Here is a 230,686-nt window from a genome sequence, read left to right on the forward strand (position 1 = left end):
TCAATCAGCGCCATCTCCAGCATTTGCTGGTCATCGGCTGTACGTACGTATGCGGGTATTTGTGTTAATCCTGCCAGTTTTGATGCACGCAAGCGACGTTCGCCTGATATCAACTGGTACTTATGCGCATTTACACGCCTTAAAGTAATGGGCTGGATAAGTCCTTGCAGCTTGATAGAATCGGACAGTTCTGTCAGGGCTTCCTGGTCAAAATCTGTACGTGGCTGAAAGGGGTTTACTTCAATTTCAGAAATTTTGATCTCATTAACCGAGCCCATTGAATTTACTTCAGGGCTGGTACCTATTTCATTTTTATTTGGATTTACGTTTACAGAATCATTTAAAAGGGCACTCAATCCTTTACCCAACGCATTTCTCTTCTCTGCACTCATTTTATATTACTTCTGTTGTCGCTATAGTTTCTTTTGTTAACATTCCGTTCTTACGCACAATCTCGCGTGCCAAATTTAAGTAATTAATAGCGCCTTTACTTGTAGCATCATGCATTATAACCGACATGCCAAAGCTTGGTGCTTCGCTTAAACGGGTATTGCGCTGAATAATTGTATCAAAAACCATATCCTCAAAGTGGGTCTTCACCTCTTCAACTACCTGGTTTGACAGACGCAGCCTTACATCATACATAGTTAATAGTATGCCTTCTATCTCAAGGGTTGTATTTAAGCGGGTCTGGACGATCTTAATGGTGTTTAAAAGCTTTCCTAACCCCTCAAGTGCAAAATATTCACACTGCACCGGGATGATTACCGAATCAGCCGCGGATAGTGCGTTGATGGTGATAAGCCCTAAAGATGGCGAGCAGTCAATAATAATGTAATCATACTCATCGCGCAGGCTATTAAGTACACCTTTCATTTTATACTCACGATCAACCAGGTTGATCATTTCTATTTCGGCACCTACCAGGTCAATATGGGCCGGTAACAGATCAAGGTTAGGGGTGTCCGTTTTTTGAATAGCTTCATGCGGATCGATATCATTAATGATACATTCGTAGATGCTGTTCTTTATTGTACGGGGATCAAAGCCTATGCCTGAAGTTGAGTTGGCCTGCGGGTCGGCATCAACCAATAATGTTTTGTATTCCAGAACTGCTAAACTTGCAGCAAGATTTATAGATGATGTAGTTTTTCCTACGCCGCCTTTCTGGTTGGCTAAAGCAATAATTTTACTCATTCTGTTTGTTCCAATTTTTGTTTACAGGTATAGGTTTCTAATACCAACGGAAAATGGAAGAAGAAATTTTCTATTTTCGCAAAGGTATTTTACCGGGCTAAAGATACAGATTAAAACAATTCAGAAATCCACAGCTTAGCGTAACTTACAAACAAAAGCAATTGTTGAATCATAGATTAATTGAATTATTGAGCAATTTGCAGCTCAGGTTATTAATTCAATAAAATCGCGTATTTGATTTCAACATTTTAATATTTCAACACTAAATAACATAATGATCACCATCATATCATCAACCAATCGCCCCGGAAGTTCAACTCTAAAGCTGGCACAATATTACCAGGATAAGCTACGCGAAAAGGGGGTTGAGGCAGGACTGCTCTCACTCTCAGAATTACCTCCCAATCTGATACAAACAGATCTGTACGGAAATAGAAGCGCTGAATTTGAACCTATACAGGATATCATCACCAAAACACAAAAATTCCTTTTTGTAATACCCGAATATAATGGCAGTTTTCCTGGCGTGCTGAAAGTATTTATCGATGCCTGCTCTTTTCCAGAAAGCTTTTATGAGAAGAAAGCTGCATTGGTAGGCGTGTCATCAGGCAGGTATGGCAACATAAGGGGAATAGATCATTTTACAGGGATATGCAATTATATCCATTTACATGTAATGCCATTAAAGATCCACATCCCATCCGTACATAAAGAATTGGATGAGAACGGACAACTTTTTAAGGAGGATACCCTGAAGTTTACCAATGAGCAGATAGATAAGTTTATTAGGTTTTGATTACACAGTAGTTAGAGAGGTTGTAATTGTTATACAGGTTGCAGAAGGTAAATAATATAACTTCTGCAACTCTTACAACATCTTTAACTTTTTTACAACTTACCCCCATTAATCAGCTTCGCCATACCGAATGCCGCAGCGGCAGCTAATGCTCCTATGATCAAAACTTTTAATGCTCCTGTAAAGGCTGGTTGACCTGTGACCTTGCTTTTAAAGTAACCGAATACAAACAGGCATACCGAAGTAATGGCACAGGAATAATACAGTGCCTGTTGCGAATCCTTTATAAAAAAGTAGGGTGATAGGGGAATAATACCCCCTATGATGTATGACAGACCAATTGTGATCGCACTTTGCGATGCTCTGTTAGCTTCCGGTTTTTCGAGGCCAAGTTCATAACGCATCATAAAATCAACCCACTTGTCCTTATCTTTTGCCATTTCTTCGGCTATTTCATTTTGCAGTTGTTTGGATAAACCGAAGCCGGCAAATACTTCTTTTACTTCGAATTTCTCCTCTTCGGGAACCCTTTCTACCTCGTCATATTCCCGTTTCAGTTCAGATGCGTAGTGGTCAGACTCCGTTTTCCCTGCTAAAAAGCCACCCAGCCCCATTGCTATTGAACCTGCAACAATCTCGGCGATACCTGCCGTTACCACAATATTTGATGATGTGATGGCGCCGCTTAGCCCTGCAGCCAACGCGAAGGGGACAGTCAGTCCGTCGGACATACCGATAACAATATCGCGTATGGTATCCGAGCTTTTTAAATGATGTTCATGGTGCATGCCATAAAAGTACAGGTATAATTTTCAGTTCGATTATCAAAATGTTATTTGTGATTAGTCTGAATTAGGCTTTTGCAGATCAAAAAAAAGCAATATATTCACACCCAATTCAACTTAAACCTTACTACATGAAATCTTTTTACAAAGCGCTATTAGTGCTTTCCTTCCTGCCACTAATCACATTTGCCCAAAGTAACTATAAACCTGGATATGTTGTTACTTTAAAAGGGGATACACTGCGTGGATTTATCGATTATCGGGAATGGAACACAAACCCTACTTCGATCAATTTTAAAACAGCTATTGCTGATACTAAGCCCCGCACACTTACTCCTGAAGACGTTAGTTTTTTTGACATTAATGGAATGGAAACTTATCGTTGCTACGCTGGCCCAATCAGTATGGACGCAACAGATAAAGATCATTTATCGGCCAGCTTAGATACCAACTTTCGACAGGAGACAGTTTTTTTCAGAGTATTACAAAAAGGCAATAACCTGGCATTATATGCTTACATAGATAATCTGAAAGCACGGTTTTATATAGGAGAGGGCCCGGATTATAGTCCTACTGAGTTGATATACAGAGTATATCACGTATACGGAACAATGATTCATCCTGAAAATACTTACATGAAACAATTATTTGCGCTCGCCAACAAATACCAGGTGCTGGACAGTGGCCTTCAGTGGGACATTGAACATGCAGGCTATAACAAGGATGGGATGCTTGATATCGTAAGTAAAATAAATCATATCTCTAAAGCAGATAAGAAAAAATTGGGGGGAAATGCACCTGCATTTAATTTATTTTTAAGTGCAGCTGTAAATATTACAAATTTTTCAACCGTAACAGGTAGCTCCTTTTATAACGCCGGTGGCCGGTCAAATACCTCATATCTCCCAGCTGCGTCTTTTGGCATCAATATTTTTGCAAACCCAAACACCCGCCGTTTACAATTTCGTGTGGAGGTAGGTGTTGCTCAAGGTCAATTTAATTCATTATATAAGCTTCAGGTTTCACCATACATTCCATTCAAGGCATCTTTTAATGAGACGGCATTTAGTATTGCGCCTCAGGTGATATATAATTTTTACAATGGGGATAATTTAAAAGTATATGGAGGTTTAGGTGTCTCGATAAATTATTTCAAGTATTCAAAACCATATTTGGGATCTCAAAGTCAGCCTAATTCGGCAGCTGACATAGAAACCAACGAACCTTATCTTTTCATTGCTAGTGATGATGCATTTATGTTTAAAGCGGGGGTGCAATTCGCCAAAAATTGGGGAATTTTCGCTCAATATTTAACCAGTGTAAATATCACCAAAAATAGCTACTATCAATTAAGCTCAACATGCGAACAGGTTGGGATAAACTACTTTTTTAAATAACCAAATCATTTTAGTAAAGAACCTATAAAATATTCGATGGGGAGTTAATTACTTATTTGGAGGCAAATAATCTGAATTTACGTTGAAATGAAAATTCTATAGGTGTTAAGGCTATCTTTGCTATAACCTGATTGATACCTATGATAAAAATATACTCTTTATTGCTGCTGCTTGTTGCTGCCCCTGCTATTTGTCTTGCTCAAAAAGGAAGCGATACTTTAAAACGGGATACGTCAAAGCGTTTAACCGGGGCAACAGTAACAGGATATCTAATCGAACAACCTGTTTTGAGCGTCCCTGCTTCAGTGAGTATTTTAAGCCCGGTTCAGTTAGGTTTACAACCTGAAAATTCATTAGTATCGGCATTAAATACAGTTCCGGGTGTGCGTGTGGAAGAGCGCTCACCCGGTAGTTATCGCTTATCTATCAGGGGGAGTTTATTGCGCTCGCCTTTTGGTGTGCGCGATGTGAAGATCTACTATGATGAAATACCCCTAACGGATGCCGGAGGTAATACTTATTTAAATGCCATAGACGTAAATAGCGTGCAGGGCATAGAAATATTGAAAGGCCCCGATGGCAGTTTGTTCGGTGCAAATTCAGGTGGGGTGGTGTTGATCAATCCTGTTAACCGATATAATGATAGCAGCTATCTCTCGGCTGGTTTAAACGCAGGCTCTTACGGGCTTTTTCATGAAAATATCGCGTTGCAGAACAGAACCGGTAATAATCAGTTGAATATTAACCAGGCTTATGAATCCTACGGAGGCTATCGCCAGCATAGTTACATGGATCGTAATTATTTGCAGGCAGTTGATAAACTGACACTATCCAAAAAGGATCAACTTAAATTTTTAGGCTTCTACTCTGATCTTGGTTATGAAACTCCCGGCGGTTTAACACTGGCCCAATATCAGGCCAATCCGCAACTGGCAAGACTGCCTACTAAGACCGTTCCGGGTGCTATACAGCAAAAGATCGGTATTTATCAAAAAATGCTGATGGGCGGTTTTGTAAACAATTGGCAAATCAGCGACAGGGTAAAAAATGTGACGTCTATTTTCGGCAGTTATGTCGATTTTAAGAATCCGTTCATCACCAATTACGAGCAGCGCTATGAAAGTACTTATGGCCTGCGGACATATTTTGAGTTAAGTGGCAAACCAGATACGGCTATTAACTGGAAAATAAACCTCGGACTGGAATGGCAGCAAACCAACTCTGACATTAATAATTATGGTAATAATGCGGGCGTAAGAGACACAGCCCAAACACTGGATAAGATAAACACTAATCAGCATTTTATTTTTGCGCGATACCTGGCAGATATCAATAGAAAGTTCCACATAGAAGCAGCCCTGAGTCTGAATTTTTATGATTATGATTTCAGGAACGTATACCCCAATAATGAACCGTCTTATACTAACCGGCATTTTGCGCCACAACTAATGCCTCGTGTAGCAGCATCTTACCAGATAACAAATAATTTTATCTGGCGTGCATCGATTAGCAGAGGCTACTCTACACCAACTACTGCCGAAATACGGCCTACTGATAATATCATTAACACTAATTTACAGGCTGAGGATGGCTGGAATTATGAAACTGGTTTCAGGTTGCGTAATGCAGATGAAAGTATGTTTCTGGATGCTTCGGTTTTTTATTACCGGTTGAATAACGCTATCGTTCTTCGTCTAAATCCTGACGAAACCGAATATTATATCAATGCAGGCGGCACCAGTCAACCGGGTATTGAATTATCTTTTACGGATTGGCTCATTCGCCAAAACGATGTGAATTTTATAAGGGGCTTACAGATCAATGAGGCAGTCACCCTAAATAAGTTCACATTTGTAGATTACCATGATCAAACTGCCGATTACTCTGGCAACAAATTAACAGGTGTGCCCGGACAAGTATTTGTTACCAGTGTGCAGGTAAAGTTCCCCAGCCATTTGTATGTTTTTGTGCAACATAACTATACAGCAAAACTACCGTTGAATGATGCCAACACAGTTTACGCCGATCATTATAATTTAGTAGAGGCAAAAGCAGGATGGGAACATCCGTTTAGCCGAAAAACACGTATTGCAATTTATGCCGGGGTTGATAATTTACTGAATGAAAAATACAGTTTGGGTAATGACCTGAACGCAGTAGGCAATCGCTATTATAATGCGGCGGCTCTGCGAAATTACTACGTCGGACTGAAAGTAATGCTTTAGTTGGATGAGCAATAAAAGCCTCCGTTTAAATGGAGACTTTTATTGCTACTGGCTTTTTTTATTTAGCTATTTCTGTAACGTTACTTCCCCTGCCTTTGTTGTTGAAAGCCCTGAATTTTATTTCAGAATTTGTGATTGTAACTGCATCGTTATAAATAGGACTTTTTGCATCTGGATCTTTGCCATTTGTAGTGTATCTGATAGTAAATCCGGGGAACTGTTCGTTAACCAAAAATTTTCCATCCTGCCATATTGCGCCTGGTTTTGGGATACGATAACCATATCCTCCATTGATATAATCAAGGCGCGGCAACTCTCTTTTTCCTAACACATTCAGGAAATTTGACCATGCCTGCTGATACAGTACCTGGCTTTTGGTGGTGTCTTGTGATGTCGCCCATTCAGGGTCTTGAGCCCATGCACGTTCAGCAAAGCCGAGCAGGCGTGGCAACAACATATATTCTTCTCTTTCAGAAGTTTTCACCGTCTCACCCCATAATGCGGATTGAATCCCTATGATATTGCTTTTGCCATAATCAGTAAGGCGCTGCTTACCGATAAAAATGCTGCGGTTAATGGGCAGTCCGTTCTTATCAACTTTGGAGTTCTTAAAATAATCGAAAGGGATAAAAGAGAAAGGCTTATCAATATCCGAAAAAGCTCCCCAGTAATAACCCGGCTCATCAAATGATTTATAGTGGGCCATATCGAAATACAAATGGGTTACGCAGGATAAGACCACCTTATAACCTGAATTAGCCAACCGGTAGGCCAGGTCTTCGTTGCCATCGCCTAAAGTATTATTCCATACTTCTGTCTGTAAATGCTCCGGCATAAAGTCAGGGTTAGGTACATAAACAGGCTTGCCATCTAATTTTGTTTTGCGCAAAGCCATTTCTTCCCAACCGGCCAATCTCAATCCTTTTGCTTTAAGTATCTGGTTTACTCTGCCGTAAAAATAATACCACAGATCCCCGGTGTTTTGAATTTCGGGGTGAGTGACCTGTAACGCTAAATAAGCAGGTGATTTTTCCCAAACATGCGGAGGCACTTCGTCGCCGCCAAAATGGATCATTTGCAGTGGCGCACCGGCATCTTTGTACATAGCAGTAATATCATCGACCACCGTACTGATAAAATTATAGGTAGAAGGCAATGACACGTCAATAACATTATCGTGCCAGTACTGAACGGAGTTATATTCCGTCGGGTCTTTCAAGTCGTTCAACAAATATTTTTCAGCCTCATCTTTTTTGCCTTCAGCCATTAGCCTTGTATAGCGGTTGTTCATTGCCTTGACCGCAGCACGGGCATGGCCGGGTGTCTCGATCTCTGTGATCACTGTGATATGCCTTGCGCTAGCATATTTCAGTATTTCGATATAATCAGCCCTGGTATAAAAACCGCTACCAGCTAAATTGCCGATTTCGGGGCCTGAACCATGTGATGCTGGTAAAAATTGCTTGCTATCCAATGTATGCCCACGCTGTGAACCTATGGCAGTCAATTCAGGCAATGAAGGAATTTCCAGGCGCCAGCCTTCGTCATCGGTTAAGTGGAAATGGAAAGTATTGATCTTGTATAAAGCTAAAAGATCAAGCACCCGTTCCACCTGTTTTTTGGTCTGGAAGTTCCGGCCTACATCCAGCATGAATGCCCGATAACCAAACCGTGGCTCATCTTTAATTGCAACACATGGGATTTGTATTTCTTTTTGAGGATGGGTGTAGGTTGATGCGGGGATTAGTGACCTTAAGGATTGGATACCGTAGAATGCACCGACCGGCGTTGTCGCACTGATTGTAATGCCGTTTGCAGATACATTAAGCTCATATCCTTCTGCATTTAATCCATCCTTATATTCAAGCTTGATAGAATTTGCTGAAGGCTGCTGAGTTGCTTTTTTGCCAAGCAGAGATTCGATAGTGCTTTTTAGTACATCCGATTCATTTTGAAAATGGCTATCTGCGGTAATCTGCACAGTTGGTTTTAATGTAAATACTCCACCAATCTCTTTATAACTCACCGGAGTAGGGAATACTTTGGTCAGCTGCGCTTCCGGAACATCAGTGATTGTTTTATTCTGATTGTAAATGACCTCAGGAGTGATCAATCCTTTGTAAGCAGGTTTAAAAGGGGTGATAGTTAAGCCTCCTGTGGCGTATCCCTTATCTGGCTGTACATCCCAAACAAGGTAAGGGCTTTCAGGAGCATCAGTGAAATTGATGATAGTATCAGTATCCACAAATTCAATTCGTACCGATGCGCCCGGTTTCAATTCACCAAAACTGGCAAGAGGGGTGAAACTGAACAGGTCGCCGTTAACATGATCTACCCTTGCATTTCCTGTTGGCGTGACAGGCGAAAAATCGCGGGAGGAGTTGAAATATAATTTCCACCCGTTAGCAGGCAACGTGTTTTTACCGGTATTGGTTACTGTAATGGCATTTAGTGATTGACCTTTGTTTTGATAATTGTTCTGCACCACTTCCCAGCGTATCTGCAAATCATGAGCATTAAATGTAGGTGCATCAAATGGTGATGCATTTACCTGGGTGCCGATTAAGATCAGCACGGCAATAAAAAAGTGGCGCATAGTTTAATATTTAGGTTTACTCGACCGTAAATATAAACTTATTTGCAAATTTTAAAAAGTCAGGATTGCTTTATAAAGAAAATTTTATCCACCCATCACCCTCATAGCCAAACATAAACTGTTTTGGATTGATAATCTCAGCTAATATTTCAATAGAATCAACTATTCGCGGACCGGGACGGTTAAAATATTGATTCCCATCAGTAATATAAAGGCGGTCGTTTTTTACAGCTTTTAAATCAGCAAAACCGGGTAATTGCAATAGAATATCCATTTCCTTCATGGTGCGTTCTATCGAAAACCCGCAAGGCATCACAATAATTATTTCCGGGTCTTGTAATTGTATATCCACCCATTGCACAAAGGGCGAATGCTTTCCGGCTTCTGCTAACACGGATGCTCCACCGGCAATGCCCACCAGTTCGGGCATCCAATTGCCAGATACCATTAAGGGCTCCAGCCATTCTATACAGGCAACTGTCGGTTTATTCTCATTGAATTTTAGTTTATGACGAACAATATCTACCCGTTCCTGTAAATCCTCTATTAACTGATTGCCTTTGGCTGTCACATCCAGAGTGGCGGCTACCTCGCGGATGTTATCAAAGATATCTTCAAGACTATTGGGTTGCAGCGATACGATATGTGCCTGTTTGTCTAAATAATTCTCCAAAGCTTCTTCTACTTCTTGCAAGGATACTGCACATACTTCGCATTGTGCCTGGGTAATCACCACATCAGGATTAAGTTCTTTGATCACTTCACGCTTTACTGTATAAACAGACAGGGCATCACTCAATAGCTCTTTTACTTTTTTATCGATAGCTGCACTGCTCAAATTATCCGGGAAATTAGCCTCAGAACAAATTGGCAGCTGCTTCACTGCTGGCGGAAAGTCACATTCATGCGAACGGCCAACCAGATTTTCTTCAAGCCCCAGGGCACAAACAATTTCGGTAGCGGCGGGTAGTAGAGATATTATTCTTTGAGAAGACATTATTTAATGTGCAGATTACAGATGTGCAAATATGCAAATTTTTAATGTGCGGATTTTAGACATTTGGATGAACGATGTTAAATATGCCTTAATATTGACATCTGTAAATCAATCAAAATCATCTGCACATCCGCATATCTGCACATTTTTTATTTGCACATCTGCATATTTGCACATCCGCACATTAAAATCTTAATTTAGCCCCAATGATATTCTTAACCTTTTTCATAGGCCTTATCGCCAATTTTATAGGATATATTCCACCGGGTAATATAAACATGGCCCTGGTGCAGATAGCCATAAACAAGGGCATTAAACAGGCGATGCAATTTATAATCGCTTTCTCATGTGTTGAGTTTTTCTTTACCTATTTTATTATGAACGCTGCCGACTGGCTGTCGCAGCAGGTACAGCTTGATACCGCTATAGACTGGGTAATGATGGTGCTCTTTGGTGTAATGGGGGTAATTACCTGGAAGCACCGTAAAAAGGCGCCTGAAAGCAAAAAACAGTCGGAGCACGACAGTATCAAATACGGCATATTGCTGGGCTTCTTAAATCCGGTACAAATCCCTTTCTGGATGATCACCGGCACTTATCTTATCACGCATGAGTGGATAGAAACAGGCAGACTGGCTTTGATCATTTTTAGTATTGGTTCAGCGGGAGGAGCGTTCCTGTGCCTTTTTATTTATGCTGAATCAGCCAGGTATATTAAAGATAGACTTGATCTGAGCAACAAGGCAATCAATACAGGCATCGCCATATTGTTTTTTGCATTCTCAGCTTACCACATTGTAAAGCAATTGTACCTGCATGTAATTAAGCATTAGTTAGTTGATTAGGTTAAGTGGTTGATTAAGTTGATTAGGTTTCCGATTCAACCCAATCAACTTAATCCAACCTAATCAACCACCCCTAACATTCCATATCTTCTCCGCTTTCCTTCCGATCAGCCAGAACGAAATAGCCAGTATTGCAAAGAATAATGTATGGTTTGTACTATCCCAGAAATATTCGAAATATTTAGTGTAGATAAATATTAATAGAAAGGTGATTCCGAATTCACGGGCTATGGAATCTTTGTATTTTAAGCCATAAAGCATAAAACCACCTGCCATTGCCAGCGAGATAATACCCCAATAAAACAGGGTTATCTGTTTTACTTTCCACCAGCTATCGATAGTTCCGTAATTACCAAAAATGCTCAACAACCATAGGGATAAGAATAAGTATAGCAGGCCTACAACATAGGTAAGCTCCCAAAAACCCTCAAACCATTTACGGTTGCGCAGCAAATGACAGGCAGCAACCAATAGGATGCCGAATACAACAAAGCGCAGCGGATAATTCATTCCTAAAAAGTAATGGCTCCATTGGGTTTGATAGCCAGTTTCGGTACCGAACCAACTGCCGAGAGAGACTAATGCGAACAACCATATCAGCCGCGAATCCAAACGCCAGGCTAACAACCCATAGACGAATACGGATACCAGGAACAGAATTGAGTAATGTCCCGAACCATTATCAAAAGTTTTGCCGAGGTATGCTATACAGCAGGCGGTAAATAGTATGCCGGTAAATACAACAGCCTCGTTGCTGAACACTCTTTCGGGGAACCGTTTTTCGCGCCTGCGTCCCCACAGAAATAGAAATGCAGCCATTGCTGCGGATAAGATACTGATGAGAATGTCGGGCGTATAATAGAGTTGTTTGAGCCAGTTTACAATGGTATCATTAACGATGAGGAAGGTAAAGGAAGTAGCGCCGCAGATCAATGCTATCCAGAATGAATATTTGGCCAGGCGCATCCAATCAAAGCCTTTTACATCATAGGATTCGCGGAGTTTTACGGCTTGTTCATCATTAACTAACCCCTGCTTTTCCCAATCAGTTATGATGCGATCAAGGAAATCGCTCTCCTGCTTGTCAAGATTTAATTTTGTCATTGGTCAATAGTCATTGGTCACTGACTTCGGTTTATTAAAGGTTAACTAACCAAATATAGCATTGTTTAATCTAAAATGACTAGAGATTAGCGATAAGTGATTGGCGAATAGTAACCATTATTTAATGACCAGTGACAAATGACTAATGACCACTGACTAATGACTTTTTAAAAGTGCCATCACCGCCTCTTTATCTTTACCTAGCTGTGTGGTTAAGCCTTCTAAAGAGGTGAATTTGATATCGCCGCGTACATAGTGCAGAAATTCCATGCGGATATCCTGGGTGTAAATATCCCTGTTAAAATCAAAAATATTGACTTCAATAGTCCTCGTCATGCCGTTTATAGTAGGGCGGTGACCGATATACCCCATGCCTTTATGCTCATGCGCGTCTAATATCACCTTTACAGCAAATATGCCATCGGCCGGTATTAGTTTGTATGTCTCTTCAATCAGGATGTTTGCTGTGGGATAGCCTATCGTCCGACCTATCTGGTCTCCGCGGTTTACTTTTCCGGTGATAAAAAACGAGTACCCCAAAAACTCATTGGCCAGTTCAATTTCATCACCCAAAAGGGCGTTCCTGATACGAGTTGAACTCACAGCCACATCATGGATATCCTGCTCGGGTATCTCAACTACTTCGAAGCCATAAACAGGACACAGTTGTTGCAATTCTGCCAGTCCACCCATCCTGTCTTTACCGAAACGATGGTCGTAACCGATCACTATTTTTTTGGTGCCGATCTTATTTACTAAGATATCACGGACATATTCTTCAGCAGTCTGGTTAGAAAAATCTCTTGAAAATGGCGTGATGATCAAATGATCGACGCCAAGCTTCTCAAGTAGTTCAGCCTTCTCATCCATGGTGTTGATCATCTTCAGACCCTGGTCTTCCGGGTGCAGTATCATTCGGGGATGAGGAAAGAAAGTCAGGATCACTGTTTCGCCGCCGGATGCTTGTGCTAATTGCTTTATCCGCTCAATGATCTTGCGGTGTCCCAGGTGTACCCCATCAAAAGTACCGATGGTAACTACGGCATTTTTAACAGGAACAAATTCATCAATATTATTGTAGATCTTCATTATTGTGATTACACTGATTATTCTATGATTACACCGATTTGATATAAAGGTTGCCTCGTCACATTAAAATTCCAAATTATTCAATGGGTACTTTCAACTCCCGGATGGTATTTACTAATTCCATCACTTCCCACGCATCTTCAACTTTGAAGCCCCCACTGCGTGTTCTTCTTAATCTGGATAAGTAAGCACCGTTATTCAGCGCCTTCCCAAAATCATTCACTAATGAGCGGATGTAGGTTCCTTTGCTGCACACTACCCTAAAATCTACTTCCGGCAATTCTATCCGTGTTATCTCAAACTCGCCGATGGTTACGTTGCGCAAACGCAATTCCACTTCTTCGCCGCGACGGGCTTTTTCATAAAGTCGCTCACCATCAATCTTAACTGCGGAGTGGGCAGGAGGATATTGCTGTATATCGCCTGTAAATTGCTTGCAGGCAGCATGGATTTGCTCGGACGTAATATTATCAGTAGAGAATTGCTGTTCTGGTTCACTTTCTAAATCGTAAGTAGGGGTAACCGCGCCCAATACCATAGTGCCGGTATATTCCTTTTCTTCGGCCTGGAAAGTATCTATCTGTTTGGTCATCTTACCTGTGCAGATAATTAGCAGGCCTGTCGCCAACGGATCAAGTGTACCTGCGTGGCCCACTTTTAATTTGAGTGGTTTAAAGGCATTGCGAATTTTGCCCACTACATCAAAGCTAGTCCACTTGTAGGGTTTATTTACAAGCAATAACTGGCCTTCGGCAAATTCCTGTATGTTGGTGTACGATTTTTTCAATTAAACAATTTTGCGCAAAGGTAGGCTTTTACGTTGTTATCATAAGTTTCATTGAGCAAAAGAGATACCTTGCGTTCTTGGGTGTCTTGAAAGCTGTATTCAATGTGTTGTAGAACTCAAATTTCCTTCGATGTTCAAATCTTCAAGTACCTTTTTAAGATATGTCTTCAACTTATGTTTGTAATAAAGCATTCCTAAAAATAGGAAGCCATAAGGCACTATCCATGCAATTGCAATTATTGAATACCTGGTTGAACCATAAGTTGTCAACCATATGAACCCGCTAAACATTATTAAAAAGAATAGTACAAACCCAATCACAATGGCTCTCATTTCTCCATAAGGAATGACTTGGGCGTTAATAACAGTTGTGTTTTTATTGGTGCTGAAATTTATACTTATAGTCCCATATCCTGCATACGGAGTAAACATAGTAGGAGCGCGACTAATAGTAACTAAATCTCCCTCAAGTACAAATTTTTCATAATTAATAGTTTTGAATGTAAACCAACTACTATCTTTTTTAGCATTTTCAATTCTCTCATTTAATAAAGTAATGATGTTATTTTTAGAGTTAGCCGTTTCCAATGAATAATTTCCGTTTAATTTATCTAACCAAGCCATTTAATAAATATAAAAACTTCTAAAGGATTTGTTGAGTTTCAAACAAAAATAGCGATGAGTTTCAAACCCATCGCTACGAATATCTTAAATGTTATTTATCAACGCTATTACATAATATGCAGTGCATTACCGGCAAAGTACAGGATAATTATTACGATACCTGCAGCAATACGGTACCAACCGAATAGTTTGAACCCCCTCTTTTCTAAAAAGGTAATAAAAGTTTTAATAGCAAGCATAGCTACTACAAAAGCTATGGCACCGCCTATGATCAGGAATTTAATATCCTGGTGAAGATCAGGAGTTGAAAAGCTTCCCTTTTTATAAAAATCCCAAAGGTCTTTAACAGTTGCACCGAACATGGTTGGCACAGCCAAAAAGAATGAAAACTCAGCAGCAGCTTTACGACTTAGCTTTTGCGACATACCACCTACGATGGACGCAGCCGAACGCGAGACACCAGGTATCATAGCAAGGCATTGAAAGAAACCTATTTTAAGCGCAGTAATGTGATTGATTTTTTTCTCTTCGTCTATTGTGGGCTTGTTAAACCAGTCGTCAACAAATAATAGAATGATACCGCCTATCAAAAAGGAAACCGCTACAATTAGCGGGTTTTCGAGCCATTTATCAATATGCTTTTTAAGCAGCAATCCTAATACGACTGCCGGAATTACACCGATAACCAGTTTGAGATAAAAATCTATCGATTTAAAAAAGCGTTTGAAATATAAAACAACTACTGCCAGTATAGCGCCTAATTGAATAACGATTTCGAATAGTTTTACAAATTCATCCTTGCTGATGCCCATTAACGAGCTTGCAATAACCATGTGCCCGGTTGATGACACCGGCAAAAATTCGGTCAGTCCTTCAATAATAGCAAGGATGATAACGTGTATGATATTCATTGTGGTGTGGTTGATTGAGTTGAATAAGTTGGAACTTAATCAACTTAGTTAGCTGACGGCTTTTTTAATATCGCGAAGAATCCTAATGCAAATCCGGCCAACACAACTATTGGTGCCAGCACGATCTTGGTAGTACTGTAGATATCAGTAGTACCCGACATCAATATAAATCCGAAAGCAACTATAGCAATACTGATAATGAACCAACGGTAATTGCTCTTGTCAAAAATGAATTGTATTGGAGTAGAATTACCTTCCTTTGCCTGTGACCTTGTAGCAGAAGTTGTTTTGATTGGCGCAGCTGGCCTGGTTTGATTTTGTGCCATGTATGTCTTGTAATTATTGAATTATCGATTGAATGAATTATTGAATTTTAGTTTACCTGTAAAGATTATAAATTTTTAAACGCAGGTATTTGTTTACCGCCAGGAACGTACTGAAACCCGAAATGAAAATTCCTAAACCTAGCACGATTAAAAATACAATACCGAATTCGGTGTAATTTTGAAGTATCACCAGGTCGGGTATTTGTTTTTCGGCTAAATACAACGTTCCCATTAATATAATGATAGCGATCAATGCACCCAGTACTCCATGCCATATCCCATATAGTAAAAAAGGTTTACGGATAAAGTTTTTTGTTGCCCCAACCAATTGCATCGATTTGATCAAAAAGCGTTGCGAGTAGATAGCCAACCTGATGGTATTGTTTATCAGCGCTACAGACAGTATTACAAATATCGCTGCAAAAGCAAGAATGATCAGGCTGATAGACGTTAAGTTCTGATTCATCTGGTCAACCAATGATCGCTGATATTTTACTTCTTTAACAAGCGGGTTTTTTAATAAATCAGCCTTAAACTTGTCAATATCCGTATTGTTGGCATATTCAGCTTTCAGGTACACATCTAAAGATTGCGACAGCGGGTTATAACCTAAAAACTTAACAAAATCTTCACCTAAATCCTTTTGAAGATTGCGTGCGGCAAGTTCCTTGCTTACATATTGGGTTTGCTTAACAATGGGGTTGGCGTCCAGTTGTTTTTGCAGTTGCAGCACATCGGTTTCGTGAGCGCCTTCGTCAACAAAAATATTGAGCACGATATTTTCCTTCACATAGCGCGAAAGATTATTGGCATCAACCAGTAAAAGGCCAAGCAAACCAATCATAAGCAATACCATTGCTATACCGAAAACGGTAGAGATATAAATGGTCTTTGTTTTTTTTGACGATTCGCTTGCTTCAAATTCTTCCATACAGCTTAGATATGAGTTGTTATGTTTGAGATATGAGACTGATTTAATTTGTCACCCTATTCCACACTCAATCCTGCGAAAATAACAAACCTGCCACTAAAGGTAAAACTTTATCTGTTATTATTATTTGCAGAACCAATTGGCTGTGTGATTTTAACAAAAATTAACACCTTCAAAATATCTTCCTTACATCAACAAATCTTTTTTGTGCTTGTTAATATTAAAATTACTTAACATGACAAAACCAGCCAACTCAACCGATAAACCATCACCTGCTGATACCCCAACTCATCGCCCTCACGATAACGGTGGTAAAAGTAAGGTGCGGCATAGCGATAAAGAATATCATGCGGATAAACCTCACGGTGGTAATATTGCTAAAAAACATGAGAAGGAAGAACAACCCGTTAGTCCGATAAAGAACCCTCCTGCAGAGAAAGGAATGGAAAAAGGCAAGGTGCAACCTTAGTAGTCGAAAGTCTTGAGTTGAAAGTTAATTTGTTACTAATAATGAAGCCGCTGCTGACTTAAGACTCTCGACTTTAGACTTAAGACTTAACTATCCCTGCCGAATTAAACTGCAGATCGTAAAGCTTACGGTAATAGCCATGCTCGATTTTTAGCAATTCCTGGTGAGTGCCCACTTCTTTAATTTCGCCATGGTCCAGAACGATGATCTTATCCGCGTTTTGTATAGTCGATAACCGGTGGGCAATCACAATAGCGGTACGTCCCTGCATCAGTTTGTTTATGGCATTCTGGATCAGGATTTCTGTTTCTGTATCTACTGACGATGTCGCTTCGTCCAGTACTAATATTGCCGGGTCATACACCAGTGCTCGAATAAAAGAAATCAATTGTGCCTGCCCCGATGATAGGGTAGAACCTCGTTCCATTACATTATAATCATAACCACCCGGCAGCCGCTCTATAAACTCGTGTGCGCCAACATCTTTTGCTGCCGCGACGATCTGTTCGCGGGTTATGATCGGATTATTCAGACTGATATTGTTGGCGATGGTATCCGTAAATAAAAATACATCCTGTATCACGGTAGCTATCTGCGAACGCAAATAATCGACGTCATATTCGTGTATATCGATACCATCCACCTTTACTGTTCCATGGCCGATCTCATAAAAACGGTTCAGGATATTTATGGTCGACGATTTGCCTGCGCCCGTAGCGCCTACTAACGCCAGTGTTTCGCCGGGCTTTACGTGAAAGCTGATATTCTTCAATACCCAGTTCTCATCATTATAAGCAAACCATACTTTGTCAAAATCTATCTCGCCTCGTAAACCTACAGGTTTTAAAGTTCCGGTGTTTACGGCTACTTCATTGGTGTCTAATACTTTAAATATACGATCAGCGCCTACCATACCCATTTGCAGGGTATTAAACTTATCGGCCAGTTGCCTTATCGGCCTGAATAAAAGATTCAGCAATACTATAAACTCAAGTATCATACCAGCGGTTACCGGGTGATCATAAGTGCCAAGATTTGCCAGTTGCTCATCTGTCAAAATACGTTTGCAACCATACCAAACCAGCAAGGCCATACAAACAGCAAATAAAATTTCAACTACCGGGAAGAAGATAGAATAGTACCAGTTAGAGCGGATATTGGCATCTCGATATTTCTTGTTTACGGATTTAAACTTGCGCATTTCCTGATCCTCACGCGAGAAATACTGGATAATGCTGATGCCGGAAATATGTTCTGCTAAAAATGTATTCAGATGGGCCACCTGTGTACGCACTTCCTGGAACGATGATTTGATAGCCTCTTTAAACACATAGGTAGACATTAACAGAAAGGGCATCGGAATCAGTGTGATCAATGCCAGTTTCCAGTCCATTACAATCATTAAGATGATAATAGCCAGCACTAAGAGCAGGTCGCCAATTATAGATATCAATCCTTCTGAAAAGATATCAGCGATGGTTTCCAGATCGGATACAGTCCGGGTGATCAGCATACCAATAGGCGTACGGTCGAAATATTTGAGCCGCAAACTCATGATATGGTTAAAAATATCAATACGCAGATCGCGGATCACGGACTGACCGAGTGCATTGGTTGAAAAAGTCTGGTAGTATTGCGCAATTGTTTGTACGGCTAACTGTGCTATCATCAGCACAACCATTAGCACCAGACCGTTATAATTGTTGCCCAAAATATATTTATCCAGCGTAATCTGCATCAGTATAGGCTGCACCAATGCACTGCCGGCCAAAAAGATAGTCAGGAATGCAGCTATAATAAATGTCCTCCTGTAAGGTTTTACGTAGTGCATTACCCGTCCTAACAGATTCCAATCGAGCGCCTTACCGGTTACTTGTGACATAATACCCCCCAGCCCCCTAAAGGGGGAGCATTTAAAATTAAATATTTTAATCTTGTTTCCATTCTATTTCTATTATTCCCCCTTCAGGGGGTTAGGGGGTAAGAATATTTTACTTCCGTTAAATACAATCCGCACGCGGGGACTGACGTACCTGCATTGCTTCTGTTCTTGCTTTCAATAATTGCCCTTACGTCTTCGGGTGCAATTTCCTTTTTTCCTACTTGCATCAAAGTGCCTACTATGGCGCGTACCATGTTCCGTAAAAAACGATCGGCCGAAATATGGAACACCAGGCAATGTTCGCTATAAACCCACTCGGCCCTGGTTATTTTACAATTATTGGTAAAGGTTTGTGTGTTCGATTTACTGAAACAGCTAAAATCAGTATATTCCATAATGATCTTTGCCGCAACATTCATCAAAGCAATATCCGGCTTATCCCTTAACTGCCATGATTGATTGATCTTAAAAGGATTTTTCTCAAAATGCACATGATACTCATACGATCTTGAAACAGCATCAAACCTGGCATGTGCATCAGCATGAACAGGAATGATACGTTTTACAGCAATATCATCAGGCAAAATAGCATTGAGGCTATTTACTGTACCTATCAAATTAATTGCTCCCCCTTCAGGGGGCTGGGGGGTAAAGTGAGCATACAACTGCCTCGCATGTACCCCGGTATCTGTTCTGCCGCAACCTATGGTTTCTACCTGTTCGCGCAAAATTGTGGCCAACGCGTTATTCAATACTTCCTGCACGCTGAGTGCGTTGGGTTGTATCTGCCAGCCGTGATAATTGGTACCATCATAAGCCAGTTCAATAAAATAGCGTTGTTTTTCGGCCACGGCGCAAAGTTATGATTTGATCTATTATGTAAGAATTATCAATTACGATTTGAAAGTCATGTTTTTAACGCTAAATCCCCAATTTGGATTAAACAATTTTATCTTTGTTGTCTATTTTATTCAGATCATAATGTTACAACGTATACAAAGTGTCTACTTGCTGCTTGCTAGCCTGGTTATTTTTGCACTATTTTTGTTCCCCCTTGTCCATAATGTTTATGTTGCCAGTGTGCCATCTACGATAAAAGTTACCGGTATTTACCAGGATGTGAATGGGGCTCAGACGCCTACACAGAGTTTTGTAGCGCTTATTGCAGCAACTGCCGTGGTGGCCATATTACCGCTGGTACTGATATTCTTATACAAGAATCGCAAGCAGCAGATTATGTTATGCTATGTTTATATCCTTGTGATTTTCGGATATAGTTTTTGGGTGGCGCAAGCTGTAAAATCGGTTACAGATGAAGCGAAGCTGTCCACCAATAATTTTGGTATAGGTGCGTTACTAAGTTCTTTAAGCATTGTTTTGGTATTGGCGGCTGCCAAAGCCATACAGCGGGATGAGAAGCTGGTAAAATCGGCGGATAGGTTGAGGTAGGCCCCCTAACCCCCTGAAGGGGAAATAAAATTAATAATTTGATATGAAGAATTGGGTAAAAGTATTATTGTTTTGTTTTGCAGCGGTGGTGTTTATTGGTTGCGACAGGATCACCAAAAACCTGGCAAAGGAACATCTTATGTACCATGAGCCTATCTCTTACTTTCACAATACAGTGCGGCTAGAATACGTGGAAAATACGGGTGCTGCCTTAAGCTTAGGCGATCAGTTATCAAAGCCGGTGAGTTTTTGGTTATTAAGTATTGTGCCGCTGACATTCCTTATGATCTTATTTGCTTACACCATTAAAAATTCAAAAATTTTCAGCCCGTTGCGCATGCTTGCCTTATCACTCATTATTGCAGGCGGATTGGGCAATATCATCGACCGCTTGTTATATGATCGCCACGTAACAGATTTTATGAACGTAGGTATCAGCAACCTGCGTACCGGGATATTCAATGTAGCCGATATGTGTGTTACAGCGGGAGTGATCGCTTTTTTGATTTCCTACAAGGAAAAAAAGGATGATGATTTGAAGGCTGAGCAGGTTGATTGAAAATTGTTAAAAAATAAAAGTAGGCTTTTCAGGATACTGACGAGTATCAAAGATTGTAAGTAATTTAATTTCCTCTCTCAGGACAAAGGTTTTTGCCTTGCTCCTCGTATATTGATCAACTGGATTTGTTTTACTTTGGGTCTTATGCGATAGGTTAATATGGTAAGTCGATTTATCGGGCCACGATAAACATTTTTTTGTTTTGAAGTTCTTTGCAGGATTTCCGGATGCGTTTTTAATACCTCAAAAAAACTTTCAGTTTCAGTAATAAAATTTGTGATTTCTCTTTCCGACCAATTTTCTATCAAGTAATTAATTATGCGGTCATAACCCGCAATGGCTCTTTTGGTCCAGACTATTTCGAACGCCATTTTTGATATTTAGCCATCACTTCTTCGTGGGGTATCACCTCTCCTCTGTCTGCTTGTGCTAATCCTTCCTCTATTTCAGTTTTTTCTTCTAAACTGATCTGATCCCACCAATCTGTTTGCTCTCTTTTTTTTAGAGCGATGAAACGCTTAATCACTGAAGGCTCATTAATATCAGCCAGCCATTTGATAAGGTCCAATTTTTCAGCTTGAATATCCATACGTAAAAATCTATACCAAAAATAACCAATTATTGAGTATTTATGAAATTACTTCATAATAGAATATCGCTATCCCATTATCATCTTCATACTTGCATTATTTGAATTTAATTTTCGCCGATATATTTACCTTATTACTATCTGCCTAATGAGATTGTCAGCCCGGTCAACTACATAAAGTAAAGTATTTGCGGGATTAACTGCAAGAGAACAGGGGTTTGTAAAACGTGCAACGGTTCCGATGCCATCTGATGAACCCTCAGTAGTGCTTCCTGCAAGTGTAGTAACTAAACCCGAAGGCGTTATTTTCCTTATCATGTGATTTCCTGAATCGGCAACATAAACGTTCCCGGCCCCGTCGACAGCTACGCCACATGGGTGATTGAAACTTGCGGCAGTACTACTTCCGTCAGCATAGCCCGTTGTTCCGTTACCTGCAAATGTAGACACCAAACCTGATGCCGTAATTTTTCTTATTAAGCTATTGCCAGAATCAGCAACATATACATTTCCGGCAGCATCAACTGCCACACCGTAGGGTGCGTTAAATTCAGCGTTTGCACCGGCTCCATTTTGAAAACCGCCAAAATTATTACCAGCCAAAGTTGTCACTAAGCTTGTTGAAGATATTTTTCTAATTCGAGTCAAGTCTGCAACATACAAATTGCCTTGTGCATCTGTAGCTATTCCATATGGCTCATTAATTACAGCAGCAGTGCCCAAGCCATCCACACTTAAACCTGCTCGTCCCCCTGCAAATACGGATCCCTTACCATCGGAAGTTATTTTCCTTATAAGATTACCAAAGAAATAACTTGCATATATAGTGCCACTGTTATCAATAGCCAACCCCAGAGAATTACTAGCCGGGTTCCCCTGATTGTCAGTCAAGCCCTTTCCATCGTCTGAAAATGTTGTAAGCTCTCCTTTGGGTGTTATCTTTCTAATCGGGCTTATATTATTGTCAGCAACATAAATATTTCCTGTAGCATCAACAGCAATTCCTCCAAGGTAATTGGAGCGTGCGCCATTCCCGGTTGCAAAATCGTTTGCATTGAACAAGGTGGTGGTTTGACCGTAAAGGCTTTTAGGCGATTCGGATTTTTTTGAGCATCCAGTTACAATAAATGTACAGGCTATAAAAGAGAGTAACAAATTTTTAGATATGTTCATTGTGATAAGTTTGGTTTAGCAGGTGCAATTTATAAAAATATTGACGAATTAGTAATACCCGGTCTACAGTATTAAAGCAAAATACAGTTCATCGCTCTTTTGTCATCTTTCTTATTCCTTCGTTCAATATTTGAATTGCAAATGTAAATCCTTACCTTTGCGGCCGATTTGGCGATGTTGCCAGATTCGTTATTTTAATTCATGAACCCATTTATTCAACTGGGAATCCGTCATGATATTGTTAATGCCATCTCTGAGTTAGGATTTGAAAATCCTACACCAATCCAGGAACAGTCGATTCCGGTATTGTTAACAGGCAGCAACGATTTTGTCGGATTAGCCCAAACCGGGACCGGTAAAACAGCTGCTTTTGGACTGCCGTTATTAGAACTACTTGATTTCGAAGAAAATCATCCGCAGGCGCTTATTTTATGCCCAACTCGCGAACTTTGTTTACAGATCACTAACGATCTGAAAAATTATGCCAAAAATATGCGCAACGTAAACGTTGTTGCAGTTTATGGCGGTGCAAGCATCTCTGATCAGTTGCACCAGATCAGGCGCGGTGTGCAAATTGTTGTCGCTACGCCGGGGCGTATGCTTGATATTATTAATCGTAAAGCGATTAATTTTAGCAAGGTTAGCTATGTAGTATTGGACGAAGCTGATGAAATGCTCAATATGGGCTTTCAGGAAGATATTGACAGTATTTTGTCTACCACCCCCGAAGAGAAAAAAACCTGGCTTTTCTCGGCCACTATGCCTACAGAAGTAAGAAGGATCGCGAAAAAATACATGACCGACCCTTTTGAGCTTACTATGGGCACAAAAAACACAGGTAATGAAAACATTGAGCACGAATATTATATTGTTCGTGCACGTGATAAATACGCTGCCTTTAAACGCATCGTAGATTTTAATCCTGAGATTTTTGGTATCGTATTTTGCCGTACCAAAATTGAAACTCAGGAAATCGCTGAAGCTCTAATAAAAGACGGTTACAATGCTGATTCATTGCATGGTGATTTGTCACAACAGCAGCGTGATAAGGTGATGAAACGCTACCGTGAGCGCAGCCTGCAATTGCTGATAGCAACTGACGTAGCTGCCCGCGGTATTGACGTTAATGACGTTACACACGTTATCAACTACTCTTTACCTGACGAGATCGAGAATTACACCCACCGTAGCGGTCGTACAGCCCGTGCAGGTAAAACAGGTGTTTCTATCTCTATCATCAACGCTAAAGAATTAGGCAAGATACGCCAGATAGAAAAAACCATTGGCAAACGCTTTGTTAAAGCTGAAATACCTACCGGTTTTGATGTGGTTGAAAAACAACTATTTGCATTAGTACATAAAGTACATAATGTAGAAGTAAATGAACAACAGATAGAACAATATATCCCGCGCATCATGGACGAATTTAAGGACATGAGCAAGGAAGATATCATCAAACGTTTTGCATCATTAGAGTTTAACAGGTTCTTAGACTATTATAAGAATGCTCCAGACCTGAATGCACAGGTTGATGAAAGCCGCAGCAGGGATAGCGCAGGTACCGGTGACCGTTTTAACCGTACCGGTATGCGTTCAGACTTCACCCGTTTGTTCATCAATTTAGGTTCGGTTGACGGCTTTAGCCGCGGCGATCTGTTGGGTTATATCTGTAATACTGCAAAAATAAGCGGACGTACTGTAGGTAAGATCGACGTTAAAGGTGTGTATTCATTCTTTGAAGTACCTAATGAAGATTCTGCTAAAGTGATGGAAGGTTTCAAAGGAGCTGATTTCCAGGGACGTGATGTTAGGATAGAAATTTCTGGCGATAGCGGTAACGAAAGTCGCGGTGGCGCGTCTAACTACAAAAGGCGTGAAGGTGGCGACAGGAGAGAAGGTGGCTTCCGCAGAGAAGGTGGTAACCGTGAAGGCGGTAACAGGGAAAGAAGCAGTGCCCCAAATGGTGGCGGTGGTTTCCGCGACTTCTCAGGCAAACGCCGCGAGGATCGTTCTTCTTCTTCTTCTTCTAACAACGGCGAACGTCGCAGGAGATTTTAAGTTGGTTAATTAGTGATCGGAGATCAGTGACTAGTGTTGAAAAGTCAAACTAATCACTGATCAACAAATCTCTGATCACTCAAAAAATAAGTTTTAGTTTAGTTTAGTTAGCATGGCCTCTCGCTCCCCAAAAGTGAGGGGCTTTTGCGTTTAACGGGTAAATTCCATCACAGTTGAGTCGGGCGACAGTAGTTTCAAATTGTTATCGTCCAATTTCTGTACAACAAATTTACTATAGGGCTGATTGCCTTCAAATGAGGTAAATATGGTATCTCCTTTTACAAAATAGTCTTCGGCATATTGCAGGTCGCTGTCCATGGCAAACTTCTTGGCGGTGATCTTCAATCTTGTTTCGCCTGATTTTAATTTCCAATTGCCCTGCAGCTTGCTTTTGTGAGCGTTTGAACATGACGTAGCCAACAATAGCACTGCTAAAGACAGGTATAAAGCTGGCTGATGACATTTAAACATTGTACGGTACTTAATCATGCTCAATTGCAAAGCGCCCTGAAAAAGGGCGCTTTATGTTTTTTGTTCTATAAAATTACATCTTTTTATCCATCAACTCGGATTTTTTCAGATAAACCCGATGTCCTTTTTTATCGATGTAATAATATTCTGAGTGGTTATTGATATAAACAGTTTGGCCATTAGGGCCGCATTTGCCTTTATATTCTTTATCAACAACATCAGACGCACCTTTGGATGCTAGTTCTGATACCTTATTGCCGGTTTTTGTGGCAGTGTTATCAATCTTTTTACCGAGCGTGGTATCTTTTTGCATGGTTTTTGCCTGCGTTTGGGCAGCTGCAAATAATGCTGCGGCAAACATCGCAGTTTTAAGAATCGTTTTCATTGGTTAATGAATTAAGTTAATCTTATGCTTAACTTAATTGCCCGGCCAAATGTTTCATTTCTATTGTGGGGTTACGCTTCTCGTAAAGAATGGCATAAACTGCGCTGCAGATAGGCATAAAAACCTTGTATTGCTTATTTATCTGATGCAGGCAATTTACGGCGTAATAGCCTTCGGCTATCATGTTCATTTCTAATTGTGCCGATGTTACCGTATAGCCTTTGCCTATCATATTACCGAATGTACGGTTACGGCTAAATTGCGAATAGGCAGTAACCAGCAGATCGCCCAGGTAGGCTGATTCTTTAATGTCTCTGTCTATGGGATGTACTGCCTCTACAAAACGTTCCAGCTCACGTATAGCGTTTGATATCAAAACTGATTGGAAATTATCACCATAACCCACACCGTGACAAATGCCGCTGGCTATGGCATAAATGTTTTTTAATACGGCAGCATATTCGGTACCGTAAATATCATCTGATACAATGGTGTTAATGTAACGTGTGCTGATCATCCCGGCGAAGCAGGCTGCTAATTCGTTATCACCAGATGCTATGGTGAGGTAAGAGAGTTTCTCCAAAGCCACTTCCTCAGCATGGCATGGTCCGCTGATCACCATAAAATCATCAAAAGATATGTTGTATCGCTGATTTAAAAATTCGCCGATAATGAGGTTTTCATCCGGTACAATACCCTTTATCGCTGATATGACTTTTTTTCCAACAAAATCTTCTGGCGTGATACCCTTAAGCGCTTCCTTTAAAAACGCAGCAGGTACATTTAACAAAATAATATCGGCCTTGCTGATCAGTGATTTAAGATCGGTAGAAATATTTTGAGCAGGTACTTTGATTTCGACAGAGCTCAGATAATTGGGATTGTGCCCGAATTGCTGCACATGCTCAACAGCTTTGGCATTACGCATCCACCAGAAAATTTCTTTTTCAACCGGGTTATCCGTCAGCATTTTAATATTAGCTGTTGCCCAGCTGCCTCCGCCCGCTACTAAGATCTTATATTTTTGTTGATGCATTGATTGATGTGCAAATATGTCCGCCTACTGGCGGATACAAATGTGCGAATTTAATATGCAGATGTGCAAATAATGTGCAGATGTGCGAATATGCAGATGTGCAAATGGTTTTGATGTGCGGATGTGCAAATATGCAGATATGAAAATGATAGCAAATAAAAAAGCCTGCGTAAAACGCAGGCCGTATTGTTGTCTTTTATAACCTATTCAATCTTCACCATCTGCACATCTACTCATCTGCATATTTGCACATCAAAACGATCTGCATATTTGCACATCAAACCATTTTGCACATTATTTCGCATCAGGATTAAACAGTTTCGATTTATCCACTTTATCTACTTCCATCTTATCACTCAATACCTTTGAGATAGCGGTGTATGGAGCCGAAACCACTTCTTCGCCACCTTTTAAGCCTGAAAGTATCTGGATGTATGAATCATCCTGTATACCTGTGGTTACTGCAATCTGTTTTACTTTGCCAGCGCTGTAAACAAACACAAACTCTTTTGAAGGTGCTGTAATTTTAGCCTTATTGGTGCTTCCGTTGCTATCATCCGTTTTATCAGGATTGTTCTTTTCTTCACGGGTGGTTACTGCCTGTATAGGTACCGAAAGGGCCTTTGCATGATTAGTTTGAATATCAACAGTGGCAGTTAATCCCGGACGGAAAGGTGAGGGGTTAGTAGCTGTTTTATTCAATAGCGCGATGTAAGATTTTGGATCGATCCTCACCTTGACAGTAAAGTTGGTCACCTGATCGGCAGTAGTACCTACCACGTTGGCAGCGCTGCCTATTTCGATCACAGTACCTACAAATGTTTTTCCCTGGAAAGCGTCAACCTCGATCTTCGATGAATCGCCAAACGTAATGCGGTTGATATCATTTTCGTTTACATCCACATTTACATCCAACTGGTTAAGATCAGAAATGGTCATGATCTCTGTACCAGCAAACTGTTGAGTACCTAATACACGCTCACCTTTCTGAATAGATAGTTTTGATATTACACCATCAACCGGGGAATAGATGGTTGTTTTATCCAGGTTTGCCTGCGACTCTTTAACGGATGCAGCTGTTTGTGCCAGACCATAATTCGACCCAGCTACATTCTGTTTGGCTGCCTCTAGCTGCGCCTTGGCACCTTCATAATTTGCTTTTGCAGCATCAAATTCTGATGCGGTCAATACTTTATTATCAAAAAGTACCTTATCACGTTTATAGATAGCCGCCTGATTCTCATAAGTGGCTTCTGCTTGTTTTAGTAATTGTTCTGTGTTACCAACTGATGCTTTTTGCGAGTTATAAGCAGCAACTGTACGATCATAATCCGATTTCAAAATATCCGGTCTGATACGGCAAAGCAACTGGCCTTTTCTAACCACATCACCTTCCTTTACCGGTAAATCAACCACCTCGCCAGATACTTCGGGACTTATCTTTACTTCAACATGTGCTTTGATCTTACCGCTTGCTGATACGGTTTCATTAATAACCCTTGTATCTGCTTTTTCAGTTGCGATCTGTGTTTTTGGTGGTTTACCCCACCATCCGGCCATTTTACCTGCAACGTAAATTACAACTAAAGCTCCGAGCGTTATTAAAACATATTTAGTAGTCTTTCCCATTTTTATATAATTTCTAAATTCTAATATCTAATTAAATCCTAAACCCTAATTTCTAAACTCTAAACTCTAATTTCTAAACTCTAAACCCTAAATTCTAAAACCCGAAGTTTAGCAACTAATCACTGATCTCCAATCACTGGTCACTAACCTAAAGCGTTATTTGGTTACCCAGGTAATAATCGATCACCTTGCTTCTGAATATCATGGTGTACCTCGCTTCTATCATATCATTTTGTGATTTGTTATAGTTGGTAACAGCCGTGTTATAATCCAATGTATTTACAAAGCCTGCATCATAACGTTGCTTGGTTACATTCAAAGCTTCCTTGTTTGATTCGTAGGTTTGCAAGGCTGATTGATAGCTTTTTTCTGCAGCATGCAGATCAAGCTCGGCCTGTATAATGGTTTTGCTTAATGTGTTTTTTGCAAGGCGTGTGGTAACCTCTGCATATTCATAGTTTAATTTAGCCTTGCGTACTGAAGTACGTGTAGTAAACTTATTGAAAATAGGTATCTGCAGATTTAGACCAAAAAACTGGTTAAAGTTGGCATTGAAAAACTGGTTATAAAAAGTAAGCGGAACCTGGTTAGAATAGCTGGAGCCTGTGCCTCCGTATAATAACAGTGTTGGGTAATAACCACCCTGTGCCACTTTTATCGCTTGTTTATAACTTTCTTGCTGTATTTCGGCCAGCTTGATATCCGGGTTTATACTAAATGCGGTCTTAATTACTTCATTTGCATTATAATCGGTTTTTATGTCAGTTAATTTGCTGATGTCCGGTTTTTCAATAGCGATGTCCGTTGTTGGATCCATCTCCATGTATTGTTTCAGAATCAGGACAGCCAAATTAACCTGGTTTTGTGCAGTAGTCAAGTTTAGCTCAGCCGTAGAGAGCTGTGATTGAGCCTGTGCAAGATCGGCCCGTGTAGCATTACCCTGGTCATAGTTTTTCTGTGCCCTATCCAGTGTTATTTTTGCAAGATCTATCTGTTGGTTAGCAGCAATTACCAGGTCCTGGTCGGTAAGTATAGCCAGGTAATCTGTAACCACATTTAGCAGCAGGTCGTTCTTAACCTTGGCAGTGGCTGTTTTATCTGCATCCAGCAAAATCTTGTTCTGTAGTATCTGGTTATGCAATTGGCGACCTTGAAAAAGTATGAAGTTTGCCTGTAAACTCCCATTAATATTAAGGGTAGATGAGGCATAAGCTAATTGCCCTGCAATTTGTGTTTTACCAAAGTAATAGCCTCCCTGCGGATTGGCGCTTACGCTTGGCAATTGATTATACTTGCTTTGCTCATAATCTTCGTTGGCCAGCGCTTCGGTAATTTGCGATTGCTTAATAGTGAGGTTGTTTGCAAGGGTAAGGTCGACAGCTTTTTGTAAACTAATTACTTGTTGCGCTTTTGCTGTTGTAAAGCTAAAAGCTAAAAGCCCAAAACTGAAAGCTATAAAGTGTATCTTTTTTAATCTTGATATGAATTGTGTCATAAGGTTATTCCGAATATTTTTGAGATATGTGATATGAGATGTTAGATTTGAGACATTGTTCTTAAGATTGCTTAATTATAGTCTATTTATTCATTTGTCTCAAATCTCATATCTAAAATCTTTCGTCTAATTAAATGTACCTGGTAAAAACACCCTGGCTGCTTAAAAAGCTATATTCCAATTTAATATGGAACCAAAGCCGTAATAACCATTGCATTTATCTCACTTTTGACGACGGCCCTATACCGATTGTTACACCGTTTGTTTTAAATATTTTAAAACAATACAATGCAAAGGCCACATTCTTCTGCATCGGCGATAATGTGAGCAAGCATCCTGATGTTTTTGAACAGGTAAAAAATGCAGGTCACAATATAGGAAATCATACTTATAATCACTTAAAAGGTTGGAAAACTGATGATAAAACCTATTTTGATAACTTCCTGAAAGCAGATGAACAATTACACACCAACCTGTTTCGTCCACCTTATGGGCGCATCAAAAAGTCTCAGATCAAGCTCCTTAAAAAAGCTAAACCTGATCTGAACATTATTATGTGGGACGTATTAAGCGGCGATTTCGATATCAACCTAAAACCCGAAGCCTGCCTGCAAAATGTGTTGAAACATACGGAGAATGGATCGATAGTAGTGTTTCATGATAGTTTGAAAGCATTTGAGAGGTTGGAATATGTTTTGCCGAGGGCGATGGAGGAGTGGAGCAGGAGAGGGTATGAGTTTAGCCCCCTGGCTCCCTAAAGGGGAACGATTTTTAGCGGGGAAATAACTGCAATTTTGAAGATAATCTAATTAGTCGTAAATTTATATTTTACGATAAGACAGATGCAAACAATAACAGTGGATATCCTTAACGAAAATGCGTTGAATTTATTGAAGGACCTGGAAACACTAAAAGTAATAAAGTTACGGGGAGTTAAAGACGAAAGTGATGCCGGCTCGAGAGATGCTATCAAAAGTTATAAAGGTTTGATGTCCAAACAACCTATTGAAGAGATAGAGCGACAGCTAAAAGATTTACGCAACGAATGGGATTAAAATACCTTTGGGATACAAATACGGTTGTCCATTATCTTCAGAAGCAGTTTCCGCCGGCCGGCGAAGAATTTATTGATAATACTTTGAATAAATATCAACCTGCTATATCGGTTATTACTGAAATTGAACTGTTATGTTGGAAAAAAGCTACCGAAAGCGACAGGGTACTTATAAACAATTTTATATCTAACGCTATAGTGCATCAACTGAACCAAAATGTTAAGCTGAAAACAATCGATATAAGAAAAAAATATGGATTGAAGCTCCCTGATGCAATTGTCGCAGCCTCTGCCCTGGCAAACAATCATATTTTAATTACCAACGACGTTGCAGACTTTGATAAAATATACAAACTAAAGGTTATAGATCCTTTTAAATTGGTTAAATGATAATCTTTTTTAGTTAATCAGTCCTTTCTAACAAAATACCAGTCAAATTTATAATAAACTAACGGCTGCTCATCTTCATAAATTAAGGTGTCATTAGTTAGTTTTAAAACAATATACTTAGTTCGTTTTGTAGAATCTTGATTAGGGGGTAATTTTTTTCCATTAATGGTTGATATTTCCATTCCCAACTTTGTTTGGTCCGAATTGAAGAACCAAGTGCCTGTTATTTTAAATTTAGATTGATGTTCATTAACCAACTCTTTGTAAGTTCCGTCTTTTTTAAAAAAAAGTTCATGCTTAGAAGGACCAATTGCTGTTAGTGAACGTGAGGTATTTTGTTTATAACCGAATGATATCCATTTATGGCAAAGTAATGTTTTTCGATCATCATCTGATTTCATCGATAACAGTATGACGGATAAAATAACAATGATGTATTTTTTCATGATCAAGAAGGTTTAGACTCTCAAATATAAAAATTCTGTGATTGTTTTATCACAGATAGGGGAAGTAGTAATAGCCAACGGCAATGAACTTATAATAATAAAAAATTGCCACCCCATTTCCAGAACGGCAATAATAAAGTAAAAATGATTCGATAATAATTATAACCCTACCAGTGAGTCCTTTTCATTAGCTGCTGGATTGTAAGGGTTTACCCTTTTAGCCATGTGCTCGCTGCTCAGGTTGGTAGTGTTTAAGCAGGCTGAATAATCATAGCCAAATGCAGCTTCAGTTATTGTACCTTCAATATCGGCTTTTGCATGATCGTTCAGTTTCATATTTACCGAGTAAGCATCCATATTTAATTGGGCGGAAGCATTATCGTATAAATTAACATTTAATTCAATGGATGATAATTTGCCGAACGATTTTGCCTGTGCATTGTCATAAACAGACAGGTTGCATAGGTTGCTCACAGTTATCCAAACCACCAATTTTTCTGCTTTGTAAGAAGATATTTTAAGTACGCCGTTTTGGTTTTGCACCAAAGCGTTTTCTGAATAATAGCTGTTATAAACTTTTACATTGTCGGTTATCCCGTCCGACAGGTACAGTTCAACATTGCCATGTACCTCTATTTTGCTGATGTGGCTGATGTCGTTCAGAACTGTAATTTCGTTATGACTTTTATCGCCGGCAAATGCTGCCTGGCTGATACCCAGCACTGATGATAGTGCTATTGCGAGGGTTAAAATTGACGTTTTCATCGTGTTGATATTTTAATGTCTGATAGATTTTTATTCGTTTTACAGGAGTATGCCAAAATTGATACCCATAAAATAAATATCTCATTATCAATTAATTAAAATTTAATAAACTACTGGTACTGTACGATAGCGTACAGTCTTTGTGCGCAGGCGGACGATTTGCTGTCGGAGATTAGTAGTAAAATTGAAATCGGAAAGATGTGTTATTTTTTACCAAACAGTGATTTTAACAATGAGGTTTTTGTGCTGGTGTGCGTTGCTGGTAACAGATCAATATCTAAAGTTGGCAGTTTTTTAAGTTGTCTTGATCTTGCTATTAATTCTTTTGTATGAGACAGGAATTTTTCTTTATCACTTAACAAGTTTAATAAATGGGCCGACACCTTCTGTCGTTCAAATTCGTAGTCATACTCGCACTTTTGCCTGGCAAGTTTGTTTAGAAAGTATTTTGCCTTTTTTGTATTCCCGGTCAATCCATAAAGTATCCCCAGGTCAAAATGATGCCAGGAATCATCCGGGTATCTCCTTTTGATATTATCAATAGCAGTAGATATATCTTTGAATTCTTCTTTCAGGCTTTGAGTTTTTTTGATGACATGATCACAATAATTACCTACAATTTCTATAAATTGCTTTTCATCTTTAGCGCCGCTAAACCCTTTTTCACGGTATCCATAGCTAAAAGCTAAATGATTGCTTGGATAAAAGTTAAGATTAACGCCGATATTCAGGTAGCTTCCTTTGTCCCACGCAGAAGGCTGAAATTCGATCATTATAACATACCATCCGCTATCGTATAGAAATGTTCGGGACGCGCCCTTTTGAATAATGCTATGAGATTTTAACCGATCCCTGGCTATATTTTTAAGAAGCTTATTATGATCAAAACTTGTCTCCATAAATTATGCACTAAGTAAACAATATTTTGGATATACTTATTCAAAAAAAATGAAAACGGAGGCCAACCAATCCCAGGTAATCTCTAGCCACTAATCACTGAGCCCTAATTTAGAACATCTCCAAATTATATTTAAACAAATTGCTGACATCAATTAGCTGCAATTTTCATAAATTCGTCGGATTAACTCAGCAATGAGTCTTTGTTAATTATCCGTTTATTTTTTACCTAAAAATCAATACAATGGCTTTTGATTTAGATATGATCAAAAAGGTGTACGATCGCTACAGCACCCGTGTGGCTGCTGCCCGCAAAGCGACCGGTAAACACCTTACTTTAACCGAAAAAATATTATACGCCCACCTTTCTGAAGGCGATGCCCACAAAGCATTTGGCCGCGGGATTGATTATGTTGACTTTGCACCAGACCGCGTAGCTATGCAGGATGCTACAGCGCAGATGGCCCTGTTGCAGTTTATGCAGGCAGGCCGTCCGCAGGTTGCTGTGCCGTCTACCGTGCATTGCGATCACCTGATACAAGCCAAAATTGGTGCAGATCAGGATTTGAGCACTGCAAAGGATATCAATAAAGAAGTTTATGATTTCCTGGCGTCGGTATCTGATAAATACGGTATCGGTTTCTGGAAACCAGGTGCTGGTATTATCCACCAGGTTGTTTTAGAGAACTACGCTTTCCCGGGTGGTATGATGATCGGTACCGACTCACATACGCCTAATGCGGGTGGTTTAGGCATGATCGCGATTGGTGTTGGCGGTGCTGACGCCTGCGACGTAATGGCCGGTCTACCATGGGAGCTTAAATTCCCTAAACTGATCGGTGTAAAACTAACCGGTAAATTATCCGGCTGGACATCAGCTAAAGACGTTATCCTGAAAGTAGCCGGTATCCTTACTGTAAAAGGTGGTACAGGTGCTATTGTAGAATATTTTGGTGAAGGTGCAGAATCTTTATCAGCAACAGGTAAAGGAACTATATGTAACATGGGTGCCGAAATTGGCGCTACCACATCAGTATTTGGTTATGACGAAAAAGCAGCCATCTACCTGAAAGGAACCAAACGTGCTGAGATTGCTGACCTTGCTGACAAGATCAAAGAACATTTAACAGGTGATCCTGAAGTATACGCTAACCCTGCTCAGTATTTTGACCAGGTAATAGAGATCAACCTGACCGAGTTGGAGCCACATGTAAACGGTCCGTTCACACCAGACCTGGCATGGCCGATCTCTAAATTCGCGGCAGCAGTAAAAGAAAACAACTGGCCTGCTAAGCTTGAAGTTGGTTTGATAGGTTCTTGTACCAACTCATCATATGAGGATATTACCCGTTCGGCTTCTATAGCTAAACAGGCTATTGATAAACACCTGAAAACAAAAGCAGAGTTTACTATAACCCCGGGTTCGGAGTTGGTACGCTATACTGTTGAGCGTGATGGTTATTTAGGAACATTCGAAAGCATGGGCGGTGTAGTATTGGCTAATGCCTGCGGCCCGTGTATTGGTCAGTGGGCACGTCATACAGACGATCCTACACGTAAAAACTCTATCATCACATCGTTTAACCGCAACTTTGCAAAACGCCAGGATGGTAACCCTAATACCCACGCATTTGTGGCATCACCAGAAATTGTGACTGCGTTTGCTATTGCAGGTGATCTGACTTTTAACCCATTAACTGATACACTAACCAATGACAGGGGCGAACAGGTAAAACTGGACGAACCACTGGGTATAGAAATGCCGTTAAAAGGTTATGCGGTGGAAGATGCCGGATACCAGGCACCAGCCGAAGACGGCAGCAAAGTAGAAGTGAAGGTTGATCCAAAATCAGCACGCCTGCAATTGCTTGAGCCATTTAAAGCGTGGGAAGGTACTGATCTGTGCGGTTTGAAATTACTGATCAAGGCTAAAGGGAAATGTACTACCGACCACATCTCAATGGCTGGTCCATGGCTAAAATTCCGCGGGCATTTAGATAATATTTCTAACAACATGCTTATCGGTGCTATCAATTATTTTAATGGTACCGCTGATAGTGTTAAAAACGAACTGACGGGCGAATATGGCCCTGTACCTGCTACCCAGCGCGATTATAAAGCGCATGGCATAGGTTCAATCGTTGTTGGCGACGAAAACTATGGGGAAGGTTCATCACGTGAGCATGCCGCTATGGAACCACGTCATTTAGGTGTGCGTGCCATACTGGTAAAATCATTCGCCCGTATCCACGAAACCAATCTGAAAAAACAAGGTATGCTGGGCATCACCTTTGCTGATCCGGCTGATTACGACAAGATACAGGAAGACGATACGATCGATATCAACGGACTAACTACTTTCGCACCTGGCAAACAACTGATGGTAATGCTGCATCACAAAGATGGTTCGCTGGATACATTTCCGGTAAACCATACCTACAATGCACAGCAGATAGAATGGTTCAAAGCTGGTGGAGCACTGAATATCATCCGCAGACAAATGGCATCTTAAGATTTCGGATTTCGGAAGTTCGATTTCGGATTTATAATATTTACAAGCCTTTCCTTTGGGAGAGGCTTTTTTGTTTGTCTGAATCTGAATTTCCGGAATTAATGAATTTGCAGAATTCGGGCAATTCTTAAATTCTGGAAATTCCGGTTCAGACATTGTAATAAAATCATTACCTAAAACCTGCTAAACCTTCTGATAATGAGGTGGTCTTATTCTAAAAATATTTAAGCCATGAAAATTATCACATCCTTCTCATTTGCCTCTGTATGCTGCTCTCGGCATGCGCACTTCAAGTTACCTATTTTGGTAAATGCCGACGCATTAAAATACGATAAATAACATCAATTTACCGGAAACAAAAATCAAGTAGAACGCTGCTTTCAAAGCGATATTGTAACCAAACTGACGTACTGGTAAGGAATTAAACAAATACTTTCTTTTGCCTGTATCCGGTGAAATATGCACCACCTTTCCCCGTTCAAAGCACTCAACAAACCATAAAACACAATGAAAAAAACAATCTTCCTTATCGCAGCATTTTTGCTTGCAGCAGTAGTATCACAAGCACAAACCGAAAAAGGTACCCAGACACTTGGGCTTAACCTGAGCTTTGGGTACAACAAAACCAGCGGGGTCGACATTAATCCTTATGACGGCTCAGTTACTAATCAAAACAACAAGGCCACGGGTTTTAGTATTGGCCCTGATTACAGCTATTTTATTGCTGACAAGCTGGATATCGAGGCGTCCTTATCCTATAACACAAATACCTATAACTATTCATACATCCCCGGTTATCCGCAAAAACAATCCAATTATTCTTATGGTGGCATAATTTATCTAAGGAAATATTTTATGTACAATGATAAATTGGGCTTACGCGCCGGCCCGTATGTGGGCTATACAAGGGGGGATTCCAAAAATACCAATTCGGGGCCTAATTCGATTTACGACGAGGACAGTAAAACTGATAACTACAATGCAGGTGCAAAACTTGACCTGGTATATTACCCATCAAAGAGACTGGGTTTTTCGGCTACACTCGCCAACTTAAGTTACACTCACTCCAAAACTAATAGTGGTACACAAGGAAATTCAAGCACAGATAACGTCAGTATGATGTTTGTAAACAATGGCTTGGGAATATCAATATTTTATGTCCTTTAAACTATAAAATAGCGTTCAGCTTTAGTCTTTAAACCTAGCCTTATTAAAGTCTTCTCATTTTTTGGGGAGGCTTTTTTTGCTGATTTTCTTATCTTAGTGCCAATGTATAAATCCTTATCTGTTTTAACCTTATCCTTGTTATTTAACCTAACCTCCTATTGCCAGATTAAAGAAACCATTGACAAAGATATCAGCCTGATAAACTATGTACCTTATGGGAAATTTGACACTGACGACTGGAAGCAAAAGGAACGCGAAAATCTGAAATTCAGGAGAAATAATCCCGAATATCACGAGATATTAGCTTTGGACACAACGGCAATACCTTACCTGATTAATAAAATAAGCGATACTACCGATACTTTTATCCGTGTACCCTGCGCAGCACGCTATTTAAAGAGGGGCGATGTAGCCTTTGCCCTGCTGAACGATATTATATTGATACCCTGGCATGCAGTGACTGGCAGCCAATGGGACAGCTACAGTTGCGATTCGGTGCCCGATGGCGGTTGGGCATACCTGGATCATAATCGTTTGCAGTTCCAGGCCCAACTGAAAGCATTTTTCGCCAGCCCGAAAGGGAACCTGTGGATACGTGTTTTCAAGTATAAAAAACTAAGCAAAGCCAACCGCGCCGAACTGGCAAAAAGGTTTCAGCAACTCCCTATTACACCGTACTCGGAGGATACGAGTTTGGGGAATATGTAGGAGGGAGTGATAGCAGTACAAAGAAAGGGTTAAAACTCCAATGATTTGATGCTTCGTATAACACATTCAAACAAGATCACAGTTCTGTTTAATTATCACTTAGTACCAATTTTAGTTTTACATTGATTAATTAGCTTGAGAAAAGTACTATCCGAAGGAAGTAACATTGAATTAGGGTTTGTTTCTTTCAACTTTAATATCAGGCAGTCGCAGTATTTACTTTTTAGATTTTTATCTAATTTTTGTAATGTCGGGGAATTAAATAAAGATTCTCTAAGGATTTTTTCTCCTGAAGTAGTCCAGGGAACATCCATCGTAAAGTTATTACTATCATTTGATTCGGCGTATTCGGCACCGGCTTTTGCGAACACTCTTTGCAAACTATCGGCAGAAACAGATTCCGTGCCGTTTGGCAATTCTAACTTTAACTTTTTGACGACGTATAGTGCAAACTGTCTTCTTTGAACAGTGTCTTTAATGACATTGCTGCTTCCTTTATAGATATCATTGTATGCATTTTGTTCATACTCCTTAGTCCATACTGAACCATGGCTTTGTGGTTTGCAGGACGAAATGCCTAAAAAGGTCATTATAATTATCAATGTCACCTTCATTTGTGATAAGATTTCAGACCAAAATTATAATATTTTTAACATTATAGAGTGGACAACTGCGAAATATCATTTCTTCCTAACCTTCTTCAACACCAATAAGTTCAATGCATTCTTACTATATCCGGTAATATTATTCTGGTACAGGTTTACCAGCTTGTCATAATACAATATCACAACAGGCGATTGTTGCATCACAATATTGTCCATTTGCTGGTACAGGGCATAGCGTTTGGCATCGGTGGTTTCGTGGTAGGCTTGCTCAAACAGGGCATCAAAGTGTTTATTGTTAAAGCCGGTATAGTTTGGTCCCCAGGGTATTTTGTTTTTGGAGTAAAATACGGCCATGAAATTCTCGGCATCAGGATAATCTGCCAGCCATGATCCGTAGAAAAAATTGATACCGTTTTTAGATACCAGCTCGCGCAGGCTGGCGCTTTGTACAATCTCTACATGGGTGTTGATGCCTACCTGGTCAAGCTGCCCCTGTACATATTCTATCAGGTCGCGGTAGCCGATGGTGGTGGTCAGTAGTATATCGGGCAGGCCTTTACCATCGGGGAAGCCAGCTTCGGCCAGTAACTGCCTTGCCTTATCGGGATTGTAAGTATATCCCTTTACCTTTTGTGCATCAAAACCGGGCATCCCGGCAGGAATAAAACCTGCATTGCCTGCAGTGGCCAAACTGTTACGCAGGTATTTGATCATCTTTTGCTTATCAATGGCATAATTAATGGCCTGCCTTATTTTAAGCAATTTAAGGGGCGAGTTCTTCACAATCGGCAGATTGCTGTCCACCAGCATACCCAGGTAAATGGTGTTAAGATAAGGAGCCGAGTTAAGGATAAACTTGCCTTTATACTTCTGAGTGATCTTGCCTGATTTGGTGAGGATATCATCGCGGTAGCTGCCGTCAATATCATTCAGGAAATCGATATTGCCTGTCACAAACTCCATAAAAGCGGTTTGCTTGTCACTGATAAAGGTAGCGTGGATGGCGTCCAAATGTGGCAGTGCACTGCCGTCTTTATCCTTTTCCCAATACTTTTCATTTTTCAGGAACACCATTATTTCGCCCTCTTTCCAATATTTGAGCTTGAATGGACCCGTACCGATGGGATGGTTGCGGAAATCCTTACCATAAAAATCAGCTATTTCGTGGGGCACTACATCGGCATACTGGGCGGTAAGTAAAGTGAGCAACGGAGGAAAAGGTTGTCTGAGTTTGATACGGAAGGTAGTATCATCCAATGCAATGAACGACTGTTTCCCTTTTACTTTATCGCTAAATATCCATGAGCCGGAGGAAGCTACTTTTGGGTCGATAAGTCTGCCGAAACTGTAAACAAAATCTGGTGCTACAGCCTTGCGACCTACCCCTCCCTGGAAAAGCGGATCGTCGTGAAAATAAACATCATTACGTAAATGAAAGGTATATTGAAGTCCATCAGCCGATATATCCCAGCTTTTAGCAATGCAAGGCAGTATTTTCAGGCTGTCATCAACCTGTACCAATCCGTTATAAAGCTGGTTGTCCATCCAGGTGGTGTTCTGATTGCGGCAAAAAGCGGGGTCAAGTGAGGTAAGACCTTCGTCGAGGTTGATGTTGAAAACTGTCTTATGCGATGATTGATTGCTGCCATGGCATGAAAATAAGATAAGCGCAATTGCACAACAAAAACAGATCAGTTTATTCATCAGGGCTAAGATATTGTTTTGAGGCGAAAGGATAAAGGTAAAAGGCAAAAGGTAATCTGGTTTCAGTGTAAAGATTAATCTTCACATCCACCTTTCGCCTTTCGCCCTTCGCCTTTCACCTTTAAATAAAAACTTTAAATTTGATGCCAGCGTTTAAATACCCCGGATGATAAAGTATACCTTTCGATTATTTACTGTTTTACTGGTTGTCGTTTTTATCAGCGGGATGTTTGGCTGCAACCGAAAGGAATGGCTTTCGCCTACGCACGTTGTGGATAGCACCGTTGTGGCCGGCAGCGATTCGGCAGGTTTGGTGAATGGTTTTGGTACAGCAGCAAGATTTAATCATCCTTTTGGTTTAACGATAGATACGGCGGGCAATCTCTATATCACCGACCAGGGCAACAGTGTGATCCGCAAAATGGATAAAAATGGTATGGTGACCACATTTGCCGGCATAGGCGGTAAACAGGGTTATGTAAATGGCGCAGATAGTGTTGCCACTTTTTATAAACCTTTTGGCATTGCATCTGATGTGGCGGGCAATATCTATATAGCCGATGCAGGCAATAATGTGATAAGGGGTATTAGCCCTACGGGCACCGTGAGTACTTTTGCCGGGATAGGTATAGCAGGCGCATCCAATACAGCTGATTCGGTATCATTCGATTCACCTTTAGGTGTAGCAGTTGATGGTAGCGGCAATGTATATGTGGCGGATTATGGCAATGATATTATCCGTAAGATAAGCCCTTCGGGTGTAGCAAGTACACTTGCAGGTTTCTCAGGCACTCCGGGTGCTACCGATGGCCGGGATACAGCAGCAAGATTTAACTTACCCGAAAGTATAGCCGTTGATGCATCGGATAATTTATACGTAGCGGATAATGGAAATAACCTGATCAGAAAGATAACCCCGGATGGAACTGTAAGCACTTTGGCAGGTAGCGGTCAGGCTGGTTCTGCCAACGGACAGGGCACTTCGGCAAGCTTTAATTCGCCTTTTGGAATTGCTGTTGACGCATCCGGAAATGTGTATGTAGCAGACTCGGGTAACAACCTGATCAGGAAAATATCGCCTGCTGGTGCGGTAACTACATTTGCAGGCAGCGGAACCAAGGGTGCAGGCAATGCAACCGGGGCGTTAGCAAGTTTTAATACACCGTCGGGTGTAGCAGTTGATGCAGCCGGTAATGTGTATGTGGCAGATGAAAATAATAACCTGATCAGGAAAATAACTGCTGCTGGCGTAGTTAGTACAATAGCTGTAAAATCGACAAAAAAGCCTCTGAAACTACGTAAATAAAATATTCTATTTACACAAAAGTTAAGTGTTAATAACATTCTATTAAAATTGTAGTTCATTATTAGGAAAAATAAATCCTATCAATTACATTTGATGTAAGACCAATTGTTAACGCCAATTTTGCCTGAATTTAATGGTTTCAAAAGAAGAGCTTAAGGGCACGTTTTCGATGCTTCCTACCGAGAAGTTGATGGAAATTATTGACAATAAGTTTGGTTATACAGAGCTTGCAGTATCTGTTGCGTTTGAAGAACTGGCAGGCAGGGAAATAACAGAAGAAGAGATAAAGAATTACAAGTCAAAACAGATCGAGAAATTAAACAACTACATCAAAAAAAATATCTCGCACGACCTGGCATTTACCGAAAAAAATCTATTCTATTTCCTCTTTTTACCGCTCTTCACTTTTCCGTTCAGGCATAACTTTAGAGAAAAAGGATATAAACTAAAAATTATACAGGCTAATTATTATTCTATTATAGGACTTATATTCTTCTTGCTTTCGGCATTCTTTCTTTACAAAGGACTCTCCAATTTATTTGTAGCTGCTTTTTGGCTTGGTGGGTTTATACCCGCCTACCTGATGGACGAGTTTTTTAACAGGCAAAAGCAGATACGCAGACTTCAAAGATTATTCGGCGCATTCCAACCCGGAGAGCCAGGTCATGAACACGATGTCTGATCGTAGTAATCCATCATAAAGCTTCCTGAAATATCATTATCTTAGTTTTAGCAAAACTATTGCAATGAGAAGAGTTTACCTTATCGGGATTTTATTAATTAGTGCCTGCTCGCATTTTGATACAAGAACCAATCAGAAAAAAGCCGAAGACCTGGCTAAACACTATCTGGATTCAGCATTGAACGGACAAGGCGATTATAAGATCATCAGCATTGGGAAGATCGACACCGTTTCAATTTCCAATGAAAAAAATAAAACTCTGGTAAAGGGCTGGTCTGTTCCTGTTACCTACCAGGGTAATAATGTATTTGGTATTTATGAAAGGCATAAAGTACAGCTCAGTATTGATACCGGCTTTACAAAAGTTATATTGGTTAAATAATTTCAGAACCCTGATTTACATTATTTAAGGATTTTAAAGATTAACTTGATTCCTTGTGATTGAAAAACAATCATGTAAAATCATTTAATTCTAAAATCGTGTCAAAACTGGAAATAAATAAACGCCTTGCTGGTTCCCTGGCTTAATATGATCATGATAAGTAATACTGACCATACAATGCTAACCTGCCACCATGCCATTTTGCCCGCTGTTTTCAAAACAGTAGTATTACGCATTATCCAATGAAATATCAGCATTAGCCCGATTACAACCATCACTTTTATAATGTCTACTGTTGCCAATAATGGTGGCCCGGCAGGTGGTGTTTGTCCTGACATGGACCGAAGCAGTGTCCAGGCCTGACCGAAGGTGGCGGAGCGGAAGAATACCCAGGTAATGCATATCAGTAAAAAAGTAAGCAGCGCATACAAAAATCCTGCAGGCTTTTTACCTGTCAGATCAGGCCCCAGGGAGGCCGTAGCGATAACAGGTGCCGGAGTGCCATCAGTTGGTACGTTAGATATTTTGGCACGACTATCTCTTATCGCTTTTTCTACCCAAAGGTATACGCCATGTAATCCTCCCCATGCAACAAATGTCCAGTTGGCGCCATGCCAAAGCCCGCCTATCAGCATGGTGATCATGATATTAATGTAGGTTTTGAATTTGCCTTCGCGGTTGCCGCCTAAAGGGATGTAAAGATAATCGCGCAGCCATGAAGATAAGGTAATGTGCCATCTGCGCCAGAAATCAGAAAAGCCTATGGCCGCATAAGGGTATAAAAAGTTTTGAGGCAGTATAAAGCCCAGGCACATAGCAACTCCTATAGCCGAAGTAGAATATCCCGCAAAATCAAAAAATATCTGGCCCGAAAATGCGAGAACACCTGTCCATGCATCCAATGGTCCCATCGCACCACCTGAACCAAATACCGTATCCGATGCCCCCGATAGTAAGGTATCCGCACAAACCACTTTCATAAACAGTCCAAGTGATAGTAGTAACAGACCATCAATCAATTGCTGTTTTGTTGCTTTGTGGGGCGTTTCAAACTGTGGCACTAGTTGTGGCGGACGCACAATAGGCCCGGCAACCAGGTGAGGGAAGAAAGTAACAAACAATGAAAAATCAAGCAGTGATTTTACAGGTTCACTCTTCTTCTTATACATGTCTATTGTATAGCAAAGTGTAGTGAAAGTATAAAAGGAAATACCGGCAGGTAAAATAATACTAGGTTTTGCAGGGTGATAATCAATCCCTAATGTATTTGTCAGGTGAACAAAGTTTTCCAATATAAATCCGCCATATTTAAAAAAGCACAGCATACCCAGGTTGCCGATGAGGCTTACCACCAGCAGCAATCTGCGTTTGTGTATGTTGGGTTGGGTATACAGTGCCCTGCCCACAAAAAAATCTACCACAGTTGACAGCCAAAGCAGCAAAATGAATGGCGGGTTCCACGCGGCATAAAAGATATAACTTGCTAATAAGAGATTAACCTTTTTTGCCTTCCATGATATCGGAAGATTATGCAATGCAAGCATAATGGCAAAAAATGCAATGAAGATGTATGAGTTAAAAACCATGGCGTAATAAGTTTTAATTAAGGTTAAGCAATCAGTGTATTATCTTGCTGAAAAACTCCAGCCTTTTTCCGTTTCAAGTATATTGACCAGGTTAGTTGTATAAATAACAGCACTTGCCTGTGATAAATGAGAAAGCTCTGGGCAATCAAGTTTGGCAAGGGTCGGATAATCGCCAAAATAAATGCCTTTGCATCCTGTTTCAGCAAGTAATCTGTCCCAATAAGCTTTCCTGGGATACATATGTTGTTCGGCCATCCAAAAGAAACCGGTTGATGGTGTCCTGGTAAATATGACATCGCCGCCCCTTGCCCTTATCTTATTTACATCATTTTTAACCGATAACATAACCGAATCCAGATCTTTCCCACTCATCGGGGGTGTAGGGTCGTTCTTTAAAAGCCCCCATATCGCTTTTACCTGGTTATGCTGATTGGTATCCGCCACAAATTCGGGAGTCATTATATCCTGCCTGTTATACATTACAGGATCAAACCCTGAAGGGAAATCAAGGAAAGGATATATTCCGGGCCGGTCACTAATATGCAGTCGGCCTAACAGCGCGTTTATGGCATAATGACCTTCGCTTAAGAATACCAATCTCGACTCTATTGGTTTATTAAGTACAAAGCTTGCCCGTTGTGCCGGCGTGCGTTTTTTATAATAGGATATAAATTGATCGGGATAACTATTGCCGCGATGGCTAAAAAACAATACTTCAGTTACGTCCACAATCAGCTTCCCTTTAAACTTAGGGTCATCAGCAAGGTCAGTTAAAAAAAGCCGGGGCGATGAAGCTACCATCGCTAATTGGATAGCATGGTTGCCGGTAAGTCTTTCCCATGTTGGGATGTCGAGATCATATTTGATGCGGGATGATCCAGTGAACACAGTCGCTTTGTCCGCTGGTTCGTAAACCATTTCGCGACTATGCCCCCATAATTCCGGGCCATCATCATAGCCTGTAACCGCACCTTTGCTACGCAGATAAAGTTCTAATGAAACGAAGAAAGCGAGAACAACAATTACAGTCAGTATGGCTGCTTTGGAAGACACGTGTTTTTGCATCAGCTAAAAGGTTAAAGTCTGGAAAAATGGTTTGGTAATAATAAAAATTCCGCTAAATGCCTATTATATTATGTAATAGCTTGCACACTTATTTAGAGAAAAATTGCTATAATTGGTACTGTATAAGTGGCTCTAAGTTAAATAATTAATTGTATATTCAAAATATTATTAATCTTAATTATTATTTTTTATTGAATAATATGCTGTGAAATATCAATGATAAAAAGTGCCCGATCTGGACTTTAGGTTTATTCAATAGCCCCAGATTTGTTCTTTTTTAAGTATGTTGACCAGGTTTTGAGTGTATATCACGGCATCCTTTGGACTTAGATGCGAATATTCGGGGCAGGTTAGCTGATCTATCACCGGGTAGTCAGCAAAATGAATTCCCCGGCATCTAGTTACAGTAAGCAATTTATCCCAATACAAGTTTCGCGGATAGTTTTTCTTTTCAAAGATTAGGTAAGTGCCGCTGGATGGCGTACGCAGGAAAATGACATCACCACCTCTTGCCCTGATCTTATCTACGTCAGCTTTTACAGAATTTATAATGGTATCAAGCGCTTTACCTGTTATAGGGGGAGTATGATTGTTTTTTCTGTTAAATGCCCAAATGTTTTTTACCTGTACTTGCTGATTGGTGTCTGCTAAAAACTCATCGGTCATTTTGTTTTGCCTCTCAAATGTAATGGACCTGAAACTTATGGGGAACTCGGCTGCGGTTATTACCCCATCACGGTTTTTAGGATGTAATTTGTTTAACAACGGGTTTAATGAAAAAAAACCTTTGTTCAGAAACACTAATTGTGACTCAAGCAGATGGTTGAGTTCAAAACTTGCGCGTTGGGCAGGTGTGCGTTTCTTATAATATTCAATCGCCTCAATTGGGGAGCTGATCGATCCTTTACTAAAGAATAGCCCCTCTGTTACATCAACCATCAACTTCCCCTTGAAATTGGTATCGCTGGCCAGGTCATGTAAAAAAGGCCTCGGATTAGAGCCCACCATGGACAGCTGTATGGCATGATTACCAGTAAGCCGCTCCCAGGTTGGAATATCCAGATCATATTTGATACGTGATGAGCCAATAAAAACGGTTGTCTTATCGGCCGGTTCATAAACCATAGCCCGGCTATTTGACCATAGTTCGGGGCCATCATCATAATCAAAGGTAACGCCTTTATGCCGAAGGTAAAGCTCCCAGGAAATCAGGAAAGCTAAAACGATTCCTGCAGCCAGGACGGCAGACTTGAGGCGCGAATTTATTTGCATAGGCTAAGAATTATTTATCATTTATTAAATTTCCATCCCTCGTCGTGTTTTAATATGCTAATAAGGTTTTGGGTGTATATTATGGCATCCCTGGGGTTTAGATGTGAATATTCCGGGCAAATAAGCTTACTTATCACCGGATGATCTGCAAAATGGATTCCCTTGCATCCTGTAACGGTAAGCAATCTGTCCCAATACTTATTTCGGGGATAGTATTTCTTTTCTTCCGCTAAATCCGGGCCGTTTGATGGTGTACGCAAAAATATCACTTCACCTCCACGGGCTTTTATCCTGTCTGCATCAACTTTTACAGAATTCATTATAGTATCAAGCGCTTTGCCGGTTATAATTTGAGGGGTATAATTATCTCTCCCAAAACACATCCAGATCCACCTTATCTGGTTCCGTTCGATGGTGTCCGCTAAAAACTTATCAACCATTTTGTTTTGTCTATCAAACGTAACCATACTAAAATTTGCGGGCCACGGAACAGGGGGGGACACTCCCTTGCGATCTTTAAAATGTAAGGAATCTAAAAATACATTCAATGAGAAATGTCCCGTGTTCAGGAAAACAAATTGCGATTCGAGCAAATGATTTATTTCAAAACCAGCCCTTTGCGCAAGCGTTCGTTTTTTGTAATATTTAATGGCGGCGTTGGGTGAGCTGCCGCCATCGTTACTGAAAAATATCCCCTCTGTTACATCAACTAACAATTTTCCCTTAAAATTGGGATCGTTAGCCAGATCGTGCAAACATGGCCGCGGATCTGATCCTACCAGCGCCATTTGTATAGCATGGTTGCCGGTAAGTGTTTGCCATGTCGCGATATCCAGGTCGAATTTAATACGGGATGAGCCAATAAAAACCGTTGCTTTGTCTGCCGGTTCGTAAATCATCGCACGGTTATTCGACCATAATTCGGGGCCATCGTCATAATCAAGGACAGCGCCTTTATGCCGAATGTAAAGCTCCCAGGAAATAACAAAAATTAGTACAATAGCCAAAGCCATAAAAGCGGATTTGGAGGATGATGTTGGTTGCATACGATAATATTTAAAGTCCAGAAATAAACCATTAATAATAAAATTCCGCTAAATGCTTATCGTAGTAATAGCTTGTGCACTTATTTAGGGAAAGTAGCTATAAGAAAATGATATTGTATAAGTGACTCTAAATTAGTTATTTAAACGCATAATGCAAATCTATTTTAAAATAATAAGCAGCTTCTCAAATCGAGGAAATAGGCGAATAGGATTCAGTGATTACAAGCCATAACTAAATAAATTTCGGGGCTGAAATTTGCAATTGTATAAGCACTTATATAAATTGCACAATGAATTTTTATGAGAACCTCGGTTATCTTGTTTTTGGCAGTCGTTTGAGGCGGTTGAGTGAAGGTTTTTTGTCCGAAATAAACAAAACTTACCAGGCGGCGGGCATTGAGTTTGATGCAAGCTGGTTCCCGGTATTTTATCTGTTATTGAATAATGAATCCTTATCCATTAAGGAACTAAGTGATACTATTGGTGTATCACACCCGGCTGCAAGTCAATTGGTTGCAAATCTGAAAAGTAAAAAACTCATAAAAACCACCACTTGTGCTGATGATGGCCGCAGGCAATTGGTACAACTCACTAAAGCCGGGCACACGCTGCTGGATAAAATATTGCCTGTATGGGAAGCATTGAGTGTGACAATGGAAGAGCTGGTAACAGCTGAGCCAGAATGCCAACACTTATTGCCTGCCATAACGGCTTTGGAAAATACATTCAGGACGATAAGCCTGTCAGAGAAAATAACCGAAAAATTAGCAACCTTAAAACCTGCAAAGCATGGACAAGTCCTTTAATTACGGTACCGGCCATTTAACTATCGGTACCTGCCTGGATATTGCATCGGGTAAGGTTAAGGGAATTATTGGGACTGCTGCTCACGCCAATATCCGTTCCTCATGGCTGGAAGTTGCTAAAATAGTAGAGCGCGAGATACCTGTTTACGGTATCAATACTGGTTTTGGGCCGTTGTGCAATACCCATATCCCGGAAAAAGATACTTGTACATTACAATACAATCTATTAAAGAGCCATAGCGTTGGAGTAGGCAAACCTATCCCAACAGAAATAGCCAAACTGATGCTGATTACCAAGGTACATGCATTAGCACAAGGATATTCCGGTATTTCTCCTGCAACTTTAGATCGTATCATCTGGCATATCGATAATGATGTCATACCAATTGTTCCTGAGAAGGGTTCAGTAGGTGCTTCTGGCGATTTGGCGCCTTTAGCACATTTATTTTTGCCGTTGATAGGCTTAGGTGAGGTCGAGGAAAAAGGCAAGGTATTATCTGCTGCCGCGATGTTAAAAGCTCATGGACTGGAGCCGATAATACTTGGTCCGAAGGAAGGATTAGCCCTCATTAATGGTACACAGTTTATACTCTCATTTGCAGTAAAGGCGGTGCAGCGTTTACTGCAGGCGCTACAAACGGCCGACCTGGTAGGCGCTATGTCACTAGAAGGATTGATGGGTTCAGCAAGGCCTTTTGATCCTCGCTTACATAATATCCGCCCTTATAAGGGAAATAAATTTGTAGCTCACCGGTTGTTCGCCCTATTAGAACATTCAGAAATATTAAACTCACATGCCGATTGCGATAGGGTGCAGGACCCATACTCTTTACGTTGCATGCCGCAAGTGCACGGTGCATCGCGCAATGCGTGGCTGCATTTGAAGGAGTTGACTGAGATAGAGTTGAATTCAGTAACAGATAATCCAATTGTTTTTAATGCGGATGATACCATTAGCGGAGGTAATTTTCATGGTCAGCCACTGGCATTGCCTTTGGATTACGCCACGGTAGCTGCCGCTGAGTTAGGCAATATTGCTGACCGCCGTTGTTATTTGATGAGCGAGGGAAGATACGGTTTGCCAAAATTATTGACCCCTGATGCCGGGCTTAACTCCGGGCTCATGATACCACAATATACAACCGCGGCTTTGGTGACCGAGAATAAAACCATGTGTTTCCCGGCAAGTGCTGATAGCGTGCCTACTTCATTGGGACAGGAAGATCATGTATCTATGGGATCTATCAGCGGCCGCAAGCTGCATATGGTATTAGACAACCTGGAATACATTCAGGCGATTGAACTGCTTTACGCTGCGCAGGCAATGGATTTCAGAAGGCCGTTAAAATCAACCCCAATACTGGAGGCGTGTCACAACCACGTACGCGAATATGTTTCTTTTATCAAGGAAGACCGTCTGTTTGCTGATGATATTAAACAATTACACAAGATAGTAACAGATGGCTCACTGTTGGCAACAGCCAATAGCATAGCCACTAAAAACGATATTAAACTGGATAACGATGACGAGTTCGGAATTTATTAATACATACGCCAACCACCCGGTTTACAAAGCGCCGAGAGGGATGCAGCTGCATGCCAAAAGCTGGCAAACTGAAGCACCTTTAAGGATGCTATTAAATAATCTGGACGGACAGGTAGCCGAAAATCCCGATGAACTGGTAGTATATGGCGGGATTGGTCAGGCAGCGCGTAACCAGGAATCATTGCGTCGTATCATAGAGCTACTATTGGAGTTGGATGAGGATCATTCCCTTTTGATCCAGTCGGGTAAACCGGTGGGCATTATCCGCAGTCATCCTGAGGCCCCGAGAGTACTTCTGGCTAATAGCAACCTTGTACCTGCATGGGCAACATGGGAGCATTTTAATGAACTGCGTTCTAAAGGTTTGATGATGTATGGGCAGATGACCGCAGGTAGCTGGATATACATCGGCACACAAGGCATATTGCAGGGTACTTATGAAACCTTTGTGGAATGCGGCAGGCAACATTTTAACAATGATCTGAAAGGTAAATTAATCGTCAGTGCCGGGCTTGGCGGCATGGGTGGCGCTCAGCCATTGGCCGCAACTATGGCCGGTGCAGTGTTTTTAGGCGCTGATGTGGATGAGTCGAGAATACAAAAACGGGTGGATACTCAGTATATCGATAGGATGACCCATTCTTACGAGGAAGCAATTGCATGGGTAAAAGAAGCGATGCAAAAAGGCGAGGAGCTATCGGTGGGATTAGTAAGCGATGCTGGCGACTTATTGGAGCGATTAATCAAGGATAATATAGTGCCTGATGTGCTGACCGATCAAACATCGGCGCATGACCCGTTGAATGGATATGTTCCTAATGGATTATCATTAACACTGGCATCCATATTACGCAAAAGCGACCCTGAAGAATACAAACGTCTCTCATTAAAAAGTATGGCGAGACATGTAGGGTTAATGCTTGACTTGCAGGATATGGGCGCTATAACTTTTGACTACGGAAATAACCTCCGTGAGTTTGCACGCCAGGGCGGCGAACTAAATGCATTTGATTTTCCTGGTTTTACACCGGCTTATATACGTCCGCTGTTTTGCGAGGGAAAAGGGCCGTTCAGGTGGGTAGCGCTATCTGGGGATCCCGAAGATATTTATACAACAGACAGGGCATTAGCCGAGGCATTTCCTGATAATCATCACCTCATAAACTGGCTCAAGAAAGCAAGAGAGAAAATATCCTTCCAGGGATTGCCTGCACGTATTTGCTGGTTAGGCATGGGCGAACGTGAAAAAGCAGGATTAATATTTAACGAACTTGTAGCAAGTGGCAAAGTAAAAGGGCCGATAGTTATCGGTCGAGATCATTTGGATTGCGGTTCGGTAGCATCACCTAACAGGGAAACGGAATCTATGAAGGACGGCTCAGATGCCGTGTCCGACTGGCCATTGCTTAACCTGATGGCGAATACTTCAGGTGGCGCAACATGGGTGTCTTTTCATCATGGTGGCGGGGTAGGTATGGGATACTCTCAGCATGCGGGGATGGTAGTAGTAGCCGATGGTACAGAACGTGCTGCTAAATGCTTAAGAAGAGTTTTATATAATGATCCGGCGATGGGGATTTTTCGTCATACAGATGCCGGGTATGAACAAGCTGCAGAAACTGCAGAAAAGTTTGGATTGAAGATATAGTCGGAAAGTCCGGAAGACGGGAAGTCCGAAAGTATTAAAGATTGTCATTGCGAGGAGGAACGACAAAGCAATCGCATACTATACAGAGCGGATATGCAAAGTTCGCGATTGCTTCGTTGCCCAATACCGCCAACCGCCCTGCACCTCGTATGACATATTAGAAAAAAAGAAAATATAGATGAAAAAACTCATCGGTCCATTTACCCAGATATTGCCGTTGTCAGGTTTGCCATTAAAAGGCGCCCTGAATGATGAGCAATTGCAGATCATTCCGCAAGGCGGGGTATTGACAGAGGATGGACTGATAGTTGAAGTTGATGACTTTGAAAAACTAAGAAAAGATAATCGCGAAGCAGAAGTAGAAGAAGTTGCTGGACAACAGGTTTTACTGCCAGGATTCATAGACTGCCACACACATTTATGTTTCGCAGGGGACAGATCGAAAGATTATGCATTGCGTATTGCCGGTAAAAGTTATTTGGAAATAGCTAAAGCTGGCGGGGGTATTTGGGATTCGGTTACGCAAACCCGACAGGCAAGTAAAGAGCAGCTTGCCGAACTATTGTTGCAAAGAATAGATCGGCATGCAAAAGACGGCGTAACTACTATCGAAATAAAAAGTGGCTATGGGCTTAAACTTGAAGAAGAATTAAAACAGTTGCGTGCTATTAAACTGGCAGCCGCAAATAGCAAGGTCGATTTGATTGCAACCTGCCTTGCTGCACACATTTTGCCAAAGGATTTTTTCGGCGTTGCGTCTGAATATTTGGAGTATGTTTTAAATAACCTGCTTCCGAAAGTAAAAAAAGAAAACCTGGCTAACAGGGTAGATATATTTATTGAAGAAAGTGCTTTTAACACTACTAATGCTACATCTTATTTGCGGGTAGCAAAACAAATGGGCTTTGATGTTACCGTACATGCCGACCAGTTTACGACAGGTGGCAGCGAAGTAGCGGTAAATGTAGGTGCGGTATCTGCCGATCATCTTGAAGCCAGCACAGAAAAAGAAATTAAACGATTAGCTGCATCCGAAACGGTTGCAGTTGCATTGCCGGGCGCTTCCTTAGGTTTGGGTATGGGTTTTGCCCCTGCACGAGAGTTATTGAATGCAGGGGCTAGCCTGGCTATTGCCAGCGACTGGAATCCAGGCTCAGCACCGATGGGTGACCTGTTGATGCAGGCATCGGTACTAAGCGCCTATGAAAAATTAACTACTGCGGAAGTTTTCGCAGGGCTAACTTTTAGGGCAGCAAAAGCATTAAATTTACATGATCGCGGAGCATTTGAAAAGGGTAAACTGGCCGATATGCAGGCCTATCCTTGTGCGGATTACCGGGAGATATTATATCACCAGGGCAAGTTAAAACCCAATCAGGTTTGGAAAGAAGGAATTTGTCTGAACCAGAATTAACAGAATAGAATAAAACTGATCTCTGATCACTAATTAACTAATCACTACAATGCAATTGATCGAATGTGTTCCCAATTTTAGCGAAGGCCGCGACCTGAATATCATTAAGCAGATCACTGATGAAGTAGAATCTGTTGAAGGTGTGCGTCTGTTGAATGTTGATCCGGGTAAGGCGACTAACCGAACGGTGGTAACTTTTGTTGGTGAACCGTCTAAAGTGATCGAAGCGGCTTTTTTAGCAATTAAAAAGGCAGGTGAATTGATAGATATGAGCAGGCATACCGGCGAACATCCGCGTATGGGAGCTACAGATGTTTGTCCGCTGATACCCATTAGTAATATCAGCATGGAAGAAACTGCTGAATATGCTAAGCAATTGGCTGAACGGGTTGGTAAAGAATTGAACATACCAGCATATTTATATGAGTATGCCCAGCCTGATAAAAAGAGGAACAATCTTTCAGTGATACGTGCAGGCGAGTACGAAGGATTTTTTAAGAAAATAAAACTGCCAGAATGGAAGCCTGATTTCGGTCCGGCAGAGTTTGATGCTAAACGTGGTGCGACAGTGATTGGTGCACGTGATTTTTTGATCGCTTATAATGTCAATTTAAATACAACTTCTACGCGTCGGGCAAATTCCATTGCTTTTGATGTAAGGGAAGCAGGACGGGTGATGCGTGAAGGTGATCCGATTAATGGAAAGATCATAACCGACGCGAGTGGTAAACCCAGATCCATCCCCGGCTCATTAAAAGCGGTAAAAGCTATCGGTTGGTATATCGAGGAATATGGTATCGCACAGATATCCATGAACCTGACCAATATCGAGGTAACACCAGTTCATAAAGCTTTTGATGAGGTTTGTACCAAAGCGGCCGAACGCGGTATCAGGGTAACGGGCAGTGAGTTAGTGGGGTTGATCCCTCTAAAGTCGATGCTGGATGCCGGGAAGTATTTTCTTGCCAAGCAACAGCGTTCGACGGGGGTGAGTGAAAAAGAATTGATCCGGATAGCAATCAAATCAATGGGATTGGATGAGTTGACACCGTTTAAACCTGAAGAAAGAATAATCGAATATCTTTTAAAAGATAAGGCTGACAGCAAGTTAGTAAGCATGAGTTTGAGTGACTTTGCTGATGAAACGGCCAGCGAAAGCCCGGCACCGGGTGGCGGTTCTATTTCTGCTTATGTGGGTGTATTGGGTGCTTCATTGGCTACGATGGTGGCTAATCTTTCGTCACATAAAAAGGGTTGGGACAATCGTTGGCAAGAATTTAGCGGATGGGCCGAAAGAGGTCAGCATTATAAAAATGAACTCATTCGTTTGGTAGACCTGGATACCATTGCGTTCAATAAAATTATGACAGCCTTTAGTTTACCTAAATCAACCGACGAAGAAAAAGCAGCAAGGACGCTAGCCATACAGGACGCAACTAAATATGCTATCGAAGTGCCTTTTGCCGTGATGAAAGCAGCCTATCAAAGTATGGAAGTGATCAGGGCGATGGCAGAAACCGGCAATCCCAACTCGGTAACCGATGCTGGTGTAGCAGCCTTATGTGCACGAACCGCTGTTTTAGGCGCATTTATGAATGTTAGAGTTAATGCATCAGGATATCACGATAAAACTTACATACAGGAAATTTTGAACGAAGGCGAGGCTCTTCAGCAAATGGCGATTGACCGTGAAGCGGAGATCATTTCGATTGTAAATAGCAAGATAGGGTGAGGGACGTTATACGTTTTTTTGCCTGTCCGTAGGCGAATAATTGTTAATCCAAATAAGGTTATAGTGATCAGAATAAGCTATTTTTATTTCATATCAACAGTTCATGAAATCCTTTTCTTGTTACAGTTTCACTAAGGCTATCCTTGCGTTTTTCCTTTTGCTTTCGTCATTAGTTCAAGCTCAAAAAATTGGTTCCAACGTAAAACGTATTGTATTTTTAGGTAATAGCATAACCTGGCAGGCTAATTATGTGAATGACGTAATAGCTTATTTAACGGTGCAATACCCAAACCGGCACTTTGATTTTATCAATGTTGGTCTGCCCAGTGAGACGGTATCCGGGCTTTCAGAACCAGGGCATGCCGGAGGCGCGTTTCCCCGGCCTGATTTGCACGAGCGACTGCAGCGCGTGCTGGATCAAACTAAACCCGATCTGGTGTTCGCCAGTTATGGTATTAACGATGGTATTTATATGCCATTTGATACCAACCGTTTTCAAAAATTCAAGGATGGAATAAACTGGCTTCATAATGAGGTAGTTAAAAGTGGTGTGCAGATCATACATATCGCACCTTCAGTTTTTGATGAATTAAGAGCAGGAGACGCAGGATATGCTGCTGTGATTGATGATTATGCCAGTTGGCTGCTTGGTTTACATTTTTCACTAAAATGGGAAGTTATTGATGTTCACTTCCCAATGAAAAAGTACCTGGAAGCCCACCGTAAAGTAGATGCGCAATTTCACCTGGATGGCTTTGCCCTGAGTAGCGATGGGGTACACCCCAATGAGGTCGGGCATTGGATCATGGCGAAGCAAATCTTGCTTTACCTGGGTTGCGACGAGGTAGCTAATGCTCCCGGAGCGGAACAGAGTCTTTCAAAAAACAAGAATGGCTCTAAGATTTTGAAACTGATAACTGAAAGGGAAAATATGCTGCGTGATGCCTGGCTTACGGCAACAGGACATAAGCGCCCCGGAATGCCTGTTGGTTTACCGCTTGATGAAGCCCTTAAAAAATCTGATGAGATGGGACAGGCAATCAATACTCTTGTTGTTGATGGGGCCAAGTATTAGTATTATAGTCTATAAATAAAAAGAAGGTGCCCTTTTGAGACACCTTCATCAATTATCTATAAGGGTTGGGGTTTAAAATAGAAACTTCACAAACGCTTCCATCGCCTGGTATTCAGCAAGCCCAAGTCGGTCATAAGCCTGCGCCGTTTCCCGGTTACGGTCTTCGGCCCTTACCCAGAACTCGCGGGCATCATCCCCCGGGAATACCGCCCTGTCTTTCTGCGACTGGTGCTTGAAGATCGCATTACGTTTGCGGAGCACTTCCTGCGGGGAAAGCGGTACGGCCATCTCGATCTCGTAGGTCTCAAACTCCTTCCAGGCACCCCGGTACATCCACAGCCAGCAGTCTTTTACCCAGTCTTCCGTTTCCCTTAGCTTTCTCAGGGCTGCCAGGATAATGTTAAAGCAAACCAGGTGTGTCCCATGAGGGTCGGCAAAGTCACCCGCTGCAAATACCTGCTGCGGTTTTACTTTTTGCAATAACTCCATGGTGAGCTCAATATCCTTGTCCGTTACCGGGCTCTTCTGCGTTTTTCCGGTCTCGTAAAAAGGTAAGGCCATAAAGTGGATATGATCGTCGTTTAATCCCGCGTACCGTGCCCCCGAGATGGCTTCCGTCTTACGGATAAACCCTTTCACATCGCGGATCTCCTGGGTATCGATCTCGTTGGGTTGCTTTTTATCGAAGAAGGTACGCATGTCTTCATACAGGCCTTTCAAATGATTGTTATCATCTCCTATGCTGTGGTTGAAGTCGATGGCAAATTCCATATATCTTAATACATCATCATCCCATACTGCGGTATTGCCCGAGGTCTGGTAAGCTACATGCACCTCATGCCCCTGGTCAACCAGTCTTATGAATGTTCCGCCCATCGAGATCACATCATCATCCGGGTGGGGAGAGAAGATGATCGAACGCTTGCGTGCCGGCAAGGCCCTTTCAGGACGTTGTGAGTCATCGGCATCCGGCTTACCACCCGGCCAGCCGGTAATGGTATGCTGTATCTGGTTAAAAATGTCAATATTGATGTTATAGACCGGGCCCTGCTCCACGGCCAGTTGCGCCATGCCATGGTTGTTATAATCTTCTTCGGTCAGTTTCAGTACCGGTTTGCCCAGTTGTTCGGCAAGCCAGATCACCGCTTTCTTTTTGAGCATATTATCCCATACGCAGTCTTTTACCAGCCAGGGGGTATTAAAGCGGGTCAGGTCTGAGGCAGCCTCGGTATCCAGTACAAATTCCACATGCTGGGATAATTGCAGGTAAGTCGCCGGTACATCGCCCGAGATCTCGCCTTCTACGGCTTTCTTGATGATGGGTGCCTTCTTGGCGCTCCAGGCCATCAGGATAATTTCCCGGGCCTTGAAGATAGTACCGATCCCCATGGTGATGGCTTTGGTGGGTACATTCTGCTTGCCACCGAAATCACGGGAGGCATCATTACGGGTCAGATCATCTAAAGTAACCAGCCTTGTTCCCGAGTTGGGTGCCGAGCCCGGCTCGTTAAAGCCGATGTGGCCCGTACGGCCGATCCCTAAGATCTGCAGATCTAAGCCTCCTAATGCGCTGATCTTCTTTTCATATTCCAGACAGAAGCCGACTACATCTTCTTTTTTCAGTGTCCCGTCCGGGATATGCACCGAAGCTTTATCGATATCGATGTGATCAAACAAATTCTCGTTCATGAAGGTGACATAGCTTTGGGCTGCCCTGGGCTTCATCGGGTAGTATTCGTCCAAATTAAAGGTGATCACATTCTTGAAGCTCAGGCCTTCCTGCCGGTGCTGGCGCACCAGTTCGGCATAAACGCCCAATGGGGTTACACCGGTGGCCAGGCCAAGTACTACCTTTTCGCCTGCTGCCTGCTTCGAACGGATCAGCTCCGCTATCCGCTTCGCTACCGATAACGAGGCTTCTTTCTGGTTTGCAAATACACTCACCGGCAGCTTCTCATACCGGGTCTCTTCCAATAAATTTAATCGGGCCATGTTTGTAATACTGTATGTAGGTTTATAATTTGTCTCAAAATATTATTGCAAAAAAAATCCCCGCAAATGCAGGGATTTCTCGTTCAAACCAATTTAACTATCGAATCATTCCACCGCGATGATGAAACAACTAAATAATGTTGTATTCTATGTATTAGCATATTCGTTTTAGGGTATCCTAACCCAATCATTGCGATTGTTGATTAAGATAAACAAACATAAATTAAAATATTTATAAGTGCAAGTACTTTTTAAATTTTTTTAATAAGTATCGAGTCGCCTTTTTTAGTAGGGAAAATTTGAGTCACCTTATTTAGTATAATAAGCGTCAGCCATGGTTTTGATTCCTGGCACATGGGAATAAGCTACAGAATGATATAATAATGTATTCGAGTTAATTGTAGATACGGTATCTCTTACATCAAATCCCCCGGGATTAGTGAGGGTGCTTTGTGGGGTTAAAACAAATTTAGATCCCAAAGCTGTGTACTTCATGACGGAAGTGACGGGTGTAATTTTTTGAGGTGGGATTTCTTGCCCGTTGGGTTGATTGGGATAGTAATAATAATCGGTACCAATTATACAAGTGTTATTACTGTTGAATTGCAGGTAATCTGAACCAGTGAAAGGGCGCAAAAAGGTGGTATCATATAGAAAAGCGCCAGTGCTATCTGTCGCGTATATCCTTAATTTTGTTTCCTGCCATTTACCAATTATGGCTACAGACGATTTATTATCTTTTTTGCAGGCAGGCAAACCAAACACAACAATAGCAATAATCAACAATAGATATTGGTGTTTCATATTTTTAAGAGTTATTAACTACTATATTACGAAACAAAGAAGTGTAATGCTACAACCAGGTGAATTATTAATGATTCAGAGCTTATTCTCAATTTTTATCTATTTTCTTTTATATTACGGTCAGAAATTTATTCCCATAAAGTGTTAAAGAAGAATAACTGGATTAAAAATTATAGCGGGATGATCTGGCTGTTAACCGGGATCATAGCCGGCAGCATAGCCGGGATTGTATTCGGTAAACAAGCGGAGATCGTAAAACCTGTTGGCGATATTTTTTTGAATTTGCTTTTTGTTGCTGTAATTCCGCTTGTCTTTTTCGGTATATCTTCTGCAATTGCAAATATCCAGGGCAGTCAAAAATTAGGCCGTATAATGGGTGTAATGGCTGCGACATTTCTGGTAACCGTACTCATTGCCGCTTTGGTAACTATTGCCGCGGTATGGTTATTTCCAATACATCAAAATTTAGCGTTGAGTTCCGATTTGGCAGCTCAAAGCACAAATAAATCAATATCCGGCGACCAGCTAACACAACTTTTTACCACGGGGGAGTTTTTTCAACTACTGTCGCGAAGAAACATGCTGGCCATGATCATTTTTGCAATTTTAGTAGGATTTGGGACATTAAAGACAGGTGAAAAAGGGCATGCTTTTAAACAATTTCTAAATGCCGGGAATGAGGTATTTAAGAATGTATTTATACTGATCATGAAGCCCGCACCTATTGGATTAGGTGCCTATTTTGCTTACCAGGTAGCTTTATTCGGACCTTCTTTATTCGGGACCTATGCACATACAATGGGTATTGGATACGGTGTCAGTATTTTTTACTATGCAGTCTTTTTCAGCCTCTATGCTTTCATAGCCGGAGGGCTAAAGGGTATAAAAGCATATTGGAAAAACAATATTATCCCTTCTGCCACAGCCATAGGTACCTGCAGCAGTATTGCCACAATTCCGGCAAACCTGGAAGCTGCAAAAAAGATGGGCGTTTCGGATGTAATAACAGGGATCACTATACCGCTTGGAGGAACGTTACACAAAGAAGGATCCAGTATATCATCCATTTTAAAGATGGCAGTTGTGTTTGCTATGTTCGGCAGAAGTTTTAATGGTCCAGAGGTAATTTTATTGGCGCTTGGCATGACGGTATTGGTAAGTATTGTTGAAGGAGGAATACCAAACGGCGGTTACGTGGGTGAGATACTTTTTATATCAGCATATGGCCTGCCGCCTGAGGCATTACCACCTGCAATTATTATAGGCACGCTAATTGATCCAATCGCAACTTTACTTAATGCGACAGGTGATACGGTAGCAGCGATGATGATTAACAGGTTTGTACAGGAGAAAAATAAGACGGTTTTTAATACTGAGTGATGAACTTGAATATTAAGCAACTAAGTCATTAGATATTGGCAGTTTTAACCGGGGTTTTATACTCATTTAATTCAAATGCTAATTTTTTAAATTTTAATTTTAATTTTGTGCAGATTAAACTCTTTTTCAATTACTTAGCAGCGCGAGTGGTGCATATTTATGAGACCCATCTTAAGGCAATTTAAACTATTACTTACTCCAATACTTATTCTGCTTGCTGTAACAGCAATATCGCAACAGGTAAAGCATAAGCCTACGGGTGTTAAAATCATGAGCAGTCAGCTAAAGAATTTTTGTCAGCTGGCAGCAGAGGCCAATGTGGAATTTATTTATCCTGCGGGGTTTAAAGAGATACCGGCAATAAATAATGAAAACTTCTCTTTCGACTATGCTATGGTTCTGCCTGGACATGATTTTGAAATATGGTTTAGGGTGAGGTCTCAAAAACTCAATTGGGCCGACTATCAGCGCTACCGTAGCGATAACGCCAGGAGGATTGAAAATCCGGACTCTTTATACAACAAAATAGGGCCGGCTCAGGCTATTTCTTTTACCGGTGATAAAAACTATTTTACAACAATTATTCCGCAGGATGTTTTAGCGCGCTATAACGCAAATGCAGGTAAAACATATCTTTTAAACTTGCTTGACATGCCTGAAACAAAGCATTATAAATATGCTTTATTGATCACATTACAAAAAGACCATATCGGCACAATAGTAGCGGTATGCTTTGCTAACGATAAGGGAGCCGATTTTTTCAAAAACATTAGTAAGGTAAGTAAGTGCCTGAAGTTTAAGCCCTGAGAATTTTCGTTGGAAAGTTGGAATGTTGAAAAGTTAGAATGTTTTTCCCAGCCTGATTAGATAATTTTACGACGTTTTATCTTGCAACGAATGAACAACTTTACAACCTTAAAACTTTACAACCTTTCAACAAGTAATAAGAATGGCAGAACCAACAGCTTATAGTGAAGATAGTATACGGTCACTCGACTGGAAAGAACATATACGCTTAAGACCAGGTATGTATATCGGTAAGTTGGGCGACGGCTCGGCTTATGACGATGGTATTTATGTGCTGTTAAAAGAGATCGTAGATAACTCGATAGATGAGTTTGTGATGGGAGCAGGAAGAACCATTGATGTGAATATGAGTGATCACAAGGTCACCGTCCGCGATTATGGTCGTGGTATTCCTTTGGGTAAGGTGATTGATTGCGTATCTAAGATCAACACTGGTGGTAAATATGATAGCAAGGCTTTCCAAAAATCAGTAGGATTGAACGGTGTGGGTACCAAGGCAGTGAATGCGCTTTCAAACGCATTTACCGTACAGTCATATCGTGATGGAAAAACTAAGGTAGCTGAGTTTGCCAAAGGCGAACTGGTACGTGACGAGGCCGAAAAGGAAACTTCTCAGCGCAATGGCACAGCCATCAACTTTACACCGGATGATACCATTTTCAGGCATTATCATTTTATACCGGAGTTTGTAGAGAATATGATATGGAACTATGTGTTCCTTAATGCCGGGCTCACCATCAATTTTAACGGGCAGAAATATTTATCGGAACGTGGTCTGTATGATCTGCTTTCGCGCAATGTGGATGCTGAAACCATACGCTATCCTATAATTCACCTAAAGGGTGAGGATATAGAAATAGCCATGACCCACGGTCAGCAATATGGTGAGGAATATTACTCTTTTGTAAACGGACAGCATACTACGCAGGGTGGTACCCATCAGGCAGCCTTCCGTGAGGCGGTTGTAAAAACGATACGTGAATTTTATAAAAAAGAGTTTGATGCATCTGATGTACGGGCGTCTATTGTGTCAGCTATCGCGATAAAGGTACAGGAGCCTGTTTTTGAATCGCAAACCAAAACCAAGCTGGGGTCACAAAATGTTGGTCCGGATGGTCCGAGCGTGCGTGGCTTCATCAATGATTTTGTAAAAAAGGAACTTGATAATTATCTGCATAAAAATACGGCTACCGCTGATGCGCTGCTTAAACGCATTATGCAGTCTGAGCGTGAACGTAAGGATATTGCCGGTATTAAAAAACTGGCCAATGAGCGTGCTAAAAAGGCATCCTTACACAACCGTAAACTGCGTGATTGCAAGCTGCACTTTGAAGATAATCACGAACGTAAGCAGGACACCACTCTATTTATCACCGAAGGGGACTCTGCCAGCGGATCGATCACTAAATCCCGTGACGTACAAACCCAGGCGGTCTTTAGTTTGAAGGGTAAACCGTTAAACTGTTATGGACTTACCAAAAAGGTGGTTTATGAAAACGAAGAATTTAACCTGTTGCAGCACGCTCTAAATATCGAGGATGGTCTTGATGGATTGCGTTATAACAATATCGTAATAGCTACCGATGCTGATGTGGACGGTATGCACATCCGCTTGTTAATGATGACCTTCTTTCTGCAGTTTTTCCCCGACCTGGTGAAGGCCGGGCATGTTTCCATATTACAAACACCTTTATTCAGGGTGCGCAATAAAAAAGAGACCATTTATTGTTACAGCGACGAGGAAAGACGTAATGCGATTGCTAAACTCGGCACAAAACCCGAGATCACCCGCTTTAAAGGATTAGGTGAAATATCGCCGGAAGAGTTCGGCTTGTTTATCGGAAAAGATATCCGCCTTGATCCTGTTATTCTGAAAGATGCCAATATCAAAGGCTTGCTGGAATATTATATGGGCAAAAATACCCCAAGCCGCCAGCAGCATATCGTTGGTAATTTAAGGGTAGAGAAGGATGATGAAACAATCAACCCGACTATTGTTGAAGATGAATTGCCATTAGCTGTCTGAACCGTTGATTTATATGATTAAATGATTTCGCTGATGATGGAGACTTACTGGGTTTTTAAAACTTCGTAAGTCTTTCGCTGACTAATAAAAATAGCGATGGGTTTTTAAACCCATCGCTATTTTGTTTTTCTATGACTATTTATTCTATAAAATCTTTATCTTGTATCCCCTTTTTAATTGGGATGCTATAAAATGATCAACCACGAAATAAAAATAAATTTTGAAGAATATACTTCTGTAGAAGAGTTAGGACAGGCGGATAAGGAGCTTTGTCTGGAAGCTGTAAAGGCGCTTGCCAATTCACATTCACCTTATTCTAAATTCAGAGTAGGGGTAGCAATGCGCCTGCAAAGCGGTAAAATATTACATGCCAGCAACCAGGAAAACGTAGCTTATCCTTCGGGACTTTGTGCCGAGCGGGTTGCTCTTTTCAATTGGGGTGCTAATCACCCAAATGATCCAATTGAAACAATGGCCATTACAGCTCATTCAGATGAATTCCTGCTAACCAAACCGATAACTTCCTGTGGTGCTTGTTTGCAGGTATTGGCAGAGTATGAAAAAAAACAAGGCCGTGCAATAAAAATGTTACTCTATTGTCAGCAAGGTGCGGTATGGACGGCAACCGGTATCGAAAGTTTTTTACCATTTTTGTTTTTTGAAGACCGGTTAAACAACTAAACTATGAAACTAAAACTAACGTTACTGATCATCGCTTTGATGTTCGGTGCAAGAATATTTGCGCAAAGCGGATTCCCATTTGATAATGAAATCAGGGATTTTAAACATCAGGACAGCTTGAGCTTTCCCAAATCAAACGGGATCTTATTTATAGGCAGCTCATCCATTCGTAAATGGACCGATCTTGAACAACGTTTTGCCGGAAAGCCGATTATCAGGCGCGGAGTAGGCGGATGTGAGCTTTCGCAATTGGTAAAATATTATACACCTTATATCCTGTTCCCATATCATCCACGCAAAATATTTATTTATGCGGGCGAGAATGATATCGCTGCAGGCGAAACAGCGGATTCGGTTTTTACCAATTTTAAAACCCTGTGGGTGATGATCAGGAAGGAATTGCCAAATGCTGAAATTTACTTTATGTCGATCAAACCGAGCCCCAGCAGGGCAGAGCATTTTAATGAGTTCATTAAAGCTAATACCTTGATCGAGAAATATCTCGCAGGCAAACCCCACAGCTTATTCGTCGATGTGAATACGGTTATCTATAAAACAGAAACAAGCAGGCCCGATTCCACATTATTTGAAAATGACTACCTGCATCTGAACAACAGCGGATATGATCGCTGGCAAAAAGTACTGGAGCCATACGTCAATTAATTTATTTGCGTGCCAAATAGTTAGGTGATTTTTGCCGGGAGTGACAATTCATCAGTTGATCACTGCCATTTTGCGCCTTAAAATCAACGGGTTTACTTTTTGTGGGCGATGATCTATGGATTCATACTCACAAATAATTATTAGTGCCGTTGATAAGCTGCGTACCTCAGTTGTGAAGATCGAGCAATTTGATGTGATAGAAGGTCGCGAAACGATAACCGGTACTGGTACCGGCTTTTTATTCTCATCCGACGGGTATTTATTTACCAATAGCCATGTCATAAAAAAAGCCAAACAATTAAGAGCTATAATATATGATGGCGGCATACATAACGCTACCCTGATAGGCGAAGATCAATATACCGATCTGGCTATTCTGAAAATTGACGCTACAGATTATATACCGGCTGTGATGGGAGATGCTGATGATTTGCAAATTGGCCAATTGGTTATTGCTATTGGTAATCCGCTTGGCTTTCAGCATACAGTGACCGCCGGTGTTATCAGCGCTTTGGGGCGTACGCTTTCAGGCGAGTCAGGTGTCTCAATGGACAGCATGATACAAACCGATGCTGCGCTTAATCCGGGTAATTCAGGCGGACCGCTCATTAATGCTGATGGAGAGGTAGTTGGTGTAAATACGGCTACTATTCGCGGGGCGCAGGGACTTTGTTTTGCCATCAGCATCAATACAGCCAAATCGGTTGCTAATCAATTGATACGCTATGGTAAGGTAAAACGTGCATACATCGGAGCCAGTTTGCAGCAAATAAGCCTGGTACCGAAGTTGCGAACAATTCATCAGCTTAAAAACCAGCAGGCACTATTTATTACACAGGTGGCAAATAACAGTCCGGCAGATAAAGGCGGATTATTAAGCGGTGATATTATTTATGCTTTTAATGATAAGCTGATTGAAACATCAGATCAATTATTCAAAATGCTGACGGGCGATAAAGTAGGGCAGTTTCAATTCATAAGTGTCTTACGCAATAATCAAAAGAAGGAATTGCGTGTTACCCCTGCAGAGCGTTAACAGAACTATTAAAATCAAAGAAGGCCCGGTGACGGGCCTTCTTCATTACAAAACAAAACAATAATCACCTTTTTATTTGAATGAGGTTTCCACCTTCGTAATTTTCCATCCGCTGCCGGCATGTTGTGCAGTGATCACATCAGTACGTGTAAAATCGTTGTATTTCATATCAACCTTCATCACTTCCATCTCGTCATCATTTCTTACAATTGTTTTGGTGCATTGGCAATCCTGTTCAATGTTTTCATTGGCTTTTAATGAACTCATGATCTGTGCTTTGGTGAGTGTATTTACATTCTCGCCGCGCTTCATATCAAAATGGGCGTCATTATCTATTGCATCATCAACTCCGGCTAGTTTTCCGTGTACTACTGCATTTAAATAAGTATCGATCGCTTTATCTTTTGAATTATCGTGGCTGATTAAAGGTGTTGCCTGTGAGGCTCCGCAAATCAATAGTAAGGCCATTCCCATCATCATTGCTTTTAAAGTTTTCATAACATTTTGTATTAAGGTAAATAATTTGATTATGTATATAAGACATACGCACATACCCCATCGTTACACTTAAAAGCCTTAATTTGGATGATTTAACAAACATTTAACATTTATTCCTTAACATTAAGATATTTGTATCTATAGACTGATTTGCCTTCTGCCATGGTTGAGTTTACCACGATAATTTTGCAATTTAATGAACAGGGTGAAAAGACCGGCTGGACGTATATTGAGATTCCGGTTGACATAGCACGGCAGATGAAACCCGGCAACAAGAAATCCTTCAGAGTAAGGGGTATGCTGGATGCTTTTCCGGTGCAAGGTATGGCACTAATGCCGATGGGTGAGGGTAATTTTATAATGGCACTAAAGGCGGAAGTGAGGAAAGGAATACATAAGAACGCCGGGGCCATGCTGCAGGTAAGATTGGAAGAAGACAAAGATTTTAAGGTCGAAATGCCTGCTGATCTGCAAGAGTGCTTCGACTTTGAACCAGAGGCTTTTGAATTTTACAACAGCCTTGCCAAATCACACCGCGAGTATTTTATTAAGTGGATTGACAGCGCCAAAACCAATGAGACGAGGGCAAAACGGATCGTTAATACTGTGAATGCGATGTTAAGGAAATGGAGCTACAGCCAAATGATCAGAGCGATGAGGGGGGAGTAATTGTGCGGGGTTGATCAGCGACTAAATTCCTCAATGAACTCTTGCGGTGTATACACAGGTAGTGTAGGGATGCTGTTTTTCTTCAATTGCTTATCGCGGGAAATAAAGCAATCAATTTTGTGATGAATGGCTGTAAAATATTGAAGCGCGTCTTCAATGTCTGTGAATTTCGAAGACAGTGCTACGATTGCGGTCTCATGTGTAATATCGATGAGAGTTACCTCCATTAGTATCATCAAAAGCAATTCTTTAGTTTTATCACTTCCATAAAACTTAGTAAGATAATGCCCGGTAATATGAAGAATTGAAGAGGTTGTAAAAGCCTGAATTTTACCAGTTATAACTAAATCTAAAACCTGCTTTGCCTCATTATAAGAATCACGTTTCAGTGTAAAGTCAAGCAGCAAGTTTGCATCAAGAAATATCTTAGAAGCCATACTTCTTCACTTGTTCCTGGTAATACAATTCTTTCAGATCGGCTTTAGGATCGATATTAGTCGGGCCAAGTTCTTCAACCATATCTATTATTGTTCTTCGTTTTACTGGTTTGGTAACGACTTTAAGATAGTCCTCAACAATTTCAGATACACTTATGCCTTTTTTCTCTGCATATAGTTTGGTATCATGCAATACGCTTTCCTCGATAGTTAAATTTACTCTTGCCTTCATATATAAGCAAATATACGCACTTTTTTTATTTATACGCATATCTATTGCAAATGTGTGCAAATGTTTAAAATATCTGCACATCTGCATATTTGCACATCTGCACATTATAGTATCTTTACCCATCTATATTTTAGCTAAGAATGAGTGAAGATCTGAGCAATAACGATACCTCTGAAAATAAAGAAGACAAAAAATTACACAATGTAACTTCCCTCGGCGGGCTGTATGAAAACTGGTTCCTGGATTACGCTTCTTATGTAATCCTTGATCGCGCCGTACCGCATTTGCATGATGGGTTAAAACCTGTACAACGGCGTATACTGCACTCCCTTAAGGAGATGGACGACGGACGCTTTAACAAGGCTGCCAACGTGATTGGTAATACCATGAAATATCACCCGCATGGTGATGCTTCTATTGGTGATGCCATGGTGCAGATAGGGCAGAAGAATTTGCTGATAGATTGCCAGGGAAACTGGGGCGATCCGGTTACAGGCGATTCGGCAGCAGCGCCACGTTATATTGAGGCACGCTTATCAAAATTTGCTAATGAAGTGGTTTTCAACCCGGATACTACCGAATGGCAAGCCAGCTATGATGGCCGTAATAAAGAGCCAATAACGCTGCCTGTAAAATTTCCATTGCTGCTTGCCCAGGGTGCTGAAGGCATTGCCGTGGGCCTGGCTACTAAGATATTGCCGCATAACTTTATTGAATTAATTAATGCATCCATAGGCGTATTGCAGGATATCAAACCAAACCTTGTACCCGACTTTTTTACCGGTGGTATGGCTGATTGTTCGGCATATAATGAAGGTCAGCGTGGTGGCAGGGTGCGCGTTCGTGCTAAGATAACGGAGCGGGATAAGAAGACATTGGCTATTACGGAGATTCCATTTGGTACAACAACAGGCAGTCTTATTGATAGTGTTATCTCAGCCAATGATAAGGGGAAGATCAAGATCAAAAAGATTGAGGATAACACAGCAAGGGACGTAGAGATCATCATCCATTTGGCACCCGGTATATCACCTGATGTGACTATTGACGCCTTATATGCCTTCACCGATTGCGAGGTTTCCATATCACCCAATACCTGTGTAATACAGAACGATAAGCCGCGCTTTATGAGTGTGAATGATATGCTCACCGAGAGCACGCATTACACCAAAGAACTGCTGAAACAGGAATTGCAGATCAGGTTGAAGGAATTGATGGAGAAGATATTCTTTAGCTCATTGCTGAAAATATTTATCCAGGAGGGTATGTACAAGCACCCCGACTATGAAGGTGCGGGTAATTTTGAAGGCGTAGTTGAAGTGCTGAATAGATTGTTTACGCCCTTCTTCTCACAGTTTTATCGCGAAATACTGGCGGAGGATTATAAAAGGCTGATTGATAAACCAATGAGCAGCATCACCCGCTTTGATGTGAAAAAAGCGGATGAGCAGATGAAGGCGATTGAAGCGGAGATCAAAGAAGTAAAACATCACCTCAAACACCTGAATGATTATGCCATTGCCTGGTTTCAGAAACTGAAGGACAAATATGGTAAAGATCGTGAACGTAAAACCGAACTGCGCACCTTTGATAAGGTGGAAGCTGCACAGGTAGCCTTAGCCAATGTAAAACTATATGTTAATAAAGTTGACGGGTTTATTGGCAGCGGCTTAAAGAAAGATGAATTTGTATGTGATTGCTCGGATATTGATGAGATTATTGTCTTCCGTGCAGATGGTAAGTGTATCATCACAAAAGTTCAGGATAAGGTATTTGTTGGTAAGGAGATAGAGCACGTAGCAGTATTCAAAAAGAATGATGAACGCACCGTTTATAATATGGTCTACAAAGACGGGCAGAGTGGTGTTAGTTATATCAAACGTTTCAGTGTAGTAGGTGTAACCCGCGATAAGGAATACGACTTGACAAAGGGTACCAAAGGATCAAAGATGCTGTATTTCTCAGCAAATCCTAATGGCGAAGCGGAAGTGGTTAATATACAACTGAAGCCGCACTCCAAACTAAGGAAGGTGCAATTTGATGAAGATTTCGCCACCATCGCCATTAAAGGCCGTAACTCGATGGGCAATATCATCACCAAATATCCGGTAAAGAAGATATCGCTGAAAAGCAAAGGCGTATCCACTCTTTCTGGCAGGAAAATATGGTATGACGCTATTCTGAAGCGCCTTAATGCTGACGGTCGCGGTAAATACCTGGGCGAATTTGATGGTGATGACCGTATACTTACAGTACTAAATAATGGGATTTATGAGTTGACCAGCTTTGACCTGAATAACCATTTTGATGATAAGATGACGCTGATCGAGAAATACGATCCTGAAAAGGTGTATTCTGTGGTTCATTATGATGGCAAGTCGAAAAACTACATGGTGAAACGCTTCATGTTTGAAAATACCGCTATTGGCAAGCAAACGAGCATCATCAGTGAGGAAAGTGGTTCTAAAATGACCCTGATTTCGGGCGCATCACAGATCATGGTAAAAGTAGATCAGCTTAAAGGGAAAACGGAAATCCCTGAAACTATTGAGGTCGAACTCTCCGCTTTAATTGATGTAAAAGGTATGAAAGCGATGGGTAACCGTTTATCGCAGCACACTGTAAAATCAATCGTATTGTTGGCTGAGATCAATCCTGTTGTGGAAGAACCTGAGCCGGAAGTTGAGGAAGAGCAAATTTCTAAAGCATCAGAAATATCTCAGGATGAATCTGTGGAACCACCCGCGAACCCAACTGAACAGCCACATAAAAAGGTAGATTTTGAGATTACCAATCCAGATGATATTGATATAGATGATGATGGGCAATTAGACTTGTTCTAGAATTGAAATCTAAATATAAATTGTCATTCCGATTGCGAAGCGAGGAATCTTCTTCAATAGAAAAGTGGAGAAGATGCTTCGTTCTTCAACATTACGGTAGCTATTACACTCTACCTAGATAGATTTCAGTATCATACTGGAACATCACCGTGCCATTGGTTTGATACTGATGAAATAATGCATTAAGCTGGGCATTGAATCTATGCCCAGCTTCAGTATCCTGAGCCGGAATATAAGAAGAGGAAAACGCGCGACCAGCTAATTGTTCAAAGTTAAACACCTGGAAGTTAGGGAATTTAACCAGTTTGTATTTGCCTTCGCGGTAAAAATTGGCAAAATCAGTCTCGGTCAGGTTTTGATGATTTACGCGCTCATAGTCGCTGGTTTGCTGGGTCAGCAATAGCTCGTAAGCAATGGCAAAATCATCCGCATCAATACAACGATTGTTCCATATCAAAGCAACGTGTCCATAGGGGGCCGATATCCGCTTAAACTCGGCCTTGGTTTCTGCATTATTGAACCAATGAAAAGCCTGTGCGCAAACGATCAGGTTAGCAATTTTATCGTCCAGGGTAGTGTCCTCTGCAGTGCCGTTTACGGAATGAAAGCCGCTTGTTGACTTCAATTGCTTTTCGGCTTCCTTGCGCATGGATTCATTAGGTTCAACAGCATAAACAGTATAGCCACGGTCGAGAAGTAGTTTTGTAAAAATCCCCGTACCTGAACCAATATCAGCAATTGGAGTTTCCGGGGTTAAATGACATTGCTGCTGCAGGTAATCAAGCACTTTATCGGGATAGCTTGGTCTGTATTTCGCATAATTTTCTACCCGGTTACCAAAACGTAAAGTTGAATTATGTGTCATAAAGTCAAATTTTGATTTCCGACAGTATCTGTTATTTAAATGCTGATATAAAATGCCGCTTCAAAAACATGTCCATATTTAAGATGCTGTATGGCTTCCTTTTGCGTTATATCCACGTGTTTGCCCTCAGTATCAGCGCATCCCAACCAGGGCTCAATACATAAAAAATCGGCACCCGGTTTGGCCCATATTCCCATATAGTTAAAATGCGGGAATTCAACCGCCAAAGTGCGATCATGTTTACTGCTTTTGATCATCACTTCGCGTGAGCGCAAGTTCTTGAATACCCAGGCATCCTGCTTAAACATTTCACGGGTAAGTGGCAATTTTTTGTCATTCAATTTAACAGGCTGTTTTTCTCCTGTAAAAAATCCATCAGCAGATAGCATGTGTTTTTCCAGCTTTTCATCTACCTCAAATTCGAGGTAATAATCTTCGTAGCTTTCACCTATGTTAAAGGGTACGTTAAAAGCAGGATGTCCACCTACTGAAAAATAGATGGGTTCGCGCTGCTGATTGATCACTTTGTAAGTGACCCTCAACGCATTATCTATCAAATCATAGTGTATTTGAAAGTCGAATTTGTAAGGATATACTTCAAGTGTGTGGTCGGAGTGCGGTAGCGAGAACCTGGCAGATACATCATTCGATTCGATCAGCAATGATTCCGACTGACGATTAAACCCATGTCGCTCCATTTTATAAGCCTTGCCGTTAACAAGCAGCTCATTATTGATAAGTCCGCCCACTACGGGGAACAGGTTTGGTGCATGCCATGGCCAGATATTAGAATTGCCTTGCCATAACTGTTCTACACCCGAAACTTTGTTGTAGAGCGAGGTCATTTCACCGCCTTTATTGCGGATGGATACTTTTAAGAAATCGTTTTCAATGGTGGTCATAAGTATCGGTTAATTTATCGGCTAAATAAACTACAAAGTACCGCAATTTTTATATAAATCCGATCATTTTATACTAACCAATAACGTTGAAGCTTGTTTGGGAATAGTGATTAGAGATTGGTGAATAGCGATTAGTTTGCTGTGATGTAAATTCTCCATAGCAAAAACATAATACAGGCCTCACCTAAACGGCATAGCCTTCATGAACGCCTTGAAAAACAAATAATAATGTGAATAATCCTCTCCAAAGGAGAGGACTTTTTTAAAAAATATCTAAACTGCTTCAACTCCCTATCCTTTGGAGAGGGCCGGGGTGAGGCTATTTAATCGTCATCATCTTTCTTTTTCTTCTCAAGAATAACAAAGGCACTACGTTTAGGTGCAGGCATTATGGAGTTTTCGCCTTTTACATATTTCCATATTACTTCGTTCAGGTCCAGGTCTGGCACTTTATCCTCTTGTGCGAGGTTGAAAAATTGTGAACGTTTGCTGCTTTCGTTATCTGCTACATTGCGTTGTTCAAGGTCGACCTGTGCGGGTTTGGCGGTATATGGTGTAAGATCAGGCTTATTGGCAAAACAATCAAACATAGGCATGGCAGCAGCATCATACTGGCTCATTGGGGGTAATCCTAGTATCAGCTCAATAGTACGCAATACACCGGAGGTTGAATACATATCATGGATTACAGCATTGCGCTTTACATATGCACCGGCCACAAATACAGGTGAGCGGTGTGCATCAATATGATCGGGGCCGTTTTGGGCATCATCCTCCAATATAAACACTACGGATTCTTTCCAGATCGGGCTTTTTGAAAGATGTTCAAGGAACATTCCAATGGCAAGATCATTATCACCAACTGCCGCAATAGGTGATATGGCACCTTTATGCTGACCACTGGTATGGTCGTTTGATATGCGAATAGTATTTAACTGCGGTACAGCATTAATTGCCAGCAACGAGTCAAAATCATGTGCCCATATTTCTTCACGTCTGACATCTTTGATATTAAGGTCAAAGCTTGGTGATTTTACACAATAATGCCCTTCTAAAACCTTAATGTTAGGTTTATACTCATCTGCAAATTCGCCATAAGTGCGGTAGCTTACCCCCGCACGTTTACAATAATCCCAGATATAACCATCGCGGGGATCACCGGCCTTGCGGGTTCCTTCTGAATCATAATTACCTCCCCGACTGCCATAGCTGGTAGGCCAGGTTTTTTCAATAAAATCCGTAGCGTAAGCTGCAGTACTCCAGTTATGGCCGTCTGCGCTTACCTCTGCATCTACGTAAAAATTATCCAGCAAAACAAATTCGCTGGCTATGCCGTGATGATTTGGCGTAACATGCTGTCCGAAAATACATAACGAAGTATCACCATTGCCCTGAGGCATATCGCCCAAGACCTGGTCGTACGTACGGTTCTCTTTAATGATATAGAAGACATGTTTTATCGGCGATAGCTCTCCCTTTTTACGTGGGATGGGATTGCCCTCCAGGCCATCAGCCAAAGTGGTCTTTTTATCATTGAAAAGGGTATTGGCATATACCTGTTTGGTGTAAACTTTAAGTTGAGCTTCCTGCGGTGCTTTTATAAACGATAATGTCCCTTTAAATAAGCCACCAATATATTGCTCCCTGCTATTTACAGCCCCTTTCTGATAACCACTGTTATCAGCTTTTTTTACAGGCTGAGGACCCTTCGGGTTAGCCATCGAGGTAAAACCCTTGCCATTTGCTACCAGTATGGTGTTCCCCAATGTTTTTACATTGGTTGGATACCATCCAACAGGAATAAAGCCCATACTTTTGCTGCTACCGGGTTTGGATACATCAAATACTGCCAGGCAGTTGTTGTCGGCATTGGCTATATAAAGTGTCTTTTCATCGGGTGACAAAGCCAGCCCGTTGGTAGTTGAGCCGGTAAGCCGGGTAGGATAGAGTGCGGTTGATACCGTTTCGACAGTCTTTTCAGTTGCTGTGTTAATGATTGAAACGGAATTATCATTCGCATTAGCCACAAACAGGTAAGTGCCTTTTTTATTCAGCAGCAATTCGTTAGGGTGACTGCCTGTTTTTATAGTTTTGGTAATACTTTGTGATGCAGTATTATATACTACCACTTTTTCGCCTCCCCAAATGGAAATGTACAGGTTCTTATCATCTGGTGATAAGATACAACTGTAAGCTTCGGCTGGTAGTTTAACTTGCTTTACTATTTTATTGGTTTTCAAATCAACCACATACAAGGCGCTATCTTCTTTGGTGACGGTATATAAGTGGGTATCACTTTTATTTACAGCGATACCGGTTGTACATACCTTATTCTTCGGCCAGGATGCCGGTGCTAATTTGATGGTATCCGCATCGCCGATCTTATTATCTGCTATATGATAAGCCAGTATCCGGTTATCATTACCACCGGATACATACAATATTTTTTCATCATGACTAAAGGCCAGTCCGTACCATGATTTTTTGATTATCCTTTCATCCAGCAGTTTCTCATTCTTTGGGTCGATCAATTGGATGGATTGTGTGCTTTGGCCGTTATTGGTAACTGCCAGTAATTTGCCTGATGCTGAAATCTGCATATTCAAGGGCAGATCGCCCAGTGGCAACGCTGTACCAGCCGGACTTAATTTCCAACCATTAGGTAAAAGTACCTGCCCGGTTTGCTCAATCTTACCTGGATGTTGTGCATATATATGCGAAGCAACTGCTAAAAGAATAATTGTACTGAAAAGTCGTTTTTGTTTCATAGTTAATTAGCGATGACAGATCAAAAATACAGATTGATCTGTTTCAAATTCATCATTAACAAAAACTTAATATTAGTGAGCAGTGATTGGACAATAGTGACCAGTGTCGTGTCAATTAAGAACTGACGTTTAGTCCCGAGTCGAAAGTCACAGGTCTTGAGTCAGGAAAGCATAAAATTGACTTATGACTTACGACTAAAGACTGTTGACTTGACCCTAGTTATTGTTACGTTATCAATAAAAGCTGACCAGTTTTTTCAAAAATTATTTCAATATTTCCGGCCTGATCTTATCAGTAAACTCTTTGGCAAATTTATTCAGCTTGGGCTGTATTACGAAAGCGCAATAAGATTTATTGGGATTATCATTGTAATAATTCTGGTGATAATCTTCGGCTTTGTAAAAAACACTTGCCTTAGTTATTTCTGTAACGATAGGCTTATCAAATACCTTTTCGTCAGTTAGCCTTTTGATCATAGCCTCCGATTGCTGTTTTTGTTCATCGGTATAATAAAATATGGCCGAGCGATATTGTGTACCTATATCATTGCCCTGGCGATTGAGTGTGGTTGGATTATGCGTTCTGAAAAATACCAGCAACAACTCATCAAATGATATTTCGTCGGCATCATATTCCAGGTGGATCACTTCTGCATAGCCAGTATTGCCATTACAAACCTGCTCGTAAGTAGGGTTTTTAATATGGCCACCCATGTAGCCGGATGTAACCGATTTTATGCCTTTAAGTGTTTGAAATATAGCTTCTGTGCACCAGAAACAGCCGTTTCCGAATGTTATTTTCCGTATGTTCATATTTATTTAATAACCAATATAATGCCGATTTGATTTGCCTGTCAGAAAGGCATATAAAAGCAAATATTTTATCGTTGCAATTTAATTTATTAGTGTTGTTGTAAATAATTTATAATTTAGTGTCTGATATACATTTATCGCCAATATAAACTAATATGCCTTTATTTAAAACTCCATTACTTGCAGCAAGGGTGATTTTTTTGCTGTCGATCATCACTTTTACCCAGAAAAGCTTTAGTCAACCCCGGAATTCGGTGGCAAATTTCCACAGATCAATTGCCGATTTTGACAAAGGCTGGCATTTTCATTTGGGGGATGTGAGCGGGGCTGAAAATCCTACCATAAGTGATGCAGCATGGCGTACATTGGATCTTCCGCACGACTGGAGCGTTGAAGGAACGTTCAGCAAAGAAAACCCGGCAACACCTGAAGGTGGCGCATTGCCCGGAGGCATAGGTTGGTATAGAAAATCATTTACCGTTCCGGCATCTTCAAAAGGCAAAGAAGTATATATTGATTTTGACGGTGTTTATCAGAAAAGCACAGTTTGGATAAACGGACATGAGTTGGGTTTCAGACCTAACGGCTACATCTCATTCCGTTATGATCTGACACCTTATTTAAAGTTTGGCGGTCAGAATGTCATCGCTGTTAAGGTTGATAATTCGGTTCAGCCAAACTCGCGCTGGTATTCGGGTTCCGGGATTTACAGGAATGTATGGCTGGTGACGACAAATAAAATCGCTATTGATCATTGGGGAACTTATGTGACTACACCTGAGGTAAGTGAGCAATCAGCATTGATACATTTAGAAACACATATAAAAAATCTCAACGGTAATCCTGCCAAAGTTACGCTGGCGACAACTGTTTATAATGCTGCTGGCAAGCCCGTTATCACTTTAAATACGGCAGAAACAGATGTTAGTACCTCAAATTATGTAGCACAGGAAATAACTGTGACCAAGCCCGAGTTATGGTCGGTTGATCATCCTTATCTATACAAAGTAGTTACTAAAGTGATGTCGGGTAAGGCTGTTATTGATGAATATACCACTCCATTAGGTATCCGCTATTTTAATTTTGATGCTGATAAGGGCTTTTCACTGAACGGCAAGCCGATGAAAATATTAGGTGTGTGTGATCACCATGATCTGGGCTCACTCGGTGCAGTAGTTAATTACCGTGCTTTGGAACGCCAGTTGCAAATGCTGAAGGCTATGGGATGTAATGGTATCCGTACTTCACACAATCCGCCAGCGCCTGAACTGCTTGAGCTTTGTGATAAAATGGGCTTCATCGTGATGGACGAAGCTTTTGATTGCTGGGAGGTGAGAAAGGCAAAGTATGATTATCACCTATTTTTTAAAGAATGGCACAAACGCGATCTGGAAGACCAAATTCTTCGCGACCGCAACCACCCGAGCGTGATGATATGGAGCATCGGCAACGAGATACCGCAGCAGGGCGATACAAGCGCTTTACGTATAGCGCCTGAACTGGCAGGCATTGTACATAGCCTGGATAAAACCCGTCCGATCACAACAGCAAATGACCGTCCGGATACTACCAACAAGATCATTAAATCAGGAGCGATTGACCTGATCGGTTATAACTACCATGAGTTTGATTATGCTAAATTTCATGACAGGTACCCAGGTAAAAAGTTCATAGCTACTGAAACAACCTCAGGATTGGAAACACGCGGGCATTATGATATGCCATCTGATAGCATACGCGTTTGGCCTCCAAGATGGGATAAGCCATTTACAACGGGTAATGCTGATCACACGGTATCTGCCTATGATAATGTTCGCCCTGCATGGGGTTCAACGCATGAAGCAACGTGGAAAGTGATGAAGAAATATGATTTCCTTTCGGGTTTGTTTATCTGGACAGGCTTTGATTATTTAGGAGAGCCAACGCCATATTCATGGCCTTCACGCAGCTCATATTTTGGTATTATCGACCTTGCGGGCTTCCCTAAAGATATTTATTACATGTACCAGAGCGAATGGACCGATAAAACTGTGCTGCATATCTTCCCGCATTGGAACTGGACTCCCGGAAAAACTGTTGATGTATGGGCATTCTACAATCATGCTGATGAAGTGGAATTGTTCCTGAACGGCAAATCGTTAGGTGTTAAAAAGAAAGAAGGTGATGACCTGCATATAATGTGGCGCGTAAAATATGAGCCCGGAACATTAAAGGCAGTATCCCGTAAGGATGGAAAAGTAGTTTTAACCCGCGAGATACATACTGCCGGAAAACCTGCAAAAATTGAACTGGTAGCTGATCGCAAAAATATTAAGGCTGATGGTAAGGATTTGTCATTTATCACCGTTAAAATACTGGATAAGGATGGCAACGTAGTGCCTGATGCTGATAACCTGGTAAACTTTAAAATTAACGGCAATGCTTCTATAGCCAGCGTGGACAATGGTTTAGAAACAGACCATGACCCTTTCAAGGCTGATTATCGCCATGCATTTAATGGATTAGCTTTGGCTATTGTGCAATCGAAAGATAAGCCGGGCAGTATTACTTTTACAGCTACCTCGCAAGGCTTGCAGGGTGCGACGGTAGTGTTGCAGACGAAATAAGATTTTTTCCTTTTTGTCATCCTGAGCGATAGCGAAGGATCTTCTGCACCATGCAAAGCGAATAAGCAGGTCGAAGAAGATGTTTCACTATCGTTCAACATGACAAAGGGTAAGTCTGATATGTTCATTCTTGATATTTTCTCATCAAACTCTTAACTTGTTGGTCTAAACGCCACCTATGATAAAAAACTACTTCAAAACCACGTTCAGGTACTTTTGGAATCATAAGACTTTTTCTCTCATCAATATTATAGGCTTAGCAACAGGTATTTGTGTATGCTTTTTTGCTTTGTTATATGTTCAGTTCGAGCTAAGTCGTGATGGTTATAACCGACAAGCAGATAATATTTACCGGTTAGTAACTGATATAAAAACCTCGAAAGGCATTAATTACGAAAGCACTCCGGCGCCAATGGCCCCGGCTATACAATCTGAATTTCCTGAGATAAAAGCCGTGGCAAGGGTATTTATGGATGACATGATCATCCAGAGCAAGCCGGACAATGCCATAAAAGAAGAAATCGCCTATGCTGATGCGTCAGTGTTTAAAATATTTACGTGGCCTGTGCTGCGTGGAAACAAGGCACATTTATTTGACGCCCCGTTTAACGTGGTGTTATCTGAAAGTGCGGCAAAAAAGTATTTTGGAACGGATGACGCGTTAGGACAAACCCTCCTGATTAATGGTAAAGACAGGGCAACCGTTACCGGGATAATGAAGGACATTCCCTATGATTCCCATTTGCGGGTGGATATGCTGTTTTCTATATCGACCCTGGTAAATGCGAATTGGGACCATAACTGGACATATTTTGGATTTTATACCTATCTCTTATTGCAACCTGGTTATAATGCTGCCGAACTTCAGGCTAAGTTGCCTGCATTCGTTAAAGCTAATTTCGACCAAAGCCAGGTAAAATATCAACTTGCTATCGAACCATTAAAAAAGGTTTATCTGTATGGCAAACCACGCGGCCATCGCACCGGCGCATCCGCAAGCGGAAGTATCACCAATGTGTATATCGTTTCAGTGATAGCGATATTGGTGCTGTTTATTGCCTGTTTTAATTTTATCAACCTGACCACTGCATTTTCATTGCAAAGGGCAAAGGAAATAGGCGTACGCAAAGTATTAGGTGCATCAAAAAGTCAGTTAGTATTCCAGTTTTTTATGGATGCTATTATGCTGTGCCTTATCTCATTTGTGATCGCGTTGGCGTTAGCAGTTTTATTATTGCCGTTGTTCAATCAATTGGTCGGGACTATCATTAGCACCAATATTTTTTCGCAGTTTCAAAATATTGCGTGGTTGTTTTTGATAGCGGTGATTGTAGGGATATTATCGGGTGCTTATCCGGCGCTGTTTTTATCCGGTTTTAAGCCGATCAGCAGCTTAAAAGGAAAGTTTGCATCGTCAGGCAAAGGATTAATATTACGCAAGACATTAGTCGTTGCACAATTTTCTATTTCAATTTTCCTGATTATCGCTACAGTAGTGGTTTATCAGCAGCTTGATTTTATGCAGAACCAGCAGCTTGGATTTCAAAAGGATCATAAACTGGTGATCGATTTTCAGTTTGATAGTCGTGTAATGGGGCATACTGATGCTATAAAACAACAATTGGCTGCTATACCCGGAGTAGGGATGGCCAGCTTTTCGTCGTCTATACCGGGTACGCCCAATAATCAATATAAAACAGTTTTAGAAAACAGCAATAATGAAAAGCAGGAGCAGCGGACAGATGCTTATTTTATCGATAATGATTTTTTAAAGCAATACCAGGTAAATGTAATCGCTGGTAGGGGCTTCTCAAAAAATTCAGCTGCTGATACTTTAAAAACCATGCTGATCAATGAGACTATGGTTAAGAACCTGGGCTTTACAAATCCTGATGAAGCGATAGGGAAGCATTTTTTTCAGATGAATCATGAAGGGGTGATCATCGGAGTAGTAAAAGACTTTCATTTTCATTCATTCCAGGAAAAAGTACAACCACTTACCTTAACGTTAAACCCATGGAATTTTACGCTTCTAACCGTTAATGTATCGTCAGAGAATACCCAGCGAACTATAAATAAGATCGAATCAGCCTGGAAAAATATTGCGCCAGGCCTTCCATTTGTTTATTATTTTGCTGACGAAGCTTATAATCAGCAATATGTAGCACAGAAACGATTTGGTAGCCTCTTTATTTGTTTTGCGATGATAGCCATTGTAATATCCTGTCTCGGGTTACTGGGTTTATCCGCCTTTAACACCACACAGCGTAAAAAGGAGATCGGCATCCGCAAAGTACTGGGGGCGTCTGTGGGAAGTATCACCGCTATGTTATCCAAAGATTTTGTAAGGCTTATTCTGATCGCATTGTTGGTCGCATCACCCATATCTTGGTGGGCAATGCATAGCTGGCTGCAAGGCTTTGCTTATCGCATTAATATACCTTTGTGGGTGTTTCTTTTTTCGGGTGCGGCGGCGATATTTATTGCTTTGTTGACTATTAGTTTTCAATCGATCAAAGCGGCTGTTGCTAATCCGGTGAAGAGTTTGAGGAATGATTAGTTTTGTTGGTTAGACGATTGTTAGTGACCGCCCAAACAATGGCTGAAGGATATAAAAAGTTTGAAGATTTAATATACACTCATCACTAATGGCAATATGGCAATATACATTTAGGGTTATTCCGAAATCCGATTTAAAAGAATTAGGCGTAATTACACATCTATTGGACAAGGATTACAATAACTTCACTTTTTGGAGAAATGGAAATTATGCACCGGACTTCTTTAAACAGTTAACTACTATTTTAGAAAGTAAACCATCATGGAGTAAGGATATTAAGCTATACGGAACCGAAGAATCAAATTGCGTTGAAATCTTCATGGATGATAACTTCATATCCGAAGTTACAGTCAGAATAGATTATCGATCTAATTATACAGATTTATTAAATTGGTTAATAGAGTTTTGTACATTGAATTCTTTGGCTCTCGTAGACGAGGATAACGAAGCTTTACAACTTAACGCTACATCTATAGTATTTGCCATTCAAAACTCATCACAGTACAAAAAACTTATGGAACTAAAGGGTGAAAATTAGTACAACTACTTGTTTACCACCATTTGAAGGTTAATAACTAAATGAATTAAACTAAACCCTTCACCGGGGCGAATAGAAAGGTGTAAATAATGCATTAGCTGACCCACATAGTTCGCGATTGCTTCGTCGCCCTATCACACCATGCGCCGCGCTCCTCGCAATGACAATTTTTATAACCGTTAAAATCCGAAATCAGACTTCCGACATCCGAAATCACTCACTCCCCCTTAAACTTCAACCCGATCTGCTTTCTTGAGGTCTCAAGCATAGCAATCATTTGTCGTGATAATTCGTGGGTGATAATGGGGCTTTCAGTTTGCCCGTTACGAATGAGGTTGCAGAAGTGTTCTGTTTCGTAATTAAGGCCGCCTGCGGTAAATGGTTCATCAATTTCGATGGATCGTCCATCTAAATAATCAATCGTTGCTTTTGAGGGGTTCCACCAGTTTTTGTGGATGGTAATATGGCCGAGCGTACCAACTATCAAAGCGTCACCTTTACCATGCAGATCAAATCCACAATAAAGCTGCGCATAGCCATCTTGATGCTGTGTTTGAAGAATGGCGAACATATCCACTTCCTTGCCACTAAAACGGCCCATGGTTTGTATGTCGGTCATCGGGCCAAGCCAGTCTAAAGCCAGGAAAGCTTCATAAGGGGCTATCTGCATGATTGCACCACCAACCAGATCATAGCTGTAATTCGGATGGTCGGGCGGGCAATCCATTACTGCTGATCCGGCTCGCACATAACCAACCGGGCCGATTGGATCTGTCAGTAAATATTCTTTTAGTTTACGATATAGTGGATAGAAGGGCGGTTTCATCCCTTCCATAAATAGCAGCTTCTTTTCTTTAGCTAATTGCAGAACAGGCCCCAGTTGGGCAAGATTTACAGTAGCCGGCTTTTCACATAATACATGTTTTCCCGCATTTAAAGCGGATATGCTGTATTCAGCATGGCTATCCGGGAGAGTGGCGATATAAACGGCATCAATATCACTGGCAAGTAGCTCATCAATGCTATCACATGCCTTACCGCCATACTGATTAACGAATTGTTCAACACTCTCTGCCCGGCGAGACCAGGCAGCAGTTACCTCAGCACCCTCCACCTGTTTAATGCCCTGCATAAACCTGTGACTGATACGCCCGCAACCGATTATACCGAGTTTTATCATTGTTAGTAGTCCATAGTTGATGGTCAATGGTCCATAGATTTTGCTATCGTCTATGGACTATTGACCATGGTCTAATTACTGATATTGAATATACATAGGATACGGCTTAAATTTAAGCACTTCCTCCGGGGTAAGCATATGGTGGGGTGCTATTTTAAGGTCGTTCTTATAAAAAAGTTTAAAGCCGGTAAACTGCACAGGCTCATTGTGAACATAGAAATGGTACGAATCCAGTTTCAGGCCTGGGTCGCCCCAACCATCCATATCCATCACTATTTGTACTTCTTTATGCAGTTTAATGTTTTTATAGTTGGTCACCATTTTCTTAGTAAAACGATGCACGATCAATATCTTGGGCGGCAGATTGTTTTTTCTTACTAACTCAGCCAGGTAATTTGATGCATAGTTTACGTCTTCAGCATCGTAGCTGCCAATTCTTTTACCCGGATGCGAGCCATCTTTCATAGAAAACTCAGGGTCCATACCGAAATGCACCTGCGGCATTGACAAGTATTTCTCCAGCTCGGGCAACTCGGAGCGGATATTTCCTAATCCAACCTGAACATCTAAAAATACAATTGCATTGGCCTTTTTAGCTAATGATAATACGGAATCTATCTGCTTAAACGGCATACGGGTGCGGTATTTGCCACTTTTACCGGGCGTGCCGCTTGCAACAACAGCAATATAATGCAGTGCCGGTTGTACAGGAGTAGTCGGATCAGCTTTTTCCCAGTTTTTTACTTCGCCTTTCAGCTTAGCAAGCATTTCGTTCGGAGGCAGCTCACCTAAGATGCCCATTCTTTTTGAGGATAGGTTGCCATAAAATGCGACCACTCTTTTGTAAGGCAAAATAGCGCCTGGCAGAGGATAAGGCGTATTCTTTACAGGCCATTTTCCGGTACTGTCGTTATGCGACATTTTTTTCATCAGGCTGTCGTACTGTGCATGATCAATCGGGGCGTAGGTGACAGGTTTATCTGCAACTGCAGCGGTTGTTTCAACCGACGTTTTGGCTGTATCGCTTTTTTTGCCGCTGTCCACTTTTGCAGCAGGAGTAGTTGCGAGTGTTTTTGTAGCACTGTTGCCCTGGCCGCAGCTTGCAAACAGCATAGCCGTCGCCGCAGCAACACAAAAGGTCTGTGCAGTATTTTTTAGATTCATTAACTTAATATATTACTGATTTGTAAATTATTGATATTGAATATACATAGGGTAAGGTTTGTATTTCAGCACTTCTTCAGGTGTAAGCAGATGGTGCGGCGCCTTTTTTATATCGTTTTTATAGAACAATTTATAGCCTGTAAATTGTACTGGTTCGTTATGAATGAAATAACGGTATGTACCGGCTTTCAGACTAGGCTCTCCCCATCCATCCATGTCCATCACTACCTGAACTTCGGGGCGTAACTTGATATCCTGGTAGTTGGTCACCATTTTTTTAGTGAAACGATGTACAATAAGGATCTTTGGAGGCAGGTTATATTTCTTAACCAGTCCTGCAAGATAGCCAGATACATAGTTTATATCGGCAGCATCATAAGTGCCGATCTTTTTGCCGGGAAGCGTAACGCCATCTTTCATAGAGAATTCAGGGTCCATACCAAAATGAACTTGCGGCATGATCAGGTATTTCTCCAGTAAAGGCAATTCTGTATGTATATTACTTAAAGCCACCTGCACATCTAAAAATACAATCGCGTTAGCTTTTTTGGCAAGTTTTAAAACTGAGTCGATCTGTTTAAAGGGCATACGGTTCCTGTATTTGCCGTCACGGCCGCCATCGCCGCTTGCTACCACAGCTATGTAGTGCAATGCGGGCTGAACAGGTGTTGTTGGATCGGCTTTCTCCCAGTTCTTCACTTCTTCTTTTAACTTGGCCAGCATTTCTTTGGGAGGTAACTCACCCAAAATACCCATCTTTTTAGCGTATAGGTTTCCGTAGAAAGCCACTACTCTTTTATAAGGAAAAATAGCGCCAGGCAATGGATAAGGCGCATCTTTTACCGGCCATTTGCCGGAAACATCCTCATGTGCCATCTTTTTCATCAACGAATCATACTCTGCATGATTTATTGGTGCATAGCCAGATGACGGAACTGCAGTTGGAGCTACAGTAGTGTCAGGCTTTTTGGGTATGGTATCTGTTCTTTTTTTTGCAACATGTATTTTGCTGCTTCTGTTAATGCTTTTGCTTTCGCTGCAGTTAACGAAAAGTGCCAGGGTCGCTGTAGCAAAAAGCGATGTAAGCAATATCTTTTTAAAATTCATTAATTACGACTTAAGATGTTTATTGGTATTGAATGTAAATAGGATATGGCTTGAATTTTAACACCTCTGTAGGAGTAAGCATGTGGTGAGGTGCTTTTTTAATATCATTTTTGTAAAACAACTTAAAGCCTGTAAACTGTACCGGTTCGTTGTGGATAAAATAACGCCATGTGCCTCCTTTCAGCTCAGGTTCGCCCCAGCCGTCCATATCCATTACTAACTGAATTTCCGGGTGAAGTTTGATATTCTTATAGTTGGTTACCATTTTTTGTGTAAAACGGTGAACGATAAGAATCTTAGGGGGAAGGTTATATTTCCGTACTAATTTAGCCAGGTAGTCTGATACATAATTGATATCCTCAGCATCATAAGTACCGATCTTTTTGCCGGGACGGGTTACGCCATCCTTCATAGAAAATTCAGGATCCATACCAAAATGCACTTGCGGCATGGCAAGATATTTCTCCAGCAAAGGTAATTCTGTATGTATATTGCTTAACGCTACTTGTACATCTAAAAATACAATGGCATTTGCTCTTTTTGCCAATCTGATAACGGAGTCAATACCTTTGGCAGGCATGCGGTAGCGGTACTTACCATCTTTACCGCCATCGCCTTGTGCTACTACTGCTATATAATGTAATGCAGGTTGAACTGGAGTAGTTGGATCAGCTTTTTCCCAGTTTTTTACTTCGCCTTTAAGCTTGGCCAGCATTTCATTAGGCGGAATTTCGCCCAAAATACCCATCTTTTTTGCGTAAAGGTTACCATAAAATGCTACTACCCTTTTGTATGGTAAAATAGCGCCTGGCAACGGATATGGTGCACCTTTTACCGGCCATTTACCGGTAGTATCACCATGTGCCAGTTTTTTCATCAACGAATCATACTGCGCATGATCGATCGGCGGGTAGGATACGGGCTGGGCAGCAATTGTATCGGATGCTTTTTTTACGGAATCAGCTTTTTTTACCGGAGCTTTATTGTCGGCTTTAGCAGCAGTGCTGTTGTTTTGACTGCAGTTGGTAAGTGTTAATGCAGAAAGAATAAGAAGGGTAGAAGAGGCAATTTTTATTATTTTCATTTGAGTTATTTAATCTTTAAGCTGTCACGAGTTTGGGGGTTTGAACTCATGCAGGGTCATTTTTTATTAATTTTCCTGGTATCCGGGGCCGTGCAAAATTGCACCATTTCGGGTGCCAATATGCTTAAAATTATCAACAGTTACCTTACCGTTCACCAAAACATATTTAAAACCAGTCGAATATGCGTGGGGGTGTTCGAAAGTCGACTCATCTTTAACCGTGTTGGCGTCAAAAATAACAATATCAGCAAACATTCCGGGCTGTAAAATTCCGCGACCTTCAATTTTAAATTTTTGAGCCGGAAGCGAGGTCATTTTACGGATTGCGTCCGGTAAAGTTATCAAATGTTTTTCGCGCACATAATAGCCTAAAACCCTTGCATTGCTTCCATAACCACGCGGGTGTGGAACGCCTGAACCGAACTCACGGATGCCCGAATCGGAAGCTACCATGGTAAGCGGGAATTTCAAAATATTTTCCACATCGGCCTCGTTCATCCCATGGAATACCATTGAGGTGCTGCCGATTTTTGTAATATCAAGTATAGTTTCTATCTCATTAGGAATGGTTGATTCACGACCTTTCAGGATATTGATCTGCATAATGGTTTTCCCGTTAATAGTAGGATCACCATCACAATGTGCTACTACTGCATAGTCAAAATGAGAACGACCGCGACGAGTCATGTCTTTGATCATTTCGTCAACAACCTTTTGATGGGTAGCCGGGTTGTTCAATCTTCTTAACACAGAATCACGTCCGTTGGCAAGCAGCCAGTCGGGTAATAAAACATTCAGTGTAGTGCTGCTGGCTGTATAAGGATATTGGTCCACGGTTACATCCAACCCTTCGGCTCGTGCTTTCTCCACCATCGCGATCATTTCATCTGATCTATTCCAGTTGGGTAGACCGACCTTAAAATGAGATATTTCAACCCGCAAATTTGCCTGCCTGCCTATATCTATCGCTTCATTTATGGCATCAAATATTTTATCAGACTCATTGCGCATGTGCGATGTATAAATGCCGTGATATTTGGCTGCCGATTTAGCCAAAGCCACTACTTCGTCTGTTTTTGAGTAGATGCCTGGTGTATAGATCAATCCGGTTGAAAAGCCCATTGCGCCATCACGCATGGCTTGTTCAACAATGTCTTCCATCTGCTTTAACTGTGCGGGATCGGGTGTTACATTCGCTTCACCTAAAACTGCCTGACGCACATCGTTGTGCCCTATTAGCGAACCCACATTAACGGAGAGTTTAATGCTATCCAGTTGCTTGAAGTATTTTTTAATATCGATATTGGACGAGCCACAATTGCCTGTGATAACCGTAGTTACCCCATCGTAAATAAAATTATCGGCAGTAGGTGTTTTCTTTTCATCGCCCTCGATGTGGGTATGTACATCAATAAAACCCGGAGATACGATCAAGCCGGTTGCATCAATAGTTTTATCGGCTTTGTTTTTAGAAAGATTGCCAATGCTGATGATCTTATTTTTAACAATACCTATATCGCCATAAAACCAGGGATTACCGGTACCGTCAATGATCTTTCCGTTTTTGAGGATAATATCAAAATGCTGCTGGGCAAAAAGCGTAGCGGGCAGGAAACATAATAATAGTAAGACTCTTATCTTCATTACAGATTTACACTTTGCATAAATAGCAAATGTTAACTATCCGGCATAATAATCAATTAAATATTTACAAATTTGCTGGTGCAGTACTTTATTAAAAGCTGCAAAACTCTGTTTGCAATGGATCATACCCTCTTATTATCAGCAATAGCGAAGCATATCAGCCTTGAAAAAGAGGAAGAAGAATACCTCATCCAGTTTTTGCACCCTAAGAAGATCAAAAAGAAGCAGTTGCTGCTGGAAGAAGGCGAGGTTAACTCAAAACTCATTTATGTAACCGGGGGCTGCCTGCGCAGTTATGCTGTTGACAAGAATGGCTTTGAGCACGTGCTGCAATTTGCGCCCCCCGGTTGGTGGATAGGTGACATGCATAGCCAGCTTGAACAGCTGCCCGCACGATTGAATATAGACGCTGTTGAAGACAGCGAAATTATTTTTATACTCAAGCCAGACTTCGATGCACTGCTGCTAAAAGTCCCCAAGTTGGAGCGTTACTTCAGGATATTGGGGCAAAATGCGCTGGCAGCCTATCAGTATCGGCAGATAGACCATTTGAGCCTTCCGGCCATTGAACGATATGGTAATTTTTGTAAAATGTACCCTTCACTTATCCGCACATTACCACAAAAACAAGTAGCATCATATATTGGTGTAACGCCCGAATTTTTGAGCAAAATGCTGAATAATGCGATAGTAAAATAAGCTAATTCTTAACCTACATTAAGTTTTTCTGTTAATCTGGATTATTTGTCATGATTGACGGCCGGGGTATCTTTGTGATACTAAAAAGGGAAGAAGACATGAAAAAATTAATTGAAAAGATAATCCCCCGCCCAGCGAGGCCAGGCATGGTTGGCGATGGGTTTCGCGTATATAATATGATACCCGGTGCAGGTATTTCACAGCAAAGGATAAGTCCGTTCCTGCTGCTTGATTTTAATGCCGAATATGATTTTGGCCCGTCTGAAAGGGTGAGAGGAGTGGATGTGCATCCGCATAAAGGCTTTGAAACAGTTACCATTGCTTACAAAGGCAGCGTGGCCCATCATGATAGCACGGGTAATAGCGGTGTGATAAACCCCGGTGATGTACAATGGATGACAGCCGGCGATGGTATATTACATAAAGAGTATCATGAAAAAGAGTTTTCTAAAAAAGGCGGCCCTTTTGAAATGGTACAGCTTTGGGTTAACCTGCCTAAGAAAGACAAATCAACCCCTGCCCACTACCAGGCCATAACTGCTGGTCAGATGGGCAAAGTGCAATTACCCGATGATGCAGGTATAATAAATGTAATTGCAGGTACCTTTAATGAGGTGAAGGGGCCGGCCGACACTTATTCGCCCGTAAATTTGTTTGATATCAAGCTTAAAAAAGGTGGTAATGCCGGTTTTAAAACTCCCGCTGCACACAATACAGCTATGCTGGTGATCAATGGTAATGTGGAGGTAAATGGTGAAAAAGCTGCTGAACATAGTTTCATCCTGTTTAAAAATGAAGGCGAGGAAATAAACATCAGTGCATCCGAGGATAGTGTGTTATTGCTGCTTAGTGGCGAGCCGATCAACGAGCCTATTGTAAGTTACGGTCCGTTTGTAATGAACACCCAGGCCGAGATACATGAAGCCATTCGGGATTTCCAATCAGGAAAGTTTGGTGTAGTTGATTAAGCCTCATCCCAACCCTTCTCCAAAGTAGAAGGGCTTAAATCATCCATGTGCTCATCAAAGTCCTCTCCTTTGGAGAGGATTCAGGTGAGGCTAAACTTATGTTAAACATTGTTATGAAAAAGAGAATCGCACATATCCTTGAAGGCCGGGAAAAACAAATTACCAAAGAAGATACTGTGAGGCAGTCATTGCCTCACAGCGACTTCAGGTTTGCCAATCCATTTATTGTGCTGCACCATCTGGTGCCAACAGTTATTGCACCGGGACAGGAGTTGAGGATACACCCGCACCCGCACAGGGGCTTTGCGCCGGTTACTTTCCAGTTGCAGGGCGAAGGCTATCACAAGGATAGTGCAGGGCACAATGGGGTAGTAAAAGCCGGTGATGTACAATGGATGTTTGCAGGGAAGGGTATTTTGCATAGCGAAGGACCAACTGCGGGCCTCTTACAAAAAGGGGGAACGCAGGAGCTGCTTCAGCTATGGGTAAATGTGCCTAAAGTGCATAAATGGGATGAGCCCTCCTATCAATCGGCAACAAAAAATGAGCAGCCGCAGGTATTACAGCAGGAGGGTGTTGATCTTCATCTTGCCAGCGGAATATATGACGGCAAAACAGGGCCTATGGAAAGTTTTACTCCTGTTACCTCTATCATTGGCAGCATCAAAAAAAGCAAACAGGTGCAGTTTATGGCTAAGCCTGGTTACTGGACACTATTGTATGTGGCTAAAGGCAGTGTATGCATCAACCAGGAAACAATAAAGCAATATAACCTGGTTGTTTTTGAAAAAGAAAATGAAGAGATCATTTTGACTGCTGAAGAAGATGCCGAAATATTATTCCTGTCGGCCGAACCTATAGATGAACCTGTTGCAGCAAAAGACAATTTTGTGATGAATACCCCCGGAGAGATCGAACAAGCGATTGCTGATTATCAAAACGGGGTTTTTGGTACGCTGGATTTTTAACGGTTTTGTTTACAGGCGCACAGTTGAAAACTTCCCAAACACGCCCAGAGGCAGTTTGATACCAGATGTAGCTTGTAAGTAAAGCTCACCGGTTTCCAGGTTTTGTACTTTTGGATGGGCGCTTTTGATCAGGTTCTCAATTATGACTGATGAAAAGCCAAGCGAATAGGCATTTAGAATAAGGAAATGCTCTTCGGGGTCAAGCAATTGTACCACATCACTCATCATTTCGTTGATGTGATCTTCCAGCTTCCATTTTTCTCCGTTAGGGCCGTGTCCGTATGCGGGAGGATCGAGGATAATGCCATTATATTTTTTACCACGTTTTACCTCGCGCTTCACAAACTTTAAAGCATCCTCTACTACCCAGCGGATATTACTTAGTCCGGATAGATCCTGGTTCTCGCTTGCCCAGGTAACTACCTGTTTGATCGAATCGACATGTGTAGTATCTGCACCGGCAGCCTGTGCTGCTAATGAAGCGCCCCCTGTATAAGCAAATAAGTTAAGCACTTTGGGTTCAGGCGTCTTGAATTTCTTGATGATCTGTGAGGAATAATCCCAGTTAACAGCCTGCTCCGGGAAAATACCAACGTGTTTAAAGGAGGTTAGCGCCAGTCTGAATTTGATAGCAACCTCATCATTTTTATATTCGATATGCCAGCGGTCGGGAATAGTATTGGTCTTTTTCAACCATTCGCCTGATGTGGCAGAGCGACCTTTAAATTTGATATGATGTAATTTTTGCCATTCAGATTGTGGCAACTGCTTACTCCAAACCGCCTGTGGTTCGGGGCGGATAATTGTCAAATTGCCAAAACGTTCCAGCTTCTCAAAATCGCCGCAATCAATCAGCTCGTAATCTTTCCAGTGCGTGGGTGTAAGTAGTTGGATCATCTCTTTTAAGTCCGAAAGTCAGCAAAAGTCGGAAAGTCCGGAAGATTTAACTAATAAATATTGATTTTCTTTCAGACTTACTGACTTTACTGTCTTCCTGACTCAAAAAAATCACAGCTTCGCTCTTGCTGCCCGCATAAATTTGCTGGCGAATACAAATTCGTTTAGTTCTTTATTATCAGTATGCGCAATTTGATCTTTTGAGCCTTCCCACCATTTTTCGCCCTGGTTTAGGAATACAATATGATCGCCTATACCCATTACTGAATTCATATCATGTGTTACAATAACAGTAGTCGTATTAAATTCTTCTGTAATTTCATTGATCAGGTTATCGATCAGGATAGAAGTCTGCGGATCAAGCCCGGAGTTAGGCTCATCAACAAACAGATACTTTGGCTGCATGGAAATAGCGCGTGCAATACCCACCCTTTTTTTCATTCCACCAGAAAGTTCAGAAGGGAATAGCTTATTCTTGCCTTCAAGATTCACTTTTTTAAGGCAATAGTTAGCCCTGTCCAGTTTTTCATCATTTGGCATATCCGTAAACAAGTTAAGCGGGAACATAATATTCTGCTCAACGGTCATTGAATCAAAAAGGGCTGAGTTTTGAAAAAGCATGCCGATTTCCTTGCGGATATGTACCCTTTCGCTAAAGTGCATGCTGGTAAAGCACTTCCCGTCGTAATATACACTGCCTTTAGTAGGTTCGTGCAAGCCAACAATACATTTTAACAAGGTTGTTTTGCCTGATCCGGAACCGCCTATGATCAGGCTATTCAAACCTGGTTTAAATGTCGCAGTTATTCCGTTCAGTACTTTATTATCACCAAAAGTTTTATGAATGTTCTTTATCTCGATCATAATAGAATACTTGAAATCATCAGGTCAGCAAATAAGATCCAGATACAGCTAAATACGACACCCTTTGTTGCCGATTGCCCAACCTCAAGTGCACCACCCGACGTATAAAAGCCAAAATAAGAACAAACGGACGTAATAATAAACCCAAAGGTGAAAGATTTAACAGCACAAACAGTAACAATAATAGGGTTAAAGCTATCATGCAGACCTGTAAGGTAGTCAGTAGGAGAAATTTGTCTCGTAACAATGCAGGCAAGATAGCCGCCGCTTAGTCCTAATACTACTGAAATGATGGTCAGCAAAGGGATCATTGTAATGCCCGAAATTACCTTGGGAGATATCAGGTAGCCCGGTGTATTTACTCCCATTATCTCTAAAGCATCTATCTGTTCTGTTACACGCATGGTGCCAATTTGTGAAGCGATACTTGATCCAATGCGTCCAGCCAATACCAGTGCTGAGATAGTCGGGCTAAACTCCAGTATGGTGGAGTCGCGCGATATACTGCCGGCAATAGTTTGAGGCACAAGCGGGCTGTTTAATTGAAAGGCCACCTGCACAGTTGCCACTGCACCTATAAATACAGAAATGATGCAGATAATGCCCAATGAGCCAATGCCTTGTGAGGTCATTTCGCGCATTACTTCGGCCCAATAGACGCTGAATTTCTCGGGCTTTCTGAAACTAAGTTTGAGTAAAAGTATATATCGTCCTAAAGTATGAAACATTTAAAATTGATAAAACGGTTTAAAAATACATCTTTTAACCTTGAGTTGTATTTAACACTTATTCATAAGCGGGTAAAAATTACAGGTAAGATCTTTTTGGTTGAATAAAAAGAATAATAAAAATGTTTGCCCTTGTAGCAATGCAATATCTGATATCGTACTGAATATTAATTATATATTTATCACATTAACTATTTGCCCTTTACCTTATGAAGTTCAAACTACTCCTTATCGCATTACTATTTTTAAGTATTAATTGCTTTTCACAATCAAAAAATAATATCTCCTTAGTTTATGGTATTGCAAATGATGTTGGTGATAACCATGGTGCAATAGGTGATTACGGATACAATAGTAAAAGCGGAATGATGTATGGCTTTAGTTATACGAGGAATTTAACCAAGTCGTTTTCCCTGGAAACCGGTTTTTTGTATTCAGTTAACAACATCGAATTAACCACTATTGGCCCCCGCGGCGGAACTTATGACCAGAAACTGAATATGTTATCAGTCCCTGTTTACGCCAAGCTAACTTTCTTAAAATATGTTTTTGCACAATGGGGATTTACACTGGATCATGAAACCAACTACTCTGCAAGTTCAATTATCGATGACCAGTCGGGTATTGGTATTGTGATAGGCATCGGTGGTAAATATAATTTTGGTCCGGTATCTGTTTTTGCTAATCCATTCTTTTGCAGGCATGCCCTTGGCGCACAAAATAATCTGGTAGAAACGGGGATTAAGTTCGGTATAGGGTATAATTTCTAACTCGCGGTTATTAGGGCAAACGCAATAAAATATTTTCTGTTTATAATCGCTTCCAGGCAATATGCAATTAGGTGGCTCCCAAGGAGCCCTGTCCTGTTCGCATATTGTTTATCGGGTCTGAACTATTACCAATTTTCGAATGTTAATTAATTAACTATTTTTACGGGTTACCACCCGTTTATGATGGAGAAATTACCATTTGACATAACTAATATCGACGCCGATGAAGTACAGGCGCTTGAGGATACTTATGCAGCACTTAAAGCCAAATTTAAAGTGGCCATTACTGAGGATAATATCGTTGATATAAAGCAATTTGATATTTTTGGTAATTACAATGATATCAGCGTTGGTGGTACGCTTTTAATTAATCATCCTGAAAGCGGCTGTTACCTCGTATTTGTTAAAGTTAAGACGAATATTCCAAACGGACGCGGTCCGGCTATAGATTACTACAAATACCAGGTGTGGGCTTCAGCAATATTAAGAAATGATTTTGGGAAGATGGTTATCCGTCGGGAAACCATAGTGGACAAAATCCTGAACCTGGTGCATCCTACCGAGATGCATTTTAAGGATGATCCCTCTTTCAGCAGGAAAATTAATGCGATAGCTGATGATAAAGTGAAAGCTTCGCGTGCAATGACCAAAGCTTTCAGGAACATATTGATAGAAATTAAGATGAATGAGTTCCTTATTGAAATTGTTAATAGTACCCTGGTAATCGGAAACATCCAGCCTGTTGATCCCCGGCAAACAATTTACCTGGCAGAGGTGGCAAGTAAATTATCACAGGTAAAATAAATTAAAAAAAGCTATTCAGTTTCTGGTAGGTATTATCACAGCTAAAGTGAATGTTCTATAGCTTGATTGATAATACCTACCAGGATATTATTAATCAAACAGTTTTTTACCTCTTGCGATTACAGTTACGATGATTAATACAAGCGGCGTACCGCAAACGATTATTCCGATTAGTGTTGAAGTGTTCATGGTTAATTTTTTTGAATGGTTATGGTTAATAAACTTGTAATGTGTAATACAACAAGTATTCCCTTTTTAAAAAAGCCATATAATGGCCATTTAACCATGTTGTACTTTTTGAAACCGTGGAAATGCGAATAATTTCGGGGAGTATATTCTACAAGGCCTCTAAAAAGTTAGCATTTGTAAGTTTTTAAAAATGGAATCATTTTATTTCTTGTGTAATTGAAGTTACCTAAAGCTTCAATATTTAGCTGTGAAAATGATCCGGTAAAATATTTACCGTTCTTTTTGCCCTGTTTACCGAAAATTTGCCACACTTGCCCAAAACGTAGCTTCAATCTATATCAATCAGAGTTAGATTTGTATAGCATGAAAGCCAACAGTAAACCTGATAATAAAAATATTGTATGAAAAACGCGCTTATCACCGGTGCAACTAAAGGAATGGGCAGATCCATCGCTATGGCCTTTGCTAAAGAAGGGATCAGCGTGGCGGTCTGTTCAAGGAATGCTAAGGACCTGGATGATTTTAAAAAGGAACTACTTCAGATCAATCCACAGATAAAAGTATTTACCCAGGTAGCAGATGGCAGTGTGAAAGAGCAGCTATTACAGTTTGCTGCTGCGGCCGAACTGGAACTGGGCTTCATCAGCATTGTTGTGAACAACCTGGGGATGTTCGACCCCTCAAGCATATTGGATGAAAGTGATAGCGCCTTTGAAAAGCAAATGAATACCAACCTGATGCCTACCTATCATTTATACCGCTATTTTGGTAAAACGATGATGGCCGCACGTGAGGGACATATTTTTACAATCTGCTCAGTAGTAGCTATTAACCCTATAGCTGAAGCAGGCACTTATAGTGTAACAAAATTTGCGCTGTTGGGTCTCAGTAGAGTAATGCGGCTGGAGATGATGCCTTATAATGTGAAGGTTACGGCTGTGATACCGGGTTCAACATTAACCAATTCATGGGAAGGCACTACCATTGACAAGGACAAGTTTGTGTTGCCTGATGATATCGCATCGGCTATTATAAATACTTATAAAATGAGTGCCGGAGCAAACGTAGACGAAATAATAATAAAGCCTGTAGGCGGACAGATATAGAGAGGTGAAAGCTTAAAGGCGAAAGCTTTTAAAGGTTAGAATTTAGAATTTAATATTTTCAGATTTAGAATTTACTTAACAACAAAATAAAATGGACAGGAAATTATATCGCGACGAATACCACAAAAAGATTGCTGGTGTTTGTGCCGGCCTCGCCGAATATTTCAATATAGATGTTGCCATAGTACGTGTAGTATTTGTACTGGCACTTATATTTCATGGTGGTGGCGGCCTGATTTATATCATATTCTGGATCGTGCTGCCTAAAAAGCCTTTCTTTATCGATCCAACAGTTGACTACAGGGTTCCGCCACAAAACCCAGGAGACATTAGTAATCCATACGGTGGAAATCCTTTCGGAGGTAATCCGTTCTCAAATCAGCCTTTTCCAAATCAGCCTTTCCCGGCTCAGCCACGTAACACAACATCATTGGTAGCTATCATTTTTGGAGTAATACTGATCCTGATAGGCGGTTCTATCCTGCTGAACGATTTTGATATACTGCCAGACTGGGATTTTGAACAGCTGTGGCCAATCATCCTGATCGTAGTAGGCGGTGCCCTGATGCTTTCGGGCGAAAGAAAAAAGCCATGGGAAAATGCAGGTTGGGACAAAGGTACTGCAACTGATGCTAAACCGGCCGAAGAGAACACATCCGAAGCTAATCCTCCGGCAGATAACCCACCAACTGTATAATTAAAAGACTTAAACAATTAAGATCATGAGAAACGATAAATTAATACCGGGTATGATCCTGGTGATGATCGGTGCAATATTTCTGCTCAATAATTTTGGATATATAAATTTTCACTGGAGCAATGTTTTTCACCTTTGGCCTATATTTTTAGTAATTGCCGGTGTAAACCTGGTGTTTGCCAATAACAGGTCGCCCTGGGCATCTATCTTAAAAATATCTGTGGTAGTAGCGGGCTTTGCACTACTGATATTCGGAAATTTCACCTACAGGTATAACTGGTGGTGGCCACATTCTTCTCATTATTATCATCGCGATGATAACGACAATAGCAGTAACGACAATAGTGATGATGACGATGATAATGACAATGGTGGAAAGCTTACCAAAGTTGAAGGCAATAGTGTTTTTAATGAACCTTACAAAGCAACTATGCGGGTAGCAAGGCTTAATATCAGCGGGGGGGCTACAAGTTATAGTTTAAATGATACCACCAATCAATTGTTTAACGCCAACACAAAAGAAGTTTTTGGGGGATATACTTTTAATCCTCACCAGGAAGACTCTGTATACGTTGTGGATTTTAAGATGAAAGACCACAAGGAGGGATTTAATTTCGATAGCAACAACGCAAATAAAGTAGATATTAAACTGAACCAGAACCCGGAATGGGAGGTTAATGTTGATGCCGGTGCAACTGAGCTTAATTTTGATCTTTCAAAGTTCAAGGTTAGAAATGTTAAACTGAATGGCGGAGCCGGATCATTTACTTTAAAGCTTGGTCAGCCATTGGCAACTACAAATGTTAATGTTTCAACCGGGGCTGCCGATGTTAATATTAGTATACCTCAAAATGCCGCATGCCGTATTACCAAATCTTCAGCGTTCTCATCAAATGATTTTGATGGATTTATTAAGACAAATGATGGTAATTACGAAACCTCGGGATTCAGCGCAGCTAAAAACAAAATATACATTAATTTGAGCGGTGGATTTTCGGGTTTTGAAGTAAAAAGATACTAAGTCTTTTGTTGTAAAGTTTGAAAGTTGTAATGTTGAAAGGTTATGCCTTACAGCATTACAACTTTGTTTTTTTAAGCTAATTTTGATGCCGATGCAATCTCCCAATAGTTATATTCTTGTTATCAACGGTAAACCCGAAGGCCCTTTCAGTATAGAGCAATTAAAGGGATTAGGTATTAAGTTTGATGACTTTGTAAAAACACCCGAAATGGTGGATTACAAGGAAGCGCATGAAATTGTTGAATTGCGGGAGGCTTTTCATTTTCATAAACAATCAGTAATACCGCAATATTTTGCAGGGTTTGACCAGCGATGGCTGGCTTCAGCGCTCGACTGGTTCTTTGTTTCCGGTGTTTTTATCCTATTGGCGTTTATTACAGTAATAGTTGTTGAAGATAAAGCAGAGAGATTGGCCATTGCCTTAAGCATATTGGCATTAATTCCACTAACCAAAATTATTTATCATATTGTGATGGAATGCTCCGTAAAACAGGCTACCTACGGCAAACAAATCATCAAAATAAAAGTATGTGACCTGGAAGGTAACAGAATCAGTTTAGGCAGATCAATTACAAGAAATTTGTTCAAGATATTTTCTCTGATCACCGTTATAGGCTACCTCATCAGCTTTTTCAATAAGAAACAACAATGCTTGCACGATATGATGGCTGAGACTTTGGTGATGAAGGACAGGCTTTTTTGAGTTTGCAGTTATTAGTTGGCAGTTTGCATTTTTTACTTGATAATTACTGCAAACTGCCAACAGAGAACTGCCAACTTCTTCAGACCGCGTCTGACAGCGAAGTAAACGTAAAGTCCCTTATCCGCATAGGCGGGATCAGTGCACTTTGGAACGATTCGCCGCTTACTGCGCGTTCTGTTTTGCCCAAAGCATCCAGGTTATTCAGCATGATCACCGGGCTTTCGTTGAAACGCATATTTTTTATCGGGAATTTGATCTGGCCATTTTCGATATAAAAAGTACCATCGCGCGTTAACCCGGTGAATAATAATGTTTGCGGGTCAACAGGCCTGATATACCATAGGCGGGTTACCAATATGCCCTTTTCGGTTCCTTTTATCATATCCTCCAAAGACATATCTGTTCCGTCCATAATCACGCCATCCGGGCTGGGTACTGCCTTTACGCCTTGTTTCTGTGCCCAATAGCGGGAATACTGCAAGTTTTTAAGTACGCCTTTTTCTATCCAGCTTGTTTTTTCCTGCGGACGGCCATCGCCAGTCCAACTACTGGTGGGTAATGATGGGTTTGATGGGTCAGAATAAATGTTTACTCTTTCATCCACCAGTTTATCACCCAATTTGGTTTTGCCACCTGGTTTGCTTAAAAAACTGCGACCTTCATCGGCACTACGTGCATCCAAACCGCCATATAACTGCTCCAATAGTACAATACCCGCAGCCGGTTCCAAAATCACTGTGTATTTACCGGGTTCAATAGCTTTTGCGCCTTTAGAGCCGGTAGCCTTTTGTGCTGCTATTTTTGTAAAAGCCAAAGTATCCAGCTTGCTGATCTCATTAAAGTCTTTTGTAGAATAGCCTGAACCTTGGCTATCCTCCGTGCGGAGGGTTATAGAAAAACTGGCATCCGTTGTTGTGTTATAAGCAAATAAACCATGTGAGTTCATCATGGACGAAAATCCTGCACTATTTTGCAAATATCCTGCGGCTGTTAGTTTATTGTCTTTAGCGATTTGTAAGCTCTCGCCAACCCGATCGGTACGAAATTTTGGCGTAATATCTGCAGTTGCCTGGTCGAAAGTTTTTGACCGCGGACTATAAGTCTGTGGGCCTAAAAAAGATACAAATTCAGGATTTTCAGGAGCAAACTTAGCCAGCTCTTCTGATAAACGTACGGCCTTTTCGATAGAGGCATCATCATATTCATTGGTGGTAACAATGCCCAGCTTTTTGCCAAAGGCTGATGATATGGCCATGCTGGTTTGGCTAATGGCGCCGCTGGTAGAAACCGTGTTACGGGCATAGCGTAAATTCCCGCCATCTGATCCGTTGATATTTATTTCACATTCATCGGCTTTTGAATAGCTGAGCGCTTTTTTTAGTAATGCGCGGCAATCGTCTTCGCTTAAAATAGCCATATGTTTTTAGATTTTTCTTTTTGTATTTATTACGTTAACTCCTTTAAACAATGAGGTTGATGAACCGTGAGATACGGCGCTCACCTGCTCGGGCTGGCCCTTGCCATCAAAGAATGATCCGCCTAAACGGTAGTCACTCTTATCACATACGGCTGCACATGAATTCCAGAATTCCTGGGTGTTTGATTGATAAGCCACATCATTTAGCATGCCGGCAATTTTGCCGTCTTTGATCTCATAATAAAGCTGACCACTGAACTGAAAATTGTATCGTTGCTGATCGATAGAGAATGAACTATCGCCAACGATATAAATACCTTTCTCTACGTTTTTGATCATGTCGGCAGGTACCAGTGGGGTTTGCCCCGGTTGCAGAGAGATATTAGGCATACGCTGAAATTGAACATCGCTCCAGCTATCAGCATAACAACACCCCTGCGATTCCTTCAGTCCGATGATATGTGCCTGGTCGCGGATTGCCTGATAATTTACCAGGATACCATCCTTTATAATATCCCATTTTTTAGCTTCAACGCCTTCGTCATCATAACCAACAGCACCAAGTGAGCCGGGTTGTGTTTTATCAGCAACGATATTTACATTTTTGCTGCCGAAGTTAAATTTACCCGACTTCCATTTATCCAATGTCAAAAAGCTTGTGCCCGCAAAATTGGCTTCGTAACCCAAAACGCGGTCAAGCTCAGAAGGGTGGCCTACAGACTCATGTATTGTCAGCCACAAGTGGCTTGGATCCAGTACAAGGTCATATTTTCCGGCTTCTACTGATTTTGCATTCATTTTTTCGACTACCTGGGGGGCAGCTGCTTTGGCATCTTCCAGCATATCATAGCGATCGCGGTAGAGCGTAGTTACACCATGTATTTTATCGCTTTCGCGTGGGGTCAAGTATTCATAGCCCATGCCACGTGGTGCGCTTAATGATTGCCGTGTTTCAAACTTGCCTGATTTTTGGTCGATCTTGGTTACTGCAAATATTGGCCAGATGCGGTGTATATCCTGATCGATATATGAACCATCAGTCGAGGCAAAATATTTTTGCTCATTTACAAGGAAGATGATCGAGTTAACGTAATTGGCACCGCCTTTCATAGCAGCATCGTTTACTGATAACAGCAGATCGGTTTTTTCTTTTATCGGCACTTCAAAGCCGTTCTTTTCGATAGGTGTTTTCCAGCTTACTTCGCCGTAGCCCTTTTGCGGAACCAGTTGTACCGGCTCGGATTGTATGCGGGAATTCTCCTTAGCAATAGCTACTGCTGTTTGCGCTGCTTTGGCAATGCTGTCGTTATCTAGTTTGTCTGTAGCAGCGAAGCCCCAGCACCCATTGGCTATCACCCGGATACCCATGCCGTATGATTCAGTATCAACAAGGTTTTCAACCTTATTTTCGCGGGTAACCACATATTGGTTTAAATAGCGACCGATGCGCACATCTGTATAAGTAGCGCCTTTTGAACGGGCTGCATTTAGGGCCACATCGGCCATTTTCTTTTTCATTGCGTTATCCGCGCCCTGTAATAGGTGGCCATGCTGTATGGGCGAACCTAAAACCGGTATCCGGCTGAGCACAGTGGCACCAAACCCCATGCCCGTAAGATAAAGGAAGTCTTTTCTTTTCAAATCGGTAAGTATTAGTTCCTAAATATAGGGAGTGGCATCAATAATATAAAGTCCTAATGAAAATAAAGCCAGGTAGTTAATAATAAATCCCCCTTTAGGGGGGATGCGATAAATATGAAATCAGAATAACGAAGTTACCTATTAAGTTTTTTCTTTTTCCAGGTGATATATCTCGGTAAATCTATAAGTTCTATCATGTCATCTTTTTCAAGATCATCGGTTAGTTCTTTAATCTCAAGGTAATCAATATCTAAGGCAAATGATTTTTCTCCAAGTACCGTATCCAGCATTTTATAAACAGCATTATCTAACCAATCGTTGGTTTTTAAAATTTCATAATTCGGCACGTAAATTCGAATGCCAATTGAAGATGGATCAGATGCACTTTGAAGGGGTATAAACCATAATTCACTTCGAGTTAGTTCTGCACCCTCAAAATTTATAGAATTATCTTCGTTTGATGGTTGAATGAATGGAATAAATTTCCAATCGGGAATTGCCGGGGCAGCGGCTATTAATTTTTCGACAGATTCAAATTGTTCAACATTCCCTTCTGCAGTAATAATTAACTCCTGATCTGCACCCGGTGAGCCACCTATTTGAAAATATAACTTATCGTTGTAGTCATGAAGCTGTTTCAAAAAATCACTTAGTAGTTGTTCTTTAATATTCTCATCGACTTCATTTGTGAAGAGAAAAGCATGGTTGTTGTCTTCAAACCATTTCCAAAAAATTGTGATTTTATTAGGCATCAGACTAGTTTACTGGCTTAGGAGTTTAACGCATACATAATAATATTAACACCAAACTTGGTATTATCTTCGGCTAAAAAGCGCTTGTTTCTGAAATCATAATCCCATTCGCAGCCGTAATCTTTATTGCTGTATAAAACGGCTATACGGCCATTAATTTCTATGGCTTTAAGGTATTCATGTACCAGGTCATCACCCCAACCATTTAGTTCGAATGAAGTTGTTGGCGGGCCTTTCTCAAATTTGAAAAATGAGTTATAGACATCGTGATGGTTAGGGATCTTTTTTAAGGCTTCTGCACCGAAAATAGCTGTCATTTGAGCCTCGAATGATTTGGCAAAAAGACCATCGATATCATGATTGCAATCGTCGGCAAATACAAATCCGCCGTTTTGGACGTACTTTTTGAAGTTAGCTCTTTCCTGAGCATCAAATTGTACCAGTTTATGACCACTGATGTAGGCAAACGGGTAAGAAAAGATATCATTGCTGCTGAGCGGTATCACCTTTTCGTGCGGGTCAATGAGAATGGTGGTGTACTCGAGCAAAGAATTGAGCAAGTTGGATGGCATGCGCTGATCAGTATCCCAGTCGCCCGAGTGATAGCTGAACCTCATGAAAGTGAATTTTGAAGCGAACGGCATCCTCTATAAAACTTTAAAAGTAGTACAAAAATTTTATGCGAAGCTTAATTTGTTTGTGATGGCTGTAAAGTTTTGGATACTTTGTTTGATTTTTGACAAAACGCATGGTAATTAGGCAAAAGGGTAATATCTTGTGTTGCTCAATAATAGCATATAATAATACAGCATTGGAACCGACTGAAAAAGACATAAAAACATTGCTTGCCAAATTGCCGCAGCTAAAAAGCGAGATACAAAAGGTAATTGTAGGACAGGATCATACGCTGGACGAATTACTGGTAGCTTTCCTGGCGGGAGGGCATTGTTTGCTGGAAGGTGTGCCAGGACTGGCGAAGACACTGATGGTAAAAACCATGTCGCAGGCGTTGCAGCTTACGTTCAGGCGGATACAGTTTACTCCGGATCTGATGCCGACGGACATTATCGGCACTGAAATACTGGAAGAAGATCACAGCACAGGTAAGCGCTTTTTTAAATTCAATAAAGGGCCATTGTTTGCCAACATTATTTTGGCTGATGAGATCAACCGGACACCGCCTAAAACACAGTCGGCATTATTGGAGGCGATGCAGGAATTTGAGGTGACTTACGGCGGTCAAACCTATCCGTTGGACAGGCCATTCTTTATCCTGGCTACCCAAAACCCGATAGAACAAGCCGGAACATACCCATTACCCGAGGCACAGCTCGACCGCTTTTTGTTGCTGGTGAAAATTGGTTACCCAACAAGCGAAGAAGAGTTTGAGGTGTTGAACCGCACAACCGGAACACAAAAAGCAAATATTAACACGGTGATCAGCGCGGAAGAAATTTTGCAGGCACAGGCATTGGTAAGACAGGTAAACATCAGCGAAGACTTAATAAAATATGTGAGCGGGTTGATACGTGCTACAAGGCCAGATACAACTACGGTTGATTATATTAAAGAGTGGGTACGCTGGGGCGCAGGCCCGCGGGCAGGGCAGGCACTGATACTGACCGCCAAGGCAAGGGCTTTGCTCAAAGGAAGGTATTCGGTAATTATGGAGGATCTGCATGCGATGGCGGCACCTGTTTTGAGGCACCGGATATTACTTAACTTTAAAGCTGAGGCTGAGAATATTTCGTCGGATATGGTGACAGCGGAGTTGATAAAGGTGGTAGAACGGCCGAGCCCGCTATAATAAATCATGTCATTGCGAGGAACGAAGCAATCGCGAACTTTGCAGGGCGAATAAGCAAGTCTAATAATTGCACAGTTCGCGATTGCTTCTCCGCCTATTGGCGGATCGCAATGACAATTAAGTAATCCGAAATCAAAAATCATGCAACTTGATCCTAAAGTATTAATGACCGTTAAGAATTTGCCTTTACTGGCGAAAACGGTTGTTGATGGCTTTATGAATGGATTGAATAAAAGTACGGTTAAGGGGCCGGGACTGGAGTTTAGCCAGTATCGTAGTTATCAACCTGGAGACGATCTGCGCTGGCTCGATTGGAAAATGTATGCGCGGTCGGACAGGTATTATATCCGGGAGTCAGAAATAGAGACCAGTATCTCCGTCAGGTTCCTGATCGATGCAAGCGCGTCGATGAATCACAATGACAATGGGGTTAAAAAAATAGACTACGCTAAATTTTTGACAGCCTCGCTGGCTTACCTGGCAAATACGCAGGGCGATTCAGTTGGGTTGTATACTTTGGCTAATGGCGGATTGTATTCAATGGCATCAAAAGCTGATCCGCAGCATTTGCAAAGACTGTTTTACCAGTTGGATAGAATTGAACCTTCAGGTAAATTCACCCAGCCGGTACATTATAAAGAATTATTTGCAGGTACCGGGCGCAAAGAGCTACTGGTTTTTATAACTGATATGTATCAAGCTGATGGTGAGATTACCCGATTATTGGATTCATTAGCAGCTTTAAAACACGAGATCATTGTTTTTCATTTAATGGGGCGAAACGAGTTAGATTTTGATTTTAAAGGATATGGCGCATTGCAGGATATGGAGACCGGTGAAACCATCGCCATTAATACCCAACTGGCAAAAAAGGAATACCAGGAAACATTGGAAAAACATTTGGCTGATATCAGAATGCAGTTGTTGGGGAAACGGATATTTTACAGGATGATCAGCATGGGTCAGCCATTGGATGAGGCACTAAGAGATTTTTTAGTTCAGCGTAGCCTCACCCCAACCCCTCTCCAAAGGAGAGGGGCTTAGATAAGATATTATTAATTATTTATACACATGCAATTAAAGTCCTCTCCTTTGGAGAGGATTATTCACATTATTATTTGTTTTTTTAAGGTGTTCATGAAGGCTATGCCGTTTAGGAGAGGTTAATGATACTGCTCAATTCCATATGGTTATTTGCACTGGCGGCGCTTGGCATCCCGGTGGCGATACACCTGTGGAATATTAAAAGGGGCAAAACATTAAAAGTAGGTAGTATATCGCTCATTACTGCTGCGTCCCAAAACAGCCGGAGCCTTAAATTACATGACCTGCTATTGCTGTTGCTTCGCTGCCTGTTGCTGGCTTTGGTTGCTTTTGTTTTGGCGATGCCGTCGTGGCAAAGGCATATTAGTACATCACAATTAAAGGGTTGGGTGCTGATACCTAAGGAAAGTCTGAAGGAAACTTATCAAAAATTTAAGCCGGAGATCGACTCGCTTAATAAAGCCGGCTATGAGTTTCATTATTTTAACCAAGGATTTGAAAAGGCTGATCTGAATAAGGCCTTGACGGATACGATAAGCTTTAAGCACAATACCAATGCTTCATATTGGACTTTGGTACAACAACTGGATGGGCAAGTCCCATCATCGTTGCCCGTGTATTTATTTACATCAAACAAGGCTTCATATTTTAAAGATGAAAAGCCGGAAGTAGCATTAAATTTGCACTGGCAAACCTATACTCTTGCTGATTCAACGAGCAGTTGGATAGCAAAGGCGTGGCTGACTAATAATAATGATATCCATATAATAGAAGGTAACAGCAAGGCAAACGGAACTTTTTATACGGATTACGCTGTGCAATCAGGTAATCCAAGGAATACGCCTTTTGTTGTTAGTACGGATAATGGTAAGTTGACTGTCAGCCTAAAAAATGCTAATTTAATTGCTGTTGATACCTCAACCTGGCGTTTTGCAATTTATGCTGATAGGAATAGTCCTGATGCCGGGTATATAAGGGCGGCTTTGGAGTCGGTTATTCAGTTTACAAAGCATAAGGCGGTTATCAAACAATATACGGATGCGGGCCAGATACCGGCTCATCAAAGCTGGATATTCTGGTTGTCTAATAAGCCAGCTGCTAAACAATTAGTACAAAATTGTGGTAACCTGTTTACTTATGAAACGGGAAAGGTGAATGATATCAATTCATGGATAAATGATGGAAACGAATCGTTATCGAAGTCGAAAATTGGGTTATATAAATCTATCGAACTAACACATGATGGCGGACAAGCAATATGGCAGGACGGTTTTGGCAACCAGGTTTTGAGCTTGGAAAAACAACAGCAAATCAACCTGTATCATTTTTATAGCCGTTTTGATCCTTCCTGGAGCGATTTGGTTTGGAGCAATGATTTTCCGAAAATGATGTTGAAGTTGATCGTTAATCCAACTACATCGGAAGAAAAATATGATCGCAGGGTTATGGATGCGAAGCAATTAATGCCCGTTATTAATAATGAAGATCATGCCACTACAGGTAAGATAATTGAGCAAACTGATCTTACGCGATATTTCTGGATATTGTTAGTGGCGGTTTTTGTGACTGAGCGCTGGTTTGCACATAGATCAACCGGTAAAAAGATATTAAAAAATGGCTGAGCGGGGGATAGATAAAATAGGCCTGTTGCAACGCCGGTACATCGGTTACCAGGTGCTGGCTGATGTGTTTTTTTCTGCCGGATTAGCCATATTGATCGCTTGTTTTGCGTATTCGGCTTTTTCCTTGTCTTTGTGGTGGTCGGTTTTGTTTTTTGTGGTCTTTTTTGGTTGCATGACCGCCATCAGAAAATGGTGGAAGGTAGATATCAAAACGATCACCTCATTCTTGAACGTAAAATATTCGGAACTGGAAGAAAGCAGCGAACTGGTATTTAAGCAACCGTCAGAACTAAACCCGCTTGAGCGGCTACAGTTATCAAAAATAGAAGCGGTTTTAGAAGATGTCCCCGCCGTACAAAAGCAGTTTCTGCAACGGCTCAAGTTCAGTGTTTTATTTTTGTTGTGCATTCCTTTTTTTGGTTGGGAGGTTACTCAATTACACGGACATTGGAAAGATAGTCTTGAACCAGCGTCAAACGTAAACTCCCCTAAAAGCACTTTACCAGAGGAAATACTGCCGCAGATAAATTCGGTTAATGTGACTATATCGCCACCTACTTATACCCGGAAACATTCAAGAGATCAGGATAGGTTTACGATTGAGGCAGAAGAAGGTAGTTCAGTTAATTGGGAATTAGGTTTAAATGTGGCTGCAAAACAGGTTGATTTAGTATTTAGTGATGGTCAGAAGATTATTTTAAAAAATACGAATACTACTTATCGGGGTCAAAAAATAATTGATAAGCCCGGGTTTTACCAGGTGTCCATCGATGGTAAACTGTCTGACCTTTACCCGGTGCAAATAATTAAAGATAATCCGCCGGTGATCCATATCAAAACGCCTCAGCAATATACTTATATCGATGCCGGAGAAGCGCCAAGGGTGAACATCAGTGCCTCGGTTGATGATGATTATGGCATCAACAATGCTTTTATTTATGCTACCGTAGCCAAAGGAAGTGGTGAAGCTGTGAAATTTAAGGAGCAGAAAATTGATTTTTCGGCTTCATTCAGCGGTCAAAATCAACATTATGATCTGCAAAAACTGGTTAACCTGCCCGTATTAAACATGGAGCCGGGTGACGAGCTCTATTTTTATGTACAGGCACAGGATAATCACAACCAGCAAAGCAGGACGGATGTATATATCGTTTCATTACAGGATACAGCCCAACTTTTAAGCATGGATGGCCTGATAGGCGGTGTTAATGTGAAGCCTGAGTTTTTCAGGAGCGAGCGGCAGATCATATTGGATTCTGAGAAATTACTAAGGGATCGAGACAGTACCAGCAAAGAAAGTTTTAATACCAGGAGCAATGACCTGGGTACCGATCAGAAGTTGCTGCGTTTGCGATATGGGAAATTTTTGGGCGAAGAGTCTGAATCTGATATCAACCCAAAAGAAGAGGAAAATGATGCAGTTGCCGACCCGAAAAATTATGGGAATGCGGCGGTAGTACTGGATAAATATTCCGACAAACATGACAATGCCGAAGATGCCCAGTTTTTTGATCCGGGAGTAAAGGCGCAACTAAAAGCGACGCTAACCGAAATGTGGAAAGCCGAATTGCAATTACGTTTGTACAAACCTGAAGCGGCCCTCCCTTTTGAATATAAAGCATTACGACTGTTGAAAGATCTGCAACAAAAATCGCGGATGTACGTGGCAAAAACTGCCTATAACCCTGCACCCTTGAAAATGGAAAAACGCTTGACCGGCGAGCTGGATAAGATCATTCAGCCAGTAGGGCACCAGGATATAAAATCAGATGACAACCAGTTTGAAGTGCTTAAAAACGCGGTGAGTGTGTTAGAGCAATTAAGGACGAGTTCTATAATGAGTAATTCAGACAGACATACTTTGCAACTGGCTAATCAGCAATTGAGTGAAAAGGCATCTGCACAGCCTGAGATCTATCTGCCTGCGTTGGGTGCACTGCATCGTATACTTTCAACAACCAATGCAAAAAGTAATGATATCGGCTTGGTTGAAAAAGCCATTCAACGAGTATTGCCACCCGGTAAAACGCTTCCTGCTTCGATGCAAAATTCGGCAGATATGGGTCTTTCAAACGGTTATTATAAAAACCTTAATAACAAATGAGCTGGACAGTTTTAGTTTTGATCATTTGTTGTGCGCTTGCTGTTTTTGCAGTTTGGAAGGAATATAGCCGGTCTGTAAAGAAGCATTTGATATGGCGTATTGTGGCTGCATTAATGGCTGTAATTGCGTTTGGTTTTATTGCGATCCCTATTCATTATCTAAAAGATATTAACATTCAGGACGATCATAGTGCAGTTTTACTTACAGATGGATTTGTCGCCGATAGCCTGGGTAGTTTTAAAAACAGCAAATTATTTACTACAGATAAAGCCATCGCCAAAAAATATCCAAAGGCGAAATTGATACGGTTGGATGAATTGAAAATTGATAGTCCGGCAATAACACGGCTTCATGTTCTTGGGTATGGGTTGAATAAAGATGAATTAGATCAGTTAGATAGCTTGTCTGTAGTTTTTCATCCATCAGCATTATCGGAAAGGATCACAGCTATTAACTGGAACCAGAAATTAAATTCAGGAGAAACGCTTAAAGTTCAGGGTAAATATAAAAATGACAGATCGGAACCGATTAAATTAATCCTGAAAGGGTTGAGCACACAACTTAATGCAGTAATTATTCCAGCCAAATCCGAACAGAATTTTGAATTAAGTGCTGTACCCAAAAACGAGGGGAGGGCAGTGTATCACATACAAGTTATCAGCGGGAACGATACACTGGCCAACGAGAATTTGCCAGTTGAGATCGACCCAGTAAAACCACTTAAAATATTGATGCTTTCGGCCGCACCGGATTTTGAAACGCGATTTCTCAAAAACTGGCTGTCTGAAAATGGATTTTCAGTAGCAGTGCGGTCGGCCATCACCAAGGATAAATTCAGCAGTGAGTATGTAAACATGCAGCCAGTAAATATGGATCGTTTGAGTGAATCATTACTGGATAAATTCGATGTGGTTATTGGAGACCTGTCGGTTTTGAAATCAGAAAGTGCTGTTTTAAAACAAGCGGTCACACAAAAAGGATTGGGACTGATCATCCGTGCCGATACGATTTCAAAGACTTCATCATGGTTGCAAAATGATTTCCCGGTAGAAAAGCTGCAAGTAAAAGATGCACCTGCTCCTTTGATGATCAAAGGTGAAAAAAACAAAACAGTTGCTTTAAAGATCGACCCAATTTTTATAAAATACCAGTCAGGCACACAGCATATGGTTACCGATGCACAAAATCACGTATTAGTTAATGCTTCGTTGGCAGGGGCAGGGCGATTGTTGTTTAAAACCGTTAACAACACTTATAACTGGGTACTTGCCGGCGATAAAAATGATTATGCGGCATTTTGGTCGCTGTTGATTAGTAATGCAGCACGTAAGGTGCCGGTAACTGAGGAATGGTCAGCTGCTTCACAATTGCCTTCAGTTAATGAACCGGTGCAGATGCAATTAGCAACTTCATCTTCCCCTTTGCAGATCACTGCCGAAAACGCCATGATCGCTCCTTCTCAAAATCCGGATATCCCATTTGAGTGGGGGAATAATTATTGGCCATCATCTACAGGCTGGCACTCTATCCTGCAAAAAAATGGTAAATCTGCATGGTGGTACGTTTATGGAAAAGATAATTGGAAAGGAGTAAAAGCATCCGAAAAAATATCAGCTACCCGCTTTTATGCCATAGCTAAGGCAGTTAATACTTCTGTAACAAAAGCGATACATAAAAAGGTGCGAATTGAAGTGCCGAAAATCTATTTTTATGTGATGCTATTAATGGCGTGTACATATTTGTGGGTGGAGCGGAAGAGCCTCACCCTGCCCTCTCCAAAGGAGAGGGTTCTTTAACGGTAATGAATAACAAACATCAAAACAAAGTCCTCTCCTTTGGAGAGGATTTAGGTGAGGCTAAAAAAATATGAGAAGACGAGATTTTATTTATTTATCAGGACTTGGAGCAAGCGCACTGATGCTGCCCGACCTGAAAGCATTCGGTAACCCCATAGATCCATCGCAATTACTGGATGGCATCGATGTAAAAGCTAAAAAAGAACTGGCTGATGTGGCATTGAACACTGCCAAGGCTAAAGGTGCAACTTATGCCGATATCCGTATAGGCCGCTACCTTAACCAGTTTGTCATCACCCGTGAAAACAAGGTGCTGAATGTAGTCAACACCGAATCGTTCGGTGTCGGCATCAGGGTATTAGCTAATGGTTGCTGGGGCTTTGCCGCGAGTAATGTGGTAACCAAAGAAGGTGTTGCCAAAACTGCAGAAAGAGCGGTGGCTGTAGCAAAAGCTAATGCCAAAATTGGCGGTACACCTGTAGAACTAGCTCCGCAAAAAGGCTATGGCGAAGTAAGCTGGAAAACACCGATAGAGAAAAGCGCTTTCGAAGTGCCTATCAAAGAAAAGGTTGATCTATTGCTAAACGCTAATGCCATTGCTATGCAAGGAGGTGCTAATTTTGTTAACTCCACCTTGTTTGCGGTAAATGAACAAAAGTATTTTGCCTCCACGGATGGCTCATACATTGATCAGGATATTCACCGTATTTCGCCCGGGTTTAATGTGACCAAGATCGATTCTGCCGCGGGTGGTTTTGAAACTCGCCGTTCATTAAGCTCACCAGTAGGTATGGGATATGAATACCTGACACCACTCGACAGTGAAAAAGTAGCCGGAATTACTACCCGGTATAAAAAGCGGTATGATATATTGGAAGACATTAAATCTGCTACACAGCAGATGAAGGATAAGATCACGGCTAAATCGGTTGATCCCGGAAAATATGATCTAGTGCTCGATCCAAGTCACTTGTGGCTGACGATACATGAGTCGGTTGGTCACCCAACAGAGCTTGACCGTGTTTTGGGTTACGAGGCGAATTTTGCCGGAACGAGCTTTCTGACATTGGATAAATGGAAGTCGGGTAAATTTAATTTCGGCAGTAAAGAGGTAAATATTGTGGCTGATAAAACACAAGTTGGTTCATTGGGCGCAGTTGGTTATGATGATGAAGGTGTAAAATGCAAAAAGTGGGACCTGATAAAAGACGGCGTATTGGTTAATTACCAGGCTATCCGCGATCAGGCGCATATCATCGGACTAAAAGAATCACAAGGATGCTGCTATGCACAAAGCTGGCAGGACGTACAATTCCAGCGTATGCCAAATGTGTCTTTACAGCCAGGAAAAACGCCTTTAAGCGTAGATGATATGATTAAAAATGTAGAGAAAGGAATTTACATTATTGGTGATGGTTCATTCTCAATCGATCAGCAGCGGTACAACTTCCAGTTTGGCGGACAATTATTTTACGAGATCAAAGAAGGAAAAATTGCCGGTATGCTGAATGATGTGGCTTACCAGGCCAATACACAAGAGTTCTGGAACTCGTGCGCACAGGTTTGCGATGAGCGTGACTACAGGTTGGGTGGCGCTTTCAATGACGGAAAGGGACAGCCGAGCCAATCCAGCGCGGTATCACATGGTGCTTCAACCGCATTATTTAAAGGAGTTAATGTAATCAACACAAAAAGAAAGATCGGATAAGATGCCTATATTAAATAAAGAAGAAGCACTGGCTTTATTGAAGAAAGTGCTCAGTTATTCAAAAGCGGATGAGTGTGAAGTGAGCGTAAATGGCAGCGAAGGCGGCAATATCCGGTATGCTTTAAATGCAGTTTCAACCGCAGGGGATATCAGTACACTGGGGCTGGCGGTAACTTCAGTTTTTGGCAAAAAAGCCGGAACAGCTACCATTGATGAATTTGATGATGCTGCGTTGGAACGTGTGGTTCGCCGTTCGGAAGAATTGGCGCAGCTTGCACCCCCAAACCCGGAATATATGCCGATGCTTGGTCCGCAGACTTTTGCTGAAGCTATCACTTACAATACAAATACTGCTGCGATGACGCCGGACAGTCGCGCTGAAATGGTGGCGAAGAGTTTATCAGTTACCAAAGAAGCAAAGCTAACTGCAGCGGGTTTCCTGGAAAACTCGACCGATTTTAATGCGGTGATGAACTCAAAAGGCCTATTTGCTTATAATAAGGGTACAGATGTTACTTTTTCCGTTACCACACGTAACGAGGCTGGAACAGCTTCTGGTTATGCAGCACGTGGTTTTACTGATGTGAGCAAACTGGATACTTACTCGGCAACTAAAATTGCTGCCGGAAAAGCGAATGGTTCAGTAGGCGCAAAAGCCATTGAGCCCGGTAAGTATACAGTTATACTGGAGCCTGTAGCTGCAACTTACATGCTGGAGAATATGTTCCGCTTTGATGCGCGCAGTGCTGAAGAAGGTCGTAGTTTTTTGAGTAAAAAGGGTGGTGGCACTCGTTTGGGAGAGCAGTTGATGGATGAGAAAGTAACTATTTACTCTGATCCATTCAATCCTGAACTACCCTCATCAACATGGGGTGGTGATGGTTTGCCTCGTGAAAAAACTACCTGGATTGACAAAGGTGTGGTTAAAAACCTGTCGTATTCTCGTTATTGGGCTGATAAGAAAGGCGTGAAGCCGGTTCCCGGCCCGTCAAATATTATTATGGAAGGTGGTGATGCTACTATTGAGGATATGATAAAAAGTACCGAAAAGGGTATATTGGTATCACGTCTGTGGTATATCCGCATGGTTGATCCGCAAACGCTGTTGCTTACCGGGTTAACACGCGACGGGCTTTTTTATATCGAAAATGGGCAGATCAAATTCCCGATCAAAAATTTCAGGTTCAATGAAAGTCCGGTGATCATGCTCAACAATGTGGAAGCTTTGGGCAAGCCAGAAAGAAGCATCAGTGTAGAAAGCTACCGGAGCTATTTGATACCACCGATGAAGATCAAGGAGTTTACGTTTAGCTCGCTGTCTGACGCGGTTTAATCAGTTGGCAGTTTTGAGTTGGCAGTTTGCATTTTGATGAGACTTATGAAGTTTTTAAAACTTCGTAAGTCTTTCTTTTTATTATTGTACCCTAACCCATCATCTAATGTCAAGCTTTCCGGTAATTAATTCTACTCTTTCAGCAACACATATCGGACTGTTTTTGCAGGACTGCTATAATCTAAGCTCTTACACTTCTTGCAGCTTATTAAAGACGGGGATTAATGATTCTTACCTGGTTGTTGATGGAGCAGAGAAATATGTATTTCGTATTTATAGCCTGAACTGGCGAACTAAAAAGGAAATTCTGGAAGAGATAAGGTTGTTGAATTTATTAGCCGGAAACCATGTTCCTGTATCATTCGCCTTAGTGGATTCTAATAAAAATTATATTCAGGAGTTTTCTGCTCCTGAAGGTAATAGATATGGTGTTTTGTTTTCATTTGCCAGGGGAGAAAAGCTGCTAAACTTTCCCGCGACTGTGCACTATAAAGTTGGTGAAATTATGGCTAAAATTCATCAGCTTACAAATAACCTGAAATTAGAACGGGTAAATTATTCGCCTGACGTGATTTTGGTAAACTCTTTTGAACAGCTTAAGAAATTTATTTCCGTTGATACCGAAGAGATGGGCTTTATGGGTTCAACTCAAAAACATTTGTTAAGTGAGTTGGAGAAGGTAAACACAGAAGCGATCAGACAAGGTGCTGTACATCTTGATATATGGTTTGATAATTTAAGTATTGACCATGACATGGTTACTATTTTTGATTTTGATTTTTGCGGCAACGGTTGGCTTTGCTATGACATTGCTTATTATATCCTGCAACTACACAGCACAGAAAAAGATGAAAATGAATGTAAATTAAAGACGGAAGCTTTCTTAAATGGCTATGAATCTGTTTGTTTAATTAGTGACGAGGAAAGGCGGCTGTTGCCTGTGCTGGGAGTGAGTCTTTACTTTTTTTATCTCGGTATTCAATGTCAAAGATTTGATAATTGGTCTAATGCTTTTTTAAATGAAGTTTATTTAAAAAGATTCATTAATCTGCTGGTAAAGAAATATTTCGAGAAAAATAATCCTGGATGATAAGACTTCATTATTTTTAAGGTGTAATTCAATACCTTATGGAAGAAGATATATATTCTGACTAATTGCTAAATACGACGAGGCTATAAAAAAATGCTAAATGAAAATGAGTAATGAAAAAGAATTCTGTAATTGAGATACTTAATTCATTGGATGAAGAATTTAGCATCGAAGAATTTATACAAAAACTTTTGTTTGTTGAAAAAATACAAAAAGGATTAAAAGATGTACAGGATGGTAAAGTTATTGACTATGAAATAGTTAAAGCTGATAAGCTTTGATTTGCTACGATAACCTCGTCATTTCTTCGAAATACGCCTGAGTAGTTTCACATATTTCTAAATCTTTACCCTCAACCCATCTTAATGAAATAGCGATTTGTTTGCCATAATCGGTTTCTTGCTTCAGGTCGATCAGCATTTTTGAGGAGTTACGGCCCATTTGCATATCGATATTTTTCACATCGGCCCATTCAATTACAATATTGCGAGTGTAATCGGTGATGCCTTCTTCACTTAATTCGAGCGCTATATCATTCCGCAAAGCAGGGATCAGGCGTTTGATCAGGACAAAAACAAATAGTGAAAAAAATATGAGGTCGGAGATGGCGATGATGATCCAGCTAACGGTATATCCGTGTAAAAAAGAATAACGGAGATTATTAAAAGTAAAAGCAAAGAACACCAATGGCAGCAGTATTCCCAGGAAAGCAGAGTTTTTACTGTAAGGGTATTGGATAGGTTCGGTCATGGTTGATAAGGCTTATTTTTGCTTTACGAGTTTGTAAATTCGTTTTCCTAAAATTAATTCTGATGAGTCGACATTTGGATGAGTATCAAAAAGGCTCAATGTATCCGAATTAAGTTTGAAGGAGTAGTCTCCGTGGAAATTATTATCAGCTGTCTTTTTTTTATCTCGAAAAAATATCATATCTAAATTGTCCATAGCGTCATTGTTCAGATCAATGTTAATATTATATTCTGAGAAGTTCAAAAATCCCGAAACCTTGCCATCATTTGTAAAGCTAATTTTGGAAACGCTCCCTGTGCTATCGGTTAAAATGTAGTTTCCAGAGAAAATTCCTTTATCTATCATATAATTCATTCCATAACCTAAATCGTCGTCAGACTGTCGGTTTAGTGCCTTGATGAATTTAGCTTTAACAATCAGTTTTTTCTGGTTATCATACTGGAATACTGTTATCGTAGTATCACCATTTTCTATTGAGTAACTTAAATCCTCGTTATTAAATAATATGGTGGACGGGTTTTTTCCTGGTTTAAATTGAATTGTAACATTGCCGCTGTCATGGTTAAAATAACCGGCTATAAATTGTAAACTATCTCCTTTAATATGATCTGTGTTTATATACATTATGGTTATGCCGCGACACTCATCTATAGCCGCTAACGGCGATTTGGTTTTAATTACCTTATCGATATAGTCTTTCTTTACCCAAACACCCTGTATAATCGGTCTGAATTTTTTAATTAATTCCTGAGTTTGATCAGCAGTAGGCTTAATGTTAGTAGTAGTATCCTTTGCTGTTTGTTTTGGATTGCTTCTGCAGGATAAGAAAAAAGCTGCTATAAAGAGAATGTAAAAGGTAGGTTTCATTAGTGATTGGTATAGATGTTACCAAAATAGCTATTAATTTCGGAAACGATGCAATCAACATTTCGATATTGAAACTTGGGTGCAAATCAAATTGGCGCTACTAACCCGTTTATTTAGCTTATGCACCCGCGGAATTCGGCTAAAGCCTTACTGTGCTGCCTTTTATCCGTCGGTTAAAACCGACGGCAATGAATGTAAGATGCGTGTAATTCATTGCCGTCCCTTTAAAGGGACGGGTGGGTAAACACAGAGCTAAGGGCTTTAGCCAAAATTAGCCGATAAGCGACAATTTGAATTGCACTCTCAAACTTTTACAACCTTCCAACATCTTTCGTAACTTTGCACAAAATAAAAGGATATCTGCATGAATGCTGATGCTGTTAAGTCGCTGCAAGGCCGTTACTGTAATTCACTAACCGAATATTCACGTTTTGTGACCCGCGAGGTTGTCATCGGCGATGTGCCTATGGGCGGTAATAACCCTATCCGCATACAAAGCATGACCACTACTGATACCATGAATACCATCGGTACGGTAGAGCAATCCATACGGATGATCCATGCAGGTTGTGAATATGTCCGCATAACAGCACCGAGCATTAAAGAGGCGCAAAATCTGGCTGAGATCAAAAAGCAATTGCGCCAGCGGGGCTACACTACACCGCTCGTTGCCGATATCCATTTTACGCCAAATGCTGCCGAAGTTGCTGCGCGCATAGTAGAAAAAGTGCGTGTAAATCCCGGCAACTATGCCGATAAAAAGAAATTTGACCAGATAGATTATACAGATGCCGAATACCAGGGCGAGCTGGAACGTATTTATCAGAAGTTTTCGCCGTTGGTAAAAATATGTAAGGAGTATGGTACTGCTATGCGTATCGGCACCAATCATGGTTCGCTGAGCGACAGGATCATGAGCCGTTATGGGGACACCCCGCAAGGTATGGTGGAGTCGGCCATGGAATTTATGCGCATGTGCGAAATGCTGAATTACTATAACCTGGTGATCTCGATGAAATCGAGCAATCCGCAGGTAATGGTACAGGCTTATCGTTTACTGGTTGAAACCATGGTTGCCGAAGGGATGAATTATCCTTTGCATTTAGGTGTTACTGAAGCAGGTGATGGCGAGGACGGTCGTATCAAATCAGCTGTAGGTATAGGAACTTTGCTGGAGGATGGTTTAGGCGATACCGTACGCGTTTCCCTTACCGAAGAACCCGAGGCAGAAGCGCCTGTAGCTATTGCGTTAGTGAACCGGTATGTAGAAAGAAGTCGGAAGTCGGAAGTCGGAAGTCAGAAGTCGGAAGTCGGAAGTCGGAAGTCAGAAGATGAGGTACAACGTATAACGTCAAACGTACAACACAATCCATACGAATATAAAAAACGCCACACTTACGAAGCCAATGCTTTCATTGGCGGGCACATGGTGCCGAGGGTGGTGGTTGACCTTTCACATGCCAATCTGAAAGATCCGGCGATACTGAGTGATGCGGGATATATTTATTCGCCATTGCTGGATAAATACAATATGGGCGAGCAATCGGTTGATTTTGTTTACCTGGCTGATCAATTGCCCTCATTTAATTTTCCGGGGAATTTAAAGCAACTGTATGATTATCCAACCTGGGAAAGACTGGCAAATAAAACCATGTGCCATCCGGTATTTAGTCTGCCAGAATATATTAATGCCGAGGATCGTTCATCGGCATTAAACCTGGTGAAAATAAAGCCTGCGGATATCGATTCTGAAGAATTTGGTTTATTGCCATTAGATAAATCATTGGTTTTTGTATTGGAGACTGATGCCCTGCACGGTATGGCTGACCAGCGTTCCTTCTTTTTTAAGATGGAAGAGATGGAACTGGATGTACCGGTGATTATTAAAAGAAGTTATAAGTTTGAGTCGGAAAGTCCGGAAGTCGGAAAGTCCGAAAGTGGTTCACTTACAACGTATGACGTAGAACGTACAACCAATCTTCAGCTTTATTCTTCCACCGATCTCGGCGCCCTGCTGGTAGACGGTTTCGGCGATGGTATTTGGGTTGATGCACCAGGAGTTGATACTAAAGTAATAACCTCAACAGCATTTGGCATTTTGCAGGCTACACGATCACGGATCTCAAAAACAGAGTATATCTCCTGCCCAAGCTGCGGTCGTACCTTGTTCGATCTCATGATCACCACGCAGATGATACGCAGCCGGACAAGTCACCTCAAAGGCTTAAAGATTGGTATCATGGGCTGTATCGTAAATGGTCCCGGCGAGATGGCCGATGCGGATTACGGTTATGTAGGTTCGGGAACAGATAAAGTCACACTTTATCGCGGTAAGGAAGCCGTTAAAAAGAACATCAATTCAACCAACGCACTGGACGAATTGATCAATATTATCCGCGAGGATGGTAACTGGATAGAGCAGCCCGTGAATTAATTTAAAGGCCTAAATCCTGAGAACAGATTAGCTATTTCTGCCAGGTTACCAACGGGAATATAATCGCAAACTTCGGCGTACTTCCCCCACATTTCTAATACCGCCGGGTTGGTATGTGCTTTCTCTATTGCTTCTTCTGATAGCCATTCAAACACTTCCACTATAGTGCCGTCGCCTGCTTCCATTATGTATGATTCTTTGTCGCGCACTAAACCTTCTTTAGCCAGTACCGGTAAATGTGTTTTCATTAACTCTTTTAAGGCAACCTCTTTGCCTGGTTTTGGTTTGTAGCCCACAATTACGGTCCGTCCCATAAGTGAAATTTTATACAGCAATTTACAAACTTTAAGGCATTAAGGCTGTTGCTAGTGTAAATAAATAGGTTGCTGTTTTTAGTAAATGCACTTATTTATGCCTGTTCTTGTTCCTCCAACCATAATCTTATAAATAATTAAGCCATGTCGAAAAGTGTAGCCGACCAATTAGTTGAGATGCTGGCTAATGCCGGTATTAAAAGAATATATGCCGTAACCGGCGATAGTTTGAACGAAGTGAATGACGCTGTAAGGCGCGAAGGGAGCATCCAATGGGTGCATGTGCGTCATGAGGAAGCGGGGGCTTTTGCAGCCAGTGCCGAGGCACAGCTAAATGGCTTTGCCTGTTGTGCGGGCAGCAGCGGCCCGGGTCATGTGCATTTGATTAACGGGTTGTATGATGCGCACCGTGCCGGGGCACCGGTTATAGCCATCGCCTCTACCTGTATGACGCCTGAGTTTGGCTCTGAGTTTTTCCAGGAGACCAATACTATTAAACTTTTTGATGATTGCAGTTATTACAATCAAATAGCCACCACACCAGCGCAATTGCCGCGTATGCTACAGGCCGGGATACAATACGCGTTGAACAAAAAAGGTGTTTCAGTAATAGGTTTGCCCGGAGATATCACCAAAATGGATGCTGAAGATATTACCACTTCACTTAAAACTTACAGTCCGGTTGCAGAGGTAAGGCCATCAGAAAATGATCTGAAATACCTGGCTGCATTAATAAATCAACACAATAAAATAACTATTTTTTGTGGGATAGGCGCTGCGGATGCACATGATGAAGTGGTAGAACTTTCACAAAAATTGAATGCACCGGTTGGCTATTCATTCAGGGGTAAAATGGGTATACAATATGGTAATCCGAATGAGGTGGGCATGACTGGTTTGCTGGGTTTGCCTTCAGCTTTTCACAGCATGCACGAATCGGATTTGCTGATATTACTAGGAACAGATTTTCCATATACCCAGTTTATGCCTGTGAAATGTAAGATTGTTCAGGTTGATATAAAACCAGAGCGTATAGGCAGGCGGGCAAAAGTGGATATAGGTTTGCATGGTTCGGTAAAGGATACAGTGGCGGCTTTATTGCTTTTGGTTGATCAGAAAAAAGATGACAGCTTTTTACATGCGCAATTGAAATTTTATGAGGAAGTAAAAAAGCACTTGCATACTTACGTAGATAATACCGGCCGAAAAGAGCAGATCCACCCTGAATTTGTAGCGGGTGCTTTAAATAAATTAGCTGCTCATAATGCCATATTTACAGTCGACACGGGCATGTGTTGTGTTTGGGGGGCACGTTATATTGAGGCAACGGGCAAACGTGAAATGATAGGCTCATTTAATCATGGGTCGATGGCCAATGCCATGCCGCAGGCTATCGGCGCTGCTTTGGCTTGTCCTGGCAGACAAGTGATAGCTTTATGTGGTGATGGCGGGCTGTCCATGTTATTGGGCGACCTGGCCACGATTGCGCAATACGAATTACCTATTAAGATCATTGTATTCAACAATCGCTCATTGGGCATGGTTAAGCTGGAAATGGAAGTCGCAGGATTGCCCGATTGGCAAACCGATATGGTAAATCCGGACTTTGCGATGGTAGCTAAAGCTATGGGCATTAAGGGAATAACTGTAAAAGATCCTGATGATGTTGAACAGGCTTTGCAGGAGGCCTTAATGTTTAAAGGTGCGGCTTTGGTTAATATTATGACTGATCCTAACGCGTTAGCTATGCCGCCAAAAATAGAGTTTGAACAGGTGAAGGGGATGGCGTTATCAATGACTAAATTGGTATTGAATGGGCGTATGGATGAAGTGCTGGATACGCTTAAATCTAATTATAAGCATTTAAAGGAAGTTATTTAGATAGAGTGATTAGTTTTAAGTTTTAAGTAATGAGTTTTTATCAAGTGATGAATTGTGAATAAGGATTTAGTCTATTACTCAAAACTCATGACTATTTAACCCACCACCCCGAATTTAACGGCCCTTTAACTTCAGTAGGTTTGCCGGGTTCGGGTATAAACAGATCTATTTTTTTCTCTTTGGTATATTGAAGCAGGCGTTCTATTGGCTCGTACCATGCATGTGGTGCAAGGTTGAATGTGCCCCAGTGGATTGGCATCATTAACTTGCCTTTTAGTGCCAGGTGCGCGTTTGAGGCATGATCGGGACCCATGTGTATATCGGGCCAGTATTTTCCATAGGCACCAATCTCAAGCATAGTCAGATCGAATGGCCCGAATGCATCTCCGATGTCTTTAAAACCCGGAAACCATCCAGAATCGGCACCGAAAAAGATGTTATGATTTGAGGTTTTTATCACAAACGAGGCCCATAGTGTTTCGTTGCGATTGACAATTCCACGACCCGAGAAATGCCTGGCCGGGGTGGAGGTTAAAACACAGTCCTGGGTAATCATTTTACTATCGCCCCAATCCAGTTCTGAAATGTATTTTCTGGCTATGCCCCATTTTTCCAGGTAATTGCCTACCCCCTTTGAGCAAAAGAAAGGGATAGTTTTATCAGCAAAAAATTTAATGACGTTTTTGTCCAAATGATCGTAATGATCGTGTGAGATCAACACTGCATCCAGAGGTGGCAATTCGTTCAACGGCAAAGGCGCTTCGAAGAAACGTTTTGGTCCCATAAATGAAAGAAAAGAAGCACGCTCGCTCCATACCGGATCGGTCAGAATGCGTACCCCGTCAATTTCAATTAGCAGGCTCGAATGTCCAATCCAGGTAATCCTTAAACCGCTGGCCGGATCTTTTTTATAAACCGAAGTATCTGTTTTAAACAAACCTAATGTTTGTTTTGGGGTATTTTCTGCACTGTTATTGATGTATTCCCTTAGTATGGGGATCATTTTATCAAAGCCGGCTTCATCAGTAGGAATAGGATTCAAATATTTACGTCCGTCTTTATGGGCATGTTCAAAACTCATATACAATTATCGTTATAATGCTGACCAACGTTATACAGCGAGCAAAAGTTTATAATAAGATGACCCTTTTGTCATTCTGAACGTAGTGAAGAATCTTCTGCGTTTACTAAGTATGCGCTATACTTTCCGACGTAAAGTACTGATGAAGAGGATTCCTCGCTCTCGCTCAGAATGACAATCCCCTGTTTTGGCTATCTTCCGAACATCTATCAGGAGTTTTGACTACTTAAAAAACTCAATTGTTATTTGGCAAAATTCCTGTAAAGCAGCAGGTAAAGTATCCTGATCATAAGGGTGTTTGCTGTTAAAAGTGTGGTCAGCTTTTGGAATGATGATGAGTTTGGCATTTGGTTGCGCAGCTTTTAATTCTTCGGCATGACTGACAGGCACTGAGGTATCATCATCACCATGAATAATGAGCCAGGGTTGTTGTACAGCTGCGGCTTTTTCAGTGATGTTTAGGCGTGAAGGGTGGGCATCTAAGTCGTACAGTAAGGTTGACTTTAATGGCATTTGCTGCCCGGTGCGTGAATTGTGCGAATACATAATGCCCTGCATTTTCCATTGTTCTTCTGCTTCTTTGGGCCATAGGTTGCGGAAACTGGAAATAGATGCCATAGTAACCAGTTTGCGAATCCGTTTATCTTCGGCAGTTTTTACGATACTGATACCACCGCCCATGCTATGACCAATCAGATTAACGCTATCTGCAGCCCGCATAGATGATCCGTTACAGGCAAAATCAATCACCGCTTTCAGGTCTTCGAGTTCTATAGAGAATGTATTGTCACTAAAAGCGATCAGGTCGGCAAAATCCAGTGGTTTATCGGGAGTGGTACCATTATGAGAGAAATTGAATTTCAGATAACGAAACCCATTCTCAACGAAAAGGCGGGCTACCATGTTATGCGTTCCCCAGTCTTTGAACCCTTTAAAATCATGGGCAAAAATTACAAGTGGCGCTTTTGGATTTTGATCGTCGTAGGTCAGGTCCATCAGCATGTTTCTGCCTTTGGCGCCGGGGATAGTGTATGTTTCTTTTTTGATCATTTAAGTTAAAATGCAATCTCAGTTACTGTAATGTCCGTTTTTTTAACAACCACTGTACCTGCAAATAAATCGCCCAACCTTTGAAATTTAGGTGTATTACAGATACAAATCAGGGCAGGTATTCCGTAAAAGAATATATCGATCAAGTCAATAATCCGGCGTTTGAAAGCGTCACCTAAAGTAAGTTTTTCAGCATTTGTTTTTACAACAGTTAGTTTGCAAATGTCGTGCCCGGGAGTAGCACCATTAAAGGCTTCTAAAACAACAAAATATATAAACCAGAATATCGGTACCAGGAAAACAGTCCACCCGGTTACTTCAGATCCACCATCGCTTTTTGCATCACCAAATGCAGATACATAGATATAAAACAATATAAAATAGATGCCATAATCTATTAATGTGGCCAGTATACGTAATCTGATATATCGTTTAGGTTCTACTCTGCGTATTTGCATCGTTGTAAATATATTGCCTAAATGTAAGTAATGTCTTTTAAACCTTTCGCCTTTTACCTTTCACCTTTTTAATATGCCACGACGCCCATAAAATCAACAAAGGCTGCAAAATAATCAATCGTACCCACGCAATAAATGGCGTCACCGTGAGATCGCCTAGTTTTAAAGGCGCATTGCCAATCATAGTAATATGTACCGGTAAAAAAGCAATCAGCATTAATATAATACCCCAGGCTGCTAAAGTCCTGGTTTTTGGGAATATGAGTAACAGGCCAAATAATAGCTCGAAGCAGCCCGCAAGTATATTTACAAGTAATGGGCATGGTATGTAATGAGGGATAATGCGGTAATACGACTCCGGGTTACGGAAATGATTGATGCCTGCAACCAAATAAAAGAGGATAAGGATAACGAGACTGATCTTTTTGATAGTTTGCACGGTTCAATATAATAATATAACACTGTTGCCTGATTAATCGTATGAATTAAATATAGTTTTAACCGCTGTAAGGTCAATTATTTATAAACATTCTAAATTGACGTGTTTGACAAAGTCTTGACACTGAAAGCGCTTAATCCTACTACTTTTGTTGGGTCAAAATTTATACTGCTTTGAAGTATTTAAAAGTTATCGCTTTTACGCATAAACAGATCGAGCTGAAAGAATTGGGTAAGTTGGTGATCTGCCAGGAAAATCTGACTGATAAACTTCGACGGGTTAAATCACAATTTGACATTCCGGAAATATTCTATTTGGCTACCTGTAACCGCGTGGAGTTTATAATGGCTTCCAACCAAGTTGTAGACAAAGCTTTTGCTGAACATTTCATCAATGCACTTGAAATAGGTCTGTGCCCGGCGCATATGGACGTATTTATGCAGGGCGCCAGCATTTATGAAGACCAGGAGGCATTGAACCATTTACTGCGTACTTCGTGCTCGCTGGAGAGTATGATTGTGGGCGAAAAGGAGATCTTACCACAGATGCGTAAGGCTTATGAGCAATGCAAGGGTGAGGGCCTTACCGATGATTATCTGCGAATGGTGATGAACACCGTTGTCAAAACTGCCAAAGAAGTTTATACCAATACCAATATCTCCCGCAACCCCATCTCTGTTGTTTCCCTTGCCTACCGTAAGCTTAAAGAACTTAAATTGTGTACCAACGCCCGTGTGCTGATCATCGGGGCAGGCGAAACTAACCGCAATATTTCTAAATATCTGCAAAAACATAAGTTTACAAACTTTGCCGTTTTTAACCGTACCATATCAAAAGCACAGCAGTTGGCTAGTGATCTGGGTGGTGAGGCATTTGAACTGGAAGATTTAAAAACCTATAAAAAGGGTTTTGACGCGATCATCACTTGTACCTCTGCGGTGCAGCCTATCATCACTACAGAGATCTATAAAAGTTTGCTTAACGGGGAAACTGACAGAAAGACCATCGTCGACCTGGCAATCCCGAATGATACTGCTCCTGAAGTTTTAACGGAGTTCCCGGTAAATTTTATCGAGGTGCATTCGCTGAACGAGGTGGCAAAGAAAAACTTACAGGAGCGCTACCAGGAACTGGTGCATGCCGAAAAGATCATCGAACAAAATATAGCCGAATTTATCCCCCTTCTTAAACAGCGCCGAATTGAAGTAGCCATGCGCGAAGTGCCCGAGAAGATCAAAGAGATCCGCAACACTGCCATCAATAGCGTATTTGCCGATGAGGTACAGGGTATGGACGAGCAATCACGCGAGATATTGGAAAAAGTGATCAACTACATGGAGAAAAAGTACATCAGTGTACCGATGATCATGGCAAAGGAGATATTGATCAATAGTTGATTTTCACAAGAATTTTATTGAATTCAGATTTGTCATTGCTGTAAGGGTTTAGTAATTCGATGACAGAATCAGGTATTTTTATTTGTTGTTTAGGGAGACCATATCGATAGGTTTTTTGCCATTGATACCCTGATGAGGTCGCTCCCAGTTGTAGTAAACGAGGTATTTTAGGAGTTCATCTTCTAGTTCTTCCAAACTGTCAAAGTCTGTTTCCTCAATAAGGTCTTCTTTAAGTGTACGCCAGAAACGTTCCACCTTGCCGTTGGTTTGTGGGCGGTAAGGCTTCATGTAACGTCGTTTAATACCTGTTTCTACCAGCATTCTTTCAAATGGATGATTGTGCTTATTCTGGCTAATAGCTGTACCAAACTCAGGGCCGTTGTCGGCAATAAGTTCTTCGAATTGTATGCCGAACTCCTGTTTGAGCCTCTGCATACAGCGCATAGCTGTAAACATGGTTGTTAAAGCGGTAATGTCTCCCATCACTTCTGCCCAGGCCAGGCGGGAATAATCATCTATGACACACAGCAGGTAAAGGTTCCTATGCTGACCTCTGATAACACTTTTACTTAAGTGATGGCAGTCAATATGTCCTAATTGGCCCATACGTTCCTTGATGATCTTTCGCTTTACTTCTTTATCAGTCGCCGTTAACCGGTTTTGATGATGTCGCTTCAGGATATTATACACCCCTGACGGAGACGGTGTAAATTTATCTGATTTTTGTTTAAGCTGACTGGCGATCTCAAACTTATTGCAGCCCCGCTGCCGCAGCATCAATACCTGCTGTTCATCCGCATCAGAGGGTCTGCGGGTCTGATACTTCGGCCCGCGTTTACCCGGAAGCAGATCATCCGGATTCCCGGATTGTTTATAGCGGTTATAATACTTCAGGAAACTGCGCCTGTCTGTATGATTGGCTTCATAAAACTCTTTCGCCAGTTTATACTTAGGGTGATGGCCTAACTTTACCTGTTCATAATCGGCAATCAGTTGGCGGTAAGTCTGTAAATAGTTCCTCTTTAATGTCAGATCATTTGTATTGATTCGCATAACGCTTAACTTTAAATTATATAAAGCTAATTCTGTTACCGAATTATCTGACCTTTACAATTGCGAGCGATAGCGTGGCAATCGCAAACTATGCATCTCCGCCCTGTACGATTCGCGATTGCTTCGTTCCTCGCAATGACATTTTTTATTTAGCTCACCTTTTTTTACCTCGTTTCGTCAGCTAATCTTCAAATACTCAATTAATAATTAAATCATATCTATAAAAAGTTAAATTTGCTGTGCAATTAACGATCACTTGGATAGAAAACTGATAATCGGAACACGCGGTAGCGAATTGGCGCTATGGCAAGCTAATTTTGTAAAAGACAGGCTGGCAGAAAACAATGTTGCTGCTGAACTGAAAATCATTAAAACCCAGGGCGACCGTATCCTAAATTTGAGCTTTGATAAGCTGGAAGGTAAAGGTTTTTTTACCAAAGAGCTTGAAGAAGAATTATTGGCAGGTACTATTGATTTGGCTGTGCACTCGCACAAGGACCTGCCCACTGAAAACCCTCCGGGACTCATCATCGCAGCAGTTTCAGAAAGGGAAGATCCTTCTGAACTGTTGCTGATCTTGAAAGACTGTGTGGATGTTCGTCAGAAAATGTCATTGAAATATGGTGCTACTGTAGGTACTTCGTCTAACAGGAGGAAAGCACAACTACTGGCGTATCGTCCTGATTTTGAAGTACAGGATCTTCGCGGTAATGTGCCTACCCGGATAGGTAAACTTCGCGACGAGAAATATGATGCGATTATGATCGCTAAAGCAGGTGTAACCCGTTTAGGCATTGATCTGAGTGAATTTCATGTAGAGGAACTGACCCCAATTGAACTGATACCCGCGCCTGCACAAGGTGTTTTAGCTATACAAATACGCGAAAGCGACCGGGAATTATTTGATATACTCCAGGTTTTGAATCATCCCGATGTAGCTGAAGGTTTGGCAGTTGAACGTAGTGTTTTAAAATTATTCGGTGGGGGTTGTCATTTGCCTTTGGGCTGCTATTGCCGTAAAGAGGATGGTAAGTACCAGGTATTCACCTCAAAAGCGGAAGAAGGGGATGAGTTTCCTGACAGGTTGTTTTTAGAATCAGATACTACCGAGGGCATTGCAGAAAAAGTGGTTGCCGCGTTCGATAAGAAGAAAAAAATGCCGTTAAGCGTATTTATTTCGAGGGAGCTTTCTCCGCAAAGTTATTTTCGCAGGGCCATCGAAAAACATGGTATCCGCATAGAAGATCGCTCCTTGATAAGAACGGTGCGCATCATCAATAAACTTGATCCTTATATTTTACGGGATATCGACTGGATATTTTTCTCGAGCAAAAATGCGATAGAATACTTTTTTCAGTTAGAGCCGAGATTATCTAAGCATGTAAAATTCGGAGTAATGGGCGCTGGCTCGGAAGAAGCATTACGCCTTAATGGCTATTTTACAAATTACACCGGTTTTGGGATAGATACCGTAGACGTAGCAAAGGATTTTGCACAAATAGCTAACGGGAAAAAAATCTTATTCCCCGGTTCTGAAAACTCTATGCGCAGTATCCAGCAGGGCTTATCGCCAGATACTAAGATCATCGACCTGCCTGTTTACGAAACCGTGCTGGAGGAAAATGTAGAAGGCAGCGGTGCTGATGTATTGGTGTTCACAAGTCCATCAAACGTACAAGCTTATTTTGTAGACAATCTTTTGATCCCAGGCCAGAAAGTTATCGCCATAGGCAAATCAACCGGCAGGAAATTTGACGAGATGGATACAAAATATGTACTACCATACGCACCGGATGAAGTTGGACTTGCCGCAGCGGTCTTTGGCTTAAGCAGTTAATAATTAGTAAATCATATTCAGGTAAATCCTAAAGTATCATGCTTGTGACATTTTTTTGAAAATGCCAATTTTTAGGAGACTGCAATGATGCTTTGAGGGGCCAATACTTATATAAATTGTTTACGTTTCTATAACTTTGTCAACTCTACCGGAAAGGTGATCCTTCACGATAGAAATGTTTAATAAACAATGCTACAAAGACCAAGAAGAAACCGAAAAAGCGAGGCTATACGCCAGATGGTGCAGGAGACGCACATCAGCGCGGCCAATTTAATATTTCCATTATTTATTATTGAAGGTGAGAATCAAAAGAGCGAAATAGCTTCAATGCCAGGTATTTATAGGTATTCGATAGATAATTTGCTGCGCGAGGTGGAAAGCTGTATGAATATAGGTTTGAAGTCGTTTGATCTTTTTCCAAATATCAGCGAAGAACTAAAAGATAAATACGCTACCGAGAGCCATCGCGAAGAAAACTTGTACCTGCGTGCGATTGCACAGGTAAAGAAAAACTTCCCTGAAGCTTGTGTGGTAACAGACGTAGCCATGGACCCTTACAGCAGCGACGGGCATGATGGTATTGTAGAAAATGGCGAGATATTGAACGACGAAACCCTGGAGGTTTTGGGCAAAATGGCTTTGGCGCATGCAAGGGCCGGGGCTGATATCATAGCCCCATCAGATATGATGGACGGGCGCGTAGGACATATTAGGAATGTGTTGGATGAGAATGGTTTTAAGCATGTATCCATTATGTCATACACTGCTAAATATGCCAGTGCTTTTTATGGGCCGTTCAGGGATGCATTGAACTCGGCACCTAAATTTGGTGATAAAAAGACTTACCAGATGAATCCGGCTAATCAACGTGAAGCATTAATAGAGGCTGATCTGGATGAAGCTGAGGGGGCAGATTTCCTGATGGTGAAACCGGCTTTGCCTTATTTGGATGTGATCAAACTATTAAAAGATAATACTGAATTACCGATAGCTGCATATAATGTAAGCGGAGAATATGCAATGGTCAAAGCGGCCATACAAAAAGGCTGGCTTAACGAGCAACGTGCTATCACCGAAGTGCTTACCAGCATCAGGCGTGCAGGGGCAACAGCGATACTAACGTATCATGCTAAAGAGGTGCTGGAGAATAAGTGGTTGTAAGAAGGTTTTACGTAGGACGTTATACGTTATACGTTTGGGTTAAATAGATAATAAAAATAAAAAACGTATTACGTAAGACGTATCACGTAGAACAAATATAAAATGTTAGATTCTATAAAAAAGATATTTTCAGGTGAGGGTGATGAGCCGGTAAATGCAACTGGTAAAACTGATATCCATAGGGGGAAGTCGGCTGAGTTGTATGAGAAGGCCAAAACATTTTTCCCTGGTGGTGTAAATTCACCTGTACGGGCTTTTAAATCTGTATACGGTACACCGCTTTTTATTGAGAAGGGTGATGGCTGCCATGTATGGGATGCCGATGGTAACCAGTTTATTGATTTTTGCTGCTCATGGGGGCCGCTGATCCTGGGTCATAACAATGCTAAAGTGCGTGAAAAAGTAACCGAAGTAATGCAAAAGGGCATGTCATTCGGTGCGCCTACAGCTTTGGAAAATGAATTGGCTGAATTGATATTGAAGCATAACAAATTCATAAAAAAATTGCGTTTTGTAAGTTCGGGTACTGAAGCGGTAATGTCTGCCATAAGGCTTGCCCGTGGTTATACCCAACGCGACAAAATATTAAAGTTTGAAGGCTGTTATCATGGTCATTCTGATTCGTTGCTGGTAAAGGCAGGTTCAGGATTGGTCACTTTTGGTGAGACTTCTTCGGCTGGTGTCCCAAAGTCATTTGCTGATGAAACTATTGTGGTTGCTTTGAACGACAAGGAAGCACTACAAAAAGCTTTTGAAGAATTTAAGGATCAGATAGCCGCTATTATTATTGAGCCTATCCCGGCAAATAATGGATTGCTTTTGCAGGATAAAGAGTTTTTGCAATATCTGCGAGACATCTGTTCACAAAACGGTTCACTATTGATATTTGATGAGGTGATCTCTGGTTTCCGGGTTGGTTTTGAAGGCGCTGCCGGATATTACGGTATTAAGCCTGATATTATTACATATGGCAAGATCATCGGTGGCGGTCTGCCGGTAGGTTGTTATGGAGCATCAGCCGAGATCATGGATAATATATCTCCTGTTGGCTCAGTTTACCAGGCGGGTACTTTATCGGGCAATCCGGTTGCGATGGCTGCTGGGATAGCCCAGTTAAGTGAGTTGTTGCGCATGGGTTTTTACCGCGACCTGAACAATAAAACGGAAGAATTTACTGAGTCGATACAGCGTTTTGCTTCGGCACGTAATTATAAATTTAAAGTGTTTAGTATTGGATCGATATTTTGGTTTGCCTTTACAGATAAAGAAAAGATCAGCAGGGCAGATGAGATTGATCCGGCAAGTATGGAGAAATTCAAAAAAATGCATCGCGAATTGCTTAACAGGGGCGTTTATCTTGGGCCTTCGGGTTATGAAGTTGGATTTATTTCATCGGCTCATAATAAGATTGACCTGGAGAAAGCAAAACGCGCTATATTTGATAGTTTAGATTTAGTATTCAGGGATAAATAGTTCACACTATGCAAGTTGAAATGAAAAGACCATTCGTGATTTTTTATGCGCTCATTATTTACGCAGTTGCCGAACTGATATGGTGGGGATATATGCTGGTGAGTTTGCAGCCACAACGCACGGCTATGATACTGGGCGAGGGGAGCATGTTCATTTTGGTGTTTACCGTTGGTGCTATTAGTCTGCATAAATCCATCAAAAAGGAGCGCAAATTACAGGAGCAGAAAAAGAACTTCCTGCTGTCTGTAACACATGAGTTGAAATCGCCTTTGGCTTCGATCAAACTATTGCTGCAAACTATCCAGAAACGTGACCTGACCAAACAGCAGGTGCAGGATTTCATTGGCAAATCGTTATTGGATATTGAACGACTGGATGATATGGTAGAGAACATGCTGCTGGCATCAAAAATTGATAACCGCTCTTATACATTCCCGAAAGCCAATTTTAATTTGTCGGTATTGGTTGATAATATTGTTAACCGCCTGCAATTGAACAAATGCGATATAAATGAGCAATTGATCAATGCCGAGATCGAGCCTAAAATAGAGATGACAGGCGATAAATTCGCTTTAACATCTGTAGTAACTAACCTGATCGAGAATGCTATAAAATACTCTGGCCCGTGCGAGATTGTTGACGTGAAACTGTACTCGAGAGAGGGTAAGATATTTTTAGCAGTTGCCGACCACGGGATAGGGATAGCGGATATTGAAAAAAGCCGTATTTTCGATAAATTCTACCGTGTGGGCAGCGAAGATACCCGCAATACAAAAGGTACCGGGTTAGGTTTGTATATTGTGAAAGAAGTGCTGGATAAACATGAAGCCAGCATAAAAGTCAAGGATAATAAGCCTTCCGGAAGCATTTTTGAAGTTGTTTTTACATAATAATAACTTATACGTAGGACGTGCTACGTTATACGTATTTATCAATTCTATAATAGTATTTCAAACGTATTACTTACAAGGTAATACGTAAAACACATTTGTAAACAGACTTAATACAATATTAAATCACATGCTTAATAAAAAAAGGATTTTACTGGCCGAGGACGAAGATCATCTGCTGGAAGCAATAAAATTAAACCTCGAGCTGGAAGGTTACAAGGTAACAACTGCCAACAATGGCAAAAAAGCGTTACAAAAATTTAAAGAGGAGCGTTTTAACCTGGTGATACTGGACGTAATGATGCCAGAAGTAGACGGCTTTGTAGTGGCCGAAACCATCCGGTTGGAAAACTCGGAAGTGCCGATCATGTTCCTGACTGCCAAAAATACCAATGAGGATAAGATATCAGGTTTAAAAAAAGGTGCTGATGATTACCTGACCAAGCCTTTTAACCTTGAAGAGTTGATCCTGCGGGTGAATAACCTGGTAAAAAGAGCATTGAAAGGAGAAGAATTAAAAGAGTTTAACAGCTATAAGATTGGTGATAAAACCATTCATTTTAACTCGTTTGAGTTGGTAAATGGCGACAGCTCTATTACCCCACTAACCAAAAAAGAAACCATGCTGCTGAAACTGCTGATCGAACGCAGGAATGACGCAGTATCGCGTGAGCAAATTCTGGAAACGGTGTGGAATTATGATGTGTATCCATCAACCCGCACTATCGATAACTTTATCCTGACCTTCCGTAAATATTTTGAACCTGATCCTAAAAACCCGGTTTATTTTCATTCAATTCGCGGCGTGGGATATAAGTTTACGGATAACCAGCACTAATTAATGTTCAGTAATAAAGCACGGATATTTGTTATAAGTATATTCGCTATTATGCTGGTATTATTTGCTTACCAGCGTGTTTACCAGCTTGCTGCTTTTTGCTTGATGATGATCGTAATGATCATACTGGAGTATTTTAAACAAGGTACGCTGGTGCTGGCGGCCAAATATTATCACCTTAAAGATTATACGCGGACCGAAGAATTACTGAAACAGATCAGAAAACCCGAGTGGCTCAACAAAAAGCGCCGGGGATTTTATGAATACATGATGGGCGGTATCAGTTTGCAAAAGCAGGATTTTGACGCTGCTGAACGCCATTATGAACTGGCCACACAATTTCCGTTACGCACGCTGAACGACCATGTGGCTGCGCTGGTGCATGTGGCTAATATCAGTATCAGGCAGGGGAAATATGACAAGGCTGAGGCCTTTTTACAGCTTGCGTTAAAAGACAAAGACAAGATTACAGCAAAAATGCTGGCGGTGATAGACCGTTTAAAGCAGGAAATAAAAAAACACTGAGAAAAGAGTCAGGAGCCAAGAATCAAGAGCCAAGATTTTGAAATTTCTTGAATCTTGATTCTTGACTCTTGGTTCTATAAAGAAATATGAGAGATTCGTTATTAATAAAGGCAGCATTTTCGGAGAATACAGAGCGGCCACCGGTATGGATGATGAGGCAGGCCGGTCGCTTTATGAAGGAGTATTGGGATATTAAGAACAAATATTCTTTCCTCGAAATGTGCAAGACACCGGAGATCGCAGCAGATGTAACGATGTTGCCCGTGAATTTGCTGGGTATTGATGCTGCTATTCTATTTTCAGATATATTAGTTACTGGTGAGGCTATGGGCGGTGATTTGAGCTTTACGCAAAATGTGGGCCCCAAATTTGCCAATCCAGTACGTAACCAGGCTGGGGTTGATGCTTTGCAAACTGAAGTGGGTGATAAGCTGCAATACGTTGCTGATGCTATTAAAGTGATACAGCAACGCTTAAATGGCAGTATCCCGCTTATCGGTTTTGCCGGTGCGCCATTTACGGTGATGAGCTATTTGGTTGAGGGCGGCTCTTCAAAAGATTTTAAACTGACCAAATTGCTGATCCATAATCAACCTGAATTGGCTCATCAATTATTATCAAAAATTGCCAAAGTAACAGTTGATTACCTGAACATGCAGATAGCGGCCGGTGTAAATGCTGTGCAGATATTTGATAGCTGGGCGCAGGCACTGGCATGGGATGATTACAAAGAATTTTCGCATAAATATATTGCGGAGATCATCAGTAAGTTGAACCGCAAGGATATCCCTGTGATATCTTTTTGTAAAGGTAGTTCGGTTTTTGCACCATTAATGGCAGAGGCTAAACCGGATGTAATTTCAATAGACTGGAATGTTGACCTGCTGGATATTAAAAGGAGATTGCCGCATGGTATAGCCGTCCAGGGTAACCTTGATCCGCATATTTTGTATGCTGATAAGAAGGTGATCAAGGAAAGAATATACCGCCTGTTTGATCGCATGAAAGGCGAGAATGGATTCATATTTAACTTAGGTCATGGCATTATGCCGGATATCCCTTTTGAGAATGTGAAGTATGCGGTAGAGATAATAAAAGAGTACCCCCCAGCCCCCTAAAGGGGGAGTTCGTAAAGTAGTGGGGTTTTATATAAATTATTAAAAAAATTCCCCCTTCAGGGGGTTAGGGGGTATGTATCAATATATATTAGCCATACACATCATTTTTGTAGTCTGCTGGATGGCGGGGTTGTTTTATATTGTGCGTTTGTTTGTCTATCATACCGAAGCACAATCAAGGCCCGAACCGGACCGTAAGATATTATCAGAGCAGTTTGTCATCATGGAGCGCAGGCTTTGGAATGTGATCGCTATTCCTTCGATGATACTGACTGTAGCTGCGGGTATCACAATGATATGCCTTGTTCCCGGATGGTTAAAACAGCCCTGGCTACATATCAAGCTTTGCTTTGTTGTGGGGTTGCTGGTTTATCATTCTATCTGCCAAAGCAAAATAAAACAAATGCGTTATGGTCTGTTCACCTGGTCGTCCACCCATCTGCGTATCTGGAACGAGGTAGCTACTATATTTTTGTTTGCTATTGTTTTCCTGGCAGTGATAAAAGATGGCATTAGCTGGATCTATGGCACTGTCGGGATCATCATTTTCTCTATGATCCTTATGTCGGCAGTGAAGATATATAAGTATTATAGGATGAAGAAGTAGTTATTTAAAAGCCTCTTCATCAAATTCTATTTTCCCAATTAGATTAGTTATTTGTTTTTGATTCTCAATAGCAATAAATAATTGGAGCGCCTTTTCAATCAATATTGTTTCATTTTCAATACCACTAAGCTTTTTCGCTTTTGTCATCAAATCATCGTTTATTTCGATACTGATTTTCATGAATATTGATTCTAATAAGAATAATTAGGTAATTATCCCTTCATGGAGATCGTGAATAGGGAATATCAAATCAAAATCATTCCAGTTTAAATTGCCATCACTTATTTTAAATTGTTTAAAGAGAATTTCATCCCGGTATTTTGAGATAGAGGGATGAAGGGACTTAAATAGAAATGATTTAAAATCAACTAGTTTTTCAGCCCCATCATTAAAGGAAATCCTGATAGCATAATCTCCAATATACTTGGCAGATACAATTTCTATTATATCTTCTGATAAGGAATCATTATACTCTTGAATAATTTTCATTTTAATTTCTTAGTAATTCTTTCAAACTCAACGTCTTTGTGATAGACAAAATAGTCAACCCATTTTTGGACAATCTTATCAGCGTAAACTTCTAAAAATTTTTCAAAATCTTTAAGTTTTGCCCCTTTCAAGGGCTTTCTATCTTTTACTAATTTAATTCTTATTTCTGAAATTTCACCACCCACAATGTAAAATTCTGCCTTGCTCTCAAACGAATCATGGGTGGCATGTACGTGAATGGGCTCGTGCTCATTAGAATAAAAGAAAATTATTATTCCGAGATATTCAAATATTTTTGGCATGATTAAATCTAATAAACTTTTATTTTACTTTCTGTACCCCAATTAATGCACTTGCCCTTATCTCATGCGAATCTATACTATAGAAATAAATTATTCCTGCTTGTAAATAACACCATCCTTCATCACCAGTTTTACTGCTTTAACAGCTTTGATATCTTCAGCAGGATTACCTTGTACTGCTACAAGGTCAGCCAGGTAGCCGGGTTTTATATCACCTACGCCTTTCATTTTGAAAACTGATGCGTTCACCGATGTGGCTGATCTTAAAACATCCAGGACCGGCATACCGTACTCAACCATCAATAGCATTTCGCGGGCATTATCGCCATGAGTGAATACGCCAACGTCGCCACCCATGCAGATAGTCACTCCGGCTTTCATCGCCTCAGTGAAAATGTATTTTTTGCGCCTGATCAATGCATTATCATGATCTATCCCTTTTTTCCATCCATGAAAATAGGTAGAATACGCCTCAGTAGCTGCGAGTGTCGGGCACAGGGCAATGTCTTTATCTTTCATCATTTTAAAAAGCTCAGGGTTTCCCCCATCGCCATGCTCAATGGTGGTTACTCCCGCGTTTATAGCTCTGCGCATTCCTTCGCTCGTGCTGGAATGTACAGCCACTGTTCTTCCACTGCTTTTTGCAACTTCTACGGCTGTTTTTAATTCTTCTTCAGTAAAAGTTGGTTCTGAAGCCCCATTTACACCCCATCCATAATCTGCATAAATTTTAACCACATCGGCGCCATGCCCTATTTGTGAACGTACTACATGTGTTATCCCTTCTACACCGTCTGCTTCTTCGCCGCCCTCAATAATAGTATTCTGATCCACCACATTTTTTGGTCCGTAGCTGCCAGTGGCTACAATGGCACGTGTGGCCACCATCATCCTCGGTCCGGGAATGATGCCTTTGTCGATAGCGGTTTTCAGCCCTACATCATCATAGCCTGCACCTTCGGTGCCCAGATCACGTTCCGAGGTAAAGCCAGCCATCAACGTCTCCCGGGCGTGCACAACTGCTCGTGCCGTACGCTCAGCGCGGCTTTCTTTCAGCACCTGGTCGTCCCATAGTGTTTCATTGTAGGGGTGCAGGAATAAATGAGAATGTCCTTCTATCATTCCCGGCATCAGGGTCATCCCTTTTAGTTCGATAATTTTAACAGATGCAGGGATTTTAATACTATTTGCCTCCCCAACAGATTCAATATGATTCCCGTTTACGAGTACCCACCAGCCGGTATGTATTTGTTGTCCATCAAAAACACGGTCGGGTTTTAAAAGGGTATAGGTGTCGGTTGTTTTGTTTTGGGCTGAGAGATGACCGGTAAATAGTATGCAGCAAATAACATAAATTAATTTTTTCATAAAAATTACTCTCCGGCTTCTTTAAGGGCGATTGACTCTAAAGCAGCGGATATTCTAAAATTGGTTTGCTTGATCTTGTTTAATAAAGGCTTGATGGAAGGAATCACTCCATTTAATTTGGCCCTAATAATTACACCTATGGTACCGGTAATCAAAATGCCTAACCGGTCGGCTAATATCCTGGCTTGTAAATCATCAAGTATAATGGTACTTCCCGGGATTTCTAATGCTAGTGTTATGGCACTCGCCTCACCCTTATCAATCTGTAATTCCAGTATTTGTTGTTTCTGATGATCTTTTGGAGATTTGATAATCACCCAGTCGGGTAATGTTTCTGCGAATTCAAGGGCGATATCCGGAGTAGTGGTTATGGTATTATAAACCTTTTTTAGTAGGTCTAACTCGTTTATATTGGATAAAATTATAAGGCAACTTGTATCTGCAATTACAACATCAGGCATTTTTTACATCTTTAGTGATATCTGTTGCCGCATGGTTAAATATGGATGTGCCGTAGTTTCCTAATAGTTCAGCAAAGGTCCGTTTTGTAAGACCTGCAACTTCGGCGGCTTGTCCAAGAGAAAGTTTCCCCTTTTCATATAAGCTGGCAGCTAATAGCATTGCGGCTTCTTTTGAATCCACATTTGCTGAGTCAGGTATGTTCAAAGTAATTACTTTCATAATCAAAAATAACTAAAAATAATTTATAACCCATGCAACCAATTGCCTTTACTTCTCATCTTACTTTTAAGTGATGTTTTTTGGAGCACCAGTACACAATTGAGAAACTGATAGAAAGGTTGTAATTGTTTTAGATGTTATAGAAGTTAAACTAATTGGCTTTTGATTTTTAAACCTTTACAACTCTTTCAACAACTACAATCTTTCTAACAACTACAATCTTTCCAACTATAGCTTATCTTTGTTTTAATGGTCACTTCTTTTTTAAAGGCAATTTCAGTAAGCAAAGCATACCCGGGCGGCGGTGGTGTAAAGAATATAACACTTGATATAGAGCCCGGACAAATTACCGCGATCATAGGCGCAAGCGGAAGCGGTAAAAGCACTTTGCTCAGCCTGCTTTATGGTCTGCAATCGCCCAACAGTGGCGAGATTCGTTTTAAAGACGAGCGTGTTTGGGGGCCCGGAGAAAAACTGATACCGGGTCATGATGCCATGAAGATGGTTACCCAGGCCGAGGATGATCTGAATCTGTTTGCCAAGGTAGAAGATAACGTATCCGTGTTACTGCCAAATACCAACCTGCAGGCTAAAAAGAATAAAACGGAAAAGGTATTAAAGCAACTTAATATGTTGCATCTTGTCGATAAGCGTGTAGCCGACCTGAGCGGTGGGGAAAAGCAGCGTGTGGCAATAGCCCGCGCGTTGGTTACACAGCCCGAAGTGCTTTTATTGGATGAGCCATTTAATCAGGTGGATACTTCCTTTAGGGATGGATTACAGGATGATATCAGGCAGATAGTAAAGGATACGGGGCTTACCGTAGTAATGGTATCACATGATCCGGGCGAAGTATTATCTATGGCCGATATGTTGTTGGTGCTAAAGGATGGCGAGATAATTGAAGCCGGGAATCCTAAAAAACTATACAATGATCCGCATTACTTGTACACTGCGCGACTGCTTACTAATTGCAATGTGCTCACTACAGAAGAAGCAACGATATGTGATATAAAGGCCAATAAAACTCATGTAATGCTATACCCCGAATGGATAGAGGCTCGTGATGGCTGGGGTGGCAGGCACTGGACAGTAAAACAGGTGCTGTTTAAAGGGTTTTATGAAGAGTTGCTGGTTGAAAATGACGGCGTAACATTACGCATACTCAATGGCCACGGCGGGAAATATATCGAAGGGAGCAAAGTGAAATTGAAGATAGGGCGGCATTTGGAGTATTAAAGGAAGTCGGATTGCGGAGGTCGGAAGTCAGACAAATTTAACTTAATTGACCTATTGAACGATAGTGAAACATCTCCTTCGCCCATGCTTATCTGCCACTTGTCACTCTAAGAAGATGCTTCGTTCCTACCCACGACATCCTTTTACACCAAATACTCAAACAAAGTCTGATCTCTGTTCAGCTCAATAACTTCGAAACGCTGTTCTTCCATACGCTGTAATAAGGCAGGATAATCTTCGGCTGATTTGAGTTCGATACCTACCAGGGCAGGGCCATTTTCTTTTTCGGTCTTTTTGATGAATTCGAAGCGGGTAATATCATCATCAGGGCCTAAAACGTTATTTACAAACAATCTTAAAGCACCGGGACGTTGGGGGAAGCGAACGATGAAATAATGCTTTAAACCTTCATAGAGCAGGGATTTTTCTTTGATCTCCTGCATACGGTCGATATCATTATTGCCACCGCTGATGATACAAACTACCTTTTTACCTTTCAGCTTGTGCTTGTACAGATCCAAAACTGCTACTGAAAGTGCGCCGGCAGGTTCAACTACAATAGCATCCTCATTGTATAGTTTTAGTATGGCGGTGCAAACTTTACCTTCAGGTACAAGCAGCATATCGTCCAGAACCTCGCGGCAAATGGGGTAGGTGAGTTCGCCAACTCTTTTTACGGCAGCTCCATCAACAAAACGGTTGATTACGGGAAGTGTTACGGGTCCGCCTTCATCAAGGGCATGGCGCATGGATGGTGCGCCTTCTGGCTCAACGCCGACTATCAGTATGTTTGGATTATGTTGTTTCAGGTAAGTCCCTGCACCTGCAGCCAAACCGCCACCACCAATGGGCATTATCACAGCTTCGACATCAGGCAGGTCTTCCAGTATCTCAACACCGACGGTTCCCTGACCGGCAATGACCTCGTAATTATCAAAGGGTGGGACGAAGGTCATGCCGTTAGCTTCGGTGTAGGCCAGAGCCTCCTTTAGGCAATCATCAAAAGTATCGCCTGTTAATATGATCTCTATACTCCCGTCGCCATGCATTTCGGTTTGTGATATCTTTTGACGGGGTGTGATCTGCGGCATGAAGATAACACCCTTAGTACCCAGTTTCCGGCACGAAAAAGCAAAGCCCTGCGCATGATTGCCTGCACTAGCGCAAACTACACCACGGCTCATCTGGTCGGCACTTAGCTGACTGATCATGTTGTAAGCGCCACGCAGTTTATAGGAGCGTACTACTTGCAGGTCCTCGCGCTTCAGATATACTTTGCAGCCGTAACGGTCGGACAGGCGCTGATTAAATTCTAGCGGGGTATGTTTTACGATTCCTTTTAAACGCTCGTATGCTGAATCAAAATCGAGTTGATCCTTAGTTTGGGAAGCCATAATTTTTGAGCTTTATGATGAGTCAATTGCAGCAAATCGCCTATTGACTCACCCGGTCTTTGCTACGCTCGACCACCCTCTCTCCGCTGCGCGGAAAGAGGGGTCTATGTGATTTTTTATTTCCTTTCTCTATGTAGTAGAGAGGCTGGGGGAGTCAGTTACTGTTTTACCAGGTGGCTCACTACTAAACCATGCAGATCGCCATCAGTGATATCCAATTTATTATCGGCCAATGTTAAAAAGCGGTGATAAGCACCTGCTAATTCATCTTTGTCCAGTTTATAACCCAGTCTTTCCAAATGGAATTTAAGGGCGTGGCGACCGCTGCGGGCTGTAAGCACAATGGTAGCACTTGGGAAACCGACATCTTCCGGTTTAATAATTTCGTAGTTCTCACGCATCTTCAGGAAACCATCCTGGTGTATACCGGAGCTGTGCGCAAAGGCATTAGCCCCAACAATCGCTTTATTAGGCTGCACCGGCATACGCATCTGCGAGCTTACCATTCGGCTGATCTCGAAGATCCTTTGCGATTGTATATTAGTGTGTAAACCGAGACTCTGGTGGGTTTTAAGGATCATCACCACTTCTTCTATGGAAGTGTTACCGGCACGTTCGCCGATGCCGTTGATGGTGCCTTCTATCTGGCGTGCGCCATTTTGTAATCCGGCGATGGAGTTGGCAGTAGCAAGACCGAGGTCGTTATGACAATGTACGGAGATGATGGCCTTGTCGATATTTTTTACGTTCTCTTTAAGGAAACGAATTTTGCTTCCGTATTGATCAGGCAGGCAGTAACCGTTGGTGTCAGGTATGTTTACCACGGTAGCACCTGCCGCGATGACCGCCTCTATCATTTTTGCCAGGTATTCCACATCGGCTCTGCCGGCATCTTCGGCATAAAACTCGATGTCTTCTACAGCACGCTTTGCATATTTTACGGCTTCAACGGCACGTTCCAGAATTTCTTCGCGTGTGCTGTTGAACTTATGTTTGATATGCATATCAGACGACCCGATACCGGTATGGATACGCGGATGTTTGGCATATTTCAACGCCTCAATAGCCGAATCGATATCCCCTTTGTTGGCACGGGTAAGTGCACAAACAGTAGGATTTTTCACAGCTTTTGATATCTCTACCACGCTCTGAAAATCACCCGGACTTGATATCGGGAAACCTGCTTCTATAATATCTACACCCAATGCTTCCAGTTCACGGGCTATCTCTATCTTTTCGGGTGTGGTCAACTGGCAGCCCGGCACCTGCTCGCCATCGCGAAGCGTGGTATCAAAAACATAAACGCGGTTGGGATCGTGTAACATTTTTTTAGATTTGAGATGTGAGATATTAGATTTGAGACAAGGTCTTGTCTAATATCTACATCGGTTAACAATATTTAATTTATTAATATATCAATTTTGTGTGATCCGGATATAAAATCTCATATCTCAAATCTCACGTCTCATATCTCTATTATATCTCTTTCACAGCGACAAATCGCAATCTTTTATAATCAGCGTACCACTGGCCATTCACTTCGCAGGTGGGTTGCAGCAGGTCGGTAATTTCATTTAGTATTTGTGGCAGTTCAGCAGCCGGCACCTGTTTAAACAACGAAGAGCCAAACATATTGAACCATTTGACCATACCGTCGCGACCGTCCTGCAATAGGGTGGGACGGTCGAAATGAGTGGCAAAAGTCACCCTGAAACCATGTGTTTCCAGTTTGGTAGCATATTCGGCTGTCGACGGGTAATACCAGGGGTTAATGTCCCCGCCTTTATTGTAACCATGCTTTTTGAGCACAGCTGCCGTGGCAGCTAACATCAACCGATTATTGCCTTTGCCGCCAAACTCGCCTACGAAACGGCCGCCAGTTTTAAGCGTATTATAAACGCTTGTGATCACGCCATCGGCATCATGTATCCAATGTAAAGTGGCATTGGTAAATACGGCATCGAAGGGTTCGTTAAAGCTGAAATTGGCACCATTGGCGACGCTGAAATCCAATTCTGGATATTTAGCTTTTGCTTTCCCGATCATTTCCGGCGATGCATCAATACCGACAACATCTGCACCTTGTTCCTGTATCTGATTAGCCAGGTCACCTGTGCCGCAACCCAGATCAAGGATGCGCTCGCCGGGTTTAACATCCAGCAAAGCAAGCACGCCCTCACCATATTGTGATACAAAAGCGTGTTTACCGTCATATAATTCAGCGTTCCATTTCATGTTAGTCATTTGTCAATGGTCAATAGTCATTGGTGGATGGCGTATAACCTTTCAACTTTCCAATATCTTATAATTCATTTGCACATCTGCATATTTGCACATCCGCACATTTACAAGTATTCCAACACCTTTTTGCCCATGGCTGCGGTGCCTAATATTTTAGCTTTATCTGTGTTGCTGTCAGCAATATCACCTGTGCGGTAACCTGCTTTCAGGGTTTTATCAATTGCTGAGGTGATGCGTTTGGCTTCTTCTTTCAGTCCAAATGCAATTTCGTACATCAGCGCAACGGATAGGATGGAGGCCAGCGGATTAGCTTTATCTTGTCCTGCTATATCATGTGCCGAACCGTGGATAGGCTCAAAGAAACCTGTGCCATCACCAATTGATGCTGATGCCAGCATACCCATTGATCCAGCAATCTGCGATGCTTCATCAGTGAGGATGTCACCAAACAGGTTGGCAGTTACCACAACGTCGAACTTTTTAGGGTTCTTTACCAATTGCATGGCGGCATTGTCTATGAACATGTGCTCGGTTTCAACATCAGGATATTCCTTTGCTATTTCCTGGACCACTTCACGCCACAGGCGTGAGGTTTCCAATACGTTTGCTTTATCCACAGAGCATAATCTTTTGGTGCGGGACCTTGCCGCTTCATAAGCTTTACGGGCGATGCGCTCTACCTCATAACGGTTATAGTTCATCAGGTCGGATGCGAAATCTGCCGTACGTTTTTTCTCGCCGAAATAGACGTCACCTGTTAGTTCGCGGAAGAACAGGATATCAGTTCCTTTTAAAATCTCAGGTTTCAGGCTGGATGCGTTTAGTAACTCATCAAACAGCATGATCGGACGCAGATTGGCATACAAGCCCAGTTCTTTACGGATCTTTAATAAGCCCTGCTCCGGTCTTACTTTTGCAGAAGGATCATTGTCATATTTGATATGACCAACTGCGCCAAATAAGATGGCATCACTGGCTTTAGCTTTGGCAAGCGTTTCATCAGGCAAAGAAGTGCCGGTAGCCTCAATAGCTACATGACCCATAATAGCCTCATCGAATGTAAACTCGTGGCCAAATTCATTGCCGATCTTTTCCAGTACAGCTTTACCCCAGGTAGTAACCTCGGGGCCTATGCCATCACCGGATATTACTAATATGTGTTTTTTTATTCCCATTTAGCCCCCTAACCCCCTAAAGGGGGTATTTTTAATTTTTAGTATTGTTATTAGTTTAATTATTTCCTCTACGTCCTCTATAATTATTCCCCCTTCAGGGGGTTAGGGGGTTTCGAACTTTTCTATTAATTGTTTGTTGCTCAAAATATAATCAATATCATCATAGCCGTTGGTTAAACAGGCTTTTTTGTAGGCATTGATTTCGAAGCTTTCCTGTTCGCCGGTGGCGGATATTTTGATGATCTGCTTTTCAAGATCAACTTCTAACTCAGCGTGCGGATCAGCAAAAACAGCGTCAAATATTTTCTTCAGGAAATCATCACTTACTACTACAGGCAGCAAGCCATTGTTTAAGGCATTACCTTTAAAAATATCAGCAAAAAAGCTGCTTACCACTACGTCAAAACCGTAATCGGCAATAGCCCAGGCTGCATGTTCGCGGCTGCTTCCGCAACCAAAGTTTTTACCTGCTACCAATATCTTGCCCGAGTAAGTAGGATGATTCAGAACGAAATCCTGTTTCGGGTTATCGTTCTCATCAAAGCGCCAGTCGCGGAACAGGTTGTTGCCAAAGCCTTCGCGGGTGGTTGCTTTTAAAAAACGTGCCGGGATGATCTGATCCGTATCGATATTTTCTATCGGTAAGGGCACCACGGTGGATTGTACATGTTTAAATATCTTTGTCATTGGTCATTGGTCAATTGTCATTAGTCATTAGTCATTGGTCAATCGTCATTAGTCAATTGTCATTGGGATTAACCTTTTACCTTTATACTTTCACCTTTAATAGTAATGTTCAACAGTTGGAAAAGGATCATAAAAATGATGCAATAAACTTTTCCATTCCTGGTATTCTTTCGATCCTCTGAAGCTTTCAGTATGATCGGTTAGCTTTTCCCACTCGACCAGTAAAATAAACCGGCTTGTATTCTCAATACACCTTTTTAATTGATGCGAGATATAGCCAGTCATTTTAGAGATGATATGTTGGGCTTTTGAAAATGCTTTTAGAAAATCATCTTCCAAACCCTGTTTTACATCTAGTATAGCTACCTCCAACACCATATTAAACTAATTCCGGTTCAGCCAATAATTCACGAACATCAGTAATATGACCCGTCAAAGCTGCGGCTGCGGCAGTTAACGGGCTTGCTAAAAATGTTCTTGAATTTGGTCCTTGCCTGCCTTCAAAATTTCTGTTGGATGTGGATACGCAATATTTACCTGCGGGTATCTTGTCTTCGTTCATGCCCAGGCATGCGCTGCATCCGGGTTCGCGAAGCGGGAAGCCTGCAGCTTCAAATACTTTGTCCAGTCCTTCGCGGATGGCTTGTTGCTGTACCTGTTTTGAACCGGGAACTACCCAAACCGTCACATTATCCGCCTTGTGTTTACCTTCTATAAATTTAGCTACCTGCCTCAGGTCTTCTATTCTTGAATTGGTGCAGCTGCCGATGAAAACATAATCGATAGGCTTGCCCAGCATCAGTTCATCATCATGCAGACCCATGTAGGTCAATGCTTTGGCATATGAGCCTTGTTCCTTCTGCTCAAAAGATGATGTAGATGGTACATGCTGTGTGATACCGATGCCCATACCCGGGTTTGTTCCGTAGGTGATCATCGGTTCAATATCTTCGGCCCTAAAAGTTAAAACTTCGTCAAACTGTGTATCTTTATCAGAATATAAAGTTTTCCAGTAAGCCAAAGCCTTATCCCATTCTGCACCTTTTGGTGCAAATTCGCGGCCTTTTACATAGTTAAAAGTAGTTTCATCAGGAGCTATCAAACCGCAACGTGCACCCATTTCAATACTCATGTTGCAGATGGTCATACGGCCTTCCATACTTAATGAACGAATGGTATCGCCTGCATATTCTACTGCATAGCCTGTTCCGCCTGCGGCAGATATCTGGCTGATGATATAAAGAATAATATCCTTTGCACCAACGCCTTTGTGCAGTTGGCCGTTTACCTCGATCTTCATCCTTTTTGGACGTGATTGCAGCAGGCATTGGGTTGATAAAACCTGTTCTACCTGTGAAGTGCCGATACCAAACGCTATAGCACCAAAGGCGCCATGTGTTGAAGTATGGCTATCGCCACAAACATAAGTACCGCCCGGGCGGGTAATACCTAACTCCGGACCGATCACATGTACAATGCCCTGGAAAGGGTGGCCTAAACCGTAAAGTTCGATGCCAAATTCTTTGCAGTTTTTGGTCAGCGTATCCACCTGGTAGCGGGAAAGTTCTTCCTTTATAGGCAGGTGCTGGTTAATGGTAGGCACGTTATGATCGGCAGTAGCAACAGTTTGCTTCGGCCTGAAAACGGGGATACCCCGCGCGCGCAAACCATCAAAAGCCTGCGGACTGGTTACCTCGTGTATAAAATGGGTATCAATGTATAAAATTTCAGGAAAACCTTCCTTGCTGCTCACAACGTGCGCATCCCAGATCTTGTCAAATAATGTTTGTCCCATTGTTTTATTAGTTTTAAGTGGCAGTAGCAGTAGCAGGTAAAAGTGCTACTGCTAACTGCCACTGCTACTTTTTAAATTACGCTTCTACAACCTGGTTTTCAGGGCGTAGGCTGCGTACAGTTTTGCCTGCCTGCCACATTTCGCTTTCGCGCAGTTCTTTTAATTCTGCATCCAGTTTTACACGGTAATCTGGCTGACTGTTTGAGTCGATAGAACGTTGTGATTCTTTGCCGGTAGCAACGCTGTTGTATAATTCTTCAAATACCGGTTTTGTTGCATCACGGAACCTCTTCCACCAATCCAAAGCACCGCGTTGTGCAGTAGTTGAGCAATTAGCATACATCCAGTCCATACCATTTTCTGCAACCAATGGCATTAATGATTGGGTTAATTCTTCAACGGTTTCGTTAAATGCTTCTGATGGTGAGTGTCCATTTTTGCGCAATACATCGTACTGAGCCGCAAATACACCCTGGATACAACCCATTAGTGTACCACGCTCGCCGGTTAAGTCGCTAAATACTTCTTTTCTGAAATCAGTTTCAAATAAATAACCGCTACCAACGGCAATACCTAAGGCAATAACCCTGTCTTTAGCTTTTCCGGTTGCATCCTGGAAGATAGCGTAGCTTGAGTTTAAGCCACGGCCCTGCAGGAACATGCGGCGTAATGAAGTACCTGAACCTTTAGGCGCTACCAGGAACACGTCCACATCAGCAGGAGGGATGATGCCGGTTTGCTCTTTGAAAGTGATACCGAAACCATGAGAGAAATACAAAGCTTTACCCGGAGTAAGGTGTTTTTTAACAGTTGGCCACAGTTCTATCTGTGCTGCATCGCTCAGCAGGTAGCAAATGATGGTGCCGCGCTTTAAAGCCTCTTCGATCTCAAAAAGTGTCTCACCCGGTACAAAGCCGTCAGCAACTGCTTTATCCCAGGTTTTTGTGCCTTTACGCTGACCAACAATTACGTTGATACCGTTGTCTTTTTGATTGAGTGCCTGACCAGGCCCCTGAACACCGTAACCGATTACAGCTATGGTTTCGTTCTTTAATACATCCTGAGCCTTTGCTAAAGGAAACTCTTCGCGGGTTACTACATTTTCTTCACTGCCGCCGAAATTTAGTTTTGCCATTGTTTTATTGTTTGATTACACCGATGCTTTTATGATTCCACCGATTTTATTTTTAATTGGTTACTTTTTATTTTTTGTCATTTGTCATTAGCCATTGGTCATTGTTACCATTCACCTTTAACCTAAACTGTTACTTTTTTATTAATTCATTTGCACATCTGCATATTCGCACATCTGCACATTACTTTTTTACTACCAATACAATCCCCGATGCCCAGCCCATTTTGGTCACTGTCATATCCTCACGGTTATCGAGAGTTGATAACAGGTTAGCCACTTTTTCGGCGTGACCATCCGGCCAGTTTGGTTGGGGCAGCATATCATCGATGATATAAAAGCCGCCTTTTTCAAGCATGGCTAAAGTCTCCTCCAATACCATGTATTTGCCCGGCCAGGTATCAGCAAAAATAAAGCTGAATTTCTGTTTGCTATTCTTTTTTATCCACTCGTTACCGTCTGTACAGATCAGGGTGAGGCGTTTATCAACTCCTAAATTTTCCTTTGCAATGCTTAATAACGTTTCATCATTATCCAATGATATTAGCGTGGAATCTTTATCCATCCCGTCCAGTATCCATGCAGTAGCCAGTCCGGTACCAGTACCCAGCTCCAGGAATTTACTACCCGGTTTAGATGCTGCCAATGTTTTCAGCAACGTGCAGGTAGATATCTCCGACATCTGTAAAAAGCCACAAGCCTCGGTAGCTTTTTTAATGTTATCGTAAGCCGTTGGATATTCCTGTATTTCTATTGATTCCACTAATTTATTTTTGATTACACAGATTTGGTTTTACGTGATACGTTTTACGTAGTACGTTTTTTTGCCTCTTAAAAACGTATAACGAATTACGTCAAACGTACAACGTTACATGGTGAACACTTTCTCACCCTTGTTCAGGAACTCGTTTTCTATTACTTCTTCTCCCGGTTCCAATCTTTCAAACTCACGTAGCTTGGAGTTGAAGCCTTCGCTATCCTTGATGATCGCTACTCTTGCACTGCGCACAAATTCTATCAACCCATAAGGCTGTAAAATATTGATCAGGTTGTCAGTTTCTTCACGGTGACCGGTGGTTTCAAACACGGTATAGTCCTTACGTAAAGTTACTACCCTTGCACCATTTTCGCGAAGTAAACGCTCAACGCTTACCTTCTCGGCTATCACATCAGTTGACACTTTATACAAAGCCATTTCCTGCCATATCACATCTTCATTGGTATGATAGTATACCTTTAATACCTCAACCTGCTTTTCTATCTGGCGGCAAAGTTTACGTACCACGTCTTCCCATTCGGTGATCACGATATTAAAGCGATGAATGCTTTCCACTTCTGATGGAGAAGTATTCAGGCTGTCGATATTGATCTTACGACGGGTAAATATGATGGCGATGCGGTTAAGCAAGCCGATCTGGTTTTCGGTATAAACCGTTATGTTGAATTCTTGTTTAGCCTCTGAGTTTTCCATTTTAATATTTTTTAAAGCCCTTTCCTTTAAAGTCTTCTCCTTTGGAGAGGATTTAGGTGAGGCTCATGAGGTGTTCTATTTTAACCTGATCTCCGCTACACTGCATCCTTGTGGTACCATTGGGAATACGTTATTTTCCTTGGTTACCATTACTTCTAATAAATAAGGCCCTTTATGGTCCAGCATTTCTTGTAAGGTAGATGGCAAAGTTTCTCTGCTTGAAATTGATTTTCCGCTGATGCCATAGGCAGCAGCCAGTTTCACAAAATCAGGGCTCTTCATATCCACGAATGAATAACGGCGCTCATTAAACAGCTCCTGCCATTGGCGAACCATGCCCAGGAAACGGTTATTCAGGATGATGATCTTGATATCGATGTTGCTTTGCATGATGGTACCCATTTCCTGCAAAGTCATTTGGAAACCTCCATCACCTATAATAGCTACAATAGTTTTTTCCTTAGCACCATACTTGGCGCCCATAGCAGCCGGAAGGGCAAAGCCCATGGTACCCAAGCCACCACTGGTTATATTACTGCGGGTATTGTTCAGTTTGGCATAACGGCAGGCCACCATCTGGTGCTGACCTACGTCAGTCACGATAATTGCTTCCCCTTTGGTGATCTCATTTAATTGTTTGATCACTTCGCCCATGGTCATCTCATCGCTGGTTGGGTTCAGTTCTGCGTTGATCACCTGCTCAACTTCCTGGCGGGTATAATCATTAAATTTATGCAGCCATTCGGTATGTTTCTTTTCCTCAATCAATTGTGTTAATAAAGGCAATGTCTCTTTGCAATCGCCCCAAACGGGAACGGTGCTTTTTACATTCTTATCTATCTCAGCCGGGTCAATATCCAAATGAACAACCTTGGCTTGTTTAGCATATTTGTCTAATCGTCCGGTTACACGGTCGTCAAAACGCATACCGATAGCGATGAGTACATCACACTCGTTGGTCAATACGTTTGGTCCGTAGTTGCCGTGCATACCCAGCATACCTACGTTCAGCGGATGGTCGGTTGGGATGGCGCCTGCACCTAAGATGGTCCATGCTGCAGGGATACCGCTTTTCTCAACGAAAGCTTTGAACTCCTGTTCGGCACTACCTAATATCACGCCTTGTCCCCATAAAATAAATGGCTTTTTAGCCTGGTTGATCAGCGCAGCAGCTTCCTGCACGTATTGCTGACGAACGATCGGCTTTGGCCTGTAGCTGCGGATATGGTTGCAGGGGGTATAGCCCTTGAACTGGAATTTCTGTATTTGCGCGTTTTTTGTAATGTCGATCAAAACAGGACCTGGTCTGCCGCTGCGGGCGATATAGAATGCCTTGGCGATCACCTCCGGCAATTCGTTGGCATCGGTTACCTGGTAATTCCACTTGGTGACAGGGGTGGTGATATTGATCACGTCTGTTTCCTGGAAAGCATCGGTACCTAACAAGTGTGCGAATACCTGTCCGGTGATACAAACTAAAGGCGTGCTGTCTATCTGTGCATCTGCTAAACCGGTAACCAAATTGGTTGCACCCGGACCGCTGGTAGCGAATACCACACCGACTTTACCCGAGGTGCGTGCATAACCCTGACCAGCGTGGATACCACCCTGCTCATGGCGGACCAGGATATGTTCCAGTTTATCGCTGTAATCATATAAAGCATCATAGATGGGCATTATAGCGCCACCCGGATACCCGAATATTGTATCAACACCCTCAACTATCAGTGCCTCTAATAAGGCTACCGAGCCTGATACTTCTACCGCCTTCTTTTCAGTGGGTGTAGCCAGTGTTTCCTGTTGTGCAACTTCCATATCTTTTATGTTTTACGTAGTACGTTTTACGTGATACGTTTTTGTTTTTAATCTATTAATCAGTACGTACAACGTATAACGTCACACGTATAACCTTTAATCAGTACGTACAACGTATAACGTCCCACGTACAACGTTTTAAGCCATTTCATCTGTTACGCAACCTTCGGCAGCTGTGCTTACTGTTTTTGCGTATTTGTAAAGCAGTCCTTTGGTTGCTTTTAGTGCCGGTTGTTTCCATTCTGAGCGGCGGTAAGCGATTTCTGCTTCCGGTACTTTCAGGGTCATTTTGCGGCTGATGGCGTCTATTTCTATTATATCATCATCTTTCACCAGGGCTATCGTGCCGCCATCATACGCCTCTGGTGTGATGTGACCGACGACGAACCCATGCGTTCCGCCCGAAAACCTGCCATCAGTAATTAAAGCTACCGAAGCACCTAATCCAGCGCCAAATATCGCTCCGGTTGGTTTCAGCATCTCGGGCATACCAGGTGCACCTTTTGGACCGATATTACGGATCACCACTACATCACCTGCCTTTACACGACCGCTTTGTATGCCGTCTATCAGATCAAACTCACCGTCGAATACGCGGGCGGGGCCTTCAAAACGCTCGCCTTCTTTACCGCTTATTTTGGCTACTGAGCCGCCTGTTGCCAGGTTACCATATAATATCTGTAAGTGACCGGTTGCCTTGATAGGTTTTTCCTTCGGCATAATGATCTTTTGATTCTCAAATTCAATCTCAGGAACATCAGCCAGGTTTTCGGCTATGGTTTTCCCGGTTACGGTTAAGCAACTGCCATCAATCCAACCCAACTTTAATAAATATTTCATTACTGCCGGAACACCGCCTATGTTGTGCAGATCTTCCATCATGTATTTGCCGCTTGGCTTCATATCAGCCAAAACAGGGGTACGGTTGCTGATGGTTTGGAAATCATCCTGCGTCAATTTCACATCCACGCTTTTTGCCATCGCTATCAGGTGGAGTACCGCGTTGGTGCTTCCGCCTAATACCATGATGGTCACTATAGCATTTTCAAATGCCGCGCGCGTCATGATGTCAGATGGTTTGATGTCCCTCTCCAGTAATACTTTTATTGCTTTGCCTGCTGCTAAGCATTCCGCTTTTTTCTCATCGCTTAAAGCCGGGTTTGATGATGAGTAGGGCAAACTCATGCCCAATGCTTCGATAGCCGAAGCCATGGTGTTGGCAGTATAAATACCACCGCATGCACCCGCACTCGGACAGGCATTTTTGACAACACCCATAAAATCCTCTGGAGTGATGTTGCCTGCTATCCTTTGACCCAAAGCCTCGAAAGCCGAAACAATGTTCAGATCCTCACCTTTATAATGACCCGGTTTAATAGTACCACCATATACCATAATAGAAGGACGGTTCAATCTGCCCATGGCTATCAGTGTGCCCGGCATGTTCTTGTCACAACCCGGAAGAGCTATCAGCGCATCATAATACTGTGCACCGCAAACGGCTTCTATCGAATCAGCAATAACATCACGGCTCACCAGCGAGTAGCGCATCCCATCGGTGCCCATGCTCATGCCGTCGCTTACGCCAATGGTGTTGAATATCAAGCCTACCAAATTCTCATCCCATACACCTTGTTTAACCAATTTGGCAAGGTCATTAAGGTGCATGTTGCAGGTATTGCCATCATAACCCATACTGGCTACGCCCACCTGCGCCTTTTTCATGTCGTCGTCGGTTAAGCCAATGCCGTAAAGCATAGCCTGTGCGGCGGGTTGGGTAGGATCGCTGGTAAGGTGTTTGCTGTACTTGTTTAATTCTGTTTCCTGTTGGGTACCTGTTGCCGTGCTCATCTATTATTATTAAGTTAAATGGTTGATTGGTTAGATCAAGTTGATTAGGTTAAGTGGTTGATTGGGTTGATTAAGTTGTTTTATTTACCGTAATTCAACTCAGTCAACTTAATCCAACTTATTAAACCAAATCAACTAAACCCAAGTTAGGTACATGCACCCCAAACCACAATAGTCTAAAAAATATTTTTTCAATTAGTATTTTATTCTGTTTTTATATCTTAATTATTTAATTAGTTCTGTAAATATAGTTTTATTCAGAATATAATTATTATGTATTTATACCAAAGTTAAAAACGGTATTCGGTACAGTCGTTATGCATGCATAATAAAGGGTCGATTTTCTGCCCGAAATGTCGGTTTTGGGTAAAAAAGTTAATTGAAAAATTGCCTGAACCATGATTTACTTGATTTGTGGATTTCATGATTATTATTAAAGTAAGTCATAGCATTCAGTTAATCATAAAAATCATAGTTCAGACAAAAGGAGTACAAAAAGCTTAACCCTCCATTTTGCTTGCAAAAGGGAGGGTGGTCGAGCGTAGCAACGATCGGGTGGGTAAAATATGCGAGCGACATTACCGCCCAATGCATCACGCACATCTACCCACCCCGAATGCGCTACGCTGTTCGACCCTTCCTTCGCTGCGCGCAAGGAGGGTAGTCATATTTTTGCTTAACCTCCGCCCCCCTCCACAGCTAAACCCAAAATATTTTTTAATTATCAGTTATTTTTCATTAACCTTCCAGGCCTTGCTCTCGTTTAAAATCATTATGAAAGAAACCGGCACAGTGTTAATCGGACTAAGTCACGAGTTAACTATTTTTTTGAGACAACACCCTGAGGAGATCCCTGCAGGTATTGATAAAGATTCTTTAGTGGTAGTATGTTCTTCTTATCTCATCGATAATATCGAAAACTACATCTTTTCGCCTTATAAGGATAAATTTTTGTGGAGGGTGAAATTCAAAAACAGCTCGTTCCCCGAGTATGAGTATATGTACTTTATTACTTATAAGGCTGTTTGCAATGCCCAGAAAGGTATAGTAGAAGTTAAGCTGGTACAAGAGAAAAGGGACATATCGACCCCGCCGCACCGCTACAATTAATTGGTGATACCCCCATATCACAGGTAAAAAACGAGCTAAAACCGGTAACGATACCGGAACGTTCAGGGATGTGAAATAACATACACAATTACCTGGCTATAAATACGTTTGTGTATTAATAGAGGAAGACAGTAAGGGTCGAAAAAAAATCCAATTAAGGTTTTAGTTGTTATATTGAAAAAATATTTACAAATTGTGGCCTGATTAATTTTTAAACTATTTGACCGAGACTGAAACACGTACCGACCCATACGTGTAGTACTTTGGTTAGGGAGTTCTCAACCTTAAAACTTAGTATACCATTAAAATGGGTGACCCACAAAAACAAGCAAAGGCCACAGTTGGGCAAAGTATTAAAATACTGCGTCAGAGACATGGCTGGACACAAGAGGATGTTGCTAACCGCTTAGGTATCTCTATCCCGGCACTGTCCAAGATCGAAACCGGCGTTACCGATGTTAATTTATCCCGCCTGGAGCAAATTGCCGACATTTACGAAATTACCCTGCTGCAACTGCTTAACGTATTTAACGAAGAGCTTGAACCGGTGATCCTGAACAGCGACGTTTTGAAAAAGAAGGTGGCCGAGCAGGAAGCCCAGATATCGGCCCTGCAACGTAAGGTGATAGAACTGTACGACGAGCTGTATAATAAAAAATAGTCACTGATTAACCCTAAACCTTTTATAACCTTGTTATCGCTGATCTCTTTTGTCATCTGGGTTTTTTATGTGAGGCAATGCGCCTACATGGGCTCCAGGCGCGTTATAGGCAAATGGAACGGCCTGTTTTATGGTCTTTGTTTTAGCTACCTGGGCATACTCTTTATCCTGGCATCTCGGAAATTGGAATAGAATAATTTACCCTCACAGTCATGCCGTCCGCCCATTGACGGATCGGCACCCCATATGTTCGGTAGCCTGGCATGCAGTCGACTTTTCCTGCGGGCTCCTGAAACAAGTTCAGGATGACGGATTCATGATTATTTTAATGCGTTTGCCTGCTGCAACGGCAGTTTATGTTGCGCGGTATCATCAAAATGCCTATGTTTGCCCTGAATGAAAAACAGGATTTTTAAGATAGTGACAAGCGCATTGTTCCTGGTTATCTTTTTATCAAAGATGGCCATATCGCTTGCCCCGCTATTTTCACTCCTGAATCCAAAGGCCGCTGTTTCAGTCATGCAACTGGATGATGAAACAAAAACTGAAAAAGAAGAACAAGCCAAAGACGCATTGAAAGAAAAGAAACTATTTGATGATCAGTTGCTTTCTTTCTTTGAATACAGCTCGCATTTCAACGAGGTAAAAGTTCTTCATACATTGGAGAACTCTTTGTACATTCAAACCTATCATCCGGTGGTTCCCACTCCACCTCCCAATGCTTAAATGACAGCGCCGGCTTCCCGGCATTAGTTTCAAATTCATTTAAGTTTTAATAATTACATTTTATTATATGCAAATTAATAAAGATTGGACTGCTATGGGTAGTCTTAATCTCAGGAAATACTTTTTGCCAAAAAATCTTAAGAAAGACATTCCTTCGAGTATAGTTGTATTTTTAGTAGCCCTGCCTTTGTGCCTCGGCATTGCCCTTGCATCAGGAGCCCCATTATTTTCGGGCTTACTAACAGGGATTATTGGAGGGATAGTAGTTGGCAGTTTAAGCGGCTCACAGTTAAGCGTAGCTGGTCCGGCTGCCGGCTTAACCGTTATTGTACTGAACGCCATTACCGGTTTGGGCTCATTTGAAACATTTCTTTTAGCTGTGGCCCTGGCTGGTATTATCCAGATTATACTGGGTATAATCAAGGCCGGAACGGTAGCCAATTATTTCCCTTCGGCAGTAATTGAAGGGATGCTTGCTGCGATAGGCATTATTCTTATTATGAAGCAATTGCCTCATGCTATAGGTTATGATGCAGATTTCGAGGGCGACGAGCGGTTTGTACAGGCCAATCAGTCAAATACCTTTTCCATGCTGGTTTCCTCACTGGGCAGGGTTAGTGCCGGTGCTATAATTATAAGTACCGTGTCATTGGCCATTATGATCTATTGGCCTAAAGTTAAAAAATTAGCCCTTGTACCGGCTCCCTTGCTGGTGGTTTTATCCGGCGTGATCCTGAGCCAATTATTTTCGGGATCTGAAGATTTCGCTTTAAAGGCCAGGCAATTGGTGAATATACCTGTTGTTAACGATGTGCAGGGGCTTTTCGGTTTATTCAAATCGCCCAATTTTGCAGCAATTGGCAGCAAGGAAGTTTGGATAACGGCTGTAACCATTGCCATTGTTGCCAGCCTGGAAACATTGCTGAGCCTGGAGGCTGCTGATAAAATTGATCCGATAAAGCGTATCTCTCCAACTAACCGCGAACTGGTTGCACAGGGTGTAGGTAACGTGGTAAGCGGCCTGCTTGGAGGCTTGCCAATGACTGCCGTTATCGTACGCTCATCGGCCAACGTTAATGCAGGGGCACGTACCAAAATGAGCACCATTATACATGGCTGTTTATTGTTGCTGTCGTTCCTGTTCATCCCGATGGTTATCAACTACATTCCTTTATCGTGCCTTGCGGCTATATTACTGGTAACGGGGTATAAGCTGGCACGCATCAGCCTGTTTAAACATATGTGGCACAACGGGCTTAACCAGTTTATTCCGTTTGTTGTTACCATTGTTGCGGTTATACTTACCGACCTGCTGATAGGAGTGGGTATAGGTATGCTTGTTGGTATATTCTATATCCTGCGCACCAACCTGCGTAACCCTTACTTTTATCATGTTAAAGGAAGTGACGATAACAAGGAGATCAGCATACGCCTTGCCGAAGAGGTGTCTTTCCTGAACAAAGCTGCCATACAGGTAACGCTGACCAGCATGCCTGCCGGATCAAACGTAATAATTGACGGCACAAATTCGAGGTATATCGATCCGGATGTACTTGAGATCATTCAAAATTTTAAGCACAATGCTTATACCAAGGGCATTATTGTGCAATTGGTGGGCATCAGGGATAAATATGATGTGCCCCGTTTAAAAGAATTAATGTATAACCCTAAGTAAAAAAATCATGAAAAACGAGAATAATAAAAACGATATAAAAGAAGCCATCAACTCAGGAAACCTGATGCTTGCACAAAAAGTAAGTTACAACGAGCTTATCAAGCGTAATCGCGAATGGGTGGATCAGCGCTTAAAAGATGATCCTGAATATTTTAAGAACCTGGCCAAAGGGCAGAGCCCCGAGGTGCTTTGGATCGGTTGTTCAGACAGCCGCGTGCCTGCCAACGAGATCACCAATACCAAACCCGGTGAAGTGTTTGTACACCGTAATATTGCCAATGTATGCGTGCATTCGGATATGAACATGCTAAGTGTGCTGGATTATGCAGTAAACGTATTGAAGGTAAAACACGTTATAGTAGCCGGGCATTATGGGTGCGGAGGCGTGGCGGCTGCTTTGAGCAATAAGCAATTCGGATTGATAGATAACTGGCTGCGCCACATTAAAGATGTGTATCGTTTATACAGCCATGAGCTTGACCGCATTACCGATCATACCCGTAAGGTGAACAGGCTGGTGGAACTCAATGTGACGGAACAGGCCTACAACCTGTGCAAAACCACCATCATACAAAATGCCTGGAAAGAGCGCAAGGACCTTGCGGTGCATGGCTGGGTTATTGATATTAATACCGGTTTGGTAAACGATCTGAATATCAGCAGCAGTAACCCCGGCAACCTGGGTTATGTTTACGAGGTTGAAGAGGGTGCTTTAGCGCATTAATTAATAGCATCTGTATCAGAATAATATATCCCGAGTATTTATTATGCCCGGGATTTTTTTGCAATTAAATATCCATCTACGGGGAGGCCAGGACCGATCGGCCTCCCCGGGTATTTATGGGCGAACGCGGACGATCGTCTTCCCCTTGACCCGTTTGGTTGGGTTGAAGGCGGCAACAGCGTCGTCGAGGGTAGTGATGTTGCCGATGTTCGTCCGCAGACGTCCCTCCCGGAACCTCCGGACGATCTCACCCAATTGGGTGCGATCTGATTCAACGACAAAGTCGATAGTCAGACCGTCGGCGGGCCGGGCTTCAGTCGCGCCGGTGATCGTCACAAACGTTCCTCCGGGGCGAATCAGACTGGCAGACCGCGCCGCGATGTCGCCGCCGAGGGCATCGAAAACCAGATCGACCCCACCGACATCTTCTAAGGTGTCGTTATCGAGGTCGACGAACTCCTGTGCGCCGAAGTCGAGGGCCGTCTGACGGGCAGTACCCCGCCCGGTGCCGATGACGTACGCGCCGGCCTCACGTGCGAGTTGGGTTGCCATGGAGCCGACTATGCCGGCCGCACCATGCACGAGAACGCTCTGCCCAGCCCGAAGGCGGCCGTGGTCGAACAGTCCTTGCCACGCCGTCAGACCCGACATCACCAGCGCTGCACCCTCCGTGAAGTCGACATCACCAGGCAACGGCGCAAGGTTGCGTGCCTCGACGGCCACATACTCCGCCAGGGCACCGTCTCGATACCAGTCTGTAAGACCGAACACCCGCTGTCCTACCGACAGCCCCGTTGTGCCGTAGCCGAGTGCGGTGACCACTCCGGCAAGTTCATGGCCGGGGATCGACGGCGTCCGGTCACGGCCGACGCGATCGGTCCAGGTCGCTGGCCAGGACAGCTCATCCCCGGTGATACTTGATGCGTAAACCTGAACGATGACGTCGTTTATAGCTGCCTGCGGCTCGGGCCGCTCAACCAGTTTCATCCCGGCATTTCCTGCAGCCTGGTCCGTTACAATGATCGCTTTCATAATACCCCTCCTTTTTTGCTCATCAGCAAACCCCTACTTAATGAAGCGATGTTGCTGTACATTACTGTTTTCATTTTTTTAGTTTTTAGAGTTAATACTTATCATTGAACTCCCCCCCCGACATAACAGGACGCTGGAAACCTTGTTTTTAGTATATCGAACTTCCAGGCACTCTCAAAGATGGTCGATGCGGACACGGTGATGAGAATGCCCTCGCTTGCGGTAGCGGGGGAAGACAGGTAGCTTGGATTTGGACGAGGGTTCGAATCCCTCCGGCTCCACTGAATTTTCTTATCAAAACGAACTAAATGCCTGTAATCAAAAATTGCGGGCATTTAGTTTATAGTCAAATGACACGATTTAAACGACAATTATTTTTTATCAAAATACAGCGAAAACGGCCTATACCGGGGATAAAACATCAAGGGTGTATAAACGGGCGGTTGTGTTTGGTTTTTGCTTGCCCGCCCTTGACATTTTACCCGGTTACGCGCTTTTGGTTGCTTAACCGTTGAATAAGGGATGGTGTGTGCATAGCTTAACCTACATAATACAAAGCCGGTTTATTTAAAAGCTAAATTCAATTAGGTTATTCGTTGATGTAAAACCATGGGATGTGTAAAAGTCCCTGTTTAACAGTAACATTAACAATTTGCATATCCTTTATTCTATTGTAAAGCTCATAATTAATATGCAGATCTTTAGAAGAAAGATTTGAATAATCTGAAGTTGAGATTACCACATGGTAATATTCTCGTCCATTATTATGAAAAATATACCGGTTGACTATTTTTGAATTATAGATTTTTGGCTCTGATATATCAAGTTTACTATTAATAAGCATTGTTAAAGGACATGAATAAAATACTGCTACTAATATTAACATAAATATCTGGCCTTTAGCGGCATTGGCCGACTTATCATATCCAAATCTCCATAGTACAGACCCAATTATTAACGCAATTATTAGTACGGGAACCCACAAATCACTATATGAGATGAAATCATAATACGTTATTAATACGATAAATATAAGTATTGTAGACGCGTAGATGCCTACAATTATACTCGGATAAGCACTATTTTTACCATAGACCAACTTAATTGATCCCTTACCCCATATCAATAAGATAATTCCAATCAAAGGGTAAAATATTAGCAGCACTTTTAGCCAATCACTTTTTAGAATGAAATCGGTGAAAGCTAATGATAATGCAAAAATAATCCCACCCCCTACATTATAAATTAAAGAAAAGCGCTTAGAGGTATCTAATTTAAATTCCCGCTCTTTTTGATCATGGCCTAAAGCTGCATCGTTATATATTTCATTTAAATTATCCTGGTAAGCAACCGAATCTAAATTTGTGTAATATTTTCCTAAACATTTCAATAAATCATCGAGATTACCAATGCTTGAATAGTCTCTGATTTTAATTTTTTGAGACGTAGTTGATGAATAAATTACAATGCGTTTATCAAATATCTTAAATCCTTTAACATCTTTATTGGATAGTTCGCTTGCTCCCCAAACATTAGTATATTTAATAGTATAGTCAGTTATAATCAGCTTTCGTTTGAAAAAATTGAGTACAGTAAATACAGATATAGCAACAACAATTACAGCCAATACGAGCAGTCCCGGTTGACCTGAATATCCACCATGATTACCTAACAGTGGAAGGATCAATGCAAAGCCAAAAAAAGCAATTAAACCGATACTATAAAATATTTTGTAGCCAGTTGAGGTTGTATATTCCTGTTCCATTGTAAGGTTTAAATCCGCTTCTAAAATAGTAAAATTTCCATTGTTTCAATCCTGAAAATCATCCCTAAACAGTCAGAGATCGCTTCGTTCACGGGATTAGAAATCTGTTAAGTTATCTATTAAATGTGACATATAGTTTTTGCGCAGCGTAAAACAAATACTTATAAACAACTTCGATCCTTTCATCCGAGTATAATGGCACCTAATATATATTTTCGAAATAGACACGACAAAAAAATGCTTAATGTCATATTTAGTTCTTATTCACTATATTTGTGATAATAAGATTTGCAATTAATCTGCATTCAAAAAAATGGTGAGTGTTTCGGTGAGTAAGAAATTTAGCCATTATAAAATATTGAATATCAGCGCGGTAGAAGGATAATACAAATCCCTCCGGCTCTACGAAAATCCATCAGATTGATTTCTGAAGACGTTTTTATTGAGCGAGGACGCTTGCGGTAGCGGGAAATATTAGTTGAAAGTCACAAGTACCCCGAGCTGTTGCCCGCGCTGCATACTCGTGCCAGAATGGGGGACGTCAAAGAAAAATACTTCTCAGCGACTTGCAATTGAAATTATATAAGCCCACAGCACAATAACTGCAGCTCCGGCATCGACTATTCCTGCTATTAATACGTAATGCCCTGCCGTACGCCTGTGCCGGGTGCGTTGCCAGGCTTTTTCTCTGTATGCTTTCACATATACCGAATCCGTAAGCAAAGTGGTATCGCTAACGGCCGATGCGACAGGTTTAAAATAGTCCGACGTCAGTTCCCTGCTGCGCATGTAAGCGCTAAAGCCGTTTTTTCGTTGCCCGAATCTTGGGGCGCCGGCATCCGATCTATAGCGTTCAAAATATGCAAATTCTAAATTGTGGTGGCTTTGCCTGAAAGTTGTTAGACGAGCCTTATCCAGTTTGAATTTACGAGCATCGGCAATAGCAATCTTTTTTATTGAATCATCATGCAGATTTTGTGCCCGCGTTTCTAAAGTTAAAAGACTAAGTAATACAAGAGTGAAGGTTAGGTATTTTCGCATACTGTAATATAGGTTTTTTACTTATACGCACCATTTCATGAAATGTAACAGGCGGTGCGGGAACGTTATCCAATACTAACAACAATATAGGTTTGAATCAGAAGTATGAGGGTTAGCCATAAGTAAAAACTTTTCCCCTCTTTTCTGAAGACCGCATTGATGAGGTTCACCACAATAAATAATGCAGCAAGAAAAATGGTAAAAACGTATGGCAGCCCGCCGTCAAGGTGTCGTTCTTCTTTGAAACCCGACAAACTCATACTAGCTATACAACCAGATGGCAGGCAAAACAATAAATAGAAAGTAATAGCTGCCGGGTGTTTCTTTAAGCCTTGTGATACTTTGCTCATATGGTTATTTCATAACTTTAACAATCACGATAGTTTGCACTATAATAATGGCGCTCAACCATAAGTAAAAGGCATTTTGTTTTCGTGCAATTGCATTGGCAAAACTTATGAAAATAAATATGCCTGCAGTAAGAAGTAAAAAAACAAACATATAACCCATCACCTCACCGCCCAGTTGCATACTGCTCTTGCCAGGGTTTTGAAGTATCCTTTGTTGAAATTCCAAATTGAACTTTAATGTTCTGTAACAAAGCCAGCTATAAAACAGGTAACAAATAATTGATGCCGGATATTTCTTGAGAAACTGGAAGGTTGCTTTCATGTAAGGCTAATTGGTATCATTAATACCACGCTTCTCAAAAAGTAACCTTTAATGTGTCGGAGATTTTGGAAATCAGTTGATACCCTGGTGTGAGTTGAAAGTCACGAGTACCCCCAAGCTGTTGCCCGCGCTGCATACTCGCGCCAGGATGGGGATGAGAATGCCTCGCTTGTGGCCAGTATTCAGGTAACAAACTGTGTAAGTAACCTACAGTACAATAAAGTAATTGTAAACAACATGTCGGCTATCTAAACGCGGGCCACGAGCGAGGACGTATGCGGTAGCGGGGGGCGAGTAATTTTATTGATTTAACAACTAATTTGTTAACTTAGATCTCTAATCCTTATCATCATGAATTACGCTAATTGTAAACTTATTTTTAATTCAATCGGCATCCTATTAAATATAATTGGGGCATATATGGTGTTTATAAATTCACCTCTACATTTTAGTGTTATCGATGGAGGCAACGCAAGTACGAACTGGAAAAAGATAGACACTTTGGTTAAAAGGAAAAACTTGTTGGTAAAAGTGGGTGTCTATATCTTGATTACAGGCTCAATACTCCAGCTTACAAGTAACTTTATAGGAGGATAGGTTGAGTATTAATTGAATAATTCTAATGGAAAAAAATGCGCTGTTAAACGGAGAAAAGAAAGCAGTTATTGAAGAACATAAAATAACTTGTGGCTTAATAATGCCAATTTCAAATTGTGATGATTATTCAACTGCCCACTGGTTGGAAGTTAAAGATATAATAAGTGAGTGTGTTACTCAGGCAGGATTTTATCCAAAACTAGTAAGCGAAGCTACTGAAACCGGAATCATTCATCAACGTATTGTCGAAAATATTTATGCAAATCCAATAGTTGTCTGCGACATAAGTTCTCGCAATCCAAATGTAATGTTTGAACTAGGTATTAGATTGACATTTGATAAACCAGTTGTAATAATTAGAGATGATATGACAGATAGGATATTCGATACAGATATAATTGAGTATTTAGAATATCCTAAAAGTTTACGCTATTCAAGTATACAGGTGTTTAAACAAAAATTAATCGAAAAAATCACAGCTACACACGAGAGATATAAACATTCAGATTCCTCATTTTTTATAAAAAATTTCAAAAATGTCAAAGCTCAGAAATTGCAAGATGAGGAGCTTAATTCTACACAACTAATTTTACGTGCTATCGCCGATTTAAAAAGGGATACACCAGCCTCTATAAATCAACAAGCTGAATTTTCAATATCAGAACCATTGATTAATCACATAAGTAACGATATGCTTGTCAAAACTTTTGAATATTGCTTTAATAGCATGTATGGTAAAAATTTCACTGAAATGAAAAACCACGATGAAAAGCTCTTGAAGGAAAATTTAGGAAACTCTTTTGGGAAAACGATTATTAGAAATAGTTTTTCAGGTGTATCAATTTCAATATTATACAAGAGACTTAATGATTTATATAAGTTAATTCAGGCTTCAGATAATTATGGTGAAGTAATTTTGAAACTTTCCCATAAATAACTGGATGAATGTAATCCCATCGTGAATATGAAATTAAGGTTGGGTGGAGGATATTCTATGGTATTGTTTCTAAATCAAATTCAAAAATATTTAGCCCAATACCATAATTAGAAGTTGAACCTTTGTAATAGCATAATTTACTTCCATGGGCCTCAAGAATTTTTTGAGCAACCCAAAGCCCAATTCCAATTCCCTCTTTACTGAAATTTTTTGCCGAATCATCTCTGAAAAATTTCTCAAAAATCCTTTCCTTATTTTCATCACTTACCAAAGGACCAATGTTTTTTATTTTGACTTTTACCTTGTTTCTATTTAAACGACTCAGTTCTACTTCAATCGTCGAATTTGGTGCCGAGTATTTTAGAGCATTATCTAACAGAATTAACGCGATGAATTCTATTGATTCGTAACATCTAGAATCCCTAATATATTGGCCGTCAATGTTCTTCAGAACAATTATTACTTTATTCTTAATAGACAGATGTCGAAATAGCTTAGTGATTTTATCAAATAATTTATATAAGTTAATTTCTCTTTTCTCACCAAAAGTGATACTTGACGGATTTATAATTGTATCCATCATACCCAGTTGTGATGTGATCAGATCCAATGAATCATACAGATCTTTGAGTGAGATGTCGCAATTTTCTAATTTTTCATAAAAATTGGCGCCAGGCTCTTTGTTAATTAAATCATGTGTACATCTATAAATGATATTCATTGCCGTTTTAAAGTCATGGAATATTGAAAAATTTTGTTCTGTAGCAACATTAATTTTTTCAAGAATGTATTCTTCGATTTTTTTTATTTTTAAATTAAATAATAGAATTACTTGACGATCAAATATATACTCCTTTCTGACTTCTTTTCTTCCAACAGGTACGCTAGTATTATTTTCAAAGATTATTCCATTTATAATGAATTTATCCTGTCCAATTAAAAACAATATATTATTATATCCCTTGTTGCAAATGTATTCTTGTAAATTAGCTGTTTTTTCGTTAAGCAGCTTGCAATCTTTCTGTAGACATTTCTCGGTACAAGTTTTATTTTGTTTTAGTTCTTGAGAGTCGAAAAGTTTTTCTCCATAAATAAAAGGATACTTTGATAGGCTAGTAAATAATTCCAAGTCCATTACTTAAAAAATTTTAATATAGTTTCTGTAATATTTGCTATTTTTTGAACTAACTCTGTTTTAGTGTTGATAAACTCTAAAGTATTTTGAAAATTTATTTTCTTCTTCCCTTTGATGGAATTGTATATTTCTTTATCAAATCTCCTTATTTGTTTTTCCCCGACCTGATTATTACGTAGTATCGCATGCAGTGTGTTTATATATCTATTTGGATTAAATTTAGTAGTAATTAAATCATCAATTATTCTTTTCATTTTTAGAAAGTCACTTGGCTTTGCAATTTTTTCATCGGCTAGTTCCCAAAACTTTGACTTTGTTAAATCAAAACTATGTTGTGAATAAGCGATTATAATTTGCGAAGGATTATAATGTTTGATATCTTCTAAAACACCCAACCCATCATCATTTGAAATATGCATCGCTACCCCCTTTATATCTAATACAATTATATCATAAAAGCCAGATTGAAGTTTTCCATAATCTTCGACTTTGGGCCACTCATCTATTGAATACCCCTCGTTTCTAAATAAGCTGACAGGGAATGTTTTTTCATCGTCAATAACTACAATTCTGGTTCTTTTTTTTAACTCTTCGAAATCCAGTGTAGATTGCAATGTAGTTAAATCGGGGATTTTATCTGACCAAATAAAATTCTTTGATGAGCCCGTTACCGAGTTGTAAAATTTGGTCGCGACAAAATTTAAAAATGGAACTGCCATAGCGCCTAGACAAGTACTTAAAGTAATAATCATGTTAAGGAATTTAGGCCACCAATATAAGTCTAAATGATTTATACAAACAACCCGTGAAAACACCCTATTTTTCAATGTGTTAAGGATTGCAATGTATACCGGCCATTTCCAGTAGGCAGCTAATAGTTGGCAGTTTGCATTTACCTTAATTTGGTTAAAAGCACAAAGCGCCTAATGCCTGCAGGCGTATGAGTAAAAAGCCTGGCCCGCTTCTATCAGCGGGGAACGCCCATGTTCAGTTGGCAGTTAGGGGTTGGCAGTTTGCAATCAGGGAAGCCAATCACCGTTACGTCTTTGCGAGGTACGAAGCAATCTATACATAGGCAGGTCGGCTATGCAGGTTGTGCACCGTTCTATTCGCTCTGTATAGCATAGAGGTTGCTTCGTACCTCGCAATGACGCGTTGAGAGTTGGTATTGGCGGTGAAGGCTATACCGCACACTCCTTCGAGAGCCTCAGGATGACAGGCCATTTTGGATTTGTCGACCGGTAAAACTTTGTGCATCTTTATCATCATAAATTATCACATGAAACAAATCCTAACCTTATCTATGCTGTTTATCGGCATTAGTTGTTTTGCGCAGAAACAATCCCTTGTACTCCACCTTAAGCTGGACAGTACCTATTACATGAGTAGCAATGCCAATTTAACCGTTACCGAAGAGATACCGGGACAGACCATGGTGATAACCACTATTATGAGCTGCAGGGTAGCGCATAAGGTAACGGCAATAAGAGACAGTGTTTATGAATTAGAGGTGGCCTATAAAAACTTTAATATGCGCATGGATCTGCCGGGCGGCAAATCAGTTGATATTAGAACGGACGATGCCAATAGCAACCAGTTGTTAAACAAAATAATGCGTACGATGCTGGACAAGCCTTTTACCGTGACTATTAATAATAGGGGTAAGGTGCTGGATATTAAAAATAGTCAGAATTTGTATTCGGGCATGCTAAGCAGCTTGCCGGATAGTGTTTCTGCAGAGAAAAAGGCGCAGTTTAAGGCTCAAATGGAGCAGTCGCTTGGTGAAAAATCATTTAAGAATACCTTCCAGGATGCATTTGCCGTGTTACCTGATGTGAAAGTGAATCTTAACGATCATTGGTCGGCCACTACTAATTTAGAGTCCACCATATCGGTACAGATAAAAAATACCTATACTTTACAGCGTATTACTAATAATGAGTATATGATACATGGCGAGGCGGTAGTTAACTCGCCCGATAACCCTGAATACAAGCAGATCAATGGCCTCCCTATTCGTTATATTGATTTAAACGGATCGTCGACAACTGATATTGAACTGGATAAAACTACCGGTTGGGTAAACAAAGAAAAAGTGACCAGGATGGTAAAAGGTACGATGGATATTAGAGACAATCCACAGGTGCCGGGAGGCATTAAATTCCCCATGAACGTAAATGCTGATATGGTGGTTGCAGGGGAATAAAAGGGGATGGTGCTGGTAGGGAAACGCTCTTGTTCAGTTGGCAGTTAGGAGTTCGCAGTTTGCAGCAACTTTTCTGATGGGGTGCCGATTCGCCAATGGGTGGACGGCATGATGGGGGTGTGTTTACGGAGAGTAAACATTGGCGGATTAAGGCCATACCGCACGCCCTTCGACGGGCTCAGGGTGACAGGCCGTTTTATTATCATGTCTTTGCGAGGAACGAAGCGATCTCTATGGTATGCAGAACGATTATTATTTCATTGGAAAATGTTTGTGGGAATTATACGATGTCCCGTCCCGCTCAATTGCCGCGGGGGCTGTTAGTTATTCACCAGTTGTTTGTTTTTTATAGGTGTTCATGATTGCTATCGCAATTTGTCTTGACACAAAAGTAACCAAAAAGTCAAGTCAGCCGACGCTTGCTTCTTTGCCGCACGGGGCCTATGCGCTGCAAATCAGGCAGAACCTGGGGCCGGATGATTTTGCCCCGCTAATCGCACCCGCAGTCCACGCTTCAGCAAAATCCTAAATGCCCCTGCAACCGCACAGCCCAACATCGTTCTGCCTGATTTCGGCCGAAGCTGGTCTGCTGACGGGGAAAATGAGAGGTGTATTCTCCGCAACAATATTTTCGCGAGTCTTAGTGGAGAAGGTGGGTGTAGACGCATCTATTTGCAATTATTCAATTATATAATATCTTTACCGCAAAGACCTTATCAACATGAAAGCTAAAAAACTCCTCCCAATTTTATTGATTGTTATTACACTGGCATTTTACGGCTGCAAAAAGAGCAATCCGGCGCCAGCAAAAGTTGGCAATTTGATGACGTTCACCCTACAGGACAAAAAATATACTGTAGCTACTCCTTATTTGGTAACACCTCAGGGGGCTAACATTGTCATATCAGGGGCCAGCCAGGGTGGGCCGGGGCTAAATATATTGATCATAAATTACCAGCAGCACGCCAACTTTGCCTTATACGATCAGGCATTTGCAGACTTCGAAACCATCAACTCGGCAGGGTATCAGTACACTTGCAACAAGGGCCAACTGCTGATTAGTTCTCTTACGCAAACACATATTTCGGGAACATTCACAGGTACGGCTAGAAAAAACGATGATACCACCTTCCAGGAAATACCTGTGAATGGAACGTTTGATGCGGATATACCGCAGTAAGGGGGGCAATTCACCACCGCGTCATTGCGAGGTACGAAGCAATCTCTATGCTGTACAGAGCGAACAGAAAGGTATAGAGCTTGCATTGCCGACCTGCCTATGTAGAGATTGCTTCGTACCTCGCAATTGTAAAGGTCAGATAATTCGGTAACAGAATTAGCTTTATATAATTTAAAGTTAAGCGTTATGCGAATCAATACAAATGATCTGACATTAAAGAGGAACTATTTACAGACTTACCGCCAACTGATTGCCGATTATGAACAGGTAAAGTTAGGCCATCACCCTAAGTATAAACTGGCGAAAGAGTTTTATGAAGCCAATCATACAGACAGGCGCAGTTTCCTGAAGTATTATAACCGCTATAAACAATCCGGGAATCCGGATGATCTGCTTCCGGGTAAACGCGGGCCGAAGTATCAGACCCGCAGACCCTCTGATGCGGATGAACAGCAGGTATTGATGCTGCGGCAGCGGGGCTGCAATAAGTTTGAGATCGCCAGTCAGCTTAAACAAAAATCAGATAAATTTACACCGTCTCCGTCAGGGGTGTATAATATCCTGAAGCGACATCATCAAAACCGGTTAACGGCGACTGATAAAGAAGTAAAGCGAAAGATCATCAAGGAACGTATGGGCCAATTAGGACATATTGACTGCCATCACTTAAGTAAAAGTGTTATCAGAGGTCAGCATAGGAACCTTTACCTGCTGTGTGTCATAGATGATTATTCCCGCCTGGCCTGGGCAGAAGTGATGGGAGACATTACCGCTTTAACAACCATGTTTACAGCTATGCGCTGTATGCAGAGGCTCAAACAGGAGTTCGGCATACAATTCGAAGAACTTATTGCCGACAACGGCCCTGAGTTTGGTACAGCTATTAGCCAGAATAAGCACAATCATCCATTTGAAAGAATGCTGGTAGAAACAGGTATTAAACGACGTTACATGAAGCCTTACCGCCCACAAACCAACGGCAAGGTGGAACGTTTCTGGCGTACACTTAAAGAAGACCTTATTGAGGAAACAGACTTTGACAGTTTGGAAGAACTAGAAGATGAACTCCTAAAATACCTCGTTTACTACAACTGGGAGCGACCTCATCAGGGTATCAATGGCAAAAAACCTATCGATATGGTCTCCCTAAACAACAAATAAAAATACCTGATTCTGTCATCGAATTACTAAACCCTTACAGCAATGACGGGTGGAGAGGATGGCGGGTGAGGGCCATAAGCGTTTTAAATATCGAACATTGAATGTCAAATGCCGAATAATGAAGTGAAAACATCGGTGTTCGACATTCAAAATTCATTATTCGATATTATCATGATTTGGTTTTTCCTTAACCTTTATGGTGGAAAATGCCCCTTACCCCTTGCGTACCAAAGGGATCACTTTTTGGCCGATGAGTTCGATTGCTTTGAGGAGTTGGGGGTGGGTGAGGCGGGCGTTGTCCATCTGGAAGGTGAGCCTGGTGATGCCGCCGAGGGCTTCGCTGTGGCGGAGGATCTTTTCGGCAACTTGTTCAGGGTCGCCAATGATATAGGCCCCACGCGGACCCATCTGCGCATCAAATTGCTGGCGGGTTACGGGTGGCCAGCCGCGTTCGCGCCCGATTTTGGTGAAGATCTCGGCATAACCGGGATAGAATTCGTTAGCGGCGGCCTGCGGGGTGGCGGCAACATAGCCAAGCGAGTGTAAGCCTACTTTTAGCTTTTCGGCCGGGTGGCCTGCTTGTTTGCCGGCTTCGCGGTAAAGGTCGACCAGCGGACGGAACCTGTGGGTTTCGCCGCCAATAACGGCCACCATCAGTGGCAGTCCGAGCTTACCCGCACGAACGAAGGATTCGGGTGTGCCGCCTACGCCTAACCAGATGGGTATGGGTTGCTGCAATGGCCGCGGGTAGATGGCCTGGTTTTTAAGCGCCGGCCGGAATTTGCCCGACCAATTAACCACTTCGTTATCGCGGATGTTGAGCAATAGTCCCAGTTTTTCGGCAAACAATTCTTCGTAATCATTCAGGCTATAGCCAAACAACGGGAATGACTCGATGAATGAGCCACGGCCGACAACCATTTCGGCACGCCCGCGGGATATGAGGTCGAGCGTTGCAAAGTTTTGGAATACCCTTACCGGGTCGGCCGCGCTGAGTACGGTGACGGCGCTGGTGAGCCGTATCCGGGTGGTTTGTGCCGCAGCGGCTGCCAGGATGATGGTCGGTGCCGAATCCAGGAATTCTTTACGGTGGTGCTCGCCGATGCCGAATACGTCGAGGCCCGCCTGGTCGGCATGTACTATTCTTTCAAGTAGCTGAGCCAAAGCGTCGGCACTGCTGGTGGAGCCTTCGGCTGCTGCTGCAAAACTGTCTATTCCTATTTCCATGGTATTTGGTCTGAACTCGAATTTTATTGAATTTTTCACCTATTGTTTGTTTTAAACGGTGTTCAAGAAGGCTACGCCGTTTGTCGAATTTACAGAATTTTGAAACGGTGGGGTATCACGGTTCAGTCAAAAAAGTGGTGACAGTAATTTGTCAGTAAGGGTGTGAAATGGGGAGGGCGGCAGCCGGTTGGTGGTTTGTTGGTAGAATGGCGGGCAGAAAAGTAGTGACAGGGATTTGTCAGTAGTATATAAAATGCAAGTTATTGGTAATGAGGTGTTCATAAATATCCACTAGCGTTCATTGCGTTGTGAACGTGAACACTGGGTGGTAATACCCCATGCACCTTTCGCTTCGCGCCATCCACAGCACGCCACAAAAAAACGCCCGGTGATTGCTCGCCGGGCGTTTCTGTTAAATTAATTAGTAGATTATCTTATTGTTGCGGTTGGCGCGGGGCAATGCCCTCGGCCAGTACCATTACTTTGTTGTTCAGTACTTCAACCACGCCGCCTTGTATCAGGTATACTTCTTCTTTGCCGCTACCGCGTACGGTAACTTTGCCATCTTCTAAAGTGGAGATCAGCGGGGCATGGTGGTTCAATACCTCAAATGAGCCCATAGTGCCCGGCAGGCTCACAGAGTTAACCTCGCCTTCGAATACTTTTTTATCGGGAGTTAGAATTTCCAGGTTCATATTTTAATGTGCAAATATGCGTATGTGCAGATGTGCGAATGTTTTTTTTAGCTGATGAGTAAATATGCTATGTGCTTAGAATCTGCACATTTGCATATCTGCACATCCGCACATTAACTATTCGCCTCTGCAAGTAATTTCTTGCCTTTTTCAATAGCTTCTTCAATGCTGCCTACCAGGTTGAATGCTCCTTCGGGGTATTCATCCACTTCGCCATCCATGATCATGTTGAAACCTTTGATGGTGTCCTTAATGTCAACCAATACACCTTTTAACCCGGTGAACTGCTCAGCAACGTGGAACGGCTGTGATAGGAAACGCTGAACACGGCGTGCGCGTGATACGGTCAGCTTATCTTCTTCAGAAAGTTCGTCCATACCCAGGATCGCGATGATATCCTGCAGTTCTTTGTAGCGTTGCAGAATTTCTTTTACGCGTTGTGCAGTGTTATAGTGCTCGTCACCCAAAATTTGCGGGCTAAGGATACGCGAGGTTGAATCCAGAGGGTCAACCGCAGGATAGATACCCAGCTCAGCAATTTTACGTGAAAGTACAGTAGTAGCATCCAAGTGGGCGAAGGTAGTAGCCGGCGCAGGGTCGGTCAAGTCATCCGCAGGTACATACACCGCCTGTACAGAGGTGATGGAACCGCGTTTGGTTGAGGTAATACGCTCCTGCATGGTACCCATTTCGGTAGCAAGTGTTGGCTGGTAACCTACCGCTGACGGCATACGGCCTAACAACGCTGATACTTCAGATCCCGCCTGTGTAAAGCGGAAAATGTTATCGATAAAGAATAATATATCTTTTCCTTTGCCTTCAGCCTCACCATCGCGGAAATATTCTGCAATGGTTAATCCTGAAAGGGCCACACGTGCACGTGCACCAGGAGGCTCATTCATCTGACCGAATACGAAGGTTGCTTTAGATTCTTTAAGTTCTTCTTTGTTTACTTTGGAAAGGTCCCATTTGCCCTGCTCCATCGCATGAACGAAATCATCACCATATTTAATAATGCCAGATTCGATCATTTCGCGAAGTAAGTCGTTACCTTCACGGGTACGCTCACCTACACCAGCGAATACGGATACACCATTATATGCTTTCGCGATATTGTTGATCAATTCCTGGATCAATACGGTTTTACCTACACCTGCACCACCAAACAAACCGATCTTGCCACCTTTAGCATAAGGCTCTAATAAGTCGATAACCTTGATACCGGTGAACAATACTTCACTTTCGGTTGAAAGGTCCTCAAAGCGAGGGGGAACATTGTGTATAGATTTTCCGTTAGTTTTATCAACCACACCCAAGCCATCAATCGGATCACCCACTACGTTGAACACGCGGCCTTTGATATCGTCACCAACCGGCATTTTGATAGCTGATTCAAGATCAAGAACCTTCATTCCGCGTAACAGACCGTCAGTTGAGTCCATCGCTACTGCACGTACACGATCCTCGCCTAAGTGCTGCTGAACTTCAAGAATGATCTTCTGGCCGTTATCCTTAGTGATCTCTAACGCGTCATAAATTTTAGGAAGATGACCATCATCAGCGAAGCTAACGTCGACTACCGGACCGATGATCTGTGATATTTTTCCAATGTTTGGCATATATAACCTGGTAATTTAAAAGATTTTGTAAATGAAATAGTTCTCTATAAAATGCTTTTCTTTTAGAGCCGCAAAGCTAAGATTTTTCGGTAAATATTTAAATAGCGGTGAGAAATATTTTTGGACGAAGATGTTGATAGTTCATAGATCATAGTTCATAGCTGTTTTGAGAGATTGAAAGCAGGTTACTTGGCCGGATTTTACCATTAACTATGAACCATCAACCATGAACTAAATTAATTATTTGTCAAATTCTTGTCATGGAAATAATAACCCTTATTGCTATGTTTGCATAGCAATTATAAATCATATCCCTACAAAAAATTCTTTTATGAGAAAACTTTTACTGTTGGCACTAGCAATAGTGCCGGTCATGGCCTTTGCCCAGGGTTTCCAGGTAAACCTTGAGGGGCAAAAGCAAATAGGTATGGGCCATACCGGAACGGGTACCGTAATGGACGGTGCAACCGTATTCTTTAATCCGGGTGCATTGGTAATGCTGCCCGAAAATTACATACAGGCAGGGGTAAGCCCGCTGATGTTCAAATCAACTTTTAATCCCTCGGGTACATCCGACATTTATCACACTGCTGATAAAGTAGCGCCTCCGTTTACATTTTATGCTACCTGGGGACCGAAGTCGTCCTGGTGGAAACTGGGTATGGCAGTCTATACGCCCTTTGGCGGACTAACTGATTGGGGCACAACCTGGCCGGGCAAATACACCGCCGAAAGTCTTAATCTCAGAACCTATTATTTTCAACCCACATTAAGTATTAAACTGACCGATTGGGTAAGCATAGGTGGTGGGTTTGTCTACAACTACGGTACTGTGGACCTGACAAGGGCTATACCGGTTGTAAACAGCTCGGGCGAAGTTGGTCAGGCTGAACTTAAAGGCCATGGCAAAGGCTACGGCTGGAATGCAGGCGTCTACTTTAAAACAGAATCGGGCGTAACGGTAGGTATCACTCATCGCTCGCAGGTTACTACCACCATTGATGATAATAATGGTAACGCTATTTTTACGGTGCCTGCGTCACTTCAGAGCAGTTTTCCACAGCCTAATCAATTTAATGCAAGTATCCCATTACCTGCTACCAACTCTATTGGTTTAGGATTTTATCCAAGCAACAAATGGATAATCGCCGTTGATGCTAACCTGGTTGGGTGGAATGTATTCAAGGCATTGTCATTCGATTATAAGCAGAACACGCCATCATTGCAGGATACCCATTCACCACGTAACTACCAGGATGCAGTAAGCCTTCGTGCAGGTGCGCAGTACAAAGCCAATAACAAACTGGCATTAAGGGCTGGTGGTGGCTATGCCAGTGCAGCAGCACCGGATGGCTATGTAACCCCCGAAGTACCGGATGCTAACCGTGTATATGTTACCGGTGGGTTAGGCTATAAACTGGCGCAGCGTCTTGATCTTGATCTTTCGTTTGAATACGAGCACCTTTTGCAGCGTACGCAAACCAATATCGAAACGCAATTGTCAGGCACATTTACTTCCAATGTTTACATCCCCGGTATATCATTAGCTTATCACTGGTAATCCTAAATTATTAAACAATGAAACTATTTAGACATTATATATACGTTGTTGCAGGACTACTTTTATTAGGGGCCTGCAAACCCGAGATACACACGATAAAACCATCCAGTGGCTCGGCTGATTTTTCAAGATACATAGCTGTCGGCAATTCATTAACTGCAGGCTATGCTGATGGCGGCTTATACCGTTCAGGTCAGCTGGTATCCTACCCAAGTATTATGGGTAAGCAAATGCAAGCTGTTGGCGGCGGTACATTTAACCAACCACTTTTCAGTACCGACCAGGCAAATGGTTCAGGCTATTTACAGCTGACAGGTTTTAATGCTGATGGAACGCCTATCACCACACCCGTTACTACTGATTTAGCAATCAGAGGCATACAAACTATACCGGGATTCGGTAACGTTACCTTATACACCAAATACACTGGTGATATAGAGAACTATGGCGTACCCGGTATCAAATTGTTGTACATTACTGCCCCGTCATACGGTAACCTGAATGGTTTTTTCGAACGTCTGTTACCCGGCAATTCACCAACCAATACAACAACCTATCTTGATTTTATAACTGCCAAGAAATTTACTTTCTTCTCTAACTGGCTGGGTAATAATGATGCTTTGTTATACGCCACATCAGGCGGTGCAGGAGATGTGCTGACACCTACCGACCAGTTTGCTTTTTTATATAATCTACTGATCAACTCCTTAACAGCTCAAGGTCAAAAGGGGGTTGTAGGTACTATACCCGATGTAACGTCAGTTCCTTATTTTAATACAATAACGGTAGGGGCCATTTTAGCCGGCGTGCAAAAGTTAAACCCAGCGGCGAAGGCGATTTATATTAATGCACTGGTGTCAGGTACTACTTATGCCCCCAGAGCTGCGACTGCAAAGGATCTGATCATATTGACTTTTCCTACAAGCAGGATCGGTCAGCCTGTAAGCACACCTTATGGTAATTTACCTTATGGTTTAACGCCATACACGCCAATTGATAATCAATATGTGCTGGATGAGACTGAAGCGGCCCTTACAGAAACCTATGTGCAATCTTACAACTCGACTATCAAATCTATCGCGGCAGCAAAAGGCTTGGCTGTGTTTGATGCTTATACCTTCCTGAATAATATCAAACAGAATGGCCTTGTAGTAGATGGCGTAAGTGTTAATTCAAATTATATCAGCGGTGGATTGTTTTCGCTGGATGGGATACATCTTACACCACGCGGATATGCTATAGTAGCTAACGAGTTTATTAAAGCAACTAACGCCAAATATGGTTCTTCAATTCCTTTGGTGAATATATCGGATTATAACGGGGTGAAGTTTCCGTAAGCAAGTCATGAGTCTTAAGTTCTGAGTCTTGAGTCAAAAATACTCAGGACTTAGGACTCAAAACTTAAGACTATCTTCCCCATGTGATCATTACTTTCCATCAACTGATGAGCTTCAGCTGCATTTTCAGCAGAGAATACCGAATGAATGACAGGTTTTATCTTTCCCGATGCCAGTAACGGCCAGATGTGCTTTTCAAGATTCCGGGCTATGGCACTCTTAAATTCTATTTCACGTGAACGCAGCATAGAGCCGGTAATGATCAGCCGTTTACGCATCACTTGTGATAAATCGATCTGTACATCTTTACCTTTCATGGTATTGATCATCACTAATCTTCCTTCTTCTGCCAGCGATTGGATATTGCCGGGTGTATAATCACCTCCGATCATATCCAGTATCACATTTACTCCTTTGCTATCCGTGAGGTGTTGTATTACTTCAGTAAAGTTTCCGGTTTTGTAATTGATGGCTTTAGTAGCGCCTAAATCTTCGCAGAACTTGCACTTAGCATCCGAGCCGGCAGTTACATAAACGGTACTTCCTAATGATGAAGCCATTTGTATAGCAGCCACTCCAATACCGCTTGAGCCACCGTGTATCAGCAGGCTTTCACCGGGCTGTAATTTAGCACGGTCAAATACATTGGTCCATACGGTAAAAAAAGTCTCAGGCAGAGATGCAGCTTCAGCCATTGAAAGGTTGTTAGGTACAGGCAGGCATTGCCCTTCGGGGACGTTGCAGTATTCAGCATAACCGCCACCTATTACTAAAGCGCAAACTTTATCGCCAACTTTCCAGCGGGTAACATTAGCACCAACTTCAGCTATAATACCGGCAATTTCTAATCCCGGTATATTCTGAGGCGCGCCTTTTGGTGGAGGATAATTCCCTTTACGCTGGAATACATCCGGACGGTTTATACCCGCAGCAGCCACTTTTACCAATACCTCGTTTGGTGCGAAATTTGGTTTGGGCTTTTCTTCAAGTTTTAAAACTTCCGGTCCGCCGGGATGAGTGATGATTACTGCTTTCATGGTGTAAATGTATAGTAGTAAACCATAGTTACGCACACTATGTTTATAATATTAATCTTTGTACGAATAAACCAGATCAGCTTAGTCGTACGTTATAGCAATGTATAACGCTTTTCTCTAATTTGATTGCATATTAAGACCATGAAAACATTTATTTCGATCCTTGTACTTGGTACATTAAGCACACTTTTTATCTCGGCAAATACATCCGGTGATATCCCCAAATATGATCATGTAGTAGTTGTTATTGAAGAAAATCATGCTTATAGTGAGATAATGGGTTCTGCCAATGCACCATATATCAATTCGCTTGCAAAGGACGGAGCATTATTTACAAACTCCCATGGGATAGGGCATCCAAGCCAACCCAATTATCTTGCGCTTTTTTCAGGAAGCACACAAGGTATAAAAGGCGATGAGTGTCTTGAGAAAATAACCCCTTTTAAAACGCCAAATTTGGGAGCAGCTTTACTTAAACAGGGATATACTTTTAAAGGATTCGCCCAGACAATGCCGGCGGCTGGGTTCCTGGGATGCACATCCCGTTCAAGCAGTATCACTATTGGTCATCTTTATGCCCGCAAACATACACCATGGGTAAACTGGCTGGGGGTAGGGCCAAATCTTATACCCGATTCGTTAAGTGTGCCCATGACTGCATTCCCAAAAAATTTCAAAAAGCTTCCGACGCTATGTTTTGTTGTTCCTGACATGGATTATGATATGCATAATATCGGCATTCCTGGTGATGCGGCTGCGATCCGCAGAGGAGATCATTGGTTAAGCGATAATATTTCTTCCTATGCCGAGTGGGCCAAAAAGCACAACAGTTTGTTGATTATAACTTTTGACGAGGATGATTATGATCCCCAAAATGGTAACAAGATCCCCACCATTTTTTATGGAGAGAAAGTGGTTACCGGGCAATATAATACACCTATAAATCATTATAATTTATTGCACACATTAGAAGCTATGTATGGTTTGCCTTCTGATGATAAGCAATCCGCTTCACCAATCGACGGTGTGTGGTCAAAATAAACTCTTACTCACTTCTCAAACTCTCCACCGGGTTTGCCAATGCTGCTTTATATAGAAGCTGCGAAATGCGGTTTTGATATAGTTTCTGATCATATCGGTAGATATATTTTATTAAAAACCAAGCTATGCATTAATTTTCAAAACATTTGTTAAATAAAGTTAAACAAGATTGAAAATGAATCCGTTTAAGTTAAGGCATTAACATTCGATTTTTAAACAAAACATTATATTATCTTAACACTAATCGCCTTGATAGCTATCTTAATCGTATTATTGTTTATTTACCGAATAGTCACGGTACTAATTCTACTATGAAAAATTTCCTCCCTCTTTTTAAAGTGCAGATTTTCCTGGCGCTGTTTTTTTTGTTGCCGGCAGAATATGTATTTGCGCAGGCAGAATTTAAGCCCTGGGGTAATTTGGACGGGATCAGGATTAAAGGACAGCTGATGGCATTTAATACCAGCTTGGTAGTTGCAGGACAAAACTGGAAAAAGATCAGTGTCACAGGAAAGGAGTTACAGAAACCAAAATATACAAGACAAGATAAGGGAGCGACCGTAAACACGCAGATAGGTAACCTGGATTTCACAGAAGTGGTAAAAGATGCAGGCAATGGATCTGTTGTATTAAGCTTGAAATTTATTGTACTAAAGGATACAACTGTTAAAGGCGTCTATTTCAATATTTCGCTTCCCGAATCTGTATATCAAAACAGCCAGGTAAAGTTCAATGGTAATGAACAAAAGTTTGATCAATCGAAAGTGAACCAGGATAGTGTTTATTTCCAATCATCTGCAAAAAAGATAAGTTTCGATGCTAAACATCAACAGGTCGAATTTCAGATGGACACCGTAACAACGGTTATTGCCAGGCAGGACAATCATCAGAAATTTATCAGGCTTTATCTGCCCATTTGTTCAGGTAAACTCAATCGTGGTCTGTTGATAGAAAGAACTTACCGTATAAAAGTTTCAGGGGATATTGACCAATCAACAGCTACTTTAAAACTCGATACCAATATACAAGGAAGAGCATTTGCCGGGCTTGGAGGGAATTTCCGTATCCAAAATCCGAAATTAGACCCTTTAGTGATAGACTATTGCCTTAAAAACTTACGGGTGGCATGGGGCAGGGTAGAGATGCCCTGGAGCGCCTGGCAACCGGATAGTTCATTAGATCCTTTGGCCGTTGATACCTCAAAGCAAAACATCCGTGTACGCAAGGCAATGGATATGACCCAAAGGCTTAGCCGGATGAACATACCGGTTATTGTGACCGCATGGTTCCCGCCCGCATGGGCTGCCGAAGGTAAATTGAGCTTCGGGAAATCTCCCCAGGGTATTTGGGGTAACCCGCTCAACAAAGCCAGTATGCCCCTGATCTATAAATCTATAACAAGTTATATTCTGTACCTGAAAAAATATTATGGTGTGGACGTTCAATTTTTTTCATTTAATGAATCAGACCTCGGGATCAATGTCCGGCAAACCCCGGAAGAACATGACGAACTCATTAAGGGCCTGGGCGCTTATTTTAAATCAGCCGGATTAAAAACAAAATTATTGTTGGGAGATAACTCAGATGCGACCACTTATAAGTTTACCTATCCGGCAATTAATGATGTCCCTGCACGCCCGTTTATGGGGGCAGTTTCCTTCCATTCATGGAGAGGGTGGGACACCGGAACCCTTCAGAAATGGGCGACTATTGCTGAAATAACTCGTTTGCCCCTGATAGTTGGAGAAGGTAGCATTGACGCTGCAGCATATAGTTATCCTGAATATTTTGAAGATCCATCTTATGCATTGGAAGAGATCAACTTGTATGTCCGTCTGCTGGCTATTTGTCAGCCATTATCTATATTACAATGGCAATTAACCGCTGATTATTCCCCTCTAAAAGGTGGTGGAATTTTCGACAATAATGGCCCATTACAGCCTACGCAGCGTTTCTGGAATCTAAAACAATTGGCTTCGACTCCCAAAGATCTTCATTATATGCCACTGACTACTAACAAGGCCGACATTTCATGCACAGCCTTAGGGGATAATAAAAAGCACGTTTATACCATCCACCTGGTGAATAACGGTGCTTCGAGAAATGTACATTTAACCGGGCTTCCTCATAGTCTCAAAGAAATTAAAATGTATGTAACAGATGGTACAAGGACAATGAAACAGGTGAAAATCATCAATGTTAACAATCAACAGTGTGATTTTCAGTTAGACGAACGTTGTTTTACCAGTCTTGTAAGCGAATAAACAACATTTAATTACTTTTATAAGCGAATGGACTAAAACCCGTTGCCCCCCGATTGATGATAAAATGTGATATTTTTATACATAGTACTTCTGAACACATATCGCAATTGTGTACAGGTTTTGCGTTGCTTGAATCTCAAAAGAAACTCAAGTTATCATTTTGCCTGAGTCCTTATACCAGGTATGGTAAACAGCCATTTAAAAACACGCATCCTTATGCACTGCAGGGAATGTTTGTAGTTATCAATGACCAGATCACAATTTTCTATGATACAACTGATGGTGAAAATGTCTTGACAGAAGCTTTAGAGGTTGCCGATTTCTATTTTAAGCGGAGCTATAGAAAAGATGCTATCCCCGATATCTATAAAGATAAAGTGTTCCCGCTTGGTCTCAATTATGAAGTGTATACCGGTAAGTTTGATAAATTGGAGTTGGGGCGTTTCTTTTTGAACCCGCATATTCATAAGTCGCCAAAACACTTGATCAAAAGTGTGATGAGGAATCTGCATTTAAATTTTCGACCTACACCAATAACAATGTATGCTGCCCCTGTGCCATCACAAGAGCCTAAAGTTCTTTTTATGGCACGCACCTGGGATCCTGAAAGCTACCCTGCTGGATTCACCGCAGAAAATGCTGAGCATTGGAAACAAATTTGTAACGAAATAAATCAGACTCGGGCATTAGTGATCGGGCTTTTACGTGAAAATTTAGGCGACCAGTTTTATGGTGGGTTTTCGCCTAGCAATCATTCTATTAAACATTTCGGTCCTTACCTATTGCAGGATGCCAGGGCTTCCGCAAAGGCTGATTACATTCGGATATTAAGGGATTATCCTATTTGTATAGCCAGCACCGGGCTTTATAATTCAATAGGATGGAAGCTGGCGGAATATGTTGCTTTTTCCAAAGCCATAGTTTCTGAAAAATTATATTATGAGGTCCCTGGGGATTTTAACAAGGATAAAAATTACCTTGAATTTGATACTGCCGACCAATGTGTTACGCAAACCTATAAGCTTTTAGAAGATAAAATAAAAAGGGTACAAATGATGGAAAATAACCATCAATATTACGTGGATTACATATCTCCTGATAAACTGATATGGCGGACATTGACACAATCGCTCAATTCAAACGGAGCTCCACTTTAAAGACCTTTCCGATTTAGTGTTGATCGTGATTCCGCTGATCTATCCCTGTTAAATAGAATGTTGTAATCCTGCTTAAAATCGGCATATCCATAGCTGGTTAAACAACATTTCGACAAATTTGAAGCTAAGCAAACAATCTTCATATTTAACTGTAGTAGATTACAGTTGAGATTCTTATAAACCTGTAAATCAATTACTTTTCGATGACTGGCTAACCTTAAACATTAAACTTATCAATTTGTTCAAATGCATGGTCCTAAATCAATGCCGTTATTGCCTGAACAAGAATTTAAACGGCCTTCATCACATAATTTGGTAGAATTAATCAGGCTAAATACCTATCACGCGTCCAAAAAAAACATTTATCTGTTAAGCTATTCACGGGAATTTGATTATTTCACCAATACATTGCTTGCAGACGAGTTTAATCTGATCCTTCTTTATTATGATCTTCATAATAGTTACAAAATTGAGAATGGCGCTAGTTTAATGATGTCGCAATTTGCAGAGCTTTTTGAGAATGAGCATGAGGGAATTGTATTGGGGCATAGTTTTGACGGGTACATCGCATCTCAATTAGCCAGCATTTTGCCTACAATTAATTATTGTGTTTTGATTGACACTGCAAATACTTTTGAAGCCGAAAAGTATATTAATAAGCATGTCGTAAGATCGTTATTCCAAAATCTTTACAGGCAAATAGCTATCAGGAGGGATTTCGGATATCCTTTTTCATTGGTTCGGCATGTGGTGAGAAATTTAAGAAAGCCTAAAAAAGAATATGATCATAGTGTAAGAACCGGAGCGGAGTTTTTTTTTAAAAATGTCACTTTTTCTCCCATTATTAACAATTGCATATTTTTTAAGGCAACTCGCTCTTGCATGGGCAATAAAGAGCATGGGTTGAACTGGAAACCCTATGTTGCAGGCGATTTCGATTTGATCGATATCGTTGCAGACCATGTTACAATAAAGGCACAATATGATTTGATTGCCAGTCACATTGTCAGGATCATAAAAGAGAATAATTAGAAATCAGGGTCCTGTCTGGGGTATTTGTTTGGAGACTATCCGAAGCATTTCCAAAATTTGCATAACAATTAGATTTCAATCACCAAGGATCGAATAATCGCTATTTCTTTGCTTTAAAAAAATTGATGTCTATACAACCAAGATGACCTATCTCGATAAACCGATATGGCGAACATCAGAAAAATCAGGCGTCCTTAACACTGCGTAATAAGGATTTTGCTAATTCCTTTGTTTGTGCATAAGATTGGGTAAAGAAATCACCTATATGGAACCTTAATTTATATAAAAGCAGTCCCCTGTTTATATCTTTTCTTGCCTTTTTATGCAGCCCAAGATCCTTAACCGGATGGAAGATATTCTTTTTACTAAAGGCAGTCCAATCGTACCTGTAGTAAACTTGCACTAACTGTTTAGGGTTATGATAGATGAGATTTTTCTTAAAAGCGACTGTCGGGAAAAGTGCCTCCAGGAAAAACAGCGTATTGTTGTTTGCGGCATATTCCTTTATTTCATTCAAAAAATTTCGTGAAATCCTTATTCCGCATACCATGGCATTGTAGTAAGGAGGCTCCCAGGCTATCTGTACCTTTGGCCACCACCACCAATCTTTTGACGAACTGGTACTCACCTTATAAGGAGCTGAAAGCAAATCGCTTTGCGGAAATTTTAGGTCGATGTTTTTTAAAGTTTGTTCATTATAAAAGAAAATATCGTCTTCAAAAAGCCATACATGATCGTGCGCAGTATTTTTTTTGGCAAAATAAAGAAGCGCCTTATCCCACGCGGTAACTTTGCCAAAATATACCGAATTAACATCGGTAAATCCCTGGTTCTCGCACTCTATGGAATCAATTTGAACAAACTGAATAGCAGGGTGTTTGTCCTTAAAGTCCCGGTAATCGGTTGTATTGTCATCTGTTATTACAAAAATATCATATTCTTTAAAACCAGATAGAAAATCAAGCCATATCGCATCGGGCCTGCGACAAATTAAACCTATAGCAATACGTTGAGAGCCGGAATTATTCATATCGACATAAAAATAGCGTTCAATATCTGATTTGAAATATCAAACGCCAGTATTTGAGTGAAAAATTTAAACAGCAATTGTTTATCATAAATCAGGCCAATAGTAGCACGAACCATTTTTTTAAATATTACAGATAGATTATAAAGCGCTTGGGCTATTTGAATTATTTATCATTTCTTTGCCTTATGTCTATACAAAAAGGTCAATCGGCTCCACAATTTACGTTATTCTCTTCCGAACTGAAGGAAGCATCATTAGCCAATTTTAAAGGTAAAAAAGTTGTCTTGCATTTTTTCCCGATGGCATTTACCGGGACATGTACTACCCAATTATGCACAATGCGTGATAATTTTGGTTACTATGATGGCCTTAATGCACAGATATTAGCCATATCAGTAGACTCGCCTTTTACATTGGCGAAGTTTAAAGAAGAAAATAATTACCAGTTCCCTTTATTGTCTGATTTTAATAAAGAGGTCTCAACTGCTTACGGTTCTATCTATCACGATTTCGTTTTCGGTATGAAAGGTGTATCCAAACGTGCTGCTTTTGTTATTGATGAGGATCAAAAAGTGATCTATGCAGAGGTGCTGGAAGTAGCTACTGACCTGCCGGATTTTAATGCAATTGCCGAAGCTGTAAAGTAATTTTAAAAAATATTATTGGGGTTTAAAAAGAAATCCTATTTTTGCAGTCCGTTAAAAAAGGCACTTGTAGCTCAATTGGATAGAGCATCTGACTACGGATCAGAAGGTTAGGGGTTCGACTCCCTTCAAGTGCACAAGAATTTAGGCCTTTCTGTAATGTACTGAGAGGCCTTTTAAATTTCAACCGACAACTATATGCTGAATTTAGTTCTGTTTGGTCCACCCGGGGCCGGTAAGGGTACACAGTCACAAAAACTTATTGAAAAATATGGTTTGATACACTTGTCAACGGGTGATCTGCTGCGTGGCGAAATCTCACAAGGAACAGCATTAGGTTTAGAAGCAAAAAAGCTGATGGATGAAGGTATACTTGTTCCAGATCACGTAGTTATAGGCATGATCAGCAATAAACTGGACTCAAATAAAGATGCTAGAGGCTTTATTTTTGATGGCTTCCCTCGCACAGTTGCACAAGCTATAGCTTTGGATGAATTGTTAAAAAGCAAGAACTCTGCTATATCCGGAATGATCGCTTTAGAAGTAAGTGATACCGAGCTTGAACACCGTTTATTATTGCGCGGTAAGGATTCTGGCCGGGCTGATGATGCTAACCCGGAAGTGATTCGCAAGCGCATAAAAGAGTATAATGATAAAACAGCACCTGTTGCTGATTTCTATAAAAACCAAAATAAATTTACAAGTGTTAATGGTAGCGGGTCGAAAGAATCAATATTTGATACGATCGCTGTGGTAACAGAAACACTATAAGTCTGAAAGTCGGTAAGACCGGAAGTCCGAAAGATTATTTTTGGACATTATATTGATTATAAATCTTCCGGACTTTTCTGACTTCCGGACTTTCCGACTAAAATTACTCAAACATGTCCCAGGGTTCGAATTTTGTTGATTATGTGAAGATATGTTGCCGTTCGGGACATGGAGGTGCGGGTTCTGCACATTTACATCGTGATATATTAACTTCAATGGGCGGCCCTGACGGGGGTGACGGTGGTCGTGGCGGTCACGTGATCGTTAAAGGCAATGCCCAGTTGTGGACCTTGCTTCACCTTAAATTCCGTAAGCATGTGATAGCAGGCGACGGTGATTCAGGTGGAAGCTCTCTGAAATCAGGTAAAACAGGTCGTGACGAAATTCTGGAAGTACCTCTGGGTACCATCGCCAAAAATGCTGAAACGGGTGAGATATTATTTGAAATAACCCATGATGGTGAAACTAAGACCCTAACACCTGGCGGCCGTGGCGGACTAGGAAACTGGCACTTTAAATCATCAACACAGCAAACACCACGTTTTGCCCAGCCGGGCGAAGATGGAAAAGAAGACTGGAATATACTGGAACTAAAATTACTTGCTGATGTTGGCCTGGTAGGCTTTCCGAATGCAGGTAAATCTACATTACTCTCAGTAGTTTCAGCTGCTAAGCCAGAGATTGCTGACTATGCCTTTACAACATTGGTGCCCAACCTGGGTATCGTCGCTTACCGTGGTGGAAAATCGTTTGTAATGGCTGATATTCCCGGTATCATAGAAGGAGCTTCGCAGGGCAAAGGATTAGGCTTCCGTTTTCTAAGGCACATCGAACGTAATTCGGTGTTATTATTTATGGTGCCTGCTGACACCAGTCGCACAATAAAAGAAGAATACCAGATACTTTTAAAAGAACTACAGGAATATAACCCTGAATTGATACACAAGCCCCGTGTATTGGCTGTCACCAAATCAGATATGCTGGATAAGGAATTGCAGGATGAAATGAGCAAGGAATTGCCGAATGGTATACCAACCGTCTTTATATCCTCTGTTGCTCAAAAAGGCCTTGATGAATTGAAAGACCTGCTTTGGAAAGAGATCAACAAATAGTTGCTCATGCTTAGAAAAACAATGACATTAAATCATTGTTAAAATAGTATGAATACCAAAGATAAACCTCCCATTAAAAAAGCAAATCCTGATCCCATAAAAGAAGCAATTGGACATCCCAATGGCCCAAGTTTGCAAGAAATGCTGAACGGTGAAGAAGAGAAGGTACCGAAGAAGAAAAAAAAGCCTGAAGACGGGGAACCTGAAGGTGGACCGATACCGGTTATTTGAAAGATTTTAAAGCCTTACTTTTAATTGCCTCGTTTCTAACAGGCAGAAAGGTATAATTCTTATGCCTCAGAGCAGCTATGCCATAGCTGAAAATCATACCCGTTATTTGTGATCTAAACGGCAATTTTGGAAGCGGCATATTATTACACTAAAAAAAGTAATAGTCACTTTAAACTCTTCTAAACTATAATTTATAATTCATCTGCTATAATAAAATCCTGATAATATTCTTACTTAAGAAATATTTATTTAATTTTAATTTAAACACTATAAATCAAGGCTATATATCATTATCACTAAAACAAGAAGAAACAGCAAATTATATTTGCTAAGACCAGAAAGAGCCGATATCCAATTTACTAATTGAATCTGATTACACATTAATAGTATTATAAATATATTAACTCCGTTGGCGATTGCTTCAAAATCGATTTGTAAATGAGATGATTGCGATCACGTGACCTTTATCGAAATTTAAAATCTAGTAATGTTACAAGCATAAAGCAACCGTATTATTTTTTTAGCGTAAAAATATTTCCTATTAATCTTTACCTAATTTGAGATCAATTCTATATTATTAATAATATGCGTTTTTATACTAATATTAGAGTTTTTACTATAGATAATTTTTCTGTTAAGAAAGAGCTCTTACGATGTAATTTCGGTAGGTTTTTCCTGATCATAATTGCTCTAATATTAATTTCTTCAACCAATGTTGTAGCACAGGCAACCGATGCTACGCTTAGCAACCTGACGATCAGCTCTGGTTCGCTGAATCAACCCTTTGTCCCAAGCACGACCAGTTATACAGTCGGGGTGCCAAATTCGACCACTAACTTTACAGTAACACCAACAACCAATGATGTAAATGCAACAGTTACGGTCAATGGCACAGCTGTTACTTCCGGCTCAGCATCGGCCCCGATTGCACTTTTGGTTGGACCGAATACGATCACCACGATAGTCACCGCGCAGGACGGTACGACAACCCAAACTTATACGATTACGGTTACACGGGCGGCGCTTCTGTCTACTATAGCCACCTTAAGTGATTTAACGATCAGTGCAGGTACGTTGACACCGGGTTTTGTCAGTGGGACAACCAGCTATACGGATAACGTAAGCAATGCAACTACAAGCATTACCGTAACACCTACTACGACGGATGCTAATGCAACAGTTACGGTCAACGGCACAGCGGTTACTTCCGGCACAGCATCGGCCCCGATTGCACTTTTAGTTGGACCGAATACAATCACCACGATAGTCACCGCACAGGACGGTACGACAACCCAAACTTATACGATTACGGTTAACCGCGCCTCAGCTACTATATCTACATTAAATAGCCTTACAATCAGTTCTGGTACATTGACCCCGGCGTTTGCCAGTGGCACCAATACTTACACAGATAACGTAAGCAATGCAACTACAAGCATTACCGTCACGCCGACTACGACGGATGCTACTGCAACAGTGAAGGTCAACGGCACAGCGGTTACTTCCGGTACAGCATCGGGCCCGATTACACTTTTGGTTGGACCGAATACGATAACCACAGTAGTCACCGCGCAGGACGGCACAACAACAGATACTTATACTATTACTGTTACCAGGGCTTCTTCTTCGGTTGCCACCTTGAGTAATTTAACAATCAGCTCGGGTACATTGACCCCGGCGTTTGCCAGTGGCACCAATACTTACACAGATAACGTAAGCAATGCAACCACAAGCATTACCGTAACACCTACTACGACGGATGCTACTGCAACAGTTACAGTCAACGGCACAGCGGTTACTTCCGGCACAGCATCGGGCCCGATTGCACTTTTGGTTGGACCGAATACGATCACCACAGTAGTCACCGCGCAGGACGGCACAACAACAGATACTTATACTATTACTGTCACCAGAGCTGCTTCTTCGGTTGCCACCTTGAGTAATTTAGCAATCAGCTCAGGTACGCTGACGCCGGTATTTGCCAGCGGCACGACTACCTATACAGATAACGTAAGCAATGCAACTACAAGCATTACCGTAACACCTACTACGACGGATGCTACTGCAACAGTTTCGGTCAACGGCACAGCGGTTACTTCTGGGAATCCATCCGGACCTATTGCACTAAATGTAGGCCCCAATGCAGTTACTGTAATTGTTACTGGCCAGGATGGCACGACAACAGGTACTTATACGATTACTGTAACAAGAGCAACATCTTCGGTAGCAACCTTAAACAATTTGACGATCAGTGCAGGTACGCTGACGCCGGTATTTGCCAGCGGCACGACCACCTATACAGATAACGTAAGCAATGCGACCACCAGCGTCACGATGACCCCAACTACAAGCAGCGCTAATGCAACAGTTACAGTCAACGGCACAGCGGTTACTTCCGGCTCAGCATCGGCCCCGATTGCACTTTTGGTTGGACCGAATACGATCACCACAGTAGTCACCGCGCAGGACGGTACGACAACCCAAACTTATACGATAACTGTTAACCGGGCAGTGTCCTCTGTTGCCACCTTAAGTGATTTAACGATCAGTGCAGGCACACTTAACCCGGTATTTGCGAGTGGCACAACCAGCTATACTGCCAACGTAGCAAACTCTACTACAAGCATTACCGTAACACCTACTACGACGGATGCTAATGCAACAGTTACGGTCAACGGCACAGCGGTTAATTCCGGCACAGCATCGGGCCCGATTGCACTTTTGGTTGGACCGAATACGATCACCACAGTAGTCACTGCGCAGGACGGCACGACTACTGACACTTATACCATCACGGTAACTCGGTTATCATCAGATGCGACCTTAAGTAATTTATCGATCAGCTCAGGTACGCTTACTCCGGCCTTTAACAGCGCAACTACCAGCTATACAGATATAGTTCCTAATTCCACTACGAGTATCACGGTTAGGCCAACCACTAATAATGCTGGCGCAACAGTGCGGGTAAATGGCACGCTGGTCGCCTCGGGTACAGCTTCGACCCCTATTGCATTAAACGTAGGTTCTAATACGATCACGACAGTAGTCACTGCACAGGATGGTGCAACAACGGACACTTATACCATAATGATAACCCGATTATCATCAGATGCTACTTTAAGTAGTTTAACGATCAGCTCGGGTGCGCTGACCCCTGCATTTGCCAGCGGCACAAACAGCTATACGGCCAGTGTATCCAATGCAACCTCGAATGTTACCGTCACCCCAATAACCAGTAATGTTAATGCTACTGTACGTGTTAACGGGCTGCTGGTCACCTCTGGTACAGCTTCCGGCCCAATCGTGTTAAATGTTGGATCTAACAACATTACTATCCTTACAACCGCACAAGATGGCACCACTACAAACAGCTATACTATTACGGTTACACGGGTCGCCCTTTCAACTATAGCTACCTTAAGCAATCTTGCGATCAGTGCAGGTACGCTAGCCCCTGCTTTTGCCAGCACAACTACCACCTATACTGATAATGTGTCTAATGCTATCAGCAGTGTTACGGTTACACCGACTACTACCAATGGTAACGCGACTGTGACTGTCAACGGGATAACGTTGGTTAGCGGATCACCATCCGGAGCTATTCCTCTTGTGGTGGGCTCCAATCCAATCACTACGGTAGTTACAGCAGAGAACGGGACTACAACAGACACTTATACAATCAACGTTAACAGGGCTCCGCTTTCCTCAGCAGCCACATTGAGTAACCTGGTGATCAGCGCAGGTACGCTGACCCCGGCGTTTGCCAGCGGGACTGCCAGCTATACAGATGTAGTAACAAATGCGACCACCAGCGTCACTATAACACCAACCACTGCTGATGTTAATGCCACGGTAAAAGTGAACGGTACAACGATCACTTCGAGCACAGCGTCAGGCCCGATCGCACTAAACGTAGGGTCAAATACAATTAACGTCCTTGTCACCGCTCAGGATGGCACCACAAACGAGACTTATACGATTACGGTGATCAGGTTTTCTTCGGATGCTACCTTAAGTAGTCTTGCGATCAGTGCAGGCACACTGACTCCAGCTTTTGCAGGCGGCACGAAAAGCTACACAGATAACGTAACGAATGCGACAACCAGCGTCACGGTAACACCGACCCTTAATAACTCTAATGCAACAGTGAGAGTGAATGGTGCACTGGTTACTTCAGGCACAGCTTCCGGCCCGGTCGCATTGAACGTAGGCTCAAATACAATCACTACAATAGTTACCGCACAGGATGGCACCACCACTAACACCTATACGATTAAGGTAAACAGGGCAGCCCTTTCAACGATAGCTACCTTAAGCAATTTAACGATCAGTGCGGGTACGCTGACTCCGGCATTTGCCAGCGGGACAGTTGGCTATACGGATAATGTAACCAATGCAACCACGAGTATCACAGTAACCCCAACTACTACTGATGCTAATGCAACAGTTACAGTCAATGGAGTGGCGGTCGCTTCCGGCACAGCTTCGGGACTGGTTACACTTAACGTGGGTTCAAATACGATTACCACTGCAGTTACTGGGCAAGACGGCATTACAAAACGTACTTATACAATTACGGTAATCAGGGCAGCCTTGTCAACCATATCTACTTTGAGCAATCTGACGATTAGTTCGGGTACGCTGACACCTGCCTTTGCCAGCGGAACAACCAGCTATGCAGCTAGTGTAGCTGGTGCGACTACCAGTATTACTGTTACGCCAACCGCCAGTAATGCCGGTGCTACAATACGGGTTAACGCTACATCCGTTACTTCCGGCACAGCGTCGGCGCCTATAGCGCTGAATCCGGGTCCGAATACGATTGCTGTGGTAGTTACTGCCCAGGATGGCACGACAACGAGTACATACACCATCACGGTAACCCGGTTATCAACAAACGCTACCTTAAACAATTTAACAGTCAGTGCAGGTACGCTGACGCCTGCTTTTGCCAGCAGTACGAACACCTATACAGATAATGTAAGCAATGCAACTACCAGTATGACTGTTACACCGACTACTGCGGACGCTAATGCAACCGTGACGGTCAACGGCACAGCGGTGATTAGCGGATCACCATCAGGAGCCATTCCGCTGGTAACGGGGTTAAACACCATCACTACGGTAGTTACTGCACAGAATGGTAGCACAACAAGTACTTATACAATCATCGTTAACAGGGCTGCACTTTCTTCGGCAGCCTCTTTAAGCAATTTAACGATCAGTGCAGGTACGCTGACCCCCGCCTTTGCAAGCGGAACAAACAGCTATACAGCCGGCGTAACCAATGCGACTTCCAGTATCACAGTAACACCAACTACAACAGATGCTAATGCAACCGTGACGGTCAACAGCACAGCAGTAATCAGCGGAACCCCATCTGGAGTCATTCCGCTTACAGTGGGGGTTAATACAATTACTACGGCAGTTACTGGGCAGAACGGCAGTACGAAAGAAACTTATACGATCACAGTAACAAGGGCAGCCTTGTCAACCATAGCTACTTTGAGCAATTTAACGATCAGTTCAGGTACGCTGACTCCGGCCTTTGCCGGTGGCACTACCAGCTATACGGTTAGTGTACCCAATTCCACGCCAAGTGTTACCGTTGCGCCAACTGCCACTAACGCCGGTGCAACAGTAGCCGTTAACGGCATAGCAGTAAACAGCGGGTCATCATCCGGTGCAATTCCGCTATCGGTAGGATCGAATACAATTACCACTGTAGTTACAGCCCAGGATGGCATAACAAAAAACACCTATACCATCATAGTCACCAGAGCATCATTGGCCTTGACTGACCTGACCATTAGCACCGGGTCTCTATCACCAGACTTTGCTCCTCAAACTTTAAACTATACATCAGCTGCCGGAAATGCTACTACCAGTTTGACGGTAACGCCTACTGCCAGCGATCCTACTGCAACCATTACTGTTAATGGCGCAACGGTAGTTTCCGGTAGCCCATCAGGTCCTATCGATCTTACAGTCGGAGCGAATGTGATCACTGTCAAGTTAACAGGTCAAAGCGGACAAAGTATTACCTACAGAATCAGTGTGACCAGGGCTGCATCTAATAATGCTTTATTAGCCAACCTGGTGCTTAGTAGCGGCAGTTTATCACCCTCATTTAATGGTAACACCTATAATTATTCTGTAATTGTTGATAATAGCGTTACAACGATTACATTAACACCTACTCCCGAAGACCGTGCGGCGTCTATAACAGTAAATGGCACAGCAGTAAGCGATGGTTTTCCAAGTCAATCAATCACTTTAATACCGGGAGATAATGTCATAACTACTGTAGTGACTGCTTTGGATGGTATTACGAAGCAGTCGTATACGGTTACCGTTCACAGAACTGTACCGGAAAGTAGTGTTATTGCAAACAATATTCTAACTCCTAATGGGGATGGGAAAAACGATATGTGGATAGTTAAAGATATTCAGTTATTCCCTAATAATAGTGTTACTGTGTTTGATCGTAACGGCAAGGTTGTGTATACGAAGAAAAGCTATGCCAATGATTGGGATGGCAACTATAACGGATCACCATTAAAGGAGGATACTTATTACTACGTGATAGATCTTGGAAACGGGGATCATAAAAAAGGATTTATAACTGTTGTAAGAAGGAAGTAATAAGCGCAATAAAGGTTTCCAAGGATAAAAGAAGTAGAAAATACATGTTATTTTATAATAAAAGCAGAACAAGATTCACTATGTCCATTATGCGCACAACGTTGCTTGGAATAATCATAGCTATGCTGTTTACAAAAGATGTTCATGCTCAGCTAACAAGTATGCAATCTGCTTTTTTTCAAAATCAATATCTGGTCAATCCTGCTATGGCCGGTTTGGAAAATCAGCTCAATATCAATATGGATTATCATCAGCAGTGGACAACCTTACCAGGTAGCCCAAGGCTGACGAGCGTTACAGCTGATTATAATTCGGGCAACAAAGTTGGCCTGGGAGTAAACATTTATAATGATAAGGCTGGGCTGATCAACAGAACACGTTTAATGTTTACTTATGCTTATCACATTACTTTAAATGGTGAGGGAGATATATTGACCGGGGAAACGACCAAACTAAACTTGGGATTATCAGCTGGATTGAATAGCGCCAATATCGACGAAAGTGCCATTGTAGGGGATATCGGCGATCTGGCACTAGCTGAATTTAATAATCACAATCTATATCCGGATGGAGATCTGGGTGCATCGTATACAAGCAGTGGATTTAACGCGCAGGTTGCATTGCCAAACTTGAAAAGAACTTTTTTTAAAAGTGATAAAACGGATGTGAATGTTGAAGGATCAACTTTTTACACGGCGATAAGTTACAAGATACAATTGAGTAACAGCTATAGCAATACTATTTTACGTATTGAGCCAAAGATTGCTTATCGCGGTGTTGAAGGCTTCAGTAATATTTTTGACATCGGAGCTAATTTCTACAGAACTTCATTTGGAAATAACACCAAGCTGAACATCACGGCACTTTATCACACTAATAATTGTGCTACCCTCGGCGCAGGATTTGATATTGACAATTTTGGTTTGTTATTCTGTTACTCTGCAAACACAGGGCCATTAAGCACCTATGCCAACAATACTTTTGAAGTTGGAGTCAGTTTGAGATTCATTAAAAAGAAATAGGTACTCTGGAAGAGATAATCACCAGGTATTAGAGAAAGTGTCTAAGGAAGTGGAGTTAATGCGAGAAAATAATGAACCACAGAATGTGGACCCATATCGGTTATTTGATCATTGAATTACTTAGCCTGGTACATCACATACTTATTACTAAGCATAGAACCATACCAGCCTTTTAACTGGGGTTGGATGCCTCCGCATCCTACATTTTATTGCAAAAAAAAATTATTTGAAGAGTTGGGCTCTTACAAACTTGATTATGGAAGTGCCGCTGATTATGAACTGATGCTAAGGTTCATACATTATAATAAGATAAATATATATTATCTGAATAAGGTAATGGTTAAAATGGTAATTGGAGGAATAAGTAACAAAAGCTTTGGGAATCGCGTAGAAGCATTGCGTTTTGATTTAAAAGCAATGAGGAATAATAATATTTTTTTACCAGGTGTCACTATATTATTTAAGCCTCTGCGTAAAATAGCGCAATTTTTTTAAGAGTTAATAAATTTTGTTAATTTGGACACCTGTTACGAATACAACTGATTCCCTAATTAATTTTATTCCATGACAGAATATTTACATCTTTACCACTCAGTGTATTATATAATCATTGTCTTCGTATCAACTATAATTACACTAATTGCAATACCATCTATTCTTCACGTAGCGCGTACCAGGCATTTATACGATGACCTCGGGCATTTCAGAAAACAACATGATCATGGAATACCACGCCTGGGCGGTGTAGCCATATTTGTCAGCTTTACTATTACTTCTTTATTGTTTAGCATGACTGAGAGATCATTGCCGATAAATTACTTGCTAGCAGCCTGCCTGATTTTATTTGTGATGGGTCTTAAAGATGACCTTACGGGGGTAAACCCGCGTACTAAGTTTACGATGCAGTTTATTGTGGCTTCAATCCTGGTATTATTGGGTAATATCCGTCTTAGCAGTATGTATGGTGTATTTGGTATTTATGACTTGCATTATTGGCCCAGCGTTGCACTATCTATTCTAACTATTATACTTATTGTAAATGCGTTTAACCTGATTGATGGCATCGATGGCTTGGCGGGATTAACTGGTATTATGGCAAATAGTTGTTTTGCAGGCCTGTTTATTTACATGCACCAATATGAATTAGCTGCAGTTTCATTAGCTATGGCTGGCGCTATATTCGGATTCTTGAAATTTAACATTACGCCCGCCAAAATATTTATGGGTGATACCGGCTCAATGCTTATCGGCTTAATATCAGTTGTGCTGGCAATTAAATGTATCGAACTGAATAAGTTCACTACTATGAAATCGCCTGAAATTTACTCAGCTCCCGCATTAGCAATAGCTATTTTAATAGGCCCAATATTTGATACATTAAGAGTTTTTATACTGCGCATTTCAAATGGCGTATCTCCTTTTATGGCAGATCGTAAGCATATTCACCATCGTATGTTAAAGCTGGGTTTTACTCACTTACAGACTACATTGATATTGGTATCGTTGAATATGCTTTGTGTAATTATGGCATTATTGTTCAGGTCTTATGGCAACTCTATATTAATTGCCCTGATCTTATGTGTATGTATGTTATTCAACGGGATCATTACTTTGATCCTCCGTTCGAAGGAACGCGAAAGTGTGGCAATTGGAAATGTGTTTGTTAAATAGATATTATCTTTTCTTATAATCACTTTCATGCGGTAAAGGGAGCTTTACCTAAAAATCAAAGCGGATCAATGAATTTGAAGCGTAAATATGCTAAGTGTTCAATGTTTTCGCTTTTGCTGTTTTGGGCTTTAAACTCTTATAGCCAGGTAAATTTAAAAGATGCTGTTTCAAAAACAGGCGACGAGTTCGTCGGGCCATTTAAAAGTTGGCTGAATGCCAAAACCGGATTCGGGGCAAAGGGCGATGGGGTAACTGATGATACCCGTGCGCTTCAGGCGGCCTTCAACGCGGCGGGAAACGGAACTGGAAACAGTACGCTCTATTTGCCGCCAGGAACCTACCTGATCACCGGTACTTTAACCATCAATAACCATCTCAATATTTCCATTGTTGGTGCCAATCCCGTTAACACCATCATCAAGTGGGGAGGTGTTGCGCATGGCACGATGATGCAGATTAACGGCACCGCTTATTCAAAATTTGACCGCCTGACCTGGAATGGTAACCGCATTGCTGATGTTGCCGTAGAACAATCATGGGATGGCAAGCGCCCAAGCTTTGATACCAGTAATGAATATGCCGATGATATTTTTGTGGATGTCGGGTTCGGTATCCGAGGAGGTGCCTTAGGACATGGCTTTGCAGAAATATCAATTCTGCGTGATCAGTTTATCCGGAATACTACAGCCGGGGTCAGTTTGGGAAATTTTAATGCACTCGATATATGGATCAGAAATTCGCTCTTCCAGGATTGCGCGGTGGGGGTTACCAATATGTACGGTGCGGGGAATTTCAAAGTTTATCAATGTGTTTTTCGTAATTCCGGTGTGAGTGATATTTCGATGAACAATACCGGGGAATTTTCCATCCGGGGTAATACCTCTGTTCATTCAAAACAATTTTTTTATGCTGCCGGCAGCCGGAACCCTGCTTCCACTACAATCGAAGGGAATACGGTTATTGATCCTGTAAATACACAGGCTATAACAATAGGCAACCAGGGGGCAATCATCTTTATTCATAATACAGTTCGTTCGCTAAACACTGCAACTACAGGTCCGGTTGCAAAATTCAATTCAGATGTAGTTTCGGCAAATAATACTTTTACTATAAGCAACCCGGTTTCTGCCGGCAGTGATCCTATTCTCTATAATGATAAAGTGGTTCCTGTTGCAAGTCTTAGAAATCTTACAGTGCCAGCTATTCCTGCGATAGAACCTAATGTTAAACGCAAGATATATGAAGTTCCGGCAGGCGCAGGTGCTGATGTTATACAGGATATCATTAACAAAGCCGTTAAATCTTCCGGCTCACGGCCGGTTGTTCATTTTCCATATGGGAACTTCAATATAGCCACAACCTTATTCATTCCAGCCCATAGCGATGTGCAATTGGTGGGGGATGGCTATGGTGAATATCATGCCAGTATTCTAACCTGGACCGGAACTACATCAGGTCCGATCATTAGTATTGCAGGTCCCGGTAAAGCAGTACTGCGTGACGTCACTTTTAAAGGCAATGCCACCAGTATCAATATCCTGATCACTAATGCAGATCAAAAAGGGTCGCGCATATTTTTACAGGAGTTTAACCAAAAAGGCGGCCAGGTTGGCTTGTTAGCTGATCAGCTTGACCATGCGTTGATATTGGCCTATGATACTCAATTTTCTGGCTTAAAAAAAGCGGTTAGCATTGTTGGCGGGCCATTGGCTGCACTTGGAAAACCTGCTGAAGGGAGGACAATCATTTATAGCGGAGCAGCATCTAACAATAGCCTGTCGCATGAAGTATCTGATGGCGGTAACCTGGTGGTGCAGGACTCCTGGTACGAAGGCGGGGTTAAAAGTACTTATGTTAAACTCTCCGGTAAAGGCTTTTTTACAGCCGCCGGGGATCATATTTCCACTCCACAACATACAGCGACACCGTCTGTAGTTATTAATAATTTTACAGGCAAAGCATTATTTACTGCTGATTATTTGACCGACCGGTTTGCTATTAGTGGCAACGGCAGTCAATCAAAGATACTAGCCTTGGGCATTTTGACAGAGAATGAAGCGGCTGTTGCAGATACATCTTCACCTAAAGCCGATATGCGGGTATTGCAAAGCAGGACACGCAATCATGGATCGACAATTATTTGGGGTGGTAGTTATCCACTCCCTGATGTAGGAATTTATGAAAAGACTTATGTGATGGATATGATAAGTGATTTGATGAAAGTTGATCCTTTAATGCTCACTGCTCCGGTAAATGGTGCTTGTGATATCCGTTTATACCGGGTAATGTCATTAGGTGGTGCTAAAGGGCTCGATATTGAAGCGGGTGCAGGAACGCTATCAGATAATATGAATAAATAGTATCCGCTTATACTATCGAAAATGACATTGGCTCAAACTCCACCTTCCTTATTTTAATTAACTTTGCACTAAATATTTTAGTGTTATGAGGATAGCTGTAAACGGATTTGGGCGTATTGGAAGAATATTTTTAAGGCGTATTATTTTAAACCCGGCTATAGAGGTTGTTGCAATAAATGATCTGTCGGATACGGAAACGCTTGCCCATCTATTTAAATATGATTCTGTTCACCGTATATTCAATGGAACAGTTAGTGCTGATACCGGAAACCTGTATATCAATGGTAAGCAGATAAAGGTCCTTTCTGAAAAAGATCCATCAAAGTTACCCTGGAAAGAACTGGATATTGATCTGGTGATTGAATCAACAGGGAAATTCACTTCTAAACAATGCGCCGAACAACATTTAATTGCCGGAGCAAAACAAGTGATCATTTCTGCTCCATCAGCTGATAAAGATGTACCTACAGTGGTAATAGGTGTAAATGATGAGTCGATCGATCTGCATTCGCCTATCATTTCCAATGCATCCTGCACAACCAACAACGTGGCTGCTATGGTTAAAATACTGGATGATAACTGGGGCATTATAGATGGTTATATAACCACAGTGCATTCTATGACAGGCGATCAAAGTCTGCACGATGCACCCCATAAGGATTTGCGCCGGGCAAGGGCTGCTTCTGCTTCAATCATTCCTACTACCACAGGAGCCGCAAAAGCAATCACACGTATTTTTCCGCACCTTGCAGGGAAACTAGGCGGAGCTGGTATCAGGGTTCCGGTGTTGAACGGCTCACTTACCGACTTTACCTGCAGTCTGAAAAAACAACCTACCGTTGAGGAAATCAACCGGGCATTTAAACAAGCAGCTGATGGTCCTATGAAGAATGTGTTGGAGTATACTGAAGACCCAATCGTTTCAACAGATATATTAGGTAATCAGCATAGCTGTATTTTCGATTCAAAGCTTACCTCAATAGTAGGTGGCCTGGTGAAAATAGTAGGCTGGTACGATAACGAAATGGGCTATTCGAGCAGATTGGCAGATCTTGTAGAAAAAATAAGCGTATTAAAGCATGATCAGGTTTATTCAGACTGATGATGTTTTGGCCTTACGCAATGAAGTACTGCGCGAGGGCCGCTTAACTTTAGATGAATGCCGTTTCCCGAATGATGATGCTGAAGGCACTTTTCATCTTGGTTATTATGATAATGATCAATTAGTTTGCGTAGCATCCTTTCATCCTCAAAATTATAAGGAATATACCGGTAAGGCATACCAGTTGCGTGGAATGGCTACTCGCGAAAGTCATCGCGGCAAAGGCATAGGCAATCAACTCGTTAACTTTGCCATAGTTTATATGCGCGGGCAAAAAGTAAATTATGTTTGGTGCAATGCTCGCAAAAAAGCGATCAGGTTTTATCAGAACCTTGGTTTTGAGGTCATATCTGCCGAATTTGAAGTGCCGGGCATAGGCCCTCATCATGTGCTCTATTTAAAAATTCAATAAGCTCAAACACCTTTTTCATTTTTACGTTCAGAATTTAGAATTAATTGCTGAATTTGGCTGCCCGTAAACAACGTTCCTCTAAACAATATGAAAACAGTAGATCAAATAAATTTTTTAGGGAAAAAAGCCCTTGTCAGGGTAGATTTCAATGTTCCCCTTGATAAGGATTACAATATAACCGACGACAACCGGATGACAGCTGCTTTGCCAACCATCAATAAAATATTGAAAGATGGCGGGGAAGTGATCCTGATGTCACACCTGGGCAGGCCAAAAGGCGGTCCGGAAGAAAAATTTTCCTTAAAACATTTGATTCCGCATTTGTCAGATCTTTTGGGTCAGCATGTAGAATTTGCAGATGATTGCATCGGTAAAGAAGCAGTTGACAAAGCAAAGGCATTGGCAAAAGGCCAGGTATTACTGTTGGAGAACCTTCGTTTTTACAAAGAAGAAGAAAAAGGAGACAAAGATTTTGCTCAAAAGCTGGCAGCCTTAGGCGATGTATATGTAAACGATGCTTTTGGTACAGCACACAGGGCGCATGCCTCGACGTCAATTATTGCACAGTTTTTCCCGGATGCTAAATGCTTTGGTTACCTGATGGCAGGTGAACTGGCTAATGCCGAAAAAGTATTAAATAATGCCGAAAAACCTTTCACTGCTATTATGGGTGGTGCCAAGGTATCTGATAAAATAGAACTGATTGAAAAGCTGCTGGATAAGGTAGATAACCTCATCATTGGCGGTGGTATGGCTTATACTTTTGCTAAGGCGCAGGGTGGTAAAATAGGTAAATCATTAGTAGAAGAGGATAAACTTGACCTGGCTAACAGCCTGATCGCAAAAGCAAAAGCTAAAGGAGTGAACCTGTTGTTACCAACAGATTCTATTGTCGCGGATAATTTCTCTAACGACGCCAATACGGATACTGCCCCAAATGACAGCATTAAAGATGGTTGGATGGGATTAGATATCGGTCCTGCATCAATTAAAGCTTTCAGTAAGGTGGTAGAATCATCAAAAACCATTTTATGGAACGGCCCTATGGGCGTTTTTGAGATGGAGAAGTTTGAGCAAGGCACCAAAGCAATTGCCGAAGCAGTAGTTAAAGCAACTGAAAATGGTGCATTCTCCTTGATAGGCGGTGGCGACTCAGCTGCAGCTGTTGCTAAATTTAATTTCACTAATGATGTAAGCTACGTATCAACCGGCGGCGGTGCTTTGCTGGAATATATGGAAGGTAAAGAACTGCCGGGAGTTAAGGCAATTAATGAATAATTAAGGAAATTATAAATTTCTTTATGAAAAGCCCCGATTTATTGGGGCTTTTTTATTTTATTCATACTTTAGCCCTTCAACTCTCAATAATTAATGAAACGAAATCTACTATTCGCTTTAAGCCTTATGCTTTCAGCTTTGTGCTCCTATGCGCAGCCTAATACTTCAGATGCCGAGTATGTGAAGGCAAACTATCAGAAATATGAATACCAGATCCCAATGCGCGATGGTAAAAAACTATTCACATCGGTTTATGTGCCAAAGGATCAATCCAAAAAATATCCCGTCATGATGGACAGAACTCCTTACAGCGTTGGCCCTTACGGACCGGATGCCTACAAAGGAACGCTGGGGCCATCCCCTCTATTTTTGCATGATGGCTACATCTTTGTTTACCAGGATGTACGCGGTCGTTTTATGAGCGAAGGTATATTTGAAGAAATGACTCCTGAAAAGGAAGTACATAAAACAAAAAATGATGTAGACGAAGGCACTGATACTTACGATACCATCGATTGGCTGATCAAAAATCTCCCAAACAACAATGGAAAAGTAGGAGTGTGGGGTATATCCTATCCCGGCTTTTTTACTACGGCTTCATTACTAAGCAGGCACCCGGCTTTGGCTGCTGCATCTCCGCAGGCTCCAATGGCTGATCTATATCGTGACGACGCATTTCATAATGGCGCTTTTATGCTGGTTGCCAATTTTGGTTTCTATCCAGGCTTTACTAACAGACAGGATGATAAACCTACCCAACGTCGTGGCGGTCGTTTAAGTTACGGTACAGAGGACGGCTATGAGTTTTACATGAACATGGGTTCCGTAAAAAACTCGAACGATAAATTCTACAAGGATACCATACGCCTGTGGAACGAAATGCTGGATCACCCTAATTATGATCAGCATTGGAAAGACCGCAATGTGCTAACTCACCTGCATGATATTAAAACCCCGACCCTGGTTACCGGTGGATGGTATGATGCTGAGGATCTATACGGCGCAATCAATACCTACAAAACACTGGTAAAAGAAAACCCGAATACGCCAATATATTTCACTATGGGCCCTTGGGTACATGGTGGCTGGTCGCGCGGTAATGGGGATCATTTGGGCGATGTGGAATTCGGTGGACCGACAGGCCCGTTTTATCGCGAAAAAATAGAGTTCGCATTTTTTAGCCATTATCTAAAAGGTACAGATATGGACTTGCCAAAGGTTTCCACCTTTGAAACCGGTGTTAATCAATGGAAAAACTATAGTGTGTGGCCACCAAAGGAAGCGGAGGAGAAAAACCTTTACTTATTGTCTGGCGGAAAGTTGTCATTTGATGCACCTGCAGCAGCTGATAGCTTTGATGAATTTGTTTCTGACCCAAACAAACCGGTGCCATTTTATAACGATATCACCCTGGATATGCAGCGCGAATATATGACCGGCGACCAGCGCTTTGCCTCACGCAGGCCGGATGTATTAACTTACCAAACCGATGTATTGGATAAAGATGTAACCCTCGCCGGTAACATCTGGGCTGATCTGAAAGTGGCCATTACAGGCACTGACGCTGATTGGGTGGTAAAAGTGATAGATGTTTATCCCGATTCAGCCAAAAATAATCAGTTCACGACAAAAGGCAGCTACATGTCAAACTATGAACAAATGGTACGTAGCGAGGCCATGCGGGGCAAATTCCGCAATGGATTTGATAAGCCTGAGCCATTTGTGCCTGGCAAAGTGACTCCGGTAAATTTTGAGCTGCAGGATATGCTGCATACCTTTAAAAAAGGTCATCGTATTATGGTACAGGTACAAAGCACCTGGTTCCCGTTGATTGACCGCAATACGCAACAGTTCCAGGATATTATGAAGGCAAAAGATACCGACTTTAAAAAGGAAACGCACCGGGTATATACCTCCAAGGATCATCCGAGTTATTTGAAGGTGAGGGTGATGTAAAGTCTCTTTATAAATAGCTTTAGCACATTAATCAAAAACTTGAGGTCGCAAAATGCGACTTCAAGTTTTTGTTGAAAATGCAAATCTCTATTATAGCAATGGGTTTCAAACCTTGAGTGTTCGAAAGATTCAATTATCGAAATGAATTCCCTCCCTGGGGAGGGGTGCGGCTGGATGTGAGGTGGAAGGGAGGGGTTTCTGCGCTATTAAAGCTATCGAAAAACCCCTTCCTACACCTTCCCCGAGGAAGGAATCGCACATTCCCGCACTCATTTTTAATCTTTCGAACACGTTTAGTTTGAAACCCATCGCTATGAGGTTCAGATGGAAAACACAGAAATACTGGTTAAAGTTATAAAACAACAAGCGGAAGTGTTTTTGCTTGATGCAGGCGAATTTTTTCCGTTCGGGACATGTATTGGGAAAGACAATGCTATCATTCCTATCGCGGCTTGTATCGAAGATGAGAATGATAGACCAGAATCAGAGCCTTTGATTGAAATGCTTGAAAATAATATAAAGAGTGGATTAGCTAATGAGCATTTCATTATTGGCGCATTAGCATATGATGTTTTTCTGCATGAAAATCAGGAAAAATTTGACGCGATTGTAATATGTATTTATGAGAATGATAACTTCGTAAAAACACATTTTAAATATAGCATCCACGAAAGCCATGTTGAATTTTCTTAAATATAATTTAAGACTGCTGTTCATTCTACTTCTCACGATAACAACCCAATATTCTTTTTCCCAAACCGTCCAACCTTACATCCTCGAACACGAAAAAGATATCGCCAAAACTGAACCCGGTACTCACAACGGAGGCGGCAATACTACTGGTTACAGTTTTTTCTCAAAAGCGGATGGTTTAAAAATGGCCTTTCGCAAGCGGGTACTACATCCCGGCTCAGCTATTGGCTACCATTTGCAAAATGAGGACGAGATATATTATATCATTAGTGGTGTCGGCGAGATGCAGATGAACGGCAAAACCTTTCCTGTAAAAGCCGGAGATGCGATCCTGACAAGACCAGGCAGCTCTCATGGTTTAAAACAAACGGGTAATGATGATTTGACTGTTATCATTGCTTATCAAACTCCTTAATCTCACTTTTGCAATCTTGATGTCGCAAAATGCGATATCAAATTATTTTACCATAGAAGATTATTACTGTGGAGTATTTAGCCTGAATATCAAAAGTCAAGAATAAAAAATATATTTGAGTCTATGAGTAAACAAGTCCGCACAGTTGCAATCCCCGACGAATTAGTTATGGATAAAATCTATTTAATCCGCGAGCAAAAAGTAATGCTGGATGAAGACCTGGCTGAATTATATGGTGTAGAAACACGTCGGTTAAATGAACAAGTTGGCCGTAATATAGACAGGTTTCCAGAAGATTTCATGTTTAGGCTGAACGAGGAAGAGTTTGCCAACTTGAAGTCGCATTTTGCGACATCAAGTTGGGGAGGACGACGAACACCTCCATATGCTTTTACAGAACATGGTGTTTTAATGCTATCAAGTGTTTTAAATAGTAAGCAAGCTATTCAGGTTAATATACAAATAATGCGAATCTATACCCGAATAAGAGAACTGCTTCTTACTCACAAAGATATTTTGTTGCTGGTTGAAAAGGTCGAAAAGAAACTAATAAAGCAAGATCAAAAAATAGAGGTACTATTTACATATCTGAATAAATTTATTGAAAAGGATGAGACGCCCCGCACGTCAATTGGCTATAAGACCTATCCAAAAAAAGAATAATTATAATTAATACCATCCTTAAAATAGGAATCGACCTTTACAATTAATTTTACGATGATGTAGCAATGTGCTTATTCTGTGCGTAATACGCTATAAACCAAAATATATGCACAGAAACCTTATCGCACTTTTAATCTGGGTTGTATTATTCTCAGCCTGTACGAAAACCCATCAAAAAAACTCAGCATGTGGTACGCAGGTGTGTTCTGACATTTTTACAGCCGTCGAGGTTCATTTTACAGATAATACGGGTAAATCAATCAAGGTTTCAAACTTTACAGTATTTGATGTAACCTCTAATAAACAATTATATCCCGGCTTGCCTACTGCAAATCTTTTAGTGGGGTATTATACAGTAGCAAGCGACAGCAATATTAAGGATTACTCAACTGATGGTGATGTTATAAAGGTGTCTGGAACTGATTCCGCAACAGGTCAAACCAAAACCGTAAACTTTAAAATTTCAGGAGGCTGCAATTGCCATGTGGCCAAAATATCCGGGCCCGATAGTGTAGCTTTTGATTGATCTATTCCAATACCACCGTTTTATTTTTATAGATGAACACCCGGTCGTCAAAAACTACTCTCAGGGCCTGGGCTAAAACTGCTGTCTCTATTTCTTTACCGGCTTTCATCATATCACCGGCTGTGTGTGAATGGTCGGATGAGATAATCTGTTGCGCTATGATAGGGCCTTCGTCCAGTTCATCAGTTACAAAGTGGGCCGTAGCGCCCACCAGCTTTACACCGCGTTCGTATGCTTGCTTATAAGGGTTAGCACCTGCAAATGCCGGTAAAAACGAATGATGTATATTGATGATCTTGAGTGGGAATCGGCTTACAAAATCGGGCGATAAAATACGCATGAATTTGGCCAATACAATATAGTCATACTCGTACTGATCAATAATATCCAATATCTGTTTTTCAGATGCAGCAGTTGAATTTTCAAAAGCTACATGATGAAAGGGGATATCAAAACGTTTGCATATATCCTCCAGGTTGGTGTAATTGCCAATAACACATTGTACACTAGCGCCCAGTGTTTTAAAATAGTTCCGTATCAGGATGTCAGCTAAACAATGATACTCTTTGGTTACCATTATAATAGCCTTTTTTACTGGGTTTGGATTAACCCTTAACAGTGCATTTGGCGGCAAACGGTCACGCAGTTTTTGCTCAAACAATTCGTCTTCTGCTTCCTTATTGACCTCCAGGCGCATAAAAAATAAGTTCTCAGCTTTGTCCACATATTCATGCATGGACAGGATATTAAGCCTTTCTTCAGCCAGCAAACCAGATATTTTTGCCACCAGGCCAATCTGGTCGGTGCATTGTATAACGATAACCATAAGGTCAAATAAAGCAAAATAATTGCAATATCGCTTATCAAACAACGACTTAAGATTGCAAGGCTGGAAATAAGAGATGATTAACTATTTTTTTTGGCCCGCCTTCATTATATTCATCATCATCAGGTTGTATTTTGATTCGGTATATCCCGGGGGGATACTAAACATAGATGCCGGAAAGCTGTCCTTTTCTGCTTTGATGAGGTCCATACTATAGGTAAGGTCCTTAGTCTGGTTAGCCATCTTTACCATAAAGCCACCACAGCCTGCCTGGTCTAAAGCCTGCATCATTTTAGGTGTCACATTTTGTGTCGACATCCAGTTTTTTAACGTGATATATCCCGGCACGTCAGGGCTTGTCCATATATCCATCGTGGTAGAGTGTTTGGTCATACCCTTTCCTGAGTTCGACGTTAGTTTTGCATGCGTACAATTATATCCATCAACGGTCTCATTGCCAATTTTTGTTACCTGGAAACTTTCAAGTCCTGAATTAATTAATGAGGTATCGATAATATTAAGCGAATATGATTTACTGTCAGCATCCAGAAAGACACTGTAATTACGCTTGGCTATATTGCTTATTGCCACTAATGGGCTACCACCCGCCTTTGTGCCCGCTGCAGCAGCAATCATCCCTGCAAGGTTGATCTCTGACCGGCCCTGACCACTGTTTGTAAAGTAAGCGTTCACGGTATCCTTTATGGGATTCTTTTGTTTCGCCGTTGCAGTAATAAGGTATTGGTAATGCACGCCATTGCCACCGCCATCGCTCTTTTTGAATGTTGCTATCGCCGCCGCTGAATCTGCAGGAGAAACCGCATTGGCTTGTCCTATTTTACCCAGAAGCTTCATTGCCGCAGAGTCGCTGGAAGTCCCCGGGCTGTTTGCATGCGTAGTATCTGGTTTTTTGGGTTTTTGCCCGACCATCTTCATGCCGTTCGTGATGTTTTTTAATAATTGTGCATCAGATGCCAGGGGATACAGGTATACCGTCATCAACAAGGCAATACTGGTCAATAATTTTTTCATAATCGGTTTTTGAGTGGTTTAAAATATCTGTTATAAAACAGCTTTATGTAATTGGTGATCTCATAGAGCCTAAACCAATTTCAGAAAATTAGGGTCATTTTCTGTTCTCTTCGTCAGCTTCGCCAGCAGTTTCTTTAACCCAATTTTGCTTGGTCAAAGTGTTGTTTATGCAAAAGTCCTTGAAGTCTAAATCGATGAAAAATGGACACAATAACGTACATTTTCATGACTTGGAATCGGTTAATTATTAGTAAAATTACACTAATAAATATTGATTTACAATCATAACAAGGCTAATTTCATTTAATTGATAATGATAAGGTTTATGTGTTTTAATTCATCAAAAGTGGGAGCAGGATAGCATACAAAATTTGTTGAAAACTTTTTAGTGGGAAAAAAGGGGGATTTGTGGGAAAAATGGAAAAAGTAATTTAATTTTACTCAGCGATAAGTGCGCGGAGTAGACTATGCCCCATTTCTTAGGTGAATTTGAATGTAAACTGGATGCCAAAGGCAGGATGATGATCCCTGTGGCTCTCAAGAAACAGCTTCCAGAAGCTGAGAGTGAGGGTCTTGTGATCAATCGTGGCTTTGAAAAGCACCTGGTGATCTACACCCGAAAGGAATGGAATAAGATCGTTGACGACCTTAGTAAACTCAACTCTTACGAGAAGCGCACCCGCGAATTTATCCGCTATTTTACCCGCGGCGCGACGGAATTATCGCTCGATGCCTCGGGTCGGGTACTTTTACCAAAGGCTTTAATGGACTATGCCGGCATTAATGTCGATGTTGTGCTGGCTTGTCAGTTTAATAAAATAGAGGTGTGGGCGCAGGATGCCTACGATACTCAGATGGATAATGAGCCCGAGAACTTTGCCAACCTGGCAGAAGAAGTAATGGGTAGTGGAAGGAGGAAAGAGGATGAGTAATTACCATACCCCCGTAATGTTAAAGGAATGTATCGATGGACTGAATATTCACCCGGATGGCACTTATGTTGATGTGACTTTTGGCGGTGGTGGTCATTCGCGCGAGATCATGAAGCATTTGGGTGATGGTGGCAGATTACTTGCCTTTGATCAGGATGCTGACGCGCAACAAAATATAATTGCTGATGATCGCTTTGAGTTCATTGATCAGAATTTCAGGTATCTAAAAAACTTTTCCCGTTTGCACAATGCTATCCCTGTGAATGGGATACTGGCAGATCTTGGTGTTTCATCCTATCAGTTTGACCAGGCCGAGCGTGGTTTCTCTATTCGTTTTGATGCTGATTTAGATATGCGGATGAATCAATCTGCAGGATTAAGTGCAAAGGAAGTGGTAAGCACTTATGACGAGGCTGACCTGCATCGCATATTCGGTATTTATGGGGAAATCAAAAATGCAAAATCACTGGCACGTACTATCGTTACAGGTCGCTTAAATGCGCCGATCAATACGGTTGCTGATCTTAAAAATGTCATCGTGAGTCTTATCCCGAAAGGAAAAGAAAATAAATACCTGGCACAAGTATTCCAGGCTTTGCGGATAGAAGTAAACCAGGAACTGGAAGCATTAAAGGATTTTCTGATTCAATCCGCAGAAGTTTTAGTATCGGGGGGCAGATTGGTGGTAATGTCTTATCATTCACTTGAAGACAGGTTGGTAAAAAACTTCATCGCCAAAGGGAAATTTAGTGGCGAGGTGGAGAAGGATTTTTATGGTAATGATCAAAAACCTTTTGAAGCTGTAAGTCGCGGAGCGATAACAGCATCAGAAGAAGAGATAAAAAATAATAACAGAGCACGGAGCGCTAAATTAAGAATAGCTGTAAAAAAATGACCAATCGTTTAAGAGCAGAAATTCCGGAAGATGAAGTTGAGAAAGAACTTGTTGTTGAAGAAAAACCAACAAAGGAGATTTCTGAGAATGTTTTGTGGCGTCTTTTTAAAAGGAAAGTTAATTCTGAAAAGGCTACTGATGCTTTGCCTTTTGTATTATTTCTTGTGCTTTTAGGAATGATCTACATCGGCAATATGCACCTGGCCGAAAAAAATATACGAAATATAGATAAGCTGAATAAAGAAGTAAAAGAATTAACCTGGGATTATAAAACAACAAAGGCTGATCTGGCTTTTAAGAGTACGCTTTCTGAAGTAGCAAAGCGCGTAGATACGCTGGGTATTAAACAGTCTCTTGAACCACCTCAGAGACTAAAGGCACAGGAGGTAAAAGATGGCAATTAAGTTGAGCATCCGTACCAATATACTGATCAGGGTATACCTTGCGTTCGGTCTTATTTTGCTTTTTTCAGGAGCAGTGGTGTTTCAGCTTTGTCGTGTACAAATTGTTCAGGGTGCAAAATGGAAGGCGATGGCAAAAACAATGTCAGCCAAATACATGCCTGTGGATGCTACACGTGGAAACATATTTGCATCAGACGGCAGTTTGCTGGCTACATCGGTGCCGGAGTATGAGCTGCATATGGATATGCTGGCAAGTGGTGTTGCGGATGACGCTGTGTTCCAGGAAAAAGTAGATTCTTTGGCCCTTAGTTTAGCGCATTTTTTCCATGATAAATCACCAAGGGAATATGCGAAAATATTACGCAAAGCGCGCAATGATGGCGAGCGTTATCTGTTAATCAAAAGAAAGGTTGGTTTCCAGGAATTAAAACAGGTTCGCCAGTTCCCCATCTTTAATATGGGTAAATATAAGGGGGGATTAATCGTTATACAGCAAAACAAACGCATTCTGCCTTACCGCTCATTAGCTGCGCGTACCATAGGTTATGAAATAGACAGTGCAAATACTGCTAATGGAAAGCAAATAGCGGTTGGCCTGGAAGGAGCTTATGCCGACTATATTAATGGCGAAAACGGCAAACGCCTGATGCAGCGTATGGCTGGCGGTGTTTGGATGCCCGTGAATAATGATGGTGAAGAAGTAGAGGCGAAAGAAGGTGCTGATATAATTTCTACAATTGATGTTAATTTCCAGGATCTGGCGCAAGCTGCTTTGAAAAGGCAACTGATCAAAAGTGCGGCTGACCATGGTTGTGTGGTATTGATGGAGGTTGCTACTGGTGAGATAAAAGCTATTGCAAACTATACTCATACCAAAGACGGAGATTATGAAGAGCGTATGAACTACGCTATCAGTGAGTCTGCCGAGCCGGGTTCTACCTTTAAACTGGCGTCATATATGACTGCTATTGATCAGCGTAAGATCGATACAAGTTCAGTGATAGATGCACAGCATGGCGAATATGAGTTGATTAATCCGCGCAATGGCAAAGTGGCACTTAAAATAAGGGACGCTGAAGATCCGGGTACTATAATAAGTGCAAAACGGGCTTTTGAAGAATCATCCAACGTGGCGGCGGCTAAGTTTATTTATGCCCATTACCATAATAATCCGCAGGAGTTTACCGATAAACTTTATAGCTATCATCTGAATGAAAAGAATGAGTTGCAAATCCCGGGTGAAGGCAGGCCGCGTATCAAAAATCCACGCTCGCGCGATTGGAATAAATTGCAATCACTTTCGCAAATAGCTTATGGATATGAGTCGAAATTAACGCCCTTACAGATGCTGACCTTCTATAATTCGGTAGCAAATAACGGTACAATGATAGCGCCGATTTTTGTAAGCGAAATACGTCATCTGGGAAGTACTATTGAACGTTTCCAGGCACGGGTGATCAATCCAAAAGTGTGCTCTGACAGAACACTTGGCAGATTAAGAGGTATGCTGGAAGGTGTGGTACAGGAAGGTACCGGAAAACTGGTAATTAAAAACAGCTTGTACAGCGTGGCCGGTAAAACCGGTACAGCACAGATCGCCAATGGGAAATTGGGTTATGGGGCTAAAAACTCACACCAGGATAGTTTTTGCGGATATTTTCCGGCTGATAAGCCTAAGTACTCAATGATCGTGGTGATACATGACCCTACAGTAGGTTCACACCTGGCCGCATGGGTTGCGGGACCGGTTTTCAGAGAGATAGCAGATAGAGTTTATTCAAGCGATCTGGAAATGAGCCAGGCTACGCCATTGCATTTAGTAGGTAATACGCAGATGCCAAAAGCTAAAATCGGTGATCGCAAAGCGGTGCAGGAGGTGTATAGTAAATTAAATATTAAACCCCTGTATGCTTCCAATAATGCAGGAGTAGATACCAGTGACGGCTTGGCTTTTGAAGATATCCAGAATAAAAGAGGTACGGTACCCGAAGTTACAGGCATGGGTTTAAGCGATGCTTTATATGCACTGGGCAATGCGGGGTATAAAGTTTCGGTGCATGGCAGCGGAACGGTAATAAAACAATCGGTTACAGGTGGGAGTGTTATTCCAAAAGGATCAAAAATAATAATCGAACTACAATGAGGTATTTAAGCGACATTTTAGAGGGACTTGCATTTACAGAACTTCATGGTAGTGCTGATATGGAGATCAGCGCCATTGTTTTCGATTCTCGCAAGGTAGTACCCGGGGCACTGTTTGTGGCAGTAAGGGGCACACAAGTTGATGGGCATGATTATATAGATCAGGCGGTGAGTAGTGGTGCTGTAGCGGTGATCTGTGAAGATTTGCCTGCGCATGTAACTGGCGAAGTAGACTTTTTTATGGTGGCGGATACATCCATTGCCTTAGGAACAGTTGCCGCTAATTTTTATGATAATCCATCAAAAAAATTAAAGCTGGTTGGTGTTACAGGCACCAATGGTAAAACAACGATAGCGACTCTTCTTTATAAGCTATTCCGCGATTTGGGTTATAAATGCGGATTGCTATCAACAGTTGAAAACCAGATCAATGGCGAGGTAGTGGCTGCAACGCATACTACGCCAGACCCGGTTGTGTTGAATATGCTGCTTGACGAAATGGTGGCGAAGGGCTGTGACTATTGCTTTATGGAAGTAAGCTCACATGCAATCGTCCAGCATCGTATAGCCGACCTGAAATTCACCGGCGCTATATTCTCCAACCTGACACATGATCATTTGGATTATCATAAAACCTTCGATAGCTACCTGAAAGCCAAAAAGGCATTCTTTGACGGGTTGCCCAAAAATGCATTTGCGTTAACCAATGTCGATGATAAAAACGGAATGGTTATGCTGCAAAACACCCAGGCCCATAAAAAAAGCTATGGCCTAAAAAATATGGCTGATTATAAAGCCCGTATTGTAGAAAACCAGTTTAGCGGCTTGCTGCTGAATATTGATAACGAAGAGGTGTGGTTCAAATTGGTGGGTACTTTCAATGCCTATAACCTGATGGCGGTATATGCAACCGCTATGCTGCTTGAACAGGATAGAGGTAAAGTACTGACCAGTTTAAGCAAGCTAACAGGCGCAAGAGGAAGATTTGATTATGTAATTGCACCTAACGGCATCATTGGTATAGTGGACTACGCCCATTCACCTGATGCGGTACAAAATATCCTAAGCACTGTACATGATGTGCGCAAGGGCAAAGAAAAAGTGATCACAGTACTGGGTTGCGGTGGCGACAGGGATAAAACCAAACGCCCTATAATGGCAAAAGTGGCTTGCGAGTGGAGCGACAAAGTAATTTTTACTTCTGACAATCCCCGCTCGGAAGACCCTGCCCAAATTATTAAGGATATGGAAGAAGGCGTTGATCCTGCATTCAAAAGGCATACAATGAGTATTGTGGACAGGCGCGAAGCAATTAAAGTGGCTTGCAACCTGGCACAGCCGGGAGACATTGTAGTAATAGCCGGAAAAGGTCACGAGAAATACCAGGAAATAAAAGGAGTGAGAAATCACTTTGATGATAAGGAGGAGTTGATGGCAATTTTTAATCAAATGAATTAGCGGATGTGCAGATGTGCGAATATGCAGATGTGCAAATAATTAAAAAATAAATAGTAATGAGTGATAAACCGAATTTGATAGTTGATTTAACATTTAGCTTTTCCTTGAAAATAATTGCTTTCACGGAGTTGCTTGAATCAAAGAGAAAATTCAATATGGCAAATCAGCTTTTTAGAAGTGGTACATCAATAGGTGCAAACGTTCGCGAGGCACAAGGTGCAGAAAGCAAGGATGATTTCAGGCATAAATGTAAAGTAGCTTATAAGGAAGCCGAGGAAACAGAATATTGGTTGAGTTTATGCAAACATGCTGAAAGTTATCCTTTTGAACAGACCATGTTAGATGATGTACAATCAATTATAAAAATATTAGGTAAGATAATTTCGTCAACAAAGAATTAATTAAAAATCGCAAATAAGCATATCTGCACATTCGCACATCTGCATATCTGCACATTAAATGAGCCATGCTATATTACCTGTTTAGCTATTTAGAGAAAAACTATAGTATACCCGGAGCGGGGGTGTTTCAATACATCACTTTCCGAATGGCTATGGCTGTTATCACTTCGTTGATCATAACAACAGTTTATGGTCGCAGGTTGATCGATTATCTGCGTTTTAAACAGGTAGGCGAAACAGTAAGAAACCTGGGCTTAGAAGGCCAAATGCAAAAGGCAGGTACACCAACGATGGGTGGTATTATCATCATCCTCGGAATAATAGTTCCTACGTTGTTGTTCGCAAAACTGAGTAATGTATACGTGCTGATGATGCTCGGAACCACATTGTGGCTGGGAGCAATTGGCTTTTTGGACGATTACATTAAAGTATTCCGCAAAAACAAAGAGGGTTTGGCGGGTAGATTTAAGATTACCGGGCAAGTAGGTTTAGCATTGATCATCGGCTTTACGATGTATAGCAATCCGGATATCATTATCAGGCAGGAAGTAAAGCCCCCTGTTAAATATGACCTACCTGTTGAGTATCATATGAAAGGCAATAAGCCGGTTTACACGCAGGATGTAAGGTCGACCAAAACCACTATGCCCTTTTATAAAAATAATGAGTTTGACTATGGAAAAGTGCTCAAGTTTTTAGGCAAGGGATATGAGCGATATGACCTGATAGTTTTCATGTTCTTCGTGATCATCATTATCACCTCTATATCTAACGGAGCCAATATAACCGATGGTATTGATGGACTGGCTACGGGAACATCGGCAATAATAGGGGTCACGCTGGCTGCGCTGGCCTACGTGTCAGGTAATACAGTGATAGCCGATTACCTCAATATTATGTATATCCCAAATTCAGGCGAGCTGGTTGTTTTTGCCGGAGCATTTGTTGGGGCTTGTGTAGGTTTCTTGTGGTATAATTCATATCCCGCGCAGGTATTTATGGGTGATACCGGCAGTTTGGCAATAGGTGGCGTTATCGCTGTTTTCGCTATCATGATCCGTAAAGAACTGATGTTGCCTTTACTCTGCGGTGTTTTCTTGATCGAGAACTTGTCGGTGATCATGCAGGTATCGTGGTTTAAGTTCACCAAGAAAAGATATGGCGAAGGCAGGCGGGTGTTCTTAATGGCGCCATTACATCACCATTACCAAAAGAGGGGTTTTCACGAAGCTAAGATTGTAACGCGTTTTTGGATCATCAGTATAATGCTGGCTATCCTGACAATTATAACATTGAAATTGAGGTAGAGTAGAGTTTTAAGTAGGACGTTATACGTTGTACGTGGTTAAAAAGGAAAATATAAAAACGTAGTACGTAAAACGTACCACATAAAACAAATAAATCAGTGGAATCAAAACTAAATAGACTTGTTGTACTCGGGGCCGGCGAAAGCGGTGCAGGGGCAGCATACCTTGCTCAACAGCGGGGCTATGAGGTCTTTGTGTCAGATTTTGGGGCGATAGCTGATAACTATAAAAAGCAACTGCAGGATTGGAATATCCGCTTTGAAGAAAATCAACACACAGAGGAAGAGATACTAAAGGCGGTAGAAGTAATTAAAAGTCCGGGTATACCTGACAAGGCACCAATTGTTAAAAAACTAAAAGAAAAAGGAACTCCTGTAATATCAGAAATAGAGTTTGCTGGAAGATACACAAAAGCAAAGATCGTAGGCATAACAGGTTCTAACGGTAAAACTACAACAGCCAGTTTAACCTATCATATCCTTAAGAACGCAGGATTAAATGTGGGATTGGCAGGTAACATAGGTAAGAGCTTTGCCTACCAGGTGGCTACTGAAAAATTTGACCATTATGTATTGGAGCTAAGCAGCTTTATGCTTGACGATATGTACCAGTTTAAGGTTGATATAGGCGTGTTGTTAAATATCACACCCGACCACCTGGACAGGTACGATTACAAAATGGAAAATTATGCGGCATCAAAATTCCGCATAACACAGAATCAAACAGCAGCAGACTATTTTATTTACTGTGCTGATGACCCTGAAACGATTGAGGGAATGCGGACAAGGGAGTTTAAAGCACAGCAATTACCATTCAGCATTAAAAAAAAAACTATACCGGGAGCATATCTCGATAATGAAAATATTATCATAAACACACTTAAAGAACATTTTGAAATGTCGATCAACGATCTGGCCCTGCAGGGTAAACACAACCTTTACAACTCAATGGCTTCGGGTATTGTAGCTAAAGTACTCGAATTGCGTAACGAGACCATGCGGGAGAGCATGGGAAGTTTCCGAAACATTGAGCATCGTTTGGAGTTTGTTGCCAAGATATCCGGCATCACTTTCATCAATGATTCCAAGGCAACCAACGTCAATTCAACCTGGTACGCACTTGAAAGCATGACCAGCGATGTAGTATTGATATTAGGCGGTGTAGACAAAGGCAATGATTATAATATGCTAAAAGGCCTGGTAAAACAAAAAGTTAAAGCCATAGTGTGTTTAGGCAAGGATAACCGCAGGATACATGATGCATTTGAGGATGACGTGGATATCATAGTAAATACTTTTTCAGCACAGGAAGCTGCGCAGGTAGCTTACCATCTGGCTAAAAAAGGTGATACGGTGTTGTTATCGCCGGCCTGTGCCAGTTTCGACCTGTTCAAAAATTATGAAGATCGCGGCAGGCAGTTTAAGCAGGCGGTAAAGGAATTGTAAATGTGCAGATGTGCAAATAAGTAGATGTGCAGATGATAAACCATAGAATTAATAAATGAAATAAATTATGAATGATAAGCCGAATTTAATAGTTGATTTAACTTTTAATTTTTCTATAAAAATCATTGATTTTACAGAAATACTTGAATCAAAAAGAAAATTCAATATGGCTAATCAGTTATTCCGAAGTGGCACTTCTATTGGAGCAAATGTACGTGAAGCACAGGGCGCAGAAAGTAAAGGGGATTTCAGGCATAAGTGCAAAATAGCTTATAAGGAAGCGGAGGAGACGGAATATTGGTTGCTCTTATGCAAGCACGCTAAAAATTATCCATTTGAACAAAGTATGTATGATGATATACAATCGATTATAAAAGTATTGGGCAAAATAATTTCATCAACACATTAAATAATATTAATCATTTGCACATCTGCACATCAGCATATCTGCACATAATTAACAGAGATTCAGATTAAATGAATAGCATACTAAACAATACAAAAGGAGACAGGTGGATATGGCTTATAGTCATACTGCTTTCGGCTATTTCATTATTGGCTGTTTATAGTTCTACCGGTACGCTGGCTTTTAAACGCGGTGTAGGTGTAGAGTCGATCCTGATGAAGCACTTGGCTATGGTAGTTGGTGGTATTATTTTAATGTATATCTCACACAAATTGGATTACCGTTATTACGCCGGTATATCCAAATTGTTGATGATCATTACTATACCGTTATTGCTGTATACTTTGATTTTTGGGGCGCATATCAATAACGCCAGCAGGTGGATATCTATCCCGGGAACTGGCTTAAGTTTCCAGACATCAGATTTAGCTAAACTGGCACTTATCACTTACCTGGCACGTACATTATCGCGCAAGCAGGAAAACATAAAGGATGTAAAGCAATCATTTATCCCGATCATGGGTTCGGTTTGTTTGGTGTTTATACTTATCGCACTGGCTAACTTGTCAACCGCGCTGATGCTGTTTGGCGTAAGTATTTTGTTGTTGATCATAGGTCGTATCAGTATAAAACAAATAGCCATTACTTGTCTAGCAGGAGCAGTGTTGCTCGCAGGGGTTATATTTTTAGGTCCGCGTCGCAATGTATACAAATCGCGTATGCATACCTATCTGCATCCTGAAACTGCAAAAGCAGATAAATCATTCCAATCAGATCATGCTAAAATAGCCATTGCTACAGGCGGATTTTTTGGTAAAGGCCCCGGCAGAAGTGAAGAGCGTAATTATTTACCAGAGTCTTACTCCGACGAGATCTATGCGATAATAATTGAAGAATATGGATTATTCGGCGGTATTGTATTGATAGGCATTTACCTGTTCTTACTATTCCGGTGTATAAAAATTGTAACTAAAGCCCCCAAAGCATTCGGCGCATTACTGGCTGCCGGATTAAGTTTTAGTTTGACTATACAAGCATTCGCCAATATGGCTGTTGCCGTGGGTTTGGGACCGGTTACAGGTGTGCCATTACCATTGGTTAGTATGGGAGGTACCTCCATATTATTTACAAGTGTGGCTTTTGGAATCATCTTGTCAGTAAGTCGTGATATTGATGAGCCTAAAAAAGTAATTGTTGGAGAAATAAAAGAAGTAGCTGTGGCTTAAATGTGCGGATGTGCAAATATGCTAATGTGCAGATGCAGGAGTGTTTGAAAGCTGATGAACTTGGTAAATAGCTAATGACTATTGACCAATGCTAAGTACAATTAATAAAAAAAATAATAAATCTGTGAGGCGTAAAAGAATAATCATAAGCGGGGGTGGGACAGGAGGACATATCTTCCCGGCTATTGCCATAGCCAATGCTTTAAAGAAAATAGATCCAAAAACGAAGATATTATTTGTAGGCGCTAAAGGGCGGATGGAAATGGACAAGGTACCAGCTGCGGGTTATAAAATTGTGGGGTTGAATATACAGGGAATACAGCGGAAATCGATCTGGAAAAATTTAACGCTTCCTTTTAAGTTGGTAGCCAGTGTGCTTAAATCGATGAGAATAATGCGACATTTCAAGCCTCATGCAATAGTTGGTGTAGGTGGTTATGCTTCGGGGCCTTTATTGTATGCTGCATCTTTAAAAGGGGTACCGTACCTGATACAGGAGCAAAACTCTTATGCAGGTATTACAAATAAAAGATTAGGTAAAAAGGCCCAAAAAATATGCGTTGCTTTCGATGGCATGGAAGAGTTTTTCCCTGCCGATAAGATCATTAAGACAGGGAACCCGGTGCGAAGGGAATCGGTTGAAATTAAAGGAAAAAGAGAAGAGGCTTTTAAGGAGTTCAATCTCTCACCCAATAAAAAAACAATACTGGTGATTGGCGGTAGTTTGGGCGCGAGGACGTTGAACGCAAGCGTATTGGCTGATCTGAATAAAATTAAAACTGCAGATGTGCAAATAATATGGCAAACGGGTAAATATTACAATGAAGAAGTAAAGATGAAAGTGGGTAACAGCCTTACCCCTGACATTAAGGTGCTGGAGTTTGTGCAACGTATGGATCTGGCTTACGCGGCTGCTGATATAATTATATCGAGAGCGGGCGCAGGTACCATTGCCGAATTGTGTGTGGTGGGCAAACCAGTGATCCTGGTGCCTTCGCCAAACGTGGCCGAAGATCATCAGACAAAAAATGCCAAATCACTGGTAAAGGAGGATGCGTGCGTATATGTGGCGGACAGAAAAGCGATAAATGATTTAATAGATACAGCATTGCTGCTTCTAAATGACGAGGAAAAGAAAAAAATATTAAGCGATAATATCAGCAAACTGGCCCTGCCTGATGCAGATGAAGTGATCGCAAAAGAGGTTATTAATATAGCGCGTTAATTAAATTTCGGCCTGCTCTCCGTGCGGTTGCGGGGGGGCTTTTTTGAAAAAACAATGGAACTGCAAAACATTAAAAGAGTTTACTTAATTGGTATCGGAGGCATCGGTATGAGCGGCCTTGCCCGATATTTTGCCCATTTAGGATGTATAGTTTGTGGTTACGATAAAACTTCAACCGATCTGACAGTTCAACTGCATCATGAGGGTATACAAATAATATTTGATGACCGGGAAGACTGGATACCACTTAGTTATCAGACACCGAATGAAGGTACGCTAATCATTTATACGCCCGCAATCCCTCAGGATTCAGCTATTCTAAATTTTTTCAAAAAGAATGGATTTGAGCTGTTTAAGCGTTCGCAGGTATTAGGTTTGATCAGCAAAACCATGTTTACGATTGCTGTAGCAGGTACGCATGGCAAAACCACCACATCATGTATGGTGGCACATATCCTGAAAGATTCGGGTAAAGATTGTTCTGCTTTTTTGGGTGGTATCGCATCCAATTATAACAGTAATGTATTGTTTGGTAATAATAATATTGTAGTAGTGGAAGCGGATGAGTATGACCATTCATTCCTGACACTGCATCCTGATATTGCTATCATCACTTCTATGGATGCCGATCACCTGGACATTTATGGCAGTCATGATCAGTTAACAGAGTCGTTCAGGCAATTTGCATTACAGATAAAAGAGAATGGAACGCTGATCTATCACGAAGATCTGCCGTTAACTACCAATGGCATTACTTACAGCGCACATGGGCCTGCGGATGTAAAGGCACAGAATATCCATATTGAGCAGGGAGACTTCTATTTCGATTTCAAGAATGGTAATACTACGATCACTAATATCCGCATGGGTATCGCCGGATTGCATAATATAGAGAATGCAACGGCTGCTATTGAAGTCGCCTTAAAGCTGGATATCGCCCCTGAGCTGATCAAGAGTGCACTTGGCTCCTTCAAAGGAGTTAAACGCAGGTTTGAATACATAGTTAAAAATGACAAAAATATTTACATAGATGATTATGCTCACCATCCTGAGGAGTTGAGGGCTGCTATCACTTCGATCAAAAGTTTATATCCGCATAAAAAACTCACAACAATTTTTCAGCCTCACTTATATACCCGCACCCGTGATTTTGCCGATGGCTTTGCCGAGGTGCTGGATATGAGTGATGAACTGATCATGCTGGATATTTACCCTGCACGCGAACTGCCGATTGAAGGCGTGAATGCAGATATGATACTAGACAGGATGCATTTGCTGGATAAACGTAAATGCGGGAAACAGGCAGCTGTCGACCTGGTAAGGATTGAAAAGCCTGAACTGTTGCTGACAGTGGGCGCAGGTGATATTGATCAATTGGTTGCACCTTTAAAAAAGGCTTTAGAAAATGTTTAAGAAACGCATCTGGAAGCGCATTTTAATCGGTTGTGCCTGGGCTGTAAGCCTGGGTGGACTGGTTGTGCTGATGAGTTTCATTGAATTTAAAAAGTCGGGAGTGTTTTGCAAAGCAGTAAAAATATACATTCCGGGTAACCAGTATTTTATCGACAAGGAAGAGGTTGACAATATTATAAACGTACATAAGCATCAGTTGGTTGGTCGCAATATGGAGAGCATTAATTTGCACGACCTGGAAAAAAGATTGAAGGCTAACCCTTTTATTGAATCAGCCAAAGTTTATGCTGATATGGATGGGATAATCAAAGTAGAAATAAGTCAGCGCGAGCCGGTTATGCGGGTGATGAACCAGGCGGGGCAGGATTTTTATATTGATCAGCATGGCCTGAAGATACCAATGTCGTCAAACTTTACGGCAAAAGTATTGGTAGCAAATGGTTATATCGACGAGGTCTTTGGGAATAAGCTGGATACGTTACACACTGAAATAGTAACTGAGTTATATAAAACGGCTCAGTTCATTAACAAGGATTCGCTATGGAGCGCACAGATTACGCAGTTGTATGTAACTCAGGATCACGAGATAGAATTGATACCACGGATTGGGACTAACAGGATATTGCTGGGCAATGCGGATTCATTGCAGAATAAGTTTCATAACCTGCTGGTGTTTTACAAGCAGGCATTACCGCAGGTGGGCTGGGACAGGTACAAATTGATCAACATTAAATTCGCTAACCAGGTGGTAGGCGTAAAGAACGATAATCTTAAAAAGGATTCGCTGAAAGCAATAGCCCAAGCGGATTCGGCAAAAATGGGTAAAGACACATTCACAAACAATTAATTGATTATGGACAAGAGTTCAACACACGAAAAAAGTTCGCCAATTGTAGTAGGATTGGATATCGGAACTACAAAAATATGTGCTATTGTTGGGCGTCGCAGTAAAAACGGTAAAATAGAGGTATTGGGCATTGGTAAAGCCGAATCAGCCGGCGTAACCCGTGGCATGGTATCGAACATCGATAAAACAGTACAGGGTATAACTATTGCGGTAGATGTTGCGGGCACACAATCCAACGTGGAGATACGTGTGGTAAACGTGGGTATTGCCGGTCAGCACATCAAAAGTTTGCAGCACCGCGGTTTAATCACCCGGAGAGACCTGCACACCGAGATAAGCCGCAAGGATATTGACAAACTGGTAGAAGATATGTATAACCTGGTGATGCCTCCGGGTGAGGAGATCATCCACGTATTGCCGCAGGAGTTTACGGTAGATAATGAACCGGGTATAAAAGATCCTATAGGTATGGCAGGCGTGCGTCTTGAGGCAAATTTCCATATTATCTCAGGGCAGGTTACGGCTATTAAAAATATTGTGAAATGTGTCAATAAAGCTAGTCTTGAAAGCCAGGAACTGATATTGGAGCCATTGGCTTCGTCAGAGTCGGTATTAAGCGATGAAGAAAAAGAAGCCGGTGTAGTATTGGTAGATATAGGTGGCGGTACAACGGATGTGGCTATTTTCCACGAAGGCATTATACGTCATACTGCTGTTATCCCTTTTGGTGGTAACAGTGTGACCGAGGATATACGCGAAGGATGTTCGGTAATGCGCAACATCGCCGAGCAGCTTAAAGTACGTTTCGGTTCAGCTTTGGCTGAAGAGAACAAAGAGAATGAAATTGTATGTGTACCCGGTTTACGTGGCCGCGAGCCAAAGGAAATATCAGTAAAGAATCTGGCTTACGTGATACAGGCACGTATGGAGGAAATAGTTGAGCATGTTTATTACGAGATCAAATCATCAGGTTATGAGAAAAAACTGATAGCCGGTATCGTAATAACAGGTGGCGGCGCACAGCTAAAACATTTGCAGCAACTGGTAGAATACGTAACGGGGTTAGATTGCCGTGTAGGATATCCGAATGAGCACCTGGCTAAAAATGAACTGCTTCCTAAAAATGTTTATGAAGAGTTGCAGAGCCCGACTTTTGCTACAGGTATAGGTCTTTTGATAAAAGGTATCCAGAAAATGGAATACAATGATATACCTGTTACTGCTGAAGTAAAAATTGAGAAAGCCAAGTATACCGATGACAGGAAATTCGGTTTGTTAGGCAAATTATTAGAAACAGGAAAGAAATTTATTAAGGACGATATTAAAGACGAAGACTTCCTTAAATAACCTGAGTATATTATTAACAATAAGCGACTTTTCCACATTACTGACAATTGTGGAAAAACTTTGTTGAAAAAGTTATAATATTACAATGGGTAATCAAATCAATTCGTCATTCACATTTAACTGGAAATAAGGAATATGCAGTTCGAGATGTTAAAAGAAAAGTCGTCTATCATCAAAGTAATTGGTGTAGGCGGTGGCGGTGGCAATGCGGTAAACCACATGTACAAGCAAGGTATTACCGGTGTGGATTTCATAATCTGCAACACTGATGCACAGGCTTTGGAGTTAAGCCCAATCCCCAATAAAGTTCAATTAGGTGCCAGTTTAACCGAAGGTATGGGCGCAGGCTCAATACCCGAAGTAGGTAAAAACTCGGCTATCGAAAATATTGATGATATAAAACAGATGCTGGGTTCCAATACCAAGATGCTGTTTATAACAGCAGGTATGGGCGGTGGTACGGGTACAGGTGCAAGCCCTATCATAGCCAAAGCTGCCCGGGAGCTTGACATATTAACTGTTGGTATTATCACTACACCTTTCTCATTCGAAGGCAAGCGTCGTAAGCTGCAGGCCGAAGAAGGTTTGGAAGAGTTGAAAAAATACGTTGATTCATTTTTAGTGATATCTAACGACAGGCTGCGCCAAATATTTGGTAATCTTACGTTAGGGTCAGCATTTGCCCAGGCAGATAATATCTTAACCACTGCCGCTAAAGGTATTGCCGAGATCATCACATTGCCTGGTTATATCAACGTTGACTTTAAAGATGTGCGTACAGTGATGAAGGATAGCGGAGTTTCCATCATGGGTAGTTCAACTGCCGAAGGTGAGAATCGCGCTCTGAAAGCTGTTGAAGGTGCTTTGTTGTCTCCACTGCTGAAAGATAACGAAATTGAAGGTGCAAGATATATCCTGTTAAATATCAGTTCAGGTGATAAAGAAGTAACGATGGATGAAGTGTCTGTTATTACTGATTTTATACAGGAAGAAGCCGGCCTGGCTGCAGACCTGATCTGGGGTAATTGTCGTGATGAGGCCTTGGGCGATAAATTATCGGTAACTATTATTGCTACTGGTTTCCAAACCAGGGACGAACGTGAGAAAGAGCAAAGCAGCAAGAAGGTGGTATCGATGTTAATGCCTGAGCCAGAACCTTTGGTTAGACCTGTTGTAAATGAATTTATTACCCAGGTTAAATCTGAAGTTGCTGCCGAGCCTTTTATCAAACCAATAAAAGAAGAGCAAAAGCAAGCTGGATTATTTGATCTGTTTGCAAAATCTGAAGAGCCTTCTGTTGTAAAGTATAACCTGACTCCGGAAGAACCTGCAGCAGCAGCTGAGCATGAAGTTCAGGAAGAATTCACCTTCAAAATTGCTGATTCGGTAATGAATTTTGAGCCGGTTAAAGTTGAAAAAGTTCCTGAACCACCACAGCCTGAACCGGAACCACAGCCGGTTGCTGGTGTTGATGATCATAAAACCAATGAGAGCATAGAGGATCAGTTGCGCAAATCACGTGAACGTATTATGCGCTTAAAAGATCTGAGCATGAAATTGCGCAATGGGAATATACAGGAACTAGAAAACGTACCTGCCTATAAACGCAAGGAGATCGCATTACAGCAAACTCCTTCATCAGATGAAAGCCAGGTATCAAGGTTCTCCTTATTGCCCGACGAAGAGGGTAAAATAGAAATACGTAATAATAATTCTTTCCTTCACGATAATGTGGATTAGACTTGCAAATACAAATGGGAGAATCTGTTTCGTGATGTTATATTGGGTTACCATTACCAATCAGATTTTAAATTAAGCCTTATCTTTTAAGGCTTAATTGCTTTATAGAAAATTATAATTTTCTAATCCCATATCTAAAACTTCGCGTATAACGTTTATAGGCTATTATAAAAAGTTATAAGCTTTGGCAAAACGCCGTTTAAGGGCTATATTTGTACATTAACTATAAAAAGCAGCACTTTGGATTTATTTGACAAGATATCGAAAACGATGGGTGGGCCGCTGGGCCAACATCAGAAATGGTCACATGGGTATTTTTCATACCCTAAATTGGAAGGTGAAATTGGTCCGCACATGTTATTTAATGGCAAGGAACATTTGGTTTGGAGCCTTAACAATTACCTGGGTTTGGCTAATCATCCCGAAGTAAGGGAAGCCGATGCTCAAGCTGCAGCCGACTACGGTATGGCTTACCCGATGGGTGCACGTATGATGTCAGGTAATTCAATCCACCATGAAGAATTAGAAAACAACCTTGCTGAATTTGTAGGTAAAGAAGATGCTTTTTTACTGAACTACGGTTACCAGGGTATGGTGTCTATTATAGACTCACTGGTTGATCGTAATGACGTGATCGTTTATGATGCTGAGTCACATGCTTGTATTATCGATGGTTTGCGTATGCACATGGGCAAGCGCTTTGTATATCAGCATAATGATATGGAAAGCTGCGAAAAGCAACTGGAGCGTGCAACCAGGTTAGCAGAGCAAACAGGCGGTGGTATATTACTGATTACTGAAGGTGTTTTCGGTATGTCTGGTGCGCAAGGTAAGCTGAAAGAGATTGTCGACTTAAAAAATAAATTCAATTTCCGTTTGCTGGTTGACGATGCTCATGGTTTTGGTACTATGGGTAAAACCGGTGCTGGTACACATGAAGAACAGGATTGTATTGAAGGCGTAGATGTTTACTTTGCCACTTTTGCTAAGTCAATGGCGGGTATAGGTGCATTTGTAGCCGGTGATAAAGAAGTAATTGATTACCTGCGTTACAATATGCGGTCGCAGATATTTGCTAAGGCGCTACCAATGCCAATGGTTTTGGGTCTTAAGAAACGTTTCGAGCTTCTGAAATCAAAGCCAGAATTGCGTGAAAAACTTTGGAAAATCGCCAATCAGCTGCAAGCCGGGTTAAAAGAACGTGGTTTTAATATTGGCATAACCAATACCATGGTTACACCTGTATTTTTACAAGGCGACCTATATGAAGCCACCACACTTACAAAGGACTTGCGTGAGAATTATGGCATATTCTGCTCAATTGTAATTTATCCTGTTATTCCTAAAGGATTGATCCTGCTGCGTTTAATACCTACTGCGGCACATACCGCAGAAGATGTAGAGCGCACCTTGGCTGCTTACAGTGAAATGGGTGAAAAGTTAAAAGCAGGTTTCTATAAAGAAAATAAAATGGCTGTTGCTTAACAATAGCCATCAAACATTTTTGAAAGCCTTTCGGTTATACGAAAGGCTTTTTTATTTTTACATCTTCACTAACTATCTGCTATGATTACGCGCCGCAATTTTATTAAACTAAATGGTATCACAACCGCCGGTATAGGAATAGGTCTAAAACCATCTTGGTTTGTTGACAGTAACCAATTTGAGAGCAAACGTGTGAAGCCTGATGTACGCAGGTTTACCAGCAGCGCTGTTGAAGATAAGATCGTAAAAGTGAAAGCAGATATTACTGATCCTGAACTGGCATGGCTGTTTGAGAACTGCTATCCCAATACACTGGATACTACTGTAAAATTTAACAATAAAGATGTTGCCAAACCGGATACATTTGTGATCACCGGGGATATTGACGCAATGTGGCTGCGCGATTCATCAGCACAGGTTTGGCCCTATTTGCCCCTGATCAAAAATGATCCCCAATTAAGGCAATTGATATTGGGCGTGACCAACCGGCAGGCCAAATGTATACTAATAGATCCTTATGCCAATGCGTTTAACGAGAAAGCAACAGGCAGCGAGTGGGACAGTGACAGTACAGACATGAAGCCCGAATTGCATGAACGTAAATGGGAGGTAGATTCACTGTGTTACCCTATAAGGCTGGCCTATAATTATTGGAAGATCAGTGGTGACACCGGTTTTTTTGATAAGCAATGGCAACAAGCGGGCAAGCTTATATTAGCTACTTTCAGGACCCAACAACGTAAAAAATGGCATGGGCCTTACCATTTTCAACGGAAAACAGAAGTAGCCAGTGATACTGCACCTAATGGGGGTTATGGCAATCCTATAAAGCCAGTGGGCTTAATTTGTTCAGTCTTCAGGCCATCTGACGATGCTACTATTTACCCGTTCCTTGTTCCTTCAAACTATTTCGCGGTGATAAGCTTAAGGCAAATGGCCGAAATGTTTGAGCAAATAGGACGCGATCATGCAACCGGTACTGCCTGCAGAACATTGGCTTTGGAAGTAGAAACGGCCTTGCATAAATATGCTGTAGGCCATCACCCTATTTATGGTAATATATTAGCCTATGAGGTAGATGGTTATGGTAACCAGTTATTTATGGATGATGCCAACGTGCCGAGTTTATTGGCTTTGCCTTACCTGGGCGCTATGAATGTTAACGACCCGCTTTATCAAAATACCCGTAAATTTGTATTAAGTAATGCTAATCCTTACTTTTTCAGAGGGCGTGCTGCCGAAGGTATAGGCGGACCGCATGTGGGACTTGGTTACATTTGGCCTATGAGTATTATCATCCGGGCATTAACGTCAACCAACCCAACTGAGATAACAACCTGTTTGAGATGGCTTAAACATACCCACGCGGGCACTGGTTTTATGCACGAATCATTTAATAAAGACAACCCAACCGACTTTACCCGCAAATGGTTTGCCTGGGCCAATACACTTTTTGGAGAATTGATCATAAAAACACATCAATATCACCCTGAAATATTAAAAACAACTATATAGTATTTTTTTATAAATTATATTATTAAATATAGTCGATAATCGCCCTTTAAATTTAATTTGTGTAAAATTGTTGTTATTATTAATCTATACTTTAATTATTTATTGAATAATTAAAGTATGAAATACTTATTATATGTCATTTTAGCTATTAATAGGTATAATAATTATTGTTGAGGCCTCCAATATTCCAAATGTGGAAAAAAAGCAGTTTAAAGGCCGTATTTTTTAAGCTGAAAAGTTTTTTTTTTAATAAAAACAAATTAGATTAGCTTTAATTAAAACAATAAACCTCAATATTAAAAGGAGTAACTCAAATGAAAAAATTTACTGATGTAAAAAACCTTGTCGCATCTTTGGAAGCAGATGCTGACAAATTCTACAACAAAGGAAACAGCGCTGCCGGAACACGCGTACGTAAAGGCATGCAGGACCTTAAGAATTTAGCTCAAGCTATCCGTCTGGAAATTCAAGAATCAAAAAACAAAGCATAAGTATTTATCTTTGCTTTATCACAAAAAAACCCGCCGACCTAAAGTCGCGGGTTTTTTTTCTTTATAGAAGGTATCTCTAAATTGATGTTCTTTATATTTGAAATTAGTGTACAGCAACCGGTGCCGCCAACATCTTAGTTTCTGCTACTATTTTTTCAGCCAGTTTAGGGCTTACCTGTACTAACGGCAGTCTTACTGTATCTCCACAAACACCTAAGTATTTCAGAGATGTTTTTACTCCAGCCGGGCTGCCTTCGGCAAACATCATCCGGGTAAATTCAATTAAAGCTGAATGCCCTTTTTGTGCAGCTTTAAAATCCCCTTGCAAACAAAGTCTGATCATATCCGAGAACTGGCGCGGAAGTGCATTGCCTACCACGGAAATAACACCAACACCGCCCAACGCAATCATTGGTAAGCTGATCGGGTCATCGCCTGATATCATCAGGAAATCTTCAGGTTTATCGCGCATGATCTGGTTAAGCTGATCAAAATTGCCTGATGCTTCTTTAATGCCGATAATATTTTTGAAATCTTTCGCAAGCCTTACCGTTGTCTCTGCAGCAATATTGCTGCCTGTACGGCTGGGTACATTATACAATATCACAGGCAGGGCTGAAGCGCCTGCGATAGCTTTATAATGCTGATATATACCTTCCTGTGTTGGTTTATTATAGTTTGGACTAGCAGAAAGTATGGCATTGTATCCGGTGGTATCAAATTTCTTTATCTCTTCAACAACCTCCAGGGTATTATTGCCTGCGATACCTGCTATAAGGCCAACACGACCGTTGTTTACCTCGGCGGTGAAGGCCCAGATCTTCTTCTTCTCTTCCTTACTCAATGTGACTGATTCGCCGGTTGTACCTAATGATACCAGGTATTCCACCCCGCCATCAATTAAATGATTGATCAGGTTTTTAAGCGCCTGATAATCTACTTGTCCCTCTGCATCGAATGGGGTCACCATAGCTACCCCTGTGCCATAAAATCTATTCATTGTTGTAATAAAAAAGGATGCTAAGATAATAATTAGTTTTTTAGTGTGCACCAGAAAATAGCAATGAATCAATCTCTGGTCAATACAAAATAATTTGTACTGGTTGTTGCAATGTCATAGAAGCCACTGATAACCAATGTAAAATTTGTGATGGAATACCGGTTTGTTTTCTTTTTAAATGTTATTGTGACTAATTTGTATTACCAATTATAAACCAGCCTATTATGAAAAAAGAGACTCCCAATGTCAACAACAAACCGGGTTCGGAAGAAAAAGAAGCTTTAGCCGCTACCGGAACCAAATCTCACATCGATCGCCGTGAATTTATTAAAACAGCTGCAACAGGCGCTTTAGCGCTTACCATTGTCCCCCGGCATGTACTTGGCGGCACAGGCTATATTGCGCCAAGTGATAAACTTACCCTGGCCTATGTAGGCTGCGGAACGCAGGGCATGAGAGAGATACTGCCATTGCTGGCAGTCCCGTCAATACAAATTGTAGCCGTATGCGACCCTAATCAATATGCTGTGGGCTATAGGGACTGGTCAAAATATGGGATAAGAGATGAGGTAAGGAAAGCCATCGGCAAGCCCGACTGGAACCCGGGTGGCGATAACACAGTTGTCGGTGGCCGTGAGAACGGGAAGAATATAGTTGATACTTTTTATAGTAATAACAGGGGCGTAGATAACTTCAAAGCCTGTACCGCTTATGCCGATTATCGTGAATTATTGGAGAAGGAAAAGGACCTGGATGCAGTAAAGATAATAACACCTGACCATTTGCATGGCTTGTTTGCCATTGCAGCCTTAAAGAGAAATAAGCACGTGCTGATGCAGAAACCTGTCTCTAACCGTTTGCTTGAAGGAAAAGCGGTGATAGAACTGGCCAGGCAAAAAAGTAATATTGTAACCCACCTTATACCATGGGATTCAAATGGCAAGATGGACCAGGTAATGGAGTGGATCAATTCAGGCAAGATCGGGAAATTAAAAGAGGTACATAACTGGACTAACCGCCCTGTATGGCCTCAGTTCCCTACGCTTCCTACCGAAACGGTGGCTGTTCCGGATGGTCTAAACTGGGACCTCTGGCTGGGGCCCGAAGCAGATCGCACATATTCACCAGAATATACCAATATGTTTTTCAGGGGATGGTATGATTTCGGTGGAGGCTCTATGGCCGATATGGGACATTACAGCTTGTGGACGGTGTTCAATGCACTGCAACTGACCTCGCCCGAGATCATTGAACCCAACTTAAGTCACTTCGTCACCATGAACGACGTTACGCCGAATAGTGTACGTAATAATTTCTCGTTCCCGATGGCTTCGACCGTACGCTTCAAATATCCTGCAAATGGCGACAGGCCGCCGGTTGATCTTTGCTGGTATGATGGTGGCATGCGACCCCCGCTGCCTGATGAGTTGAGAGATATCAACGAAGAACTACCTGCCGAAGGGTTTATGTTTGTAGGCGAGAAAGGTAAAATACTTGCCGGCTTTTATGTGCAAAACCCGAGACTTTTCTCGAAAAAAAAGAAGGAAGTAAAGGCAGATATTCCGGGTGGACAGGCTTATGGACATGATAAAATGATAAATGCCTTACAGTTATTTGCCGACTCCTGCAAAGCCGGTAAGCAATACCCGGGCAGCTTTATTGAAGCCGAGGCGCTAACTGAAGCTGTCAATTTATACGCTGCCTCTTTAAGGTCAGGGCACCTGTTAAAATATGATGCCACAAGCCGACAGATAACCAACGTACCCGATGCAAATAAATACCTAACTCGTGATTACAGAACGGGCTGGGATCCTAAAACCATTTAAAAAATTATCAGATAAGCAGGAGAAAAAGCAGGTGCCCGTTTGGCAGGGGATTATGGACTGGGAAATTTTTTTTTGAGGATGTTCACGTTCACCGTGAACACTTTTTTAATATTCATGAACGGTTGTTAATGAGTTTGTTATGATTTGTTGTGTACTGACAAATCAGTGTCACCATGCAGGCCCATAGGCACCCAAACGCCGAAAAAGAAAAGAGCGCTGTCATGGGGAGTTATAATTTCGCGAAATTCTGAAGGATAAATGACGGGTAACGGACGGACGTCTGAACTCGAATTTTTCGCGAGTTGTATATTTTTTGGTGCTCAAGAGGGGCTTTGCCGTTCATCGAATTAATGAATTACCTGAATTCTGTAAATTCTTAAATTCTGTAAATTCCGGTTCAGACAAAATGCGCCATAGCCATAACAATTCTGTTTAATCCATCGACTATTGACCATCGACTATGGACTATCAACCATCAACCATCAACCATCAACAAACTCAAAAACTCACCCCAATCCTTACAGCATTCTTTACATTACTACTGGTATTGAATGATGTACCGTACATCACCCTGAAACCAAGATATTGCAGACCAAAACCCAGTTCGTAATAATTGTGTAGTTCGGGGGTGCACAGGTAATTAAAATCGACGATCTCCTGTAGTTTCAACTTACGGATAAGTGGTATTTTATTGGTGATAAAGCCTGAGAAGTTATGTTCCAGATGGCCTTCTACATATTCTGTATAGGTGCTGAAGTTATAATAATCGAGCAATAAAAAGCTGTTAATGTCATTCTTATAAAACAATATCTGGTTGCCGCTGAATTGCTTATAATCAGGGAAGTACACACTATTGGCATTCAGGAACTTACCAGCTCCTATGAAAAATGAGGTGCGGCCATAAACACCCATGCTGATGTCCTTTTTACTGATATCTGCAGCCAGCAAATCATAATCAACATCAGAGCCGAATACTCCATATAAACCTTTGGTAAAAGTCAATCCGATAGTGGGGTAGTCTGATGGCAGGTAACGCCTGCCGAAAGGATAGGTTTCATATTTATTACTGAAATCATAGGTAGTGCGCACGTTAAGTTTGAACGATCCATTATTGGGGAATAACGGTACATCGGCACTTGGTACTAAAGGGTTGTTAGAGGTAAACTCATGACCGTCGGGATGAAAAAAACTGTACGTATTGGTATTGGGCAGCCATTTCCTGTAAGCCCATTCTAACGATGCGCTCACCTGCCACCCGCCTGTTATCCGACCCGAAAGTGTCGCTGCAGTAAATTCCTTCTGGTATAACTTCTGGTAATTCTCCCGCATGAACAAGGTGTAAATAGAATTGAAAAATGGTGATATCGGGTTATTGCTATTCATATCAACCACATCAGAACCTGCTTTCATTTCAAGTTTGAACGTTCCTACAGGTATATCTGCGCTGAAATTGGCATTAAACAGGTGGCTCGAAAAACCATAACGTAAATTGGCGCCAAACCCGATCGATTTATTGGTTACAGTATCATATCTTTTCCTGAAAGTTGCCCCATAATTAAGCGTTACACCTTCAACAGTATTAAATAATACGGAGCTTATCAGCGGATCGAAATGATAAAATGATCGTTGATAGCGGTTAATGACGTTGGTTCCGGTGAGTAGTATTCCTGCGGGAGTTACTTTGTTGGTCGCTTTGTCCAGTGAGTCCAGATAAGTTTTTGATTCCCTTTTAATGGCCAGCTTTTCT

209 protein-coding genes and 1 tRNA gene (2 of these 210 running past the window's edge) are annotated in these 230,686 nt (G+C 41.5%); 116 read left to right on the forward strand and 94 right to left on the reverse strand.

Annotated elements, in window-relative coordinates; genetic code table 11:
- Together ACPPVU_RS05925 and ACPPVU_RS05930 are read right to left on the reverse strand one after the other, a co-directional pair.
- Positions 1 to 392, reverse strand: partial view of a ParB/RepB/Spo0J family partition protein gene (locus tag ACPPVU_RS05925; RefSeq protein ID WP_426670762.1) — the start only. It extends 511 nt beyond the left edge of the window; 392 of the gene's 903 nt are visible here — the first part of the coding sequence; its start codon is at positions 390 to 392; its stop codon lies beyond the left edge, outside the window.
- A 1-nt stretch (position 393) separates the two neighbouring features.
- Positions 394 to 1,197 (reverse strand): ParA family protein, encoded by an 804-nt coding sequence (locus tag ACPPVU_RS05930; RefSeq protein WP_426670763.1) that lies wholly within the window; start codon positions 1,195 to 1,197, stop codon positions 394 to 396.
- Between the two features lie 274 nt (positions 1,198 to 1,471).
- Here ACPPVU_RS05930 and ACPPVU_RS05935 point away from each other — a divergent pair, with 274 nt between their 5' ends.
- Positions 1,472 to 1,993, forward strand: coding sequence for an NADPH-dependent FMN reductase (locus ACPPVU_RS05935; RefSeq protein WP_426670764.1), 522 nt, complete (start codon positions 1,472 to 1,474; stop codon positions 1,991 to 1,993).
- Between the two features lie 92 nt (positions 1,994 to 2,085).
- On the opposite strand, the gene ACPPVU_RS05940 is transcribed toward ACPPVU_RS05935, so the two are convergent.
- Positions 2,086 to 2,781, reverse strand: a complete 696-nt coding sequence (locus tag ACPPVU_RS05940; RefSeq protein ID WP_426670765.1) for a VIT1/CCC1 transporter family protein — start codon at positions 2,779 to 2,781, stop codon at positions 2,086 to 2,088.
- Positions 2,782 to 2,909: 128 nt separating this feature from the next.
- Between ACPPVU_RS05940 and ACPPVU_RS05945 the strand changes: the two genes are divergently transcribed.
- Both ACPPVU_RS05945 and ACPPVU_RS05950 read left to right on the forward strand, forming a co-directional pair.
- A complete protein-coding gene (locus ACPPVU_RS05945) occupies positions 2,910 to 4,175 on the forward strand; it encodes a hypothetical protein (RefSeq protein ID WP_426670766.1) in 1,266 nt (421 codons plus the stop codon).
- 140 nt (positions 4,176 to 4,315) lie between these two features.
- Positions 4,316 to 6,400 (forward strand): TonB-dependent receptor, encoded by a 2,085-nt coding sequence (locus tag ACPPVU_RS05950; RefSeq protein ID WP_426670767.1) that lies wholly within the window; start codon positions 4,316 to 4,318, stop codon positions 6,398 to 6,400.
- 58 nt (positions 6,401 to 6,458) lie between these two features.
- Here ACPPVU_RS05950 and ACPPVU_RS05955 read toward each other — a convergent pair whose 3' ends face one another.
- Positions 6,459 to 8,996: a family 20 glycosylhydrolase gene (locus tag ACPPVU_RS05955; RefSeq protein ID WP_426670768.1), complete on the reverse strand. Its 2,538-nt coding sequence runs from the start codon at positions 8,994 to 8,996 to the stop codon at positions 6,459 to 6,461.
- A gap of 70 nt (positions 8,997 to 9,066) precedes the next feature.
- Positions 9,067 to 9,993 carry a cobalamin-binding protein gene (locus tag ACPPVU_RS05960; protein ID WP_426670769.1) on the reverse strand — a complete coding sequence of 309 codons (927 nt, stop codon included), beginning with the start codon at positions 9,991 to 9,993 and terminating at the stop codon, positions 9,067 to 9,069.
- 206 nt (positions 9,994 to 10,199) lie between these two features.
- Between ACPPVU_RS05960 and ACPPVU_RS05965 the strand changes: the two genes are divergently transcribed.
- A complete protein-coding gene (locus tag ACPPVU_RS05965; protein ID WP_426670770.1) occupies positions 10,200 to 10,826 on the forward strand; it encodes a LysE family translocator in 627 nt (208 codons plus the stop codon).
- Between the two features lie 75 nt (positions 10,827 to 10,901).
- Here ACPPVU_RS05965 and ACPPVU_RS05970 read toward each other — a convergent pair whose 3' ends face one another.
- The 7 genes from ACPPVU_RS05970 to ACPPVU_RS06000 form a co-directional block, all read right to left on the reverse strand.
- Entirely contained in the window at positions 10,902 to 11,942 is a 1,041-nt protein-coding gene (locus ACPPVU_RS05970) for a DUF2157 domain-containing protein (protein ID WP_426670771.1), read from the reverse strand.
- A 156-nt stretch (positions 11,943 to 12,098) separates the two neighbouring features.
- The gene (locus tag ACPPVU_RS05975; RefSeq protein ID WP_426670772.1) at positions 12,099 to 13,031 is read right to left on the reverse strand and encodes a bifunctional riboflavin kinase/FAD synthetase; all 933 of its coding nucleotides are present in this window, start codon (positions 13,029 to 13,031) and stop codon (positions 12,099 to 12,101) included.
- A gap of 76 nt (positions 13,032 to 13,107) precedes the next feature.
- Positions 13,108 to 13,818, reverse strand: coding sequence for a tRNA pseudouridine(55) synthase TruB (truB, locus tag ACPPVU_RS05980; protein WP_426670773.1), 711 nt, complete (start codon positions 13,816 to 13,818; stop codon positions 13,108 to 13,110).
- 99 nt (positions 13,819 to 13,917) lie between these two features.
- Positions 13,918 to 14,442 carry a hypothetical protein gene (locus ACPPVU_RS05985; RefSeq protein ID WP_426670774.1) on the reverse strand — a complete coding sequence of 175 codons (525 nt, stop codon included), beginning with the start codon at positions 14,440 to 14,442 and terminating at the stop codon, positions 13,918 to 13,920.
- 107 nt (positions 14,443 to 14,549) lie between these two features.
- Entirely contained in the window at positions 14,550 to 15,353 is an 804-nt protein-coding gene (locus tag ACPPVU_RS05990; RefSeq protein ID WP_426670775.1) for an undecaprenyl-diphosphate phosphatase, read from the reverse strand.
- 44 nt (positions 15,354 to 15,397) lie between these two features.
- A complete protein-coding gene (locus ACPPVU_RS05995) occupies positions 15,398 to 15,679 on the reverse strand; it encodes a DUF3098 domain-containing protein (RefSeq protein ID WP_426670776.1) in 282 nt (93 codons plus the stop codon).
- A gap of 52 nt (positions 15,680 to 15,731) precedes the next feature.
- Positions 15,732 to 16,610, reverse strand: a complete 879-nt coding sequence (locus tag ACPPVU_RS06000; RefSeq protein ID WP_426670777.1) for a cell division protein FtsX — start codon at positions 16,608 to 16,610, stop codon at positions 15,732 to 15,734.
- Between the two features lie 235 nt (positions 16,611 to 16,845).
- Between ACPPVU_RS06000 and ACPPVU_RS06005 the strand changes: the two genes are divergently transcribed.
- Positions 16,846 to 17,079: a hypothetical protein gene (locus ACPPVU_RS06005; RefSeq protein ID WP_426670778.1), complete on the forward strand. Its 234-nt coding sequence runs from the start codon at positions 16,846 to 16,848 to the stop codon at positions 17,077 to 17,079.
- 79 nt (positions 17,080 to 17,158) lie between these two features.
- On the opposite strand, the gene ACPPVU_RS06010 is transcribed toward ACPPVU_RS06005, so the two are convergent.
- Both ACPPVU_RS06010 and truA read right to left on the reverse strand, forming a co-directional pair.
- Positions 17,159 to 18,961, reverse strand: a complete 1,803-nt coding sequence (locus tag ACPPVU_RS06010; RefSeq protein ID WP_426670779.1) for an ABC transporter ATP-binding protein — start codon at positions 18,959 to 18,961, stop codon at positions 17,159 to 17,161.
- 83 nt (positions 18,962 to 19,044) lie between these two features.
- Positions 19,045 to 19,812, reverse strand: a complete 768-nt coding sequence (truA, locus tag ACPPVU_RS06015; protein WP_426670780.1) for a tRNA pseudouridine(38-40) synthase TruA — start codon at positions 19,810 to 19,812, stop codon at positions 19,045 to 19,047.
- A 130-nt stretch (positions 19,813 to 19,942) separates the two neighbouring features.
- Between truA and ACPPVU_RS06020 the strand changes: the two genes are divergently transcribed.
- Complete coding sequence (locus ACPPVU_RS06020; RefSeq protein ID WP_426670781.1) at positions 19,943 to 20,410, forward strand: DUF4293 domain-containing protein; 468 nt, start codon at positions 19,943 to 19,945, stop codon at positions 20,408 to 20,410.
- A 43-nt stretch (positions 20,411 to 20,453) separates the two neighbouring features.
- On the forward strand, positions 20,454 to 20,969 hold the full coding sequence (lspA, locus tag ACPPVU_RS06025) for a signal peptidase II (protein ID WP_426670782.1): 516 nt from the start codon (positions 20,454 to 20,456) through the stop codon (positions 20,967 to 20,969).
- A 77-nt stretch (positions 20,970 to 21,046) separates the two neighbouring features.
- Here the strand turns inward: lspA and ACPPVU_RS06030 are convergent, their stop codons facing one another.
- From ACPPVU_RS06030 to ACPPVU_RS06040, 3 genes are all read right to left on the reverse strand, one after another.
- Positions 21,047 to 21,340 (reverse strand): type II toxin-antitoxin system RelE/ParE family toxin, encoded by a 294-nt coding sequence (locus ACPPVU_RS06030; protein ID WP_426670783.1) that lies wholly within the window; start codon positions 21,338 to 21,340, stop codon positions 21,047 to 21,049.
- Entirely contained in the window at positions 21,325 to 21,558 is a 234-nt protein-coding gene (locus ACPPVU_RS06035) for a hypothetical protein (protein WP_426670784.1), read from the reverse strand. The genes ACPPVU_RS06030 and ACPPVU_RS06035 overlap by 16 nt, the downstream gene beginning before the upstream one ends.
- Positions 21,559 to 21,684: 126 nt before the next feature.
- Positions 21,685 to 22,731: a hypothetical protein gene (locus ACPPVU_RS06040; protein WP_426670785.1), complete on the reverse strand. Its 1,047-nt coding sequence runs from the start codon at positions 22,729 to 22,731 to the stop codon at positions 21,685 to 21,687.
- Between the two features lie 201 nt (positions 22,732 to 22,932).
- On the opposite strand from ACPPVU_RS06040, the gene ACPPVU_RS06045 reads away from it, so the two are divergent.
- Positions 22,933 to 24,789 carry a DEAD/DEAH box helicase gene (locus tag ACPPVU_RS06045; protein WP_426670786.1) on the forward strand — a complete coding sequence of 619 codons (1,857 nt, stop codon included), beginning with the start codon at positions 22,933 to 22,935 and terminating at the stop codon, positions 24,787 to 24,789.
- A 150-nt stretch (positions 24,790 to 24,939) separates the two neighbouring features.
- Here the strand turns inward: ACPPVU_RS06045 and ACPPVU_RS06050 are convergent, their stop codons facing one another.
- The 5 genes from ACPPVU_RS06050 to ACPPVU_RS06070 form a co-directional block, all read right to left on the reverse strand.
- Positions 24,940 to 25,278 carry a hypothetical protein gene (locus ACPPVU_RS06050; RefSeq protein ID WP_426670787.1) on the reverse strand — a complete coding sequence of 113 codons (339 nt, stop codon included), beginning with the start codon at positions 25,276 to 25,278 and terminating at the stop codon, positions 24,940 to 24,942.
- 55 nt (positions 25,279 to 25,333) lie between these two features.
- On the reverse strand, positions 25,334 to 25,645 hold the full coding sequence (locus ACPPVU_RS06055; protein ID WP_426670788.1) for a hypothetical protein: 312 nt from the start codon (positions 25,643 to 25,645) through the stop codon (positions 25,334 to 25,336).
- Between the two features lie 28 nt (positions 25,646 to 25,673).
- Complete coding sequence (locus tag ACPPVU_RS06060; protein WP_426670789.1) at positions 25,674 to 26,681, reverse strand: NAD(P)H-dependent glycerol-3-phosphate dehydrogenase; 1,008 nt, start codon at positions 26,679 to 26,681, stop codon at positions 25,674 to 25,676.
- A gap of 294 nt (positions 26,682 to 26,975) precedes the next feature.
- Positions 26,976 to 28,310 (reverse strand): efflux RND transporter periplasmic adaptor subunit, encoded by a 1,335-nt coding sequence (locus tag ACPPVU_RS06065; RefSeq protein WP_426670790.1) that lies wholly within the window; start codon positions 28,308 to 28,310, stop codon positions 26,976 to 26,978.
- Between the two features lie 148 nt (positions 28,311 to 28,458).
- Positions 28,459 to 29,805, reverse strand: a complete 1,347-nt coding sequence (locus ACPPVU_RS06070) for a TolC family protein (protein WP_426670791.1) — start codon at positions 29,803 to 29,805, stop codon at positions 28,459 to 28,461.
- A gap of 134 nt (positions 29,806 to 29,939) precedes the next feature.
- On the opposite strand from ACPPVU_RS06070, the gene ACPPVU_RS06075 reads away from it, so the two are divergent.
- The 3 genes from ACPPVU_RS06075 (at position 29,940) to ACPPVU_RS06085 (ending at position 31,249) form a co-directional block, all read left to right on the forward strand.
- Entirely contained in the window at positions 29,940 to 30,563 is a 624-nt protein-coding gene (locus ACPPVU_RS06075) for a polysaccharide deacetylase family protein (protein ID WP_426670792.1), read from the forward strand.
- 84 nt (positions 30,564 to 30,647) lie between these two features.
- Entirely contained in the window at positions 30,648 to 30,860 is a 213-nt protein-coding gene (locus ACPPVU_RS06080; protein ID WP_426670793.1) for a hypothetical protein, read from the forward strand.
- Positions 30,851 to 31,249 (forward strand): type II toxin-antitoxin system VapC family toxin, encoded by a 399-nt coding sequence (locus ACPPVU_RS06085; protein ID WP_426670794.1) that lies wholly within the window; start codon positions 30,851 to 30,853, stop codon positions 31,247 to 31,249. Before ACPPVU_RS06080 ends, ACPPVU_RS06085 begins: the two co-directional genes overlap by 10 nt.
- A gap of 17 nt (positions 31,250 to 31,266) precedes the next feature.
- On the opposite strand, the gene ACPPVU_RS06090 is transcribed toward ACPPVU_RS06085, so the two are convergent.
- The 3 genes from ACPPVU_RS06090 to ACPPVU_RS06100 form a co-directional block, all read right to left on the reverse strand.
- Positions 31,267 to 31,695, reverse strand: a complete 429-nt coding sequence (locus ACPPVU_RS06090) for a hypothetical protein (RefSeq protein ID WP_426670795.1) — start codon at positions 31,693 to 31,695, stop codon at positions 31,267 to 31,269.
- A gap of 159 nt (positions 31,696 to 31,854) precedes the next feature.
- The gene (locus ACPPVU_RS06095; RefSeq protein WP_426670796.1) at positions 31,855 to 32,460 is read right to left on the reverse strand and encodes a GIN domain-containing protein; all 606 of its coding nucleotides are present in this window, start codon (positions 32,458 to 32,460) and stop codon (positions 31,855 to 31,857) included.
- Positions 32,461 to 32,663: 203 nt separating this feature from the next.
- Positions 32,664 to 33,359, reverse strand: a complete 696-nt coding sequence (locus ACPPVU_RS06100) for a hypothetical protein (protein ID WP_426670797.1) — start codon at positions 33,357 to 33,359, stop codon at positions 32,664 to 32,666.
- A 242-nt stretch (positions 33,360 to 33,601) separates the two neighbouring features.
- Here ACPPVU_RS06100 and ACPPVU_RS06105 point away from each other — a divergent pair, with 242 nt between their 5' ends.
- The 3 genes from ACPPVU_RS06105 to ACPPVU_RS06115 all read left to right on the forward strand — a co-directional run bounded on the left by ACPPVU_RS06105 (position 33,602) and on the right by ACPPVU_RS06115 (position 37,744).
- The gene (locus ACPPVU_RS06105) at positions 33,602 to 35,869 is read left to right on the forward strand and encodes an aconitate hydratase (protein WP_426670798.1); all 2,268 of its coding nucleotides are present in this window, start codon (positions 33,602 to 33,604) and stop codon (positions 35,867 to 35,869) included.
- Positions 35,870 to 36,376: 507 nt separating this feature from the next.
- The gene (locus ACPPVU_RS06110; RefSeq protein WP_426670799.1) at positions 36,377 to 37,036 is read left to right on the forward strand and encodes an outer membrane beta-barrel protein; all 660 of its coding nucleotides are present in this window, start codon (positions 36,377 to 36,379) and stop codon (positions 37,034 to 37,036) included.
- Between the two features lie 102 nt (positions 37,037 to 37,138).
- Entirely contained in the window at positions 37,139 to 37,744 is a 606-nt protein-coding gene (locus tag ACPPVU_RS06115; RefSeq protein ID WP_426670800.1) for a hypothetical protein, read from the forward strand.
- 95 nt (positions 37,745 to 37,839) lie between these two features.
- Here the strand turns inward: ACPPVU_RS06115 and ACPPVU_RS06120 are convergent, their stop codons facing one another.
- Entirely contained in the window at positions 37,840 to 38,334 is a 495-nt protein-coding gene (locus tag ACPPVU_RS06120; protein ID WP_426670801.1) for a hypothetical protein, read from the reverse strand.
- Positions 38,335 to 38,424: 90 nt separating this feature from the next.
- The gene (locus tag ACPPVU_RS06125; protein ID WP_426670802.1) at positions 38,425 to 40,053 is read right to left on the reverse strand and encodes an ABC transporter substrate-binding protein; all 1,629 of its coding nucleotides are present in this window, start codon (positions 40,051 to 40,053) and stop codon (positions 38,425 to 38,427) included.
- A 166-nt stretch (positions 40,054 to 40,219) separates the two neighbouring features.
- Here ACPPVU_RS06125 and ACPPVU_RS06130 point away from each other — a divergent pair, with 166 nt between their 5' ends.
- From ACPPVU_RS06130 to ACPPVU_RS06140, 3 genes are all read left to right on the forward strand, one after another.
- Positions 40,220 to 41,359, forward strand: a complete 1,140-nt coding sequence (locus ACPPVU_RS06130; protein WP_426670803.1) for an NHL repeat-containing protein — start codon at positions 40,220 to 40,222, stop codon at positions 41,357 to 41,359.
- Positions 41,360 to 41,492: 133 nt separating this feature from the next.
- Entirely contained in the window at positions 41,493 to 42,041 is a 549-nt protein-coding gene (locus ACPPVU_RS06135; RefSeq protein WP_426670804.1) for a hypothetical protein, read from the forward strand.
- Between the two features lie 64 nt (positions 42,042 to 42,105).
- Entirely contained in the window at positions 42,106 to 42,423 is a 318-nt protein-coding gene (locus ACPPVU_RS06140; RefSeq protein WP_426670805.1) for a hypothetical protein, read from the forward strand.
- Positions 42,424 to 42,524: 101 nt separating this feature from the next.
- On the opposite strand, the gene ACPPVU_RS06145 is transcribed toward ACPPVU_RS06140, so the two are convergent.
- From ACPPVU_RS06145 to ACPPVU_RS06160, 4 genes are all read right to left on the reverse strand, one after another.
- Entirely contained in the window at positions 42,525 to 44,009 is a 1,485-nt protein-coding gene (locus tag ACPPVU_RS06145; protein WP_426670806.1) for an MBOAT family O-acyltransferase, read from the reverse strand.
- 39 nt (positions 44,010 to 44,048) lie between these two features.
- Positions 44,049 to 45,074, reverse strand: a complete 1,026-nt coding sequence (locus ACPPVU_RS06150) for a hypothetical protein (protein WP_426670807.1) — start codon at positions 45,072 to 45,074, stop codon at positions 44,049 to 44,051.
- Between the two features lie 252 nt (positions 45,075 to 45,326).
- Positions 45,327 to 46,346: a hypothetical protein gene (locus tag ACPPVU_RS06155; protein WP_426670808.1), complete on the reverse strand. Its 1,020-nt coding sequence runs from the start codon at positions 46,344 to 46,346 to the stop codon at positions 45,327 to 45,329.
- A gap of 17 nt (positions 46,347 to 46,363) precedes the next feature.
- Complete coding sequence (locus ACPPVU_RS06160; RefSeq protein WP_426670809.1) at positions 46,364 to 47,392, reverse strand: hypothetical protein; 1,029 nt, start codon at positions 47,390 to 47,392, stop codon at positions 46,364 to 46,366.
- Between the two features lie 290 nt (positions 47,393 to 47,682).
- Here ACPPVU_RS06160 and ACPPVU_RS06165 point away from each other — a divergent pair, with 290 nt between their 5' ends.
- From ACPPVU_RS06165 to ACPPVU_RS06190, 6 genes are all read left to right on the forward strand, one after another.
- Positions 47,683 to 48,198, forward strand: a complete 516-nt coding sequence (locus ACPPVU_RS06165) for a MarR family winged helix-turn-helix transcriptional regulator (protein WP_426670810.1) — start codon at positions 47,683 to 47,685, stop codon at positions 48,196 to 48,198.
- Positions 48,182 to 49,744: a histidine ammonia-lyase gene (gene hutH / locus ACPPVU_RS06170; protein WP_426670811.1), complete on the forward strand. Its 1,563-nt coding sequence runs from the start codon at positions 48,182 to 48,184 to the stop codon at positions 49,742 to 49,744. The genes ACPPVU_RS06165 and hutH overlap by 17 nt, the downstream gene beginning before the upstream one ends.
- The gene (gene hutU, locus ACPPVU_RS06175; protein WP_426670812.1) at positions 49,722 to 51,392 is read left to right on the forward strand and encodes a urocanate hydratase; all 1,671 of its coding nucleotides are present in this window, start codon (positions 49,722 to 49,724) and stop codon (positions 51,390 to 51,392) included. Before hutH ends, hutU begins: the two co-directional genes overlap by 23 nt.
- A gap of 178 nt (positions 51,393 to 51,570) precedes the next feature.
- The gene (gene hutI, locus ACPPVU_RS06180; RefSeq protein ID WP_426670813.1) at positions 51,571 to 52,806 is read left to right on the forward strand and encodes an imidazolonepropionase; all 1,236 of its coding nucleotides are present in this window, start codon (positions 51,571 to 51,573) and stop codon (positions 52,804 to 52,806) included.
- Between the two features lie 49 nt (positions 52,807 to 52,855).
- On the forward strand, positions 52,856 to 54,538 hold the full coding sequence (ftcD, locus tag ACPPVU_RS06185) for a glutamate formimidoyltransferase (protein WP_426670814.1): 1,683 nt from the start codon (positions 52,856 to 52,858) through the stop codon (positions 54,536 to 54,538).
- Between the two features lie 103 nt (positions 54,539 to 54,641).
- Positions 54,642 to 55,613 carry an SGNH/GDSL hydrolase family protein gene (locus ACPPVU_RS06190; RefSeq protein WP_426670815.1) on the forward strand — a complete coding sequence of 324 codons (972 nt, stop codon included), beginning with the start codon at positions 54,642 to 54,644 and terminating at the stop codon, positions 55,611 to 55,613.
- A 72-nt stretch (positions 55,614 to 55,685) separates the two neighbouring features.
- Here the strand turns inward: ACPPVU_RS06190 and nagB are convergent, their stop codons facing one another.
- Positions 55,686 to 57,614 carry a glucosamine-6-phosphate deaminase gene (nagB, locus tag ACPPVU_RS06195; protein ID WP_426672184.1) on the reverse strand — a complete coding sequence of 643 codons (1,929 nt, stop codon included), beginning with the start codon at positions 57,612 to 57,614 and terminating at the stop codon, positions 55,686 to 55,688.
- 300 nt (positions 57,615 to 57,914) lie between these two features.
- Positions 57,915 to 58,409 (reverse strand): hypothetical protein, encoded by a 495-nt coding sequence (locus ACPPVU_RS06200; RefSeq protein ID WP_426670816.1) that lies wholly within the window; start codon positions 58,407 to 58,409, stop codon positions 57,915 to 57,917.
- Positions 58,410 to 58,589: 180 nt separating this feature from the next.
- Between ACPPVU_RS06200 and ACPPVU_RS06205 the strand changes: the two genes are divergently transcribed.
- The 6 genes from ACPPVU_RS06205 (at position 58,590) to ACPPVU_RS06230 (ending at position 65,002) form a co-directional block, all read left to right on the forward strand.
- On the forward strand, positions 58,590 to 59,789 hold the full coding sequence (locus tag ACPPVU_RS06205) for a dicarboxylate/amino acid:cation symporter (RefSeq protein ID WP_426670817.1): 1,200 nt from the start codon (positions 58,590 to 58,592) through the stop codon (positions 59,787 to 59,789).
- 159 nt (positions 59,790 to 59,948) lie between these two features.
- Complete coding sequence (locus tag ACPPVU_RS06210) at positions 59,949 to 60,596, forward strand: hypothetical protein (protein WP_426670818.1); 648 nt, start codon at positions 59,949 to 59,951, stop codon at positions 60,594 to 60,596.
- 142 nt (positions 60,597 to 60,738) lie between these two features.
- Complete coding sequence (locus ACPPVU_RS06215; protein ID WP_426670819.1) at positions 60,739 to 62,622, forward strand: DNA topoisomerase IV subunit B; 1,884 nt, start codon at positions 60,739 to 60,741, stop codon at positions 62,620 to 62,622.
- Positions 62,623 to 62,814: 192 nt separating this feature from the next.
- Positions 62,815 to 63,303 (forward strand): cytidine deaminase, encoded by a 489-nt coding sequence (locus ACPPVU_RS06220; RefSeq protein WP_426670820.1) that lies wholly within the window; start codon positions 62,815 to 62,817, stop codon positions 63,301 to 63,303.
- Between the two features lie 3 nt (positions 63,304 to 63,306).
- Positions 63,307 to 63,966, forward strand: coding sequence for a GDSL-type esterase/lipase family protein (locus ACPPVU_RS06225; RefSeq protein ID WP_426670821.1), 660 nt, complete (start codon positions 63,307 to 63,309; stop codon positions 63,964 to 63,966).
- Between the two features lie 115 nt (positions 63,967 to 64,081).
- On the forward strand, positions 64,082 to 65,002 hold the full coding sequence (locus tag ACPPVU_RS06230) for a S1C family serine protease (RefSeq protein WP_426670822.1): 921 nt from the start codon (positions 64,082 to 64,084) through the stop codon (positions 65,000 to 65,002).
- 72 nt (positions 65,003 to 65,074) lie between these two features.
- Here ACPPVU_RS06230 and ACPPVU_RS06235 read toward each other — a convergent pair whose 3' ends face one another.
- A complete protein-coding gene (locus ACPPVU_RS06235; protein ID WP_426670823.1) occupies positions 65,075 to 65,500 on the reverse strand; it encodes a nuclear transport factor 2 family protein in 426 nt (141 codons plus the stop codon).
- 162 nt (positions 65,501 to 65,662) lie between these two features.
- On the opposite strand from ACPPVU_RS06235, the gene ACPPVU_RS06240 reads away from it, so the two are divergent.
- Positions 65,663 to 66,169 carry a YdeI/OmpD-associated family protein gene (locus tag ACPPVU_RS06240; protein ID WP_426670824.1) on the forward strand — a complete coding sequence of 169 codons (507 nt, stop codon included), beginning with the start codon at positions 65,663 to 65,665 and terminating at the stop codon, positions 66,167 to 66,169.
- Between the two features lie 14 nt (positions 66,170 to 66,183).
- Here ACPPVU_RS06240 and ACPPVU_RS06245 read toward each other — a convergent pair whose 3' ends face one another.
- Both ACPPVU_RS06245 and ACPPVU_RS06250 read right to left on the reverse strand, forming a co-directional pair.
- Positions 66,184 to 66,606 (reverse strand): type II toxin-antitoxin system VapC family toxin, encoded by a 423-nt coding sequence (locus ACPPVU_RS06245; protein WP_426670825.1) that lies wholly within the window; start codon positions 66,604 to 66,606, stop codon positions 66,184 to 66,186.
- Positions 66,596 to 66,838 (reverse strand): DUF6364 family protein, encoded by a 243-nt coding sequence (locus ACPPVU_RS06250; protein WP_426670826.1) that lies wholly within the window; start codon positions 66,836 to 66,838, stop codon positions 66,596 to 66,598. Before ACPPVU_RS06250 ends, ACPPVU_RS06245 begins: the two co-directional genes overlap by 11 nt.
- Before the next feature lie 140 nt (positions 66,839 to 66,978).
- Here ACPPVU_RS06250 and ACPPVU_RS06255 point away from each other — a divergent pair, with 140 nt between their 5' ends.
- Positions 66,979 to 69,681: a DNA gyrase/topoisomerase IV subunit A gene (locus ACPPVU_RS06255; RefSeq protein WP_426670827.1), complete on the forward strand. Its 2,703-nt coding sequence runs from the start codon at positions 66,979 to 66,981 to the stop codon at positions 69,679 to 69,681.
- Between the two features lie 103 nt (positions 69,682 to 69,784).
- Here the strand turns inward: ACPPVU_RS06255 and ACPPVU_RS06260 are convergent, their stop codons facing one another.
- From ACPPVU_RS06260 to msrA, 4 genes are all read right to left on the reverse strand, one after another.
- Positions 69,785 to 70,546: a class I SAM-dependent methyltransferase gene (locus tag ACPPVU_RS06260; RefSeq protein WP_426670828.1), complete on the reverse strand. Its 762-nt coding sequence runs from the start codon at positions 70,544 to 70,546 to the stop codon at positions 69,785 to 69,787.
- Positions 70,547 to 70,581: 35 nt separating this feature from the next.
- The gene (locus ACPPVU_RS06265; protein ID WP_426670829.1) at positions 70,582 to 71,448 is read right to left on the reverse strand and encodes an aldose 1-epimerase family protein; all 867 of its coding nucleotides are present in this window, start codon (positions 71,446 to 71,448) and stop codon (positions 70,582 to 70,584) included.
- A 323-nt stretch (positions 71,449 to 71,771) separates the two neighbouring features.
- Positions 71,772 to 74,216, reverse strand: coding sequence for a bifunctional YncE family protein/alkaline phosphatase family protein (locus ACPPVU_RS06270; protein ID WP_426670830.1), 2,445 nt, complete (start codon positions 74,214 to 74,216; stop codon positions 71,772 to 71,774).
- A 264-nt stretch (positions 74,217 to 74,480) separates the two neighbouring features.
- Positions 74,481 to 75,029, reverse strand: a complete 549-nt coding sequence (gene msrA / locus ACPPVU_RS06275; protein ID WP_426670831.1) for a peptide-methionine (S)-S-oxide reductase MsrA — start codon at positions 75,027 to 75,029, stop codon at positions 74,481 to 74,483.
- Positions 75,030 to 75,184: 155 nt separating this feature from the next.
- Here msrA and galB point away from each other — a divergent pair, with 155 nt between their 5' ends.
- From galB to ACPPVU_RS06290, 3 genes are all read left to right on the forward strand, one after another.
- Positions 75,185 to 77,635, forward strand: a complete 2,451-nt coding sequence (gene galB, locus ACPPVU_RS06280; protein WP_426670832.1) for a beta-galactosidase GalB — start codon at positions 75,185 to 75,187, stop codon at positions 77,633 to 77,635.
- Between the two features lie 178 nt (positions 77,636 to 77,813).
- On the forward strand, positions 77,814 to 80,195 hold the full coding sequence (locus tag ACPPVU_RS06285; protein ID WP_426670833.1) for an ABC transporter permease: 2,382 nt from the start codon (positions 77,814 to 77,816) through the stop codon (positions 80,193 to 80,195).
- Positions 80,196 to 80,283: 88 nt separating this feature from the next.
- Positions 80,284 to 80,733, forward strand: a complete 450-nt coding sequence (locus ACPPVU_RS06290; RefSeq protein WP_426670834.1) for a hypothetical protein — start codon at positions 80,284 to 80,286, stop codon at positions 80,731 to 80,733.
- 217 nt (positions 80,734 to 80,950) lie between these two features.
- Here the strand turns inward: ACPPVU_RS06290 and ACPPVU_RS06295 are convergent, their stop codons facing one another.
- The 5 genes from ACPPVU_RS06295 to ACPPVU_RS06315 form a co-directional block, all read right to left on the reverse strand.
- Positions 80,951 to 81,913, reverse strand: a complete 963-nt coding sequence (locus tag ACPPVU_RS06295) for a Gfo/Idh/MocA family protein (protein WP_426670835.1) — start codon at positions 81,911 to 81,913, stop codon at positions 80,951 to 80,953.
- Between the two features lie 75 nt (positions 81,914 to 81,988).
- The gene (locus tag ACPPVU_RS06300; RefSeq protein ID WP_426670836.1) at positions 81,989 to 83,077 is read right to left on the reverse strand and encodes a hypothetical protein; all 1,089 of its coding nucleotides are present in this window, start codon (positions 83,075 to 83,077) and stop codon (positions 81,989 to 81,991) included.
- Positions 83,078 to 83,104: 27 nt separating this feature from the next.
- On the reverse strand, positions 83,105 to 84,184 hold the full coding sequence (locus ACPPVU_RS06305; protein WP_426670837.1) for a hypothetical protein: 1,080 nt from the start codon (positions 84,182 to 84,184) through the stop codon (positions 83,105 to 83,107).
- A gap of 19 nt (positions 84,185 to 84,203) precedes the next feature.
- Positions 84,204 to 85,268: a hypothetical protein gene (locus tag ACPPVU_RS06310; RefSeq protein ID WP_426670838.1), complete on the reverse strand. Its 1,065-nt coding sequence runs from the start codon at positions 85,266 to 85,268 to the stop codon at positions 84,204 to 84,206.
- A 66-nt stretch (positions 85,269 to 85,334) separates the two neighbouring features.
- On the reverse strand, positions 85,335 to 86,912 hold the full coding sequence (locus ACPPVU_RS06315) for an N-acyl-D-amino-acid deacylase family protein (RefSeq protein ID WP_426670839.1): 1,578 nt from the start codon (positions 86,910 to 86,912) through the stop codon (positions 85,335 to 85,337).
- A 117-nt stretch (positions 86,913 to 87,029) separates the two neighbouring features.
- Between ACPPVU_RS06315 and ACPPVU_RS06320 the strand changes: the two genes are divergently transcribed.
- From ACPPVU_RS06320 to ACPPVU_RS06330, 3 genes are all read left to right on the forward strand, one after another.
- Positions 87,030 to 87,611 (forward strand): Crp/Fnr family transcriptional regulator, encoded by a 582-nt coding sequence (locus ACPPVU_RS06320; RefSeq protein ID WP_426670840.1) that lies wholly within the window; start codon positions 87,030 to 87,032, stop codon positions 87,609 to 87,611.
- A 98-nt stretch (positions 87,612 to 87,709) separates the two neighbouring features.
- The gene (locus tag ACPPVU_RS06325; protein ID WP_426670841.1) at positions 87,710 to 88,579 is read left to right on the forward strand and encodes a pirin family protein; all 870 of its coding nucleotides are present in this window, start codon (positions 87,710 to 87,712) and stop codon (positions 88,577 to 88,579) included.
- A 113-nt stretch (positions 88,580 to 88,692) separates the two neighbouring features.
- Positions 88,693 to 89,547: a pirin family protein gene (locus ACPPVU_RS06330; RefSeq protein WP_426670842.1), complete on the forward strand. Its 855-nt coding sequence runs from the start codon at positions 88,693 to 88,695 to the stop codon at positions 89,545 to 89,547.
- A 9-nt stretch (positions 89,548 to 89,556) separates the two neighbouring features.
- On the opposite strand, the gene ACPPVU_RS06335 is transcribed toward ACPPVU_RS06330, so the two are convergent.
- The 3 genes from ACPPVU_RS06335 to ACPPVU_RS06345 all read right to left on the reverse strand — a co-directional run bounded on the left by ACPPVU_RS06335 (position 89,557) and on the right by ACPPVU_RS06345 (position 92,036).
- On the reverse strand, positions 89,557 to 90,444 hold the full coding sequence (locus ACPPVU_RS06335) for a class I SAM-dependent methyltransferase (protein WP_426670843.1): 888 nt from the start codon (positions 90,442 to 90,444) through the stop codon (positions 89,557 to 89,559).
- Positions 90,445 to 90,555: 111 nt separating this feature from the next.
- The gene (locus ACPPVU_RS06340) at positions 90,556 to 91,308 is read right to left on the reverse strand and encodes an ABC transporter ATP-binding protein (protein ID WP_426670844.1); all 753 of its coding nucleotides are present in this window, start codon (positions 91,306 to 91,308) and stop codon (positions 90,556 to 90,558) included.
- Positions 91,305 to 92,036 (reverse strand): MlaE family ABC transporter permease, encoded by a 732-nt coding sequence (locus ACPPVU_RS06345; protein WP_426670845.1) that lies wholly within the window; start codon positions 92,034 to 92,036, stop codon positions 91,305 to 91,307. Before ACPPVU_RS06345 ends, ACPPVU_RS06340 begins: the two co-directional genes overlap by 4 nt.
- Before the next feature lie 209 nt (positions 92,037 to 92,245).
- On the opposite strand from ACPPVU_RS06345, the gene ACPPVU_RS06350 reads away from it, so the two are divergent.
- The 6 genes from ACPPVU_RS06350 to ACPPVU_RS06375 all read left to right on the forward strand — a co-directional run bounded on the left by ACPPVU_RS06350 (position 92,246) and on the right by ACPPVU_RS06375 (position 97,326).
- Positions 92,246 to 92,806 (forward strand): outer membrane beta-barrel protein, encoded by a 561-nt coding sequence (locus tag ACPPVU_RS06350; RefSeq protein ID WP_426670846.1) that lies wholly within the window; start codon positions 92,246 to 92,248, stop codon positions 92,804 to 92,806.
- A gap of 180 nt (positions 92,807 to 92,986) precedes the next feature.
- Positions 92,987 to 93,610 carry a hypothetical protein gene (locus tag ACPPVU_RS06355; RefSeq protein ID WP_426670847.1) on the forward strand — a complete coding sequence of 208 codons (624 nt, stop codon included), beginning with the start codon at positions 92,987 to 92,989 and terminating at the stop codon, positions 93,608 to 93,610.
- Positions 93,611 to 94,200: 590 nt separating this feature from the next.
- On the forward strand, positions 94,201 to 94,905 hold the full coding sequence (locus tag ACPPVU_RS06360; RefSeq protein WP_426670848.1) for an SDR family oxidoreductase: 705 nt from the start codon (positions 94,201 to 94,203) through the stop codon (positions 94,903 to 94,905).
- 91 nt (positions 94,906 to 94,996) lie between these two features.
- Positions 94,997 to 95,602 (forward strand): PspC domain-containing protein, encoded by a 606-nt coding sequence (locus ACPPVU_RS06365; protein ID WP_426670849.1) that lies wholly within the window; start codon positions 94,997 to 94,999, stop codon positions 95,600 to 95,602.
- Between the two features lie 25 nt (positions 95,603 to 95,627).
- The gene (locus tag ACPPVU_RS06370) at positions 95,628 to 96,623 is read left to right on the forward strand and encodes a LiaI-LiaF-like domain-containing protein (protein WP_426670850.1); all 996 of its coding nucleotides are present in this window, start codon (positions 95,628 to 95,630) and stop codon (positions 96,621 to 96,623) included.
- An 85-nt stretch (positions 96,624 to 96,708) separates the two neighbouring features.
- Complete coding sequence (locus ACPPVU_RS06375; protein ID WP_426670851.1) at positions 96,709 to 97,326, forward strand: RDD family protein; 618 nt, start codon at positions 96,709 to 96,711, stop codon at positions 97,324 to 97,326.
- Positions 97,327 to 97,405: 79 nt separating this feature from the next.
- On the opposite strand, the gene ACPPVU_RS06380 is transcribed toward ACPPVU_RS06375, so the two are convergent.
- From ACPPVU_RS06380 to ACPPVU_RS06395, 4 genes are all read right to left on the reverse strand, one after another.
- The gene (locus ACPPVU_RS06380) at positions 97,406 to 98,743 is read right to left on the reverse strand and encodes a TldD/PmbA family protein (protein WP_426670852.1); all 1,338 of its coding nucleotides are present in this window, start codon (positions 98,741 to 98,743) and stop codon (positions 97,406 to 97,408) included.
- Between the two features lie 6 nt (positions 98,744 to 98,749).
- Complete coding sequence (locus ACPPVU_RS06385; protein WP_426670853.1) at positions 98,750 to 100,384, reverse strand: TldD/PmbA family protein; 1,635 nt, start codon at positions 100,382 to 100,384, stop codon at positions 98,750 to 98,752.
- A gap of 134 nt (positions 100,385 to 100,518) precedes the next feature.
- A complete protein-coding gene (locus tag ACPPVU_RS06390; protein ID WP_426670854.1) occupies positions 100,519 to 101,136 on the reverse strand; it encodes a hypothetical protein in 618 nt (205 codons plus the stop codon).
- A 17-nt stretch (positions 101,137 to 101,153) separates the two neighbouring features.
- Positions 101,154 to 101,753 carry a DUF4159 domain-containing protein gene (locus tag ACPPVU_RS06395; RefSeq protein WP_426670855.1) on the reverse strand — a complete coding sequence of 200 codons (600 nt, stop codon included), beginning with the start codon at positions 101,751 to 101,753 and terminating at the stop codon, positions 101,154 to 101,156.
- Positions 101,754 to 101,947: 194 nt separating this feature from the next.
- On the opposite strand from ACPPVU_RS06395, the gene ACPPVU_RS06400 reads away from it, so the two are divergent.
- The 9 genes from ACPPVU_RS06400 to ACPPVU_RS06440 all read left to right on the forward strand — a co-directional run bounded on the left by ACPPVU_RS06400 (position 101,948) and on the right by ACPPVU_RS06440 (position 113,921).
- On the forward strand, positions 101,948 to 102,943 hold the full coding sequence (locus ACPPVU_RS06400; RefSeq protein ID WP_426670856.1) for an AAA family ATPase: 996 nt from the start codon (positions 101,948 to 101,950) through the stop codon (positions 102,941 to 102,943).
- A 141-nt stretch (positions 102,944 to 103,084) separates the two neighbouring features.
- Positions 103,085 to 103,987: a DUF58 domain-containing protein gene (locus ACPPVU_RS06405; protein WP_426670857.1), complete on the forward strand. Its 903-nt coding sequence runs from the start codon at positions 103,085 to 103,087 to the stop codon at positions 103,985 to 103,987.
- A 122-nt stretch (positions 103,988 to 104,109) separates the two neighbouring features.
- Positions 104,110 to 105,609, forward strand: a complete 1,500-nt coding sequence (locus ACPPVU_RS06410) for a BatA domain-containing protein (protein WP_426670858.1) — start codon at positions 104,110 to 104,112, stop codon at positions 105,607 to 105,609.
- On the forward strand, positions 105,602 to 107,713 hold the full coding sequence (locus tag ACPPVU_RS06415; protein ID WP_426670859.1) for a hypothetical protein: 2,112 nt from the start codon (positions 105,602 to 105,604) through the stop codon (positions 107,711 to 107,713). The genes ACPPVU_RS06410 and ACPPVU_RS06415 overlap by 8 nt, the downstream gene beginning before the upstream one ends.
- Entirely contained in the window at positions 107,710 to 109,509 is a 1,800-nt protein-coding gene (locus ACPPVU_RS06420) for a hypothetical protein (protein ID WP_426670860.1), read from the forward strand. Before ACPPVU_RS06415 ends, ACPPVU_RS06420 begins: the two co-directional genes overlap by 4 nt.
- A gap of 70 nt (positions 109,510 to 109,579) precedes the next feature.
- Positions 109,580 to 111,217, forward strand: a complete 1,638-nt coding sequence (locus ACPPVU_RS06425) for a TldD/PmbA family protein (RefSeq protein WP_426670861.1) — start codon at positions 109,580 to 109,582, stop codon at positions 111,215 to 111,217.
- Between the two features lies 1 nt (position 111,218).
- Positions 111,219 to 112,550: a TldD/PmbA family protein gene (locus tag ACPPVU_RS06430; protein WP_426670862.1), complete on the forward strand. Its 1,332-nt coding sequence runs from the start codon at positions 111,219 to 111,221 to the stop codon at positions 112,548 to 112,550.
- Between the two features lie 106 nt (positions 112,551 to 112,656).
- Complete coding sequence (locus ACPPVU_RS06435; RefSeq protein ID WP_426670863.1) at positions 112,657 to 113,640, forward strand: phosphotransferase; 984 nt, start codon at positions 112,657 to 112,659, stop codon at positions 113,638 to 113,640.
- Positions 113,641 to 113,753: 113 nt separating this feature from the next.
- Positions 113,754 to 113,921 (forward strand): hypothetical protein, encoded by a 168-nt coding sequence (locus ACPPVU_RS06440; RefSeq protein WP_426670864.1) that lies wholly within the window; start codon positions 113,754 to 113,756, stop codon positions 113,919 to 113,921.
- Between the two features lie 4 nt (positions 113,922 to 113,925).
- Here ACPPVU_RS06440 and ACPPVU_RS06445 read toward each other — a convergent pair whose 3' ends face one another.
- Both ACPPVU_RS06445 and ACPPVU_RS06450 read right to left on the reverse strand, forming a co-directional pair.
- Positions 113,926 to 114,390: a hypothetical protein gene (locus ACPPVU_RS06445; protein WP_426670865.1), complete on the reverse strand. Its 465-nt coding sequence runs from the start codon at positions 114,388 to 114,390 to the stop codon at positions 113,926 to 113,928.
- A 12-nt stretch (positions 114,391 to 114,402) separates the two neighbouring features.
- Positions 114,403 to 115,257 carry a hypothetical protein gene (locus ACPPVU_RS06450; RefSeq protein WP_426670866.1) on the reverse strand — a complete coding sequence of 285 codons (855 nt, stop codon included), beginning with the start codon at positions 115,255 to 115,257 and terminating at the stop codon, positions 114,403 to 114,405.
- A gap of 364 nt (positions 115,258 to 115,621) precedes the next feature.
- On the opposite strand from ACPPVU_RS06450, the gene ispG reads away from it, so the two are divergent.
- Positions 115,622 to 117,691 (forward strand): (E)-4-hydroxy-3-methylbut-2-enyl-diphosphate synthase, encoded by a 2,070-nt coding sequence (gene ispG / locus ACPPVU_RS06455; RefSeq protein ID WP_426670867.1) that lies wholly within the window; start codon positions 115,622 to 115,624, stop codon positions 117,689 to 117,691.
- On the opposite strand, the gene ACPPVU_RS06460 is transcribed toward ispG, so the two are convergent.
- Positions 117,688 to 118,005 carry a hypothetical protein gene (locus ACPPVU_RS06460; RefSeq protein WP_426670868.1) on the reverse strand — a complete coding sequence of 106 codons (318 nt, stop codon included), beginning with the start codon at positions 118,003 to 118,005 and terminating at the stop codon, positions 117,688 to 117,690. The two genes, ispG and ACPPVU_RS06460, sit on opposite strands and share 4 nt — an antisense overlap.
- A 144-nt stretch (positions 118,006 to 118,149) precedes the next feature.
- On the opposite strand from ACPPVU_RS06460, the gene ACPPVU_RS06465 reads away from it, so the two are divergent.
- Positions 118,150 to 119,886 carry a thiamine pyrophosphate-dependent enzyme gene (locus ACPPVU_RS06465; RefSeq protein WP_426670869.1) on the forward strand — a complete coding sequence of 579 codons (1,737 nt, stop codon included), beginning with the start codon at positions 118,150 to 118,152 and terminating at the stop codon, positions 119,884 to 119,886.
- Between the two features lie 91 nt (positions 119,887 to 119,977).
- Here the strand turns inward: ACPPVU_RS06465 and ACPPVU_RS06470 are convergent, their stop codons facing one another.
- From ACPPVU_RS06470 to ACPPVU_RS06485, 4 genes are all read right to left on the reverse strand, one after another.
- A complete protein-coding gene (locus tag ACPPVU_RS06470; RefSeq protein ID WP_426670870.1) occupies positions 119,978 to 120,967 on the reverse strand; it encodes an MBL fold metallo-hydrolase in 990 nt (329 codons plus the stop codon).
- 222 nt (positions 120,968 to 121,189) lie between these two features.
- On the reverse strand, positions 121,190 to 122,017 hold the full coding sequence (locus ACPPVU_RS06475; protein ID WP_426670871.1) for an alpha/beta hydrolase family protein: 828 nt from the start codon (positions 122,015 to 122,017) through the stop codon (positions 121,190 to 121,192).
- Positions 122,018 to 122,022: 5 nt separating this feature from the next.
- Positions 122,023 to 122,475 (reverse strand): RDD family protein, encoded by a 453-nt coding sequence (locus ACPPVU_RS06480; protein WP_426670872.1) that lies wholly within the window; start codon positions 122,473 to 122,475, stop codon positions 122,023 to 122,025.
- Positions 122,476 to 122,512: 37 nt separating this feature from the next.
- The gene (locus ACPPVU_RS06485; RefSeq protein WP_426670873.1) at positions 122,513 to 122,914 is read right to left on the reverse strand and encodes a DoxX family protein; all 402 of its coding nucleotides are present in this window, start codon (positions 122,912 to 122,914) and stop codon (positions 122,513 to 122,515) included.
- Between the two features lie 173 nt (positions 122,915 to 123,087).
- Here ACPPVU_RS06485 and hemA point away from each other — a divergent pair, with 173 nt between their 5' ends.
- Positions 123,088 to 124,311: a glutamyl-tRNA reductase gene (gene hemA, locus ACPPVU_RS06490; RefSeq protein ID WP_426670874.1), complete on the forward strand. Its 1,224-nt coding sequence runs from the start codon at positions 123,088 to 123,090 to the stop codon at positions 124,309 to 124,311.
- 78 nt (positions 124,312 to 124,389) lie between these two features.
- Here hemA and ACPPVU_RS06495 read toward each other — a convergent pair whose 3' ends face one another.
- Positions 124,390 to 125,364, reverse strand: a complete 975-nt coding sequence (locus tag ACPPVU_RS06495) for an integrase core domain-containing protein (protein ID WP_426667237.1) — start codon at positions 125,362 to 125,364, stop codon at positions 124,390 to 124,392.
- A gap of 256 nt (positions 125,365 to 125,620) precedes the next feature.
- Here ACPPVU_RS06495 and hemC point away from each other — a divergent pair, with 256 nt between their 5' ends.
- The 8 genes from hemC (at position 125,621) to ACPPVU_RS06535 (ending at position 133,813) form a co-directional block, all read left to right on the forward strand.
- Positions 125,621 to 127,201 carry a hydroxymethylbilane synthase gene (gene hemC, locus ACPPVU_RS06500; protein ID WP_426670875.1) on the forward strand — a complete coding sequence of 527 codons (1,581 nt, stop codon included), beginning with the start codon at positions 125,621 to 125,623 and terminating at the stop codon, positions 127,199 to 127,201.
- Positions 127,202 to 127,390: 189 nt separating this feature from the next.
- Positions 127,391 to 128,362, forward strand: a complete 972-nt coding sequence (hemB, locus tag ACPPVU_RS06505) for a porphobilinogen synthase (protein ID WP_426670876.1) — start codon at positions 127,391 to 127,393, stop codon at positions 128,360 to 128,362.
- Between the two features lie 102 nt (positions 128,363 to 128,464).
- Positions 128,465 to 129,835, forward strand: coding sequence for a glutamate-1-semialdehyde 2,1-aminomutase (hemL, locus tag ACPPVU_RS06510; RefSeq protein ID WP_426670877.1), 1,371 nt, complete (start codon positions 128,465 to 128,467; stop codon positions 129,833 to 129,835).
- 20 nt (positions 129,836 to 129,855) lie between these two features.
- Complete coding sequence (locus ACPPVU_RS06515) at positions 129,856 to 130,725, forward strand: sensor histidine kinase (RefSeq protein ID WP_426670878.1); 870 nt, start codon at positions 129,856 to 129,858, stop codon at positions 130,723 to 130,725.
- Positions 130,726 to 130,855: 130 nt separating this feature from the next.
- A complete protein-coding gene (locus ACPPVU_RS06520) occupies positions 130,856 to 131,563 on the forward strand; it encodes a response regulator transcription factor (protein ID WP_426670879.1) in 708 nt (235 codons plus the stop codon).
- 3 nt (positions 131,564 to 131,566) lie between these two features.
- A complete protein-coding gene (locus ACPPVU_RS06525) occupies positions 131,567 to 132,088 on the forward strand; it encodes a tetratricopeptide repeat protein (protein WP_426670880.1) in 522 nt (173 codons plus the stop codon).
- Positions 132,089 to 132,174: 86 nt separating this feature from the next.
- Positions 132,175 to 133,206 (forward strand): uroporphyrinogen decarboxylase, encoded by a 1,032-nt coding sequence (hemE, locus tag ACPPVU_RS06530; RefSeq protein ID WP_426670881.1) that lies wholly within the window; start codon positions 132,175 to 132,177, stop codon positions 133,204 to 133,206.
- A 73-nt stretch (positions 133,207 to 133,279) separates the two neighbouring features.
- Positions 133,280 to 133,813, forward strand: a complete 534-nt coding sequence (locus ACPPVU_RS06535) for a CopD family protein (RefSeq protein ID WP_426670882.1) — start codon at positions 133,280 to 133,282, stop codon at positions 133,811 to 133,813.
- Here ACPPVU_RS06535 and ACPPVU_RS06540 read toward each other — a convergent pair whose 3' ends face one another.
- From ACPPVU_RS06540 to ACPPVU_RS06565, 6 genes are all read right to left on the reverse strand, one after another.
- Entirely contained in the window at positions 133,814 to 133,993 is a 180-nt protein-coding gene (locus ACPPVU_RS06540; protein ID WP_426670883.1) for a type II toxin-antitoxin system VapB family antitoxin, read from the reverse strand.
- A 24-nt stretch (positions 133,994 to 134,017) separates the two neighbouring features.
- A complete protein-coding gene (locus ACPPVU_RS06545) occupies positions 134,018 to 134,302 on the reverse strand; it encodes a DUF2442 domain-containing protein (protein ID WP_426670884.1) in 285 nt (94 codons plus the stop codon).
- Positions 134,299 to 134,604, reverse strand: coding sequence for a DUF4160 domain-containing protein (locus tag ACPPVU_RS06550; RefSeq protein WP_426670885.1), 306 nt, complete (start codon positions 134,602 to 134,604; stop codon positions 134,299 to 134,301). The genes ACPPVU_RS06545 and ACPPVU_RS06550 overlap by 4 nt, the downstream gene beginning before the upstream one ends.
- A 90-nt stretch (positions 134,605 to 134,694) precedes the next feature.
- The gene (locus tag ACPPVU_RS06555; RefSeq protein WP_426670886.1) at positions 134,695 to 135,972 is read right to left on the reverse strand and encodes an amidohydrolase family protein; all 1,278 of its coding nucleotides are present in this window, start codon (positions 135,970 to 135,972) and stop codon (positions 134,695 to 134,697) included.
- A 5-nt stretch (positions 135,973 to 135,977) separates the two neighbouring features.
- On the reverse strand, positions 135,978 to 136,433 hold the full coding sequence (locus tag ACPPVU_RS06560; protein ID WP_426670887.1) for a DUF3368 domain-containing protein: 456 nt from the start codon (positions 136,431 to 136,433) through the stop codon (positions 135,978 to 135,980).
- Positions 136,426 to 136,653: a UPF0175 family protein gene (locus ACPPVU_RS06565; RefSeq protein WP_426670888.1), complete on the reverse strand. Its 228-nt coding sequence runs from the start codon at positions 136,651 to 136,653 to the stop codon at positions 136,426 to 136,428. The genes ACPPVU_RS06560 and ACPPVU_RS06565 overlap by 8 nt, the downstream gene beginning before the upstream one ends.
- A 249-nt stretch (positions 136,654 to 136,902) precedes the next feature.
- Between ACPPVU_RS06565 and ACPPVU_RS06570 the strand changes: the two genes are divergently transcribed.
- Positions 136,903 to 137,892: an ABC transporter ATP-binding protein gene (locus ACPPVU_RS06570; RefSeq protein ID WP_426670889.1), complete on the forward strand. Its 990-nt coding sequence runs from the start codon at positions 136,903 to 136,905 to the stop codon at positions 137,890 to 137,892.
- 143 nt (positions 137,893 to 138,035) lie between these two features.
- On the opposite strand, the gene ilvA is transcribed toward ACPPVU_RS06570, so the two are convergent.
- The 12 genes from ilvA to ilvD form a co-directional block, all read right to left on the reverse strand.
- The gene (gene ilvA / locus ACPPVU_RS06575) at positions 138,036 to 139,286 is read right to left on the reverse strand and encodes a threonine ammonia-lyase IlvA (RefSeq protein ID WP_426670890.1); all 1,251 of its coding nucleotides are present in this window, start codon (positions 139,284 to 139,286) and stop codon (positions 138,036 to 138,038) included.
- Between the two features lie 158 nt (positions 139,287 to 139,444).
- On the reverse strand, positions 139,445 to 140,611 hold the full coding sequence (locus ACPPVU_RS06580; RefSeq protein ID WP_426670891.1) for a 2-isopropylmalate synthase: 1,167 nt from the start codon (positions 140,609 to 140,611) through the stop codon (positions 139,445 to 139,447).
- Positions 140,612 to 140,762: 151 nt separating this feature from the next.
- Complete coding sequence (locus ACPPVU_RS06585) at positions 140,763 to 141,521, reverse strand: class I SAM-dependent methyltransferase (protein WP_426670892.1); 759 nt, start codon at positions 141,519 to 141,521, stop codon at positions 140,763 to 140,765.
- A gap of 110 nt (positions 141,522 to 141,631) precedes the next feature.
- Positions 141,632 to 142,696, reverse strand: coding sequence for a 3-isopropylmalate dehydrogenase (gene leuB / locus ACPPVU_RS06590; protein ID WP_426672185.1), 1,065 nt, complete (start codon positions 142,694 to 142,696; stop codon positions 141,632 to 141,634).
- 108 nt (positions 142,697 to 142,804) lie between these two features.
- Positions 142,805 to 143,389 (reverse strand): 3-isopropylmalate dehydratase small subunit, encoded by a 585-nt coding sequence (gene leuD, locus ACPPVU_RS06595; RefSeq protein ID WP_426670893.1) that lies wholly within the window; start codon positions 143,387 to 143,389, stop codon positions 142,805 to 142,807.
- Positions 143,390 to 143,485: 96 nt separating this feature from the next.
- Positions 143,486 to 143,767 (reverse strand): antibiotic biosynthesis monooxygenase family protein, encoded by a 282-nt coding sequence (locus ACPPVU_RS06600; protein ID WP_426670894.1) that lies wholly within the window; start codon positions 143,765 to 143,767, stop codon positions 143,486 to 143,488.
- Position 143,768: 1 nt separating this feature from the next.
- Positions 143,769 to 145,184 carry a 3-isopropylmalate dehydratase large subunit gene (leuC, locus tag ACPPVU_RS06605; protein ID WP_426670895.1) on the reverse strand — a complete coding sequence of 472 codons (1,416 nt, stop codon included), beginning with the start codon at positions 145,182 to 145,184 and terminating at the stop codon, positions 143,769 to 143,771.
- A gap of 76 nt (positions 145,185 to 145,260) precedes the next feature.
- Complete coding sequence (gene ilvC / locus ACPPVU_RS06610) at positions 145,261 to 146,319, reverse strand: ketol-acid reductoisomerase (protein ID WP_426670896.1); 1,059 nt, start codon at positions 146,317 to 146,319, stop codon at positions 145,261 to 145,263.
- 181 nt (positions 146,320 to 146,500) lie between these two features.
- On the reverse strand, positions 146,501 to 147,079 hold the full coding sequence (locus ACPPVU_RS06615; RefSeq protein ID WP_426670897.1) for an O-methyltransferase: 579 nt from the start codon (positions 147,077 to 147,079) through the stop codon (positions 146,501 to 146,503).
- Positions 147,080 to 147,184: 105 nt separating this feature from the next.
- Positions 147,185 to 147,787 (reverse strand): acetolactate synthase small subunit, encoded by a 603-nt coding sequence (gene ilvN, locus ACPPVU_RS06620; protein WP_426670898.1) that lies wholly within the window; start codon positions 147,785 to 147,787, stop codon positions 147,185 to 147,187.
- A gap of 75 nt (positions 147,788 to 147,862) precedes the next feature.
- Positions 147,863 to 149,602 (reverse strand): biosynthetic-type acetolactate synthase large subunit, encoded by a 1,740-nt coding sequence (ilvB, locus tag ACPPVU_RS06625; RefSeq protein WP_426670899.1) that lies wholly within the window; start codon positions 149,600 to 149,602, stop codon positions 147,863 to 147,865.
- Between the two features lie 138 nt (positions 149,603 to 149,740).
- On the reverse strand, positions 149,741 to 151,453 hold the full coding sequence (gene ilvD, locus ACPPVU_RS06630) for a dihydroxy-acid dehydratase (protein WP_426670900.1): 1,713 nt from the start codon (positions 151,451 to 151,453) through the stop codon (positions 149,741 to 149,743).
- A 774-nt stretch (positions 151,454 to 152,227) separates the two neighbouring features.
- Between ilvD and ACPPVU_RS06635 the strand changes: the two genes are divergently transcribed.
- The 5 genes from ACPPVU_RS06635 to can all read left to right on the forward strand — a co-directional run bounded on the left by ACPPVU_RS06635 (position 152,228) and on the right by can (position 156,349).
- Positions 152,228 to 152,563, forward strand: a complete 336-nt coding sequence (locus ACPPVU_RS06635) for a hypothetical protein (RefSeq protein ID WP_426670901.1) — start codon at positions 152,228 to 152,230, stop codon at positions 152,561 to 152,563.
- 307 nt (positions 152,564 to 152,870) lie between these two features.
- A complete protein-coding gene (locus ACPPVU_RS06640) occupies positions 152,871 to 153,224 on the forward strand; it encodes a helix-turn-helix domain-containing protein (protein ID WP_426670902.1) in 354 nt (117 codons plus the stop codon).
- Between the two features lie 396 nt (positions 153,225 to 153,620).
- Positions 153,621 to 153,950 (forward strand): hypothetical protein, encoded by a 330-nt coding sequence (locus tag ACPPVU_RS06645; protein WP_426670903.1) that lies wholly within the window; start codon positions 153,621 to 153,623, stop codon positions 153,948 to 153,950.
- 67 nt (positions 153,951 to 154,017) lie between these two features.
- Positions 154,018 to 155,625 (forward strand): SulP family inorganic anion transporter, encoded by a 1,608-nt coding sequence (locus ACPPVU_RS06650; RefSeq protein WP_426670904.1) that lies wholly within the window; start codon positions 154,018 to 154,020, stop codon positions 155,623 to 155,625.
- Between the two features lie 64 nt (positions 155,626 to 155,689).
- Entirely contained in the window at positions 155,690 to 156,349 is a 660-nt protein-coding gene (gene can, locus ACPPVU_RS06655; protein ID WP_426672186.1) for a carbonate dehydratase, read from the forward strand.
- A gap of 114 nt (positions 156,350 to 156,463) precedes the next feature.
- On the opposite strand, the gene ACPPVU_RS06660 is transcribed toward can, so the two are convergent.
- From ACPPVU_RS06660 to ACPPVU_RS06680, 5 genes are all read right to left on the reverse strand, one after another.
- Complete coding sequence (locus tag ACPPVU_RS06660) at positions 156,464 to 157,381, reverse strand: NADP-dependent oxidoreductase (protein WP_426670905.1); 918 nt, start codon at positions 157,379 to 157,381, stop codon at positions 156,464 to 156,466.
- A 589-nt stretch (positions 157,382 to 157,970) separates the two neighbouring features.
- The gene (locus tag ACPPVU_RS06665) at positions 157,971 to 159,146 is read right to left on the reverse strand and encodes a hypothetical protein (protein WP_426670906.1); all 1,176 of its coding nucleotides are present in this window, start codon (positions 159,144 to 159,146) and stop codon (positions 157,971 to 157,973) included.
- A 558-nt stretch (positions 159,147 to 159,704) separates the two neighbouring features.
- Complete coding sequence (locus tag ACPPVU_RS06670) at positions 159,705 to 160,187, reverse strand: hypothetical protein (RefSeq protein WP_426670907.1); 483 nt, start codon at positions 160,185 to 160,187, stop codon at positions 159,705 to 159,707.
- Between the two features lie 65 nt (positions 160,188 to 160,252).
- Positions 160,253 to 160,537, reverse strand: coding sequence for a hypothetical protein (locus ACPPVU_RS06675; RefSeq protein WP_426670908.1), 285 nt, complete (start codon positions 160,535 to 160,537; stop codon positions 160,253 to 160,255).
- 4 nt (positions 160,538 to 160,541) lie between these two features.
- The gene (locus ACPPVU_RS06680) at positions 160,542 to 160,859 is read right to left on the reverse strand and encodes a hypothetical protein (RefSeq protein WP_426670909.1); all 318 of its coding nucleotides are present in this window, start codon (positions 160,857 to 160,859) and stop codon (positions 160,542 to 160,544) included.
- 622 nt (positions 160,860 to 161,481) lie between these two features.
- On the opposite strand from ACPPVU_RS06680, the gene ACPPVU_RS06685 reads away from it, so the two are divergent.
- Positions 161,482 to 162,393, forward strand: a complete 912-nt coding sequence (locus ACPPVU_RS06685; protein WP_426670910.1) for a hypothetical protein — start codon at positions 161,482 to 161,484, stop codon at positions 162,391 to 162,393.
- Positions 162,394 to 162,448: 55 nt separating this feature from the next.
- Here the strand turns inward: ACPPVU_RS06685 and ACPPVU_RS06690 are convergent, their stop codons facing one another.
- The gene (locus ACPPVU_RS06690; protein ID WP_426670911.1) at positions 162,449 to 163,528 is read right to left on the reverse strand and encodes a sensor histidine kinase; all 1,080 of its coding nucleotides are present in this window, start codon (positions 163,526 to 163,528) and stop codon (positions 162,449 to 162,451) included.
- Positions 163,528 to 164,280 (reverse strand): hypothetical protein, encoded by a 753-nt coding sequence (locus ACPPVU_RS06695; RefSeq protein WP_426670912.1) that lies wholly within the window; start codon positions 164,278 to 164,280, stop codon positions 163,528 to 163,530. The genes ACPPVU_RS06690 and ACPPVU_RS06695 overlap by 1 nt, the downstream gene beginning before the upstream one ends.
- Before the next feature lie 527 nt (positions 164,281 to 164,807).
- Here ACPPVU_RS06695 and ACPPVU_RS06700 point away from each other — a divergent pair.
- The 4 genes from ACPPVU_RS06700 to ACPPVU_RS06715 all read left to right on the forward strand — a co-directional run bounded on the left by ACPPVU_RS06700 (position 164,808) and on the right by ACPPVU_RS06715 (position 168,075).
- The gene (locus ACPPVU_RS06700) at positions 164,808 to 165,734 is read left to right on the forward strand and encodes a DUF6263 family protein (RefSeq protein ID WP_426670913.1); all 927 of its coding nucleotides are present in this window, start codon (positions 164,808 to 164,810) and stop codon (positions 165,732 to 165,734) included.
- Positions 165,735 to 166,092: 358 nt separating this feature from the next.
- Positions 166,093 to 166,263 (forward strand): hypothetical protein, encoded by a 171-nt coding sequence (locus ACPPVU_RS06705; protein ID WP_426670914.1) that lies wholly within the window; start codon positions 166,093 to 166,095, stop codon positions 166,261 to 166,263.
- A gap of 192 nt (positions 166,264 to 166,455) precedes the next feature.
- Complete coding sequence (locus tag ACPPVU_RS06710; RefSeq protein WP_426670915.1) at positions 166,456 to 166,914, forward strand: hypothetical protein; 459 nt, start codon at positions 166,456 to 166,458, stop codon at positions 166,912 to 166,914.
- Positions 166,915 to 167,100: 186 nt separating this feature from the next.
- Positions 167,101 to 168,075, forward strand: a complete 975-nt coding sequence (locus tag ACPPVU_RS06715) for an integrase core domain-containing protein (RefSeq protein WP_426667237.1) — start codon at positions 167,101 to 167,103, stop codon at positions 168,073 to 168,075.
- Between the two features lie 213 nt (positions 168,076 to 168,288).
- On the opposite strand, the gene ACPPVU_RS06720 is transcribed toward ACPPVU_RS06715, so the two are convergent.
- The 3 genes from ACPPVU_RS06720 to atpD form a co-directional block, all read right to left on the reverse strand.
- Entirely contained in the window at positions 168,289 to 169,302 is a 1,014-nt protein-coding gene (locus ACPPVU_RS06720; protein WP_426670916.1) for an LLM class flavin-dependent oxidoreductase, read from the reverse strand.
- Positions 169,303 to 169,736: 434 nt separating this feature from the next.
- On the reverse strand, positions 169,737 to 169,997 hold the full coding sequence (gene atpC, locus ACPPVU_RS06725; RefSeq protein WP_426670917.1) for an ATP synthase F1 subunit epsilon: 261 nt from the start codon (positions 169,995 to 169,997) through the stop codon (positions 169,737 to 169,739).
- Positions 169,998 to 170,110: 113 nt separating this feature from the next.
- Entirely contained in the window at positions 170,111 to 171,616 is a 1,506-nt protein-coding gene (gene atpD, locus ACPPVU_RS06730; RefSeq protein ID WP_426670918.1) for a F0F1 ATP synthase subunit beta, read from the reverse strand.
- A gap of 331 nt (positions 171,617 to 171,947) precedes the next feature.
- On the opposite strand from atpD, the gene ACPPVU_RS06735 reads away from it, so the two are divergent.
- Both ACPPVU_RS06735 and ACPPVU_RS06740 read left to right on the forward strand, forming a co-directional pair.
- The gene (locus tag ACPPVU_RS06735; RefSeq protein WP_426670919.1) at positions 171,948 to 173,177 is read left to right on the forward strand and encodes an OmpP1/FadL family transporter; all 1,230 of its coding nucleotides are present in this window, start codon (positions 171,948 to 171,950) and stop codon (positions 173,175 to 173,177) included.
- A gap of 17 nt (positions 173,178 to 173,194) precedes the next feature.
- Entirely contained in the window at positions 173,195 to 174,514 is a 1,320-nt protein-coding gene (locus ACPPVU_RS06740) for an SGNH/GDSL hydrolase family protein (protein WP_426670920.1), read from the forward strand.
- Positions 174,515 to 174,564: 50 nt separating this feature from the next.
- Here the strand turns inward: ACPPVU_RS06740 and ACPPVU_RS06745 are convergent, their stop codons facing one another.
- Entirely contained in the window at positions 174,565 to 175,551 is a 987-nt protein-coding gene (locus tag ACPPVU_RS06745; RefSeq protein WP_426670921.1) for an NAD(P)H-quinone oxidoreductase, read from the reverse strand.
- Between the two features lie 141 nt (positions 175,552 to 175,692).
- Here ACPPVU_RS06745 and ACPPVU_RS06750 point away from each other — a divergent pair, with 141 nt between their 5' ends.
- The 4 genes from ACPPVU_RS06750 to ACPPVU_RS06765 all read left to right on the forward strand — a co-directional run bounded on the left by ACPPVU_RS06750 (position 175,693) and on the right by ACPPVU_RS06765 (position 181,045).
- Positions 175,693 to 176,592, forward strand: a complete 900-nt coding sequence (locus tag ACPPVU_RS06750; protein ID WP_426670922.1) for an alkaline phosphatase family protein — start codon at positions 175,693 to 175,695, stop codon at positions 176,590 to 176,592.
- A 311-nt stretch (positions 176,593 to 176,903) separates the two neighbouring features.
- On the forward strand, positions 176,904 to 178,856 hold the full coding sequence (locus tag ACPPVU_RS06755; RefSeq protein WP_426670923.1) for a hypothetical protein: 1,953 nt from the start codon (positions 176,904 to 176,906) through the stop codon (positions 178,854 to 178,856).
- A gap of 53 nt (positions 178,857 to 178,909) precedes the next feature.
- Positions 178,910 to 180,013, forward strand: coding sequence for a hypothetical protein (locus ACPPVU_RS06760; RefSeq protein WP_426670924.1), 1,104 nt, complete (start codon positions 178,910 to 178,912; stop codon positions 180,011 to 180,013).
- Between the two features lie 273 nt (positions 180,014 to 180,286).
- A complete protein-coding gene (locus tag ACPPVU_RS06765; protein WP_426670925.1) occupies positions 180,287 to 181,045 on the forward strand; it encodes a hypothetical protein in 759 nt (252 codons plus the stop codon).
- A gap of 184 nt (positions 181,046 to 181,229) precedes the next feature.
- On the opposite strand, the gene ACPPVU_RS06770 is transcribed toward ACPPVU_RS06765, so the two are convergent.
- On the reverse strand, positions 181,230 to 182,075 hold the full coding sequence (locus ACPPVU_RS06770; RefSeq protein WP_426670926.1) for a hypothetical protein: 846 nt from the start codon (positions 182,073 to 182,075) through the stop codon (positions 181,230 to 181,232).
- Positions 182,076 to 182,260: 185 nt separating this feature from the next.
- Here ACPPVU_RS06770 and ACPPVU_RS06775 point away from each other — a divergent pair, with 185 nt between their 5' ends.
- The 17 genes from ACPPVU_RS06775 (at position 182,261) to ACPPVU_RS06855 (ending at position 203,576) form a co-directional block, all read left to right on the forward strand.
- Entirely contained in the window at positions 182,261 to 182,722 is a 462-nt protein-coding gene (locus ACPPVU_RS06775; protein ID WP_426670927.1) for a redoxin domain-containing protein, read from the forward strand.
- A gap of 60 nt (positions 182,723 to 182,782) precedes the next feature.
- Positions 182,783 to 182,856 (forward strand) — tRNA-Arg (locus ACPPVU_RS06780).
- A 61-nt stretch (positions 182,857 to 182,917) separates the two neighbouring features.
- Positions 182,918 to 183,490 (forward strand): adenylate kinase, encoded by a 573-nt coding sequence (locus ACPPVU_RS06785; protein ID WP_426670928.1) that lies wholly within the window; start codon positions 182,918 to 182,920, stop codon positions 183,488 to 183,490.
- A gap of 113 nt (positions 183,491 to 183,603) precedes the next feature.
- Positions 183,604 to 184,602: a GTPase ObgE gene (gene obgE / locus ACPPVU_RS06790; protein WP_426670929.1), complete on the forward strand. Its 999-nt coding sequence runs from the start codon at positions 183,604 to 183,606 to the stop codon at positions 184,600 to 184,602.
- Positions 184,603 to 184,650: 48 nt separating this feature from the next.
- Positions 184,651 to 184,833, forward strand: coding sequence for a hypothetical protein (locus tag ACPPVU_RS06795; protein WP_426670930.1), 183 nt, complete (start codon positions 184,651 to 184,653; stop codon positions 184,831 to 184,833).
- Between the two features lie 585 nt (positions 184,834 to 185,418).
- Complete coding sequence (locus tag ACPPVU_RS06800; protein WP_426670931.1) at positions 185,419 to 191,478, forward strand: cadherin-like beta sandwich domain-containing protein; 6,060 nt, start codon at positions 185,419 to 185,421, stop codon at positions 191,476 to 191,478.
- A gap of 89 nt (positions 191,479 to 191,567) precedes the next feature.
- The gene (locus ACPPVU_RS06805) at positions 191,568 to 192,500 is read left to right on the forward strand and encodes a PorP/SprF family type IX secretion system membrane protein (RefSeq protein ID WP_426670932.1); all 933 of its coding nucleotides are present in this window, start codon (positions 191,568 to 191,570) and stop codon (positions 192,498 to 192,500) included.
- 564 nt (positions 192,501 to 193,064) lie between these two features.
- Positions 193,065 to 194,171 carry an MraY family glycosyltransferase gene (locus ACPPVU_RS06810; protein ID WP_426670933.1) on the forward strand — a complete coding sequence of 369 codons (1,107 nt, stop codon included), beginning with the start codon at positions 193,065 to 193,067 and terminating at the stop codon, positions 194,169 to 194,171.
- Positions 194,172 to 194,239: 68 nt separating this feature from the next.
- On the forward strand, positions 194,240 to 196,531 hold the full coding sequence (locus ACPPVU_RS06815) for a glycosyl hydrolase family 28-related protein (protein WP_426670934.1): 2,292 nt from the start codon (positions 194,240 to 194,242) through the stop codon (positions 196,529 to 196,531).
- Between the two features lie 85 nt (positions 196,532 to 196,616).
- A complete protein-coding gene (gene gap / locus ACPPVU_RS06820) occupies positions 196,617 to 197,633 on the forward strand; it encodes a type I glyceraldehyde-3-phosphate dehydrogenase (RefSeq protein WP_426670935.1) in 1,017 nt (338 codons plus the stop codon).
- Entirely contained in the window at positions 197,611 to 198,045 is a 435-nt protein-coding gene (locus tag ACPPVU_RS06825) for a GNAT family N-acetyltransferase (protein WP_426670936.1), read from the forward strand. The genes gap and ACPPVU_RS06825 overlap by 23 nt, the downstream gene beginning before the upstream one ends.
- A gap of 87 nt (positions 198,046 to 198,132) precedes the next feature.
- Positions 198,133 to 199,323 carry a phosphoglycerate kinase gene (locus tag ACPPVU_RS06830; protein ID WP_426670937.1) on the forward strand — a complete coding sequence of 397 codons (1,191 nt, stop codon included), beginning with the start codon at positions 198,133 to 198,135 and terminating at the stop codon, positions 199,321 to 199,323.
- Between the two features lie 93 nt (positions 199,324 to 199,416).
- Entirely contained in the window at positions 199,417 to 201,279 is a 1,863-nt protein-coding gene (locus tag ACPPVU_RS06835) for a CocE/NonD family hydrolase (RefSeq protein WP_426670938.1), read from the forward strand.
- 324 nt (positions 201,280 to 201,603) lie between these two features.
- Positions 201,604 to 201,972 carry a hypothetical protein gene (locus ACPPVU_RS06840; RefSeq protein WP_426670939.1) on the forward strand — a complete coding sequence of 123 codons (369 nt, stop codon included), beginning with the start codon at positions 201,604 to 201,606 and terminating at the stop codon, positions 201,970 to 201,972.
- Positions 201,956 to 202,387 (forward strand): cupin domain-containing protein, encoded by a 432-nt coding sequence (locus tag ACPPVU_RS06845; protein WP_426670940.1) that lies wholly within the window; start codon positions 201,956 to 201,958, stop codon positions 202,385 to 202,387. The genes ACPPVU_RS06840 and ACPPVU_RS06845 overlap by 17 nt, the downstream gene beginning before the upstream one ends.
- 123 nt (positions 202,388 to 202,510) lie before the next feature.
- Positions 202,511 to 203,050, forward strand: a complete 540-nt coding sequence (locus tag ACPPVU_RS06850; RefSeq protein ID WP_426670941.1) for an ORF6N domain-containing protein — start codon at positions 202,511 to 202,513, stop codon at positions 203,048 to 203,050.
- A gap of 106 nt (positions 203,051 to 203,156) precedes the next feature.
- Positions 203,157 to 203,576 carry a hypothetical protein gene (locus ACPPVU_RS06855; RefSeq protein ID WP_426670942.1) on the forward strand — a complete coding sequence of 140 codons (420 nt, stop codon included), beginning with the start codon at positions 203,157 to 203,159 and terminating at the stop codon, positions 203,574 to 203,576.
- Between the two features lies 1 nt (position 203,577).
- Here ACPPVU_RS06855 and purU read toward each other — a convergent pair whose 3' ends face one another.
- Both purU and ACPPVU_RS06865 read right to left on the reverse strand, forming a co-directional pair.
- Complete coding sequence (purU, locus tag ACPPVU_RS06860; protein WP_426670943.1) at positions 203,578 to 204,402, reverse strand: formyltetrahydrofolate deformylase; 825 nt, start codon at positions 204,400 to 204,402, stop codon at positions 203,578 to 203,580.
- An 84-nt stretch (positions 204,403 to 204,486) separates the two neighbouring features.
- The gene (locus ACPPVU_RS06865) at positions 204,487 to 205,434 is read right to left on the reverse strand and encodes a DUF4412 domain-containing protein (RefSeq protein WP_426670944.1); all 948 of its coding nucleotides are present in this window, start codon (positions 205,432 to 205,434) and stop codon (positions 204,487 to 204,489) included.
- 467 nt (positions 205,435 to 205,901) lie between these two features.
- On the opposite strand from ACPPVU_RS06865, the gene mraZ reads away from it, so the two are divergent.
- From mraZ to ACPPVU_RS06955, 18 genes are all read left to right on the forward strand, one after another.
- The gene (mraZ, locus tag ACPPVU_RS06870) at positions 205,902 to 206,366 is read left to right on the forward strand and encodes a division/cell wall cluster transcriptional repressor MraZ (RefSeq protein ID WP_426670945.1); all 465 of its coding nucleotides are present in this window, start codon (positions 205,902 to 205,904) and stop codon (positions 206,364 to 206,366) included.
- Entirely contained in the window at positions 206,359 to 207,261 is a 903-nt protein-coding gene (gene rsmH, locus ACPPVU_RS06875) for a 16S rRNA (cytosine(1402)-N(4))-methyltransferase RsmH (RefSeq protein WP_426672187.1), read from the forward strand. Before mraZ ends, rsmH begins: the two co-directional genes overlap by 8 nt.
- Complete coding sequence (locus ACPPVU_RS06880) at positions 207,258 to 207,665, forward strand: FtsL-like putative cell division protein (protein WP_426670946.1); 408 nt, start codon at positions 207,258 to 207,260, stop codon at positions 207,663 to 207,665. Before rsmH ends, ACPPVU_RS06880 begins: the two co-directional genes overlap by 4 nt.
- Positions 207,655 to 209,808: a penicillin-binding protein gene (locus ACPPVU_RS06885; protein ID WP_426670947.1), complete on the forward strand. Its 2,154-nt coding sequence runs from the start codon at positions 207,655 to 207,657 to the stop codon at positions 209,806 to 209,808. Before ACPPVU_RS06880 ends, ACPPVU_RS06885 begins: the two co-directional genes overlap by 11 nt.
- Positions 209,805 to 211,265, forward strand: a complete 1,461-nt coding sequence (locus ACPPVU_RS06890; RefSeq protein ID WP_426670948.1) for a UDP-N-acetylmuramoyl-L-alanyl-D-glutamate--2,6-diaminopimelate ligase — start codon at positions 209,805 to 209,807, stop codon at positions 211,263 to 211,265. The genes ACPPVU_RS06885 and ACPPVU_RS06890 overlap by 4 nt, the downstream gene beginning before the upstream one ends.
- A 56-nt stretch (positions 211,266 to 211,321) precedes the next feature.
- Positions 211,322 to 211,666, forward strand: coding sequence for a four helix bundle protein (locus ACPPVU_RS06895; RefSeq protein WP_426670949.1), 345 nt, complete (start codon positions 211,322 to 211,324; stop codon positions 211,664 to 211,666).
- A 65-nt stretch (positions 211,667 to 211,731) separates the two neighbouring features.
- On the forward strand, positions 211,732 to 212,973 hold the full coding sequence (mraY, locus tag ACPPVU_RS06900; protein ID WP_426670950.1) for a phospho-N-acetylmuramoyl-pentapeptide-transferase: 1,242 nt from the start codon (positions 211,732 to 211,734) through the stop codon (positions 212,971 to 212,973).
- Between the two features lie 98 nt (positions 212,974 to 213,071).
- Positions 213,072 to 214,418, forward strand: a complete 1,347-nt coding sequence (gene murD, locus ACPPVU_RS06905) for a UDP-N-acetylmuramoyl-L-alanine--D-glutamate ligase (protein ID WP_426670951.1) — start codon at positions 213,072 to 213,074, stop codon at positions 214,416 to 214,418.
- Between the two features lie 67 nt (positions 214,419 to 214,485).
- Positions 214,486 to 214,827 (forward strand): four helix bundle protein, encoded by a 342-nt coding sequence (locus ACPPVU_RS06910; protein WP_426670952.1) that lies wholly within the window; start codon positions 214,486 to 214,488, stop codon positions 214,825 to 214,827.
- A 68-nt stretch (positions 214,828 to 214,895) separates the two neighbouring features.
- Positions 214,896 to 216,050, forward strand: a complete 1,155-nt coding sequence (locus ACPPVU_RS06915) for an FtsW/RodA/SpoVE family cell cycle protein (RefSeq protein ID WP_426670953.1) — start codon at positions 214,896 to 214,898, stop codon at positions 216,048 to 216,050.
- Between the two features lie 88 nt (positions 216,051 to 216,138).
- On the forward strand, positions 216,139 to 217,275 hold the full coding sequence (gene murG, locus ACPPVU_RS06920; protein ID WP_426670954.1) for an undecaprenyldiphospho-muramoylpentapeptide beta-N-acetylglucosaminyltransferase: 1,137 nt from the start codon (positions 216,139 to 216,141) through the stop codon (positions 217,273 to 217,275).
- 54 nt (positions 217,276 to 217,329) lie between these two features.
- A complete protein-coding gene (murC, locus tag ACPPVU_RS06925) occupies positions 217,330 to 218,688 on the forward strand; it encodes a UDP-N-acetylmuramate--L-alanine ligase (protein WP_426670955.1) in 1,359 nt (452 codons plus the stop codon).
- Complete coding sequence (locus ACPPVU_RS06930; RefSeq protein WP_426670956.1) at positions 218,681 to 219,535, forward strand: cell division protein FtsQ/DivIB; 855 nt, start codon at positions 218,681 to 218,683, stop codon at positions 219,533 to 219,535. The genes murC and ACPPVU_RS06930 overlap by 8 nt, the downstream gene beginning before the upstream one ends.
- A gap of 6 nt (positions 219,536 to 219,541) precedes the next feature.
- The gene (ftsA, locus tag ACPPVU_RS06935) at positions 219,542 to 220,882 is read left to right on the forward strand and encodes a cell division protein FtsA (RefSeq protein ID WP_426670957.1); all 1,341 of its coding nucleotides are present in this window, start codon (positions 219,542 to 219,544) and stop codon (positions 220,880 to 220,882) included.
- Between the two features lie 135 nt (positions 220,883 to 221,017).
- Positions 221,018 to 222,622, forward strand: a complete 1,605-nt coding sequence (ftsZ, locus tag ACPPVU_RS06940) for a cell division protein FtsZ (RefSeq protein ID WP_426670958.1) — start codon at positions 221,018 to 221,020, stop codon at positions 222,620 to 222,622.
- Positions 222,623 to 222,862: 240 nt separating this feature from the next.
- Complete coding sequence (locus ACPPVU_RS06945) at positions 222,863 to 224,107, forward strand: aminotransferase class I/II-fold pyridoxal phosphate-dependent enzyme (protein ID WP_426670959.1); 1,245 nt, start codon at positions 222,863 to 222,865, stop codon at positions 224,105 to 224,107.
- A gap of 81 nt (positions 224,108 to 224,188) precedes the next feature.
- Entirely contained in the window at positions 224,189 to 225,622 is a 1,434-nt protein-coding gene (locus ACPPVU_RS06950; protein ID WP_426670960.1) for a glycoside hydrolase family 125 protein, read from the forward strand.
- Positions 225,623 to 225,936: 314 nt separating this feature from the next.
- Positions 225,937 to 226,113, forward strand: coding sequence for a histone H1 (locus ACPPVU_RS06955; protein WP_147031674.1), 177 nt, complete (start codon positions 225,937 to 225,939; stop codon positions 226,111 to 226,113).
- Positions 226,114 to 226,216: 103 nt separating this feature from the next.
- On the opposite strand, the gene dapA is transcribed toward ACPPVU_RS06955, so the two are convergent.
- Positions 226,217 to 227,113 carry a 4-hydroxy-tetrahydrodipicolinate synthase gene (gene dapA, locus ACPPVU_RS06960; protein WP_426670961.1) on the reverse strand — a complete coding sequence of 299 codons (897 nt, stop codon included), beginning with the start codon at positions 227,111 to 227,113 and terminating at the stop codon, positions 226,217 to 226,219.
- A 224-nt stretch (positions 227,114 to 227,337) separates the two neighbouring features.
- Here dapA and ACPPVU_RS06965 point away from each other — a divergent pair, with 224 nt between their 5' ends.
- The gene (locus ACPPVU_RS06965) at positions 227,338 to 228,939 is read left to right on the forward strand and encodes a Gfo/Idh/MocA family protein (protein WP_426670962.1); all 1,602 of its coding nucleotides are present in this window, start codon (positions 227,338 to 227,340) and stop codon (positions 228,937 to 228,939) included.
- A gap of 498 nt (positions 228,940 to 229,437) precedes the next feature.
- On the opposite strand, the gene ACPPVU_RS06970 is transcribed toward ACPPVU_RS06965, so the two are convergent.
- Positions 229,438 to 230,686, reverse strand: the 3' portion of a protein-coding gene (locus tag ACPPVU_RS06970) for a DUF5686 and carboxypeptidase regulatory-like domain-containing protein (RefSeq protein WP_426670963.1). It continues 1,202 nt past the right edge of the window; the window shows 1,249 of its 2,451 coding nt (coding positions 1,203–2,451); the start codon falls outside the window, past its right edge; the stop codon is at positions 229,438 to 229,440.

The sequence above is a fragment of the Mucilaginibacter sp. McL0603 genome, assembly GCF_049992945.1.
Taxonomy (GTDB): Bacteria; Bacteroidota; Bacteroidia; order Sphingobacteriales; family Sphingobacteriaceae; genus Mucilaginibacter.

Bases quoted from the DNA above. Each gene is read 5' to 3' on its own strand.
- ACPPVU_RS06090 (WP_426670795.1), bottom strand. From the start codon at position 31,695: ATGAAAAAATACATCATTGTTATTTTATCCGTCATACTGTTATCGATG.
- ACPPVU_RS06350 (WP_426670846.1), top strand. From the start codon at position 92,246: ATGAAGTTCAAACTACTCCTTATCGCATTACTATTTTTAAGTATTAAT.
- ACPPVU_RS06660 (WP_426670905.1), bottom strand. From the start codon at position 157,381: ATGAAAGCGATCATTGTAACGGACCAGGCTGCAGGAAATGCCGGGATG.
- ACPPVU_RS05950 (WP_426670767.1), top strand. From the start codon at position 4,316: ATGATAAAAATATACTCTTTATTGCTGCTGCTTGTTGCTGCCCCTGCT.
- ACPPVU_RS06710 (WP_426670915.1), top strand. From the start codon at position 166,456: ATGAAAGCTAAAAAACTCCTCCCAATTTTATTGATTGTTATTACACTG.
- ACPPVU_RS06220 (WP_426670820.1), top strand. From the start codon at position 62,815: ATGATCAACCACGAAATAAAAATAAATTTTGAAGAATATACTTCTGTA.
- ACPPVU_RS06075 (WP_426670792.1), top strand. From the start codon at position 29,940: ATGTACCTGGTAAAAACACCCTGGCTGCTTAAAAAGCTATATTCCAAT.
- ACPPVU_RS06745 (WP_426670921.1), bottom strand. From the start codon at position 175,551: ATGAAAGCAGTAATCATCACTCATCCCGGCGGACCGGAAGTTTTAAAA.
- hemE (WP_426670881.1), top strand. From the start codon at position 132,175: ATGAGAGATTCGTTATTAATAAAGGCAGCATTTTCGGAGAATACAGAG.
- ACPPVU_RS06020 (WP_426670781.1), top strand. From the start codon at position 19,943: ATGTTACAACGTATACAAAGTGTCTACTTGCTGCTTGCTAGCCTGGTT.
- ACPPVU_RS06555 (WP_426670886.1), bottom strand. From the start codon at position 135,972: ATGAAAAAATTAATTTATGTTATTTGCTGCATACTATTTACCGGTCAT.
- ACPPVU_RS06815 (WP_426670934.1), top strand. From the start codon at position 194,240: ATGAATTTGAAGCGTAAATATGCTAAGTGTTCAATGTTTTCGCTTTTG.
- ACPPVU_RS06005 (WP_426670778.1), top strand. From the start codon at position 16,846: ATGACAAAACCAGCCAACTCAACCGATAAACCATCACCTGCTGATACC.
- ACPPVU_RS06200 (WP_426670816.1), bottom strand. From the start codon at position 58,409: ATGAAACACCAATATCTATTGTTGATTATTGCTATTGTTGTGTTTGGT.
- ACPPVU_RS06335 (WP_426670843.1), bottom strand. From the start codon at position 90,444: ATGATCCAACTACTTACACCCACGCACTGGAAAGATTACGAGCTGATT.
- ACPPVU_RS06645 (WP_426670903.1), top strand. From the start codon at position 153,621: ATGAAAAACAGGATTTTTAAGATAGTGACAAGCGCATTGTTCCTGGTT.
- hutH (WP_426670811.1), top strand. From the start codon at position 48,182: ATGGACAAGTCCTTTAATTACGGTACCGGCCATTTAACTATCGGTACC.
- msrA (WP_426670831.1), bottom strand. From the start codon at position 75,029: ATGAACATACGGAAAATAACATTCGGAAACGGCTGTTTCTGGTGCACA.
- ACPPVU_RS06270 (WP_426670830.1), bottom strand. From the start codon at position 74,216: ATGAAACAAAAACGACTTTTCAGTACAATTATTCTTTTAGCAGTTGCT.
- ACPPVU_RS06840 (WP_426670939.1), top strand. From the start codon at position 201,604: ATGGAAAACACAGAAATACTGGTTAAAGTTATAAAACAACAAGCGGAA.
- ACPPVU_RS06685 (WP_426670910.1), top strand. From the start codon at position 161,482: ATGGAAAAAAATGCGCTGTTAAACGGAGAAAAGAAAGCAGTTATTGAA.
- ACPPVU_RS06050 (WP_426670787.1), bottom strand. From the start codon at position 25,278: ATGATTAAGTACCGTACAATGTTTAAATGTCATCAGCCAGCTTTATAC.
- ACPPVU_RS06635 (WP_426670901.1), top strand. From the start codon at position 152,228: ATGAAAGAAACCGGCACAGTGTTAATCGGACTAAGTCACGAGTTAACT.
- ACPPVU_RS06370 (WP_426670850.1), top strand. From the start codon at position 95,628: ATGAGAAACGATAAATTAATACCGGGTATGATCCTGGTGATGATCGGT.
- ACPPVU_RS06680 (WP_426670909.1), bottom strand. From the start codon at position 160,859: ATGAAAGCAACCTTCCAGTTTCTCAAGAAATATCCGGCATCAATTATT.
- murC (WP_426670955.1), top strand. From the start codon at position 217,330: ATGGAACTGCAAAACATTAAAAGAGTTTACTTAATTGGTATCGGAGGC.
- ACPPVU_RS05940 (WP_426670765.1), bottom strand. From the start codon at position 2,781: ATGCACCATGAACATCATTTAAAAAGCTCGGATACCATACGCGATATT.
- ACPPVU_RS06950 (WP_426670960.1), top strand. From the start codon at position 224,189: ATGATTACGCGCCGCAATTTTATTAAACTAAATGGTATCACAACCGCC.
- ACPPVU_RS06160 (WP_426670809.1), bottom strand. From the start codon at position 47,392: ATGCAACCAACATCATCCTCCAAATCCGCTTTTATGGCTTTGGCTATT.
- ilvN (WP_426670898.1), bottom strand. From the start codon at position 147,787: ATGGAAAACTCAGAGGCTAAACAAGAATTCAACATAACGGTTTATACC.
- ACPPVU_RS06770 (WP_426670926.1), bottom strand. From the start codon at position 182,075: ATGAATAATTCCGGCTCTCAACGTATTGCTATAGGTTTAATTTGTCGC.
- ACPPVU_RS06060 (WP_426670789.1), bottom strand. From the start codon at position 26,681: ATGCATCAACAAAAATATAAGATCTTAGTAGCGGGCGGAGGCAGCTGG.
- ACPPVU_RS06040 (WP_426670785.1), bottom strand. From the start codon at position 22,731: ATGAACATATCTAAAAATTTGTTACTCTCTTTTATAGCCTGTACATTT.
- ACPPVU_RS05975 (WP_426670772.1), bottom strand. From the start codon at position 13,031: ATGAAGATCTACAATAATATTGATGAATTTGTTCCTGTTAAAAATGCC.
- ACPPVU_RS06715 (WP_426667237.1), top strand. From the start codon at position 167,101: ATGCGAATCAATACAAATGATCTGACATTAAAGAGGAACTATTTACAG.
- ilvC (WP_426670896.1), bottom strand. From the start codon at position 146,319: ATGGCAAAACTAAATTTCGGCGGCAGTGAAGAAAATGTAGTAACCCGC.
- gap (WP_426670935.1), top strand. From the start codon at position 196,617: ATGAGGATAGCTGTAAACGGATTTGGGCGTATTGGAAGAATATTTTTA.
- ACPPVU_RS06435 (WP_426670863.1), top strand. From the start codon at position 112,657: ATGTCAAGCTTTCCGGTAATTAATTCTACTCTTTCAGCAACACATATC.
- ACPPVU_RS06895 (WP_426670949.1), top strand. From the start codon at position 211,322: ATGAGTGATAAACCGAATTTGATAGTTGATTTAACATTTAGCTTTTCC.
- ACPPVU_RS06410 (WP_426670858.1), top strand. From the start codon at position 104,110: ATGATACTGCTCAATTCCATATGGTTATTTGCACTGGCGGCGCTTGGC.
- ACPPVU_RS06000 (WP_426670777.1), bottom strand. From the start codon at position 16,610: ATGGAAGAATTTGAAGCAAGCGAATCGTCAAAAAAAACAAAGACCATT.
- ACPPVU_RS06070 (WP_426670791.1), bottom strand. From the start codon at position 29,805: ATGACACAATTCATATCAAGATTAAAAAAGATACACTTTATAGCTTTC.
- ACPPVU_RS06495 (WP_426667237.1), bottom strand. From the start codon at position 125,364: ATGCGAATCAATACAAATGATCTGACATTAAAGAGGAACTATTTACAG.
- ACPPVU_RS06375 (WP_426670851.1), top strand. From the start codon at position 96,709: ATGCCGATGCAATCTCCCAATAGTTATATTCTTGTTATCAACGGTAAA.
- ACPPVU_RS06310 (WP_426670838.1), bottom strand. From the start codon at position 85,268: ATGAAAATAATAAAAATTGCCTCTTCTACCCTTCTTATTCTTTCTGCA.
- ACPPVU_RS06515 (WP_426670878.1), top strand. From the start codon at position 129,856: ATGAAAAGACCATTCGTGATTTTTTATGCGCTCATTATTTACGCAGTT.
- ilvA (WP_426670890.1), bottom strand. From the start codon at position 139,286: ATGGCTTCCCAAACTAAGGATCAACTCGATTTTGATTCAGCATACGAG.
- ACPPVU_RS06250 (WP_426670826.1), bottom strand. From the start codon at position 66,838: ATGAAGGCAAGAGTAAATTTAACTATCGAGGAAAGCGTATTGCATGAT.
- ACPPVU_RS06460 (WP_426670868.1), bottom strand. From the start codon at position 118,005: ATGGGACGGACCGTAATTGTGGGCTACAAACCAAAACCAGGCAAAGAG.
- ACPPVU_RS06565 (WP_426670888.1), bottom strand. From the start codon at position 136,653: ATGAAAGTAATTACTTTGAACATACCTGACTCAGCAAATGTGGATTCA.
- ACPPVU_RS06285 (WP_426670833.1), top strand. From the start codon at position 77,814: ATGATAAAAAACTACTTCAAAACCACGTTCAGGTACTTTTGGAATCAT.
- ilvB (WP_426670899.1), bottom strand. From the start codon at position 149,602: ATGGAAGTTGCACAACAGGAAACACTGGCTACACCCACTGAAAAGAAG.
- ACPPVU_RS06965 (WP_426670962.1), top strand. From the start codon at position 227,338: ATGAAAAAAGAGACTCCCAATGTCAACAACAAACCGGGTTCGGAAGAA.
- atpD (WP_426670918.1), bottom strand. From the start codon at position 171,616: ATGCCAAACATTGGAAAAATATCACAGATCATCGGTCCGGTAGTCGAC.
- ispG (WP_426670867.1), top strand. From the start codon at position 115,622: ATGAATGCTGATGCTGTTAAGTCGCTGCAAGGCCGTTACTGTAATTCA.
- ACPPVU_RS06065 (WP_426670790.1), bottom strand. From the start codon at position 28,310: ATGGGAAAGACTACTAAATATGTTTTAATAACGCTCGGAGCTTTAGTT.
- ACPPVU_RS06330 (WP_426670842.1), top strand. From the start codon at position 88,693: ATGAAAAAGAGAATCGCACATATCCTTGAAGGCCGGGAAAAACAAATT.
- ACPPVU_RS05960 (WP_426670769.1), bottom strand. From the start codon at position 9,993: ATGTCTTCTCAAAGAATAATATCTCTACTACCCGCCGCTACCGAAATT.
- ACPPVU_RS05955 (WP_426670768.1), bottom strand. From the start codon at position 8,996: ATGCGCCACTTTTTTATTGCCGTGCTGATCTTAATCGGCACCCAGGTA.
- ACPPVU_RS06740 (WP_426670920.1), top strand. From the start codon at position 173,195: ATGAAACTATTTAGACATTATATATACGTTGTTGCAGGACTACTTTTA.
- ACPPVU_RS06445 (WP_426670865.1), bottom strand. From the start codon at position 114,390: ATGACCGAACCTATCCAATACCCTTACAGTAAAAACTCTGCTTTCCTG.
- ACPPVU_RS06360 (WP_426670848.1), top strand. From the start codon at position 94,201: ATGAAAAACGCGCTTATCACCGGTGCAACTAAAGGAATGGGCAGATCC.
- ACPPVU_RS06150 (WP_426670807.1), bottom strand. From the start codon at position 45,074: ATGCAAAAACACGTGTCTTCCAAAGCAGCCATACTGACTGTAATTGTT.
- ACPPVU_RS06540 (WP_426670883.1), bottom strand. From the start codon at position 133,993: ATGAAAATCAGTATCGAAATAAACGATGATTTGATGACAAAAGCGAAA.
- ACPPVU_RS06865 (WP_426670944.1), bottom strand. From the start codon at position 205,434: ATGAAAAAATTATTGACCAGTATTGCCTTGTTGATGACGGTATACCTG.
- ACPPVU_RS06225 (WP_426670821.1), top strand. From the start codon at position 63,307: ATGAAACTAAAACTAACGTTACTGATCATCGCTTTGATGTTCGGTGCA.
- ACPPVU_RS06955 (WP_147031674.1), top strand. From the start codon at position 225,937: ATGAAAAAATTTACTGATGTAAAAAACCTTGTCGCATCTTTGGAAGCA.
- ACPPVU_RS05930 (WP_426670763.1), bottom strand. From the start codon at position 1,197: ATGAGTAAAATTATTGCTTTAGCCAACCAGAAAGGCGGCGTAGGAAAA.
- purU (WP_426670943.1), bottom strand. From the start codon at position 204,402: ATGGTTATCGTTATACAATGCACCGACCAGATTGGCCTGGTGGCAAAA.
- ACPPVU_RS06525 (WP_426670880.1), top strand. From the start codon at position 131,567: ATGTTCAGTAATAAAGCACGGATATTTGTTATAAGTATATTCGCTATT.
- ACPPVU_RS06230 (WP_426670822.1), top strand. From the start codon at position 64,082: ATGGATTCATACTCACAAATAATTATTAGTGCCGTTGATAAGCTGCGT.
- ACPPVU_RS06265 (WP_426670829.1), bottom strand. From the start codon at position 71,448: ATGACCACCATTGAAAACGATTTCTTAAAAGTATCCATCCGCAATAAA.
- ACPPVU_RS06405 (WP_426670857.1), top strand. From the start codon at position 103,085: ATGCAACTTGATCCTAAAGTATTAATGACCGTTAAGAATTTGCCTTTA.
- obgE (WP_426670929.1), top strand. From the start codon at position 183,604: ATGTCCCAGGGTTCGAATTTTGTTGATTATGTGAAGATATGTTGCCGT.
- ACPPVU_RS06305 (WP_426670837.1), bottom strand. From the start codon at position 84,184: ATGAATTTTAAAAAGATATTGCTTACATCGCTTTTTGCTACAGCGACC.
- ACPPVU_RS06420 (WP_426670860.1), top strand. From the start codon at position 107,710: ATGAGCTGGACAGTTTTAGTTTTGATCATTTGTTGTGCGCTTGCTGTT.
- ACPPVU_RS06890 (WP_426670948.1), top strand. From the start codon at position 209,805: ATGAGGTATTTAAGCGACATTTTAGAGGGACTTGCATTTACAGAACTT.
- ACPPVU_RS06355 (WP_426670847.1), top strand. From the start codon at position 92,987: ATGATGGAGAAATTACCATTTGACATAACTAATATCGACGCCGATGAA.
- ACPPVU_RS06155 (WP_426670808.1), bottom strand. From the start codon at position 46,346: ATGCAAATAAATTCGCGCCTCAAGTCTGCCGTCCTGGCTGCAGGAATC.
- ACPPVU_RS05965 (WP_426670770.1), top strand. From the start codon at position 10,200: ATGATATTCTTAACCTTTTTCATAGGCCTTATCGCCAATTTTATAGGA.
- ACPPVU_RS06165 (WP_426670810.1), top strand. From the start codon at position 47,683: ATGAATTTTTATGAGAACCTCGGTTATCTTGTTTTTGGCAGTCGTTTG.
- ACPPVU_RS06480 (WP_426670872.1), bottom strand. From the start codon at position 122,475: ATGCAAATACGCAGAGTAGAACCTAAACGATATATCAGATTACGTATA.
- ACPPVU_RS06915 (WP_426670953.1), top strand. From the start codon at position 214,896: ATGAATAGCATACTAAACAATACAAAAGGAGACAGGTGGATATGGCTT.
- ACPPVU_RS06100 (WP_426670797.1), bottom strand. From the start codon at position 33,359: ATGGAGACAAGTTTTGATCATAATAAGCTTCTTAAAAATATAGCCAGG.
- ACPPVU_RS06785 (WP_426670928.1), top strand. From the start codon at position 182,918: ATGCTGAATTTAGTTCTGTTTGGTCCACCCGGGGCCGGTAAGGGTACA.
- ilvD (WP_426670900.1), bottom strand. From the start codon at position 151,453: ATGAGCACGGCAACAGGTACCCAACAGGAAACAGAATTAAACAAGTAC.
- ACPPVU_RS06340 (WP_426670844.1), bottom strand. From the start codon at position 91,308: ATGATCGAGATAAAGAACATTCATAAAACTTTTGGTGATAATAAAGTA.
- ACPPVU_RS06055 (WP_426670788.1), bottom strand. From the start codon at position 25,645: ATGAAAACGATTCTTAAAACTGCGATGTTTGCCGCAGCATTATTTGCA.
- ACPPVU_RS06585 (WP_426670892.1), bottom strand. From the start codon at position 141,521: ATGAAATGGAACGCTGAATTATATGACGGTAAACACGCTTTTGTATCA.
- ACPPVU_RS06545 (WP_426670884.1), bottom strand. From the start codon at position 134,302: ATGAAAATTATTCAAGAGTATAATGATTCCTTATCAGAAGATATAATA.
- ACPPVU_RS06910 (WP_426670952.1), top strand. From the start codon at position 214,486: ATGAATGATAAGCCGAATTTAATAGTTGATTTAACTTTTAATTTTTCT.
- can (WP_426672186.1), top strand. From the start codon at position 155,690: ATGCTTGCACAAAAAGTAAGTTACAACGAGCTTATCAAGCGTAATCGC.
- ACPPVU_RS06395 (WP_426670855.1), bottom strand. From the start codon at position 101,753: ATGAGGTTCAGCTATCACTCGGGCGACTGGGATACTGATCAGCGCATG.
- rsmH (WP_426672187.1), top strand. From the start codon at position 206,359: ATGAGTAATTACCATACCCCCGTAATGTTAAAGGAATGTATCGATGGA.
- ACPPVU_RS06520 (WP_426670879.1), top strand. From the start codon at position 130,856: ATGCTTAATAAAAAAAGGATTTTACTGGCCGAGGACGAAGATCATCTG.
- ACPPVU_RS06450 (WP_426670866.1), bottom strand. From the start codon at position 115,257: ATGAAACCTACCTTTTACATTCTCTTTATAGCAGCTTTTTTCTTATCC.
- ACPPVU_RS06145 (WP_426670806.1), bottom strand. From the start codon at position 44,009: ATGGTTTTTAACTCATACATCTTCATTGCATTTTTTGCCATTATGCTT.
- ACPPVU_RS06560 (WP_426670887.1), bottom strand. From the start codon at position 136,433: ATGCCTGATGTTGTAATTGCAGATACAAGTTGCCTTATAATTTTATCC.
- ACPPVU_RS06775 (WP_426670927.1), top strand. From the start codon at position 182,261: ATGTCTATACAAAAAGGTCAATCGGCTCCACAATTTACGTTATTCTCT.
- ACPPVU_RS06135 (WP_426670804.1), top strand. From the start codon at position 41,493: ATGGTTTCAAAAGAAGAGCTTAAGGGCACGTTTTCGATGCTTCCTACC.
- leuC (WP_426670895.1), bottom strand. From the start codon at position 145,184: ATGGGACAAACATTATTTGACAAGATCTGGGATGCGCACGTTGTGAGC.
- ACPPVU_RS06675 (WP_426670908.1), bottom strand. From the start codon at position 160,537: ATGAGCAAAGTATCACAAGGCTTAAAGAAACACCCGGCAGCTATTACT.
- ACPPVU_RS06430 (WP_426670862.1), top strand. From the start codon at position 111,219: ATGCCTATATTAAATAAAGAAGAAGCACTGGCTTTATTGAAGAAAGTG.
- ACPPVU_RS06035 (WP_426670784.1), bottom strand. From the start codon at position 21,558: ATGGATATTCAAGCTGAAAAATTGGACCTTATCAAATGGCTGGCTGAT.
- ACPPVU_RS06550 (WP_426670885.1), bottom strand. From the start codon at position 134,604: ATGCCAAAAATATTTGAATATCTCGGAATAATAATTTTCTTTTATTCT.
- leuD (WP_426670893.1), bottom strand. From the start codon at position 143,389: ATGACAAAGATATTTAAACATGTACAATCCACCGTGGTGCCCTTACCG.
- ACPPVU_RS06665 (WP_426670906.1), bottom strand. From the start codon at position 159,146: ATGGAACAGGAATATACAACCTCAACTGGCTACAAAATATTTTATAGT.
- ACPPVU_RS05985 (WP_426670774.1), bottom strand. From the start codon at position 14,442: ATGGCTTGGTTAGATAAATTAAACGGAAATTATTCATTGGAAACGGCT.
- ACPPVU_RS06415 (WP_426670859.1), top strand. From the start codon at position 105,602: ATGGCTGAGCGGGGGATAGATAAAATAGGCCTGTTGCAACGCCGGTAC.
- ACPPVU_RS06755 (WP_426670923.1), top strand. From the start codon at position 176,904: ATGAAAAATTTCCTCCCTCTTTTTAAAGTGCAGATTTTCCTGGCGCTG.
- ACPPVU_RS06095 (WP_426670796.1), bottom strand. From the start codon at position 32,460: ATGAAAACGTCAATTTTAACCCTCGCAATAGCACTATCATCAGTGCTG.
- ACPPVU_RS05995 (WP_426670776.1), bottom strand. From the start codon at position 15,679: ATGGCACAAAATCAAACCAGGCCAGCTGCGCCAATCAAAACAACTTCT.
- ACPPVU_RS06325 (WP_426670841.1), top strand. From the start codon at position 87,710: ATGAAAAAATTAATTGAAAAGATAATCCCCCGCCCAGCGAGGCCAGGC.
- hutU (WP_426670812.1), top strand. From the start codon at position 49,722: ATGACGAGTTCGGAATTTATTAATACATACGCCAACCACCCGGTTTAC.
- ACPPVU_RS06115 (WP_426670800.1), top strand. From the start codon at position 37,139: ATGTATAAATCCTTATCTGTTTTAACCTTATCCTTGTTATTTAACCTA.
- ACPPVU_RS06810 (WP_426670933.1), top strand. From the start codon at position 193,065: ATGACAGAATATTTACATCTTTACCACTCAGTGTATTATATAATCATT.
- ACPPVU_RS06425 (WP_426670861.1), top strand. From the start codon at position 109,580: ATGAGAAGACGAGATTTTATTTATTTATCAGGACTTGGAGCAAGCGCA.
- ftcD (WP_426670814.1), top strand. From the start codon at position 52,856: ATGCAATTGATCGAATGTGTTCCCAATTTTAGCGAAGGCCGCGACCTG.
- ACPPVU_RS06470 (WP_426670870.1), bottom strand. From the start codon at position 120,967: ATGAGTTTTGAACATGCCCATAAAGACGGACGTAAATATTTGAATCCT.
- ftsZ (WP_426670958.1), top strand. From the start codon at position 221,018: ATGCAGTTCGAGATGTTAAAAGAAAAGTCGTCTATCATCAAAGTAATT.
- ACPPVU_RS06650 (WP_426670904.1), top strand. From the start codon at position 154,018: ATGCAAATTAATAAAGATTGGACTGCTATGGGTAGTCTTAATCTCAGG.
- ACPPVU_RS06315 (WP_426670839.1), bottom strand. From the start codon at position 86,912: ATGAAGATAAGAGTCTTACTATTATTATGTTTCCTGCCCGCTACGCTT.
- ACPPVU_RS06130 (WP_426670803.1), top strand. From the start codon at position 40,220: ATGATAAAGTATACCTTTCGATTATTTACTGTTTTACTGGTTGTCGTT.
- hemL (WP_426670877.1), top strand. From the start codon at position 128,465: ATGTTAGATTCTATAAAAAAGATATTTTCAGGTGAGGGTGATGAGCCG.
- ACPPVU_RS06885 (WP_426670947.1), top strand. From the start codon at position 207,655: ATGGCAATTAAGTTGAGCATCCGTACCAATATACTGATCAGGGTATAC.
- ACPPVU_RS06720 (WP_426670916.1), bottom strand. From the start codon at position 169,302: ATGGAAATAGGAATAGACAGTTTTGCAGCAGCAGCCGAAGGCTCCACC.
- ACPPVU_RS06695 (WP_426670912.1), bottom strand. From the start codon at position 164,280: ATGATTATTACTTTAAGTACTTGTCTAGGCGCTATGGCAGTTCCATTT.
- ACPPVU_RS06190 (WP_426670815.1), top strand. From the start codon at position 54,642: ATGAAATCCTTTTCTTGTTACAGTTTCACTAAGGCTATCCTTGCGTTT.
- lspA (WP_426670782.1), top strand. From the start codon at position 20,454: ATGAAGAATTGGGTAAAAGTATTATTGTTTTGTTTTGCAGCGGTGGTG.
- ACPPVU_RS06805 (WP_426670932.1), top strand. From the start codon at position 191,568: ATGCGCACAACGTTGCTTGGAATAATCATAGCTATGCTGTTTACAAAA.
- ACPPVU_RS06300 (WP_426670836.1), bottom strand. From the start codon at position 83,077: ATGAATCTAAAAAATACTGCACAGACCTTTTGTGTTGCTGCGGCGACG.
- ACPPVU_RS06365 (WP_426670849.1), top strand. From the start codon at position 94,997: ATGGACAGGAAATTATATCGCGACGAATACCACAAAAAGATTGCTGGT.
- ftsA (WP_426670957.1), top strand. From the start codon at position 219,542: ATGGACAAGAGTTCAACACACGAAAAAAGTTCGCCAATTGTAGTAGGA.
- ACPPVU_RS06835 (WP_426670938.1), top strand. From the start codon at position 199,417: ATGAAACGAAATCTACTATTCGCTTTAAGCCTTATGCTTTCAGCTTTG.
- ACPPVU_RS06290 (WP_426670834.1), top strand. From the start codon at position 80,284: ATGGCAATATGGCAATATACATTTAGGGTTATTCCGAAATCCGATTTA.
- ACPPVU_RS06320 (WP_426670840.1), top strand. From the start codon at position 87,030: ATGGATCATACCCTCTTATTATCAGCAATAGCGAAGCATATCAGCCTT.
- hemB (WP_426670876.1), top strand. From the start codon at position 127,391: ATGCTACAAAGACCAAGAAGAAACCGAAAAAGCGAGGCTATACGCCAG.
- ACPPVU_RS06245 (WP_426670825.1), bottom strand. From the start codon at position 66,606: ATGGCTTCTAAGATATTTCTTGATGCAAACTTGCTGCTTGACTTTACA.
- ACPPVU_RS06855 (WP_426670942.1), top strand. From the start codon at position 203,157: ATGCACAGAAACCTTATCGCACTTTTAATCTGGGTTGTATTATTCTCA.
- ACPPVU_RS06705 (WP_426670914.1), top strand. From the start codon at position 166,093: ATGATTGCTATCGCAATTTGTCTTGACACAAAAGTAACCAAAAAGTCA.
- ACPPVU_RS06570 (WP_426670889.1), top strand. From the start codon at position 136,903: ATGGTCACTTCTTTTTTAAAGGCAATTTCAGTAAGCAAAGCATACCCG.
- ACPPVU_RS06535 (WP_426670882.1), top strand. From the start codon at position 133,280: ATGTATCAATATATATTAGCCATACACATCATTTTTGTAGTCTGCTGG.
- dapA (WP_426670961.1), bottom strand. From the start codon at position 227,113: ATGAATAGATTTTATGGCACAGGGGTAGCTATGGTGACCCCATTCGAT.
- hutI (WP_426670813.1), top strand. From the start codon at position 51,571: ATGAAAAAACTCATCGGTCCATTTACCCAGATATTGCCGTTGTCAGGT.
- ACPPVU_RS06240 (WP_426670824.1), top strand. From the start codon at position 65,663: ATGGTTGAGTTTACCACGATAATTTTGCAATTTAATGAACAGGGTGAA.
- ACPPVU_RS05945 (WP_426670766.1), top strand. From the start codon at position 2,910: ATGAAATCTTTTTACAAAGCGCTATTAGTGCTTTCCTTCCTGCCACTA.
- ACPPVU_RS06440 (WP_426670864.1), top strand. From the start codon at position 113,754: ATGAAAAAGAATTCTGTAATTGAGATACTTAATTCATTGGATGAAGAA.
- ACPPVU_RS06825 (WP_426670936.1), top strand. From the start codon at position 197,611: ATGATCAGGTTTATTCAGACTGATGATGTTTTGGCCTTACGCAATGAA.
- ACPPVU_RS06580 (WP_426670891.1), bottom strand. From the start codon at position 140,611: ATGTTACACGATCCCAACCGCGTTTATGTTTTTGATACCACGCTTCGC.
- ACPPVU_RS06465 (WP_426670869.1), top strand. From the start codon at position 118,150: ATGTCGAAAAGTGTAGCCGACCAATTAGTTGAGATGCTGGCTAATGCC.
- ACPPVU_RS05970 (WP_426670771.1), bottom strand. From the start codon at position 11,942: ATGACAAAATTAAATCTTGACAAGCAGGAGAGCGATTTCCTTGATCGC.
- ACPPVU_RS06125 (WP_426670802.1), bottom strand. From the start codon at position 40,053: ATGAATAAACTGATCTGTTTTTGTTGTGCAATTGCGCTTATCTTATTT.
- ACPPVU_RS06010 (WP_426670779.1), bottom strand. From the start codon at position 18,961: ATGTCACAAGTAACCGGTAAGGCGCTCGATTGGAATCTGTTAGGACGG.
- ACPPVU_RS06260 (WP_426670828.1), bottom strand. From the start codon at position 70,546: ATGACACATAATTCAACTTTACGTTTTGGTAACCGGGTAGAAAATTAT.
- ACPPVU_RS06255 (WP_426670827.1), top strand. From the start codon at position 66,979: ATGAGTGAAGATCTGAGCAATAACGATACCTCTGAAAATAAAGAAGAC.
- galB (WP_426670832.1), top strand. From the start codon at position 75,185: ATGCCTTTATTTAAAACTCCATTACTTGCAGCAAGGGTGATTTTTTTG.
- ACPPVU_RS06390 (WP_426670854.1), bottom strand. From the start codon at position 101,136: ATGCCTAATAAAATCACAATTTTTTGGAAATGGTTTGAAGACAACAAC.
- ACPPVU_RS06640 (WP_426670902.1), top strand. From the start codon at position 152,871: ATGGGTGACCCACAAAAACAAGCAAAGGCCACAGTTGGGCAAAGTATT.
- ACPPVU_RS06120 (WP_426670801.1), bottom strand. From the start codon at position 38,334: ATGACCTTTTTAGGCATTTCGTCCTGCAAACCACAAAGCCATGGTTCA.
- ACPPVU_RS06850 (WP_426670941.1), top strand. From the start codon at position 202,511: ATGAGTAAACAAGTCCGCACAGTTGCAATCCCCGACGAATTAGTTATG.
- ACPPVU_RS06045 (WP_426670786.1), top strand. From the start codon at position 22,933: ATGAACCCATTTATTCAACTGGGAATCCGTCATGATATTGTTAATGCC.
- mraZ (WP_426670945.1), top strand. From the start codon at position 205,902: ATGCCCCATTTCTTAGGTGAATTTGAATGTAAACTGGATGCCAAAGGC.
- ACPPVU_RS06235 (WP_426670823.1), bottom strand. From the start codon at position 65,500: ATGAAAACTTTAAAAGCAATGATGATGGGAATGGCCTTACTATTGATT.
- ACPPVU_RS06670 (WP_426670907.1), bottom strand. From the start codon at position 160,187: ATGCGAAAATACCTAACCTTCACTCTTGTATTACTTAGTCTTTTAACT.
- ACPPVU_RS06735 (WP_426670919.1), top strand. From the start codon at position 171,948: ATGAGAAAACTTTTACTGTTGGCACTAGCAATAGTGCCGGTCATGGCC.
- ACPPVU_RS06700 (WP_426670913.1), top strand. From the start codon at position 164,808: ATGAAACAAATCCTAACCTTATCTATGCTGTTTATCGGCATTAGTTGT.
- ACPPVU_RS06380 (WP_426670852.1), bottom strand. From the start codon at position 98,743: ATGGCTATTTTAAGCGAAGACGATTGCCGCGCATTACTAAAAAAAGCG.
- ACPPVU_RS06085 (WP_426670794.1), top strand. From the start codon at position 30,851: ATGGGATTAAAATACCTTTGGGATACAAATACGGTTGTCCATTATCTT.
- atpC (WP_426670917.1), bottom strand. From the start codon at position 169,997: ATGAACCTGGAAATTCTAACTCCCGATAAAAAAGTATTCGAAGGCGAG.
- ACPPVU_RS05990 (WP_426670775.1), bottom strand. From the start codon at position 15,353: ATGAATATCATACACGTTATCATCCTTGCTATTATTGAAGGACTGACC.
- ACPPVU_RS06080 (WP_426670793.1), top strand. From the start codon at position 30,648: ATGCAAACAATAACAGTGGATATCCTTAACGAAAATGCGTTGAATTTA.
- ACPPVU_RS06880 (WP_426670946.1), top strand. From the start codon at position 207,258: ATGACCAATCGTTTAAGAGCAGAAATTCCGGAAGATGAAGTTGAGAAA.
- ACPPVU_RS06475 (WP_426670871.1), bottom strand. From the start codon at position 122,017: ATGATCAAAAAAGAAACATACACTATCCCCGGCGCCAAAGGCAGAAAC.
- mraY (WP_426670950.1), top strand. From the start codon at position 211,732: ATGCTATATTACCTGTTTAGCTATTTAGAGAAAAACTATAGTATACCC.
- ACPPVU_RS06210 (WP_426670818.1), top strand. From the start codon at position 59,949: ATGAGACCCATCTTAAGGCAATTTAAACTATTACTTACTCCAATACTT.
- ACPPVU_RS06800 (WP_426670931.1), top strand. From the start codon at position 185,419: ATGCGTTTTTATACTAATATTAGAGTTTTTACTATAGATAATTTTTCT.
- ACPPVU_RS06830 (WP_426670937.1), top strand. From the start codon at position 198,133: ATGAAAACAGTAGATCAAATAAATTTTTTAGGGAAAAAAGCCCTTGTC.
- ACPPVU_RS06215 (WP_426670819.1), top strand. From the start codon at position 60,739: ATGGCAGAACCAACAGCTTATAGTGAAGATAGTATACGGTCACTCGAC.
- ACPPVU_RS06600 (WP_426670894.1), bottom strand. From the start codon at position 143,767: ATGGTGTTGGAGGTAGCTATACTAGATGTAAAACAGGGTTTGGAAGAT.
- ACPPVU_RS06690 (WP_426670911.1), bottom strand. From the start codon at position 163,528: ATGGACTTGGAATTATTTACTAGCCTATCAAAGTATCCTTTTATTTAT.
- ACPPVU_RS06795 (WP_426670930.1), top strand. From the start codon at position 184,651: ATGAATACCAAAGATAAACCTCCCATTAAAAAAGCAAATCCTGATCCC.
- ACPPVU_RS06845 (WP_426670940.1), top strand. From the start codon at position 201,956: ATGTTGAATTTTCTTAAATATAATTTAAGACTGCTGTTCATTCTACTT.
- ACPPVU_RS06345 (WP_426670845.1), bottom strand. From the start codon at position 92,036: ATGTTTCATACTTTAGGACGATATATACTTTTACTCAAACTTAGTTTC.
- ACPPVU_RS06205 (WP_426670817.1), top strand. From the start codon at position 58,590: ATGATCTGGCTGTTAACCGGGATCATAGCCGGCAGCATAGCCGGGATT.
- ACPPVU_RS06105 (WP_426670798.1), top strand. From the start codon at position 33,602: ATGGCTTTTGATTTAGATATGATCAAAAAGGTGTACGATCGCTACAGC.
- ACPPVU_RS06750 (WP_426670922.1), top strand. From the start codon at position 175,693: ATGAAAACATTTATTTCGATCCTTGTACTTGGTACATTAAGCACACTT.
- ACPPVU_RS06110 (WP_426670799.1), top strand. From the start codon at position 36,377: ATGAAAAAAACAATCTTCCTTATCGCAGCATTTTTGCTTGCAGCAGTA.
- ACPPVU_RS06930 (WP_426670956.1), top strand. From the start codon at position 218,681: ATGTTTAAGAAACGCATCTGGAAGCGCATTTTAATCGGTTGTGCCTGG.
- murG (WP_426670954.1), top strand. From the start codon at position 216,139: ATGCTAAGTACAATTAATAAAAAAAATAATAAATCTGTGAGGCGTAAA.
- ACPPVU_RS06030 (WP_426670783.1), bottom strand. From the start codon at position 21,340: ATGGCGTTCGAAATAGTCTGGACCAAAAGAGCCATTGCGGGTTATGAC.
- ACPPVU_RS06295 (WP_426670835.1), bottom strand. From the start codon at position 81,913: ATGATAAAACTCGGTATAATCGGTTGCGGGCGTATCAGTCACAGGTTT.
- ACPPVU_RS06140 (WP_426670805.1), top strand. From the start codon at position 42,106: ATGAGAAGAGTTTACCTTATCGGGATTTTATTAATTAGTGCCTGCTCG.
- ACPPVU_RS05935 (WP_426670764.1), top strand. From the start codon at position 1,472: ATGATCACCATCATATCATCAACCAATCGCCCCGGAAGTTCAACTCTA.